This is a genomic window from Rhizobium glycinendophyticum, assembly GCF_006443685.1.
Lineage (GTDB): Bacteria > Pseudomonadota > Alphaproteobacteria > Rhizobiales > Rhizobiaceae > Allorhizobium > Allorhizobium glycinendophyticum.
Genome location: NZ_VFYP01000001.1, coordinates 2,753,794 through 2,977,790 on the forward strand (window position 1 = coordinate 2,753,794; position 223,997 = coordinate 2,977,790).

General features: G+C 62.0%; 220 protein-coding genes, 2 tRNA genes, 1 other RNA gene and 2 pseudogenes (2 of these 225 only partly in view). 119 read left to right on the forward strand and 106 right to left on the reverse strand.

From position 1 onward, the window contains the following. Positions 1-1,002, forward strand: the 3' portion of a protein-coding gene (locus tag FJQ55_RS13485) for an MFS transporter (RefSeq protein WP_140828598.1). It extends 414 nt beyond the left edge of the window; 1,002 of the gene's 1,416 nt are visible here — the last part of the coding sequence; its start codon lies off the left edge, out of view; it ends in the stop codon at positions 1,000-1,002. A gap of 3 nt (positions 1,003-1,005) precedes the next feature. On the opposite strand, the gene FJQ55_RS13490 is transcribed toward FJQ55_RS13485, so the two are convergent. Further along, positions 1,006-1,863 carry an urea carboxylase-associated family protein gene (locus tag FJQ55_RS13490; protein ID WP_140828601.1) on the reverse strand — a complete coding sequence of 286 codons (858 nt, stop codon included), beginning with the start codon at positions 1,861-1,863 and terminating at the stop codon, positions 1,006-1,008. Positions 1,864-1,975: 112 nt separating this feature from the next. On the opposite strand from FJQ55_RS13490, the gene FJQ55_RS13495 reads away from it, so the two are divergent. Continuing rightward, positions 1,976-2,872: a LysR substrate-binding domain-containing protein gene (locus FJQ55_RS13495; protein WP_140828603.1), complete on the forward strand. Its 897-nt coding sequence runs from the start codon at positions 1,976-1,978 to the stop codon at positions 2,870-2,872. Here FJQ55_RS13495 and FJQ55_RS13500 read toward each other — a convergent pair. From FJQ55_RS13500 to FJQ55_RS13520, 5 genes are all read right to left on the reverse strand, one after another. Beyond that, a complete protein-coding gene (locus FJQ55_RS13500) occupies positions 2,850-3,131 on the reverse strand; it encodes a helix-turn-helix domain-containing protein (protein ID WP_140828605.1) in 282 nt (93 codons plus the stop codon). The genes FJQ55_RS13495 and FJQ55_RS13500 overlap by 23 nt on opposite strands. After that, positions 3,128-3,439, reverse strand: a complete 312-nt coding sequence (locus tag FJQ55_RS13505) for a type II toxin-antitoxin system RelE/ParE family toxin (RefSeq protein ID WP_246085100.1) — start codon at positions 3,437-3,439, stop codon at positions 3,128-3,130. The genes FJQ55_RS13500 and FJQ55_RS13505 overlap by 4 nt, the downstream gene beginning before the upstream one ends. Before the next feature lie 54 nt (positions 3,440-3,493). Beyond that, positions 3,494-4,414, reverse strand: a complete 921-nt coding sequence (gene puuE / locus FJQ55_RS13510) for an allantoinase PuuE (protein WP_140828608.1) — start codon at positions 4,412-4,414, stop codon at positions 3,494-3,496. Between the two features lie 91 nt (positions 4,415-4,505). Beyond that, the gene (locus FJQ55_RS13515) at positions 4,506-5,213 is read right to left on the reverse strand and encodes a DUF1045 domain-containing protein (RefSeq protein ID WP_140829293.1); all 708 of its coding nucleotides are present in this window, start codon (positions 5,211-5,213) and stop codon (positions 4,506-4,508) included. Between the two features lie 170 nt (positions 5,214-5,383). Then, a complete protein-coding gene (locus tag FJQ55_RS13520; protein ID WP_140828609.1) occupies positions 5,384-6,565 on the reverse strand; it encodes an NAD(P)/FAD-dependent oxidoreductase in 1,182 nt (393 codons plus the stop codon). Positions 6,566-6,568: 3 nt separating this feature from the next. Here FJQ55_RS13520 and mnmC2 point away from each other — a divergent pair, with 3 nt between their 5' ends. Continuing rightward, positions 6,569-7,324, forward strand: a complete 756-nt coding sequence (mnmC2, locus tag FJQ55_RS13525) for a tRNA (5-methylaminomethyl-2-thiouridine)(34)-methyltransferase MnmC2 (RefSeq protein WP_140828612.1) — start codon at positions 6,569-6,571, stop codon at positions 7,322-7,324. Here the strand turns inward: mnmC2 and FJQ55_RS13530 are convergent. Further along, complete coding sequence (locus FJQ55_RS13530; RefSeq protein ID WP_161596983.1) at positions 7,321-11,337, reverse strand: response regulator; 4,017 nt, start codon at positions 11,335-11,337, stop codon at positions 7,321-7,323. The two genes, mnmC2 and FJQ55_RS13530, sit on opposite strands and share 4 nt — an antisense overlap. 239 nt (positions 11,338-11,576) lie before the next feature. Here FJQ55_RS13530 and FJQ55_RS13535 point away from each other — a divergent pair, with 239 nt between their 5' ends. Then, positions 11,577-13,163, forward strand: coding sequence for a trimethylamine methyltransferase family protein (locus FJQ55_RS13535; RefSeq protein ID WP_140828616.1), 1,587 nt, complete (start codon positions 11,577-11,579; stop codon positions 13,161-13,163). 4 nt (positions 13,164-13,167) lie between these two features. Here FJQ55_RS13535 and FJQ55_RS13540 read toward each other — a convergent pair whose 3' ends face one another. Next, positions 13,168-13,845 carry a helix-turn-helix transcriptional regulator gene (locus tag FJQ55_RS13540; RefSeq protein WP_140828618.1) on the reverse strand — a complete coding sequence of 226 codons (678 nt, stop codon included), beginning with the start codon at positions 13,843-13,845 and terminating at the stop codon, positions 13,168-13,170. A gap of 83 nt (positions 13,846-13,928) precedes the next feature. Here FJQ55_RS13540 and FJQ55_RS13545 point away from each other — a divergent pair, with 83 nt between their 5' ends. From FJQ55_RS13545 to FJQ55_RS13555, 3 genes are read left to right on the forward strand one after another with little or no spacing between them, the layout of a single operon-like run. After that, positions 13,929-14,228 (forward strand): hypothetical protein, encoded by a 300-nt coding sequence (locus FJQ55_RS13545; protein WP_140828620.1) that lies wholly within the window; start codon positions 13,929-13,931, stop codon positions 14,226-14,228. A 6-nt stretch (positions 14,229-14,234) separates the two neighbouring features. Beyond that, positions 14,235-15,350 (forward strand): DNA alkylation repair protein, encoded by a 1,116-nt coding sequence (locus FJQ55_RS13550; RefSeq protein WP_140828622.1) that lies wholly within the window; start codon positions 14,235-14,237, stop codon positions 15,348-15,350. Next, the gene (locus FJQ55_RS13555; RefSeq protein WP_140828624.1) at positions 15,347-15,649 is read left to right on the forward strand and encodes a DUF1905 domain-containing protein; all 303 of its coding nucleotides are present in this window, start codon (positions 15,347-15,349) and stop codon (positions 15,647-15,649) included. The genes FJQ55_RS13550 and FJQ55_RS13555 overlap by 4 nt, the downstream gene beginning before the upstream one ends. A 33-nt stretch (positions 15,650-15,682) precedes the next feature. On the opposite strand, the gene FJQ55_RS13560 is transcribed toward FJQ55_RS13555, so the two are convergent. Next, positions 15,683-16,258 (reverse strand): cytochrome b/b6 domain-containing protein, encoded by a 576-nt coding sequence (locus FJQ55_RS13560; RefSeq protein WP_140828626.1) that lies wholly within the window; start codon positions 16,256-16,258, stop codon positions 15,683-15,685. Continuing rightward, entirely contained in the window at positions 16,258-16,524 is a 267-nt protein-coding gene (locus FJQ55_RS13565; protein ID WP_140828628.1) for a PepSY domain-containing protein, read from the reverse strand. Before FJQ55_RS13565 ends, FJQ55_RS13560 begins: the two co-directional genes overlap by 1 nt. A gap of 134 nt (positions 16,525-16,658) precedes the next feature. Here FJQ55_RS13565 and FJQ55_RS13570 point away from each other — a divergent pair, with 134 nt between their 5' ends. From FJQ55_RS13570 to FJQ55_RS13585, 4 genes are all read left to right on the forward strand, one after another. Further along, positions 16,659-17,027, forward strand: a complete 369-nt coding sequence (locus tag FJQ55_RS13570) for a PepSY domain-containing protein (protein ID WP_140828631.1) — start codon at positions 16,659-16,661, stop codon at positions 17,025-17,027. Beyond that, on the forward strand, positions 17,027-17,692 hold the full coding sequence (locus FJQ55_RS13575; protein ID WP_140828633.1) for a response regulator transcription factor: 666 nt from the start codon (positions 17,027-17,029) through the stop codon (positions 17,690-17,692). The genes FJQ55_RS13570 and FJQ55_RS13575 overlap by 1 nt, the downstream gene beginning before the upstream one ends. Then, the gene (locus FJQ55_RS13580; RefSeq protein ID WP_140828635.1) at positions 17,689-19,062 is read left to right on the forward strand and encodes a sensor histidine kinase; all 1,374 of its coding nucleotides are present in this window, start codon (positions 17,689-17,691) and stop codon (positions 19,060-19,062) included. The genes FJQ55_RS13575 and FJQ55_RS13580 overlap by 4 nt, the downstream gene beginning before the upstream one ends. 314 nt (positions 19,063-19,376) lie before the next feature. Then, positions 19,377-20,801, forward strand: coding sequence for a DEAD/DEAH box helicase (locus FJQ55_RS13585; RefSeq protein WP_140828637.1), 1,425 nt, complete (start codon positions 19,377-19,379; stop codon positions 20,799-20,801). Between the two features lie 87 nt (positions 20,802-20,888). Here FJQ55_RS13585 and FJQ55_RS13590 read toward each other — a convergent pair whose 3' ends face one another. Together FJQ55_RS13590 and FJQ55_RS13595 are read right to left on the reverse strand one after the other, a co-directional pair. Next, a complete protein-coding gene (locus FJQ55_RS13590; RefSeq protein ID WP_140828639.1) occupies positions 20,889-21,773 on the reverse strand; it encodes a DMT family transporter in 885 nt (294 codons plus the stop codon). A gap of 34 nt (positions 21,774-21,807) precedes the next feature. Beyond that, the gene (locus FJQ55_RS13595; RefSeq protein ID WP_140828640.1) at positions 21,808-22,383 is read right to left on the reverse strand and encodes a DUF998 domain-containing protein; all 576 of its coding nucleotides are present in this window, start codon (positions 22,381-22,383) and stop codon (positions 21,808-21,810) included. A gap of 369 nt (positions 22,384-22,752) precedes the next feature. Here FJQ55_RS13595 and FJQ55_RS13600 point away from each other — a divergent pair, with 369 nt between their 5' ends. The 4 genes from FJQ55_RS13600 to FJQ55_RS13615 all read left to right on the forward strand — a co-directional run bounded on the left by FJQ55_RS13600 (position 22,753) and on the right by FJQ55_RS13615 (position 26,567). Next, positions 22,753-24,162, forward strand: coding sequence for a circularly permuted type 2 ATP-grasp protein (locus tag FJQ55_RS13600; RefSeq protein ID WP_140828642.1), 1,410 nt, complete (start codon positions 22,753-22,755; stop codon positions 24,160-24,162). 7 nt (positions 24,163-24,169) lie between these two features. Continuing rightward, entirely contained in the window at positions 24,170-25,111 is a 942-nt protein-coding gene (locus tag FJQ55_RS13605) for an alpha-E domain-containing protein (protein WP_140829295.1), read from the forward strand. Between the two features lie 14 nt (positions 25,112-25,125). Beyond that, positions 25,126-25,950: a transglutaminase family protein gene (locus FJQ55_RS13610; protein WP_140828644.1), complete on the forward strand. Its 825-nt coding sequence runs from the start codon at positions 25,126-25,128 to the stop codon at positions 25,948-25,950. Between the two features lie 164 nt (positions 25,951-26,114). Next, positions 26,115-26,567 carry a hypothetical protein gene (locus tag FJQ55_RS13615; protein WP_140828646.1) on the forward strand — a complete coding sequence of 151 codons (453 nt, stop codon included), beginning with the start codon at positions 26,115-26,117 and terminating at the stop codon, positions 26,565-26,567. Positions 26,568-26,593: 26 nt separating this feature from the next. Here the strand turns inward: FJQ55_RS13615 and FJQ55_RS13620 are convergent, their stop codons facing one another. After that, complete coding sequence (locus tag FJQ55_RS13620; protein WP_246085101.1) at positions 26,594-27,061, reverse strand: MarR family winged helix-turn-helix transcriptional regulator; 468 nt, start codon at positions 27,059-27,061, stop codon at positions 26,594-26,596. A 338-nt stretch (positions 27,062-27,399) separates the two neighbouring features. Here FJQ55_RS13620 and FJQ55_RS13625 point away from each other — a divergent pair. Then, a tRNA-Arg gene (locus tag FJQ55_RS13625) sits at positions 27,400-27,476 on the forward strand. Positions 27,477-27,581: 105 nt separating this feature from the next. Here the strand turns inward: FJQ55_RS13625 and FJQ55_RS13630 are convergent. Further along, a complete protein-coding gene (locus FJQ55_RS13630) occupies positions 27,582-29,204 on the reverse strand; it encodes an ABC-F family ATP-binding cassette domain-containing protein (protein ID WP_140828648.1) in 1,623 nt (540 codons plus the stop codon). Positions 29,205-29,435: 231 nt separating this feature from the next. Between FJQ55_RS13630 and FJQ55_RS13635 the strand changes: the two genes are divergently transcribed. Continuing rightward, positions 29,436-29,825, forward strand: a complete 390-nt coding sequence (locus tag FJQ55_RS13635) for a group II truncated hemoglobin (RefSeq protein ID WP_140828649.1) — start codon at positions 29,436-29,438, stop codon at positions 29,823-29,825. A 5-nt stretch (positions 29,826-29,830) separates the two neighbouring features. Beyond that, positions 29,831-30,238 (forward strand): DUF423 domain-containing protein, encoded by a 408-nt coding sequence (locus tag FJQ55_RS13640; RefSeq protein WP_140828651.1) that lies wholly within the window; start codon positions 29,831-29,833, stop codon positions 30,236-30,238. Between the two features lie 9 nt (positions 30,239-30,247). Here FJQ55_RS13640 and FJQ55_RS13645 read toward each other — a convergent pair whose 3' ends face one another. Continuing rightward, positions 30,248-30,634, reverse strand: a complete 387-nt coding sequence (locus FJQ55_RS13645) for a VOC family protein (RefSeq protein ID WP_140828652.1) — start codon at positions 30,632-30,634, stop codon at positions 30,248-30,250. Between the two features lie 303 nt (positions 30,635-30,937). Further along, entirely contained in the window at positions 30,938-31,333 is a 396-nt protein-coding gene (locus FJQ55_RS13655; protein ID WP_140828656.1) for a DUF2325 domain-containing protein, read from the reverse strand. 301 nt (positions 31,334-31,634) lie between these two features. Between FJQ55_RS13655 and FJQ55_RS13660 the strand changes: the two genes are divergently transcribed. From FJQ55_RS13660 to FJQ55_RS13670, 3 genes are all read left to right on the forward strand, one after another. Next, positions 31,635-32,996, forward strand: coding sequence for an NAD(P)-dependent oxidoreductase (locus FJQ55_RS13660; protein WP_140828657.1), 1,362 nt, complete (start codon positions 31,635-31,637; stop codon positions 32,994-32,996). A 26-nt stretch (positions 32,997-33,022) separates the two neighbouring features. Continuing rightward, a complete protein-coding gene (gene preA / locus FJQ55_RS13665) occupies positions 33,023-34,336 on the forward strand; it encodes an NAD-dependent dihydropyrimidine dehydrogenase subunit PreA (protein WP_140828659.1) in 1,314 nt (437 codons plus the stop codon). A 167-nt stretch (positions 34,337-34,503) separates the two neighbouring features. Next, positions 34,504-37,191: a bifunctional diguanylate cyclase/phosphodiesterase gene (locus tag FJQ55_RS13670; protein WP_140828661.1), complete on the forward strand. Its 2,688-nt coding sequence runs from the start codon at positions 34,504-34,506 to the stop codon at positions 37,189-37,191. A 29-nt stretch (positions 37,192-37,220) separates the two neighbouring features. On the opposite strand, the gene FJQ55_RS13675 is transcribed toward FJQ55_RS13670, so the two are convergent. Beyond that, a complete protein-coding gene (locus FJQ55_RS13675) occupies positions 37,221-37,862 on the reverse strand; it encodes an exopolysaccharide biosynthesis protein (protein WP_140828663.1) in 642 nt (213 codons plus the stop codon). Positions 37,863-38,006: 144 nt separating this feature from the next. Between FJQ55_RS13675 and FJQ55_RS13680 the strand changes: the two genes are divergently transcribed. Beyond that, the gene (locus FJQ55_RS13680; RefSeq protein WP_140828665.1) at positions 38,007-38,948 is read left to right on the forward strand and encodes a DMT family transporter; all 942 of its coding nucleotides are present in this window, start codon (positions 38,007-38,009) and stop codon (positions 38,946-38,948) included. On the opposite strand, the gene FJQ55_RS13685 is transcribed toward FJQ55_RS13680, so the two are convergent. Next, on the reverse strand, positions 38,938-39,591 hold the full coding sequence (locus FJQ55_RS13685; protein WP_140828667.1) for a TetR family transcriptional regulator C-terminal domain-containing protein: 654 nt from the start codon (positions 39,589-39,591) through the stop codon (positions 38,938-38,940). The genes FJQ55_RS13680 and FJQ55_RS13685 overlap by 11 nt on opposite strands. A 285-nt stretch (positions 39,592-39,876) precedes the next feature. Between FJQ55_RS13685 and FJQ55_RS13690 the strand changes: the two genes are divergently transcribed. Genes FJQ55_RS13690 through hydA form a run of 4 tightly spaced genes read left to right on the forward strand, consistent with a single transcriptional unit; the run spans position 39,877 to position 43,218 of the window. Next, entirely contained in the window at positions 39,877-41,130 is a 1,254-nt protein-coding gene (locus FJQ55_RS13690; protein WP_140828669.1) for a Zn-dependent hydrolase, read from the forward strand. Between the two features lie 38 nt (positions 41,131-41,168). After that, positions 41,169-41,384: an antitoxin MazE-like protein gene (locus tag FJQ55_RS13695; protein WP_140828671.1), complete on the forward strand. Its 216-nt coding sequence runs from the start codon at positions 41,169-41,171 to the stop codon at positions 41,382-41,384. After that, positions 41,381-41,764 (forward strand): type II toxin-antitoxin system PemK/MazF family toxin, encoded by a 384-nt coding sequence (locus FJQ55_RS13700; protein ID WP_161596984.1) that lies wholly within the window; start codon positions 41,381-41,383, stop codon positions 41,762-41,764. Before FJQ55_RS13695 ends, FJQ55_RS13700 begins: the two co-directional genes overlap by 4 nt. Further along, the gene (hydA, locus tag FJQ55_RS13705) at positions 41,761-43,218 is read left to right on the forward strand and encodes a dihydropyrimidinase (protein ID WP_140828675.1); all 1,458 of its coding nucleotides are present in this window, start codon (positions 41,761-41,763) and stop codon (positions 43,216-43,218) included. The genes FJQ55_RS13700 and hydA overlap by 4 nt, the downstream gene beginning before the upstream one ends. A gap of 416 nt (positions 43,219-43,634) precedes the next feature. Here the strand turns inward: hydA and FJQ55_RS13715 are convergent, their stop codons facing one another. Next, a complete protein-coding gene (locus FJQ55_RS13715) occupies positions 43,635-44,048 on the reverse strand; it encodes a cupin domain-containing protein (protein WP_140828677.1) in 414 nt (137 codons plus the stop codon). Between the two features lie 124 nt (positions 44,049-44,172). Here FJQ55_RS13715 and FJQ55_RS13720 point away from each other — a divergent pair, with 124 nt between their 5' ends. From FJQ55_RS13720 to FJQ55_RS13770, 11 genes are all read left to right on the forward strand, one after another. Continuing rightward, a complete protein-coding gene (locus tag FJQ55_RS13720) occupies positions 44,173-44,961 on the forward strand; it encodes an ABC transporter ATP-binding protein (protein ID WP_140828679.1) in 789 nt (262 codons plus the stop codon). 289 nt (positions 44,962-45,250) lie between these two features. After that, entirely contained in the window at positions 45,251-45,634 is a 384-nt protein-coding gene (locus tag FJQ55_RS13725; RefSeq protein ID WP_140828681.1) for an endonuclease domain-containing protein, read from the forward strand. Further along, positions 45,631-45,966, forward strand: coding sequence for a hypothetical protein (locus tag FJQ55_RS13730; RefSeq protein WP_140828683.1), 336 nt, complete (start codon positions 45,631-45,633; stop codon positions 45,964-45,966). The genes FJQ55_RS13725 and FJQ55_RS13730 overlap by 4 nt, the downstream gene beginning before the upstream one ends. Then, positions 45,966-46,853 carry an ABC transporter permease gene (locus tag FJQ55_RS13735; protein WP_140828685.1) on the forward strand — a complete coding sequence of 296 codons (888 nt, stop codon included), beginning with the start codon at positions 45,966-45,968 and terminating at the stop codon, positions 46,851-46,853. Before FJQ55_RS13730 ends, FJQ55_RS13735 begins: the two co-directional genes overlap by 1 nt. Beyond that, entirely contained in the window at positions 46,850-47,716 is an 867-nt protein-coding gene (locus tag FJQ55_RS13740; RefSeq protein WP_140828687.1) for an ABC transporter permease, read from the forward strand. Before FJQ55_RS13735 ends, FJQ55_RS13740 begins: the two co-directional genes overlap by 4 nt. A gap of 30 nt (positions 47,717-47,746) precedes the next feature. Further along, entirely contained in the window at positions 47,747-48,739 is a 993-nt protein-coding gene (locus FJQ55_RS13745; RefSeq protein WP_140828689.1) for an ABC transporter substrate-binding protein, read from the forward strand. 327 nt (positions 48,740-49,066) lie between these two features. Next, positions 49,067-50,257 (forward strand): efflux RND transporter periplasmic adaptor subunit, encoded by a 1,191-nt coding sequence (locus FJQ55_RS13750; protein ID WP_140828691.1) that lies wholly within the window; start codon positions 49,067-49,069, stop codon positions 50,255-50,257. Positions 50,258-50,271: 14 nt separating this feature from the next. Next, positions 50,272-53,595: an efflux RND transporter permease subunit gene (locus FJQ55_RS13755; RefSeq protein WP_140828694.1), complete on the forward strand. Its 3,324-nt coding sequence runs from the start codon at positions 50,272-50,274 to the stop codon at positions 53,593-53,595. A 144-nt stretch (positions 53,596-53,739) separates the two neighbouring features. After that, entirely contained in the window at positions 53,740-54,414 is a 675-nt protein-coding gene (locus tag FJQ55_RS13760; protein ID WP_140828696.1) for an outer membrane protein, read from the forward strand. 181 nt (positions 54,415-54,595) lie between these two features. After that, a complete protein-coding gene (locus tag FJQ55_RS13765; protein ID WP_161596985.1) occupies positions 54,596-55,234 on the forward strand; it encodes an outer membrane protein in 639 nt (212 codons plus the stop codon). A gap of 261 nt (positions 55,235-55,495) precedes the next feature. Continuing rightward, complete coding sequence (locus FJQ55_RS13770) at positions 55,496-56,218, forward strand: Crp/Fnr family transcriptional regulator (protein ID WP_140828700.1); 723 nt, start codon at positions 55,496-55,498, stop codon at positions 56,216-56,218. Positions 56,219-56,244: 26 nt separating this feature from the next. On the opposite strand, the gene ureG is transcribed toward FJQ55_RS13770, so the two are convergent. The 18 genes from ureG to urtA all read right to left on the reverse strand — a co-directional run bounded on the left by ureG (position 56,245) and on the right by urtA (position 71,729). Next, positions 56,245-56,856, reverse strand: coding sequence for an urease accessory protein UreG (gene ureG / locus FJQ55_RS13775; protein ID WP_140829299.1), 612 nt, complete (start codon positions 56,854-56,856; stop codon positions 56,245-56,247). A gap of 26 nt (positions 56,857-56,882) precedes the next feature. Beyond that, positions 56,883-57,572, reverse strand: a complete 690-nt coding sequence (locus FJQ55_RS13780) for an urease accessory protein UreF (protein ID WP_140828702.1) — start codon at positions 57,570-57,572, stop codon at positions 56,883-56,885. Then, entirely contained in the window at positions 57,565-58,032 is a 468-nt protein-coding gene (ureE, locus tag FJQ55_RS13785) for an urease accessory protein UreE (RefSeq protein WP_140828703.1), read from the reverse strand. Before ureE ends, FJQ55_RS13780 begins: the two co-directional genes overlap by 8 nt. A 64-nt stretch (positions 58,033-58,096) precedes the next feature. Next, the gene (locus FJQ55_RS13790; RefSeq protein WP_140828705.1) at positions 58,097-58,951 is read right to left on the reverse strand and encodes a GGDEF domain-containing protein; all 855 of its coding nucleotides are present in this window, start codon (positions 58,949-58,951) and stop codon (positions 58,097-58,099) included. 265 nt (positions 58,952-59,216) lie between these two features. Further along, positions 59,217-59,906, reverse strand: coding sequence for a TIGR02117 family protein (locus FJQ55_RS13795; protein WP_140828707.1), 690 nt, complete (start codon positions 59,904-59,906; stop codon positions 59,217-59,219). Between the two features lie 208 nt (positions 59,907-60,114). Beyond that, a complete protein-coding gene (ureC, locus tag FJQ55_RS13800) occupies positions 60,115-61,827 on the reverse strand; it encodes an urease subunit alpha (RefSeq protein WP_140828709.1) in 1,713 nt (570 codons plus the stop codon). Between the two features lie 4 nt (positions 61,828-61,831). After that, the gene (locus tag FJQ55_RS13805; RefSeq protein ID WP_140828711.1) at positions 61,832-62,482 is read right to left on the reverse strand and encodes a Urease operon accessory protein; all 651 of its coding nucleotides are present in this window, start codon (positions 62,480-62,482) and stop codon (positions 61,832-61,834) included. A gap of 12 nt (positions 62,483-62,494) precedes the next feature. After that, on the reverse strand, positions 62,495-62,923 hold the full coding sequence (locus FJQ55_RS13810; RefSeq protein ID WP_140828713.1) for a lysozyme inhibitor LprI family protein: 429 nt from the start codon (positions 62,921-62,923) through the stop codon (positions 62,495-62,497). Between the two features lie 24 nt (positions 62,924-62,947). Next, a complete protein-coding gene (locus tag FJQ55_RS13815; protein WP_140828715.1) occupies positions 62,948-63,253 on the reverse strand; it encodes an urease subunit beta in 306 nt (101 codons plus the stop codon). 20 nt (positions 63,254-63,273) lie between these two features. Then, positions 63,274-63,528, reverse strand: coding sequence for a DUF1272 domain-containing protein (locus FJQ55_RS13820; RefSeq protein WP_140828716.1), 255 nt, complete (start codon positions 63,526-63,528; stop codon positions 63,274-63,276). Between the two features lie 11 nt (positions 63,529-63,539). Further along, positions 63,540-63,842 carry an urease subunit gamma gene (locus FJQ55_RS13825; protein ID WP_085420014.1) on the reverse strand — a complete coding sequence of 101 codons (303 nt, stop codon included), beginning with the start codon at positions 63,840-63,842 and terminating at the stop codon, positions 63,540-63,542. A gap of 21 nt (positions 63,843-63,863) precedes the next feature. Next, complete coding sequence (locus tag FJQ55_RS13830; RefSeq protein WP_140828718.1) at positions 63,864-64,682, reverse strand: urease accessory protein UreD; 819 nt, start codon at positions 64,680-64,682, stop codon at positions 63,864-63,866. Next, the gene (locus FJQ55_RS13835; protein ID WP_140828720.1) at positions 64,625-65,752 is read right to left on the reverse strand and encodes a CE1 family esterase; all 1,128 of its coding nucleotides are present in this window, start codon (positions 65,750-65,752) and stop codon (positions 64,625-64,627) included. The genes FJQ55_RS13830 and FJQ55_RS13835 overlap by 58 nt, the downstream gene beginning before the upstream one ends. 97 nt (positions 65,753-65,849) lie before the next feature. Further along, positions 65,850-66,545 carry an urea ABC transporter ATP-binding subunit UrtE gene (gene urtE, locus FJQ55_RS13840; RefSeq protein ID WP_140828722.1) on the reverse strand — a complete coding sequence of 232 codons (696 nt, stop codon included), beginning with the start codon at positions 66,543-66,545 and terminating at the stop codon, positions 65,850-65,852. Between the two features lie 146 nt (positions 66,546-66,691). Beyond that, positions 66,692-67,447, reverse strand: coding sequence for an urea ABC transporter ATP-binding protein UrtD (urtD, locus tag FJQ55_RS13845; RefSeq protein ID WP_140828723.1), 756 nt, complete (start codon positions 67,445-67,447; stop codon positions 66,692-66,694). A gap of 4 nt (positions 67,448-67,451) precedes the next feature. Continuing rightward, the gene (gene urtC, locus FJQ55_RS13850) at positions 67,452-68,621 is read right to left on the reverse strand and encodes an urea ABC transporter permease subunit UrtC (protein ID WP_140828725.1); all 1,170 of its coding nucleotides are present in this window, start codon (positions 68,619-68,621) and stop codon (positions 67,452-67,454) included. Beyond that, on the reverse strand, positions 68,618-70,222 hold the full coding sequence (gene urtB, locus FJQ55_RS13855; RefSeq protein WP_140828727.1) for an urea ABC transporter permease subunit UrtB: 1,605 nt from the start codon (positions 70,220-70,222) through the stop codon (positions 68,618-68,620). The genes urtC and urtB overlap by 4 nt, the downstream gene beginning before the upstream one ends. Before the next feature lie 217 nt (positions 70,223-70,439). Then, positions 70,440-71,729, reverse strand: coding sequence for an urea ABC transporter substrate-binding protein (gene urtA, locus FJQ55_RS13860; protein WP_140828729.1), 1,290 nt, complete (start codon positions 71,727-71,729; stop codon positions 70,440-70,442). A gap of 233 nt (positions 71,730-71,962) precedes the next feature. On the opposite strand from urtA, the gene FJQ55_RS13865 reads away from it, so the two are divergent. From FJQ55_RS13865 to FJQ55_RS23995, 6 genes and pseudogenes are all read left to right on the forward strand, one after another. Then, positions 71,963-72,550 carry a biliverdin-producing heme oxygenase gene (locus tag FJQ55_RS13865; protein ID WP_140828731.1) on the forward strand — a complete coding sequence of 196 codons (588 nt, stop codon included), beginning with the start codon at positions 71,963-71,965 and terminating at the stop codon, positions 72,548-72,550. Next, positions 72,507-75,050, forward strand: coding sequence for an HWE histidine kinase domain-containing protein (locus FJQ55_RS13870; RefSeq protein ID WP_140828733.1), 2,544 nt, complete (start codon positions 72,507-72,509; stop codon positions 75,048-75,050). Before FJQ55_RS13865 ends, FJQ55_RS13870 begins: the two co-directional genes overlap by 44 nt. A gap of 114 nt (positions 75,051-75,164) precedes the next feature. Further along, positions 75,165-75,623, forward strand: a complete 459-nt coding sequence (locus FJQ55_RS13875; RefSeq protein ID WP_140828734.1) for a DUF5680 domain-containing protein — start codon at positions 75,165-75,167, stop codon at positions 75,621-75,623. A 99-nt stretch (positions 75,624-75,722) separates the two neighbouring features. Then, positions 75,723-79,106 carry a hybrid sensor histidine kinase/response regulator gene (locus FJQ55_RS13880; RefSeq protein WP_140828736.1) on the forward strand — a complete coding sequence of 1,128 codons (3,384 nt, stop codon included), beginning with the start codon at positions 75,723-75,725 and terminating at the stop codon, positions 79,104-79,106. Then, positions 79,099-79,591, forward strand: a pseudogene (locus FJQ55_RS23990) (response regulator); the annotation flags it as partial. The gene FJQ55_RS13880 and the pseudogene FJQ55_RS23990, both read left to right, overlap by 8 nt. Positions 79,592-79,734: 143 nt before the next feature. Further along, positions 79,735-80,022, forward strand: a pseudogene (locus tag FJQ55_RS23995) (helix-turn-helix domain-containing protein); the annotation flags it as partial. A gap of 232 nt (positions 80,023-80,254) precedes the next feature. Here FJQ55_RS23995 and FJQ55_RS13890 read toward each other — a convergent pair. From FJQ55_RS13890 to FJQ55_RS13915, 6 genes are all read right to left on the reverse strand, one after another. After that, positions 80,255-81,373, reverse strand: a complete 1,119-nt coding sequence (locus tag FJQ55_RS13890) for a branched-chain amino acid ABC transporter substrate-binding protein (RefSeq protein ID WP_140828740.1) — start codon at positions 81,371-81,373, stop codon at positions 80,255-80,257. A gap of 142 nt (positions 81,374-81,515) precedes the next feature. Further along, entirely contained in the window at positions 81,516-81,869 is a 354-nt protein-coding gene (locus tag FJQ55_RS13895; protein ID WP_140828742.1) for a DUF6867 family protein, read from the reverse strand. Positions 81,870-81,887: 18 nt separating this feature from the next. Further along, a complete protein-coding gene (locus FJQ55_RS13900) occupies positions 81,888-82,616 on the reverse strand; it encodes an ABC transporter ATP-binding protein (RefSeq protein ID WP_140828744.1) in 729 nt (242 codons plus the stop codon). Then, on the reverse strand, positions 82,616-83,488 hold the full coding sequence (locus tag FJQ55_RS13905) for an ABC transporter ATP-binding protein (RefSeq protein WP_140828746.1): 873 nt from the start codon (positions 83,486-83,488) through the stop codon (positions 82,616-82,618). The genes FJQ55_RS13900 and FJQ55_RS13905 overlap by 1 nt, the downstream gene beginning before the upstream one ends. Continuing rightward, on the reverse strand, positions 83,488-84,882 hold the full coding sequence (gene livM / locus FJQ55_RS13910; protein WP_140828748.1) for a high-affinity branched-chain amino acid ABC transporter permease LivM: 1,395 nt from the start codon (positions 84,880-84,882) through the stop codon (positions 83,488-83,490). Before livM ends, FJQ55_RS13905 begins: the two co-directional genes overlap by 1 nt. Before the next feature lie 4 nt (positions 84,883-84,886). Further along, complete coding sequence (locus FJQ55_RS13915; RefSeq protein WP_140828750.1) at positions 84,887-85,789, reverse strand: branched-chain amino acid ABC transporter permease; 903 nt, start codon at positions 85,787-85,789, stop codon at positions 84,887-84,889. Positions 85,790-85,813: 24 nt separating this feature from the next. Between FJQ55_RS13915 and FJQ55_RS13920 the strand changes: the two genes are divergently transcribed. Then, entirely contained in the window at positions 85,814-86,020 is a 207-nt protein-coding gene (locus tag FJQ55_RS13920; RefSeq protein WP_140828752.1) for a hypothetical protein, read from the forward strand. 44 nt (positions 86,021-86,064) lie between these two features. Here FJQ55_RS13920 and FJQ55_RS13925 read toward each other — a convergent pair whose 3' ends face one another. Further along, the gene (locus tag FJQ55_RS13925) at positions 86,065-88,491 is read right to left on the reverse strand and encodes a GcvT family protein (protein ID WP_140828754.1); all 2,427 of its coding nucleotides are present in this window, start codon (positions 88,489-88,491) and stop codon (positions 86,065-86,067) included. 193 nt (positions 88,492-88,684) lie between these two features. Then, positions 88,685-89,320 carry a TetR/AcrR family transcriptional regulator gene (locus FJQ55_RS13930; RefSeq protein WP_161596986.1) on the reverse strand — a complete coding sequence of 212 codons (636 nt, stop codon included), beginning with the start codon at positions 89,318-89,320 and terminating at the stop codon, positions 88,685-88,687. 120 nt (positions 89,321-89,440) lie between these two features. Between FJQ55_RS13930 and FJQ55_RS13935 the strand changes: the two genes are divergently transcribed. Next, positions 89,441-90,643: a multidrug effflux MFS transporter gene (locus FJQ55_RS13935; protein ID WP_140828758.1), complete on the forward strand. Its 1,203-nt coding sequence runs from the start codon at positions 89,441-89,443 to the stop codon at positions 90,641-90,643. A 59-nt stretch (positions 90,644-90,702) separates the two neighbouring features. Here the strand turns inward: FJQ55_RS13935 and FJQ55_RS13940 are convergent, their stop codons facing one another. The 5 genes from FJQ55_RS13940 to FJQ55_RS13960 form a co-directional block, all read right to left on the reverse strand. After that, positions 90,703-91,818: a metallophosphoesterase gene (locus FJQ55_RS13940; RefSeq protein WP_140828759.1), complete on the reverse strand. Its 1,116-nt coding sequence runs from the start codon at positions 91,816-91,818 to the stop codon at positions 90,703-90,705. A 78-nt stretch (positions 91,819-91,896) separates the two neighbouring features. Continuing rightward, a complete protein-coding gene (locus FJQ55_RS13945) occupies positions 91,897-92,448 on the reverse strand; it encodes a sarcosine oxidase subunit gamma (RefSeq protein ID WP_140828761.1) in 552 nt (183 codons plus the stop codon). A 10-nt stretch (positions 92,449-92,458) separates the two neighbouring features. Next, positions 92,459-95,416 carry a sarcosine oxidase subunit alpha family protein gene (locus FJQ55_RS13950; protein ID WP_140828762.1) on the reverse strand — a complete coding sequence of 986 codons (2,958 nt, stop codon included), beginning with the start codon at positions 95,414-95,416 and terminating at the stop codon, positions 92,459-92,461. Then, positions 95,413-95,694: a sarcosine oxidase subunit delta gene (locus FJQ55_RS13955; RefSeq protein WP_140828763.1), complete on the reverse strand. Its 282-nt coding sequence runs from the start codon at positions 95,692-95,694 to the stop codon at positions 95,413-95,415. Before FJQ55_RS13955 ends, FJQ55_RS13950 begins: the two co-directional genes overlap by 4 nt. Positions 95,695-95,703: 9 nt before the next feature. Beyond that, the gene (locus tag FJQ55_RS13960; protein ID WP_140828765.1) at positions 95,704-96,957 is read right to left on the reverse strand and encodes a sarcosine oxidase subunit beta family protein; all 1,254 of its coding nucleotides are present in this window, start codon (positions 96,955-96,957) and stop codon (positions 95,704-95,706) included. A 232-nt stretch (positions 96,958-97,189) separates the two neighbouring features. Here FJQ55_RS13960 and cysQ point away from each other — a divergent pair, with 232 nt between their 5' ends. Both cysQ and FJQ55_RS13970 read left to right on the forward strand, forming a co-directional pair. Next, positions 97,190-97,984: a 3'(2'),5'-bisphosphate nucleotidase CysQ gene (gene cysQ, locus FJQ55_RS13965; RefSeq protein WP_140829300.1), complete on the forward strand. Its 795-nt coding sequence runs from the start codon at positions 97,190-97,192 to the stop codon at positions 97,982-97,984. A gap of 130 nt (positions 97,985-98,114) precedes the next feature. After that, positions 98,115-99,137, forward strand: coding sequence for a DUF2793 domain-containing protein (locus FJQ55_RS13970; protein ID WP_140828766.1), 1,023 nt, complete (start codon positions 98,115-98,117; stop codon positions 99,135-99,137). A 73-nt stretch (positions 99,138-99,210) separates the two neighbouring features. On the opposite strand, the gene FJQ55_RS13975 is transcribed toward FJQ55_RS13970, so the two are convergent. Beyond that, positions 99,211-99,951, reverse strand: a complete 741-nt coding sequence (locus FJQ55_RS13975) for a helix-turn-helix transcriptional regulator (protein ID WP_140828768.1) — start codon at positions 99,949-99,951, stop codon at positions 99,211-99,213. A gap of 402 nt (positions 99,952-100,353) precedes the next feature. Between FJQ55_RS13975 and sciP the strand changes: the two genes are divergently transcribed. Next, complete coding sequence (sciP, locus tag FJQ55_RS13980; protein ID WP_006725852.1) at positions 100,354-100,629, forward strand: CtrA inhibitor SciP; 276 nt, start codon at positions 100,354-100,356, stop codon at positions 100,627-100,629. 85 nt (positions 100,630-100,714) lie between these two features. Here sciP and FJQ55_RS13985 read toward each other — a convergent pair whose 3' ends face one another. After that, positions 100,715-101,218 (reverse strand): paraquat-inducible protein A, encoded by a 504-nt coding sequence (locus tag FJQ55_RS13985; protein ID WP_140828769.1) that lies wholly within the window; start codon positions 101,216-101,218, stop codon positions 100,715-100,717. Between the two features lie 64 nt (positions 101,219-101,282). Between FJQ55_RS13985 and FJQ55_RS13990 the strand changes: the two genes are divergently transcribed. Beyond that, positions 101,283-101,570 carry a GNAT family N-acetyltransferase gene (locus tag FJQ55_RS13990; RefSeq protein ID WP_140828771.1) on the forward strand — a complete coding sequence of 96 codons (288 nt, stop codon included), beginning with the start codon at positions 101,283-101,285 and terminating at the stop codon, positions 101,568-101,570. A gap of 97 nt (positions 101,571-101,667) precedes the next feature. On the opposite strand, the gene FJQ55_RS13995 is transcribed toward FJQ55_RS13990, so the two are convergent. Continuing rightward, positions 101,668-102,018: a flagellar export protein FliJ gene (locus FJQ55_RS13995; RefSeq protein ID WP_062279749.1), complete on the reverse strand. Its 351-nt coding sequence runs from the start codon at positions 102,016-102,018 to the stop codon at positions 101,668-101,670. Between the two features lie 433 nt (positions 102,019-102,451). Here FJQ55_RS13995 and ctrA point away from each other — a divergent pair, with 433 nt between their 5' ends. Beyond that, positions 102,452-103,153 (forward strand): response regulator transcription factor CtrA, encoded by a 702-nt coding sequence (gene ctrA / locus FJQ55_RS14000; RefSeq protein ID WP_054148338.1) that lies wholly within the window; start codon positions 102,452-102,454, stop codon positions 103,151-103,153. 172 nt (positions 103,154-103,325) lie between these two features. Here the strand turns inward: ctrA and FJQ55_RS14005 are convergent, their stop codons facing one another. Continuing rightward, on the reverse strand, positions 103,326-103,688 hold the full coding sequence (locus FJQ55_RS14005; protein WP_140828773.1) for a response regulator: 363 nt from the start codon (positions 103,686-103,688) through the stop codon (positions 103,326-103,328). A 115-nt stretch (positions 103,689-103,803) separates the two neighbouring features. Further along, entirely contained in the window at positions 103,804-104,445 is a 642-nt protein-coding gene (chpT, locus tag FJQ55_RS14010) for a histidine phosphotransferase ChpT (RefSeq protein WP_140828774.1), read from the reverse strand. Between the two features lie 244 nt (positions 104,446-104,689). On the opposite strand from chpT, the gene FJQ55_RS14015 reads away from it, so the two are divergent. After that, the gene (locus FJQ55_RS14015; RefSeq protein ID WP_244474763.1) at positions 104,690-105,223 is read left to right on the forward strand and encodes a DUF1134 domain-containing protein; all 534 of its coding nucleotides are present in this window, start codon (positions 104,690-104,692) and stop codon (positions 105,221-105,223) included. Positions 105,224-105,415: 192 nt separating this feature from the next. Continuing rightward, positions 105,416-106,555 (forward strand): coiled-coil domain-containing protein, encoded by a 1,140-nt coding sequence (locus FJQ55_RS14020; RefSeq protein ID WP_167507707.1) that lies wholly within the window; start codon positions 105,416-105,418, stop codon positions 106,553-106,555. An 8-nt stretch (positions 106,556-106,563) separates the two neighbouring features. Here the strand turns inward: FJQ55_RS14020 and FJQ55_RS14025 are convergent, their stop codons facing one another. Then, on the reverse strand, positions 106,564-107,397 hold the full coding sequence (locus FJQ55_RS14025) for a TrmH family RNA methyltransferase (RefSeq protein ID WP_140828778.1): 834 nt from the start codon (positions 107,395-107,397) through the stop codon (positions 106,564-106,566). 6 nt (positions 107,398-107,403) lie between these two features. Further along, entirely contained in the window at positions 107,404-107,790 is a 387-nt protein-coding gene (locus FJQ55_RS14030; RefSeq protein WP_140828780.1) for a hypothetical protein, read from the reverse strand. 164 nt (positions 107,791-107,954) lie between these two features. On the opposite strand from FJQ55_RS14030, the gene FJQ55_RS14035 reads away from it, so the two are divergent. Further along, the gene (locus tag FJQ55_RS14035) at positions 107,955-108,983 is read left to right on the forward strand and encodes an RluA family pseudouridine synthase (protein WP_140828782.1); all 1,029 of its coding nucleotides are present in this window, start codon (positions 107,955-107,957) and stop codon (positions 108,981-108,983) included. On the opposite strand, the gene FJQ55_RS14040 is transcribed toward FJQ55_RS14035, so the two are convergent. After that, complete coding sequence (locus tag FJQ55_RS14040; protein WP_161596987.1) at positions 108,958-109,887, reverse strand: DMT family transporter; 930 nt, start codon at positions 109,885-109,887, stop codon at positions 108,958-108,960. The genes FJQ55_RS14035 and FJQ55_RS14040 overlap by 26 nt on opposite strands. A gap of 263 nt (positions 109,888-110,150) precedes the next feature. Between FJQ55_RS14040 and rpoH the strand changes: the two genes are divergently transcribed. Beyond that, positions 110,151-111,053: an RNA polymerase sigma factor RpoH gene (gene rpoH, locus FJQ55_RS14045; RefSeq protein ID WP_140828786.1), complete on the forward strand. Its 903-nt coding sequence runs from the start codon at positions 110,151-110,153 to the stop codon at positions 111,051-111,053. Positions 111,054-111,133: 80 nt separating this feature from the next. Here the strand turns inward: rpoH and FJQ55_RS14050 are convergent, their stop codons facing one another. The 4 genes from FJQ55_RS14050 to FJQ55_RS14065 form a co-directional block, all read right to left on the reverse strand. Then, positions 111,134-111,928 (reverse strand): ABC transporter permease, encoded by a 795-nt coding sequence (locus tag FJQ55_RS14050; protein WP_140828788.1) that lies wholly within the window; start codon positions 111,926-111,928, stop codon positions 111,134-111,136. Next, entirely contained in the window at positions 111,925-112,869 is a 945-nt protein-coding gene (locus tag FJQ55_RS14055; protein ID WP_140828790.1) for an ABC transporter ATP-binding protein, read from the reverse strand. Before FJQ55_RS14055 ends, FJQ55_RS14050 begins: the two co-directional genes overlap by 4 nt. A gap of 150 nt (positions 112,870-113,019) precedes the next feature. Next, positions 113,020-115,554 carry a hypothetical protein gene (locus FJQ55_RS14060; RefSeq protein ID WP_140828793.1) on the reverse strand — a complete coding sequence of 845 codons (2,535 nt, stop codon included), beginning with the start codon at positions 115,552-115,554 and terminating at the stop codon, positions 113,020-113,022. A gap of 59 nt (positions 115,555-115,613) precedes the next feature. After that, complete coding sequence (locus tag FJQ55_RS14065) at positions 115,614-116,912, reverse strand: adenylosuccinate synthase (protein ID WP_062281335.1); 1,299 nt, start codon at positions 116,910-116,912, stop codon at positions 115,614-115,616. Between the two features lie 214 nt (positions 116,913-117,126). On the opposite strand from FJQ55_RS14065, the gene FJQ55_RS14070 reads away from it, so the two are divergent. Then, complete coding sequence (locus FJQ55_RS14070; protein ID WP_140829303.1) at positions 117,127-118,029, forward strand: DMT family transporter; 903 nt, start codon at positions 117,127-117,129, stop codon at positions 118,027-118,029. Here the strand turns inward: FJQ55_RS14070 and FJQ55_RS14075 are convergent. Further along, positions 118,026-118,787: a metallophosphoesterase gene (locus tag FJQ55_RS14075; RefSeq protein ID WP_140828795.1), complete on the reverse strand. Its 762-nt coding sequence runs from the start codon at positions 118,785-118,787 to the stop codon at positions 118,026-118,028. The genes FJQ55_RS14070 and FJQ55_RS14075 overlap by 4 nt on opposite strands. A 185-nt stretch (positions 118,788-118,972) precedes the next feature. Here FJQ55_RS14075 and FJQ55_RS14080 point away from each other — a divergent pair, with 185 nt between their 5' ends. Beyond that, positions 118,973-119,773: a creatininase family protein gene (locus FJQ55_RS14080; protein ID WP_140828797.1), complete on the forward strand. Its 801-nt coding sequence runs from the start codon at positions 118,973-118,975 to the stop codon at positions 119,771-119,773. 12 nt (positions 119,774-119,785) lie between these two features. Here FJQ55_RS14080 and FJQ55_RS14085 read toward each other — a convergent pair whose 3' ends face one another. Next, positions 119,786-120,739 carry a LysR family transcriptional regulator gene (locus FJQ55_RS14085; RefSeq protein ID WP_140828799.1) on the reverse strand — a complete coding sequence of 318 codons (954 nt, stop codon included), beginning with the start codon at positions 120,737-120,739 and terminating at the stop codon, positions 119,786-119,788. A gap of 178 nt (positions 120,740-120,917) precedes the next feature. On the opposite strand from FJQ55_RS14085, the gene FJQ55_RS14090 reads away from it, so the two are divergent. The 6 genes from FJQ55_RS14090 to FJQ55_RS14115 all read left to right on the forward strand — a co-directional run bounded on the left by FJQ55_RS14090 (position 120,918) and on the right by FJQ55_RS14115 (position 127,350). Continuing rightward, positions 120,918-121,934 (forward strand): ABC transporter substrate-binding protein, encoded by a 1,017-nt coding sequence (locus FJQ55_RS14090; protein WP_140828801.1) that lies wholly within the window; start codon positions 120,918-120,920, stop codon positions 121,932-121,934. Positions 121,935-122,192: 258 nt separating this feature from the next. After that, a complete protein-coding gene (locus FJQ55_RS14095) occupies positions 122,193-123,011 on the forward strand; it encodes an ABC transporter ATP-binding protein (protein ID WP_140828804.1) in 819 nt (272 codons plus the stop codon). Continuing rightward, a complete protein-coding gene (locus FJQ55_RS14100) occupies positions 123,011-123,805 on the forward strand; it encodes an ABC transporter permease (RefSeq protein WP_140828806.1) in 795 nt (264 codons plus the stop codon). The genes FJQ55_RS14095 and FJQ55_RS14100 overlap by 1 nt, the downstream gene beginning before the upstream one ends. Continuing rightward, positions 123,805-125,118, forward strand: coding sequence for a cytosine deaminase (locus tag FJQ55_RS14105; protein WP_140828808.1), 1,314 nt, complete (start codon positions 123,805-123,807; stop codon positions 125,116-125,118). The genes FJQ55_RS14100 and FJQ55_RS14105 overlap by 1 nt, the downstream gene beginning before the upstream one ends. A gap of 2 nt (positions 125,119-125,120) precedes the next feature. Next, positions 125,121-126,530 (forward strand): FAD-binding oxidoreductase, encoded by a 1,410-nt coding sequence (locus FJQ55_RS14110; RefSeq protein WP_140828810.1) that lies wholly within the window; start codon positions 125,121-125,123, stop codon positions 126,528-126,530. A 238-nt stretch (positions 126,531-126,768) separates the two neighbouring features. Beyond that, complete coding sequence (locus FJQ55_RS14115; protein WP_140828813.1) at positions 126,769-127,350, forward strand: NAD(P)H-dependent oxidoreductase; 582 nt, start codon at positions 126,769-126,771, stop codon at positions 127,348-127,350. An 83-nt stretch (positions 127,351-127,433) separates the two neighbouring features. Here the strand turns inward: FJQ55_RS14115 and FJQ55_RS23540 are convergent, their stop codons facing one another. The 7 genes from FJQ55_RS23540 to ung all read right to left on the reverse strand — a co-directional run bounded on the left by FJQ55_RS23540 (position 127,434) and on the right by ung (position 133,408). Beyond that, a complete protein-coding gene (locus tag FJQ55_RS23540; RefSeq protein WP_208758197.1) occupies positions 127,434-127,781 on the reverse strand; it encodes a hypothetical protein in 348 nt (115 codons plus the stop codon). A gap of 81 nt (positions 127,782-127,862) precedes the next feature. Then, complete coding sequence (locus FJQ55_RS14125; protein WP_140828815.1) at positions 127,863-128,261, reverse strand: DUF1236 domain-containing protein; 399 nt, start codon at positions 128,259-128,261, stop codon at positions 127,863-127,865. Positions 128,262-128,419: 158 nt separating this feature from the next. Continuing rightward, complete coding sequence (locus tag FJQ55_RS14130; protein WP_140828817.1) at positions 128,420-128,809, reverse strand: RidA family protein; 390 nt, start codon at positions 128,807-128,809, stop codon at positions 128,420-128,422. Positions 128,810-128,824: 15 nt separating this feature from the next. After that, the gene (locus FJQ55_RS14135) at positions 128,825-129,721 is read right to left on the reverse strand and encodes a DMT family transporter (RefSeq protein WP_140828819.1); all 897 of its coding nucleotides are present in this window, start codon (positions 129,719-129,721) and stop codon (positions 128,825-128,827) included. A 29-nt stretch (positions 129,722-129,750) separates the two neighbouring features. Continuing rightward, positions 129,751-131,178 (reverse strand): aldehyde dehydrogenase family protein, encoded by a 1,428-nt coding sequence (locus FJQ55_RS14140; RefSeq protein ID WP_140828821.1) that lies wholly within the window; start codon positions 131,176-131,178, stop codon positions 129,751-129,753. A gap of 110 nt (positions 131,179-131,288) precedes the next feature. Beyond that, complete coding sequence (locus FJQ55_RS14145) at positions 131,289-132,566, reverse strand: NAD(P)/FAD-dependent oxidoreductase (RefSeq protein ID WP_140828823.1); 1,278 nt, start codon at positions 132,564-132,566, stop codon at positions 131,289-131,291. 137 nt (positions 132,567-132,703) lie between these two features. Then, positions 132,704-133,408, reverse strand: a complete 705-nt coding sequence (ung, locus tag FJQ55_RS14150) for a uracil-DNA glycosylase (RefSeq protein WP_140828825.1) — start codon at positions 133,406-133,408, stop codon at positions 132,704-132,706. Between the two features lie 165 nt (positions 133,409-133,573). On the opposite strand from ung, the gene FJQ55_RS14155 reads away from it, so the two are divergent. Continuing rightward, positions 133,574-134,764, forward strand: a complete 1,191-nt coding sequence (locus tag FJQ55_RS14155) for a ceramide glucosyltransferase (RefSeq protein ID WP_140828826.1) — start codon at positions 133,574-133,576, stop codon at positions 134,762-134,764. Positions 134,765-134,844: 80 nt separating this feature from the next. On the opposite strand, the gene FJQ55_RS14160 is transcribed toward FJQ55_RS14155, so the two are convergent. The 3 genes from FJQ55_RS14160 to FJQ55_RS14170 form a co-directional block, all read right to left on the reverse strand. Further along, positions 134,845-136,416 carry a GMC family oxidoreductase gene (locus tag FJQ55_RS14160; protein WP_140828828.1) on the reverse strand — a complete coding sequence of 524 codons (1,572 nt, stop codon included), beginning with the start codon at positions 136,414-136,416 and terminating at the stop codon, positions 134,845-134,847. Positions 136,417-136,514: 98 nt separating this feature from the next. Then, positions 136,515-137,045, reverse strand: a complete 531-nt coding sequence (locus FJQ55_RS14165) for a gluconate 2-dehydrogenase subunit 3 family protein (RefSeq protein ID WP_140828830.1) — start codon at positions 137,043-137,045, stop codon at positions 136,515-136,517. 123 nt (positions 137,046-137,168) lie between these two features. Then, positions 137,169-137,564: a VOC family protein gene (locus FJQ55_RS14170; protein ID WP_140828832.1), complete on the reverse strand. Its 396-nt coding sequence runs from the start codon at positions 137,562-137,564 to the stop codon at positions 137,169-137,171. Between the two features lie 229 nt (positions 137,565-137,793). Here FJQ55_RS14170 and FJQ55_RS14175 point away from each other — a divergent pair, with 229 nt between their 5' ends. Next, positions 137,794-138,102, forward strand: a complete 309-nt coding sequence (locus FJQ55_RS14175; protein ID WP_140828834.1) for a ribbon-helix-helix domain-containing protein — start codon at positions 137,794-137,796, stop codon at positions 138,100-138,102. A gap of 78 nt (positions 138,103-138,180) precedes the next feature. Here the strand turns inward: FJQ55_RS14175 and FJQ55_RS14180 are convergent, their stop codons facing one another. Beyond that, the gene (locus tag FJQ55_RS14180) at positions 138,181-139,521 is read right to left on the reverse strand and encodes a dicarboxylate/amino acid:cation symporter (protein ID WP_140828835.1); all 1,341 of its coding nucleotides are present in this window, start codon (positions 139,519-139,521) and stop codon (positions 138,181-138,183) included. Between the two features lie 242 nt (positions 139,522-139,763). Here FJQ55_RS14180 and FJQ55_RS14185 point away from each other — a divergent pair, with 242 nt between their 5' ends. Beyond that, entirely contained in the window at positions 139,764-141,626 is a 1,863-nt protein-coding gene (locus tag FJQ55_RS14185; RefSeq protein ID WP_167507708.1) for a sensor histidine kinase, read from the forward strand. Beyond that, a complete protein-coding gene (locus FJQ55_RS14190; protein ID WP_140828837.1) occupies positions 141,623-142,960 on the forward strand; it encodes a sigma-54-dependent transcriptional regulator in 1,338 nt (445 codons plus the stop codon). Before FJQ55_RS14185 ends, FJQ55_RS14190 begins: the two co-directional genes overlap by 4 nt. Here the strand turns inward: FJQ55_RS14190 and FJQ55_RS14195 are convergent. After that, positions 142,954-143,772 carry an HpcH/HpaI aldolase family protein gene (locus tag FJQ55_RS14195; protein ID WP_140828839.1) on the reverse strand — a complete coding sequence of 273 codons (819 nt, stop codon included), beginning with the start codon at positions 143,770-143,772 and terminating at the stop codon, positions 142,954-142,956. The two genes, FJQ55_RS14190 and FJQ55_RS14195, sit on opposite strands and share 7 nt — an antisense overlap. Positions 143,773-143,987: 215 nt before the next feature. On the opposite strand from FJQ55_RS14195, the gene FJQ55_RS14200 reads away from it, so the two are divergent. Continuing rightward, a complete protein-coding gene (locus tag FJQ55_RS14200) occupies positions 143,988-144,656 on the forward strand; it encodes a spermine/spermidine synthase domain-containing protein (RefSeq protein WP_140828840.1) in 669 nt (222 codons plus the stop codon). 341 nt (positions 144,657-144,997) lie between these two features. Here FJQ55_RS14200 and dgcA read toward each other — a convergent pair whose 3' ends face one another. Further along, the gene (gene dgcA, locus FJQ55_RS14205) at positions 144,998-145,981 is read right to left on the reverse strand and encodes an N-acetyl-D-Glu racemase DgcA (protein WP_208758198.1); all 984 of its coding nucleotides are present in this window, start codon (positions 145,979-145,981) and stop codon (positions 144,998-145,000) included. 192 nt (positions 145,982-146,173) lie between these two features. Between dgcA and mnmA the strand changes: the two genes are divergently transcribed. From mnmA to FJQ55_RS14220, 3 genes are all read left to right on the forward strand, one after another. Further along, on the forward strand, positions 146,174-147,370 hold the full coding sequence (mnmA, locus tag FJQ55_RS14210; RefSeq protein WP_140828842.1) for a tRNA 2-thiouridine(34) synthase MnmA: 1,197 nt from the start codon (positions 146,174-146,176) through the stop codon (positions 147,368-147,370). Between the two features lie 136 nt (positions 147,371-147,506). After that, positions 147,507-147,583: transfer RNA gene (locus FJQ55_RS14215), tRNA-Met, on the forward strand. Between the two features lie 151 nt (positions 147,584-147,734). Continuing rightward, positions 147,735-148,454 carry a hypothetical protein gene (locus tag FJQ55_RS14220; RefSeq protein WP_140828844.1) on the forward strand — a complete coding sequence of 240 codons (720 nt, stop codon included), beginning with the start codon at positions 147,735-147,737 and terminating at the stop codon, positions 148,452-148,454. A gap of 27 nt (positions 148,455-148,481) precedes the next feature. Here FJQ55_RS14220 and FJQ55_RS14225 read toward each other — a convergent pair whose 3' ends face one another. Continuing rightward, positions 148,482-149,123 (reverse strand): ThuA domain-containing protein, encoded by a 642-nt coding sequence (locus FJQ55_RS14225; protein ID WP_140828846.1) that lies wholly within the window; start codon positions 149,121-149,123, stop codon positions 148,482-148,484. Positions 149,124-149,152: 29 nt separating this feature from the next. After that, positions 149,153-150,253 carry a Gfo/Idh/MocA family protein gene (locus tag FJQ55_RS14230; protein ID WP_140828848.1) on the reverse strand — a complete coding sequence of 367 codons (1,101 nt, stop codon included), beginning with the start codon at positions 150,251-150,253 and terminating at the stop codon, positions 149,153-149,155. 281 nt (positions 150,254-150,534) lie between these two features. On the opposite strand from FJQ55_RS14230, the gene FJQ55_RS14235 reads away from it, so the two are divergent. Then, a complete protein-coding gene (locus FJQ55_RS14235; protein ID WP_140828850.1) occupies positions 150,535-151,119 on the forward strand; it encodes a transglycosylase SLT domain-containing protein in 585 nt (194 codons plus the stop codon). Positions 151,120-151,465: 346 nt separating this feature from the next. Here the strand turns inward: FJQ55_RS14235 and FJQ55_RS14245 are convergent, their stop codons facing one another. The 5 genes from FJQ55_RS14245 to FJQ55_RS14265 form a co-directional block, all read right to left on the reverse strand. Further along, positions 151,466-152,473, reverse strand: a complete 1,008-nt coding sequence (locus tag FJQ55_RS14245) for a TIM44-like domain-containing protein (RefSeq protein ID WP_140828852.1) — start codon at positions 152,471-152,473, stop codon at positions 151,466-151,468. Between the two features lie 234 nt (positions 152,474-152,707). Further along, the gene (gene cydB, locus FJQ55_RS14250) at positions 152,708-153,712 is read right to left on the reverse strand and encodes a cytochrome d ubiquinol oxidase subunit II (RefSeq protein WP_140828855.1); all 1,005 of its coding nucleotides are present in this window, start codon (positions 153,710-153,712) and stop codon (positions 152,708-152,710) included. Continuing rightward, entirely contained in the window at positions 153,702-155,114 is a 1,413-nt protein-coding gene (locus FJQ55_RS14255) for a cytochrome ubiquinol oxidase subunit I (protein ID WP_140828857.1), read from the reverse strand. The genes cydB and FJQ55_RS14255 overlap by 11 nt, the downstream gene beginning before the upstream one ends. A 238-nt stretch (positions 155,115-155,352) precedes the next feature. Then, positions 155,353-156,948 (reverse strand): phosphoglycerate dehydrogenase, encoded by a 1,596-nt coding sequence (gene serA / locus FJQ55_RS14260; RefSeq protein WP_140828859.1) that lies wholly within the window; start codon positions 156,946-156,948, stop codon positions 155,353-155,355. An 88-nt stretch (positions 156,949-157,036) separates the two neighbouring features. Beyond that, positions 157,037-158,215, reverse strand: coding sequence for a phosphoserine transaminase (locus FJQ55_RS14265; protein ID WP_140828861.1), 1,179 nt, complete (start codon positions 158,213-158,215; stop codon positions 157,037-157,039). 268 nt (positions 158,216-158,483) lie between these two features. Here FJQ55_RS14265 and FJQ55_RS14270 point away from each other — a divergent pair, with 268 nt between their 5' ends. Then, positions 158,484-159,476, forward strand: a complete 993-nt coding sequence (locus tag FJQ55_RS14270) for a transporter (RefSeq protein WP_140828864.1) — start codon at positions 158,484-158,486, stop codon at positions 159,474-159,476. 84 nt (positions 159,477-159,560) lie between these two features. On the opposite strand, the gene FJQ55_RS14275 is transcribed toward FJQ55_RS14270, so the two are convergent. Together FJQ55_RS14275 and FJQ55_RS14280 are read right to left on the reverse strand one after the other, a co-directional pair. After that, complete coding sequence (locus FJQ55_RS14275) at positions 159,561-160,412, reverse strand: outer membrane protein (RefSeq protein WP_140828866.1); 852 nt, start codon at positions 160,410-160,412, stop codon at positions 159,561-159,563. Between the two features lie 263 nt (positions 160,413-160,675). Beyond that, complete coding sequence (locus FJQ55_RS14280) at positions 160,676-161,686, reverse strand: LLM class flavin-dependent oxidoreductase (RefSeq protein ID WP_140828868.1); 1,011 nt, start codon at positions 161,684-161,686, stop codon at positions 160,676-160,678. A 153-nt stretch (positions 161,687-161,839) separates the two neighbouring features. Here FJQ55_RS14280 and ruvC point away from each other — a divergent pair, with 153 nt between their 5' ends. From ruvC to glmM, 20 genes are all read left to right on the forward strand, one after another. Continuing rightward, positions 161,840-162,352, forward strand: a complete 513-nt coding sequence (ruvC, locus tag FJQ55_RS14285) for a crossover junction endodeoxyribonuclease RuvC (protein WP_140828870.1) — start codon at positions 161,840-161,842, stop codon at positions 162,350-162,352. A 55-nt stretch (positions 162,353-162,407) separates the two neighbouring features. Next, positions 162,408-162,668, forward strand: a complete 261-nt coding sequence (locus FJQ55_RS14290) for an AbrB/MazE/SpoVT family DNA-binding domain-containing protein (protein ID WP_140828872.1) — start codon at positions 162,408-162,410, stop codon at positions 162,666-162,668. Continuing rightward, a complete protein-coding gene (locus tag FJQ55_RS14295) occupies positions 162,649-163,068 on the forward strand; it encodes a type II toxin-antitoxin system VapC family toxin (protein ID WP_140828875.1) in 420 nt (139 codons plus the stop codon). Before FJQ55_RS14290 ends, FJQ55_RS14295 begins: the two co-directional genes overlap by 20 nt. A 17-nt stretch (positions 163,069-163,085) precedes the next feature. Further along, on the forward strand, positions 163,086-163,703 hold the full coding sequence (gene ruvA, locus FJQ55_RS14300; RefSeq protein ID WP_140828877.1) for a Holliday junction branch migration protein RuvA: 618 nt from the start codon (positions 163,086-163,088) through the stop codon (positions 163,701-163,703). 62 nt (positions 163,704-163,765) lie between these two features. After that, complete coding sequence (locus FJQ55_RS14305) at positions 163,766-164,050, forward strand: AbrB/MazE/SpoVT family DNA-binding domain-containing protein (RefSeq protein ID WP_140828879.1); 285 nt, start codon at positions 163,766-163,768, stop codon at positions 164,048-164,050. After that, the gene (locus tag FJQ55_RS14310; protein ID WP_062279865.1) at positions 164,047-164,442 is read left to right on the forward strand and encodes a PIN domain-containing protein; all 396 of its coding nucleotides are present in this window, start codon (positions 164,047-164,049) and stop codon (positions 164,440-164,442) included. Before FJQ55_RS14305 ends, FJQ55_RS14310 begins: the two co-directional genes overlap by 4 nt. After that, on the forward strand, positions 164,439-165,479 hold the full coding sequence (gene ruvB, locus FJQ55_RS14315) for a Holliday junction branch migration DNA helicase RuvB (RefSeq protein WP_110791760.1): 1,041 nt from the start codon (positions 164,439-164,441) through the stop codon (positions 165,477-165,479). Before FJQ55_RS14310 ends, ruvB begins: the two co-directional genes overlap by 4 nt. After that, entirely contained in the window at positions 165,480-166,385 is a 906-nt protein-coding gene (locus FJQ55_RS14320; RefSeq protein WP_140828882.1) for a metallophosphoesterase, read from the forward strand. It begins immediately after the preceding gene. Continuing rightward, positions 166,385-166,894, forward strand: coding sequence for an NUDIX hydrolase (locus tag FJQ55_RS14325; protein WP_140828884.1), 510 nt, complete (start codon positions 166,385-166,387; stop codon positions 166,892-166,894). The genes FJQ55_RS14320 and FJQ55_RS14325 overlap by 1 nt, the downstream gene beginning before the upstream one ends. Next, positions 166,891-167,457 (forward strand): DinB family protein, encoded by a 567-nt coding sequence (locus tag FJQ55_RS14330; RefSeq protein WP_140828886.1) that lies wholly within the window; start codon positions 166,891-166,893, stop codon positions 167,455-167,457. Before FJQ55_RS14325 ends, FJQ55_RS14330 begins: the two co-directional genes overlap by 4 nt. A gap of 99 nt (positions 167,458-167,556) precedes the next feature. Beyond that, positions 167,557-168,003 carry a tol-pal system-associated acyl-CoA thioesterase gene (ybgC, locus tag FJQ55_RS14335; RefSeq protein WP_140828888.1) on the forward strand — a complete coding sequence of 149 codons (447 nt, stop codon included), beginning with the start codon at positions 167,557-167,559 and terminating at the stop codon, positions 168,001-168,003. A gap of 237 nt (positions 168,004-168,240) precedes the next feature. Then, positions 168,241-168,960 carry a protein TolQ gene (gene tolQ, locus FJQ55_RS14340; RefSeq protein ID WP_140828890.1) on the forward strand — a complete coding sequence of 240 codons (720 nt, stop codon included), beginning with the start codon at positions 168,241-168,243 and terminating at the stop codon, positions 168,958-168,960. A gap of 25 nt (positions 168,961-168,985) precedes the next feature. Beyond that, positions 168,986-169,438, forward strand: coding sequence for a protein TolR (tolR, locus tag FJQ55_RS14345; protein WP_113376311.1), 453 nt, complete (start codon positions 168,986-168,988; stop codon positions 169,436-169,438). Between the two features lie 9 nt (positions 169,439-169,447). Beyond that, positions 169,448-170,521 carry a hypothetical protein gene (locus FJQ55_RS14350; RefSeq protein ID WP_140828893.1) on the forward strand — a complete coding sequence of 358 codons (1,074 nt, stop codon included), beginning with the start codon at positions 169,448-169,450 and terminating at the stop codon, positions 170,519-170,521. Between the two features lie 21 nt (positions 170,522-170,542). After that, positions 170,543-171,847 carry a Tol-Pal system beta propeller repeat protein TolB gene (tolB, locus tag FJQ55_RS14355; RefSeq protein ID WP_140828895.1) on the forward strand — a complete coding sequence of 435 codons (1,305 nt, stop codon included), beginning with the start codon at positions 170,543-170,545 and terminating at the stop codon, positions 171,845-171,847. A 167-nt stretch (positions 171,848-172,014) separates the two neighbouring features. Continuing rightward, entirely contained in the window at positions 172,015-172,554 is a 540-nt protein-coding gene (pal, locus tag FJQ55_RS14360; RefSeq protein WP_113376314.1) for a peptidoglycan-associated lipoprotein Pal, read from the forward strand. Positions 172,555-172,711: 157 nt separating this feature from the next. Further along, a complete protein-coding gene (ybgF, locus tag FJQ55_RS14365; RefSeq protein WP_140828897.1) occupies positions 172,712-173,689 on the forward strand; it encodes a tol-pal system protein YbgF in 978 nt (325 codons plus the stop codon). A gap of 77 nt (positions 173,690-173,766) precedes the next feature. Then, positions 173,767-175,008 carry a tRNA lysidine(34) synthetase TilS gene (gene tilS / locus FJQ55_RS14370; protein ID WP_208758199.1) on the forward strand — a complete coding sequence of 414 codons (1,242 nt, stop codon included), beginning with the start codon at positions 173,767-173,769 and terminating at the stop codon, positions 175,006-175,008. 120 nt (positions 175,009-175,128) lie between these two features. Beyond that, positions 175,129-177,060 (forward strand): ATP-dependent zinc metalloprotease FtsH, encoded by a 1,932-nt coding sequence (gene ftsH, locus FJQ55_RS14375; protein WP_140828901.1) that lies wholly within the window; start codon positions 175,129-175,131, stop codon positions 177,058-177,060. A 226-nt stretch (positions 177,061-177,286) separates the two neighbouring features. Further along, positions 177,287-178,642 carry a phosphoglucosamine mutase gene (gene glmM / locus FJQ55_RS14380; protein WP_140828903.1) on the forward strand — a complete coding sequence of 452 codons (1,356 nt, stop codon included), beginning with the start codon at positions 177,287-177,289 and terminating at the stop codon, positions 178,640-178,642. A gap of 92 nt (positions 178,643-178,734) precedes the next feature. Here glmM and FJQ55_RS14385 read toward each other — a convergent pair whose 3' ends face one another. Next, the gene (locus FJQ55_RS14385) at positions 178,735-179,481 is read right to left on the reverse strand and encodes a YebC/PmpR family DNA-binding transcriptional regulator (RefSeq protein WP_140828905.1); all 747 of its coding nucleotides are present in this window, start codon (positions 179,479-179,481) and stop codon (positions 178,735-178,737) included. A 160-nt stretch (positions 179,482-179,641) separates the two neighbouring features. Here FJQ55_RS14385 and FJQ55_RS14390 point away from each other — a divergent pair, with 160 nt between their 5' ends. Beyond that, entirely contained in the window at positions 179,642-180,145 is a 504-nt protein-coding gene (locus FJQ55_RS14390) for a pyridoxamine 5'-phosphate oxidase family protein (protein ID WP_140828907.1), read from the forward strand. Positions 180,146-180,153: 8 nt separating this feature from the next. On the opposite strand, the gene FJQ55_RS14395 is transcribed toward FJQ55_RS14390, so the two are convergent. From FJQ55_RS14395 to FJQ55_RS23550, 3 genes are all read right to left on the reverse strand, one after another. Then, a complete protein-coding gene (locus FJQ55_RS14395; RefSeq protein WP_140828909.1) occupies positions 180,154-180,996 on the reverse strand; it encodes an MBL fold metallo-hydrolase in 843 nt (280 codons plus the stop codon). A 111-nt stretch (positions 180,997-181,107) separates the two neighbouring features. Then, entirely contained in the window at positions 181,108-181,932 is an 825-nt protein-coding gene (locus tag FJQ55_RS23545; RefSeq protein ID WP_208758200.1) for a TIGR00282 family metallophosphoesterase, read from the reverse strand. Positions 181,933-181,941: 9 nt separating this feature from the next. Next, entirely contained in the window at positions 181,942-182,520 is a 579-nt protein-coding gene (locus FJQ55_RS23550; RefSeq protein WP_208758213.1) for a 5-formyltetrahydrofolate cyclo-ligase, read from the reverse strand. A gap of 165 nt (positions 182,521-182,685) precedes the next feature. Here FJQ55_RS23550 and FJQ55_RS14405 point away from each other — a divergent pair, with 165 nt between their 5' ends. After that, complete coding sequence (locus tag FJQ55_RS14405) at positions 182,686-184,704, forward strand: methyl-accepting chemotaxis protein (protein WP_140828911.1); 2,019 nt, start codon at positions 182,686-182,688, stop codon at positions 184,702-184,704. 72 nt (positions 184,705-184,776) lie between these two features. On the opposite strand, the gene ssrS is transcribed toward FJQ55_RS14405, so the two are convergent. From ssrS to FJQ55_RS14420, 3 genes are all read right to left on the reverse strand, one after another. Beyond that, positions 184,777-184,935, reverse strand: a non-coding RNA gene (gene ssrS, locus FJQ55_RS14410) — 6S RNA. 77 nt (positions 184,936-185,012) lie between these two features. Next, on the reverse strand, positions 185,013-185,396 hold the full coding sequence (locus FJQ55_RS14415) for a cell division protein ZapA (protein ID WP_140828913.1): 384 nt from the start codon (positions 185,394-185,396) through the stop codon (positions 185,013-185,015). 84 nt (positions 185,397-185,480) lie between these two features. Continuing rightward, positions 185,481-185,753 carry a DUF4164 domain-containing protein gene (locus FJQ55_RS14420; RefSeq protein ID WP_062279918.1) on the reverse strand — a complete coding sequence of 91 codons (273 nt, stop codon included), beginning with the start codon at positions 185,751-185,753 and terminating at the stop codon, positions 185,481-185,483. Between the two features lie 339 nt (positions 185,754-186,092). On the opposite strand from FJQ55_RS14420, the gene tkt reads away from it, so the two are divergent. The 7 genes from tkt to FJQ55_RS14455 all read left to right on the forward strand — a co-directional run bounded on the left by tkt (position 186,093) and on the right by FJQ55_RS14455 (position 195,505). Continuing rightward, positions 186,093-188,075, forward strand: a complete 1,983-nt coding sequence (gene tkt / locus FJQ55_RS14425; protein ID WP_140828922.1) for a transketolase — start codon at positions 186,093-186,095, stop codon at positions 188,073-188,075. 72 nt (positions 188,076-188,147) lie between these two features. Further along, entirely contained in the window at positions 188,148-189,158 is a 1,011-nt protein-coding gene (gene gap / locus FJQ55_RS14430; RefSeq protein WP_140828923.1) for a type I glyceraldehyde-3-phosphate dehydrogenase, read from the forward strand. 328 nt (positions 189,159-189,486) lie between these two features. Further along, positions 189,487-191,316: a potassium/proton antiporter gene (locus tag FJQ55_RS14435; protein ID WP_140828925.1), complete on the forward strand. Its 1,830-nt coding sequence runs from the start codon at positions 189,487-189,489 to the stop codon at positions 191,314-191,316. A 79-nt stretch (positions 191,317-191,395) separates the two neighbouring features. Then, positions 191,396-192,595 carry a phosphoglycerate kinase gene (locus FJQ55_RS14440; protein ID WP_140828926.1) on the forward strand — a complete coding sequence of 400 codons (1,200 nt, stop codon included), beginning with the start codon at positions 191,396-191,398 and terminating at the stop codon, positions 192,593-192,595. A 386-nt stretch (positions 192,596-192,981) separates the two neighbouring features. Further along, positions 192,982-193,896 carry a fructose bisphosphate aldolase gene (locus FJQ55_RS14445; RefSeq protein ID WP_140828928.1) on the forward strand — a complete coding sequence of 305 codons (915 nt, stop codon included), beginning with the start codon at positions 192,982-192,984 and terminating at the stop codon, positions 193,894-193,896. 119 nt (positions 193,897-194,015) lie between these two features. Then, positions 194,016-194,927, forward strand: coding sequence for a PhzF family phenazine biosynthesis protein (locus FJQ55_RS14450; protein WP_140828930.1), 912 nt, complete (start codon positions 194,016-194,018; stop codon positions 194,925-194,927). A gap of 143 nt (positions 194,928-195,070) precedes the next feature. Beyond that, the gene (locus FJQ55_RS14455; protein ID WP_140828932.1) at positions 195,071-195,505 is read left to right on the forward strand and encodes a PACE efflux transporter; all 435 of its coding nucleotides are present in this window, start codon (positions 195,071-195,073) and stop codon (positions 195,503-195,505) included. Between the two features lie 33 nt (positions 195,506-195,538). Here FJQ55_RS14455 and FJQ55_RS23435 read toward each other — a convergent pair whose 3' ends face one another. Next, positions 195,539-195,694 (reverse strand): hypothetical protein, encoded by a 156-nt coding sequence (locus FJQ55_RS23435; protein ID WP_167507710.1) that lies wholly within the window; start codon positions 195,692-195,694, stop codon positions 195,539-195,541. Positions 195,695-195,929: 235 nt separating this feature from the next. Here FJQ55_RS23435 and FJQ55_RS14460 point away from each other — a divergent pair, with 235 nt between their 5' ends. The 4 genes from FJQ55_RS14460 to FJQ55_RS14475 all read left to right on the forward strand — a co-directional run bounded on the left by FJQ55_RS14460 (position 195,930) and on the right by FJQ55_RS14475 (position 199,507). Beyond that, positions 195,930-197,219, forward strand: coding sequence for an MFS transporter (locus FJQ55_RS14460; RefSeq protein WP_140828933.1), 1,290 nt, complete (start codon positions 195,930-195,932; stop codon positions 197,217-197,219). Then, complete coding sequence (locus FJQ55_RS14465; protein WP_140828935.1) at positions 197,216-197,410, forward strand: DUF1192 domain-containing protein; 195 nt, start codon at positions 197,216-197,218, stop codon at positions 197,408-197,410. Before FJQ55_RS14460 ends, FJQ55_RS14465 begins: the two co-directional genes overlap by 4 nt. A gap of 362 nt (positions 197,411-197,772) precedes the next feature. Beyond that, positions 197,773-198,288, forward strand: a complete 516-nt coding sequence (rcdA, locus tag FJQ55_RS14470) for a protease adaptor protein RcdA (protein ID WP_140828937.1) — start codon at positions 197,773-197,775, stop codon at positions 198,286-198,288. A 151-nt stretch (positions 198,289-198,439) separates the two neighbouring features. Continuing rightward, positions 198,440-199,507 carry a patatin-like phospholipase family protein gene (locus FJQ55_RS14475; RefSeq protein WP_140828939.1) on the forward strand — a complete coding sequence of 356 codons (1,068 nt, stop codon included), beginning with the start codon at positions 198,440-198,442 and terminating at the stop codon, positions 199,505-199,507. Positions 199,508-199,582: 75 nt separating this feature from the next. On the opposite strand, the gene rpmE is transcribed toward FJQ55_RS14475, so the two are convergent. After that, positions 199,583-199,804 (reverse strand): 50S ribosomal protein L31, encoded by a 222-nt coding sequence (rpmE, locus tag FJQ55_RS14480; protein WP_113376335.1) that lies wholly within the window; start codon positions 199,802-199,804, stop codon positions 199,583-199,585. A 199-nt stretch (positions 199,805-200,003) separates the two neighbouring features. Between rpmE and FJQ55_RS14485 the strand changes: the two genes are divergently transcribed. Next, the gene (locus FJQ55_RS14485; protein WP_140828940.1) at positions 200,004-201,806 is read left to right on the forward strand and encodes an ABC transporter transmembrane domain-containing protein; all 1,803 of its coding nucleotides are present in this window, start codon (positions 200,004-200,006) and stop codon (positions 201,804-201,806) included. 32 nt (positions 201,807-201,838) lie between these two features. Here the strand turns inward: FJQ55_RS14485 and FJQ55_RS14490 are convergent, their stop codons facing one another. The 6 genes from FJQ55_RS14490 to FJQ55_RS14515 form a co-directional block, all read right to left on the reverse strand. Further along, positions 201,839-203,485, reverse strand: coding sequence for an FAD-binding dehydrogenase (locus tag FJQ55_RS14490; protein WP_140828941.1), 1,647 nt, complete (start codon positions 203,483-203,485; stop codon positions 201,839-201,841). A 93-nt stretch (positions 203,486-203,578) separates the two neighbouring features. Continuing rightward, entirely contained in the window at positions 203,579-204,610 is a 1,032-nt protein-coding gene (locus tag FJQ55_RS14495; RefSeq protein ID WP_140828943.1) for a peptidoglycan -binding protein, read from the reverse strand. Next, the gene (locus FJQ55_RS14500) at positions 204,611-205,651 is read right to left on the reverse strand and encodes a flagellar motor protein MotA (RefSeq protein WP_140828944.1); all 1,041 of its coding nucleotides are present in this window, start codon (positions 205,649-205,651) and stop codon (positions 204,611-204,613) included. A 119-nt stretch (positions 205,652-205,770) separates the two neighbouring features. Next, on the reverse strand, positions 205,771-206,571 hold the full coding sequence (locus FJQ55_RS14505) for an inositol monophosphatase family protein (RefSeq protein ID WP_140828946.1): 801 nt from the start codon (positions 206,569-206,571) through the stop codon (positions 205,771-205,773). A 220-nt stretch (positions 206,572-206,791) separates the two neighbouring features. Beyond that, the gene (locus FJQ55_RS14510; protein WP_140828947.1) at positions 206,792-207,982 is read right to left on the reverse strand and encodes a tetratricopeptide repeat protein; all 1,191 of its coding nucleotides are present in this window, start codon (positions 207,980-207,982) and stop codon (positions 206,792-206,794) included. A gap of 8 nt (positions 207,983-207,990) precedes the next feature. After that, positions 207,991-208,638 carry a thiamine phosphate synthase gene (locus FJQ55_RS14515; protein ID WP_140828949.1) on the reverse strand — a complete coding sequence of 216 codons (648 nt, stop codon included), beginning with the start codon at positions 208,636-208,638 and terminating at the stop codon, positions 207,991-207,993. Between the two features lie 103 nt (positions 208,639-208,741). On the opposite strand from FJQ55_RS14515, the gene FJQ55_RS14520 reads away from it, so the two are divergent. Both FJQ55_RS14520 and FJQ55_RS14525 read left to right on the forward strand, forming a co-directional pair. Beyond that, the gene (locus FJQ55_RS14520) at positions 208,742-209,518 is read left to right on the forward strand and encodes a sulfite exporter TauE/SafE family protein (protein ID WP_140828950.1); all 777 of its coding nucleotides are present in this window, start codon (positions 208,742-208,744) and stop codon (positions 209,516-209,518) included. Positions 209,519-209,587: 69 nt separating this feature from the next. After that, positions 209,588-209,848, forward strand: coding sequence for an ArsR/SmtB family transcription factor (locus FJQ55_RS14525; RefSeq protein WP_140828951.1), 261 nt, complete (start codon positions 209,588-209,590; stop codon positions 209,846-209,848). Positions 209,849-210,001: 153 nt separating this feature from the next. Here the strand turns inward: FJQ55_RS14525 and FJQ55_RS14530 are convergent, their stop codons facing one another. Beyond that, positions 210,002-210,178 (reverse strand): YdcH family protein, encoded by a 177-nt coding sequence (locus FJQ55_RS14530; protein ID WP_082511053.1) that lies wholly within the window; start codon positions 210,176-210,178, stop codon positions 210,002-210,004. Between the two features lie 233 nt (positions 210,179-210,411). Between FJQ55_RS14530 and FJQ55_RS14535 the strand changes: the two genes are divergently transcribed. The 6 genes from FJQ55_RS14535 to FJQ55_RS14560 all read left to right on the forward strand — a co-directional run bounded on the left by FJQ55_RS14535 (position 210,412) and on the right by FJQ55_RS14560 (position 214,468). Beyond that, positions 210,412-210,615: a YdcH family protein gene (locus FJQ55_RS14535; RefSeq protein ID WP_062281347.1), complete on the forward strand. Its 204-nt coding sequence runs from the start codon at positions 210,412-210,414 to the stop codon at positions 210,613-210,615. Between the two features lie 18 nt (positions 210,616-210,633). Then, the gene (purE, locus tag FJQ55_RS14540; protein WP_140828953.1) at positions 210,634-211,134 is read left to right on the forward strand and encodes a 5-(carboxyamino)imidazole ribonucleotide mutase; all 501 of its coding nucleotides are present in this window, start codon (positions 210,634-210,636) and stop codon (positions 211,132-211,134) included. Further along, positions 211,131-212,195: a 5-(carboxyamino)imidazole ribonucleotide synthase gene (locus FJQ55_RS14545; protein WP_140828954.1), complete on the forward strand. Its 1,065-nt coding sequence runs from the start codon at positions 211,131-211,133 to the stop codon at positions 212,193-212,195. The genes purE and FJQ55_RS14545 overlap by 4 nt, the downstream gene beginning before the upstream one ends. Before the next feature lie 176 nt (positions 212,196-212,371). After that, positions 212,372-212,497 (forward strand): type B 50S ribosomal protein L36, encoded by a 126-nt coding sequence (gene ykgO, locus FJQ55_RS14550; RefSeq protein WP_062279996.1) that lies wholly within the window; start codon positions 212,372-212,374, stop codon positions 212,495-212,497. A 210-nt stretch (positions 212,498-212,707) separates the two neighbouring features. Continuing rightward, positions 212,708-213,310, forward strand: a complete 603-nt coding sequence (locus FJQ55_RS14555; protein ID WP_425467536.1) for a tetratricopeptide repeat protein — start codon at positions 212,708-212,710, stop codon at positions 213,308-213,310. 87 nt (positions 213,311-213,397) lie between these two features. Beyond that, positions 213,398-214,468, forward strand: a complete 1,071-nt coding sequence (locus tag FJQ55_RS14560; RefSeq protein ID WP_425467519.1) for an alpha/beta fold hydrolase — start codon at positions 213,398-213,400, stop codon at positions 214,466-214,468. 64 nt (positions 214,469-214,532) lie between these two features. Here the strand turns inward: FJQ55_RS14560 and pyk are convergent, their stop codons facing one another. Both pyk and FJQ55_RS14570 read right to left on the reverse strand, forming a co-directional pair. Next, positions 214,533-215,972, reverse strand: coding sequence for a pyruvate kinase (gene pyk, locus FJQ55_RS14565; protein ID WP_140828957.1), 1,440 nt, complete (start codon positions 215,970-215,972; stop codon positions 214,533-214,535). Continuing rightward, on the reverse strand, positions 215,972-216,388 hold the full coding sequence (locus tag FJQ55_RS14570) for a DUF1036 domain-containing protein (protein ID WP_246085103.1): 417 nt from the start codon (positions 216,386-216,388) through the stop codon (positions 215,972-215,974). The genes pyk and FJQ55_RS14570 overlap by 1 nt, the downstream gene beginning before the upstream one ends. A gap of 276 nt (positions 216,389-216,664) precedes the next feature. Between FJQ55_RS14570 and FJQ55_RS14575 the strand changes: the two genes are divergently transcribed. The 3 genes from FJQ55_RS14575 (at position 216,665) to FJQ55_RS14585 (ending at position 218,165) form a co-directional block, all read left to right on the forward strand. Further along, entirely contained in the window at positions 216,665-217,474 is an 810-nt protein-coding gene (locus tag FJQ55_RS14575) for an N-formylglutamate amidohydrolase (protein ID WP_140828960.1), read from the forward strand. A gap of 11 nt (positions 217,475-217,485) precedes the next feature. Continuing rightward, entirely contained in the window at positions 217,486-217,791 is a 306-nt protein-coding gene (locus tag FJQ55_RS14580; RefSeq protein ID WP_140828961.1) for a DUF1244 domain-containing protein, read from the forward strand. Positions 217,792-217,895: 104 nt separating this feature from the next. Continuing rightward, positions 217,896-218,165, forward strand: a complete 270-nt coding sequence (locus tag FJQ55_RS14585; RefSeq protein ID WP_062280008.1) for a DUF2312 domain-containing protein — start codon at positions 217,896-217,898, stop codon at positions 218,163-218,165. A gap of 72 nt (positions 218,166-218,237) precedes the next feature. On the opposite strand, the gene FJQ55_RS14590 is transcribed toward FJQ55_RS14585, so the two are convergent. Continuing rightward, entirely contained in the window at positions 218,238-219,992 is a 1,755-nt protein-coding gene (locus FJQ55_RS14590; RefSeq protein WP_246085104.1) for a peptidoglycan L,D-endopeptidase MepK, read from the reverse strand. Positions 219,993-220,272: 280 nt separating this feature from the next. Continuing rightward, on the reverse strand, positions 220,273-221,817 hold the full coding sequence (locus FJQ55_RS14595; protein ID WP_140828964.1) for a sigma-54-dependent transcriptional regulator: 1,545 nt from the start codon (positions 221,815-221,817) through the stop codon (positions 220,273-220,275). A 289-nt stretch (positions 221,818-222,106) separates the two neighbouring features. Here FJQ55_RS14595 and FJQ55_RS14600 point away from each other — a divergent pair, with 289 nt between their 5' ends. Next, positions 222,107-223,957, forward strand: a complete 1,851-nt coding sequence (locus tag FJQ55_RS14600; protein WP_140828965.1) for a M3 family oligoendopeptidase — start codon at positions 222,107-222,109, stop codon at positions 223,955-223,957. A gap of 20 nt (positions 223,958-223,977) precedes the next feature. Beyond that, positions 223,978-223,997, forward strand: partial view of an aminodeoxychorismate synthase component I gene (locus FJQ55_RS14605; protein WP_140828966.1) — the 5' portion only. 1,144 nt of this gene lie beyond the right edge of the window; 20 of the gene's 1,164 nt are visible here — the first part of the coding sequence; the start codon lies at positions 223,978-223,980; its stop codon lies off the right edge, out of view.

Below are 223,997 nucleotides of genomic sequence, written 5' to 3' on the forward strand. Positions count from 1 at the left end.
CTGCTCGGCACGATGTCGGCCGTGGGCACGGCGCTGGGCCCGTCGCTTGGAGGTCTGACAATCGAACGATACGGCTGGAGTGCGGGCTTCTTGGCGGTCGGCCTTTTGGCATGCATGCTTCTCACGATGGCCATCGCCACCTTCGCCGGGCGCTCCAGCGCGGAGAAGACGGCTCCCGGATCGATCGATTGGCTGGGCAGCATATTACTGGCGCTCGCTCTGTCGACCTATGCGTTGTCGATGACCTCAGGGAATGGCCCATTAGATGCCCGGGCACTTCTTCCCATCACGGCGGTGCTGTTTGCCCTTTTTGCCTGGCGCCAGAAGGCCGCGGCAAGCCCGCTCGTGCCTGTCGCCCTTGTCGCCAACCGGCGCATTGGCCTCTCCCTGGGAATGAATCTCCTCGTCACCACCGTGATGATGTCGACACTGGTCGTCGGGCCCTACATGCTGTCGCTCGGTCTCGGGCTCGGTGAGGCCTCGATCGGACTTGTGATGGCCGTCGGACCGCTGACCTCCGCAGTGTCTGGGGTTCCGTCCGGCCGTCTGACCGACCGGTACGGCGCGGCACGCATGGTGCCGCTTGGCCTTCTGCAGATCATCATTGGCCTCGCTGCGCTCGCCATCCTGCCACGCCTGCTCGGGGTCTGGGGTTACGGCCTCACTCTGGTTCTGCTCACGCCGGGTTTCCAGATCTTCCTTGCCGCCAACAATACCGTCACGATGCAAACCGTGGCCGAGGATAAACGCGGCGTGCTCTCGGGGCTGCTCGGCCTGTCGCGCAATCTCGGCTTCGTCACCGGCGCATCGGCAATGTCGGCGCTGTTTGCCTACAACCTCGGCCCAGCGGAACGCGCCGCAACCGACCCGACGTTGATCGCACACGCCTTCACGGGCACGTTCCTGATGGCCACAGCCCTGCCCCTCCTCGCCTTGCTCGCCGATCTCTTCAGGCCTCGACTGGCCGAAACCGACCGCGAACAGCAACAAGAGGCTCGTTGAGCCTCAAACCTGCAACTGATACCCATTCCGCTCCGGGAACGGCCAATCCGCAAGCAGGGCCATATCCGGCCGATAAATCTCCACCTTGAGCGGATAACACTTCGCCACATCGCTAGAATGGCTCGCGCTGCAATCGCCACCCGGGCAGGCCGAGAGCGCGCCCAAGAGATCGATCTCCGCAAACATCTCCAGAAAGTCGCCGGGACGCACCGGGCTCGCCTTCATGAAATACTGCTGCGTATCGCGGGTAAAACCGGTGCACATGAAGACGTTCAAGACGTCATGCACATGCGGCTCGGCGGCCTTGATGTCGAAGCCCTGATGCTGCGACAGCGCCCGGCAGAGGTTCGAATGGCAGCAATGATGATAGTCGCCGCCGGAGAGCAGCCGGTTGGTATAGGGATCGCAGCGCGTGCCGATCACGTCATGCACCCCGCCGCCGAATTCGTCGAACCCATACCAACCGAGCGTATCATGGCTGATCGTCGCCATAGGTCTGAGCGACGGCAGGTTGCTCCAGAGACGGTTGCCGGTCGTGACATGGGTGGCATGCAGCGCCCGTGTCTTGCCCGAAAAGAAGCGCTCTGAGAGATCATTGGCGTTCCACAGGTTGAGGTCGCCGACCTGCGGCCCCTCCACGCTGACGATGCGAAAGAAATGGCCCTTGGGCACCTCGAACGTGTTGCCCTCGCGCGGCTCAATGATCACCTCGCCGACCTTTTCCATCGTCCCCCGCGCCCGCTCCAGAATGCTCATGTCGGGTGCTTTCAACGACTCGACGGGATAGCAGACGACGGGTTTTACCGCCCGGCGGGCAGCCGCATCGGCGGGAACGGGGATGTTGGCGTTCAAGGGGGACATGGGAGGCTCCGAAACGGCATCAGGATGGAAGCCGCAGGGTGCCCCACAGCCTGCCTTATGACAACAGCCTCCCTCCTTGCCCCATGAGCAAGTCTGGCTTAGTCATGAGCACATGAAACTGCCACCGCTCCCGACACTCCGCGCCTTCGAGGCCGCCGCCCGCCGCGAAAGCTTCCTGCAGGCCGCAACCGAACTCGGCATGACGGCAGCGGCCGTCAGCCAGCATGTGAAGGCGCTGGAAGAATGGCTGGGGCTCGCGCTTTTCGAACGCCGCCCGCGTGGCGTCCGCCTCACCGCCGATGGGCGCGAACTCGGCGCCGCCTGCTCGGAAGGCCTCGGCCATATCGCCCGCGCCGTCGAGCGGCTGTCTTCGAGAAAGACGGCCGTCCGGGCGAGCCTCGCCTGCATGCCTTCCGTCGTTACGCACTGGCTCGGCCCCCGCCTGCCCCGTTTCCGCGCAGCCCATCCCGATATCCAGGTGTCGATCGTCTATCCGATGGGCGCACTGACCCCGGATGAAGCCGGCGCCGACCTGCTGATCGGACACGGAACGCGCCCGCCGGGGCGTTCCGACCGCATCCTGGACGCGGCCACCCGGCCCACCTGTGGGCCCGCCTATCTGCAGCAGCACGGGCCGATCACAACGCCCGCCGACCTCCTGAAACAGGACCTGCTGCACGACGCGACCGAGGCTGCCTGGCAATCCTGGCTGGCGGCACGCGGGATCGAGGGCCCGACACCGTCAGGACCGCTCTATGCCGATTTCAACCTGCTGGTCAGTTCGGTCCTCTCGGGCCTCGGCATCGGCCTCTGCCCGACAGCGCTGATTACAGACCATCTGGCAGCGGGCACGCTGACCGTGCTGTTTGAGGAAGCAGCGGACGAGGACAAGGCCTATTGGCTGCTGTCAGGCATGAACCTGTCCGAGCCTGCCGCAATCTTGCGGGACTGGTTGCTGGAAGAGGCGGACGTATCGCCTTCCACCATTACTCCGCCGGGACCAAATTGATTTCGAGCCTGAGACCGGCCGCCGCCGCATACCGCCGGAGGGTCGCCAAGGATGGCGATACACCGCCGCCTTCCAGCCGTGCGACTGCCGACTGCGTCGTCCCCATGCGCTTGGCCAATTCGGCCTGAGAGATATTGCCCTCTGTCCGGGCACGAACCAAAGCCTCGACGATCTGGAATTCGGCATCGGCCTTCTCATACTCAGCCCGAAATTCATCATTCTGCATCAGCGTCTTTTTCAGATCAGCAAGCTTCGTCATCTCTGTATCTCCTGCAATCTCGCCCTCGCCAGTTCGAGCGCGCGCTGCGGTGTCTTCTGCGTCTTCTTCTGAAAGACGTGCAAGACAACCACTCTTCTGCCTGTCATGGTCACATAAATTCCTCGGGCAATCCCCTCGGCGGACTTAGCCCTCAACTCCCAGAGCTTTCCTTCGAGATGCTTGACGTGAGGTTCGCGGAGCTGTTCCAGCCCCAGACGTTCGACAGCTTCCAGCAACCGAACGACGCGGGCCTGAAGTCCTGGCGGCAAAGCCAGAATCTCGGCATCTGCTTCACTGTGGGTTTCCACGTGCCATAACATGAACGCTATATAGCATGCCCGCTATACCCCTTCAAGAAGACATCACCAAACCGGCGTGTGAAACTTGTGCCAGTGCTCGGCAATCTCGATGCGCTTCGGCACCCAGACCTTCTCATGGCTCGTCACATAATCGATGAACCGCGCCAGCGCCGCAGCGCGCCCCGGACGCCCGACGAGGCGGCAGTGGAGGCCGACGGACATCATCTTCGGGCTGCCGTTTTTCCCCTCCTCGTAGAGCACGTCGAAGGCGTCCTTGAGATAGGCGAAAAACTGGTCGCCGGAGTTGAAACCCTGCGGCGTGGCAAAGCGCATGTCGTTGGTCTCGAGCGTATAGGGGATGATCAGGAAGGGTTTGCCCTCGAGATCCGGCACCCAGAACGGCAGGTCGTCCGAATAATTGTCGGAGGAATATAGGAAACCGCCCTCCTCCATGACGAGGCGCAGCGTGTTCAGGGACGGCTTGCCCTGATACATGCCGAGCGGATGCGAGCCGGTCAGTTCCTTGTGCAGGCGCACCGCCTCCTGAATGTGCTGACGCTCGACCTCTTCGGGAAAATCCTTGTACTCCAGCCAGCGATAGCCGTGGCTGGCGATTTCCCAGTCGGCTTCCTTCATCGCTGCAACCGCTTCCGGATTGCGCGCCATGGCGAGTGTCACGCCGTAGACGGTCACTGCCACCTTGCGCTCGGTAAACATCCGCCACAGCCGCCAGAAACCGGCGCGCGAACCGTATTCGTAGATCGATTCCATATTGAGATTGCGCTGGCCGGGCCAGGGCTGGGCGCCGACGATTTCCGACAGCAGGTTCTCCGAAGCCGGATCGCCGTCGAGAATATTGCTCTCTCCGCCCTCCTCGTAATTCACCACGAACTGCACCGCGACCCGCGCATCGCCCGGCCATTTCGGATCGGGGACATCGCGGCCATATCCAACAAGGTCGCGGGGATAAGGAGCAGTCGTCATCGGTTCACCTCTCGTGTTTTGATGCGAGGCTATTGGCGACGACGCTGGCTGTCGAGAGACACGATGCAGATTTTGCTGCGGCGCGAAGCAATCAGGCGATCTTGCGGCTGGAAACGCGACCCAACGGATGCAGCGAATGCACCTGGAATGGCGCCCCCTGCTCCGGCTCGACAAAGAGCGCCAGATTGGCAACGGTGACCGGTTCCGCCAGCACAGGGTCAAAATGCGCCTTCAACGCCTGCTCGATCCGCGGAAAATCCCGCGCCAGAAGCGGCCCCGTCAACGTCATATGGAAACGGAACTCGTCCATCACATAAGGATGGCCCCAACGGCTCAGATTGGAGAACTGCGGCGCCGACAACCGGTCCGGATTGCGTCGCTCGATTTCCGCCTCCGAAAGCGGCGCACGATAACCGTCGAAGGCCTGCACGACGGAAGCAGCCAGATGATCGACGGCAGAACAGGACCGGTCGAGAACGAGGCCATAGACCTCTCCGATTCGCCCCACCGAAAGCCCGGACAGCGTCACCGGCTCCATCGTGCCGGCAAAATGCATCAATTCCCGCAGCAGGGTCGCCTCGCTCGCGCCCTCGCTCAGTCGAAACGGCGCCTTGAAGGTGGCGTGAAAGCCGAACCGACGGGGAAGTGCCGTGTGAAAGGCGATTTCATGCACGCCGAGCCCCTTCAGGGCCGGATGGTCGGCCGGATGCCCCGAGTAGACATTACGTCCCAGCCAGCCGGCGGCAGCAAGCGTCAGCGGGTCGCCGGGCGGTGGCGTGAAGCAGATGGCATAACGCATGTCGAGCACCTCGTCCTGGCCCGGTTCGGGCACTTTAGCAAGTGCCGTTGCAACCCAGTGGTTAGGTGATTTGCATGACAGTATGACGAAACGGGAGGTCGCAAGCGACAGCATCTGCATGCGACATCTCAGGACCATGTGGTCACGAAGCCCGCAGTCGCATCTCCCGATCAATCCATCCTCGCCGCGACCGACAGGTGATGTGCCGTCGAAAAGCTCTCCGGCACAGCAGCCTCAAGGCCAAGGATCGGCGCAAGCGCCGCTCGTGCAAGCACGTGCGCCAGTCCGAAACTAACCTTGAACCCGCCGGTCAGCGCGATCACCCGCTCGGCCGCCGGATGCGGCCCGACCATCGGATCACGATCGATCGCCTTCGGCCGCAGCCCCGCCCAGCGTTCGATGACGTCGGCCTCGGCGAGTTGCGGCGCAAGCCGCACGGCGCGCGCCAACACGTCGCCCAGCTGCTGATCCGTCGTGAACGGATCATTGAACCGATCCTCGCTGGTACTGCCGATCGCCACCCGCCCGCCTTCGTGCGGCACGATATAGAGACCGTCGAGATAGAGGAGCGGCAGGTAGGGCGCGATCATTGGCGCGGAAAGAAGCGCGGCCTGCCCCTTGACCGGCTGACCAAGCGGCCGCGCCAGAACAGGCCCGAGAGCCGACAAGAGCGGGAAAGAGGCATGGCCCGCTGCGACGATGAGATGCCCGAAGGAGACGAAACGGCCATCGGAAAGCTGTGCAACGGATGCGGCCACATCGATGGCCGTCACCGTAACCCCTTCGTCGATCTTCACGCGCGAAGACCGTTTGAGCCGGGCAACGAGCAGCCCCGTCAGACCGCGCGGCGAAACCCGCGCGGCGAAGGTGTCAAAGACCAGTCCCGCAGCCGTCACCTCCGATGTCGGCCACAAAGCTCCATGCGGCGACTGGTCGATGACATTCCAGGAGAAAGACACGCCGTTCTGGTTCCAGTTGGCTTCAGACTCGGCCTGATGGCGCTCGGCAATCTTACGCAGATGCGGCTTTGGCAGAGGAATCAGACGCCCGGCACGGCGGTAGCCGGCGGAAAGCCCGGTCTCGGCCTCCAGCGCAGCAATTTCGCGTTCCAGCGACAGAAGCGCCTCGAATTGCAGCTGCTTCTTCTCGTTCCATTTGTCCGGCATATGCGGCATCAGCGCACCGAGCAGCCCGCCGCTCGCACCAGCGGCCAAGGGACCCGCATCCAGGAGTAGCGTCGAAAGTCCGGCACGATCGGCTTCGAGCGCTGCCCATAGCCCCATGATGCCGCCGCCGACGATCACCACATCCGCGAATGATTGACCGGCGCGCGCGGGCGATTTATCGGACATGTCATGACCCAATCAAACGAAATGTCAGCGACTGAAACATCAGGGGCCACAGGCTTGTCGGACGGCAACACCGCCGCACCCCTGACCTGGCACGACGGCGATATGCCCTATTCGACGGCCTTTGGCGATCATTTTTATTGCCAGACGGACGGCCGACTGGAATGCAGTCATGTCTTCCTTTCCGGCAATGGCCTGCCCGAGCGCTGGCAGGATGCATCGGAAATTTGCATCGGCGAACTCGGCTTCGGCACCGGGCTGAACGCCTGCGAAACCTGGCGACAGTGGAAGCAGCACCGCAGCCGCGAGGGCCACCTGCACTTCGTCTCCTTCGAGCTTTATCCGATGCAGGCTGATGACATCGACCGCGCATTGGCACGGTGGCCCGAGATCAATGCCGAGCGGCAGGCGCTGGTCGCCCGCTGGCCAGAAAATCCGTCAGGCCGCGTCGAGATCGAGCTCGACCTGCAGACCCGCCTCACCGTGGTCTGCGGTGACGCCTTGGCCAGCCTTTCAGCGAGCGAATTTACCTTCGACGCCTGGTTCCTCGACGGCTTTGCTCCCTCGCGCAACAGCGCCATGTGGTCGGCGGAACTCATGCAGCTGGTGTTCGATCACACACGCCCGGGCGGCAGCTTCGCCACCTATGCCGCAGCGGGCTTCGTCCGGCGCAATCTGATTGCCGCCGGTTATGCGCTGGAGCGGCGGCCGGGTTTTGCGGGAAAACGCGAAATGCTCTGTGGCGTGAAACCTACCGTCTAGTAACTCTCGGCCCTGTTCGCAATTGGTCGGATCCCGTGCGACCAATCCTCGATCTTGCGCATCAGAAGTTCGGGCGAGATCGGCTTTGACAAGTAGTCGTCCATGCCTGAGGCGAGACACGCCTCGCGGTCGCTCGCCATGGCATGGGCGGTGACCCCGATGATCGGCACATGCTCGCCCAGCCCGGTTGCCTGTTCCTCTCCCCGGATCGCCTCGGTCGCACGGTGCCCGTTCATCACGGGCATGGAAACATCCATCAGGATCAGATCCGGCCGCTCGCTGCGCCAGGCGTCCAGCGCCTCGGCGCCGTTTTCGACGATCCGATAGGCAATGTCGCTCCCCGCCAGGATCTGGCGGAAGACGATCTGGTTCACCGCATTATCCTCGGCAATCAGCACCTTCAGGACAGGATCCGCACGTTGATCGGATTCCACCGGCGCCTGTGGGTGCGGTGTCATAGCGGTCAGTGGCGTCGGCGTCGGTTCATCCATGATACGCGACCTGGCGGAGACGACGCCATGAACCCGCGCACTGCGGATCACGTCGATGATCGCCCCGCGCAGCACGTTGGCCCGCGCTGGCTTCATCAGATGTGCCTGGATGCGCAGGCTCTCATAAAGCCGCTCATCTCCAGCCATGTCCATGGAGGTCAGAAAGATCAGTGCTGTCTCGTCGAAACGCGGATCGTTGCGAATCGCGCGCGCCACGTCGAGCCCGTTCATCTCTGGCATCTGGTAGTCGATCACCACGAGGTCGATCGACAATCCTTCGCGATGCGCCTCGTCCAGGATCGCGATGCCTGACGGCCCGTCGGCGACCGCCAGACCGTCGAATCCCCACATCGCCAACTGCTCGCTGATGATCCGGCGATTGACGATGTTGTCGTCGATGACGAGCACCCGCGCGCCCTTGATGTTCGGCGGCAATTCCTTGTTGCGGCTGCGCTCGGCCACGACCGGCAACGGCATTTCGACGATGAAGGCGGAGCCAACCCCGACTTCGGATTCCACCCGTATCTGCCCACCAAACAGCTTGACCAGCCCCCCGGTGATGGCAAGGCCGAGGCCGGTGCCTTCGTGCCGACGTGTCGAGGAGGTGTCGGCTTGTGAGAATTTCTCGAAGATCTTGGCCTGCATGTCATCAGGTATGCCGATCCCCGTGTCCTCGATCCTCAGTTGCAGCATCGCCATGCCATCCGTCAGCGGCTCGCTCGACACTTCGACATGCACATGGCCGCGCTCGGTGAACTTGATTGCATTGCCCAGCAGGTTGGTGACGATCTGGCGGAAGCGACCGGGGTCGCCCATGAAGGTATGGTGCACCGTCTGCTCGCCGGAAACGACGAGTTCGATATCCTTCTCCGCCGCCGCTGCGGACAGAAGCGTCGCCACGTCCTCGATCGCCTCGATCGGGTCGAAGGGCGATTTGCGCAGCTTCATCTGGCCGGCATCGATTTTGGAAAAGTCGAGAATGTCGTTGATGATGGTGAGCAGCGCATTGCCGGACTTCACCACGATATCAACGAAGGTCTTCTGACGGCTGTCGAGCTCGGATTTCGACAACAGTTCCGCCATCCCGAGCACACCGTTCATCGGTGTGCGGATCTCATGGCTCATATTGGCGAGGAAATCGGACTTCGCCTTGTCGGCCGCTTCGCTGCGGGCAAGCAGCACTTCAAGTTCGGCCTCGCGCACCTTGACCTCGGTCACATCGGTGAGGATCACGACGTAGCTCTCGTTCTCCCCGAAGGTGGCGTTAAACTTCACCCAGGTGCGCCCATCGGCGAGGAAGGTGAGCGAAGCACCCGACGCGTTGCCCACATTGTTGTTGAGATTATTCCAAACGGCTTCCGCCTCGTCGCCGAAATCACCACGAGCGGCGCAGAAATCGAAGATTGCCTGGGTCTCGGTACCGATCTGCACGAGATCTTCGGGAAGACTAAGAATCCGCTGGAAAGCCGGATTGATTTCGGCAATCCGACCGCCCTCGATGACGGCGATCCCCTGCGACGTGAGAAGCAACGTATCGCGCATGAACTGGCCGATCCGCGCCACCTGCTGCTGCGCGGCATCCACCTCGCGCTCGCGCTGGCGCATTTCCGTCAAATCGGCATAGGTGAGCAGGATCTTGCGATCCCGCAGGCGCGTGACGGTCGCCAGCACGTGCTTGCCATCCTCGTAGGCGAGCTCGGTGCTGTGCGACCCCTCGAGCGCATCGAATTGAGCAATGCGGCGGCGGTAGCCTTCCTCGAAGTCCATGCCCGGCCAGGCACGGCCGTCGCGATGGTTGATCTCACAGTAGAAGCGGAAGCTCTGGCCTTCGAGTGGCACATCATCCGGCCAGTTCCAGATGTCCCTGCATTTGCGGTTGGCGAACTCGACCATGTAGTCCGGCCCAAGGATCACCACGCCGACCGGCATGACGTGCAGCATCGCCAAGATGTCGCGGTAAAGACCTTCGGCCCGCTCTTGCGCGGCAACGAGGGCCGCCTGCCCTTCGCGAATGATCGAGACGTCCGTCACCGAACCGACGATATACTGTTTGTTCCTCGACGTGGTGATGAGGTTGAGGCGGGTGATGGTCGGGATATCCCGATCCTTCAGGCTTACGACGTCATTGGCGTTCTCGACCGTCTCGCCCTTCTCCAGCACGCGAATGTTATCCGCGATCCGCTTCGTGTTGGAGGGAAACATCTCTTCGACTGTCAGCCCGTAGACGTCTTCCCGTTTACATTCGTGCAGGCGTTCATAGGCCGCATTGACATAGATGAGCCGGCGTTCTGTGTCGCGGATGAAAACCGGCACGGGCATCTGCTCGAGCGCCGTGCGATAAAGCAGCGTCTCTTCTTCCCGTTCGGCGAGGTCACTGACATCGGAGAAGGTGATCATGATGCGACCACCCGCAATCTTGCGGCTGCCGCCCGCAAGCGCCCGGCCGGACGGCGTACGTGCATCGATCAGGGGGCCATTGTCGAGACAGCGCAACTGGTCGAGCCGGAAGGCGACACGTTCCTCGATCTCCTGCTCCGTCGCTGCGTGCATCACGCGAGCAAAGGCCACGCGCAGGATGTCCCCGTAATACTTGCCCTCGACCGAGATCTGCTCGCCGAGTTCGAACATCTCCACCATGGCGGCGTTGATGTATTCCACATGCATGGACGGATCGAGCACGAGAATGCCGACCGGCAAAGAGGTCATCAGGGATTCGAATTTGCTCTTCAACTCTTCTGCCGCACGCGTCGCGGCGATGAACTTCTCCTCCCCCCGGCGAAGCTGCGAAAGGTCGGTAATCGAACCGACGAGGTAGCGCGCACCATCCGGCCCGTCGACGACGCCGGTCCGCGACAGGATGGGGATCTCGCGTCCCTCGGCGCTGACAAAGGTATCGTGCACCTCCTCGGTGACCCCGGTGGCGAGGACACGCATGTTGCCGAGGTGATAGCTTTCCCCCATTTCCGGGAAATTCTCGATCTCGTTTCTGCCGAGCAGCTCCTCAAGCGGACGTCCTGCCATTTCCACATAGGCCGGATTGGCGAAGATCAGTCGATGCTGGCTGTCGCGCACATAGCTCGCTAGCGGGTATTGCTCCAGCACCGCCTTGAAGACATCAAGATGCGGCGCCTGCGGCGCTTCGAAGCGGGCCGGCCCGCCATTTGCCGGCTGCATCGGCGTTTCGGATCTCACCTCGGCTTCGATCAGGCCGAACAGATAGAGGCGCTCGTCCTCGTCGAAAAAGCGCTCGATCCTCAGCAGTCGGTGCGGAGCGGACGAGCCGACGCTGAACGGCAGGGTTTCCTCGTCACCGAAAACCAGCACCCGGCGCTCGCGGTCGTCGCGGAAGGCATTGGCACCAACCCCAAGGATGTCCTGGTCGTTGCGCCCGGGAAAGCTAGCCTCCGACAGGCCATGAAGGCGCGCAAAGGCCGCATTGACAGCGATATAGCGGAGCTGGCTGTCCTTGACATAGGAAGGCAGCTCCAGCGCGGCGATTTTCTCGCAGACCAAGTTGAGCAAGGCGCTTCCCCGAACCAATAGTTTTTACCCCTGAAATCAATGACGCCGAATGGTAAACAGCGCGTAACCCGATGCCCGCTTTCACTTTAAAAGATAACCCGAATGTAAAGTTTTATGCGCGCGCGCCCTCCTGCCGCGGCCGATGTTCCAGATGAGCCGGTTTTCGGTCGCAAATGGCAATGCGTTTACGACGCCAAACCTGCGAAACTTCGTGTCGAGATTGAAACAATGGATCGATCATGAGCGACATTACCAGCGCTTCCTTACCCGAGACTGAAACCTTCTCTGCAGGCGGCGAACGACGTCGGCGCACGGGCGGGCGCGGCGGCGATCGCGGACGCGTTTCGGGTGGCGCGAAGTATCGCAACCTGGTCAATCGTCTCGCGAAGACCGAACTTCTCGACCCGCAGGCGCTGGACGACATTCACGACGCCTCGCTGACGATCCTCGAAGAGATCGGCATCGACGTGATGCTGCCCGACGCCCGCGCCATCATGAAAGCTCATGGGGCCGATGTCATCGAGGGCTCCGACCGCGTGCGTTTCGACCGCGGCCTGATCATGGACATGATCGCCTCGGCCCCATCCGAATTCACCATGCACGCCCGCAATCCCGAGCGGCATGTGAAGATGGGCGGCAACAACCTCGTCTTCGCTCAGATTGCGTCGGCTCCCTTCGTCGCCGACCGCGAGGGCGGCCGCCGCGCCGGCAACCAGGAAGATTTTCGCAAGCTGGTCAAGCTTGCCCAGTGTTACGACGTGATCCACACGACGGGCGGTTACCCCGTGGAGCCTGTCGATATCCACGCGTCGGTGCGCCATCTCGACTGCCTGTCCGACATGGTGAAGCTGACTGACAAAGTGTTTCACTGCTACTCGCTCGGCAAGCAGCGCAATCTCGACGGCATCGAGATCGCCCGCATCGGTCGCGGCGTCTCGATGGAGCAGATGGAGAGTGAACCCTCGCTCTTCACCATCATCAACTCCTCCTCGCCGCTGCGTCTCGACGGCCCCATGCTCCAGGGCATCATCGAGATGTCCTCGCGCAATCAGGTCGTGGTGATGACGCCCTTCACCCTTGCCGGTGCCATGGCACCGGTGACGATCGCCGGCGCCCTCGTGCAGCAGAATGCCGAAGCGCTTTGCGGCATCGCCTTCACTCAGATGGTCCGTCGCGGCGCGCCCGCCGTTTATGGCGGCTTCACGTCCAATGTCGACATGAAGACAGGAGCACCCGCTTTCGGTACGCCCGAATACATGAAGGCGGTCATAGCCGGCGGCCAGCTCGCTCGCCGCTACAAGCTGCCCTACCGCACCTCGAATACCAACGCCGCCAATACGCTCGACGCCCAGTCGGCCTACGAGTCTGTATTTTCGCTCTGGGCGCTGACGCAAGGCGGTGGCAATTTCATCATGCATTCCGCCGGCTGGACCGAAGGCGGCCTCACGGCCTCCTTCGAGAAGTTCATCCTCGACGTCGATATGCTGCAGATGGTGGCGGAATTCCTCACCCCCCTCGATGTCAGCCAGGATGCGCTGGCGCTCGACGCCGTGCGCGACGTCGGCCCCGGCGGCCACTTCTTCGGCACCGCCCACACGCTCGCCCGCTACGAGACTGCCTTCTATTCGCCGATCCTGTCGGACTGGCGCAATTTCGAGACCTGGACGGAAGCCGGCCGCCCGACCACTTACGACCATGCCAACCGGGTCTTCAAGGAAAAGCTGGCGAATTACGAACGCCCGCCGATCGACCCGGCCATCGAGGAAGAGCTCGACGCCTTCGTCGCGAAACGCAAGGAAGAAGGCGGGGTTGCGACGGATTTCTGATGCGTCAGGCCAACTGCTTCAAATACGCCTGATAGGTCTGGTGCGGTTCAGGCTCGAACCGGTCGCCCATCACTTTCCAGTCCTCGACCCGGTCGAGGCGGAAGTCGCGAAAGCCGGCCCGCATCTCGCACCATGCCGTCATCACCCAGATCGCCCCGAAGACGGACAGCCCCAGCGGCCAGATGACGCGCTGGCTGCGCTCGCCCGGCAGAGAGTGATAGGCGATCCACACCTTGCGCTTTGACGACAGCGCCGAACGCACGTCGCCAAGGCAAGCCGGCACCTCCGGCTGGGCCGATGAGCGAAAGGCATGGATCGGTGCCGAGACCAACCGTTCGGCATGCTCCTTGGGCAACATGCCAAGCATCTTGTCCTTCGCCTCCCGTGCCGCCTGCCCGAGCCGCGGATCCCCCAGCATCTCGACCGCCCGAAGCCCGAAGGCGAGCGCCTCCAACTGTTCGAAGGTGAAGGTCAGCGGCGGCGCATCGAATTCTTCGCGCAGCATGTAACCCACCCCGCGCTCGCCCTCGATCGGCGCGCCGGAGGCGACCAGATGGTCCATGTCGCGATAGATGGTGCGCGGTGCGACCTCCATCTTCTCGGCGATCTCGGCCGCCGTCATGGCACGACCGGTCGAGCGCATCAGCTGGATGATCCGGAACAGGCGATCGGCAGGACGCATCGGAGGCCTCTTTGCAAGGTTGTGGCCAGAAGGTTGTCAGTTGGGCCGTGTTAGGTCAAGCACCGTCAACCAGGAAAAGCCCAATGACCCAGAAAACCGTTCTCGAACTCGCCGTATGCACCGTCGCCGACAAACCGGCCGCGGAAAAGGCGCGCCAAGCTGCCATGGCGGCGGTCAAGACCTATCCCGGCTTCATCAGCTGGCGGGCACTGACCGCGCTCGAACAGGGTGATTTGATTGCCGATCTCGTCGAATGGTCGGATAAGGAGAGTGCCGATGCGGCAGCCATGAAGGTGCAGGCCGATCCCGCCTTCGCTCCCTATATGGCGGCCGTCACCGGTGTTACCGTGATGGAGCACTTCGCAACCGAAGGGACGATCTGAGCCGCGATGCCGGAAGCACTCAAGCACCTGATCGGCGCAGGAACCGCCCGCGACACGGCCGATGCCCTGGCGCGGGCCTGGGAACCCTTCGACCGCGCCGGTTTCCTCGCCGATATCCTGCCGGTCATCGACGGGCTGGAACTGCTGCAACGCGGCCAATGCATCGCCGACGCACTGCGCCGCCATCTGCCGGACGATTTCGCGGCGGCGGCAAAGATCCTGCACGCCTGCCTGCCGTCGCAGGAACGGGCGGCTCTGTCCGGCTGGGCGCTGCTCTCCTTCAACCAGTACATCGCCACCCATGGCGGCGGCCACCTCGAGACGGCGCTCGATCTCCTGAAGGCGCTGACCCCGCATTTCACCGGTGAATTCGGCATCCGCCCGTTTATCGCCCGGGAACAGGACCGTGCCCTCGCCCTCATTTCCGGCTGGGTCACTGATCCCGACCATCACGTCCGGCGCCTCGCCAGCGAAGGCACCCGCCCGCGCCTGCCCTGGGCCATGCGCCTGCCGGCCCTGGTGCGCGATCCGTCCCCGATCCTGCCGATTCTCGAAGCGCTCGTCGACGACCAGGAAGACTATGTCCGCCGCTCGGTTGCCAACAGCCTCAACGACATCGCCAAGGATCATCCGGATCTGGTCGCCGATTTCGTCGAACGCCACATTGCCGGCGCCTCGAAAGACCGGCTCTGGCTGCTCAGGCACGCCTCGCGCACCCTGATCAAGAAGGGCCATGGCAAGGCCCTCGCCAATTTCGGCTACGAGCCGCTGCAGGACGTGACCGCGATGCTGGAATTGCGGCAGGACGGTGTTGCCTTCCCGGGGGAACTCGGCTTCCGGATCGAGTTGGAAAATACGGGAGCATCTATGCGCACGGTGCTGCTCGACTACGCAATCCACCACCAGAAAAAGGACGGCTCGCTCACGCCAAAGGTCTTCAAGGGCAATACGCTCACACTGGCGCCCGGCCAAACCGCGACAATTGACAAGCGCCACGCGCTCCGCCCGATCACCACCCGTGTCTATCATTCCGGCCGTCACCGCCTGGAGATCCTGCTGAACGGCATGTCTGTCGCAACATCCGACTTTCAGCTCGATCTCAGCCCCGGTGAGGCGACATGAGCGACGGCAGCCACGCGATCCGCTTCGAAGCCGAGGTGGTGCGCTTCGACGGCCCCGGCGGCTGGCACGGCGTCTTCCTGCCACCGGATGCGGCGTCAGAAGCCCGCTTCTTCGGCCGCGCCAATACGTTGGGTGCAATCACGGTGCGCGCGCAGATCGGGGTGACAAAGATCAAAACCTCGCTCTTCCCCGACAAGCGCCGCGACAGCTTTCTCCTACCGCTCAAAGCCGAGCTCAGAGGCCGCGAAAACATCGAGGAAGGCGACCCGATCACGGTCACCCTCCTTGTCGATACGTGATTGCGTAACCAGGAGGCCTGATCCGAACGGATCTCACTCGGCCCGCTTCTTGCCCGTGACCATCGCCCGCACCAGGTTCTCCCCGTGCTCCAGGCTTGCAAGCAGCACGCCCGCGATGTGCATGCTGATGAGGCCGAGTGTCACGTAGACCAGCACCTTATGCGTATCCTCCACCCATTCGATGCCCCAATAGGCGTCCGTCGTCATCATATAGCCGGTGGTCACGATACCGGAGATCATCAGCAGCAGCGCAATGACCATGGCGCCGCCGGCGGGATTATGGCCGAGATAACGCTTCGCCCGCATCGCTGCGGTATCCACCAGAAACCGCAAGACCGTCACGGGACTGTAGATGAAGCTCGAAAAGCGCGCATGTTCTGTGCCGATAAGGCCCCACAGCACCCGGAACGTCACGAGCGCGCCGATTACATAGCCAGACACGATATGAGCGGACTTCCACTCGTCGCCGGTGAAGAACGAGAAGGCAAAACAGCCGACTAGCGCCCAGTGAAACAGGCGAACGAAAGGGTCCCAGACCTTGACCAGTGCCGGCCGCTGGGTGCGGCCGGACTGGAGGGTGCCGGGCACGCTGTGCTCGGCATCCGTCATCACTCGGCTCCAACCTGTTCGCCGGTGGCCGGGTTGAAGATGGCTTCGACCTTCTTGCCGTCCTTGATGCCGTAGACTTCGTAGCAGCCGTCTTCGACCTTTACCTGGCGCACGTCGTAGCCCATTTCGGTTGCCTTGGCCTTCATGGCGTCTTCAGTCATCCACTTGTCCTTCGGCGCATCGCACTTGGCGCTTTCGTCTTCGGCCTGGGCAAAGCCGGCGAAAGAAGCAAAGGTGATGAGCGAAAGAGCAATGAGCTTGTTCATGAGAGATGTCCTCGTAAAGACGACGAGGCGGGATTGCCTGGCGTCGTTGGAGAGACCCTAGCCACCATCGACTGAGCGATACCTGACGCCGAATGTCAGCGAAATTTCAGCTTTTGGATGATAGGGTATGACCGATGATCCACACACCGCGCTCCCTCGTCTCGCGTCTCGCGGCCCTCGGCCCGACCCTGGCCCTGACACTCGCCCTGATCGGCCTTGTCGCCACGCTTCCGACCACCTTACCGGCGCAGGCCGATGACGAACGTCATGAGAGCGCCCACGACCATCTGCGAGACGGGGTCGCGAGCGGCCGGATCAAGTCTCTGGCCGAACTGCGGCGCACGGTCCTGGCGCGTGTTCCGGGAGACATCGTCTCCGCCCGCGTCGAACAGGAACATGGCCTGGAGCTTTACGAGTTCCGGGTCTTGCGCGCGGACGGCCGGCTCGTTGAAGTGGAAGTCGATGCCCGCACGGGCGAGATCCGGGAGATCGAGAACGACTGATGCGCATCCTTCTGATCGAAGACGACCCGCGGATCGCACGCGATGTGACCACTCATCTGGAGCGGGACGGATATGTCGTCGTGCACGAAGCCGATGGTGAGGCCGGCTGGTTTACCGGCGATGAGGAAGACTTCGCCGCCGTCGTGCTCGATCTCGGCCTGCCGGGCATGGATGGGCTCGCTGTGCTGAAGCGCTGGCGCAATGCTGGAAGGCGTATGCCCGTTCTCGTTCTCACGGCCCGCGGCAACTGGCAGGAACGAGTGGAAGGCATCGACGCCGGCGCCGATGACTATCTGCCGAAACCCTTCCAGATGGCGGAGTTGCTTGCCCGTTTGCGGGCAATCATCCGGCGCACTGCCGGCCAGGCAAGCCCTGTGCTGGAATTCGGCGACATCTCAATCGACACCCGCAACAAGTCTGTGAGCCTGACCGGCCTGCCAGTCGACCTCACACCACTGGAATACCGCTGCCTGACCCATCTGGCGCTAAACGCCGACCGACATGTGTCGCAGGCAGAACTGACTGAACAGCTTTATGCCCAGGATTTCGAGCGCGACAGCAACTCGGTCGAGGTCCTGATCGGCCGCCTCCGCCGCAAGCTCGGCCGTGACGCCATCACGACCCGCCGGGGCTTCGGCTACAGGATGGGCGGTGCCGACCCGTGAACCGCTCGATCCGCATCCGCTTCGTCATCGTCTCGCTGCTCAGCGTCGCGGCAGCCCTGTCGCTCGCAGCCTTCGCCTTTGTCGAACTCTTCACCCGCAGCATCGAGCACCGGCTGGATCAGGAACTGACCGATCATCTCAACAACATCGCCGGCCAAATCGAATTTGCCCCTGATGGTGCAGTCCGCCTGCCCGACCGGCCGACAGACATCCGCTTTTCCACTCCCTATGGCGGTCTCTATTGGCAGATGACGGACGACAGCCGTGGCACGCAAACGCGCTCCGCCTCGCTCTGGGACTACGCGCTTCCCCTGCCCGACGATCCGCAGGAAACCGGGACCGTCCACCGCTATAACCTTCCAGGCCCCGATGGCGAAACCCTGCTGGTGCAGGAACGCAAGATAATCGCCAGGGCACCGGATGGCGAAAGGTCGCTGCGCCTCGCCGTCGCGATAGACACAGCAACCGTCACCGAAGCCCGCCAGGCCTTCGTCGCCGACATCATTCCTTACATCCTCGCGCTCGCAGTCTTCCTTGTTGCCGCCTCGGTCGCGCAGCTGACCTTCGGTTTGAAACCTCTGTCAGCCATTGGCGAAGGTCTGGAGCGGATCCGCGCCCGCCAGGCGACCCGTCTCACCGGGCCCCTTCCCGGCGAATTGATGCCAGTGGTCGATGCAATGAACCGCCTGCTTGACGATCAGGACGTCCTGATCGCCCGGGCCCGCGCACGCGCTGCCGACCTTGCCCACGGCCTGAAGACCCCCCTTACCGTCCTGGCGAACGACGCCGGCACACTGCAGGAGCGTGGCGAAGTGGAGATCGGCGCGGAACTTGCGCATCTGGCCTCCGTCATGCGCAACCATGTCGACCGCGAGCTTGCGCGTGCCCGGATCGCCGCGACCGCCAGCCTGCGCACCGCCGATGCCGACCTCGGCCAATGTGTGGCGATGATCGTGCGCACCCTGAAACGCACGCCCGACGGCGAGCGTCTCGGCTGGACCATAGCGGTTCCGGAAGGCCTGAAGCTCGGCGTCGATCCGAGCGACCTGCAGGAACTGATCGGCAACATCATTGAAAATGCCGTCAAATGGGCAAAGGGTCGGATCGATATCGAAACGAGCACTTCTCCCTCCGGCGTAAATCTGGTGATCGCCGACGACGGCCCGGGCGTGGGGATAACCGACCTGAAACGCATGACCGAACGCGGCGTGCGCCTCGATAGCCGCATGCCCGGCACCGGCATCGGGCTTTCCATTGCCGGCGACATTGCCGACGTGTACGGAATCGGCATCGAGATTACCAATGGCGAGAGTGCCGGATTACGCGTTTCGCTCCATTTCCAGCCGCCGCTCCCGTCTCCAGACGCCTGACATCACGCGCCGGAGGCAGCGGCTTCGGCGATTGCGGTTCTTTCGCACCGCAAAACAAAACTTGACTTCTGAGGCAAATAGGCCCATCTGCAGGTCAGCTTTTCCCTTCCGGCCGCCGCGTGAGCGTGCCCAGCGACATCTGAGACGCGACGAAGGATAAAGCGCATGACATCAGGGTGGACATTCCACCGATGCGCTTGGAAAGCTTTTTTCCAACTTACAAGTTCCCAAATCACGCGGGGTTCTTGACGCCAATGCCAACCGGCTCGCGAAGAACGCGTTCCGGGGTTTGTGCATTTGGCGCCCCGAAAGGTATGACTTTGACAACTTTCGCTGAGCTTGGCCTCTCCGAGAATATCGTCGCAACCCTGACTGCTCTTGGTTTCGCGACCCCCACTCCCATCCAGGAAAAGGGCATCCCCGTCGTTCTCGGCGGCCGCGACCTGATCGGTCTCGCCCAGACCGGCACCGGCAAGACGGCCGCTTTCGGCCTGCCGATGATCGAGATGCTTCTCAAGGACGAGAAGCGCCCCGATAACCGCACCACCCGCGCCCTCATTCTCGCCCCGACACGCGAACTGGTGAACCAGATCGGCGACAACCTGCGCAGCTACCTGCGCCGCCTGCCGCTGAAGATCAACCAGGTCGTCGGTGGCGCCTCCATCGGCAAGCAGCAGCTGCAACTCGAAAAGGGCACCGACATCCTCGTCGCCACCCCCGGCCGCCTGCTCGACCTGATCGCCCGCAACGCGATTTCGCTGCGCGCCGTGCGTTACCTCGTTCTCGACGAAGCCGACCAGATGCTGGATCTCGGCTTCATCCACGACCTGCGCAAGATCTCCAAGATGGTCCCGCCGAAGCGCCAGACGCTTCTGTTCTCGGCCACCATGCCGCCGTCGATCGCTGATCTCGCGGCAAGCTTCCTGACAGACCCGCTGAAGATCGCCGTGACGCCTCCGGGCAAAGCTGCCGACAAGGTCGAACAGCATGTGCATTTCGTTGCCGGCCAGAACGCCAAGACGGAAATGCTCAAGAAGATCCTCAACGACAATCCGGACGGCCGCTCCATCGTCTTCCTGCGCACCAAGCATGGCGCGGAAAAGCTGATGAAGCACCTCGACGCCACCGGCTACTCGGTCGCCTCCATCCACGGCAACAAGAGCCAGGGCCAGCGCGAGCGTGCCTTGAAGGGTTTCCGTGACGGCGAGATCAAGACGCTGATCGCCACCGACGTTGCCGCCCGCGGCATCGACATCCCGGCGGTCTCCCACGTCTTCAACTACGACCTGCCGGAAGTTCCCGATGCTTACGTTCATCGCATCGGCCGTACGGCTCGTGCCGGTCGTGACGGCATCGCAATCGCCTTCTGTGGTCCGGACGAAGGTCGCCTACTGCGCGACATCGAAAAGCTGATGAGCATCGAGATCCCGGTCGCCTCAGGTGAACCGCCGGCAAACCTCGCACGCCCGGCACGTCCGCAGCGTCGCGGCGGCGGTGGTGGTGCAGGTGCTGGCGGCAACAACCGCAATCACCAGGGCCAGGGTCGTGGCAAGTCCGAAGGCGGCGCCAAGGCGGATGGTCGTCCGGCCAAGTCCGGTCACCGCAAGGGTGGCAATGGCGGCGGCAACGGCAATGGTGGCAACCGCTCGGCCAATGGCAATGGCCAGAGCCGTGGCGGCAACGGCCAGGCCCGTCCTGCCCGCTCCGGGACAGCCGGCGGACGTCGCCGCGAAGCCTGAGGATTTGCCTCTAACGCATTGAAAGATGGCGCGGCTTCGGTCGCGCCATTTTTCTTCGTTCCAGGGGAATGAACTTTGAGGAGCCACTCAGACCGGCGGCACCGCCGGCTTGCGGTTGGTGAGATAGACCCCGAGCACCACCACGCAGGTCCCGATGATCATCGGGACCGTCAGATGCTCGCCGAAGGCAATCGCCGCTTCGATCGCCGCAAGCGGCGGGATGAGATAGATGAGCGACGCCGCTTTCGAGACGTCTCCCTTGCGGATCAGATAGAGTAAGAGCGCAATCGCTCCCATCGAAATGCCGAGCACCGACCAGGCGAGCGTCGCGAAGAAACCGAAGCTCCAGTCGATATGCATGTCCTCCAGAAGGAAGGCAGCGGGAACCGTGACCAGAAGCGCCCCGACATATTGCAGCGTCGCCACCACGCGCAAATCCCCCTCCTTCAGATAGCGCTTCTGATAGATCGTGCCTGCGGTCACGCAGGCCATGGCGAGCACGTTGATTGCCACCGCATAGACGGGGATCGTCTCGGCATCGATCACCACGATGTTCGGCAGAACGGCAATCGCGATGCCGACAAAGCCGACAAACAGCCCGATGCGCTGGGTCACGCTCAAATCTTCGCCTATGAGATAGGCCGCTGCCACCCCGGTCATCAGCGGCTGCAGCCCGGCAATGATGCCCGACAGGGCCGCCGGCACCCCCTGCCCGATCGCCCACCACACCATGCCGAGATAAAGCCCGTGCAGAAAGACGCCGGAGACGATGGCATGCAGCCAACCGTTTCTGTGCTTTGGCCAGGCGACACCACTCACCCGACAGAGGATGAAGAACAGCACCACCGCCACCCCGTAACGCACCACGAGGAAGGTCAGGGGATCGGCATAGAGGCCGCCGTATTTGGCGGAGACCCAACCGGTCGACCACAGGAGGACGAAAAGCACAGGCGCGATACGGGAAAGGGTCATAAAGGATCTTTTACTGGTGAGAAGGAAACAGTCGTCATGCGACCGCGAAAGCAAACAGGCCGAGCCAGACCATGGTCGAGAGGATGAATGCCCGTTCTGCAAAGCCGAAGAGCGCTCGAAGGGCGGGAAGGAGCGCAACAACGGTTGCGGCCAGCGACACGGTCGCGATCAGATGCAGGCCGGAGAGCCAGGGCAGAGCGGCAAGGGAAACCACACGTTCTGCCGCCCCGTTCAGCACATCGACCGCCATATAGACGAGAGCAAAGCCTGCTATCGCGAACAAGAGATGCAGCCGGCCGGTCCTGCTCTTCGCCATGCCGCCGAGATCAGTCGGAAAGCGCAACACGCCCAGCCTGATGACCGCGAGCAGCAGCAGATAGACGCCGGCCCGCAGCGGCAAGCGTTGCGAAACAGCCACCGCCGCGCCCAGGCTGGCGACAGCCGCGCAACCGGTGAGCACATAAACCGCAAAGAGTGAGCGCAGCGGGCCCGTGCCGTAGTCGCTGACGGGTTCGCGCAGACGATATTGCGGCCCCCGCCAGTGCAGGACCGCGAAGAGGGTAAGTTGGCAAAGCGCAAGGCCTGCGGAAAGCAAGGAGAGTGAGGACATGAGTGAAACTGCGCGCAGGAAAGGGCACCGGCAACCTAACGCCGGAGCCTCCGCAGTTCAAAGGACTTTTGCTGCAGTCCCTCTTCAGTTTTCCTTACAGGACAACGGCAATTTTTTCCACCGACCAATCGACTAGTTTTTGAGCAGAACCTGTCCAAAAACTTCTGGTCAGCGCAGGTTGAGGATTGGCGACCCGGCTGCGAAGCACCCAAAAACGAGAAATAAAGCCGATCAGGAGTCTTAACATTAGGCAAATGCCGATTTTATTGACATCCGCCCAAGGTGGAAAATTCTTCGTCACCTCCGGCGTGGACCGCTTGCATTGCCAAAATGGTTGTACTCAAATGACAAAAAAAGGGGACGGCGCCATTGGCATTTGATGAAATGATCACCGCGGACAACGGGCCGCGTGTACCCTATCAGAACTACCACGACTGGTACTCCAGCCAGGATCCCGCAAGGCTCTTGGCGAAGTCCAGGGACGCGGAGAACATCTTCCGCAAGACCGGCATTACCTTTGCGGTCTATGGTCACGAGGACTCCTCCGAAAAGCTCATCCCCTTCGACATTATCCCGCGCATCATCTCCGGCCGCGAGTGGCGCAAGCTGGCCCTCGGCATCGAACAGCGCGTGCTGGCGCTCAACGCCTTTCTCGACGACATCTACCACAAGCAGGAGATCATCAAGGCGGGCCGCATTCCCCGCGAGTTGATCGAGAAGAACGTCGCCTTCCTGCCCGAGATGATCGGCTTCCGCCCGCCCGGCGGCGTCTATACCCACATCGTCGGCACCGACATCGTCCGTACTGGCGAAGACCAGTTCTACGTGCTGGAAGACAATGCCCGCACGCCCTCCGGCGTCTCCTATATGCTGGAGAACCGGGAAACCATGATGCAGATGTTCCCCGAGCTCTTCCAGCTCAACAAGGTACAGCGCGTCGAGGATTACCCCTATCTTCTGCGCCAGTCGCTCGCCTCGCTCGCGCCTCCCGGCTGCAAGGGCAAGCCGCGCGTCGCGGTGCTGACGCCCGGCATCTATAATTCCGCCTATTACGAGCATTCCTTCCTCGCCGACATGATGGGCGTCGAACTGGTGGAAGGCTCGGACCTGCGCGTCATCGACGGCAAGGTGAAGATGCGCACGACGCGCGGCTACGAGGCCATCGACGTGCTCTACCGCCGCGTCGACGACGACTTCCTCGATCCGCTCACCTTCCGTCCCGACAGCTGTCTCGGCGTGCCCGGGATCATGGATGTCTACCGCGCCGGCAATATCACCATTGCCAATGCGCCCGGCACCGGCATTTCCGACGACAAGGCGATCTACAGCTACATGCCAGAAATCGTCGAATTCTACACCGGCCGCAAGGCGCTGCTCGAAAACGTGCCGACCTGGCGCTGTTCGGAGGCCGACAGCCTCAAATACGTGCTCGAGCATCTCGAAGAACTGGTGGTCAAGGAGGTGCACGGCTCCGGCGGCTACGGCATGCTGGTCGGCCCGACGGCCTCGAAGAAGGAGCGCGCCGACTTCGCCGAAAAGCTGAAGGCGCGACCCAGCAACTATATTGCCCAGCCAACACTGTCGCTGTCGACGGTGCCGATCCTGGTCAACAAGGGGATTGCCCCCCGCCACGTCGACCTTCGTCCTTATGTCCTCGTCTCCGACAAGGTGCAGATCATCCCCGGCGGCTTGACCCGCGTGGCCCTCAAGCAGGGTTCGCTCGTGGTCAATTCCAGCCAGGGCGGCGGCACCAAGGACACCTGGGTATTGGAGGACTGACATGGTCATGCTCGGAAGAACTGCCAACGGCCTCTTTTGGATGTTTCGCTACATCGAAAGGGCCGAAAACATCGCCCGTCTCGTCGATGCGGGCCTACGGATGTCCCTCACCCGCTCGGGCGCCTCGGACGAAGACTGGGATGCGGTTTTGAACAGCGCTGACGTGCGTCCGCTTTTTGCCGAGCGGCGTGGCAAGGTCACCGCCTCGGATGCGATTGATTTCATGCTTCGCGACCCGGCCAATCCCTCAAGCGTCATGTCCTGCATCGACGCCGGCCGCAACAACGCCCGCATGGTGCGCACGGCTCTGACCCGCGAAACCTGGGAGGCGACCAACGAGTGCTGGATCGAGCTCAAGCAGATGCTCGCCCGCAAGCTGAAATCGGCTGACCTTCCGGAAGTCATCGACACAGTGAAGCGCCGCGCCGGCCTGATCCGCGGCGCCTTCCACGGCTCGATGCTCAGAAACGAGATCTACAATTTCGCCCGCATCGGCACCTTCATCGAGCGGGCCGACAATACGAGCCGCATCCTCGACGTCAAATACTACGTGCTATTGCCGGCGATCACCCATGTCGGCTCCTCGCTCGACAACATGCAGTGGGAATCGATCCTGCGCTCGGTGTCTGCCCACCGCTCCTATCGCTGGGTCTATGACGGCGAGTACAAGGCGGCCAACATCGCCGACTTCCTGATCCTCAACGGCCAGATGCCCCGCTCGCTTGCTTATTGCTACGAGAAGATTACCTCCAACCTCGGTTATCTCGCCAAGGATTATGCGCACCGACTGCCGGCCCATGAGACCGCGGACAGCGTATTGTCGACGCTGAAATCGACCACGATCGGCACCATCATGGACCAGGGACTGCACGAATTCCTCGACGGTTTCATCGCCAGCAACAACAAGCTGGGCAACGAAATCACCGAGGGTTACCGGTTCTACAGCTGAGCAGGAACGATTTCATGCGTTTGCACATCACCCACACGACCGAGTATCGCTACGACGACCCGGTGCAGTATTCGCTGCAGCGCCTTCGACTGACCCCCTGCAGCAGCCCGGGCCAGACCGTGCATGCCTGGAACATCGCGGTCGACGGCGCCAAGGTCGAGGCGGGCTTCAACGACCAGTTCGGTAACCACACCCACCTGGTCTCCACGGAGGGGCCGAGCCACAGCATCCACATCGCGGCGAGCGGCGAGGTCGAGACGGAAGATCGTGCCGGGGTCTTTGGACAGCACCTGGGTTATGTACCGCTCTGGCTCTACCTGCGCGACACGCCCCTGACCAAGCCGGGGAAACTAACCCGCGAACTGATGCGCAGCCTGACGGGCGAAAACGAACTGGCGAAAATGCACGACCTGATGGGCAAGCTGCATGCCGCCGTGGTCTATGAGACCGGCTCGACCGGGACGGAAACCACCGCCGAACAAGCGCTGGAAGCCGGGCGCGGCGTGTGTCAGGATCACGCCCATGTCTTCATCGCCTCGGCACGGCTGATGAACCTGCCGGCCCGTTACGTCTCCGGTTACCTGATGATGGACGACCGGACCGAGCAGACGGCGACCCATGCCTGGGCGGAAGTGCATCTGCCTGGTCTCGGCTGGGTCGGCTTCGACGCCGCCAACAACCACTGCCCCGACACCCGCTATGTCCGCATCGCGACCGGGCTTTCCTATACCGACGCGGCCCCTGTCTCCGGCCTGCGCATGGGACTCGCGGCCGAAGATCTGACCGTCAAGGTGGTGGTGGAAGACAAGGCGCAAAGCCAGAGCCAGTCGCAGAGCTGATCAAGACGGGGCCCGACCGGGAAACAGGCAGGCGGCACGTTCGTCCGGACGTCGCGGCCGCGCGTCGGCTCTCCGGCGCAAGCTCGGCTCCATCCCCGCATGTTTGTAGTTTGAGCTCTGTTGCACCAGCCCGCCGCCCCGCCGGGCACTCCTGAAGGCCACCGATGCTGTTTGGCAAATCCCTGTTCCAGTCCGTCGTCGACCGACTTGCCGAGGAGGAGCCGGACGAAGACCTAAGCCCCCGCGAGCCGCACTTCCGCATCGATGGTCTTGGCGCAAGCTTTGCGCCGGAGCGGGTTTCAGCTGCCCCGGAAGACGAGAACCGCAGGCGCGAGGCCTATCTCTTTCTGATGGGGGAGGCTCCCGAGGCGGAACCACCTCCCGCCCCGCCGGAGCCGACACCCCCGGACTGGCTGGGCCGGCTCTCGATCGAAGAGATTGTCGTCGATCTCGCCATAACCCTGGCCGACGACCGGGAAACGCTGAACGAGAAGCGTCGCGCCTTTGCGCGCCTCAACCATCCCGATCGCATTCACCCCGATTTCCGCGACCAGGCGACCACGCGCATGAAGATCGCCAACCTTCTGGTCGACGAGGCCTTGCTGCGCTGCCGCTGATATAGAGTGAAGCCGCCTGCGTAGGCTTAGTCGTAAAACCGCCTCAACAGCCGATTGACGCTGTCCCGTTCGGCGATCCCGCCGAGTTGCTCGAGCACCCACCGCTCATGATCCTCCCAGATCGGCATCAGTTCCTGCAGATAATCGGCACCGGCCGGCGTCATGTAGAGCGACTGCACCCGGCGGTCCGTTTCGGACTTGCGCCGCTCGATGAAGCCCTTGTTCTCCAGCCCATCGACGATCGCAACGAAATTGGCCCGCTGAATTCCCAGAGCCTCCGCCACTTCGCTCTGCTTGGCACCCTCGTTATGCGTGAGCAGCAGCAGGACCGCAAAATCCGTCGGCCGCAGGCCCTTGGATGAAAATGCCTCGTTGAAATGCTGGAAAACCGCCAGCTGCGCCCGTCTCAACCGATAACCGACCGCATCCTCCATGACGGAGAAGTCGAGTTTGGCTGGATTTGGCACGAATTCGTCTTTCACCAGTTCCGGCATTGTTTCGCCATTGTTCGCTGCCCCCGGGCACCACCGTTCGTCGGCGGCTACCTCCAATTGCTGCCGATCTTAACGGTAAAAAGCGACACCACAAGCCGGCACTAGCCTAGACCGATCCGGAATTCCCTGATTTTGATCATTATTCAGCCATTTTCCAGAATTTCGAGAGATCTCCATAGGCCATTTCTGGATATTTGACCACTGAACGGCCATTCCCTCAGAATCATGAAGCCCGCGTCGCCAGAAAGCCGGTTCCTCCCGCTTTTTGCGATTGAAGGGCGCCTTGGACTAGGCTATGACCGCTTTCGGAACGGTCGAGTCAACCTCGCCCGTCGGAAGCACCCGTAGCTCAGCTGGATAGAGTGTTGGATTCCGATTCCAAAGGTCACAGGTTCGAATCCTGTCGGGTGCGCCATTTTCAAGAAATCCGGGACCATAAAAGTCGGAAGACATACGCGTTTTTGCGTGTGGGCCAGACCTCTTTGAGCGGATATCGCGCCGCGACACCCGCTCATGATCTTCACCCCCGCAAGCCCGGCGCCTCGTGCCCTGTGCGCTCGACATACTCGGTATATCCCCCGCCATACTGCAACACGCCTTCGGGCGTGATCTCCAGCACCCGGTTCGAGAGTGCGGCGAGGAAATGGCGGTCGTGGCTGACGAAGAGCATGGTGCCCTCGAACTGGGAGAGCGCCTTGATCAGCATTTCCTTGGTATCGAGGTCGAGGTGGTTGGTCGGCTCGTCGAGAACGAGCAGGTTCGGCGGGTCGAACAGCATGATGGCCATGACGAGACGCGCCTTTTCGCCGCCCGAGAGAACCCGCACCCGCTTGTCGATGTCGTCGCCGGAAAAGCCGAAGCAGCCGGCAAGGGCCCGAAGCGGCGCCTGGCCTGCGCGCGGAAACGTCGTTTCCAGCATTTCGAAGATGGTCATCTCGCCGTCGAGCACGTCCATCGCATGCTGGGCGAAGTAACCCATCTTGACGCTGGCGCCGATCGACACGGTGCCTTCGTCCGGCTTCGAATCGCCCGCGACGAGCTTCAGCAGCGTCGACTTTCCGGCGCCGTTGATGCCCATGATGCACCAACGCTCCTTGCGGCGGACCATGAAGTCGAAACCGTCATAGATGACCTTGTCGCCGTAACGCTTGGAGACGTTCTTGACCGCGATCACGTCTTCGCCGGAACGCGGCGCCGGCTGGAACTCGAAGGCGACGACCTGGCGGCGCTTCGGCGGCTCGACGCGGTCGATCTTTTCCAGCTTCTTCACCCGGCTCTGCACCTGGGAAGCGTGGGACGCCCGCGCCTTGAAACGTTCGATGAACTTGATTTCCTTGGCCAGCATCGCCTGCTGGCGCTCGAACTGCGCCTGCTGCTGCTTCTCGTTCTGCGCCCGCTGGCCCTCGTAGAATTCATAATCGCCGGAATAGCTGTTGAGCTGGCCGGCATCGATCTCGATGATCTTGTTGACGATTCGGTTCATGAACTCCCGGTCGTGCGAGGTCATCAAAAGCGCGCCCTCGTAGCCTTTGAGGAACTGCTCGAGCCAGATCAGGCTTTCGAGATCGAGATGGTTCGACGGTTCGTCGAGCAGCATCACGTCCGGCCGCATCAGGAGAATGCGGGCGAGCGCCACACGCATCTTCCAGCCGCCCGAAAGCGCGCCGACATCGCCGTCCATCATCGCTTCGGTGAAGGAAAGGCCAGCGAGAACCTCGCGCGCCCGCCCGTCGAGCGCATAGCCGTCGAGTTCCTCGTAGCGCGCCTGCACCTCGCCATAGCGCTCGATGATCTGGTCCATCTCGTCCATCCGGTCTGGATCGACCATGGCCGCTTCGAGTTCCCGCAATTCGGCGGCGACTTCGCTGACCGGCCCTGCCCCGTCCATCACCTCGGCCACCGCCGAGCGACCGGACATTTCGCCGACGTCCTGGTTGAAATAGCCGATCGACACGCCCTTATCGACGGAGACCTGTCCCTCGTCGGGCAGCTCGTGGCCGATGATCATGCGGAAAAGCGAGGTCTTGCCGGCACCGTTCGGGCCGACGAGGCCGATCTTCTCGCCGCGATTGAGCGCGGCCGAGGCCTCAATGAACAGGATACGGTGGCTGAGCTGCTTGGAGATGTTTTCGATGCGGATCATGGAAAGGGCGCCTGCTGGAATTCGGCGCCCTTATGGCATGACGAGGGGTGATTGTCCCGCTTTTGTTGCGTCGCACGCATCACGCCGGATCCCGGAGAGGCCGACCGGTCGGACGATGTCGGCCTGACGATCGGCAAATCTCGCTGCGCCGCATTGCCACGGCACTTTGCCTGCCCATTGCCACGATCGACCGAACGGGCGAAAAGACCGCACGGGCATTGGATATTGGACATGAACGAAGAGACAATCACCCTTTACGAGGCCATCGGCGGCGACGAAACCGTGCGGGCGCTCACCGATCGATTTTACCAGCTTATGGACACCCTGCCAGAGGCCGCCCATTGCCGGGCGGTGCATCCGCCCGATCTCGCCGGCAGCGCGGAGAAGTTCTACGAATATCTGACCGGCTATCTCGGCGGCCCGCCTATCTACATGGAAAAGCGCGGTCATCCGATGCTGCGGCGGCGCCATTTCGTCGCCGAGATCGGGCCGCTCGAGCGGGACGAGTGGCTGCTCTGCTTCCGCCAGGCGATGGACGAGACGATCGAAAACCCGAAACTGCGCGAAATCATCTGGCCGCCGGTCGAGAAACTGGCCTTCCACATGCAGAACAAGGAGTGAGGCCGATGACGATCCTCGAAGACAACCGCTGGCAAATCGTCGCGGCCGGGCTCATCGGTGCGGCGGGCGTCGGGCTGGCGGCGGCGGCCAGCCATGCCGGCGGCGAGGCGCTGCTGCGGCCCGCCTCGACGATCTGCCTTGCCCATGCCCCCGCACTCGTCGCGCTGTCCGTGGCCGGAGAGCGCGTCAGGCTCGCGAAATTGGTCGCAGTCGGAATGCTTCTGGGGACGGTGCTCTTTGCCGGCGATCTCGTCGCGCGTCATTTCCTCGGCAGCGGACTGTTTCCCATGGCAGCGCCGACTGGCGGCTTGACGCTGATCGGCTCATGGCTCCTGCTCGCGGCAGCGGCAGTTATGCGCCGTCGCGGAACCTCCAGCAGAGGAACAGCGCGCGTCGCTAAGGCCGCAGAATGACTCGCGATGTCAATGCGCGGCCGCCCGCAACGGAGAGCCACCGAACATCAGCAGGTTTCCATGCGGGTCGCGGACGTGGAACCGTGTCGGCTCGCCATGGGTGTCTCTTGGCACCACGGCCTCGATGCCGCGATCGCAGAGATCACGATAGATGTCGCGCACGGCTTCGGATCGAAAGAAAACGGAACTGTTCTGGCACTGGAACGGATCGTCGCTGAGCCAGAACTGAAGTTCGAGGCCGCCGCGGTGGATCACCAGATAATCGTCGCAGGCGAATTCCACCTCTTCGAAACCGAGATTGCCCACATAGAAATCGCGCGTCTGGGCAAAATCGAGAGAGGGGAGGATCGGCACGACCTTCAAGGCGGGTTTGGCCATGGTTTCCTGGGCGCTCATGCGAGAGTTCCTCTACCCCCGCCGGGTTGCTGCGAAACTAGCGCCTCGCAGACGCGTTTCGCTGCCACCGGGGCGCGGGGAATTCTAAGACGAGGGCGGATGCCCCGATTGACGCGACGTACATGGTATCAGATGTCCGTTCGTGCAAGGCCGGCAAAGTGATGATTTCGCATTTCGTCACTTCGTTTTCCACAGGCCGTTGCATCAAGGCCTCAGCCAGCTCGGGCAATAGCCCCTCGCCGCGTTGCCGTGCGAGCTCGTGAAACGAACCGAAGCCACCACTCTTGTCGCCAACGTCTCTGCTCATGCGTCCGAATTCCTTTCATTGAGTGTCTGCAAGGCGCGCTCGAGACTGGATTTCGAACCGTTCCGCAGCGGAATGAACGTCTTGCCGAACTTCTTGCAACCGCTTTTCACGCGCAGACACGCATCATGACTGATACAGTCGATTGGGCAGAAGACGCAGTCGACAGAGGGCAACACCGTGTCGATCCGAGATACCGCTTCCCGTAAACCGCCGTCATGATGGATCAGTTCCGCACCGAAATTGCTGGCGATCTGACGCAGATGCGCGACCTGGCAGTCGCGCCCGCCGACATAAAGGAAACTCTTGACGTCGGGCTGCTGACGCTGTGCCTGTTGGGTGCTTGCAACAGCACTCGAAGGCTTCTGTTGCGCACGCTTGTTCTTCTTCGCCATGATGTCCTGTCTCCCTGAACGGCCGTCGCTGGACTCGGTCGTTTCCGATGTTCCGCTAGCCATACAAAACATGACAAATGGAGTAAAGTATTAAGTTGACCTCTCTCCTCATGTTTACACGGAATAAGAACGGCGTTTGCCGGACGGTACGCCTGCACGTCACCGCTTCGCTTGACATCAGTCAAAACCCACCATTTCAGGGCTTTTCGCGGCGCCGGATGTAAATTTTTACCGTTTGATAAAAGTTTGAACCTGGACTACGCTTCCCTGTATCGCTTCGGATATAAAAGAGGGAACTGCGATGCGAAGACTGGAACCGGGCCTCAGGGCCGGGCGGCTTGACGCTGCCGATTATGCAAAGAATTTCTCCGACCTGCATCCCCGCTTCGGCGACCACGAGGCGCTGGTCGCCTCCGACAGATGTTACTTCTGTCATGACGCGCCCTGCATGACCGCCTGTCCCACCGCCATCGATATCCCGATGTTCATCCGGCAGATATCGACTGGCAATCCGCTCGGCGCCGCCAAGACCATCTTCGACCAGAACATCCTCGGCGGCATGTGCGCCCGCGTCTGTCCGACCGAAACGCTCTGCGAAGAGGCCTGCGTGCGCAACACGGCGGAAGAGCGCCCCGTCGAAATCGGTCGCCTGCAACGCTATGCAACCGACATCGCCATTGACGAGGGCCGCCAGTTCTATCGCCCGGCAGCTTCAAGCGGCAAGACAGTCGGCATCGTCGGCGCCGGTCCCGCTGGTCTCGCCGCCGCCCATCGACTGGCCATGCACGGCCATCAGGTCACCATCTACGAAGCCCGCGAAAAAGCCGGCGGCCTCAACGAATACGGCATCGCCGCCTATAAGACACCCAATGATTTCGCCCAGAAGGAGGTCGACTACATCCTGTCGCTCGGCAATATCGATGTGCTCGACGGCCAGGAAATGGGCATCGACTTCAAGCTCGCCGATCTCCAAGCCAAGCACGACGCCGTCTTCGTCGGAGCCGGCCTCGGCAACGTCAACGGGCTGAACATTCCCGGCGCCGGCACGAACGGCGTGCTCGATGCCGTCGAATTCATTGCGAACCTCCGTCAGGCTGACAGCAAGGCTGACGTTCCCGTCGGTCGCGACGTCGTCGTCATCGGCGGCGGCATGACCGCAATCGATGCCGCAGTCCAGGCCAAGCTTCTGGGCGCGGAAAACGTCACCATCTGCTACCGCCGCGGCAAGGAGCACATGAACGCCTCGGAGTTCGAGCAGGATCTCGCGACCTCGAAGGGTGTTCACATCCGCCACTGGCTGCAGCCGAAGGAAGTCGCCCATCACGGCGGACATTGCTCGGCGATCACCTTCGAATACACCCACCTCGAAAATGGCCTGATGAGGGGCACCGGCCACACGACCGAAATCAAGGCAGATCAGATCCTCGTCGCGATCGGCCAGAAACTCGACGGTCAGGGTCTGGACGGCCTGAAGATCGAGGGCGGCAAGATCGCCATCGACGCCGAAGGTCGGACCTCGATCCCCGGTGTCTGGGCCGGCGGCGACTGCGCCTTCGGTGGCCAGGACCTGACAGTCTCTGCCGTCGCCATGGGCCGCGATGCGGCCGAAAGCATCAACCGCTCTCTCGCCGTTCTAACGGCGGGCGTGACCGCAGTCGCATGACGCACCGCTCCGAGAGGATTTGAACAATGGCTGATCTTCGCAATAACTTCGTCGGCATCAAGTCGCCCAATCCCTTCTGGCTGGCCTCGGCCCCGCCGACCGACAAGGCCTACAACGTCGAACGCGCCTTCAAGGCGGGCTGGGGCGGTGTCGTCTGGAAGACCCTGGGCGCGGAAGGCCCGCCGGTCGTCAATGTCAACGGCCCGCGTTACGGCGCAATCTGGGGCGCCGACCGCAGGCTCTTGGGCCTCAACAACATCGAACTGATCACCGACCGTCCCCTGCAGGTGAACCTCCAGGAGATGAAGCAGGTCAAGATGAACTGGCCGGATCGCGCCCTCGTCGCCTCAATCATGGTCCCTTGCGTCGAGGAAGAGTGGAAGGCCATCCTGCCGCTGGTCGAAGAGACCGGAGCAGACGGCATCGAACTCAACTTCGGCTGTCCGCACGGCATGTCCGAACGCGGCATGGGTGCGGCCGTCGGTCAGGTGCCTGAGTACATCGAGATGGTCGTGCGCTGGTGCAAGCAATACACCCGCATGCCCGTCATCACCAAGCTGACGCCGAATATCGCCGATATCCGCAAGCCCGCCCGCGCGGCCAAGGCCGGCGGCACCGATGCGGTATCGCTGATCAACACGATCAACTCGATCGTCTCTGTTGATCTCGACAGCTTCGCCCCCTCGCCCACCGTTGGCGGCAAGGGCACCCATGGCGGCTATTGCGGCCCGGCGGTGAAGCCGATTGCCCTCAATATGGTGGCCGAGATTGCCCGCGATCCGGAGACCTACGGCCTGCCCATCTCCGGCATCGGCGGCGTGACCACCTGGCGCGATGCGGCCGAATTCCTCGTGCTCGGCGCGGGCAATGTCCAGGTCTGCACGGCGGCCATGACTTACGGCTTCAAGATCGTCCAGGAAATGATCTCGGGCCTCAACGACTGGATGGACGCCAAGGGTCACGCGAGCCTCGACGACATCTGCGGCCGCGCCGTGCCCAACGTCACCGACTGGCAGTATTTGAACCTCAACTACATCGCCAAGGCCCGCATCGATCAGGACGCCTGCATCAAATGCGGCCGCTGCCACATCGCCTGCGAGGATACCTCTCACCAGGCCATCACCAGCATGGTCGAGGGCATCCGCCACTTCGAGGTGATGGAAGACGAATGCGTCGGCTGCAACCTCTGCGTCAACGTCTGTCCTGTCGAGAACTGCATCACCATGGTGGGCCTGGAAGCAGGAACGATGGACCAGCGCACCGGCCGGCCCGTCGATCCGGTCTATGCCAACTGGACGACGCATCCAAACAACCCCATGGCCGCCCAGGCTGCAGAATAAGGAAAAAACAGGTTTGCCCGATCCCTTAAGGAATTGGGCAAACCGCCCGAAAATGCTTTGTTTCGGTGCGGGATTCAGGGAATCTTTAGCCATTGACGCTGACAATGTCCGTGAAGGTCTTCACAACCCTCAATTTTGAGGGCTCATCCTAGACGGGCGTCGGCAGTATGGCGGGAAAGACGAACAATTCGGTCGCGCGGGACGGTTGGCGCAACCGCCTGCAGATCATCATTCCGAGCGTTCTCGTGCTTTTCGCCGTGGCTGTGCTCGCCTTTTATGCAGACAGCCAGCAACGTCAGATTGACCGTGAATACAGCCGCAGCGCCGTGCAGGAACAGCTCGGCCTTATCCGGACCAAGCTGGAAGGCAATATCAACGCTAATATCCGCCTGCTTCAGGGTGTCGTCGCCGTCATCAGCACCGACCCCTATGTCTCGCAATACCGCTTCAGCACGCTCGCCGAGAACCTGCTGGAGAACCCCTCGCAGATCCGCAATATCGTGGCAGCCCCTGATCTGGTCAACGCATTCGTTTATCCTTACGAACGCAACCGCAGCTTCATCGGCATGCACCTGCTGAGCAGTCCGGCAGAACTGAAATTGCTGCGGTCCCTCAAGAGCGGCCAGACGGTCATCCAGGGGCCGACCCCCCTGAACAATGGATCGCAGGGACTGGTGGTCACGCTGCCCGTCGGCATGATCAACGACGTTGGCGAGCCTCGCTTCTGGGGAGGCCTGGTCGGCGTGATTGATTTGCCCCGTCTTTATGACGACAGCGGATTGCTCGCCAATGATCTGCCCTTGCGACTCGTCGTCGCCAAGAAAAATGCCGATTACACCCGATCATCGATCATCTTCGGCGACCATTATGTCCTCGACAGCGATCCTGTACGCATGGTGATCGACCTCGGCAACGACCAGTGGACGATTGCCGCCATTCCGTCGGAAGGCTGGAACAAAGGGACACCCCGGTCAAACTTCCTACGCCTGATGGTGCTCCTGGTGGCGACCATGATCTGCGCGACGGTGATCTGGGTTGCGCTGCTCATGTCGGAGCGGCAGAAAAACTATGGCGCCCTGCGCGAACGGGAGGAGCAGCTGAGAGCGGTATCGCACCGCTTGGGTCTCGCCCTAGAAACCTCCAGCATCGGCATATGGGAACTCGATCTCGCCTCCGGCGATATCCAGTGGGATGACCGCATGTACCAGCTCTACGGCGTCGATCGCAATGTCCGCACCTGTTACGATGTCTGGAAGTCTTGCGTTCACCCTGATGATCTCGTCCACGCAGACACTTGCCTTGCGGAGGCCATCAAGCAAGGAACGAACTACGAAACCCAGTTCAGAATCTTTCGCGAAGGCGGGGAGATACGCCATATTCGTGCCGTCGGCACGGCCTTCCGCAACCCGCAAGGGGCCATCAGCGTACTCGGCGTCAATTGGGATGTCAGCGCAGATGTTATTCTTCAGGAGGAACTGCGCGAGGCCCAGCGGCAGACGGAGCAGCAGAACGCCGCCCTTGATACCGCGCGCCGCCGCATGGAGTACAATTCGCTGCACGACGCGTTGACGGGGCTGCCGAACCGTCGTTTCCTTGACCAGACGCTGGCGACTTTCCCGAAGGACGGAACTGAGCGACAGCACCTGACGGTGCTCCATCTCGACCTCGACCGCTTCAAGGAAATCAACGACACCCTCGGCCATGGCGCCGGCGACGCGATCCTGCGCCATGTCGCCGACGAGTTGAAGCAATGCGTCGAGCCGCAGGATTTCGTTGCCCGCATCGGCGGGGACGAATTCGTTGTCGTCTGCGCCCGACATCTGCGCTCGGATGAATCCTCGGCACTCGGCGAGCGGATTGTGGCCGCGATCAACCAGCCCATCGTCTACAACGGTCACGAATGCCGCGTCGGCGCCTCCATCGGCATCGCCACGCAGCCGGAAGCCGCCATTCCGCCCGAACAACTGCTGGTGAATGCGGACATCGCCCTCTACGAGGCCAAGCGCCGCGGCCGGAATCGCGTCGAACATTTCAACGACAGTCTGCGCGCTCGCACGATCAACGTGAAGCAGACGGCCGACGCCATCCTGCGCTCGCTCGGCGAAGATGACTTCGTTGCCTGGTACCAGCCGCAGTTCGATGCCACCACGCTGGAGATCAACGGCGCCGAAGCACTTGCCCGCTGGAACCACCCGAAAAAGGGCATCCTTACACCCGATAAATTCCTCGATATTGCCGAAAGCCTCAACGTCGTCGCACAGATCGACGCCGCTATTCTGGAGCAAGCCCTGACCCAGCTATCGCGCTGGAAAGCCCTGGGCCTCGGGATCGGACATGTCTCGGTCAACATCTCGGCGCAGCGCCTGTTCGAAGACAAGCTGATCGACAGGCTGGAGACCCTGTCGCTGCAGCCGGGCAGCCTGTCCTTCGAACTGCTGGAATCGATCTCCTTCGATGACAAGGCCGATGCCGTGGCTGAAAGCCTGGAGCGGATCAGGGCTCATGGCATCGCCATCGAGATCGATGATTTCGGCACCGGCTATGCCTCGATCCTGTCGCTGATCAAGCTTTCGCCGAGCCGGTTGAAGATCGACCGCCAGTTGGTCGCCCCGATCGTCACCAACGCCACCCAGCGCCGCCTGATCAGTTCGATCGTCGATATCGGCCGTTCCTTCGGCATCGGTATCGTGGCCGAAGGTGTCGAGACGATGGAACATGCGGCAATCCTGCGCGACCTCGGCTGCCACACCCTGCAGGGCTACGCGCTTGCCCGGCCAATGAGCGCGGACGCCTTCGCCGAATTCGCCCAGCGCCACGCACAGAGCCGCGAAATCCCGATACCCCGCATTGCGTGATGCGTCTCAGGAGTTCGTGAAAGACACCCTCAGCCCCCGAACAGGTCGAGGCTCTGGCCGGCGGCTACGGCGGCATAGGCGAGCGCGCCGAAATAAAGAAGCGCCAGCACCACCATCAGATGTCCTGCGGCAACCACCGCGCCGTCCCGCTGAGAAATCCCGGTGGAGAGCAGCAGGATCGCCACCCCCGGCAGCGTGTTGGAAAACGGGATGAAGGAAAGCGGCATCATCAAAAGAACGCCGGCTGCCGTCAGCACCAGCCCGTTGATTCGGTTCACCACGGCACCGGTCGTCAGCCCGAGCAGTCGCGGCCGAACATAACGGTCGACCTTGCGCAGGATCTTCAGGCCGCGCTCCAGCACCGGCACCAGACGACCGGTGTCGAGCTGGCGGTCCGCGACCTTGGCCGGAAGCCAGGGAAAGCGATTGAAGGTGATTGCGACGCCGATCAGTACGATGCCTGCGCCGAAGACAGTGGACACGCCCGGGATCGACACAGGGACAAGGAAGGGGAGCGACAGAAGTCCGCACAGCAAGAGCAGCCCGCTTTCCCCCATAATCTGCAGGATCTGCCTGAGCGTGACGTGCTCGCCGTCCATCGAGGCGATCACCTCTTCCAACACGGCACTGGTGCTTCGGTCTGTATCCTGGAAACCGATCTTCGTTGTCATCAGGGCCGCTTTCGATTAACTCCGGGACGGATCTGTCAGAGGCGACGCAATGCGGCGGCACCTCAAGCCGCAGATGAATGAGAATGCCGGTCAGGTCAAGTCACGCCAGCGAGGATGACGGAGACCCGGGCCCCGAGATGAAGCATGACCGAGAACCTCGACCTCCCTGCCGCCCCCGCCAATCGTCATACCGTCCATGCCAAGGGCCGAGAAAAGCTCCTGGCCCATGCGGCCATGCTGCTCTTTGCCGCTCTGATCGCCGGTTCCTTCTCCTTCGGCGGCATGGCGGCCCAGCATCTCGAAGCTGGTCCGCTGACGCTCTGGCGCTACCTGATGACCATGGTCGTCATGGGCGTTCTCACATTCGGAGTGCTGGGGGTACCCTTCACGAAGCCACGTCGCGTCTGGCGCTATGCCCTGCTGGGCGGTCTCATCGCCGTTTACATGTTGACAATGTTTGCGGCCCTCGAATTCACCAGTCCCGTGCAGACCGGCGCCGTCTTTACCCTGATGCCGCTGATATCAGCCGGGTTCGCGCTCCTCTTCATCGGCCAGAAGACGAGGCCTGATGTAATGATCGCCTTGGTGATCGCGGCCCTCGGCGCCATCTGGGTGATCTTCCGCGCCGATATCGGCGCCATCCTATCCTTCGATGTCGGCCGTGGAGAGTTGATCTATTTCGTCGGCGTCATCTGCCACGGCGCCTATGTGCCGCTGATCCGCAAGTTCGGCCAGGGTGAGAACCCTGTCGCCTTCGGCTTCTGGGTTGTCGTCTTCACCATTCCATGGCTGCTGCCGACGGGTGCCGTGCCGCTCGCTGAAACCGATTTTGCCGCTCTGCCGGGCGCGGTATGGGCGACAATAGCCTATCTCTCGATCGTCACGACGGCCATCACCTTCATGCTTCTGCAATATGCATCCATGCGCCTGCCGGCCCCCAAGGTGCTGGGCTATGGCTATCTGACGCCGACCTTCATCATCCTGCTGGAGGGCCTGCTGGGCCATGGCTGGGCAAGCCCCGCAGTCTTCCTCGGCGCCCTGGTGACGGCGGCCGGCCTCCTGGTGATGGGACTGCTCAGGGACTGACGGACGGCTTCAGGATCAGCCCATTAACGAAGAGGTTTTCCAAAAACAGCGCAGCCGCCTCGAAGCGGTCGGGGCCGTTCCGAGAGTTGCCGAGCACCGCCCTCACCTGGACGTCGAAATCGGCGTAATGCTGCGTCGTCGACCAGATCGAGAAAATCATGTGATGCGGATCGCAATCGCGGATCTTGCCGCTCGCGATCCAGGCCCGGATAACCTCGGCCTTCTCGTCGACCAGGTCCTTCAGCGGGCCTTCGAGCACGCCCATGATATGCGGCGCGCCCTGCAGGACCTCATTGGCGAAAAGCCGGCTTTCGCGCGGAAAATCCCGCGCCATCTCCAGCTTGCGGCGGATATAGGATCGGATCTCCTCCTCTGGATCACCCTCGGCATCGAAAGCCGCCAGCGGCTCCAGCCAGTTCTCCAGAACGCGGTCGATCAGCGCCCGGTGCATCGCCTCCTTCGTGCGGAAATAATAGAGCAGGTTCGGCTTCGACATGCCCGCGACCTCGGCGATCTGGTCGATCGTCGAACCGTGGAATCCACGCTGCGAGAACACCTCCAGCGCCGCCTCCAGGATGAGCTCTTCCTTCTCCTCCTGAATCCGCGTCCGCCTCTGGGTCTGCGCCGCCCTCGGTATCGCCATCTTAGACCTGTTCCCCGCCTAGCTCGCTGAAATTGCAAGGCAATATTGAAGCCCAAAATCTGGGCATCTGCTCGATATTTTGTCGCAGAATTTTGCCGATTTCGTCTTGAGTGCCGTGATGGAAGTAGTAATGTTTTACCAGTCGGTCAAATTATTGGACAGATGTCAACTAAAGGCAACTGCCGATACGACAGCGGAAAAGACAAACATAAGCCGCTGTGTCGACCTCGGGAACAGGGGAGTTGGGCGGAAGATCCGACTCTCAAAAACAGGTGAGGATCTGCAATGACGGCGCAACCCGGCACGAACCTTCGCGTGAACGGCGATCGGCTGTGGGACATGCTCATGGAGATGGCGAAGATCGGCCCCGGTATTGCCGGCGGCAACAATCGCCAGACCCTGACCGATGAAGATGCCGAGGGTCGCCGCCTCTTCCAGCGCTGGTGCGAGGATGCAGGGCTGACCATGGGCGTCGACACCATGGGCAACATGTTCATGACGCGCCCTGGCACAGATCCCGACGCCCTGCCCGTCTATATCGGCAGCCACCTCGATACGCAGCCCACCGGCGGCAAATATGACGGCGTGCTTGGCGTCTTGGCCGGTCTGGAAGTCGTGCGTTCGATGAACGACCTGAACATCAAGACCAGGCACCCCATCGTCGTCACCAACTGGACCAACGAGGAAGGCGCCCGGTTTGCGCCCGCCATGCTGGCCTCCGGCGTCTTTGCCGGCGTCCTGACCCAGGATTACGCCTATGCCCGCAAGGACATGGAGGGCAAGACCTTCGGCGACGAACTGAAGCGCATCGGCTGGGTCGGCGACGAAAAGGTCGGCGCAAGAAAGATGCACGCCTATTTCGAATATCACATCGAGCAGGGCCCGATCCTCGAGGCCGAAGAAAAGCAGATCGGTGTGGTCACCCACTGTCAGGGCCTTTGGTGGCTGGAATTCACCCTGACCGGCAAGGAAGCCCATACCGGCTCGACCCCGATGAACCACCGCGTCAATGCCGGCCTTGCCATGGCCCGCATCATGGAAATGGTGCAAGCCGTCGCCATGGACAACCAGCCGGGCTGCGTCGGCGGCGTCGGCCAGGTAAAATTCTCGCCCAATTCCCGCAACGTGCTTCCGGGCACGGTGATCTTCACCGTCGACATCCGTTCGCCGGAACAGGCCAAGCTCGACGGCATGCGCGCGAGGATCGAGAAGGAGGCCGCCGACATCTGCGCTGCCCTCGGTGTCGGCTGTTCCATCGAGGCCGTCGGCCATTTCGATCCGGTCACCTTCGATCCGACCCTCGTCGCCTCCGTCCGCAAGGCCGCGGAAGATCTCGGCTACAGCCACATGAACATCATCTCCGGCGCCGGCCACGATGCCTGCTGGACGGCCAAGGTCGCACCATCAACCATGATCATGTGCCCCTGCGTCGGTGGCTTGAGCCATAACGAGGCCGAGGAGATTTCCAAGGACTGGGCCAGCGCCGGCTGCGACGTGCTGCTCAGGGCGGTTCTGGAGACGGCGGAGATTGTGGCGTAGGATCGAAATCTAGGAGCAGTCCTGAACGGGAGCAAACCATGGGACGACCGAGGGAATTGTCACCGGAAGAACGCGCTGACCTGCTGCGGCGGGGCTACAGACCGATTGAGATCTGGGTGCCCGATCTGGACAACGAAACTATACGTGCGCAACTCGCCGAGGAGGCAAGGCGGATCGCGGAGGCCGACGATGATGAAGACGAGGTGATGGACTGGCTAAAGGCTGTCGGTGCCAACGATTGGGACAAGCCGTGACGCTCGCGCGAGGCGATATCGTGGTTGCAGTCTTTCCGGGTGAACTGGGCAAGCCGAGACCGGCTGTGATCCTCCAACGCGACGAGCTTGTCGGACTGTTTAGCACGATCCTTGCCTGCCCGATGACAACCCATCTGATCGACGCTCCAACTCTTCGTCCGATCATTGCCCCCAATTCTGAGAATGGTCTGCAGGAAGTTTCCCAGATCATGGGCGAGAAGCTCTCGCCCCTGAAAAAGGATGTCATCCGGCAGCGGATTGGCCGACTTACAAGCGGCGAACTCAAGCGGCTCGAAACCGCTCTGATCCACATAACCGGCCTCGATCTGGCCACCGGCCCGAGAAATGAAGCCGAACAAGGAGGGAAACAGCAGACATGACCACAACAGTCATCAAGGGCGGCACGGTCGTTACCGCCGATTTGACCTACAAGGCCGACGTCAAGATCGAGGGGGGTGTGATCGTCGAGATCGGGCCCAACATATCGGGCGACACCGTGCTCGACGCAGCCGGCTGTTACGTCATGCCCGGTGGTATCGACCCGCATGTGCATCTGGAAATGCCCTTCATGGGCACCTATTCCGCCGACGACTTCGAAAGCGGCACGCGCGCCGGCCTTTCCGGCGGTACGACCATGGTGGTGGACTTCTGTCTTCCGGGCCCAGACCAGTCCCTGCTCGACGCGCTCACCATGTGGGACAACAAGACCTCGCGCGCCACGGCCGACTACTCCTTCCACATGGCGATCACCGGCTGGAACGAACGCGTCTTCGACGAAATGAAGACGGTCGTCCAGGATCGCGGCATCAACACCTTCAAGCATTTCATGGCCTACAAGGGCGCGCTGATGGTGAATGACGACGAGATGTTCGCCTCCTTCCAGCGCTGCGCCGAACTCGGCGCGCTGCCGATGGTCCATGCCGAAAACGGCGACGTCGTCGCTTCGATGACCGCAAAGCTGCTGGCCGAAGGCAATAACGGCCCGGAGGCGCACGCCTATTCCCGTCCGCCGGAGGTCGAGGGCGAAGCGACCAACCGCGCCATCATGCTGGCCGACATGGCGGGCGTTCCGCTCTATGTCGTGCACACCTCCTGCGAGCAGGCCCATGAAGCCATCCGCCGCGCCCGCCAGAAGGGTATGCGCGTTTACGGCGAACCGCTGATCCAGCACCTGACGCTCGACGAGAGCGAATATTTCAACAAGGACTGGGACCATGCCGCCCGCCGCGTCATGTCGCCCCCCTTCCGCAACAAGCAACACCAGGATTCACTCTGGGCAGGCCTGCAATCGGGTTCGCTTTCGGTCGTCGCCACCGACCACTGCGCCTTTACCTCAGAACAGAAGCGTTTCGGTGTCGGCAACTTCGCCAAGATCCCGAACGGCACCGGCGGGCTCGAAGACCGTATGCCGATGCTCTGGACCTATGGTGTCGCCACCGGTCGCCTGACGATGAACGAATTCGTCGCGGTCACCTCGACCAACATCGCCAAGATCCTCAACATCTACCCGAAGAAGGGCGCCGTGCTCGTCGGCGCCGATGCCGACCTCGTGGTCTGGGATCCAAAGCGCTCCAAGACCATCTCCGCCAAGACCCAGCAGTCCTCGATCGACTACAATGTCTTCGAGGGCAAGGAAGTCACGGGCCTGCCGCGCTATACGCTCACCCGCGGCTATGTCGCGATCGAGGAAAGTGCCGTGAAGACTCGCGAGGGCCACGGCAAGTTCGTCAAGCGCGAGCCCTTCCCCGCGGTTTCCAAGGCGCTGTCGACCTGGAAGGAACTGGTCGCCCCGCGCAAGGTGGAACGCACCGGCATTCCGGCGACGGGGGTTTGAGCGGTTCGATGGCGTTGGCGCGTGGTCTTCCCCCCCTCTGTCACTTCGTGACATCTCCCCCACAAGGGGGGAGATCGGCCGCGGCGTGCTCGGGCCAAACCTCCCCCTCGAGGGGGGAGGTCGCCGCAACGCGGCGGGTGGGGGTGAGCCCGGCGACGAGTTCGACGTCACAGCAACAGACGAGCGCTCTACACATCACCCCACCCCGGAGCTTCGCTCCGACCCTCCCCCTCAAGGGGAGGGTGAGGCCGCAACGCCTCTCTCAACCGCTCTCCCCCCTTGAGGGGGAGATGCCCGGCAGGGCAGAGGGGGGCAACCCAAGCGCCGACGTCAGCGACACCAGCAAACCAGCGCGCTCCGCGCCCCCTCATCCGGCGCTGCGCGCCACCGTCTCCCCGCTGGGGAGAAGAGGTCACTCAAACCTCGACCAGCCCATCCAGCTCCGGCAGAAGCACAACGCTCTCCTGCTCGTTCGGATCGGTGCGCGCGATGATCGCCGTGCAGGGCGCGTTCGACAGGTTGGCCGGCAGATGCGGAACGCCGGCCGGGATGTAGAACAGCTCACCCGCATGCACGATCACATGGTTTTCCAGCCGCTCGCCATACCAGGTATGGGCCTGGCCGGAGAGCATGTAGATCGCCGTCTCGTGGCTCTCATGCAGATGCGCCTTGGCGCGCGCGCCCGGCGGCATGGTCAGCACATGCATGCAGATGCCCTTCGAGCCGACGGTCTCGGCGGCGATGCCCTCAAAGTAACTCAGTCCCTGCTTGCCCTCATAGGTATGGCCGGGCTTCACGATCCGGCAGGTGGGCTTTGCTGATGCGTCCATTGTCCCGTCCTCTTCCATTCGGCGGCGAGCCCGCCACTCCCGATCCGCTGCTCCCGAGCGGCCGCATGTCCAAAGAATGCAAGAGGCGGTCCGCCTTTGCAACAAACCCGATTGGTCCCAGCGCATGAATGCACCCTACTCGGTCGTCTCGGCCAAGAACCTCAGCCTCACCTTCGAGACCAATGACGGACCGGTCCACGCCCTGTCCAACGTCGATCTGGAGGTGAAGAAGGGCGACTTCGTTTCCTTCATCGGCCCCTCCGGCTGCGGCAAGACCACCTTCCTGCGCGTCATCGCCGACCTCGAAAAACACACGGCCGGCGAGATCACCGTCAATGGCATGTCGCCGGAAGAGGCCCGCAAGGCGCGCTCCTACGGCTATGTCTTCCAGGCGGCGGCCCTTTACCCCTGGCGCACGATCGAGAACAACATCGCCCTGCCGCTCGAAATCATGGGTTATAGTGCAGCTGAAAAGAAGAAGCGCATCGAACAGACGCTGGATCTCGTCAACCTCTCGGGCTTTGCCAAGAAATATCCCTGGCAGCTCTCCGGTGGCATGCAGCAGCGCGCCTCGATCGCCCGCGCGCTCGCCTTCGACGCCGACCTCTTGCTGATGGACGAGCCCTTCGGCGCGCTCGACGAAATCGTCCGCGACCACCTCAATTCCGAGTTGTTGAAGCTCTGGGCCCGCACCAACAAAACGATCTGCTTCGTGACCCACTCGATTCCCGAAGCCGTCTACCTCTCGACCAAGATCGTCGTCATGAGCCCGCGTCCGGGCCGGGTGACCGATATCATCGAATCGACACTGCCGAAGGAACGCCCGCTCGACATCCGCGAGACGCCGGAGTTCTTGGAGATCGCGCACCGAGTGCGCGAGGGTCTGAAGGCGGGGCATTCTTATGAGGAATAGTGTTTTGCCTGGGGTAAAAACCCCTCCCCAACCCCTCCCCACAAGGGGGAGGGGCTTTGGCGCCCGTGGCACCGCTCTCCCCCTGCCACTAACGCATCAGCGAGTGGCCAACCTCAGCATGATGCCCACGTCGGGGCAAAGATCATGCTTGCCATCGCTCTGGCCTTGCGGGGACCATCAGCGGAGGATTTCCTTCAGCACGAGGGCGGCGGGAAAGCCCCTCCCCCTTGTGGGGAGGGGTTGGGGAGGGGAAACTGCTCGCTCCACAATCGATGGAGGGCACAATCCAATGCCGCATTCCAACATCGATCCGAAAACTCGCAAACACGCCCGCACCTTGCGCTCCGAACTGACGAAAGCAGAGCGGGAAATGTGGGACATTCTGCGCGACTTCCGTTCGCGTGGAGCACGCTTCCGCAGGGAAACGCCAATTGGCCCTTACATCGCTGATTTTGCCTGGCTCGCAGCGCGCATCGTCGTTGAAGTCGATGGCGACAGCCATGAAACCGATGCTGGACGCAAACACGATATCCGCCGAGACGCCTTCATGACGTCACAAGGCTTCAAAGTGCTGCGCTTCGACAACGATCTGGTGATCGACAATCCCGACCATGTCTATCTGACGATCAAGGCATCCATTGCGCACCTGCTGCGGGAGGAGGCCACCCCATGAACCCCACATTCCTCCTCTGGCTCGGTGCCGCCATGGCGACCTTTCTCGGTGCCGCCACTGTCTCCCGGGCCTATGTCGACAACGGCAAGCTCTGGGTGCTTCTCGCCTCTCTCGCCCTCTACTGTGTCGGCAACCTGATGATGGTGAAGCTGATGCGCGAGGGCGGCCTGGGCTTGGCCATCTCGGCCTCCTCCGTCGCGCAGCTGCTGCTGATCAACGTGATCGCCTTCTTCCTCTTCGGAGAACGCTTGAGCGCCATCCAAACCGCAGGCGTCGCGCTGGGTGTCGTCTCAATGGCTCTCATGCTCTATCCCGCAAAAGGAGGTGCCTGATGACATCAGCCCCTTCCGCCTTCCGTGACCGCATTTTGCCGGTTCTGACCGTCATTCTCGCGATCCTCGTCATCTGGCACGTCTTCGTCGTCTACCTGAACGCGCCCTTCGTGCGCGACCAGGCCGCCCGGGCCAATGAGGAGATGACCTTTGCCCAGGTCGTCGAGCGCACCTTCGCCCAGGAACGGCCAATCCTGCCCGCCCCGCATCAGATCGTCGCCGAGCTCTGGGATACCACCATCAACAAGGCCGTCACCTCCAAGCGCAGCCTCGTCTACCATGCCTGGATCACGCTCTCGGCGACGCTTGCCGGCTTTGCCATGGGCACCGTGCTTGGCATCGTGCTGGCGATTGCCATCGTTCATAACCGGGCCATGGACAAGTCGCTGATGCCCTGGGTCATCGCCTCCCAGACGATTCCGATCCTTGCGATTGCGCCGATGATCATCGTCGTTCTGAATTCGATCGGCATCTCAGGCCTCATGCCCAAGGCCCTGATTTCGACCTATCTTTCCTTCTTCCCGATCGTCGTCGGCATGGTGAAGGGCCTGCGCAGCCCTGACATGCTGCTGCTCGACCTGATGCACACCTATAACGCCAGCCAGTCCCAGACCTTCTGGAAGCTGCGCTGGCCGGCCTCCATGCCCTATCTCTTCACCTCGCTGAAGGTGGCCATCGCGATCTCGCTGGTCGGCGCGATCGTCGGTGAACTGCCGACAGGCGCCGTCGCTGGACTCGGTGCCCGCCTTTTGTCGGGATCTTACTATGGCCAGACCATCCAGATCTGGGCCGCCCTCTTCATGGCGGCGGGCTTGGCTGCCCTCCTCGTCTCGATCGTCGGCATGGCCCATACACGGGTTCTCGCACGCATGGGGGTCAAGCCATGAACGGTTTTCTCGTCTTCGCCCTCCTCTTCTGGCTCGGCGCCTGGGGCCTGAACCAGTGGCTGGTGGCACAGCGCCCCAAGGACCCGACGACCCGACGCGCTATCGGCCTCGCCGTCCCCCTGATCTTTGGCATTACCTTACTCGTCATCTGGGAATGCGTGGTTCGCGGCTTCGAGATCCCCTCGATCCTGCTTCCCGCTCCCTCATTGATCTGGGCGCGGATCGTCACCTCCACCCATATCCTCTGGGCGGATTTCCAGCAGACCTTCCTGAAATCCGTGATCACGGGATACGTCGCCGGCTGTGGCCTTGGCTTCCTCGTCGCGATCCTCATCGACCGCTCGCCCTTCCTGCAAAAGGGCCTGCTGCCGATCGGCAACTTCGTCTCGGCCCTTCCGGTCGTCGGTATCGCTCCGATCATGGTCATGTGGTTCGGCTTCGACTGGCAGTCCAAGGTCGCGGTCGTCGTCATCATGACCTTCTTCCCGATGCTGGTGAACACGGTCCAGGGACTGGCCTCGGCGAGCCATATGGAGCGCGACCTGATGCACACCTATGCCGCCTCGTGGTGGCAGACGCTGGTGCGCCTGCGGCTTCCCGCCGCCTGGCCCTTCATCTTCAATGCGCTGAAGATCAACTCGACTCTGGCTCTGATCGGGGCCATCGTTGCAGAATTCTTCGGCACCCCGATTGTCGGCATGGGCTTCCGGATCTCGACCGAGGTCGGACGCTCGAATGTCGACATGGTCTGGGCCGAGATTGCGGTCGCCGCACTCGCCGGCTCGGTCTTCTACGGATTGGTGGCACTGGCAGAACGCCGGGTCACCTTCTGGCATCCGTCCGTCCGTGGTGGACGGGCGTGAACTGCACCAAAACAAAAAGAGGGAACTGAAATGACCATGAAACTCGCATCCCTGCTGCTCGGCACAGCGGTCTCCTTGACCGCCATGCAGGCCGCCGCCGCCGACAAGGTGACCCTGCAACTGAAATGGGTAACCCAGGCCCAGTTCGCCGGCTATTACGTCGCCAAGGACAAGGGCTTTTACGAAGAGGAAGGCCTCGACGTCGAAATCAAGCCGGGCGGCCCCGACATCGCTCCCCCGCAGGTCCTGGCCGGTGGCGGCGCCGACGTGATTGTCGATTGGATGCCGTCGGCACTTGCCACCCGCGAAAAGGGCGTGCCGCTCGTCAACATCGCCCAGCCCTTCAAGTCCTCGGGCATGATGCTGACCTGCCTCAAGGAAACCGGCATCACCAAGCCGGAAGACTTCAAGGGCAAGACGCTCGGTGTCTGGTTCTTCGGTAACGAATATCCGTTCCTCTCCTGGATGGCGACGCTCGGCATCAAGACCGATGGTTCCCCGGAAGGCGTGACCGTCCTCAAGCAGGGCTTCAACGTCGACCCGCTCCTGCAGAAGCAGGCCGCCTGCATCTCGACCATGACCTACAACGAATACTGGCAGGTCATCGATGCCGGCATCAAGCCGGAAGAACTGGTCACCTTCAAGTATGAAGACGAAGGCGTGGCCACGCTCGAAGACGGCCTCTATGTGCTCGAAGACAAGCTCAAGGACCCGGCCTTCAAGGAGAAGATGGTCAAGTTCGTCCGCGCATCGATGAAGGGCTGGAAATACGCCGAGGAAAACTCCGACGAAGCCGCCGAGATCGTTCTCGAAAACGATGCCTCCGGCGCCCAGACGGAAGTCCACCAGAAGCGCATGATGGGTGAAGTCGCCAAGCTGACCGCCGGCTCGAACGGCGCGCTCGACAAGGCTGACTACGACCGCACCGTCAAGACGCTCCTCGGCGGCGGCTCCGATCCGGTCATCTCCAAGGAACCGGAAGGTGCCTTTACGACCGAGATCACCGACGCGGCCCTCAAGTAAAACGAGGCGGACCACCGAAAACGGGCACAGGGAGCAATCCCAGTGCCCGTTCCATTTTTGTAAGTTTTACTGATATTTTTTTCGGAGCCGCCTTGCAATTCTGCAACACTATCGTTCTATCTTGAACAATGTCGACGGCTGATCTTGAATACTGGCCGACGCCTCTTGCAAGGCTCTTACTGATCGCCCACCTCTTGCACCGGATTAAAGCGTCTCCACCTACGAATGCGCCAGCACCCACTTTGAGTCGCGCACATCCGGGTGAGCCAATTGGGGCGCACACGCGTATTGTAGACAGACTGACGATCGTATTGGGGAAAGGGACCCATGTTTTCGAAACCGACTCGAAAGGCCATGTTTGCGGCCTCCATGTTGACGCTCATGGCCTCTGTTGCCATTGCGCAGGAGACTCCAGCAGCACCCGCCAAGACACCGGCCCTGCCCTCCATCATTGTTACACCGGCAAAGAGCCGGACTCTGGTCGACCGGATTGTGGCAACCGGTACGATTAAGTCAGTGGAGGACGTTTATGTTCAGCCACAGGTGGAAGGCTTGCAGATCAAGTCTATCGAAGTTGATGTCGGCGACACCGTGTCCGAAGGACAGGTGGTGGCCCGCCTGAATGACGACACGCTGAAACTGGAGCGCAGCCAGCAAGTCGCAAACCAGGCCAAGGCCGAGGCGGCACTCGCCCAGTATCGAGCGCAGGTGATCGAGGCTGAAGCGAGCCTCAAGGAGGCACAGCGCCAGTTCGACCGCGCCACGCGCCTGTCGAGCAGCGGCTCGGTGTCGGCTTCGCAGCGCGAGCAGGCCGAAACGACGCTCGCCAGCGCCACGGCTAAGGTCGAAACCGCCAAGCAGTCCATTGCCGTTGCCGAGGCCGACATCAAGGTCGTAGAAAGCCAGATCGCCGACATCGATCTCCGGCTTGCGCGCACGGAGATCAAGTCGCCCGTTGCCGGCACCGTATCCGAGCGTAATGCGCGGATCGGCGCAATCGCGTCTGGCAGTGCCTCGCCACTCTACACGGTCATCCGCGACGGGCAGATCGAACTTGTGGCAGATGTGACGGAAGCTGATATACTCAGACTGAAGGTGGGTCAGCCAGCTTCCATCTCGGTGGCTGGCAGCAGCGCGCCGATCACGGGCTCGGTCAGGCTGATCTCGCCTGTGGTCGATGCCGTGACCCGCCTTGGCTCAGTGCATATCGCCATCGATGACGATGCAGCAGCCCGAGCCGGCATGTACGGAAGTGCGGCGATTACAATCGGTCAGGCCGACGACGTGGCCCTACCGCTGTCGGCCATTACCAGCGAGCGGAATGTCACCACCGTTCGGCTCGTCACGGACGGCGTGGTCAAGATGCAGCCGGTGAAGACCGGCATTCAGGATGGGGCCTTCATCGAGGTCACAGAAGGCCTGAAGGAGGGAGACCTGGTCGTTGCCAAGGCCGGCGTCTTCGTCCGTGATGGCGACCGGATCAATCCGGTGGAAGACACCAGCAGCGTATCCAACTGAGGAATGACGTCGCCATGAACTTCTCTGCATGGGCCATCCGAAATCCGATCGCGCCGATCCTGGCCTTCTTCCTGTTGATGGTCGTCGGCATCCAGTCGTTCAACGCGCTGCCGATTACCCGCTTCCCCAATATCGACGTGCCCCTGGTCGCGATCACCGTGACCCAGAGCGGTGCCTCGCCAGCGGAGCTCGAAAGTCAGGTGACCAAGGAGGTCGAGGACGCGGTTGCCTCGATCACCGGCGTCGACGAGATCAACTCGACCGTAACCGACGGCCAGTCCCAGACCGTCGTTATGTTCCGCATGGAAGTGGTGACCGAACAGGCCGTCCAGGACGTCAAGGATGCGATTGACCGCATCCGCGGCGATCTGCCGGCCTCGGTAGACGAGCCGATCGTCACCAAGATCGACGTCGAAGGCCAGGCCATTCAGAGCTTTGCCGTCTCCTCGCCCAACATGAACCTCGCCGAACTCTCCTGGTTCGTGGACGATACGGTCAAGCGCGCGCTGCAGGGTCAGGCTGGCATCGGTCGCGTCGACCGCTACGGCGGCTCGGATCGGGAAGTCCGTGTCGAACTCGACCCCAACCGCCTCGACGCCCTCGGCATCACCGCCGCCGACGTATCGAGCCAGTTGAAAGGCACCAATGTCGACCTCGGCTCCGGCCGTGGCCAGGTGGCCGGTGCCGAACAGGCGATCCGGACGCTCGGCGACAACAGGGATGTGACGAGCCTTTCGAACACCACGATCGCACTCTCCGGCGGTCGCTTCGTCAAGCTCTCGGACCTCGGCACCGTCAAGGACGCCTATGAGGAACCGAAGTCCTTTGCCCGTCACGACGGCAAGCCTGTGGTCTCCTTCGCCGTCTTCCGCGCCAAGGGAGCCTCCGAAGTCACGGTCGCTGAAACCGTCGCCGAAAGCCTGGCCAAGGTGCGGGCTGAAAATCCGGACGTCCAGATCGAGATGATCGACGATTCCGTCTACTTTACCTACGGCAACTACGAAGCGGCCATGCACACGCTGATCGAGGGCGCGATCCTCGCCGTCATCGTGGTGCTGCTCTTCCTGCGCAACTGGCGCGCAACCCTAATTTCGGCCGTCGCCCTGCCGCTGTCGGCCATCCCGACCTTCTGGGTCATGGACATCATGGGTTTTTCGCTGAACCTCGTCTCGTTCCTGGCCCTGACGCTCGCGACAGGTATTCTCGTCGACGACGCCATCGTCGAAGTGGAAAACATCGCCCGCCACATCAAGATGGGCAAGACGCCCTATCGCGCGGCGATCGAGGCGGCCGACGAAATCGGTCTGGCCGTTATCGCCACCACCTTCACCATCATCGCGGTCTTCGTACCCGTCTCCTTCATGCCGGGCATCCCGGGCCAGTACTTCATCCAGTTCGGCCTGACGGTTGCTTTCTCCGTCTTCTTCTCGCTGCTGGTTGCCCGCCTCATCACCCCGATGATGGCGGCCTATCTGATGCGCGCCGAAGACGCGATGGACGACCATCACGACAATGACAGCGCCTTCCTCAAGGCCTATACCCGCGTCGTCCGCTTCACCACGCGCCGATGGTACTCGCGTCTCGGCACGCTCGCGGCGGCCATCGCCTTCCTGATCGGTTCACTTGCGCTTCTGGCCCAGGTCCCCGGTAGCTTCCTGCCGCCGGAAGATGCTGGACGCATATCGCTTTCGGTCGAACTGCCGCCGAATGCCACACTGGCCGAGACGGAGCGCAAGACAGACGAAATCTATGCTGCGATCAAGGATGTGCCGGATGTCGAGAGCATCTTCATCCTCGGCGGCGCCTCACCGAAGGGCGACCTCGAACTGCGCCGCGCCAGCGTCACCATGAACCTCGTGCGCATCGACCACTCGCTGGTTAAGACCCTGGTCAACAAGGGGCTCGGCGGCCTGCCGCTGATCGGTTCTTACCTCCCGAAGGTTCCCGAACATGGCCGCCTGCGTCCGCAGTGGGACATCGAGGAAGAGGTCTTCGAAAAACTCGCCTCGATCGCCGACATCCGCGTCATGAAGCTCAACGACCGCGGCGAACGTGATATCTCCTTCAACTTCCTCTCGAAGAACGAGCAGGAGTTGAACGACGCGGTGGCCATTCTCGAAGCCAAGCTGCGCGCCGTCCCTGTGCTGGCCAACGTGAGTTCGGAAGGCGCCCTGCCCCGTCCGGAACTGCAGATCCGCCCGCGTAGCGACGAGGCGGCACGCCTCGGCATAACCGCGCAGCAGATCTCCCAGACGATCCGCGTCGCCACCATCGGCGATGTCGACGCCCTCCTGCCGAAGATCTCGCTCGACGATCGCCAGATCCAGATCCGTGTCCAGGCCTCGCTCGATTTCCGTACAGATCTCGCAGCGCTTCGGGCTTTGAAGGTCCGCACGGCGTCTGGCGCCACGGTCCCGCTGTCGAGCGTCGCCGACATCGACTATTCGGAGGGCGTGTCCTCGATCAAGCGTAATGACCGCAACCGCGTCGTGACCATTGGTGCGGGCCTACCGCAAGGTGTGGCACTTGACACGGCAACGGCCGCCTTCCGTGAAACGGTCGAAAAGGCCGACATTCCGGCGAGCGTTCGTCTTGCCGAAAGCGGTGATGCCAAGGTCCAGGCCGAAATGCAGCAAGGCTTCCTGAATGCGATGATCCTTGGCCTGCTTCTGGTGCTGACGGTGCTGATCCTGCTCTTCAAGGACGTGATCCAGCCCTTCACCATCCTGTTCTCGCTGCCGCTTGCCATCGGCGGTGTGGCGGTCGGTCTGATCGTCACCAACAACGCGCTCTCCATGCCTGTCCTGATCGGCATCCTGATGCTGATGGGCATCGTGACGAAGAATGCGATTCTGCTGGTCGATTTCGCCATCGAGATGCGCAACCAGGGCATGCACCGCCTGGAAGCCATGGTCGAGGCCGGCCGCAAGCGCGCCCGCCCGATCATCATGACGTCGATCGCCATGTCGGCCGGCATGCTGCCCTCTGCCATGGGTGTCGGCGAAGGCGGCTCCTTCCGCGCACCGATGGCGATCGCCGTAATCGGCGGCATCATCGTGTCGACGGCACTCAGTCTGGTCGTCGTTCCCGCCTTCTTCCTGATCCTTGACGACCTGTCCCGCCTGCTCTCCTGGCTCTTCGGCCGCTTTGTCGGCAAGAAGGAGGTTGAGGAGAAGGTTCTCTCCGCCGAGGATCTCTCGCATCTCGCCCGCCGCAACTTCGAGACCCTGCAATCGGTCGAGAAGCGTCTGGCATCGGTCGAGCGTGGCAAGACCGACCTCCGCAAGGGCGAAAGCAGCGGCAACGTCATCAACCTGCCTCCCCTCGCCGCTGAATAGCGGCGGGGAAATCGCCAGGATCGGCCAAATCTGGCCTCATATTCAAATACTTCGATATTCAGTTGCCTGATCGTCGGCAAATCGGCAATACACGCAGCCTAAGTTGCGTGTATTGCGCCGATTCAACCGTTTCAGGGTTCCCTAATGAAGAGACTTCTTGCCACCGCAGCGCTGTTCCTGATTGCCCACAGTGCCTTTGCCGCCGATGCCATCTCGTCCATCCCGGAAGCGCCGGTCGCAACGGAAACAGCATCCGGCGGTTATGACTGGACCGGCGGCTATGCCGGTGTCCAGACGGGCTATGGCTGGCTCGACGGATACTTCGACGCCTCGACGCTGGCCCCGGGTGCAAACCCTCTTGAGGGCGACATCGATGGTGCCTCGCTCGGCCTCTTCGCCGGATATAACAAGCAGTTCAACAACAACCTGGTACTCGGCCTTGACGCCAGTGTCGACTACAACTGGAATGAAACGACCATGTCATCGGTCTTCGGCGATATTGATGGCAAGACGGAATGGCAGGGCGCGGTTCGCGGACGCGTCGGCTACGCGGTCGATCGCGCCCTGATTTATGTCGCGGCAGGCTACGCGGTAACCCGTGCTGAAGCCGAGAACGCGTTCCTGGGGACCACGGGCGCGACCTATCACGGCTATACCGTTGGCGCCGGCGTCGACTATGCCGTGACCGATCGGATCTTCGCGCGCGCCGATTATCGCTACAACGACTTCGGCAGCACGGACATTGACGTCGGCGGAACCGCCATTGATTCGAACCTGTCGCAGCACACCGTCAAGCTGGGTCTCGGCGTCAAGTTCTGAGATCGCGATCCACGACGACGTTCTTCCATGGGCGCTTCGGAAACGGAGCGCCCATTTCGCATCTGGAATGCCTAGGCCTCGCCCCTCGGAGGGCTGCCTGCGTCCACGCCCTCCAGTCACACGCAAGATATTGGTTGCAACCTATATTTGCTTTTCATCCTATTTTACTTTGGGGATTCGCGTGAGGTCCTTCATCACTTTGTCTTTGAGCCTGCTTGCCGGCCCTACCCTTGCCAATGACACCAGTCCCGCAACGCCACCAGCGGCTCACGCCTACGACTGGAGCGGAGCCTATGCCGGGGTGACCGGTGGCTACAGCTGGATGGACGGCATCTTCGAGGTGTCGGGCTATGCGCCCAAGAACGATAGCTTGAACGGGCCGCTCTTCGGCGCTTTCGCAGGCGTCAACACCCAACTCGACAACGGACTCGTCCTCGGGCTGGAAGGTGATCTCGAATACAACACGAAGGATGCCACCGTGACCTCCGACTTCGGAGCCTTTACGGGCGGCGCCGATTGGCAGGGTTCGGCGCGGCTGCGCCTCGGCTACACCTTCGACCGTATACTGCTCTACACAACGGCCGGCTGGGCAGGCACACATCTGTCCTCCGATTTTCAGGGCATTGCAGAGGCAACGGGCGGCTTTCACGGCTACGCCATCGGTGCCGGCGCCGATATCGCCGTCACCGACCGGATCTTCGGCCGCGTCGATTACCGTTACACCGATTTCGCCAGCGGCGATCTCGATTTCGGCCTTGCCACGGTCGATACGGAACTCACGCAGCGCACCCTCCGGTTTGGTCTCGGGCTCAAATTCTAAGGACCACGGAGGGAACTGCGCCCTTGTCGGGAGCGCTTGCACCGTACCTCCAAACTGGCCATGGACTTCGGTGTTTTCGGCGATCGTCATATGCCGATCCTCGTTTGATCGAAATCAATCCATCCTTGCCACTTGCACGCTAGGGTGAATCGACTGGAAAGGGCAAACACCCGGACCTGCAGGAGACGCGCCGGTACGACGATGGGGGACCATGGCATGGCCCCAATCGCGCGACGCACGGCGGGACGATGGCAGCGGCGCATGCCCGGATATCGAGATGGATGGGGAGCCGTGAACACTGTGAACAAGATCTTGAGACTGAACACGCGAGACAAGAACACGCTTCTGCGGACATCCTTCCTGTCGCAACTCGGCCCGACCGCGATGGCGGCCATGCTGGAAATCGCGACAGTCGCGAATTACGAATCCCGTGACGTGCTGTTTCGCGAGGGCGATCCCGCAGAGTATTTCTACTGCGTGCTCGGCGGCTATGTCCGGCTCTACCGGCTTAACAAGGATGGCCGCGAAGCCGATATCCGCGTTTGCGGCCCGGGCGACACTTTCGCCGAATGCCTGCTCACCATGGGCGACAACTATCTCTACAATGCCCAGGCCGCCGAGACCGTGACGCTCGCGCGTTTCGACCTGCAGAAGGTGCGCGCCCTGGCGGAGCAGGAGAAGGATGTCGCAAAGACAATCATGCGCTGCCTTTCCGCCCATCTTCTGGCGACAATGGACTGCATCGCCAACGACCGCCTTCAGACCGCGCCGCAGCGTGTCGCACATTATCTGCTGACGGCCTGCAACACCGAAGGTGGCCCGGCCTCTATCCGCCTGCCGTTCCAGAAGAGCCTGCTTGCCGGGAAGCTGGGCCTGGCACCGGAAGCGCTGTCTCGCGCCTTCTCGAGCCTCCGCCGCGCCGGCGTCACCGTGCGGGGCCGCACGATCCAGATCTCCGACGTCTCTGCCCTTAAGCAGATCTGACTTTCGAAGAGAGCATGCGGCGCGGCTTAAAGCCCGCCGCTCTCCCGCAGGAAGCTGACGATCCGCTCGACACCAGCGCCCCGCTTCAGATCGGTGAAGACAAAGGGGCCGCCCGCCCGCATTCGCCCGGCATCCCGCTCCATCACCTCGAGATCGACACCGACATGGGGTGCCAGATCCGTTTTGTTGATGACGAGCAGATCCGAACGCGTGATACCCGGCCCGCCCTTGCGCGGGATTTCCTCGCCCTGGCAGACGGAGATCACATAGAGCGTGATATCGGCAAGGTCGGGCGAAAAGGTCGCCGCCAGATTGTCGCCGCCAGATTCGATGAAGACCACATCGAGATCCGGGATGCGGGCATTGAGATCCGCGATGGCCTTGAGATTGATCGACGCATCCTCACGGATCGCCGTATGCGGGCAGCCGCCCGTTTCGACACCGACGACGCGATCGGAGCTCAGCGCCTGCATGCGGATCAGCGCGTCCGCATCCTCCCGCGTGTAGATATCATTGGTGACGACCGCGACGGAATAGTGGTCGCGCATCGCCTTGCAGAGCTTCTCCGTCAGCGCCGTCTTGCCGGAACCGACCGGCCCGCCGATGCCGACGCGTAAAGGACCGTTTTTCGACTTGATCATGTTCATGCCTGCGTTCCTGGGAGCTAGGATTGGAAGAGCCTGGAATATTGCGTCTCGTGACGCATGCTGAGGGTTTCCGCCCCAATCGCCGCCGAGCCGAGATCATCGAGCCCGGCTTGCTCCAAAGCCGGCACGGCGGCAAGAATGCGCGCCTCGAACTCGGCGATCAGGGCAACGCCGTGGCTCTGCCCGATCACGCCAAGACGGATGGCAGCAGACACCAGCCCCGACACCTGCGCGTGCAGGAACGCCGCCAGCGCATCGCCCGCTGTCACGCCATGGGCCGCCGCGATGGCACCAACGGCAATGCTATAGGCAACGGGTCCTGGCAGTCTTCCCAACACCGGATGCGGCCACCCGGCGGCCGCTGTGACGAAGGCTTCCCCCTGGCGGGTGATTTCCGCATGGCGCTCTGCCGAACCGGCCAGCGCCGCTGCGAGTTCGACGAGTTCGCCGAGATCGCCACCCTCGTTCTGCCGTAGGTGTGCCTCCCTCAAAAGGATCGCATCGTTGCGCAGGCCTCCCTGCTCAAGCAGCAGAGCCAGCCAGCCACTCAGGCTTGCGGCATCACGCACATGCCGCTCGGCGACCGCACTTTCCAGCCCGCCCGAATAGGCAAAGCCGCCGACGGGAAAGGCCGGCGACAACCAGGCCATCAACCTGAGCAGCGCACGCTGGTCGCCAGAACGCGAAGAAGAGGCAGTCTCAGCCATGGCCCGCCGCGCCATGTCCGTGATTGCCATGGGCGTGATAGGCGCCGCGCACGGGCTGGAAGGGTTCAACCACCTCGGTCACCTCGGCCCCGAGCCCGATCAGCATGTCCCGGATCACATGGTCGCGCAAAATGAGGATGCGGTCAGTCTCGATCTGGGCGGCGAGATGGCGATTACCAAGATGCCAAGCAAGTTCGATGAGGTGAAGGCCGTCGCGGGCCGTAACCGCAAACAGCCGCTCCTCGGCTGCCTGGATCTCAACGGTTGTCCCGTCATCAAGAACCAGCCGGTCGCCGTGACCAAAGAGCACGGCCTCTTTGAGGTCAAGCATGACCATGTCGCCATTGTCGAGATGCAGGAGCTTGCGGCGCAGATGCCGTGCATCATGCGAAAGGATGACGATCCCCTCAGGCGCCTCTGCCACGCTTCCGGCGGTCTTGAAACTTGTCGCGCGCTGCATACGGTCTCCGATTGGCTGTTTTTTGAACCATGCACAAACGGAAGGCAGCGAGCAAGAATGAACTTTATCCCTCGGCACGCAGTCCATCGAAAACCAGAGCAGAACTGGCTCGATCGTCTCCAGAGGTTTCCTCCGCAGAGACCAGCGCCGCTTCGTGCAGCACCCGATCTCGACCATCAGTCTTAGCGAGATACAAGGCCTTGTCAGCCCGCGCATAGACTCCTTCCGGTCGCCGCTCGGCCGAGAATTCCGCGACACCCGCAGAGATGGTGGCCGTAATCTCGATACCGTCGCAGAAGAAGCGGCTGCCGGCCACCAGGCTACGGGCCCGCTCGACCAATGCCAGCCGTTGCGCAATTCCGTTGCCTCTGAGGATCACGCCGAACTCCTCGCCTCCAAGCCGTGCCACCAGATTGCGCTCCCCGAACACCTGCCGCAGAACCGTCGATATCTCCTGAATGACCAGGTCCCCAATATGATGTCCGAAATGGTCGTTGATCAGCTTGAAGTGGTCGATGTCGATGATCGCCAGAGACGCATCGCCATCCACCCGGGAAAATGCATCGTTGAACGCCCGCCGATTGGCGAGCCCGGACAGTGTATCGGTACGGCTGAGCCGCTCGAACTCGGCGCGTGACTGCGTCAGATCACGAATGACGAGCCCAGCGACGTAAGCGAGTGCGCCCGAAAACGCGCCGCCGAAGAGCCATGAGAAAGCGACGGTCATCTTGACCACCTGATCCACCGGCATGGTCAGAAAACCCAGTCCGTAGAGGACAGGAATGGTCGCGAGACTGGAGAGACTGGCAAGGATGACCGCGCGGCAACTGACCGAAAGCGCGAAGGTCACGATCGCCTTCTGGTTGTCAAAAGTCCCGAGATCTATCTGGCGCCATAGCCATTTCCTGATGATATTCACCAGACGCTCCTTCATGAACATGACCATGGATTAGGGAGCAACCCTTCCCCAACCTCTAATGGAATCACTAAAATTCGACGGATCCTGAAAATGGAACGACAACATCCTAAAATGGTTGAAAGTACAACCAGGGAATGCGCGAAATGCGCACAACACCCCGTGCCGATTCACAGTTTGCGGGCCGCGAACGATAATGTTTAGGAGTGTGATTCGCCGGGAGCTACGCTCGCGGTGCCAGCGGATGTTTTCTGCACCTTGATGTGTCTCACGAATGCGACGGGGCAGACGAACTGATTCGCCGCAGCGACCAGCCGAGCAATTGCGGCAGGGGCGTCCACCAGCCGGTGGTGAGGCCAGCCTCGCGTAGCATTGCCGCCGTCCAGGTGTTGCAGCCCGCGAGCGCGTTGAACCGACCACGCGCCTCGAAGAATGCGTCTTCCGCGCCATAGGCAGAGCCTTCGACCATGAGTGGCAACCCATGCTCACGCTGGAAGCTGTCACGGATCGCAGCGATCATCCGCCGCCGCCCCTCTGCCGAGACGGTCAGAACCCGAACCGCTGGATGGTCCCGGTCGATGGGTCCTGCGGCTTCGACATGCATCACCGACCGGTCGAGGGTCAGCGCCCTGAAAACCGGAAGAGGTTTGAGATCGCCCCAGGTCGGCGTCTCGATATAGAAGGACCGCCCGCCCCAGCCGAACACCAGATAGTCGACACCGGGCATCCCGATCGGCAGGCCGGAGGGAATGAGATCGGCAAAGGCGGCCCGCACCTCGTCATCGAGCGGAAGCGCGATATCGGTATGGATCGGGTTGGAGAGCAGCAGGATTTCGCGGGTCTCTGCGGATGCGGCAAGCGATGGCGCCACGAGCGGTCGTGGGACGAAGGTCCCCAGGCCAAGCCCGAAAAGGACGAGCAGGAAACCCGCAGAGAGCGCGCGCAAAACCCTTCGCATCAACGCAACTCCGGCTTCGTGGCATGCGACAGCATTCTGTGCCCGTGGTCCATCAATGTATCACGCAGGTCACGAACATCCGTTCAGATGGCCGGCAAATGCTGCAGCACAAGATTGTTCAGGTCTTCAGCCATGGTGGCCATCCGTTGGTCCATGGCGGCAATATTCACCAAACCGTAAAACCGGCAATCCAACCGCCTGTGCCCGATCAGAACAGGAAATACCGCTGCGCCATCGGCAGCTTTGTCGCCGGTTTGCAGGTGAGCAATTCACCGTCGGCGCGCACTTCATAGGTCTCCGGATCAACCTCGATATGCGGCGTCAGATCGTTGTGGATCATCGACTTCTTCGAGATGCCGCCGCGCGTGTTCTTGACCGCGACCATCTGTTTGGCGGTGCCGAGCCGGTTGGCAAGGCCGCCGTCGAGCGCCGCCTGGCTGACGAAGGTGACGGACGTATTGGTACGCGCCTTGCCGAAGGAACCGAACATCGGCCGGTAATGCACCGGCTGCGGCGTCGGGATCGAGGCATTCGGGTCGCCCATCGGGGCCGCCGCGATCATGCCGCCGAGCAGAACCATATCCGGCTTCACGCCAAAGAAGGCCGGGTTCCAGATGACGAGGTCGGCGCGCTTGCCGATTTCGACCGAGCCGATCTCGTGGGACAGGCCATGCGCGATTGCCGGGTTGATCGTGTATTTGGCGATGTAGCGCTTGACGCGGACATTGTCGTTGTCGCCCGTCTCGCTCGGCAGGCGCCCACGCTGGCGCTTCATCTTGTCGGCCGTCTGCCAGGTCCGGATCGCGACTTCCCCGACGCGGCCCATGGCCTGGCTGTCCGACGAGATGATCGAGAAAGCACCGATATCGTGGAGGATGTCTTCCGCCGCGATCGTTTCCTTGCGGATACGGCTTTCGGCAAAGGCGATGTCTTCGGGGATCGACGAGGACAGGTGATGGCAGACCATCAGCATGTCCAGATGCTCGGCAATGGTGTTGACCGTGTAGGGCCGCGTCGGATTGGTCGACGACGGGATGACGTTCAGCTGGCCGCAGATCTTGATGATGTCGGGTGCATGGCCACCGCCCGCCCCTTCCGTGTGGAAGGCATGGATGGTGCGGCCCTTGATCGCGCCGACGGTATCCTCGACGAAGCCCGACTCGTTCAGGGTGTCGGTGTGGATCATCACCTGCACGTCGTACTGATCGGCAACCGACAGGCAGCAGTCGATGGCACCCGGCGTCGTGCCCCAGTCTTCATGAAGCTTGAGCGAAGTGGCGCCCGCCAGCACCATTTCCTCGAGCGCGCCCGGAAGCGAGGCATTGCCCTTGCCGGCAAAGGCGAGGTTCATCGGGAAGGCATCGGCCGCCTCGATCATCCGCGCTAAGTGCCAGGGTCCGGGCGTGCAGGTGGTGGCGAGCGTGCCATGGGCGGGACCGGTGCCGCCGCCGAGCATGCAGGTGAGGCCCGACATCAACGCTTCCTCGATCTGCTGCGGGCAGATGAAGTGGATATGCGCGTCCATGCCGCCGGCGGTGATGATCTTGCCCTCTCCGGCGATCGCTTCCGTGCCCGGTCCGACGATGATGTCGACGCCGGGCTGGGTGTCCGGATTGCCGGCCTTGCCGATCGCGACGATCCGGCCGTCCTTCAGGCCGATATCCGCCTTCACGATGCCCCAGTGGTCGAGAATCAGCGCATTGGTGATGACCGTATCCACGGCGCCGTCGGCGCGCGTCACCTGGCTCTGGCCCATGCCGTCACGGATGACCTTGCCGCCGCCGAACTTCACCTCTTCGCCATAGGTGGTGAAATCCTTTTCTACCTCGATGAACAGTTCCGTATCGGCAAGACGCACCTTGTCGCCCTTGGTCGGACCGAACATCGAGGCATAGGCGGCGCGGGACATCTTGAAGGACATGGCGTCAGGTTCCTTGGCAGAGGGAGGAAGCAAAGAGGGGTTGCAGGCGCATCAGGCGGCCGCTTGCGATGTAACGATCGACCAGGCGACGTTCGGCCTCGAAGGGATGGCCGTCCCAGCCCGTATGGCCGAAACCGGCGAGGATGATCGTATCCTCGGCATGGGCGGGATCGGAGAGCAGCGCCTCGATCACCACCAGGCCACTGGACGGCACGACGTAAGGCTCGGCGTCGAGCGCAAGCAGGGTCTCGTCAAGCGCCTCGTGCACGTCGCGATGGATGATCCTGTGACGCTTGCCCTTCGCGGCAGCAAAGCTTGCAAAGCCGTCGGTATAGTCGTCACAGAAATCGTCGAGTTCGGGATGGCTGATGGCAAGCGCCGGCTTGAGATCGCCAAACTTCTCGGGATCGCGCACCGACCAGATCTCCGCCGTGCGGCGCACGGCCTCGCTGTCGCGCCATTCCGGATCGGCGAGCATGGCCGCACCCGGACGCCCCGTATTGCAGACGGCGACGATATCGGTCCTGCGGCCCGCAACACCGAAATTGCGGCTGCCGTTGAACCGGATGACGAGATCCGCTGCATCGATGAGCGACGCCACTCCGTCGTCCACCGGTCCGTTCCCGACAATCATGACCTGCCGTGCCTGGGCCATTGCGTCACACCCTCAATAGAGCCCGACCAATGATTTCAGCTCTTCCGTCCGGCGCTTCGTCAGCTCTGCCAGGCAGGAAGAAATCATCAATGGCTGCATCGAACCACCCTCGGCCGAGTAACCTTCGACATCGCAGGCCGCGTCGCGATAGGCGAGCCAGGCACGTTGCGAAACCAGAAGCCGTTTGGCTGCGCCATTGTCACCGGACGGGGGCGAAGCCTTGTCCCATGCGAGCATGGCGGCGCGCGTCTCGGCCCATTGGGCATTCATGTCGGCATCGGCTTTTCGATAGTCCTCGGCCGCACACTGGTTCATGTCGGCCTGGGTCTGGGCATTGTTGCAATCGACGTCCCGCACGTCCTCACCCGAGGCCGGCGCGTCTTGCAGCAATACGCAACCGCAGAGCATCAGGATCACGCCCCAATTCATCGCACGCACCATGACCATTCCCCCCGGGCCGCCACGTCAGAGGCCACCCATGACCTGCTGGCGGAAGCCGTAGACTTCGCGCTTGCCCTGCAGCGGGATCAGCGTCACCTGCCGGGTCTGGCCCGGCTCGAAGCGCACGGCCGTGCCCGCAGGAATATCGAGCCGCATGCCGCGCGCCTTGTCCCGCTCAAAAATCAGCCCGGCATTGGTCTCGAAGAAATGGTAGTGACTGCCGACCTGCACAGGCCGGTCGCCGCTGTTTGATACCTCGATCGTCACGGTCGGATGACCGGCATTCAGCTCGATTTCGCCTGCTGCTGCAATGATTTCACCGGGGATCATGAATCGCTCCTTCAGCGGGTTCAAGCGGCGCGCGAGGGCGGGCAGCCCTCGGCTTTGAGAACGCGTTTGGTGGATGCCGGATTGTTGGCGAGCTTGCCGGCGGGTCGGATCGGCCGGCGCACCAGTTCGCCACCGCAGTTCGGGCAGATGCCGGCAAGTGTGGTTTCGGCGCAGTCGGCGCAATAGGTGCATTCGAAGCTGCAGATCATCGCCAGGCTCTCCGGCGGCAGATCCTTGTCGCAGCACTCGCAGTTCGGCCGAAGTTCCAGCGCCATGATGTCAGTCCTCAGCGGATCGGTTCGTGCACGGTCACGAGCTTCGTCCCGTCCGGGAACGTCGCCTCCACCTGCACGTCGTGGATCATCTCGGCAATGCCTTCCATCACCTGGTCACGGGTGACGACATGCGCGCCCGCTTCCATCAGGTCGGCGACGCTGCGGCCGTCGCGCGCGCCTTCGACGACGAAATCGGTGATCAGCGCGATGGCTTCCGGATAGTTGAGCTTGACGCCCCGCTCCAGCCGGCGCCGCGCGACGATGGCGGCCATGGCGATCAGCAGTTTGTCCTTTTCCCGCGGCGTCAGGTTCATGCGTGCTCCAATCAGATGTCGTCAGAGAGTCCAGACTTTTGGCACAGACGCGCCCCCGCGCAAGGCCGAAATGATCGGGATCAGGATTTTTCGCAAGGCAAAGCCGTCTGGCGCCGACACACGGGCAACAAGCTTGCCTTGCCAATAACTTACGCCGCCCATTTCTTCACCAATCAGCCCACGAATTGGGCTGACCAGCCCTTCCGCACGGGGGCTGACATGAATGAGCGTCGCAAAGGCGACCCGGCCCGACAGCACGCCCGGATGAGCGGTCAGACCCGCGACATCCCCCTCGAGCTTCAGGTCTTCGGCATGCAGAAGCTTCCCATCGCGGCGGATTCGCCAGCGGTCGCGCACGAGGCCCGTATTCATCGCCTCGCCCATGGCCTTGCGTCCGAGAAGGATCGCCTCGACGGCCAGGAATTCCGCATCCGCGGCGAGATCGACCTCGAGCCTACGGGTGAGAGAGGCATTGTCGAAGAGAATGCTTTCCTGCGGCAGCCAGTGGAATTTGGCGCCTTGGCCGACCTCGATTCGGCTGGTGATCTGGCCCGTACCAGCCGAGGCCTTGTAGATCTTCTCGCAGGCCTGCGTGGTCGCTGTGACGAAACAGTTAGGCCCGGCGCGGAAATGCCAGTCGAATTCGTCGCCGCCGGTAATGCCGCCGGCGGTGTTGATCGTCACCGCCTCGAGTTCATCGGTAAAACTTTCGGGCAGACGGATCTTCGCCGCCCCTTCCTGAAAAAGCTCGGCGATGCGCGTGCGCCCGCCGAGCGACTTGGTTACAAGTCGCCCGATACCACGGGCACGCTGTTGTCGTGTGTGCTGGATTGCTTGCACGTTTTCCCCTGCCCGCCATTCTGTGTCGAGGCGGTTGTTTGGCCATCGACGCAAGAGGCGTCGACGGCATTTCCGGCCATCATCTCTCCGCCGGATGTGCGGAAGAAGTCCCACATTCTGTCCGTCGCATCAACCTCCCGGATCGTCTCGTTGCCGGCAGACGCCAATCGGAACAGCACCGAACGCGCCGGCCAGGCATGGTCGGCATTGGCGATCACATAGGACATGACGCTGGTGCCGGCTCGGCAGCCGAGATAGCGCGAGACATCGGCCGATGCGCCGGTTTCGGTCTGCGGCCGTGTCTCGCAGCCGTTGAGCTCGGCCCAGCGGTTGAGCGCCACTTCGCCGCCATAACGCCAATAGGCCTTTCCGCCGCCATCAAACGGATTGACGTGATCCTTCATGCCCGAGAAGGCGATGATCGAGACGGGCCGGCTCGGCTGGCAGCTTTCACGCCGCGGCCGCCAAACGCCGTTCTCCTCCACAGGGGTTCCCGCGCGCAGCCCCATGACAAAGCCGGCCGCGGCAAAATCGCCAAAACCGTTGCAGATGTATTGCGACAGCATGCGTCCGCCGCCCGAATAACCCGAGGCATAGATCTTCGCCGTGTCGATGCAGAGCGTGTCCTTGGCGAGCTTCACCGCATCGCGGATGGCGAGCGATTCATCCGCCCCCTCGCCGGCGGTGACACCCGGCACGTTCCAGGCATGGGTATTGGGCAGCTCGCCCTTCAGGCTGCCGGCGAGCGCCATGACCACGAAACCCTCGCGCTCCGCCACTTCATCCCAATGGCTGCGCTTCAGCTGCACGGTGGGATTGCTGTTCGATCCATGAAAATCGAGGACCAGCGGAACCTTCTTCTTGCCGGTATAGTTTGACGGAATGACATAGACCGCCTCGCGCGTCACCCCACCCGACTGGAAGGTCAGGCTGTGAGGACCTGGTGGGACCGCCGTGTCGCAACTGGCGGCTTCGGCCGAAATCGCCGACAAGCCGAAGAGAAAGAGCCCCGCGACCACGCGAAATACATCGCGTGCCCGCACGTTCGGAAAAACCGTGCTGGTCGTCATGGATGTGCCTTCTGTTAGCAGATGCGCGTCTAATATCACGCGTGGCTCCAGCATCAACCCGACATTGCTAATAAATCATCAACCCTGTCTTGCAAAATCATACGGTCAGGTGCCGCCGCGCCTCCGGCGTATCCAGCGTTTCGGCGGCCCCCTGATGCACGATCTCGCCGCGATCCATAATGTAAACGTGATCGGCGAGCTCCCGGCAGAAATCGAGATATTGCTCGACGAGCAGGATCGCCATGCCGGTGGTGTCGCGTAAGTAACGAATCGCCCGGCCGATATCCTTGATGATCGACGGCTGGATGCCTTCCGTCGGCTCGTCCAGCACGAGGATCTTCGGCCGCGTCACCATGGCCCGCCCGATCGCCAGCTGCTGCTGCTGCCCGCCCGAGAGGTCGCCACCGCGCCGTGACAGCATGGAATCCAGAACCGGAAACAGGCTGAAGATGTCGTCGGGAATGAACCGGTCTTTGCGGTCAAGGGGCGCATAACCGGTTTCAAGGTTCTCCTTGACGGTCAAGAGCGGAAAGATCTCGCGCCCCTGTGGCACATAACCGACCCCCGTGCGCGCCCGGTTGAACGGCGCCATGCCGTTGAGCTTGGTGCCGTTGAAGGTGATCGTTCCGGCCGAGACAGCATGCTGGCCGGTAATGGCGCGCAAGAGCGACGACTTGCCGACACCGTTGCGGCCGAGCACACAGGTGATCTTGCCCATCTCGGCATTGATGGAGACACCCCGAAGGGCCTGGGCGGCGCCGTAATGGAGATTGACGTTTTCGACTGTCAGCATGGGTTTGTCCCCCGTTGTCTTGTTCCCACCTCCCCCTTGAGGGGGGAGGTCGCAGCGAAGCTGCGGGTGGGGGTGATCCTTCTGCAACCAGTCACCCCACCCCGGCGCTTTGCGCCGACCCTCCCCCTCAAGGGGAGGGTGAGCCATCACCGCCCCAGATAGTTCTCGATGACCTTCTGGTCGTTCGAGACGAAATCGATCGAGCCCTCGGCGAGCACGGAGCCCTCCGCAAGACACGTCACCTTCACCCCGAGATCGCGGATGAAGCCCATGTCGTGTTCGACGACGACGACCGAGCGGGTCTTGGCGATTTCCTTCAAGAGAATGGCCGTCTCCGCCGTCTCCGCATCCGTCATACCGGCAACCGGTTCGTCGACCAGAAGAAGCTTGGGTTCCTGCGCCAAAAGCATGCCGATCTCCAGCCATTGCTTCTGGCCGTGTGAAAGATTGGCGGCCAGCTCGTCCTTGCGATGGGTGAGCCGCACCGTCTCGAGGATTTCCTCGATACGCGCCTTGTCTCCGGACGACAGACTGTAGAACAGCGTCGCGAAGACGCCGCGTTTGCGGTTCAGCGCCAGTTCCAGATTGTCCCAGACCGTATGGCTTTCGAACACCGTCGGCTTCTGGAACTTGCGGCCGATGCCGAGCTGGGCGATTTCCGCCTCGTCCTTCTTCGTCAGGTCGATCTTGCCGCCGTCGAAGAAGACTTCGCCGCTGTCGGGCCGGGTCTTGCCGGTGATGATGTCCATCATCGTCGTCTTGCCGGCGCCGTTCGGGCCGATGATGGCGCGCAGTTCACCGGGCTCGACGATAAAGGACAGCGAATTGAGCGCCTTGAAGCCGTCGAAGGAGACGGAGACGCCGTTGAGATAGAGCAGGCTCGATGTTGTCTGGTCGCTCATGGTCTCACTCCGCAGCCACGGGGGTCGTTTCGGGTTTCACGTCTGTATTCGCTGCATCCTTGTCCGCCTCGCGGGCATAATCCTTGCGCTTGGCCAAGTACGCCTGGACCGTGCCGACGATACCCTTGGGCAGGAAGAGCGTGACGCAGATGAAGAGACCGCCGAGTGCAAAGAGCCAGAGATCGGGGAAAGCGCCGGTGAAATAGCTTTTCCCCACATTGACGAGGATCGCGCCGATGATCGGGCCGATCAGCGTGCCGCGCCCGCCGACGGCCGTCCAGACGACGACTTCGATGGAGTTGGCGGGCGCGAACTCACCCGGATTGATGATGCCGACCTGCGGCACGAAGAGCGCTCCGGCAATGCCGGCCATCATCGCCGAAACGACGAAGGTGAAGAGCTTGATGTTCTCGACCCGGTAGCCGAGGAAACGCACCCGGCTTTCCGCATCGCGCACCCCGACCAGCACCTTGCCGAACTTGGAGCGGGTGATGGCGGAGGCGAGCACCAGGCACAGCGACAGGAAGATCGCCGACAGCGCAAACAGCACCGCACGGGTCCCGTCCGCCTGAACGTTGAAGCCGAGGATTTCCTTGTAGTCGGTCAGCCCGTTATTGCCGCCGAAGCCCATGTCGTTGCGGAAGAAGGCCAGAAGCAGCGCATAGGTCATCGCCTGGGTGATGATCGACAGATAGACGCCGTTGACGCGCGAGCGGAAGGCGAACCAGCCGAAGACGAAGGCGAGCAGTCCCGGCACCAGCAGCACCATGGCCATGGCGACGGGGAAGTAATTCATCCCATGCCAGAACCAGGGCAGTTCCTTCCAGTTCAGGAAGACCATGAAGTCCGGCAAAATGGGATCGCCATAGACGCCGCGCGAGCCGATCTGGCGCATCAGATACATGCCCATGGCATAACCGCCGAGCGCGAAGAAGGCGCCGTGGCCGAGCGAGAGGATGCCGCAGTAACCCCAGACGAGGTCGAGTGCGAGCGCCAAGAGCGCGTAGCAGAGATATTTGCCGAGCAGCGACACCACATAGGTTGGCACATGCAGTGCGCTGTCCGGCGGTGTCAGCAGGTTGAGTGCCGGCACCAGAAGGGCGAAACCGAGGAGAATGCCGACGGCAATGAGGATCTTGCCGTCGAGTGCGCGCAGGATGAAGCCGCTGATCATGCTTCCACCGCCCTTCCCTTGAGCGCGAAGAGGCCGCGCGGTCGTTTCTGGATGAAGAGAATGATCAGGACGAGCACGAGGATCTTGCCGAGCACCGCGCCAACCGAAGGTTCGAGGAACTTGTTGAGGATGCCGAGTGACAAGGCTCCGACAAAAGTGCCCCAGAGATTGCCGACGCCGCCGAAGACCACGACCATGAAACTGTCGATGATGTAGGACTGGCCGAGATTGGGCGAAACGTTGTCGATCTGGGAAAGCGCCACCCCGGCGATCCCGGCGATGCCCGAGCCGAGCGCGAAGGTGAAGGCGTCGACCCATGGCGTGCGGATGCCCATGGAGGAGGCCATGCGGCGGTTCTGCGTGACGGCGCGCATCTGCAGGCCGAAGGACGAACGCTTCATCAAGGCCAGCAGGGCGAAGAAAATGCTGAGCGAGAAGAGCACGATCCACAGTCGGTTCCAGGTGATCGAGAGGCCGCCGAGCGCAAACGAGCCGGACATCCAGGAGGGATTGCCGACTTCCTGGTTGGTCGGACCGAAGATCGTGCGGATCGTCTGCTGCAGGATGAGCGAAATGCCCCAGGTGGCGAGCAGCGTTTCGAGCGGCCGGCCATAGAGGAAGCGGATCACGCCACGTTCGATGATCAGGCCGACGGCGGCGGTGACCAGAAAGGCGACCGGCAGCGCAATGGCGAGCGACCAGTCGAAGAGCTCGGGATAGCTGGTGCGGATAACCTGCTGAACCGCGAAGGTGGAATAGGCGCCGATCATCACCATCTCGCCATGCGCCATGTTGATGATGCCCATGACGCCGAAGGTGATGGCAAGGCCGATGGCCGCAAGCAGCAGCACAGAGCCGAGCGAGATGCCGTACCAGACGTTCTGGCCCATGTCCCAGAACAGGAGCTGACCCTCGATCTTGCTGATTGCCGCATCGAGATCCGGCTTCAGGCTCTCATCGATGGTCGACGACACCGACATCAGGATGCCGATGGCCTCGCGCCCGCCGAGCGAGGCGACGGTTGCGATGGCCGCGCGCTTTTCCTCGGCCGAACGATCGGACGCGAGAACGGAAACGGCCCGTGCCTCCTGCATGCGTGCCTTCACCTCGGAATCGGCCTCCGTCGCCAGCGCCGTCTCGACCAGATCGAGATTTTCGGCACTTGGCGACTGCAACACCGCCTGGGCGGCGGCAAGCCGCACGGCGCGGTCGGGGCTCAGAAGCGTCAGCCCGCCGAGTGCGGAGCGGATCGCGCGGCGCAGCGTGTTGTTGACCTTGATCTTGGTAAAGGCGCCCTTCGGCTCTTCGCCGATCGTCTCGCCGGTCAGCGGGTCGATGGCCGCGAGATTGCTGCCGGCAGCTTTGGTGATGAAGACCTGGTTGTCCGACTTACGGACATAGAGATCGCCCTCGGCAAAGGCTTCGAGAGCGGGAACGACACGGGCGTCGGCGGTCGCCGCGATCTGCCCGAGAAGCTCTTCGGCCTGCTTGAAATTGGCCTTGCCGAGCGCGTTCAGGAGTTCGCGCGGGTCGCTCTGCGCCAACGAAGGCGCGGCGAAGGATAGAAGCAGGAAAGCGACTGTGATGAAACGAATAAGCATGGTTTTGTCCCCCGGTTGGCGGGGCGGCGGAGCCTGAAAAGCCCCTCATCCGCCTGCCGGCACCTTCTCCCCGTGAACGGGGAGAAGGACGATTGCCGCGCCCTCGCCGATCGTTGCCAGCGTTTCGCGTGGCACGTCCCCTCTCCCCGCTTGCGGGGAGAGGTCGGAGCAACGAGTTGCTCCAGGGGTGAGGGGCTAAGACCCAAAGGTCAGCCGATCAGCTACCCTTGCCGCCGCACTTGCCGGTGGCAACGTTGAAGTTGCCGCATTCCATCGGCTTGCGCCAATCGGAGATCAGGTCCTTGGAGTCGGGCAGGTAATCCGACCATTCGTCGCCGACGACCGACGGGGTCTGCTGGACGATTTCGAACTGGCCATCGGCCTGGATTTCGCCGATCAGCACCGGCTTGGTGATGTGGTGGTTCGGCATGACGGTCGAAGTACCGCCGGACAGGTTCGGGACGGACACGCCGATGATGCTATCGAGAACGGCGTCTGTGTCGGTGGTGCCGGCAGCTTCGACGGCCTTAACCCAGGCGTTGAAGCCGATATAGGCGGCTTCCATCGGGTCGTTCGTCACGCGCTTGTCGTTCTTGGTGAAGGCATGCCAGGTCTTGATGAACTCGGCATTGACCGGGGCGTCGACGGACTGGAAGTAGTTCCAGGCGGCGAGATGGCCGACCAGCGGAGCCGTATCGAGGCCGGCGAGTTCTTCTTCACCGACGGAGAAGGCGACGACCGGGATGTCTTCCGCCTTGATGCCCTGGTTGGCGAGTTCCTTGTAGAAGGGCACGTTCGCGTCACCGTTGATGGTCGAGACGACGGCGGTCTTCTTGCCGGCAGAGCCGAACTTCTTGATGTCGGAGACGATGGTCTGCCAGTCGGAATGACCGAACGGCGTGTAGTTGATCATGATGTCTTCTTCGGCAACGCCCTTCGACATCAGATAGGCTTTGAGGATCTTGTTGGTTGTCTGCGGATAGACGTAGTCGGTGCCGGCGAGAACCCAGCGCTCGACGCCTTCTTCATTGGCCAGATAGTCGACGGCCGGGATGGCCTGCTGGTTCGGAGCGGCACCGGTATAGAAGATGTTGCGCGAGGATTCTTCACCCTCGTACTGGACCGGATAGAAGAGGATGGAATTCAGCTCTTCGAAGACCGGCAGAACGGACTTGCGCGACGACGAGGTCCAGCAACCGAAGACCGCGGCGACCTTGTCTTTCGAGATCAGTTCGCGGGCCTTTTCGGCAAACAGCGGCCAGTCGGAGGCCGGGTCGACCACGACGGCTTCGAGCTTCTTGCCGAGAACGCCGCCCTTCTTGTTCTGCTCGTCAATGAGCATCAGCATGGCGTCTTTCAGCGTCGTTTCCGAAATTGCCATCGTGCCCGACAGCGAGTGGAGAACGCCGATCTTGATCGTGTCGTCTGCGGCGAACGCGCCGTGGAAGGCTGTCGTCGATAGCATGGCGCCGAGAAGCGCGCCCGTCAGTTTCATCTTCATGGACATTGTTGTGATCCCCTCTTCTTGGTCGCAACCGGTCGGTTAATGAAATTTAACCGTTGCTGGAGGGGACTATCGGATGCCGCAGTGCAAAATCGTATACGTCGTTTGACGTAGGCGATGGGGGTAAAGAGGGAAGACGACAGGGCGCTCGGAGGCAACTGCGCTCGCTTGGACTGCAACGGCTGCCAATTTGCCGCGTTTTCCTCTATACCGGTAGTCAGACAAGAGGACATGACATGGACTTATCCCCCCGCCGCAGCGACCTGAAACAGGCAACCAGCCAGGCGCATCAGGCTCTCGACGATCTGATCGGGGCATTCGTGACGGCGGAAGACTATGCGCGTTATCTGGAGGGCATGGCCCGCTTCCGGTTGCCCGTAGAAGCCTGGCTGGCCACCCAAACGCTGCCAGCAGGCTTCGAAGACTGGAAGCCGGGCCTCTATGGCGAAGAACTGACCGCCGACCTTCGGGTCCTTGGCCTTGCGCCTCCCGACGAGCTTGAAGCGTTCACGCCGCCACCCGGCGACGGACTGCTGGGACTTCTCTATGTGCTCGAAGGCTCGGCCCTCGGCGCCAGGCTTCTCGCGAAACGGGCAGAAGCAATCGGGTTTACCGAGAGGAACGGCGCGCGCCATCTTTTTGCTCAGGCGCGGAACTTTTCGAACTGGCGTGCGTTTTCGGACCGTATGGAGAACGTGTGTGTGTATGACGAACGGGCCGCTGCAGCATGGGCCGACACCGCTTTCGACTATGCTCGCAACGCCTTCGAAAGTGTTCTGAATGCCAACCGTGCCTACCGTCGATCTGTCGAACTGCGACCGTGAACCCATCCATATTCCCGGAAGCATTCAACCACACGGCTGCCTGCTTGCCTGCGATCCGGCCATTACCACTGTTCGCCGGTATTCCGCCAATGCTGGCGGCATGCTGCGTCTGGACGGGAATCTGAAGAACCGGCAAGTCGCCGATCTCCTGGGCGAGGAAGCGACCCACGACCTGCGCAATGCCATTGCCCAGGCGCCGGATTCCAGCCGCCCCGCCGTGATTGCCCATTTGCGCCTCCCCAATGGCGATCACTTCGACATTGCCGTGCATCGCCAGCAGGATGGCGCTATCCTCGAGTTCGAGCCGTCCCTGCGCCGCACGCAACCGCTTCAACTCGCCCGCGAGATGATCGGCCGCATCAAGGACATCACCGATATCGACCTGTTGATCGCCTCCTCCGCCAAGCTCGTGCGCTCGGTCCTCGGTTACGACCGCGTCATGATCTATCGCTTCGAGGAGGACGGTTCAGGCAAGGTCGCAAGCGAAGCCAAGCGTGTCGATCTTGAAAGCTTCCTTGGCCAGTATTTCCCGGCCACAGATATCCCCCGCCAGGCCCGTATTCTTTACATGCAGAACCCGATCCGCGTCATCTCCGACGCGCGCGGTACTCGGGTGGATCTGCTTCCGCAAGACGATGAAGTCCGTCAGCCTCTGGACCTGTCCTTCGCCCATCTGCGCAGCGTATCCCCGATCCACTGCGAATATCTGCGCAACATGGGGGTCGCGGCCTCCATGTCGATTTCGATCATCCTCGACAACCAGCTTTGGGGCCTGATCGCATGCCATCATTATGCGCCGAAGACGCTGACTATGTCGGAGCGGATCGCGGCCGAAATGTTCGGCGAATTCTTCTCGCTGCATCTGCTGGCCCTGCGCCAGAAGCGTAAGCTCGACACCGCCAACGAGGCCCGTCGAGCCCTCGACCGGTTCCTCCAATCGGCGTCCCACCAGACGGATGTCGATCGGATTCTGTCCGGCGCCCTGCCGGAATTCCAGAAACTGCTCGCCTGCGACGGCGTCGGCCTGTGGATGAATGGGCGATGGACCGCCATCGGTGCTGTTCCACCGGCGGGTGAGGAAGTAGCCCTCGCGACTTTCGTCAGTGCAACCTCGGAAGGCCGTATCTGGGGCACGAAGTCCCTCTCCGCCGTTTTCCCGGAAGCTGAGTATCCTGAAACAGTTTCCGGCGTGCTTGCCGTTCCGCTGTCGCAGATCCCGCGCGACTATCTCTTCTTCTTCCGCAAGGAGAGACTTCAGACGTTGAACTGGGCCGGCAATCCGGAAAAGACCTACGAAACAGGCCCTCTCGGCGATCGCCTGACACCGCGCAAGAGTTTCGCCATCTGGAAGGAGACGGTGCGCCATCAGGCAGAACCGTGGCAGGATGCCGACATGGAGATTGCCGAGGCTATCCGCTCGGCCACCGTTGAGATCGTCCTCCATCACAACGAGCTGATGCAGGAAGAGCGCAGCAAGGCGGATGTTCGCCAGCGTATGCTGAACGAAGAACTCAATCACCGGGTGAAGAACATCCTCGCCGTCATCAAGTCGTTGGTCGCTGCTCCGGGCCAGGAAGAGGTGCCGATCGAGCATTACATCGGCTCGTTGCGGGGGCGCATCCATGCGCTCTCCCACGCCCATGACCAACTAACCCGCGGCGGCGGGGGCGGCTCGTTATACGGCCTGCTGCAGGCGGAACTCCTGCCCTATCGCGCCGGTTTGCAAACGCTTTCGCTGACAGGCGGGCCCGTGACGCTGGATGCGCGCGCCCATGCGGTCGCCGCCCTCGTTATTCATGAGCTCTGCACCAATGCCGCCAAATACGGCGCTCTGTCGCGCCTGGGGGGATCGCTCATCGTGGAATGGCAGCGGGCAGAAGAGGATGACTGCGTCATTCGCTGGCAGGAAACGGGGGGGCCGACAATCGGTCCGATCGGCCGCAAGGGATTTGGCACGGCGCTCATCGAGCGCAGCATTCCCTACGACCTTGGCGGATCAAGCCATCTCGACTATAATCCGGAGGGACTGGCGGCGGAGTTTCGCATTCCGGGTCGCTTCCTCACCTGGGAGACAGCCGAAATCACCGAAGAGAAGCCCGTCGAGACCATGATGCCATCAACCGAGAGCCAACCGCTCCAGGACGGCCTGCCCGTCCTCCTCGTCGAGGACCAGGTCCTGATCGCCATGGACGCGGAAATGATGCTGGCCGATGCCGGGATCGAGAACGTCGTGACGGCAAGTTCAAGCGCTGACGCCTTGAGCCGTCTGAAGACATTTACACCGGCGATCGCCATCCTCGACATCAATCTCGGGCGCGACACATCCGTTCCGGTCGCCGAAGAGTTGACGAGACTCGGCATCCCCTTCGTCTTTGCCACTGGCTACGATGATCGGTCGATCGTACCCGATGGATTTGCCGAAGTGCCCGTCGTTCGCAAGCCCTATGACTCAGGCGCCCTGCTCAAGGCTCTGTCGGACCGGCTGCGAGCGACTGCGTAGAACGTCTAAGACCAAAGGAGCAGCACGAGCCGCTGGGAACCCCTGCAGATACAGGGTTGCCAGACGCATGCACACGGCATATGTTCTCATTTTGTTCCATAAGTGAGACCTTTCATGCGACTGCTCGAGCAATTCATCGTCGAGGCGAAGGCAGCCTGTTACGTAGGCGGCAAGGTTGTGGAGCCGCGAGCATCCCGGCACGGGGCGCATGACCTGAACTACGCGCGTGGCGCTTTTCGCTATCTCGACAGCTATTTCGGCGGCACCGATTTTATCGGGCAAGAAGTCGTCTGGAAGGACGAAGAGCCCGTCTGGGCGCTCAACTACTACGGCCGCATACTCGATCCTGAAGGGATTGACGGACAGCGCGCGGGGAACATCATCCAGAAGGCCCTGGGCGCGCTTTACCAGGAAGGCCGCTTCCTCGGTGGCTTCACCTTCCAGCACCCATTGGGCGAATATGTCGACGAATCCGTCGGCGACGCCGCAAGCTTCCAAGGCATCGAACGCATCCTGGTTGGCGGACGACTGGCCTATCGCCTTGATTACCACGGAGGGCTAATAAAACCCTGAGGCAGAAGCGACGGCCCAGTCTCTGCCCTTGCTATTCCGGCCAATCCCGTGAAAATGCCTAAACCTATGTCATTTTCAATCAGGCGCTAGAATTTAGGCATGCCGGCACGCCAACGCATCATCCCTGTCCGCCGCGAATACAATCGCTGGGTTGGCAACCAGACGCTGGAAGACTATGCGCTGCGCTTCACCGCGAAAAGCGCCCGTAAATTCTCTTCCAGCCGCATCTCCCAGACGGCGATCGGCGCGATTTCCTTCCTGGCGCTGGAGGCGATCGGCGGCACGATCACGATCGCCTATGGCACGACCAACGCCTTCTTTGCCATCGTCGTGGCGGCAATCCTGATGCTGCTGGTCGGCGTCCCGATCAGCAAATATGCCATCCGCCACGGCGTCGATATCGACTTGCTGACCCGTGGCGCCGGTTTCGGCTATATCGGTTCCACCATCACCTCGCTGATCTATGCCAGCTTCACCTTCATGCTCTTCGCCATCGAGGCGTCGATCATGACGAAGGCCCTGGAGCTCGCCTTCGGCATACCGCTGTGGCTGGGCTACATCATCTCCGCGGTCGTCGTCCTGCCGCTGGTGACCTATGGGATCCGGCTGATCTCGAAGTTCCAGCTGCTGACCCAGCCTTTCTGGATCGTGCTGAACGTGCTGCCCTTCGTCTTCATCGCTTTTCTCGATTGGGAAAAGATCGACCTCTGGCGCGCCTTTGCCGGCATCAACCATTCCAATGCTGGCCTCGGCCACGCCGCCCCCTTCGATCTCCTGGAATTCGGCGCAGCATCGGCCGTCATCCTGGCGCTGATGCCGCAGATTGGCGAACAGGTCGACTTCCTGCGATTCCTGCCGCCGGAAGGCGCTCGCAAGCTGCATCACCGGATCGCAATCTTTCTGGCTGGTCCAGGATGGGTCGTGCTCGGCGTACCGAAACTGCTGGCCGGCTCCTTCCTCGCCGTGCTGACGCTCTCGACCGCCGTACCAATCGGCGAAGCCGCCGACCCGGCCCATATGTATGTCGCAGCCTTCGGCTACATGATCCCGAACGACACGGCTGCCCTGATGTTGATGGCCGCTTTCGTGGTGATCTCGCAGCTGAAGATCAACGTGATGAATGCCTATGCCGGCTCGCTGGCCTGGTCGAACTTCTTCTCCCGGCTCACCCACAGCCATCCGGGCCGGGTCGTCTGGCTGGTCTTCAACGTGGCGATTGCGCTCCTCCTGATGGAACTCGGCATCTACGGACTGTTGGAGCAAACCCTCGGTATCTTCTCTATCATCGCAATGAGCTGGCTCTGCGCCATTTCCGCCGATCTCTTCATCAACAAGAACCTCGGTTTGTCGCCGCCTGGCATCGAATTCAAGCGCGCCCATCTCTACGACATCAACCCGGTCGGTTGCGGGACCATGCTCCTCTCGGCAAGCCTGGCGCTGGCCGCCCATTTCGGCGCCTTCGGCGATTTGATGGCGTCGCTGTCGACCTATGTCACGCTCGTCGCCTTCGTCATCTCCCCGTTGATCGCCTGGGGCACGGAAGGCAAGTTTTACCTCGCCCGCAAACCCCGCCATAGCTGGAAGAACGTCACGAGCATTACCTGCTCGATCTGCGAACATCCTTTCGAGCCTGAAGACATGGCCTGGTGCCCGGCCTATGCCGCACCGATCTGCTCGCTCTGCTGCACGCTCGACAGCCGCTGTCACGACATGTGCAAGCCGCATGCAAAGATCAACGCCCAGGCGGGCGCCGTTGCCCGCACCTTCCTGCCGGCGGTCCTGCTGGAAAAATTCTCGACCCGCCTCGGCCGCTACGCCCTGACCGCTCTCGCCTCGATCTCGCTGATCGGCTCGATCCTGGCGCTGATAGCCCATCAGGTGAATGTTGCGACCCCTGAAATGACCGACGTCGTCAACCGCACGGTGTTGGTGGTCTTCTTCATCTTCGCCATCATCGCCGGCATCGTCTCCTGGTTCTACGTGCTTGCCCATGACAGCCGGCTGGTGGCCGAGGAAGAATCCTCGCGTCAGAACACGCTGTTGCTCAAGGAGATCGCCGCCCACCGCAAGACGGATGCCGCTTTGCAGAACGCGAAGGAAACGGCAGAGGCCGCCAACCGCGCCAAGAGCCGCTATGTCGTTGGCCTGTCGCATGAGCTCCGCACCCCGCTCAACGCCGTGCTCGGCTATGCCCAGATCCTGGAGCGCGACGAGACAATCCCGGTGCCACGCCAGTCCGCGATCAAGGTCATACGCCGCTCGGCGGATCATCTTTCCGGCTTGATCGATGGCCTCCTGGACATCTCGAAGATCGAGGCTGGCCGCCTACAGGTCTTCTCGAACGAAGTGAACATCCAGGACTTTCTGGACCAACTAATCGACATGTTCGCGCCCCAGGCCGCTGCCAAGGGCATCCTCTTCGAGCATCAGCGCTCGCGCAACCTCCCGCTTTATGTCCGCACAGACGAGCGTCGCATTCGCCAGATCCTCGTCAATCTCCTGTCCAACGCCATCAAGTTCACCGACGAGGGCACGATCCGCTTTACGGTCGATTATCGCAGCCAGGTGGCGACCTTCACCGTCAGCGACACCGGCCGCGGCATTGCGGAAAAAGATCTGACCCGCATCTACGAACCCTTCCAGCGCGGCGAGGCCGACAATATTCGCCCGCAGCCGGGCCTCGGCCTCGGCCTCACTATCACCAAGCTGCTCACCCAGACGCTGGGCGGCGAGATCTCCGTCGTCAGCGAACGCGATAAGGGGTCAACCTTCAAGATCCGCCTGATGTTGTCGGCCATCGACCGGCCCAACACCGCACCCGCGCCGGAACGAAAGATCGTCTCCTATACCGGTCCGCGCCGCACCATCGTCGTCGTCGATGACAACGAGGATCACCGCGAACTGATGCGCGAGGTGCTCGCCCCGCTCGACTTCGTGGTCTTGACCGCAGCCGGCGGTCCGGAATGCCTGACCCTGATCGGCGGGGTGAAGCCGGACCTCTTTCTCGTCGACATCTCCATGCCCGGCATGAACGGCTGGCAACTGGTTGAAAAGCTGCGCGATGTCGGCCAGAAGGCGCCGATCCTGATGCTGTCAGCGAATATCGGCGACGCGCCTGCCCCCGGTGGCGAAGGCCATGACGACGCGATCACCAAGCCGGTCGACATTTCCCGTCTGCGCGACAAGCTTGCCCGCTTCCTCGGTCTCGACTGGATCTATGCCGACGATCCCCGCCTGCTCCAGCCGGCTCTCCACCCGCAAAAGCCTGTATCGCCTGGAGCGGCGCACCTTGAAGAGTTGCTGAGCCTCTGCGACATCGGCTATATCCGCGGCATTGAGGCCAAGCTCGCCGAACTGGCGGGACTAGGGGGCCACGCAGCCTTTGTCGACACCGCCCGCGCCCATGTGCAGGCTTTTGACCTCGCCGGCTTGCGCAGCTTCCTGACCTCCTTTGAAACCGACAGGGAGGTCATCCATGGCTGAGGCCATCAGGCGCGATATTGTCCTCCTCGTCGACGACAGCCCGGACGCGCTCGGCTTTCTGACCGAAGCGCTGGAAGCCTCTGGCTATTCGGTGCTGATCGCCACATCAGGCCATGCAGCGCTCTCGATCGTCGCCCGCATCAGCCCCGATCTGATCCTGCTCGATGCGGTCATGCCCGGCATGGACGGCTTCGAGGCGTGTCGCGCGTTGAAAGCCGACCCCGTCGTCGCCCAGGTGCCCGTCATCTTCATGACGGGCCTGACAGAGACCGAACATGTGGTGAAGGCTCTCGAAAGCGGCGGCGTCGATTACCTGACCAAGCCGATCAATATCGACGAATTGCGTGCCCGCATCCGGGTGCACCTGTCGAATGCCCGCTCCGCCCAGAGCGCTCGCGTCGCCCTCGATGCCGCCGGCCGCCATCTGCTGGCCATCCGGGGCGACGGTCAGGTGCACTGGACGACACCTCAGGCCAACCGGCTGATCGAGACCACAACCGGCCATGCCGATGGCATCAGCGCCGTCGCAAAAGCCGCAGCCGCCTGGCTCGTGCACAAGCGCAGCAGTGTCCAAACCTCCGGCGATACCAGCTTTCCCTTCCCCGGCACATCGGGTCTTCCGCTCACGCTTTCGCTCCTCGGCACCATCGGAACGGATGAATACCTCTTCCGTCTCACCTCGGCCAATCGGCAGAGCGAAGACGAGATCCTGCGCGCCAGCTTTGGTCTCACTCACCGCGAAAGCGAGGTCCTGCTGTGGATCGCCAAGGGCAAGGCCAACCGGGACATCGGCGAGATCCTGGGCTTGTCCTCGCGCACCGTGAACAAGCACCTGGAACAGATCTACGCAAAACTCGGTGTCGAGAACCGAGCTTCCGCGGCGGTGAAGGCGGCGCATGTTTTGCGGGAGGGGTGAGCGGGCCGGTAGGGGCGAATAGCGAATAGCGAATAGCGAATAGCGCAATTTCCCGCGGTCGACGGGTCAATCCATCTTCAACGCTCCAATGGACCCTAATTTTCGTATGGGACCGGCCGGCCAGAGGACTGGCCCACACCCTCCAACCTATTCGCTATTCGCTACTTCCACCCTCCAAACGCAGAAAACCCGGCACAAGGCCGGGTTTCCATCAAACCGCGATGCGGATCGATTACTTGTTCTGGAAGTACGAGTACTTGCCGTCCTCGCCCTTCTTCCAGGTGTACATGACATAGTCCGGACGGGTGATGTCGCCCTTCGCGTCGAAGCCGAGTTCGCCGATAACGGTCGTGTACGGGCCCTTTTCCTTGAGCGCGGTCGCAACAGCTTCCGAGTCATTGGTAGCGGCAGCCTTGGCGGCTTCTGCGATGACCTGCAGAGCAGCGTAGGAGTACAGCGTGTAGGCTTCCGGTTCGAAGCCGGCGTCGCGGAACTTCTTGACGGCGTCAGCAGCGTTCGGGTTCTGGCGCGGATCCGGCGGGAAGGTCATCAGCGTGCCGTTGACTGCGTCACCGGCGATCGAGGCAAGCTCGTTCGAGGTGATGCCGTCGCCGGACATCATGGTTGCGGTCAGGCCCTGCGAAGCCATCTGGCGCAGGATGAGACCAGCTTCGGTGTGCAGACCGCCGAAGTAGACGACGGAAACGCCGGCTTCCTTCATCTTGGCGATCAGAGCCGAGTAGTCCTTTTCACCTGGCGTGATGCCTTCGTAGATCACTTCGGTGATGCCGAGCTCGTTCATCGCCTTCTTGGTCTCGTCAGCGAGGCCCTGACCGTAAGGCGTCTTGTCGTGAACGACAGCGACCTTGGCGTCCTTGAAGTTGTCGGCGATGTACTTACCGGCAACAGCGCCCTGCTGGTCGTCACGGCCGCAGGTGCGGAAGGTGTTCCACAGGCCGCGCTCGGTGAACTGCGGGTTGGTCGAAGCAGGCGTGATCTGCAGGATGCCGTTTTCAGCATAGACTTCAGAAGCCGGGATCGAAACGCCCGAGTTGAAGTGACCAACGACGAATTTCACGCCGTCAGCAACGAACTTGTTGGCAACCGAAACGCCCTGCTTGGCGTCCGACACGTCATCGCCGAGCACGATCTTGATCTGCTCGCCGTTGATTCCGCCAGCGGCATTGATATCGGCGGCAGCCTGTTCGGCGCCCTTCTGGAGCTGTGCACCGAAGGCAGCGTTCGGGCCGGTCAGCGGACCGGCAACGCCGACGAGGATGTCAGCCCAGGCGTTGCCGCTGAAGGCAACCATGGCCGACAGCGCAACCGCCGAGAGGAGAGACTTCTTCATACTGTTACTCCCAGTTTTTTATGCGGGTTTGGGTTTAGAAACCGTGCGCAACACCCGCTCTCACTGCGCCGGAAAACTGTTCCACTCATTATTTCAAGCCGAGGCTCTCTATCGCCAATCTGTGACAGAAAACAACACCTTGTCAATCTTTCTTCTTCCACGAAAGATACGATGTTCTCTCATAGAGCCAGTAGTAGTTGTCGACCATCTGAGTGGCCCTGCGCGCCTGGAAACCAACCAGTGCCCAGACGAGAAGAAGCACCACGTCGATGATGTAGAAGAACGGGCTTATGAACGGCCCGCCGAACAGCGAGAAGTGCAGAAATCGCATCGCAAAGCCGAGGCCGAGCGCATAGACGAAGACGGTGCCGTAGCCCTGCCAGTTCTCGGCGGCCGCCCTGCCGGAGCGCCATGCGGTCCAGAAACCCAGGAGCAGCACCAGAAACCTCAGCACCATGCGTACGGTGGTGTCGCTTTCGAAAAACAGTCCTTGCATGTCAAATCCTCCGCACGCTCAATGATGGCCGCCTTCGAGATAGGCCGCCCGGACCGACGGATCGGCGAGCAGTTCCTTGCCCGTGCCGCTCATGGTGACATTGCCGTTCACCATGACATAGGCCCGGTCGGAGAGCTTCAGCGCCGCAAAGGCGTTCTGCTCGACGAGGAAGACGGTGAGCCCCTCTTCCTTGTTGAGCCGCTTGATCTGCTCGAAGATACCCTTGACGATCAGCGGTGCGAGGCCGAGCGACGGCTCGTCGAGCAGGAGCAGCTTCGGACGCGACATCAGCGCGCGGCCAATGGACAGCATCTGCTGTTCGCCGCCGGACAACGTGCCACCGCGCTGCGCCTGACGTTCCTTGAGCCGCGGGAACATGGTGAAGACCTTCTCCACGTCCTCGGCAAAGAACTTCATGTTGTCGAGGCCCGCACCCATCTGCAGGTTTTCCATGACGGTCATGCGCGGGAAGATACGGCGCCCTTCCGGCGACTGGGCGATGCGGCGGCGCGCAATCATGTGCGTCGGCAGCTTGGTAATGTCCTCGCCGTCGAAAATCACCTGGCCGGCCCGCGCCTGCGGGCTGCCGCAGATGGTCATCATCAGGGTGGACTTGCCGGCACCGTTGGCGCCGATCAGCGAGACGATTTCGCCCTTGTGCACCTCGACGTTGACGCCAGCCAGCGCACGGATATTGCCGTAGTAGGTCTCGACAGCGGAGACCTTGAGAAGCGGTTCAGAGGACATCAGGCTTCTCCTCCGGCAATCGCTTCGACTTCGTGGATCACTTCGTCCAATTCTTCATCCTCGACACCCAGATAGGCCGCGATGACCTTCGGGTCGTTCTTCACATGATCAGGCGTGCCGTCGGAAATCTTCTGGCCGTATTCCAGAACCACGACGTGGTCAGAAATCTGCATGACCACGGACATGTCGTGCTCGATGAGAAGCAGCGAGGTACCTTCGTCGCGGATGCTCCTGAGCAGCGTGTTCAGCGCCAGCGATTCCTTCGGGTTGAGACCGGCGGCCGGCTCGTCCAGGCAGAGCAGCTCCGGACCGGTGCACATGGCCCGGCAGATTTCCAGACGACGCTGAGCGCCGTAAGGCAGGTCCCCGGCGGGGTCGTCGGCACGGTCGATGAGATCGGCCTTCTCCAGCCAGTAGCGGGCTTTCTCGATCGCCTCGCCTGCAGCCTTCTTGTAGGCCGGCAGGCCGAGCAGACCGAGCACCGTGTAGCCCGACGCCTTCATCAGCGCATTGTGCTGGGCTACCAGCAGGTTTTCGAGAACCGTCAGGCCCGAAAACAGCCGAATGTTCTGGAAGGTACGCGCGACCTTTGCCTTTTTCGGGATTTCGAAATCGGGCAAGCGCTCCAGCAGAAACTGCTCGCCTGACTTCTGGGTCAGCGTAATCATGCCCATCGTCGGCCGATAAAAGCCGGTGATGCAGTTGAAGACAGTGGTCTTGCCGGCGCCGTTCGGTCCGATCAGCGCGGTGATCTCACCGCGCTTGGCTTCGAACGAGAAGTCGTTGATGGCCATCAGACCACCGAAGCGCATCGACAGATGCTCGACTTTCAGGATGGTATCGTTGCTCATTGTCGTGTTCCCGGAGGTCATCAGCCGTGACCCTCCTTGGTGAAGCTGCCGGAGACGGCCTTGCGCTCCTTAAGGAAGGCCGTCGGCTCTCTGCTGCCGACGAAGCCGCGCGGCTTGAACAGCATGACCACGACCATGGCCAGACCGAAGAGCAGCATGCGGTAGAGTTCCGGCGTGAAGTCTTCACCGAAGATGTGCTTGAGGAACTCCATTTCGCGCAGCGCTTCCGTGCCGCCGACCATGACGATGGCAGCGACCGCGATACCCGTCAGCGAACCCATGCCGCCGAGGACGACGATGGCGAGGATGACGGCGGATTCGAGGAAGACGAAGCTTTCCGGCGAGACGAAGCCCTGGCGAGCAGCGAAGAAGGAGCCGGCAAAACCGCCGAACATTGCACCGATCGCAAAAGCGGTGAGCTTGGTCGTGACCGTGTTGATGCCGAGCGAGCGGCAGGCAATTTCGTCCTCACGCAGCGCTTCCCAGGCGCGACCGATCGGCATGCGCCGCAGTCTGATCGTCACATAGGCGGTCAGGCAGCAAAGAGCCAGGATCACGTAGAAGAGGTAGATCTTGTAGTAAGCAGACGACATCGGCAGGCCGAAGGTCTTGGCAAACCCGCCGGCAGACGCATCGAAGGGAATGCCGAACAGCGTCGCCTTCGGAATGCTGGAGATGCCGAAGGTGCCCTTGGTGACCTCCTGCCAGTTGATCAGCACCAGTCGGATGATTTCACCGAAGGCCAGCGTCACGATGGCGAGGTAGTCGCCCTTTAGCCGCAGCACGGGGAAGCCGAGGATGATGCCCCAGAAGGCGGCGAGAATGCCAGCCAGCGGCAACAGCAGCCAGAAGGACAGGCCGAAATTCTGGGCAAGCAGCGCATAGGAATAGGCGCCGACCGCATAGAAGGCGACGTAACCGAGATCGAGCAGGCCCGCGAGGCCGACGACGATGTTAAGCCCCCATGCCAGCATGACGTAGATCAGGATCTGAATGCCGAAGTTGTCGACATATTTCAGTGCACCCTGCGTGCCGGAAAGGTAGACGATGACCGGCGGATAGAGAATGAGCGCCACGAGCGCGATCTTCAGGAAATGCGTCTTGAAGAAGCTTGGGCTCGCGTCGATGTCGTGCACCGGCATCGACGCAGACTTCTTTTCCTTGCGCTCGGCGAGCCAGGGATAGACGAATGCGACGAGCGCGAAGCGACCGACGGCGGCAATGCCGACGAAGACGGCCAGGAGGCCGGGGCGCGTGTACCAGATCAGCTCGTTGGCCATGTTCTGGTCGGTCTTGATCCCGATATACAGGATGAAGAGGCCGAGCGCGAGAATGCCGGCGAACAGGCCTTCCTTCAACGCGCGCGCCATCGTGCCGGACGAAGCGGCACCGTTTGCATGTGCAGATGTTGTCATCGGATCAAACCTTCTCGACTTCCGGTCGACCGAGGATGCCGGTCGGCTTGAAGATCAGCACGAATGCCAGGATGCCGAACGTCGCGACGTCCTTGTAGGCGATGCTGAAGTAAGCGGACCACAGCGACTCGATCAGGCCGATCAGCAAGCCACCCAGAACGGCGCCCGGCAGCGAGCCGATACCGCCCAGTACCGCGGCCGTGAAAGCCTTGACGCCGGGAATGAAGCCGTCGTTGAACGAGGCCACGCCGTAATACATCAGATACATCGTGCCGGCGACGGCCGCGAGAGCCGCACCCATCACGAAGGTGACGGAGATCGTGCGGTCGACGTCGACGCCGAGCAGCGCCGCCATCTTGCGGTCCTGTTCGGTCGCGCGCTGGGCGCGTCCAAGCGGCGTCTTGTTGACGATGTACCAGAAGGCCGCGAGCAGCACGGCCGTGATGACGACGATGATAACCTGCTTCAGGGCGATCGTCACATTGCCGATGTGCACGACGTCGCTGACCAGCGGCGGGATCGGCTTGTTGCGCGGACCCTGCGAGATCTGGATGAAGTTGGACAGCACGATCGACATGCCGATCGCGGTAATCAGCGGCGCGAGGCGGAACGAGCCGCGCAGCGGACGATAGGCCACCCGCTCGATCGTCCAGTTCCACAGTCCCGTCATCAGCATGGACACGACCAGCATGATCAGCAGCGCAAGCGCAACCGGAATGCCGGCGAAGAAGGTGGTCAGGATGAGGAAGACGATCAGGGCGGCGAAGCCGCCAAGCATGAAGATGTCGCCATGGGCGAAGTTGATCATGCCGATGATGCCGTAAACCATCGTATAGCCGATAGCCACGAGGCCATAGATGGATCCAAGAGTCAGCCCGTTGATGAGCTGCTGGATGAAGTACTCCATATATTATCCCCCGGACGCGCCTGAGTGTTGCGTCTCATTTTGTTGTCCCATGCAGCCATGGGTATGAGGGGGATTCCATATCGTTTTGTCGGAAAATGTGAAGCCAAAAAGGCAAAAGGTGGACAAAATGTTACTGTTAACCAACAGTTTGGCACCGCTCCGATCAGCGAACACAAAAAAGCGGCAGAAAAAGTCTATGAAATCAGCAGGTCACCGGAGGCGACCTGCTGAGCGTGAACGAGGGCTAATGCAAGCCCATTTTTGTCAAAAACGGTTCAGTTTCTCATTCGCGACCCATTTGCGTCAAAAAGCGGCTGCGGCTGCAGGCGGGCGGGCAGGATGTCCCCAAGAATTTCCACGCTCCAGCCCTCGACCTCGTCGGCGATTTCCTTCGGCACGTATCCGAGCGCAACCGAGACACCGCTGGCATGCGCATAGCCACCCGAGGTGACCCATCCGCAGACCTCGCCCTGATAAGAAATCGGCTCGTCGCCGATGACATCGGCGTCCTTCGCATCGACGATGAAGGTCTTCAGTCGGAGCGCCCCACCCGACAGCTTCTCTTCCATCGCCGCCTTCTTGCCGATGAAGTCCGCCGGCTTCTTCAGGGCGACGAAACGACCGAGCCCGGCCTCATAAGGACCGTAAAGCGGACGGTATTCCCGCGACCAGCTGCCGAAGGCCTTTTCGAGACGCAGCGCATTGAGCGCCCGAAGCCCGAACAGCGAGATGCCGAATTCGGCACCGGCCTCCATCAGTGCGTCGAACAGATAGCGCTGATATTCCGGCCGCATCCAGATCTCGTAGCCGAGGTCACCGGTATAGCTGACGCGTCCGACGATCGCTGGCGCCATGCCGAGATCCATTTCGCGGATCGCCATGAAGGGCATGGCTTCGTCGGAGACGTCCAGATGGGTGAGCTTGGCCAGCACGTCGCGCGCCTTGGGCCCTGCGATCGACAGGCCCAGCAGACCGAGATTGAGCGGCTCGACATCGACAGAACCGTCATCGGGCAGATGGCTCTCGAACCAGCGCATGTGATAGTCCTCGGCGATGCCGGAGCCGATGACGAGGAAATCCTCGTCGTCCATGTTGGCGACGGTGAAGTCGCCGATCAGTTTACCGGCCTCATTGAGCATCGGCGCCAGCGCCATGCGGCCGACCTCCGGGATCTTGCCGGCCAGAATGTGGTCGAGCCAGTCCTTTGCCCCCTCCCCGCTTACCATGTATTTGGCAAAGCCCGAGGTCTCCATCAGGCCGACGCTGTCGCGCACGGCCTTGGCCTCGCGGCCCACCGCCTCGAAATCGGTCGAGCGGCGCCAGGAGAACTTGTCCTCGACGCCTTCTGGCGCAAACCACAGCGGCGTTTCCAGACCATAGGACGCGCCGAAGACGGCACCGGCACTCTTCAGCTTGTCGTAGATCGGCGTGGTCAGCAGCGGACGGGCGCCCGGAAGCTCTTCGTTCGGATAACGGATCGAGAAGCGACGGGAATAGTTTTCCCGCACCTTGGCATTGGTATAGGCGAGCGTCGCGTAGTCGCCGTAGCGGCAGACATCCATGGCGAAGACATCGAAGCCAGGATCGCCGTTAATGATCCACTGCGCGAGCGCCAAGCCCACGCCGCCGCCCTGGGAGAAGCCCGCCATGACCGCGCAGGCCGACCAGAAATTAGTCATGCCGCGCACCGGACCGACGAGCGGATTGCCGTCCGGCGAAAAGGTGAAGGGGCCGTTGATGATCTTCTTGATGCCGGCATTGTTGAAGGCCGGGAAATGGCGGAAGCCGACTTCCAGCTCGCCCGTGATGCGCTCGAGATCTTCGGCCAGCAGTTCATGGCCGAAGGTCCAGGGCGTCTCGATCGGCGACCAGGGACGGCAGTCCTTTTCATAGGTGCCCATCAGCATGCCGTTGCGCTCCTGGCGGATATAGATCTCGCCGTCGAAGTCGACGCAATGCATCAGCTCCTTGCCGGTCGTCTTGTTGAACTCGATGACCTCGGGCATATCCTCGGTGATCAGATACATGTGCTCCATGGCGAGCACGGGCAGTTCGAGCCCGACCATGCGGCCGACTTCGCGCGCCCAGAGACCGGCGGCGTTCACCACATGCTCGGCGCGGATTTCACCCTTGTCGGTGATGACGCGCCAGGTGCCGTCTTCGAGCTGCACCAGATCCTCGACCTTGGTATGCAGATAGATTTCCGCGCCGTTCTTCTTGGCCGACTTCGCATAGGCATGGGTGGTGCCATAGGGGTCGAGGTGGCCCTCGTGTGGGTCGAAGACAGCACCGACGAACTGCTTGGGGTCGAGGAGCGGCATCATCTCGTGCGCTTCCTGCGCCGAAATCAGCGTCGCCTCGCCGCCGGCATATTTGCCCTTGGCCAGCAGCGACTTCATCCAGTCGAAGCGCTCCTTGGTGGCCGCGAGCATCAGGCCCGATGTCATGTGCAGGCCGATGTCCTGGCCGGAATATTCCTCGATCTCCTTGTAGAGCTCGACCGTGTATTTTTGCAGCTTGGCGACGTTCGGATCGCCATTGATCGTGTGCATGCCGCCCGCCGCATGCCAGGTCGAGCCGGAGGTGAGCTCGGAGCGCTCCAGCAGCACCACGTCGGTCCAGCCGAACTTGGTCAGGTGGTAGAGGACGGAACACCCGACGACACCCCCGCCGATGACGACGACACGTGTATGGCTCTTCATGGAAATTCTCCGGTTTCAGGCGCGTAAAGGACCGGCCGCGCCGCCAGCATGGCGCGGCACACTGCCATCAGCCTAATAAGAATCCGGAAGGGCCAAAAGTCCGTTCTGCGAAGCGAAATGTCGCTTCCATCGTAATTTTTGGCCCGTCCGCGCCATGCATCGGCGCGTCGATCGAGTCCGTTCGGCCGTTTGGTCAACGCCGCAAGACGGTGCGGCAGATCAGGTCCATCACCAGCGGCACCCGCCCGCGCAGTTCCTTTTCCAGCGTCTCTGTCGGCAGGTTCAGCATCAGCGCCCTGAGGTGGATCGAGCCGAGCAGCGTCGAGACGAGCAGGTCGGCGGCGGCCCGGCTGTCAAGGCCCGGCGGCAGCCGCAGCGATTGGTCGTTGGCGAGCGCCCGTGCCAGATGGCTCATCGTCTTTTCCACGCAGTCCCGATAGAAACGCTGTGCCAGTTCCGGATACTTGACCGACTCCGCGATCACCAGCCGGGTGAGCGTGATCTGGCGCGGTGACAGGATGGCGCCGGCGACGTCCTGCAGCAATCGGGCCAGACGCTCGTCGGGGTCCTCTCCGCCCGCCCCCGGCCCGCTGTCGATGACCGCGACATCGTGGCTTTCCACAAGCGCCCCGAACAACGACGCCTTGTCCGGAAAGAATTTGTATACCGTCTTCTTAGCCATGCCGCAGACGCGGGCCACCTCTTCCATGGTTGCATCGCCGTAGCCCGCAGTCTCGAAGACCGTTTCCGCAGCCTGTAATATCAAAAGCTTACGGTCTTCGTCGGAGAGACTTTGCGCTCGACGCACCATTGCTGAAGCCATTGCCATGCGCAGTCCACCCAAGATTTCCGTTGACAATAAGAAACGATTCCGTTTCCACTTCGCATAAGGAAACGATATCGTTTCCATCACCGTGTTTCAATCCCTGCCCCTGAAGAGACAGCCGTCATGCAGCACAAGAACACCGCACTCGCGATCGCTCTGGGCGCCATTTGTGCGCTCGGCCCCTTCGCAACCGACATGTATGTCGCTGCCATGCCGCAGATGGCCGAAGACCTGTCGGCGACGGATGCGAGCATTCAGCTGAGCATGATGACCTATTTCGCCGGCTTCACGCTGGGCCAGCTGTTCTATGGCCCCGTCTCCGACAAGACCGGCCGCAAGCCGATGATCTATCTGGCGCTCGTCATCTTCATTCTCGCCTCTGCCGGCTGCGTCTTCTCGACGAGCGCGCCGCATCTGCTGATCTTCCGTTTTCTCCAGGGCATCGGCGGATCGATCGGCATGGTCATCGCGACGGCCACCATTCGCGACGTCCATACCGGCCATGCCGCAGCCAGGCTCATGTCGCGCGTTGTCCTGGTCCTCGGCATCGCTCCGGTCCTCGCGCCCCTGCTCGGCAGTTTCGTCCTGCAGATCGGCGACTGGCGTCTGATCTTCGCTCTTCTCGGAGCCATGGGCGTCGTCGTTGCGGTCATCGCCGCGACCCTGCTGCCGGAGACCCGGATGGCGGAACTGCGCGCGAAAAGCCGCCCGAGCACCGCGCTGCACTGGTACGCACGCCTCCTCTTCACCCGCAGTTTCATCCCCTATGCCGGAGCGCTCGCCCTCGCTCAAGGCGGCTTCTTTGCCTATATCGCCGGTTCGTCCTTCGTCCTGATCAATGTCTACGGGCTTTCGCCGATGGCCTATGCGATCGTCTTCAGTCTCAATGCCATCGGGATTGGCCTCGGCGCGCAGCTGGCGCCCCGGATTGCCGAGCGCATCGGTGTGCGCGGCGTGGTCAAGCTCAACGCGACCGCCTATGCCGGCGCCGGTCTGCTGCTGCTCGGCCTGCAGTTGTCCGGCCTGGCCGGCCTCATTCCCGTCTGCATCCTGCTCTTCGTCATGGTCATGGCCGTCGGCGGGATCATGCCGACCTGCAATATCCTCGCCATGGAAGCGCATGGGGCCATTTCCGGCACGGCGGCCGCCCTGATGGGAGCACTCGGCTTCGGCGCCGGCGCCCTCGGCAGCTTTGCGATCGGGATCCTCGACGATGGCACGGCCCTGCCGCTGATCGCCGTGATGACGGCCTGTGCGGTGGCGACCGCGCTCGTCGCCGTTTTCACCTTCGGCGGGTCCCGTGTCCCGCACGAGGTCGCCGTCTGAGCGATCGCCACGCACCGGTTGCCGGTCGGGCCGCACTGGGTGCACCTTGGCGACCCCCGTTAACCGCGCCTGAGCGTAAACTCGGTCAGTTCCGCCGGCACGCCGAGCCTCAGCGCAAAGCCCGGCCACAGCCCCGTGCCGTTGTTGACGTAGAGCTGCATCTCCCCGACCCGGTAGAAGCCGGAGACGTAACCATTGTTCGCCCGGGCAACGATCCGGTCGAGGCCGCGCACCATGCCGCCATGGGTGTGGCCGGAGAGTTGCAGGGCAATGCCGTGCTTTGCGGCCCGTTCCGCCATGCGCGGCTGGTGGTCGAGGAGGATGACGGGGGCATCCTGAGGCGCGCCACGCAGCGCCCGTCGAAGATCCGGCTCGACAGCGCCGGTAAACCGCGCCGAAAGATCCGTCACACCGGCGATGACGAGCCTGCCCTCGCCGCGCTCGATGACGTGATGCTCATTGGCCAGGATGCGCATGTTGAGCGACGGGAAGTGGCCGAGCCAGCGATCGACATCGAAGAAATACTCGTGATTGCCGGGCACCGTCAGCACGCCATGCCGCGCCTTCAGAGCTGCAAGCGGCGCAATGTCCTCGCGGCGGATATCAAGACTGCCGTCGATCAGGTCGCCGGTGATGACGATCAGATCGGCGTCCAGCGCATTGGTCTTCTCGACCACGGCGCTTGCCCACCGGCCGGTAAACAGCCGGCTGATATGCATATCGGTCAGCTGCACCATCCGGTAGCCGTCGAGATCAGGCGCAAGGCCGGGGATCTGAACCTCGATCCGCTTCACTTTGGGCACGCGGATCGCTTGGCTGATACCGAAACTCGCCATCAACAGCGCGGCAATGCCCATCGCGTATCGCACCTCCGGCGGCACGACCGGAAACGACCAGGTGACGGCAAAGATCAGGATGCAGATCAGATCGAGGAGCACCTGCATGGCCGCCAGCAGCACGATCGCTCCGAAAAACAGGTTGAAGGCGATCACCAGCGGCCGCGGAAATTCAGGCGCAAAGATCGATCCGGAGGTAAAGCGGCTGAACAGGTGATATTGCGAGGCAAACAGCAGGAGGACGGCGAGCGCGACTTCCACCCACCACGGCCACGGCAACGGCACGATGAAGCGGGAGACCACGATCAGCCATGGCAGGGAAAACATCAGGTGAAACATGTGGGGCGCGGGATCCTTTTTGCCTGAAACGCAGAAACTGCGCAGGCAGTTCACCCGAACATAGGGAGGGTCAGTCCTTCACGCAAACCCCGCCGTCAGCGCAAACTCACGTCCCATCTCGCGCACCTCGTCGAACAGGAAACCCGCAAAGCTGCGCATGACCACAATCTCGAACGCATCCTGCCCCGTGCGGGCGAGGTTCGCCGCGACATGGCAGATCTGGCAATTGCTCGACTGGCCGATGTCAAAGATATCGGCATGCAGGTCGACCGCCGTGCATTTGGCAAGGATCGACCGGACCTTCGGCCCATGGATGCGCAGCACCACGCGCCCGTCGCTCTGGTCGACGAAGGCGGCGCGGGGGCTGCCGAGGTCCGACAGCTGCCGCGCGATCGTATCAGCGGCAACGGTCTCACTGACGACGAGCCATTCGCCCGGTCCGCAGAAACGGACATGCACGTCTTCGAGATTGGTCAGCGCCTCGTCGATGTCGGCCTCATGGCCGGAATGGGCGAGCACGGAAAACACGGAGACGGCCCGGAGGATGGCGAGATGATGAGGGTTCGGCGTCGCCTCGAAACCGGAAATGTGGTCCTCGAGCACGTGACGGGCGGCATAGGTCACCGGCATGGCAGGATCCTCACAGGTTCAGTTTCTTGTTGTCGGGGTCGTAGAAGACGGGGCTGACGACTTCCGCCAGAACTTCCGAACCGCGCAAGCCGTCCCAGACGACGATCTTCTCGCCCAGCCGCTCGCGCCCGGATTTGAGGAAGGCAAGCCCGATAGTATGCCCGAGCGTCGGCGAATGGCAGACGGAGGACACCCAACCCTGGTCGTTGAGCGTCGACGGCTTGATATTTTCCTTCAGAAGATGCGCGCCCGCCTTGAACTCCTTGTCCCGATCGACAGGCTTCAGGCCGACGAGTTGCGGACGGTCGGCAGCGGTCAGGCCGAAGCGGCTCGACAACCGCTTGCCGATGAAGTCGGGCTTCTGGGTCGAGAACATCTTGCCGAGGCCGACATCGTCGGGCGTCGTGCGACCGTCGATTTCACTGTGGGTGATGAAGCCCTTCTCGATGCGCAGCACGTTGAGTGCCTCGACGCCGTAAGCGCAGATGCCATGCGGCTTGCCGGCCGCCATGATCGCGTCCGCAACCGCCTCGCCGTAATTGGCGGGGACCGCCACTTCAAAAGCGAGTTCACCGGAGAAGGAGATGCGGAAGAGACGCGCCTTCAAGCCGCCCTTGAGCAGCACTTCACGGGCCGAGAGGAAGGGCAAGGCCTCGTCGGAGATATCATCCTCGATGATCTGTTCGAGGATGATCCGCGCCTTGGGCCCCGCGACCGACATCTGCGCCCACTGATCTGAGGAGGAGACGAAGCGCACGTCGAGATCAGGCCAGAGAACCTGGGAGCAGAATTCCAGATGCGTCATCACCTCGCCGGCATAGGCCGTCGTGGTTGTCATGAAGAAATGCTCGTCCGACAGCCGGCTCGTCGTGCCGTCATCGTAGATCATCCCGTCTTCGCGCAGCATCAGCCCGTAGCGCGCCTTGCCCACCGGCAGCTTGAGGAAGGCGTTGGAATAGACGCGGTTCAGAAATTCCGCAGCATCCTTGCCGAAGATCTCGATCTTGCCGAGCGTCGAGACATCGCAGATGCCGGCATTGGCGCGGATGTTCAAGACTTCGCGGTCAACGGCCTCGCGCCAGGTCTTCTCGCCATCGCGCGGGAACCAGGAAGAGCGATACCAGAGGCCGGATTCGACGAAGACGGCGCCGTTTTTCTTCGCCCAGCCATGCAGCGGCGAGGTGCGCACGGGCCGCGAATGTTCACCGCGCGAGGTGCCCGCCATCGCCCCGAATGAAACGGGTGTGTAGAACGGCCGGAAGGTGGTGGTGCCGATTTCGGCCGGCGAGACACCACGCATGCCGGCCATGATGCCGATCGTCGCGACGTTGCCGAGCTTGCCCTGATCGGTCGCCATGCCGCCGGTCGTGTAGCGCTTGGTATGCTCCACATGCCCCATGGCCTCGCGCTGGGCAAGGCTCAGGTCCTTCACATGCACGTCGTTCTGAAAGTCGACAAAGGCCTTGGACCTGGCGCCCGGCACATACCAGAGCGGCGCAAAGCTCGCGTCGAATTCACCCTCGACTTGCGGAACGTCCACATTGCCGACGAGACGACCGAGATCACCGATCGCCTCATGGGCCTTGTCAGCGCCATCGCGCAACACGGCGGCAAGCGAGGCATGGCCGGCAGCGGAGCCTGCAATCCGCAGCCCCTGCCCCACATCGGGCGCCAGGAAGGCCTGATGCTCGTCCGACCAGGTGGGCTTGGCGCCGCGCTGGCAGGCGAGATGCACGATCGGGCTATAGCCGCCGCTCATCGCCAACGCATCGCAGGCAATCTCTTCCTGATGCCCGACGCGTTCGGCAATCAGCCCCTTGATCCGGTAGTACCCCTTGGTGTCGATGACGGAGCCGCCGCGAATGACCCGTACGCCTGATGGAGCGACATCAGACGAGTGTGTCCGCCCGTCGATGATGGCAGCGACACCCACACCGGCAGCGACCAGATCGGCCGCCGTGCGATAACCCGCACCGCCATTGGTGAAGATGGCGACGTTCCGGCCGGCTGCGACACCATAGCGATTGAGATAGGTCCTGATAGCACCCGAGGTCATCACACCCGGCTTGTCGTTGCCGCCGAAGACAAGCGGCCGCTCTTCCGCGCCCGAAGCGAGGATCGCCCGCTTGGCGACGATGCGCCAGACGCGCTCGACCGGCAGTTCACCGGACGGTTGGGCGACATGCTTCTGAACTTTTTCGACGGCGCCAAAGACATTGTCGTCATACCACCCGAACACGGTGGTGCGCGGCATCAGCGTGACGTTCGAAAAGCTCTTCAGCTCCTCGACGACGGAAGCGGCATAATCGGCCGCCGGCACCCCGCCCACGGTGACGCGTTCCGAAAGGAGCGATCCACCAAGCCGGAATCCTTCATCCGCCAGAATGACGCGCAGCCCCGCCCGCGCCGCGGCCCGTGCTGCCATCAGGCCGGCCGGACCAGCGCCGATCACCAGGAGGTCGCAATGCGCCCAGGCCTTTTCGTAGCGATCGGGATCTGCCAGGAACGGCGTTTTGCCGAGGCCGGCGGCTTTCCGGATGATCGGCTCGTAGAGCTTTTCCCAGAAGGCTTTCGGCCACATGAAGGTCTTGTAGTAGAAGCCGGCCGACAAGAACGGCGACAACAGGCTGTTGACCGATCCGATGTCGTATTTCAGCGACGGCCAGCGGTTCTGACTATTGGCCTCCAGCCCCTGATAGAGCTCGGCAACGGTGGCCCGCGTATTCGGCTCGGTGCGACCGTCCTTGCCGATCGTGACCAGCGCATTCGGCTCTGCCGAACCGGCCGTCACAATGCCGCGCGGACGGTGATACTTGAAGGAGCGCCCGACCAGCAGCTGGTCGTTGGCGATCAGCGCAGAGGCCAGCGTATCGCCCTCGTATCCTGTATAGGTCTTGCCATCGAAGGTGAAGGAAAGTGTGCGCGCGCGGTTGACGAGCCCGCCGGAAGACAGCCTGAAGCCACTCATCGTGCGGCCTCCTTCGCGTAAGTACTCGCATCCGTCACGCTATAAACCTCGTGGCTCGATGCGTTGTCGCGCTCGACCACCAGCCAGCGCCGGCAACCAGCAGTGTGATGCCAGTGCTCGATGATCCGGCCCTTCGGATTGTCGCGGATGAAAACGTAAGCGTTCCAGGCATCGTCGGGCGCGCCGGCAGCCGGGCGAACCGGGCTTGCATCACCGCGAATGCTGAACTCTTCCTTGGGACGGACGCCGCAATGCGGACAGGTAATCAGGCTGGCCATGGCGATGTCTCAATGCAGGTTAGGTTGTGGACCCTTGCCGCCTTCGTCAACGGCAAAACCGCGCTCGAAGCGGTCGAGGCGCAACAGGCGGGCCACGGGATGGGGTTCGTTCTTGGCAATCAGATGGGCAAAGCAGAAGCCGGACGCCGGTGTTGCCTTGAAGCCGCCGTAACACCAGCCGCAATTCAGGTAGAGATTGTCGATCGGCGTGCGGTCGATGATCGGCGAGCCGTCCATCGACATGTCCATGGCGCCACCCCAGGCGCGCAGCACGCGAACCCGGGACAGACCGGGAATCAGCGACACGCCCTCCTCGATCGTATGTTCGACGGTCGCGAGATTGCCGCGCTGGGCATAGGACGAATAGTAGTCGATATCGGCCCCGAAGACCAAACCACCCTTGTCGGACTGCGAGATATAGAAGTGTCCGGCGCCATAGGTGATGACATTGTCGATCACGGGCTTGATGCCTTCCGACACGAAGGCCTGCAGCACATGCGTCTCGATCGGCAGGTCGAGGCCCGCCATCTTGCCGGTGACGGATGTATGGCCGGCGGTCGCCAGCGCCAGCTTGTTGCAGCCGATGAAACCTTTGGTCGTTTCGACGCCGGTCACCTGGCCGAGCTCGTCGCGGCGGATGCCGGTCACTTCGCAATGCTGGATGAGATCGACGCCACGCTCGTCGGCACCGCGCCCGTAACCCCAGGCAACCGCGTCATGACGCGCCGTGCCGCCGCGCTTCTGCAACAACCCGCCCAGGATCGGGAATCGCGCATGGTCGAAATTCAGATAGGGCATCATCTGACGCACCTGCTCGCGGTCGAGCAGTTCGGCGGCCACCCCATGCATCATCATCGCATTGCCGCGCCGCGCATAGGCGTCGCGCTGGCCGTCGGAATGGAAGAGATTGACGATGCCGCGTTGGGAAACCATGGCGTTGTAGTTGAAGTCCTGTTCCAGGCCTTCCCACAACTGCATCGACAGTTCGTAGAAGGGCTCGTTGCCCTCGAGCATGTAGTTCGAGCGGATGATCGTGGTGTTGCGCCCGACATTGCCGCCGCCGAGATAACCCTTCTCGATCACGGCGACATTGGTGATGCCGAATTCCTTTGCGAGATAATAGGCCGTCGAAAGGCCGTGCCCGCCACCGCCGACGATGATGACATCGTAATGCGGTTTCGGCTGCGGCTCGCGCCACATCGGCGCCCAGTTCCGGTTGCCGGAAAGCGCCTGGCGGAAGATCGAAAGGGCGGAATAACGCATCGAACAACCTCTGCAAATGTCGCGTCACATTCGCATAGGCGTCACAAAGAGCAAGCGCGATCAGGACAAAAACTATGCTGTTTGAGACATGGAACACAGGTTTGAACGCAGTGCAGCAAGAAGGACGCAGCACGAGGACAAGGACGCATCGAGGCTTCACAAGCCGCGCCCCTCGCTCTAGATCGGTTTTCTGAAACAAACAGAAATGCCACAGGAGAGCCCCATGCCGCCGATGACGGAAATCTTGAAGCTGTTTGAACAGACAGCGCTTTCCGTTGGAGGCATCATTCTCGATATCTACCGCGCAGGACCCGACGTCCGCCTGAAGGGCGACAAGACGCCGGTGACGGAGGCAGACGAGGCCGCAGAACGCATCATTCTCTCAGCGCTTGCAAGGGATCTGCCCGAAATTCCGGTTGTGGCCGAGGAAGAAGCGGCGGCGGGACGGCTCCCCGACATTTCCGCTGGTCGTTTCATCCTTGTCGATCCGCTCGACGGCACGCGCGAATTCATCGGCGGACATGACGATTTCACCGTCAATATTGCACTCGTCGAGAACGGCGAGCCCATCGCAGGCGTCGTCTATGCCCCGGCTCTCGGCACCGCCTATCTGGGCGCCGAAGGCAAGGCAGAACGTCTGGCTGTCGGCGCAAGTTTCGAGGTCAGCGAACGCCGACCGATCCGCACGCGTCTGCGCCCGCCGGCTCCGTGCGCTCTGATCAGCCGCTCGCACAACAGCGAAGCGACCATTGCCTTCATTGAGGAGGCCAGCATTCCCGAAAGGCGTGCCGTAGGCTCGTCGCTTAAATTCTGCCTGCTGGCGGAAGGCAATGCTGATGTCTATCCGCGCTTCGGCCGCACCATGGAATGGGACACCGCAGCCGGCGATGCCGTTTTGCGGGCAGCAGGCGGTATCACCGCCACGACCAATGGGGCGCCGCTCACCTATGGCAAGCGCGAACAGGACGATGCGCCCTTTGCCAATCCCAACTTCATTGCCTGGGCAGACCCGCACAAGCGGGGATGAGTTTCAGGAATTTCCCTTTGTAATCAAAGAGCCGCCGTGTATTTCATCCCCCACCCGCGACGGGGCCGCATACTTCTCCTCCATCGCCCGCCGCTGCAATCCGCAGCCGGGCCACAGAGAGGAGAGACCGATGGCCGACACCACGACCCGACTGGACCTGCCTTACATCCTGCCCGCCCAGGCGCAGAAGCACGTCACGCATAACGAAGCCCTGCAGAGACTGGACGCTGTCGTTCAGCTGGCGATCGACAGCGAGCGCAGCGATCCGCCGGAGAGCCCCGTCGAAGGCGAGATCCACTGGATCGGCGGCCCGGGTGTCGGCGCCTTTGCCGGACGAGACGGCATGCTGGCCGCGCGTCAGGATGGTGTCTGGACCTTCATCGCCCCACAGGCCGGTTGGCAGGCGGCCTTCCGGGACAGCGGCTCCTTCATGATCTTTGACGGCAGCGAATGGCGGGTTCCGGCCCTGCCGGACGAGCTCCATGCCGACCGGCTTGGCATATCCGGCACGCCCGATGCCTATAACCGCCTGCTGGTCCAGTCGCCGGGCAGCCTGTTCAATCACGCCGGCGGCAGCCACCGGATGAGCATCAACAAGGCGGCGACCGGCGAAACGGCCAGTCTGATCTTCCAGTCCAACTGGCAGGCCCGCACCGAAATGGGCCTCGCCGGCGAGGACCGCTTCTCCTTCAAGATGTACGGCGACGCCACGGGCTGGCGGCAGGCCATCGCAATCTCGCCGGAAGGCTATGTCCACCATGACCAGCGGCCGCTTGCCCGCGCAGCCCTGTCATCTGCGACCTTCACCCCCGCCGCCGGCAGCTTTACCGGCTTCGATACCCTGCATCTGGCCGGCGGCGACATGGCGCTGGGCACCACCCTCTCCTCCGGATACGGGCGCCGCCTGGTGGTCCCGGCCTCCGGCTATTACCTGCTGGCACTCACCGCGACCGCAGACGATGCAGCCCATACGCTCCATGTCAGCCGCAACGGCACCGCCGACATCGCGAGCCACAGCGGCAGTGCCGGCACCTCAAGCACAACCGCCCTCGCCTTTCTCGATGGCGGCGATACGTTGACCCTTCGCCACGCCAACGCGGCCCAGTACCAGTTCGGTTACGGGCGCACCGAGCTTTGCGTCTACCTGCTGTGAAGACCGGGGTGGCAACATGCAAAAAAGGCGCCCGGGATGGGGCGCCTTTCAAAACGACGATTGCTGACAGGGTTCAGAGCAGCCGATAACGACAGGCGCGCGCCACCGCCTGCATTCGGTTGACCGCTTCGAGCTTGCGCATCGCGCTCTTCAGATAGCTGACAACGGTATGCGTCGAAATATCGAGAATGATGGCGATCTCGTCGCTGCTCTTGCCGGCGGCAGACCAGCGGAGACATTCGATTTCGCGGGCCGAAAGCTTTTCCTTCGGCCCCGGCCGAGGCACCACGGTTTCGGCGCCGCTGTCGAGCAATTCCATGGCAGAGAGCTGCATCATCGCCAGTTCGTCACGGCTGGGTCTCGTCGGGCGTCCGGAATAAACGAGAATATACTGCGACTGATGACGGTCATGCAGACCAAAGGCGAGATGGCCTGACGGTGCATGGAGCTCGAAGAGGGCCGAGATCGGATTGCGCGCTTCGGACGCCGCATTGCTCAAAAACAGATTTTCCACCGAAAAGACGGGCAGTACCGTCTGCTTCAACCGCTGCACCAGGGCACTGCCAGCGAAAACCTCTGCCTGCTCATAGGCCAGACGCAACTCGTCCGGCCAGGTAACGACCAGCAGATTGGCGGCAAATTCCGGGCTGTCAGCCTTCGGAAAGCGCGCGAGAAGACAGTGGGTGAAGCCGTAAGAGCGGCCAAGCGCGACGAGATCCCGCGCGAAAGCGCCAGAGCTATCGGCATCGCTGCGCATCAGGTCGGCGTGATCGCCCAGATCGTGGCGACGCGCCACTTCAGTCGGCCTAAACATCGAACTCCTTTCGACCGGATGAACGTCCGGTCGGGACTTGGCTGTGTCTGAACAAAGAATCGTTCCGATACGGAACAGGTATCAGTCGGGCCTGTCGCCGATCTTGCGGGTAAATTACCGTCAGCAAGGGGAGAAAAAGGATACCGACCGCCGAAACGTACATGGCCCGAGGCATCCTGGGCGCTCTCATCGCACGAATGTCTCGCAGCGAGTAGCCGGCGCGCATGCATAACACCCATGCAACTGCCGCAAGTTTACGCAGCGTAAGGCGGAAATGCCGCGAATCTCGGCCAGAACCGCACAGAGAAATTATTATCAAATGCTTACAACCTGCTTAGGCAAATTTTAAAGCATCGCTCCTAGTATGCGGCTGTGTGGTCTTGAGTTTGTATAGAGAGTCCAATGACCGAAATGATCCGCCCACGAGTTAAATATGTCATCGGCCCCGATGGCAGCCCCCTGACCATTGCCGATCTTCCGCCGGCCAACACACGCCGCTGGGTGATCCGCCGCAAGGCAGAGGTTGTCGCGGCCGTGCGTGGTGGCCTGTTGAGCCTCGAAGAGGCCTGCGAACGTTACACGCTGACCGTAGAAGAGTTCCTGTCCTGGCAGTCTTCCATAAATGATCACGGCCTGCCGGGCCTGCGCACCACGCGAATCCAGCAATATCGCCATTAATCTGTTCTGTGCCGGCCTGTCCGGCGCGCTTTAGATTTTCAGAAAAAGACCCATCACAGAACCGGCATGGCCCCGCCTGCCGGTTTTATACATCTCTCGGAGCGGCCTTCGGCCATCTGTGCAGCACGGCCGCCATCAGACTCGATCCCGCATAAAACCACAGACCCGGTTGGGAGAAGGCCTGCGCCAGTCCGCTGGTCTTGGTAGCGAAGACCACGATTGCGACCAGCAGCACATCCATCATCGACCAACGCGACAGATGTGGCACCACCCGCCCGACCCAGCCGGGCCCACCATTTCGATCCTCTGAAAGGCTTTCGGCGGTGACCAGCAACAGCTTGGCGATGGGAAAGACGATCGAGACCAGCCCGACGAGGACTGCAAGGAACATGTTCCCGCCCGTCCACAAGGCGGCAACGATGCCGACAAGCGACGCATCGCTTTTCAGGACATAGAAGCTCTCGAACCGCATCAGCGGCAACGTCACTCCAAGCGCCAGAAAAGCTGGCGCAAGAACCAGCAGCAAGGCTTTCGACCAGATCGACAACAAGCCTCTCCACGCTGAACGCTGTGTCACGAGCCGGAACATTGGCGCCGGCAGAAGCCCGATGTTAAACAGATGCCAGAGTTTGCGGCAACAGGAGGGCCAAGAGATGCAGATCACCAGCGAGGACAGAGGCACCGGCGGTCGCTATCTCGGCCATGTCGACGGCGTCGCGGAGCCGGCGGAAATGACGTTTTCCCGGGCATCACCGACACTGATCATCATTGATCATACACAGGTCCCCGATGCCCTACGCGGCAAAGGTGTCGGCCAGGCGCTCGCAGAACATGCGGTCGCCGAAGCAAGAACGGGCGGCTGGAAGATCATCCCCCTCTGCCCTTTCATGAAGGCGCAGATGGATCGTCACCCCGATTGGAACGACGTGCGCAACAGCTGACGACCGCGGACGGCAGATCTTGAACGCATGAAGGCGGGCGCAGGCAAAGCTGCGACCGCCTTTTTCATAGTCTCAACCGGCTTAAACCGTCGTCGGTTCAGGCCCGAACACGCATCTGGCCGTCACGCTCTTCGAGCGCCGAGGCCTTCTGGTATTCCGCTTCTGCCTCTTCCAACGCCAGTTCTGCTGCTTCCTGCTGGACTTTCAGTTCCCGGATCGAGACCTGAAGATTGTCCGCGCGCTGGCGAGCAGCCTTGGCGAAGGTGGGATAGGCGAAATGATTGGGATCCGTGATGCCGGACTTTTTCTCCTCGATGCCGATCTGAGCTTCGAGCTCTTTCGCCATCCGTTCGAACTCCGCCATCATCGACTGCAACTGCTGCAATTGCCGACGCTTTTCGGTGACCTGAAAACCTTTCAGGCGAACCAGGCTCTCACGCGACTTCATACGCAATACTCCCGTGATGCGAGACCCCCCGCCACACTTGCTACTCAACACGCCGACCGCGAACCGTCCAAAAAAAGTCTGCGGCGTTAACAAAAAGCTACCCTTGGTAACCTTTCGTTTACGGGCATCGTTAATGATAAGGCGGATCACTTAAGGGTCAGTAAATGCCAGCGCCGGAAAACGGCACATGACAATGATGAGTCAAATGAATCGGTTACGGGTGAAACCTGAGGCGCAGATTCAAGTGTGGCGATGACCGAAACACATGCAAAATCATGGGGCTGAAATCTTTGCTTAATAAATCCGATACACCTTGCCAGAGGGAATCAGAATTTGTTAACCATTTGGTGGCAGCCTGCAAATCAGGCAACGACTGGATCCGTATCGCGTAGGGGGACATCTCGACCTTTCGGCGGCGGTAAAGGGGATAAATATGCGGGTTCTACTCATCGAAGACGACAGCGCGACCGCTCAGAGCATCGAACTGATGCTCAAATCGGAAAGCTTCAACGTCTACACAACCGACCTCGGCGAAGAAGGTGTCGATCTCGGTAAGCTCTACGACTACGATATCATTCTGCTCGACCTTAACCTCCCCGACATGTCCGGCTACGAGGTGCTTCGCACGCTCCGCCTGTCGAAGGTAAAGACCCCGATCCTCATTCTCTCCGGCATGGCCGGCATCGAGGACAAGGTACGCGGTCTCGGTTTTGGTGCCGACGACTACATGACGAAGCCCTTCCACAAGGATGAGCTCGTTGCCCGCATTCACGCGATCGTCCGTCGCTCCAAGGGTCACGCCCAGTCGATCATCATCACAGGTGAGTTGATCGTGAACCTGGATGCCAAGACCGTCGAAGTCGGCGGCCAGCGCGTCCACCTGACGGGCAAGGAATACCAGATGCTCGAACTGCTCTCGCTGCGCAAGGGCACGACGCTGACCAAGGAAATGTTCCTCAACCACCTCTATGGTGGCATGGACGAACCGGAACTGAAGATCATCGACGTCTTCATCTGCAAGCTGCGCAAGAAGCTTGCCAATGCCGCCGGCGGCGCCAACTACATCGAAACCGTCTGGGGTCGCGGCTACGTGCTGCGCGAGCCCGATGGCGCGGAATACATGGAAACGGCCTGATCCGTCTCCCCGCATACGTTGCCTCGAAAGGCCCGCATCACCGATGCGGGCCTTTTGCGTTTGATCTGGAATCGAGACCCCACCCTACCCGAGCATTCACCGGGCAATGAAAAAGGCGGCTACCCGAAGGTGCCGCCTATGAACGTATCTGGAGTTTCGGGTAGATGGCCCCTCAGGCCGCCATTGCCTTGTCGCCGAAAGTTGCCGTCAGGATCTGGCGATCGAAGGGCTTCAGCAGGAAGTCGTTGGCGCCAGCGCGCTTGCCGGCCATCATTACCTTAAGCTCCGCCTCGATGACGCAGTAATAGATCCGCACGTCCTTGCCGTTCGGCAGAGCGCGCACATTGGTGATCAGATCCAGCGCATCGTCCATGGCAGCATCAACGATCAGGAAATGAGGCAATTCGCGCTCGCAAAGCGCAAGCGCTTCCCGACCGCTCGACGCATCCGCAACCTGGAAGCCGAGTTCCGCAAGGATCTTGCGGCCCACTTTGCGAACCACGTCCGAGCCGTCTGCAATCATGAGGCGCTTCATGGCCGTTTCCTCTCCCGTTGACGGGCAAATAGTCTTGCTGGAAGCACCTTATGCCACAGCGCCTAAGGAACCGTTACCGCTTGGAACCGGTGCCGGTCCCGAAACGGGACATCGTTCAGACAACCTCGGCGGTGAAAGCGATCTCGCCTTCGCTCGGCACGCATTTCAGCTCCATGCCGGCCTCATCCGCGAGAAGGACCGTGTAATAGGGCTGGATCGTATGGGCATCGACCGCCTCTTCCAGGTGGCCGGACAGGATCTCCTGGTATTTTGGCGGAACGCGCAACATGCGCCCCTTGGCGACGATCTTGAACTTCGCATCGGTTTCCGGATTTTCCAGGGTGATGTCGAGCGAACCGCCGCGCGGGATTGCGCCATAGGCGACCAAAAAGAGGTTGAGCAGCAGCTTGACCCGGTTCTTGGCGATGATCGCGCGCGGGCCGTTCCAGGTGATTTCCGTCTTCTTTTCGGCTGCGGCGAAATCCTTGGCCGCCTTTTCCGCCTCGCCGGTATCGATAGACGCGCCGACCGAGCCGGAGGCACCGAAGGCGAGACGGGCAAACTTGAGGCGAACCGAGGCATTGAGCGCGCTGGTCCGGATCAGGTCCATCGCGTCGGCATCGGCGCCGCCCTCGTCTAGCAGTTCCAGACCGTTGTTGATCGCACCGACCGGCGAGATCACGTCATGGCAGACGCGGCTGCACAAAAGGGCCGCGAGATCGGGACCCGCGAGCGTGAGATTGGGGTTTTTCGCCATGGTCATCTCCAGAAGAGTGTCGTCGGTTGCGCAGCGGTCAAGCAGGAACATGGGGCTGCAGCATCACCGGATTCCGTGTCGGCCATAATGACACCATATTTGGTAAACCGATTATTAAGATGATGCTCGCTAGGTTTAATTACCCCCATCGGAGAAGCCGAATCCATCGACTTCACATCAAGGAGGCTCCATGCGTCACCTGACAATCCGCACCTTCCCCGCCGCGCGGCTCTTCCTCCTCGGCATGTTTGTTCTGTCCGGACTGGCCGCAGCCCCCCGTCCGGTCCAGGCGGCAGGCGAATACACGATCCAGGAAGTCGTCGACGCCGGACACGGCTTCTTCGGCGAGACCAGTGGCGCCCTTGCCAAAGTCATCGAACAGGCTTTCGAGCAATATGGCCTGCCAAATGGTTACATCCTCGGCCAGGAAGGCTCCGGCGCACTGATCGCGGGCCTCACCTACGGCGAAGGCACGCTTTACACCAAGAATGTCGGCCAGCACGACGTCTTCTGGCAGGGCCCCTCGCTCGGCATCGACTACGGCGGCAATGGGACACGCGCCATGATGCTGGTCTACGACCTGCCGAATGTCGACACGCTCTATGCCCGCTATGGCGGCGTCAGCGGCTCGGCCTATATCGTCGCCGGCGTCGGCATGACGGTCCTGAAAAGCCGCGACGTGGTGCTGGTGCCGATCCGCACCGGCGTCGGTGCCCGCCTCGGTGTCAATGTCGGCTATCTGAAGTTGACCCGCACCCCCACCTGGAACCCCTTCTGACATCACACCAGGGAACTCAGGCTCACGCAAGTTGGTTCTGCTCTGTCGTTAGGCATAGTGCGAGATTCCGGTGCTCCCCCGGCAGGCAACCTTGCCGGGAGGAGGCCACCATGATTAAATATGTCCTAACGCTCATGCAAACGCTGTGGCCCTGCCGTGATTGAATATACCCTACTGTTCGGAATGGGATTTATGGCCGCGGCGCTCCTCGCGATGCTGCTGGCGCCTGCTATCCATCGCCGCGTCGTCCATTATACAGAGAACCGCCTGAAGGCGACGATGCCGCTGAGCCCTCAGGAGATCCGGGCTCAGAAGGACATGGTGCGCGCGCTCTACGCCGCGGAAAACGCCAAGACCCAGCACGAGCTCACCCGTGAGCGCGAAAAGGCAATCGCGCTTCGCCTTCAGAACGAGACGCTTGCAGCGGACGCTGGTCGCCTGGTCGCCGAGAATCAGGATCTGCACACCCAGATCAATGAAATGAGCACGGAAGCCGCCGACTTGCGCTCCGGCTTGCGCCGCGCCGACCTCGACGTCGCGACCGTCCGCGAAACGCTGCGGCGGGTCGAGATCGCCACCGCCGCCAAGGATGTCGAGCTGGAGGAGCGCGCACATCGCATCGGCCGGCTGGTGAGCGACATCGATCACATGCGCATCGAGGCCATGAGCCGCGACACCGAAATCGACACGCTGAAGACACGCATCCAGTTCATGCGCGACGAGCGCGAGGAACTGCGTCGCGAGAACAAGCTGCTCGTCAAACGCGCCAAGGACGCCGAAATCCGCCTGGCACAGGAAGAGCATAAGGTGCTGAGGCTTGAAGACAGCCTCGCCCGGGATGCTGCCGACCGGGCCGATACCGGCTCGGCTCTGGAGCGCCGGCAGCGTGAACTGGCAGACCTCAAGGCCAAGCTGAAGAGCGCCAACGCGCAGCTCAGAACTGCCCAGCGCAGCCTCAAGCAGGCGGGCCTGCCTCTGCCCGACATGACGGAGGACACCATGCCCGATGACCTGACACCTGCCCCGCGCCTCAGCCCGGACCTTCTCGAAAGTGATATCCGCCATCGCCAGACGGCCCTGACCGAACGGCTGCTGAAGGCAACCTCCTCCGCCGAAGACGATGAACTGCGCGAAGAATTGGGCGACATCGCCGCCAAGATGATCCTGCTGACCTCCATGCGCGAAGGCTCCGGCGAAGGCGTAACTCCCCTGGGCGACCTGATCACCCAGCCGACGCGCAGCCCGAATGCCCCGCGCAGCCTGGTCGACCGCGTGATGGCGCTGGACCCCTCTGTCGGCAGAACGGCCAGCCAACCTTCGCCGGCGGAATAATCGCTGAATTAGCCCAGCCGCCCCATGGCGCGGGCGATTGCGTAAAGCGCAATTCCGCTCGCCGTACCGACATTGAGGCTGTCCAGCCCCGGTGCCTGAGCAATCCGGGCCGAGCGGAAGCGGTTGAGGATCGCCTCCGGCAGCCCCTCGCCTTCGGTGCCCATGACCAGGGCCACGCGCCGGCCAGGCGCAATTGCACCGATCTCGACCTTGCCCGCCGGCGACAGCGCCCAGATTTCAAATCCCGCTGACGCCAACGCGCCCAACAGCTCCTCGGCTGACCCTTGCCGGCCATAGGGCATTGTCAGCACTGAACCGACCGAGACGCGCAACGCCTTGCGATACAGCGGATCACAACAGGTTTCGTCGAGCAGCACCGCATCGGCGGTAAAGCCAGCGGCGTTCCGAAACAGCGAGCCGATATTGTCATGGTTGGAAATTCCGCAGCCGACCAGCACCAGCGCGTCGTTTGGCAGCGAGGCAATCCGCTCCGCTATATCAGGCGGTGGCAACCGCCGTCCAAGGGCCAGCACCCCGCGATGCAAATGAAAGCCGGCAATGGCATCGAGAACGGGCGCTTCCGCGATGTAAACAGGGATGTCGGCCGGAAAGCGCTCACGCAGTTCGGAAAGTCCGGCGAGCCGGTTCTTCAGGATCAGCAGCTTTTCCGCAACCACATCCCCGCCGGCCGCTTGCGCCTTCGCGAGCATCGACAGCACCACCGTGCCCTCGGCAATGAACTGCCCATGGCGGCCGGTAAGATCGCGCTCGCGGATGTCAGTGAATTCGGCAATCCGCGGATCGGCGGGATCGGTGATCTCGATCGGGGTCCCGCCGGCCATGGACAGTTACTTTTCCGACAGCGTGACGTCGGCGATGATGCGGCCGAGCGAAAGATCGAAGATGAACGTCTTCTTGACGCCAGCGGTCTCTCCGAGGATCAGCATCTGGCTGCCCGAGAGCGAGGCTGAGAGAACCCGGAAGCCGGCCGGCAGATCGGCCGTCATCGATAGTGGCTGGCCCGACGGCACGGCAAAGGGCTGTGCGACCGTCGCGGCAGGCGCAGTTCGTCCGTCATCTCGCGTCAGCTTGTAGCCGATGGCGACCAGTACCGCGAGGAACAGCACCGCCATGATACCGCCGGAGACCAACTGCAGCTTGATCATCTTGCGGCGCACGTTTTCCATCGCGGGATCCAGCGGCTTTTCGTCCTGTTCGTCGTCGAGATGGGTCATGATCGCGGTCGGTCCTTTAGAAGCTTCACGGTCGTATCCACAGTGTCCCTCGCGGGGCAACGGGAGCAAAATCATCCGGCAATCGATTGTCGAAAGCGCCGGTCTGTGCCACATGGCAGGAAAACCGGGCCGCACCGTCGGTCGAGGAAAGACGGAATGACACGATGAGCGCCCCCTTTACCGAAAGCACTGCCGCAAGAAAAGAGCTGATTGCCGATGCGGATGCCGCAGGCCGCATCGACGCCTGGCTGACAGCGGCGCTGGGGGCAGAATTTTCCCGCAACCGGGTGAAGGCACTGATCGAACAAGGCGCCGTGCAGGTGAACGGCGTGCTGCTGGATTCGCCCAACCGCAAGATCAAGACCGGCGACGTCGTCGTCATCGACCTGCCGGCGCCGGAAGACCCGCAGCCGAAGGGCGAGAACATCCCGCTCGACGTGCTCTATGAAGACAAAGACCTGATTGTCATCGCCAAGCCGCCCGGCCTCGTCGTCCATCCGGGTGCGGGCAACTGGCACGGCACGCTGGTCAATGCGCTGATCTACCACTGCGGCGACAGCCTGTCCGGCATCGGCGGCGTCAAGCGCCCAGGCATCGTCCACCGCCTCGACAAGGACACATCAGGTGTCATGGTCGTCGCCAAGAACGACATCGCCCATCGTCACCTCGCCGACCAGTTCGCCGACCATGGCCGCACCGGCCCGCTGGAGCGCGCCTACCGCGCCGTGGTCTGGGGCCGCCCGCGCACGCTTGCCGGCACGATCGATGCGGCCCTCGGCCGCTCCGGTGCCGACCGCACCAAGCGCACGGTGAAGCGCGAGGACACCGACGATGCTCGCGAGGCGATCACCCATTACACCGTGCTGGAGCGTTACGGCGAAAAGCCGGATGCCACCTGCCTCGCCTCGCTGGTCGAGTGCCGCCTGGAAACCGGCCGCACCCATCAGATCCGCGTCCACATGGCCCATATCGGCAATCCCCTGATCGGCGACCAGGAATATGGCGCGGCCTTCAAGACCAAGGCCAATCTTCTGCCGGAAGACGCCAAGCGGGCGGTGAGCAAGTTCCACCGTCAGGCCCTGCATGCCTATCTGCTCGCCTTCGAACACCCGACGACGGGTGAGACCATGCACTTCGAAGCCCCAGTCCCGGCCGATCTGCAGAAGGTCATCGACGCCTTGAAGGCGATCTGACGACGGCGGGCGGACCGCTTAAGCGATCGACCGGCACCGCAGCGTCCGGCGCCACCACGTGACGTGCCAGGAGAACGTGACCGATCACGGCGGCGAGAACGATGACCCCGCCGATCAGCGTGGTCGGCGAAGGCTGATCGCCCACCACCAGCCAGACCCAGAAAGGCGCAAGCGGCGCATCCAGCGCTCCGATCAGCGCCGATTCCACCGGCGGCACGTCCCTCGCCCCCAGAGTCAGCAGCAGGAAGCCCAGCGAAAAGGCCAGCACCCCGAAGCCGAGAACCACCAGCAGGTCATGGCCGGATGCCGCAAAGGGCGCCGCAAAGGGCAATGCGAGGGCAGCACTCATAAGGCAGGAAACCACCGTACAGGGCAGCGCCGGTTTATCGGGATGACGGCGGATCAGCACCGTCCAGAGCGCCACCATGCCGGTCATGGCGAAGGCCAGCAAATCGCCGAGAAGCGTGCCTTCCTCGCCACTGCCGATCATCACCACCACCCCTGCCATCGCCACGCCGCTGGCGACCAGCGCCGGCCGACCGGGTCGCTCGCCGAGCAGCAGATAACCGAGACCGGCGGCCAGAAACGGACAGGTGGCGAAAATGATCGCAACATGGGCGACGGAGGTCGTATAGAGCGCCCCGATGAACAGCACGGCGCAGGCGGCCGATGTCGCACAAATGAGGAGACCCGCCCAGCCGAGTCGGGCAAAATCCTCCACCACCTGCCCCCGTGCCGTCCCGACGAGGCAGAGAAGAAGGAACAGACCTGCGATCGTCCCGCGCAGAAAGAGCAGCGTCGGCCCGTCGATCGATACGAGCCGCGTCATCAGCCCCGCCGTGGACAGCGCCACCGTCGCGGCCGTGACGGCAATTAGCCCTCGCGAATAGGAGGAGATGGACATGCGGCGCACCTTCTGAAAGACATAAACTATAGCCCCCTTGTAGCAGACCCCAACTGCCACCGGGACGTCATCAGGCGACGTTACTCGACGTGTTCGATTATCTCGGATTCCGAACACACCGTCACGCTCTCGTGAGGGAACGCAAATCTTGTATCGCTGTTTTGCCATACTTATCTGTCATACGGATTTCTGTGGGATAGAGAGATCCACGGAGATGGGACTCGCCGGTTTTCAGGGAGTCCACGAAGAAAAGGGGGTGCTATATGGCCCGCAACAGTCTGCCTTCCATCACCGCCGGCGAAGCCGGTCTCAATCGCTACCTGGACGAGATCCGCAAGTTTCCGATGCTGGAACCCCAGGAAGAATACATGCTTGCCAAGCGCTATGCCGAACATGGCGACCGTGAAGCTGCCCATCGCATGGTGACCAGCCATCTGCGCCTCGTGGCGAAGATCGCCATGGGCTATCGCGGCTACGGCCTGCCGATCGGCGAAGTCGTCTCGGAGGGCAATGTCGGCCTGATGCAGGCCGTCAAGAAGTTCGATCCGGAACGCGGCTTCCGTCTGGCGACCTATGCCATGTGGTGGATCAAGGCCTCGATTCAGGAATACATCCTGCGCTCGTGGTCTCTGGTCAAGATGGGCACGACCGCCAATCAGAAGCGTCTCTTCTTCAACCTGCGTCGGCTGAAGGGCAAGATCCAGGCCATCGAGGAAGGCGATCTGAAGCCGGATCAGGTGGCCGAGATCGCCACCAAGCTGAACGTGTCCGAGGAAGAAGTCATCTCGATGAACCGCCGCCTGTCCGGCGACGCCTCGCTGAACGCGCCCTTGCGCGCTGCCGAAGGCGAGAGCGGTCAATGGCAGGATTGGCTGGTTGATGACCACGAAAGCCAGGAAGCCGTGCTCATCGAGCAGGACGAGTTGGAAACCCGCCGCCGCATGCTGCAGCGGGCGATGAGCGTCCTGAACGATCGCGAACGTCGCATCTTCGAGGCGCGTCGCCTGGCGGAAGACCCGGTGACGCTCGAAGAGCTTTCCGCCGAGTTCGACATCAGTCGCGAACGCGTGCGCCAGATCGAGGTGCGTGCCTTCGAAAAGGTCCAGGAAGCCGTTCAGAAGGACGCGATGGAACGGGCCAAGGCGCTGAGGGTCGTCGAGGCTTAATGCACCTGATCCCCTTCGCTACACAGTCTGAGCCGCCCGAGAGATCGGGCGGTTTTTTGTTTCTCGAACACCTTCTGCGTCTATTCCGTCGCCAGTTGCTGACGCGAAAAGAGGAAGAGCCCCAGCGCAAACAGGATGACACACCATCCGACGAGGATCACCAGCCCCGCAACGCCCGCCATCGGCGACCCACCGGTGAGTATCCAGTCCCGCAACCACCCAGCTGCATAACTCGGGAGCGGCAGGCGGTCGGCATCCGCGCCGAGATAGAGCTGCAACACCGTTGAACCGATTGCGAGCAGAAATGCCGGGATCACGGCAGCGATCATCGAGCGGAAAATCACCACGAGCGTCGTCACAAAGGCGACGAGCACCGCCAGTTCCAGAAGAGCGCAGATAAAGGCGGCAACAAGCGTTAAGAAGGATTGGCCGGAAAGCATGACAAAACCGGCGCCCTGGCCTTTGGCAACAGACAAGACGAGATTGAGCGCCATGTCGCCGAATGCTGCCAGCAGCAGCCCGAGTGCAAGCCACGTAATGCAGGTCAGGACCTTCGCCGTAAACAGCGACGCTCGACCGTGTCGCGGCACCAGAAGCCGCCACGTTGCCTGGCGATAATCGAGAAAGAACACGGAGCCGATGCCGATGGCATAGATCAGTTGCCCGATCGAGTTCCCGGACAGGCTGAGGCTCTTGGCGGCCGAGAGGAATAGGTCGACATCTCCGCTGGTTTGCCGCCCCATGCGGACAAACAGCAACCCTTCGATGATTAGCTTGAACAGCAGCGCCACGATCGGCACGGCGAGGAAGCCCCAGAATAGGGTCGACGGCTGGCGGCGAAGCTTCAGCATCTCACTGGACAACAGCGCTCTCATCGGCCGGCCTCCCGCGTCTGCGACAGGAAGATGGTTTCCAGATCGGGCTTCACCCATTTCGCCTCATGGATGCGCATGCCTGCAGCCGAGAGTGATGCGATCAAATCGGGCACCTGCTCCCTTTCGGTCCGCACGTAAATCCCGCCATCGCCCGCCTCCGCCTGTGCGCCAAGCCGTTGGAGCAGCACATCAGGCGTGTCCACCGAGATCCAGAAGCGCCCATCCCGGTCGAGCATGTCGGCGACGGCACCCTCTGCCACCAACCGCCCATGCTGCAGGATCGCAACGCGGTCGCAGACCCGTTGTACTTCGTCTAGGAGATGGCTGGATAAGAGCACAGTCAGGCCGTCGCGATGGGCAAGCTCACCGATCAGCGCACGCATTTCCAGGATGCCGTCCGGATCGAGCCCATTGGTCGGCTCATCAAGGATGATGGCCTCCGGCTGCCCGATCAGCGCGCAACCAATGCCCAGTCGCTGCTTCATGCCAAGAGAAAAGCCGGACACGGTTTTGTCTGCAGCCTGCTCCAGGCCGATACGTCGCAGGATCGGTTCGACGAGCGGCAACGTGTTCGTAAAGCGCCCCAGCATCTGCAGATGCTCACGGGCACTAAGGAAGGGGTAAAAGCTCGGGGTTTCGATCAGCATGCCGAGACGGCGGCGATTTGCGGTGCCCGCCGCCTCGCCGAAAATCCGCACCTCACCCCGATCTTGCGTCAAAAGTCCCGCAAGGATCCTGAGCAGCGTACTCTTGCCGGCACCATTCGGCCCCAGCAGACCGTAAACCGCGCCCTTGGGCACGCCGAGACTCAGGCCGTCCAGCGCCTGCACGGACACGCCGCTCCGCCCGAACCGTTTTTCGATGGAGACGAAGGTAATGGCCGAATCTGGAGCCGGATGATCCGCCGGACGTTCACGCAGGTCTCCGGCAATCGATGTCATCGGCTCTCTCCTTTTGCCAGCCTGCGGCCCGGAAATCGAGCGCGAGCAGGACGCGGTCTTGTCGCCCTGGCAGGGACACCTCAGCCCCCGCCCAATAAAAAATCCGCCGAAATGTCTCTCGGCGGATTTGAAAATTCCAGAACCGATCGCTCAGTTCGCTGCTGCGGGCGGCGCAAGCGCTGCCCATTCGCGCATGACCTGTTCGAAGACCTTGGCGCCCTGTGTGCCCTTGTCGAAGGTGAGGAGCGCCCGGCGACCATTGCGGTAGGTGACCGGGATGTCGATCCAGCCGCGGGTCGAGAGCAGTTCCATATTGCGCTTGATCACATCGGCAAAGTCGTTGAGCGCAACCAGATAGGTGTCGTCGGTGACCTTGGCGGTAACAGCCACGAGCGGATCGCCGCGATCCTGCTCGGTTCGCTTCATCGCGATGCGTTGCAGATTGTCGATGGCACCGCCTTCGAAATCGGCCGGCACCGAGAACACCACTTCGATGAGGTGGCTCGCCGGCAGCGAGTTGTCGGTGTTGCGCTTGATCGTAACGAGCGCCGAAATGCCGCGCTCGGGCACGTTGAGCTTGCCCTGGATCTGCGGGTCGGGCTTGCCGTCTGGGCCGGTTTCGCGCACGGCCGACCAGATGATCGATCCCGGTACGGCAACCGGGGTGGCCTGACCGAGACGCTCTTCATAGAGGAAAAGCTTCTCGCCACCGGCAACGGGGGCTGCCGACGATGCGGCATTGGTGGGCGCGGTGCCTGCTGTCGGCGTTGCCGAAGCCGGGGCATCGGTCGGTTCGATGGTTGAAGCAACGGTCTGGGCAGAGACGGAACGTCCCTCCTCGGCGGTGCCGGCTGGAGCGGCGCCCGCGCCCTCATCGATCTCAGAGCCATCGGCGCGCAGCCGCTGGGTGAACTTCTGGCCGCTCGCGGCACCGTCTTCCGGGGCCGTGGCCGTCGCAGCGGGCGTGGGCGTGGGCGTGGTCGGCGCAGTCGCTGCAGGCGCCGCATCCGTTGCAGCCGGACTTGTCGCCGCCGGCGTCGTCTCTCCCTCGGTCGCCTTTTCCGGCGCGCCGGTCAGGTTCGCGACCATGCTGCCGATATCGTCGCGCCAGGTCCAGCCGGCATAGCCGACACCCGCGATAACCAGCAGGCCAACGACACCGAGGACGATGGGGGCAAGGTTGCGGCGCTTTTTGGGCTCCAGTCGATAGGCAGGCTGATCATAGCCGCCCATCATCCGGCCGATATCACTGTCCTGATCGATGGTCGCGGGTTTGGCGTCCGGCGAGAAGCTCTGGAGATGCGCATCCCAGTCAGGTGTCGCAGGCAATTCGCTGGTGCCGGGGGCAGCCGTTGCGACGGATGCCTGAACCTCCGCATTGTCGCGGAACCACTGGCTGAAATCGTCGGGATCGATGGTTGCGGCCGCCTGGGCGACAGCGGGCGCGGCAGCGACCGTCTCGAACGGCTCGGGCTGGCTCTGCTCCAGGCTGAGACCGGCCGGCACCGGAAAATCCTGTTCGACTTCAACGTGGACGGGTTCCTGATAGGCGGGGAATTCGTCCGTCGGCGTGTGGGAAATAGAAACCGGCGCAGGCTCGATCTCCGGTAGCTCCGGGACCCTATTTGCCGCGGGAGCGATCCCCAGCGGCAAATCCCAGCTGGCAGCAGGGATGGCCGGCGTCGGATCGCTCGCGCGGCTCTGCAGCCAGTCGTCCACGGCATCGGAAACGGCGGGCCGGGGTTCTTCCGCCGGAGCGGCGAAATCGGCAGGTTCGATGAGACTATCGCCAGTTTCCGCCGCTTGGTCACGATCGGCAACCTCGCCCCAGGCCGGGGCAACAGGTCGGTCTGCGGCGAATTCCGGCTCGGGCGCATTGGCCCAGCCGGTAAAGGCAGGCTCCGCCGGCGTTACCGGGCTCGCCTCGATGCGACGTTCTTCGGCGGCGGAGAAGGCTGCCTCAAGCCGAGATTCGGCAGCTGGTGCCGCGTCGCGCGCTTGCGCATCGCCGAACACCTTCGCATCATACATGTTGGCGTAATCGGTCTCGCCGCCCGTCAAGGCATAATCGGGATCGGACCAGACTGACGGAGCGGGCTCGGCAGCAGCTGCGGGCCGCGGTTCTTCTGCCACGACTTCGGCCTCGGATGCGTACACCTCCGATGCCGATGCCGGTGCGGGCTCGCTCATATGGGCATCGGCCCAGTCGTCGCCGGTGACAGCAGGCGCCTCGGGCTCGCGATATTCGGTGTGCTCGACGGCCGCATAATCATGCTCGACCGCGGCCTCAGGAACCGTCTGTTCCGGCTCAGGAGACGCATGTGCCGCAGTACCCGGATCGGCAAAAAGCGGCTCAGGACCACGTGCCGGCTCGGCCCAGACCGGCTGCGGCTCGTGGGCAGCGTGCGGCTCTGGCGCCTGTGCGGCTTGCGGTTCGAAAGCCGGCACCGCAACCTCGTCGAGCGCCGGCAAGGCCTCGGCGTGTTCAGCTTCAACTTCCCGAATGGCGGCGTCGAGCTTCTCCAACTGCCGCTGCAGCATGTGCTCCGGCGGACGCGGCGACATGTTCTCAAGCTGCCGCACAACGGCCGAACGGGCCTTTTCATAGACCCGTGCACGCATTTCCGGAGTATTGTTCGACAGGCCATCCACGGCCCGTCGAATCACTGCGATAAAGTCAGCCATCAGCACTTTCTCATTATTGCCGGAGCGGATTCGACCGGCAAAATTTATTAAACTTCAGATTAGTCCTCGAAAGGGTCCGTCACAAGTATCGTGTCGTCCCGCTCTGGGCTTGTCGACAGAAGGGCGACCGGCGCGCCGATCAGTTCTTCGACCTGGCGCACATATTTGATCGCCTGGGCCGGCAAATCGGCCCATTTACGGGCACCGACGGTCGACTCTTTCCAGCCTTCGAGCGTGATGTAGATGGGCTCGACACGGGCCTGAGCGGCCTGGGCGGCCGGCAGATAATCGATTTCCTGGCCGTCCAGCTTGTAGCCGACGCAGATCTTCAGCTCTTCCAGACCGTCGAGAACGTCGAGTTTGGTGAGCGCGATGCCGGTGATTCCATTGGTGGCGACCGACTGGCGAACGAGCGCAGCATCAAACCAGCCGCAACGACGCTTGCGGCCCGTGACTGTGCCGAACTCATGGCCCTTCTCGCCAAGGAACTGGCCGATCTCGTCATGCAGCTCGGTCGGGAAGGGACCTTCGCCGACGCGCGTCGTATAGGCCTTGGTGATGCCGAGGATATAGCCGAGCGAACCCGGGCCCATGCCGGAACCGGCGGCGGCCTGGCCAGCAACCGTGTTCGAGGAGGTGACGAAAGGATAGGTGCCGTGGTCGATGTCGAGCAGAGACCCTTGAGCGCCTTCGAACAGGATGCGCGAACCCTTGCGGCGCTCCTTGTCCAGGAGCACCCAGACCGAATCCATGAAAGGCAGCACACGGTCGGCGATCGAGGTCAATTCCTCCATGATCGTCTTGTGCTCGATTTCGGCCACGCCGAAGCCGCGACGCAGCGCGTTGTGATGGGTGAGGATGCGTTCGACCTTGCCTTCCAGCGCGTCGAGGTCGGCGAGATCCATGACACGGATCGCACGGCGACCGACCTTGTCTTCATAGGCAGGACCAATACCGCGGCGAGTCGTGCCGATCTTGGTGCCACTGTTGGAGGCAGCGTCTTCGCGCATGCCGTCGAGTTCACGGTGCAGCGACAGGATGAGGGTGGCATTTTCGGCAATCCGCAGATTGTCCGGCGTGACCGACACGCCCTGGTCCTTCAACCGGCCGATTTCGGCGATCAGCGCATGCGGGTCGACAACCACGCCATTTCCGATGACGGCCTTCTTGCCCGGACGTACGACGCCAGACGGCAGAAGAGACAGCTTGTAGGACACGCCGTCGATGACGAGCGTATGGCCGGCATTGTGTCCACCCTGGAAGCGGACCACGATATCCGCCCGTTCGGAGAGCCAGTCGACAATCTTGCCCTTGCCCTCGTCACCCCATTGCGAACCAATCACCACGACATTCGTCATTTCGAAATCCTGTTTATCGCGCAGTGCCTGCGCCTCACCCAAACCCGCGCATCTATACTGTGTTGTTTTTGGGAAATCGACCCGTTTTGCGGGGCGATTTGGCTTTTTGCGTGACAAAGGTCGACCCCTCGCCTATTTCCGAGGCAATTCGCGCTGCGATGGATGCGCTCTGACGTCTCCCGGAACGAGCGCAGACATGCAGGGAAGAAACGCTTTGCCGATCCGCGCCTATATCTATCTCGTCATCACAACACTGCTCTGGGGCGGCAACACCATCGCCGGCAAACTGGCGCTCGGTCATGTCAGCCCGATGGCCCTGAGCTTCGGCCGCTGGGCCGTGGCGACCCTGGTGATCGCGTCGATCTCGGTCCCGCAGATCCGCAAGGACTGGGATCTCCTGAAGGCGAACTGGAAGCTTTTGATCTTCTACGGCGCCGTCGGTTACGCCGCCTTCAACGGCTTCCTCTACACGGCGCTCAAATATACGAGCGCCGTAAACGGCGCGATCGAACAGGGCGCCATTCCGGTCCTGATCTTCGTCATCAATTTCCTGCTGTTCCGCATCCCGGTCTCCGCAATCCAGATCCTGGGCTTCGTCATTAGCTTTGCCGGTGCAGCCGTCACGGCCTCGCACGGCAATCTGCAGACGCTCCTCACCCTCACCCTGAATTACGGCGACCTGCTGATGCTCTGCGCCGGCATCGCCTATGCCGTCTACACGATATCGCTGCGCTGGAAGCCGGCGGTGCATTGGAAGAGCCTGATGGCCGTGCCGGCGCTCGCCGCAGCCCTCACCAGCCTGCCGCTCCTGTGGTGGGAAGCCGGCGAAGGCCAGATGATTCTGCCCGACGCACGCGGCTGGATGATCATCCTCTATTGCGGCTTCTTCCCCTCGCTAATCTCGCAGATCCTCTACATCAAGGGGGTGGAAGGCATCGGCGCCAACCGGGCGGGGCTGTTCATCAATCTCGTGCCGGTCTTCGGCACGTTGCTGTCGATCACGCTTCTCGGCGAGACGCTGGAATACTTCCACATCCTGGCGCTCGCACTTGTGCTTGGTGGCATCGCCATCGCAGAATGGGGCAAGCCGCGCGAACCGCTCAAGGCGAATGCCTAGCCGACTGAAAGGATGTCCACTTCGCCGTCACTGAGCCGGGCTGCCGTCAGCCGGCCCGACTTGTAGCAATGCGTGTCGAGGCTCACACGGTCAGGGCCGACAAAGGCCTCGCGCATCGGCGTATGGCCGTGAAAGACGCGCACCGGCAAACCGGGGCCGAGGTCGAGAAACGACCGCCGGATCCACAAGAGGTCTTCGTCCTCCTGCTCCACCAGCGGCCGCCCCGGCCGGATCCCGGCATGCACGAAGACATCCGCGCCGACCGTCACCATCACCGCAGTCGCCTCGAGAAACTCGACATGGCTGGCTGGAACGACCGATCGAACCGCTTGCCGGAGAGCAAAGTTCGAGCCAACGAACGGACCATGCGCCTCGACGTCCAGTCCATAGGATCGCAGCGTCGTATCCGCCCCATGCTCCAGATACCAGTCGCCCGCCGGATCGCCCTTGAGATAGTCGAGAAACGCATCATCGTGGTTGCCGCGCAGGCAGATGCGGTCGAAGCCGACCGGTGGCGCGGCGCTGAGGTGATAGAGCACCGCAGCCGATTGCGGGCCCCGATCAATATAGTCGCCCAGCATAACAATCAGCTTGCGCCCCTCGCGCAGGCTCGCATCCTCTTTAATCTTATCTTCAAGTGCGAGCAGTGGCTCGAGACAGCCATGCACGTCGCCCACGGCATAGATCGCGGAATAGGTTCCAGGTTCGATCGTCACCCTCGGACGCAATCCGTCTTGTTGCACCTCGTCCGTTCCCATGGCCGCATCCCCTTGCCTGCTATCCGTGCCGCTGTCTTCTATCATGGATTGAAGCGTCGCGTCTGTCTGACCTACAGCCTTCGCATGCGTATCCAAAAAGGCAGCGGCCTGCACTGATTATGATGCTTTTCGAAGCCTGCCGTTTTGCCCTATCGGTCGATGAAACGAGACAAAGAGGCACGGCAATGGCGAAACCCTTCTTCTGGAACGAACTGGTGACGACGGACTTCGCCGCCCTTTCCGCCGACACCACGATCGCCGTCCTGCCCATCGCCTCGACCGAGCAGCACGGCCCCCATCTGCCGATCGCCACGGATGTCGCGATTGCCAATGGCATGCTGGCGGAGTTGAAGGCGCAGCGCCCCGACGACCTCGATTTCCTCGTCCTGCCGACCCAGGAAATCGGCAAGGCCAATGAACACGTCTACGGCCCCGGCAGTCTGTCCTTCGGCCCGGAACTCCTGATCCCGGCCTGGACGGCGATCGGCAGCAAGGTGGCCGAGGCCGGCATCCGCAAGCTGGTCATCGTCAACTCCCATGGCGGCAATGTCGATGTGATGAGCATCGTCGCCCGCGAACTGCGCGTCCGCCACCAGATGGTCGTCGTCTCCACCCAGTGGGGCCGTTTCGGAAATCCCGACGGCATGATTTCCGAGCATGAGAGCCGCTACGGCATTCATGGCGGCGAGGTCGAGACCTCCCTGATGCTGCATTTCCGCCCCGAATTGGTGCGCATGGACAAGGCTCAGAACTTCGTCTCGAAGGCCGAGCAGATGCGCGCGAACTCGAAATACCTGACGCCGCTCCCGCCGCATTCGCTGGCCTGGATCGCCCACGACCTGAACCCCCATGGCGTGGTTGGCGATGCCTCCAAGGGCACGGCGGAAAAGGGCGAGGCCATCTGCAAACATCAGGTGGCCGGTTTCATCGAGCTGCTGCGCGACGTCGCCGCCTATCCCCTGTCGAACCTCTACACGCCTGACTGAGAAACGGTCGCCTCACGCGCCGCCGCGAATGCTTTCAGGAATATGGCCCCGGTCCTTGAGATCCTGGACCAGCACGACCAGTTCCTGCATCAGATATTCGACGAACAGGCTTGTCGCCGAATCGAGCGTCGCCCGCGCCCGGGCAAACAGCTTCATCGGCTGATGGCGCACATGCGCCTCGGTCAGCGGCCGGAACACAAGTTCGCCGCGCCGGCATTCGGCGAGCGCATCGAGCGGATTGAGCAAGGTCAGCCCCGTCCCAGCCTTGACCAATTGCTTCATCAACTCCGACGAATTCGTTTCAAGGACCGGCTCGACCAAAAGCGGCAGCGGTGCCAGCGCCAGATCGATGATATTGCGCAGGCTGGTACCCGATTGTGCCAGGATCAAGGGTTCCTGCACGACGTCAACGAGATCGACCGGCCCCTCCTCCAGCGCCAGCCGATGCCCGGGTGGCAGCACGACACCGACCGGCACGTCGAAATTGGCGAGCGTCCGGATGCCCGGCGTCGCCGGTATGTTGAAGCCCAGACCGACATCGACCTCGCCCGTCAGCACCGGATTGATCGTCGTCACCCCGCCGTCGCTGCGCAGCTTGATCTGTACCCGCGAATGCTTGGCGATGAAGCCCGCGAGAACGGCGGGCAGCGGCCCGGAGGCGAGCCCGACGGTCGTCACCAGCGAGACCTTGCCGATCTGCGGCGTCTTGAGCCCGCGCAGCCGTCCCTCCAGCCGCTCGTAATTCTTCAGAACCTCGCGGATATGTTCGACGCAGAGTTCACCGGCTGCCGTGAGCCTGAGCCCCTTCGGCAGCCGCTCGAAGATCGGCGCACCCAGTTCCTCCTCCAGCGCCAGGATCTGCCGGTTGACGGCGGACGAGGCCACGTTGAGCCGCGCGGCCGCCTTGCGGATCGAGCCGCATCGAACGATTTCATTGATGTAGACCAGCTTCCGGGAGTGAAGCATGAGACCTCCGCTGCGCAAAAATTAGCCATGCCGCATCACTATGCAGCAATCCCGCGAGCAGTGCAAAAAAAGCATCGATGCGGACGAATTTTGATGCTTTTCAAGACGCAATCGGACCGATCAAATGACCAAAAAGGGAGCCCGAAAACGGGTCCTGCAACGAACAGGGGAACGATCAATGCGCGACATGCCCACCAAGACCAGCCTCCTTGCCCTGATGGGCCTTGCGGCTTCGCTATCTTCGACCTCCGCGGCATTTGCACTCGACGAGGTCACCTACGGCACCAACTGGCTCGCCCAGGCCGAACATGGCGGTTTCTATCAGGCCGTGGCCGACGGTACCTATGAAAAATACGGCCTAAAGGTCACCGTGGTCCAGGGCGGCCCGCAGGCCGCCAACCGCTCGCTCTTGATCGCCGGCAAGGTCGACTTCTACATGGGCAGCCCGCTCGGCGAGATGGACGCCGTCAAGGAAGGCATCCCTCTGGTCGATGTCGCGGCGATCTTCCAGAAGGACCCGCAGGTCCTGCTCGCCCATCCCGATCAGGGCATCGAGAAGTTCGCCGACCTCGCCAAGCTCGACACCATCTTCATGGGCAAGGACGGCTACGTTACCTATTACGAATGGATGAAGAAGAACTTCGAGGGCTTCACCGACGAGAAGTACAAGCCCTACACCTTCAACCCGGCCCCGTTCATCGCCGATCCAAAGTCGGCCCAGCAGGGTTATTTGACCTCCGAACCCTATGAGATCGAGAAGCAGGCCGGTTGGGCGCCAAAAGTCTTCCTGCTCGCCGACAACGGCTACAGCCCCTATTCGACGATGATCACCACGACCGCGACCATGGTCGAGAGCAAGCCGGATGTCGTGCAGCGCTTCGTCGACGCCTCGATCGAGGGCTGGTACAACTATCTCTACGGCGACAACAAGGCCGCCAACGACCTCATCAAGAAGGACAATCCGGAAATGACGGATGGTCAGATCGAATACTCGATCAAGAAGATGAAGGAATACGGCATCGTCGAATCCGCCGAAGCGCTCGACAAGGGCATCGGCTGCATGACCGACGACAAATACAAGGCCTTCTTCGACGCCATGGTCCAGATCGGCGTCCAGCCCGCCGACCTCGACTACAAGAAGGCGTATACCACGCAGTTCGTCTGCAAGGGCGTCGGGATGGCGCTGAAGAAGTGATTTCTCACCCCCCGTGAGGGGGGAGGTCGCAGCAAAGCTGCGGGTGGGGGTGATCGTCGTTAACTGACAGTAAAACCCCTCCCAAACCCTCCCCACAAGGGGGAGGGCTTAACCCAGCCGCCACCGCCTTTGCTTCAGGGGAAGCGAGCGGTCGCCACGGATCCTCTCCCCCCTTGTGGGGGAGATGGCCGGCAGGCCAGAGGGGGACTTTTTACCCGCTGGCACTGCCGAATGGCATTCCTTCAAACCGAGTATCGCATGGCTGAGATCGATCCCATCACCGCCCCTCCCCCAGAACAGCGCCGGGCGCTGGTGGTGATGAAGGACGTGTCCAAGGTCTTCTCCAGCGGCACGGTTGCCCTGACCGGCATGTCGCTGACCGTCAACGGTGGCGAATTCGTCTCGCTGCTCGGCCCCTCCGGCTGCGGCAAGTCGACGGCGCTCCGCATCATCGCCGGTCTTGGCGACACCACATCCGGCACCATCGACTGGCCAAGCTCGCGCATCAACTCCAAGGGGCTCCCCGACGGCGACATCTCCTTCGTCTTCCAGGAGCCGACGCTGATGCCCTGGACAACCGTCTTCGGCAATGTCTACCTGCCCCTGAAACTCCGCGGCGTCTCGAAACACGCCGCCTATGACGACATCATGGCCGCTCTGGAACGCGTCGGCCTGAAGGATTTCGTGGATGCCTATCCCCGCGAACTCTCCGGCGGCATGAAGATGCGCGTCTCGATTGCCCGGGCGCTGGTCACCAAGCCGAAACTGCTGCTGATGGACGAACCCTTTGCGGCCCTCGACGAGATTACCCGCCAGAAGCTGAACGACGACGTCCTGAAGCTCTGGAAGGACACGGGCATTACCGTCATCTTCGTGACCCATTCGGTGTACGAAAGCGCCTATCTCTCGAGCCGCATCGTCGTCATGAAGGCGCGCCCCGGCCGGGTGCATGCGGATTTCCCGCTGCAGACCAGCCTCGACCGCGACGCCTTCTATCGGACCTCGGAAGACTATCGCCAGGCCTGTGAAACCGTCTCCAGAACACTGCTCGAAGCGATCGGCGGGGAGGAACACTGATGAACGGACCGGCCGAAACCCTGCTGAAAATCCTCGTGCCGATCCTCGTCGTCTGCGCCCTGCTGGTCATCTGGCAGCTCGGCGTCTGGGTCTCCGGCGTGCCGCAATACATTTTGCCAGGGCCGATCGCCATTGCCGGCGCCCTGGTCAAGGACTGGGGCACGCTCTCGCCGGCGCTCTGGGTCACCACCAAGATCACCCTGATGTCGCTCGGGCTGGCACTTTTGGGCGGCGTCGGCATCGCGGTCTTCCTCGTCCAGTCGAAGTGGATCGAGGTCGCCTTCTATCCGATCACCGTCATCCTGCAGGTGACCCCGATCGTGGCGATCGCACCGCTGATCCTGATCTACGCGCCCTCGACACAGGTGGCGCTCCTGATCTGCGCCTTCCTCGTCGCCTTCTTCCCGATCCTCTCGAACATGGTCCAGGGCCTGAAGAGCGTCGACCACAATCTCCTGAACCTCTTCGACCTCTACGGCGCCTCGCGCTGGCAGACCCTGCTTTACCTGAAGCTCCCGGCCTCCCTGCCCTATTTCATGACGGGCTTGCGCATCGGTGGCGGCCTCGCGCTGATCGCCGCCGTCGTCGCCGAATTTGCCGCAGGTTCTGCCGGCGCCGGATCGGGCCTTGCCTTCCGCCTGCTCGAGGCCCAGTTCCGTCTTAACATTCCCCGCCTGTTTGCCGCCCTCTTCCTGCTCTCCTGCCTCGGCGTCGTGATCTTTGCCATTACCTCCTTCATTTCCTGGCTGGCGCTGCATCGCTGGCACGAGAGCAGCCTGAAACGAGAAAACTGATGTCGAATGCCGTTGCCACTCTGCCCGCCGCCAAGCGCTTCGTTCTCGCGAACGCAACGCTGCCCGATATCTGCGTCGATGGCATCGAGGCACCCGCCTGCGAGGGCCTGATCAGCGCCGACATCGTGGTCGCCGAGGGCAAGGTCGAGGCGATACTGAAACCCGGCGAGGCGCCATCGGGCCTGCCCTCGACCGATCTTCGCAACGGCATGGTGTGGCCAACCTTCGTCGACATGCATACCCATCTCGACAAGGGCCATATCTGGGACCGCAAGCCGAACCCGACAGGCGACTTCATCGGTGCCCTCGAAGCCGTGAAAGCCGATCGTGAGGCCCGGTGGACCGCCGAAGACGTCAAAGCCCGGATGGAATTTTCCCTGCGCACGGCTTACGCCCACGGCACCAGCCTGATCCGCACCCATCTCGACAGCCTTGCGCCCCAGCACCGCATCTCCTTCGAAGTCTTCGCCGAAGTCCGCGATGCCTGGGCCGGCAAGGTCGACCTGCAGGCCGCCGCCCTCTTCCCCTTCGACCAGATCACCGACGAGGCCTTCTTCAAGGATCTGGTCGATGTGATCGTTGCGCATAAGGGCCTGCTCGGCGGCGTCACCTATCTGATGCCGGGCCTCGACGAAAAGCTCGACATTCTCTTCCGCACGGCAACCGAAAAGGGCCTCGACATCGACCTGCATGTTGACGAGACGCAGGACAAGGAAACCCTGACGCTGAAGACCATTGCCGAAGCCAAGATCCGCAACCGCTTCGAAGGGTCCGTCACCGTCGGTCACTGCTGCTCGCTCGCCCGCCAGGACGATGATCTGGCAAAACACACCATCGATCTGGTGGCTGAGGCCGGCCTCTCGGTCGTCTCGCTGCCGATGTGCAACATGTATCTGCAGGACCGCGTTTCTGGACGCACGCCCCGCCAGCGCGGCGTCACCCTGTTCCACGAACTGACGACAGCCGGCGTCGCCACCGCCGTCTCCTCCGACAACACCCGCGACCCCTTCTATGCCTATGGCGATCTCGATCCGGTCGAGGTCTTCCGCGAGGCCGTCCGCATCATCCATCTCGACCATCCGCTCGATACCGCAGCCCGCGTGGTCACCCGCACTCCCGCCGATATCCTCAAGCGCCCCGACCATGGCCGCATCGCCGTTGGCGGCAAGGCGGATCTCGTCCTCTTCAGCGCCCGCCGCTGGAGCGAATTCCTCTCCCGTCCGCAGGCCGACCGCATCGTGATGCGGAATGGCATGGGCATCGACCGCAGCCTGCCGGATTACCGCGAACTTGACCCGTTGCTTGGAGTTTAGCCATGGCTGACTACGCCAAAATCAAGGAAGAGCTGGCGGGCATCGCCGTCGAGGACAATCCGGCGCTCGTCAAACAGAAAAGCCGCGATTTCTACTGGTATTCGCCGATCCTGAAGGCCGAGCTGGAAAACGTAATTGGTGACCTGATCGTCTCGCCCACGACGGAAGAAGAGGTGATCCGCACGCTGAAGGTTGCCTATGCCCATGGCGTACCGGTCACCCCGCGTGGCGGCGGCACTGGCAATTACGGCCAAGCCATGCCGCTTTCGGGTGGCATTGTGCTCAACCTCATCAACATGAACAAGATCAAGCAGATCCTGCCCGGTCGCGTGATCTGCGAACCCGGCATCATCATCTCCGAGCTCGACAAGCAGACCAAGGCCCATTCCGGCCAGGAACTGCGCTTCCACCCCTCGACCGCCCAGACTGCCTCGATCGCAGGCTTTATTGCCGGCGGCTCCGGCGGCGTCGGCTCGATCACCTGGGGTGGTCTCCGCGACCTCGGCAACATCCTGCGGCTTCGCGTCGTCACGATGGAAGCAGAACCGCGCGTGCTCGAACTCTCCGCCTGGGATCTGCAGAAGGTTTCCCACGCCTATGGCACCAACGGCATCATTACGGAAGTCGAGATGCCGCTGGCGCCTGCCTATGACTGGGTCGACGTCATCGTCGGCTATGACGACTTCATGGATGCGGTGAAATTCGCCGATGCGCTCGCCCACAAGAACGGCATCCTGCTCAAGGAAGTCGCCCCGATCGCCGCACCGATCCCCTTCGACTACTTCACCCGCCACAAACCCTGGCTGAAAGAGGGTCAGTCGGTCGTCGTGCTGATGGTGGCGCCGCACTCCATGGAGCCCTTCCTGGCGCTCGCCGACAAGATGAAGGGCGATGTCCGTTTCCGCTCCGACACGGTCGAGAGCATGAAAGGCATCCCACATGCCTATGAGCTCGCCTGGAACCACACCACGCTACGCGCCCTAAAACTCGACAGCGACATCACCTATCTGCAGGTCCAGTATCCTGGCCCCGACCATGTCGAGAAGGTCCGCGTAATGACCGAACTCTTCCCCGACGAGGTCATCGGCCATCTCGAATTCATCAAATTCGACGGCCACATCCAGTGCGCCGGCCTGCCTCTGGTGCGCTACACGACCAAGGAAAGGCTCGAAGAGATCATCCGCATCCACGAGGAGAATGGCTGCCCGATCTTCAACCCGCATCGTTACACGCTGGAGGAAGGCGGGATGAAGCAGACGGACCAGGTCCAGCTCGCCTTCAAGAAGGAGACGGACCCGAAGGGGCTGTTGAACCCCGGCAAGATGATCGCCTGGGAAAATCCCGATTTCGATTTTTCGGCGGGGAAGAATTACCTGTTCCCCGGCTTGGAGGTGTTTTCCGAAGCCTCCTGAGGCCCCTGAAATTAGTTGCGGCTCCCCGTTCCGGAGCCGCAACGATGAACCGCCGGAAAGAACTTATTCCGAAGGTACTCCCGGCCGGCCTCCTCCGGCTCATGCTCTCGACGACATGGCATCCCCCATCCCTCGGCATCAGGCGGCGAAGGATCGGAATGCTGGGACAAACGGCGCGGAAGTTTTGAATTGAACCCCGACTGCAGTTGCGGCGGGCAACGACTTGGAGCTTTTGAACATGCGCGTACTCGTCCTCCACTCCCATCCCCTCGACGAAAGCTTCGGTCGGGCGCTCTACAAGCTCACCTGCGAGAGCCTGGAAAAAGCCGGCCACGAGGTCGATGGCTGCAATCTCTACGAGGAGGGTTTCGACCCGGTGCTCTCGGCCCATGACCGCCGCGTCTATCATGACATCCCCGACAACCTGACGCTGGTGAAACCCTATGTCGACCGTTTGCTGAAGGCGGAAGCGCTGGTGATCGTCACTCCCGTCTGGAACTTTGGTTTCCCGGCCATGCTGAAAGGTTATTTCGACCGCGTCTGGCTGCCCGGCGTCTCCTTCGACCTCGTGGACGGCAAGCTCACCCCGACACTGCGCCACATCAAGAAGCTCGCCGCCGTCATGACCTATGGCGCGACCCCAATGCGTGCCTTCCTCGCCGGCAATCCACCGAAGAAAATCGTCAAGCGGGTCATCCGCGCCCAGATCAAGATCGGCGCGCCGGTGAAGTATCTGGCCCATTACGACATGAACAACTGCACGGAACAAACCCGCGCCGCTTTCATGGCGAAGGTCCGTCGAGAGATGGAGAATTTCTGACTGGGAACCACCGACGCCCGACACGCGAAAGGCCAGCCCCCTGAGGGACTGGCCTTCGTTATTCTAGCGACGACTGCCCGAGATTACGGCGTGGTTGCCGGAGGAGTCGTCGGCGTCGTCGACGGAGCAGGCGTCGCCGGATCAGCGGCCGGCGGGGTGGCCGGAGCGGTGTCGGCTGGCGGGGTCGTCGCGGCCGGCGGCGTAGCAGGAGCCGTATCACTGGCTGCCGGCGGGGTCGCGGGCTCGCTCGTCGAAGTCGCAGGTGCGGTCGTGGTATCAGCGGTATCACGGTTGCCGAAAACGAAGAAGGCCGCAGCTGCAATCACGACGATCAGCAGGATTGCAATGCCCCAGCTTGCGCCGCTCATGCCAGCATTCTGCTGTGTCACGTGCGGACGTGTGTCGAGGCGGGGATCAGGACGTTGGTCCATGGTGTAACTCCTTGGGTATGGGCCGCGCGCATATTCGTATGCGTCACCGGCCTGATTGATCGGATCGATCAGAAACGTGGATTACTGAACCACGCCAACGACCACATAGGTCTGCGGATCTACAATCACGCGCTGGTTGTTGACCACGGCATAGGCATATTTCGGCTGATCCGGGATCGGGGTCAGGACGACCTGCTGCGGCAGGGGTTCACCGACAGCAACCTGCTGTTCGATCACCACCGGCTGGGCCGGCATCGGCTGCTGCTGGACGTAGGTCACGACCGGGGGCGGCGGCGGGGCAACGGCTGTACCGGCAATCGCGCCGACGACGCCACCCACCGCAGCCCCCACCGGACCGCCGACAATTGCACCGGTTACAGCGCCACCGGCAGCACCGGTTACAGTGCCTTCCTGGGCGAGAACGGGCGACGCGATCGAACCAATCACCAAAGCTCCAAGAGCGAGAATCTTCGTCTTCATGGCTTCATCCTTTCCGTTTGACTGCCATCGACGACAAGAACACCCGGAAGAACGAATTGTTCCCCTGCCAAGACTGGGGACAATATTGATTCAATCGTCAAGAAAAAGAGAGATTTGCCCCCTTCAGAGGGAACAAAATCGAGAATGACCACTGCATGTCAAAAAACCTTGGCCGCAGTTACTTCGACTTCAACGAGGAATTCTGCTCGGGTAAATCCCCCGACTACGATAAGCGTAGAGACCGGTTTCGGCTCCAGCGTGTAGCGGTCACGGACCGCCATATAGGCTGGAAAGTCCTCGCGTTTGGTGACAAAGCCGGAAATGCGGATGACATCGGCAAAGCTCATCCCGGCATCCTCCAGAATGGCGGAGATCGCCTCGAAGCAAAGCTCCGCCTGTCCGGTCACGTCAGGCGGAATGCTGTCATCGGGTCGGATGCCGAGTTGACCCGATGTCACCAAAAGGCTGGCTCCCGGCGGCACCAGCAGACCATGATTGTAATGACCGAAGGGTTTGCGGACGGATGCCGGATTGAAGCTGCGTTTCATGGCGCTCGGCCTTTCTCAGGGCAGGGGCGCAACAGGCGCCGAATGGTTGCGTTGCACTTCGTAGAGGATATGGCCGAACAGCGCGGCAAGCACGATCGGCCCGCCGACCAACGTCCCGGCCGACGGCACCTCGCTCAACACCAGCCACACCCACAGCGGCGTCAGTGGCACTTCGAGCGCGGTCAAAAGGCTCGCATCGGCCGCCGGCAGGCGCCGGGTGGAGGCGGTGTAGAAGATCAGGCCCATTGCATTCTGCACGATGGCGAAGACGATGATCAGCCTGAGATCGACGGCGGTGACCGTCAGCGGTGCAGCGAACCAGAAGGTAACCAAGGAACAGAGCCAGGCGGAACCCGCCATCGCCGGCAGCATCGGCACGTCGCGATGCTTGCGCATCAGTGTTGCCATAGCTGCAACACAGAGCGTCATGACGGCCGCCAGAAACTTGCCGAACAGCCCGCCGCTCTCTCCGTGACTGTCGGTCAACATCACCAGCACGCCAACCATGGCAACGCCACTGGCAATCAGTGTAGAACGGCTTGGCCGCTCCCCGATGAAGACAAAGGCGACCGCCGCCGTCACGAAGGGCACGGTGGCATAGATCACCATCGCATCAGCAATCGCCGTGTAATACATCGAGCCGATGCCGGTCACCATGCTGGCGGCGGAGAAGATCATCGTCCAGACGCTCGGCCAGCCCATCCGCCTGAGGATTCCGGGCACCCGGCTGCGCTCGAGATAGACGAAGAACAGGAAGACGCAGGTACCCGAGAAGAGCCCGCGCCAGAACAGCATGGTCATTAGATCCGTGCCGATATGGCGAATGAAGAGGCCGGACGACGACCACGCCAGCGCCGAAATGGCGCCGTAGACAAGGCCGAGGCGGTATTGGCGGGGATTGTCGAGGCTCATGGCAGAAGCGTCATTCCGGGCATGCTCCGTCAGCTGCCATAGCCGACGATGCCCTTGATCTCGAGGAAGTCGTGGATGCCCCAGTCCGCATATTCGCGGCCATTGCCTGATTGCTTGTAGCCACCGAACGGAGCCATCGTGTCCCAGTCGGGATAGTTGAGATAGACTGAACCCGCCCGCATCCGCGCGGCCACCCGCCGCGCATGGGCAAGATCGCCCGACTGAACATAGGCGGCGAGGCCGTAGACCGTGTCATTGGCGATTTCGATTGCCTGCTCCTCGGTCTCATAAGGCAGGATCGACAGCACCGGCCCGAAAATCTCTTCCCGCGCGATCGTCATGTCGGGCGTGACATGGCCGAAAATCGTCGGGCGGATGTAGTAGCCGCGATTGAGATTTTCTGGCCGGCCCGGCCCGCCGGTGACGAGCAGCGCGCCCTCTTCGATGCCGGTTTCGATCAGTCGCTGGATCTTGTTGAACTGAACCTCGCTGACGACGGGCCCGAGAACCGTTCCTTCCGCCTGCGGATCGCCGACGGTATGGGCTTCGGCCGCTTCGCGGGCAATTAGCAGTGCCTCGTCATGCCATTCGGCCGGCACCAGCATGCGGGTCGGTGCATCACAGGATTGGCCGGAATTGCCGAAGCAGCCCTCGACGCCCTTGCGTACGGCGGTTTCCAGATCGGCATCGGGCAGGATGATATTGGCCGACTTGCCGCCCAGTTCCTGCGCCACGCGCTTGACCGTGTCGGCCGCCGTCTTCGCCACGATGATGCCGGCACGCGTCGAGCCGGTGAACGATACCATGTCGACATCCGGATGCCCGGCCATGACCTGGCCGACCTCGGGACCCCGTCCCTGCACCAGATTGAACACGCCCTTCGGTGTCCCGGCGGCTTCCATGACCTCGGCGAAGATGACACCGGAGATCGGCGCAATCTCCGATGGCTTCAGCACCACAGTGCAGCCGGCAGCAATCGCGGGCGCGACCTTGCAGACGATCTGGTTGAGCGGCCAGTTCCACGGCGTGATCAGCGCACAGACGCCGATCGGCTCGCGGACGATCATGGTCGAACCACGCAGTTCCGAAAACTGGAACTCCTCAAAGGCAGCGATGGTCGATTCCAGATGCGCGCGCCCGGCCCAGGCCTGAGCATCACGGGCAAAGCCGATCGGTGCGCCCATTTCGCGGCTTACCGCCTGGGCGATATCCTCGTAACGCTCGTTATAGATCTCGAGGATCCGCTTGAGCAGCGCCAGCCGCTCGGCATGCTCGGTCACGGAGAATGTTGCGAAGGCTGCTTTCGCGGCGGCAACCGCCCGGTCGACATCCCCCTTGCTGCCCATCGAGATCTGCGTAAAGGGGTCCTCGGTCGAGGGATCGATGACGTCCAGCAGCGCCGGCACCATCGGGTCTACCCATGCGCCGTCGATAAAGAATTTCAGATGGTTGGACATCGAGCCTCCAGGGCGGACAAAAGAACTGATGGGTCACTATTGGTGATGCGGATGCGGACTGCAAGCAAGGCTGCGTTGCAGCCAGACCTATCCCCAACCATGCTTGCATTTCAGCGTTCCAGACTGTCCAGCAAACGGTACCAGGCCACATGAGCCGCGACACCGATCCGTCGGAAACGATGAAACGGGATCGGGCGAAGCGGCGTGACGGGGAGCGGCAGCACCCGCGCATCGCCGGACGCAGCATAGGCGGCAAGGTTTGGGCCGAGCGCTGTCATCAAGCCGATCCCGCGTCCCTGACAGCCCGCGACCATCAACAGCCCCGGAGCCGGTTCGTGCAGATGCGGCAGATAGTCCGGCGTTATGGCGACCCGACCGAACCAGCGATGGGTTACCGCCACGTCCCGAAGCGCCGGAAATAGCCGCAGCATCGCCCGCTCCAGATGCGCCCAATCCTCCTTGGACCGCGGCTCGCGCATCGGTCCACGTCCGCCCACGATGAGCCGGCCATCCGGGCTGCGCCTGTAATAGACGAGGATCCGCCGGCTGTCGGACACCGGTTGTCCACCCGGCAGCACCTGATCCAGCAGGGTACTTGGCAAGGGGGCGGTGGCGATCTGAAAGGAATGCAGCCAGACCAGGCTTTCCGCAAGGCCCGGAATAAGAGCGCCCGAATAGGCATTCGTCGCGACCAACACCTTCTTGGCGAGAAGCGTTCGCCCGCTATCGGTGGAGGCTACCCACAAAGACCCGCGCCGCTGCAGATCAGTCACCGCCTCGTTGAGCAACAGGCCGGCGCCGGATCGCGTGGCAAGTCGTGCGAGTTCGAAAATCAGAGCAAGCGGATTGACCGCGCCCGCCCGCCGATCCAGCCACCCGCCGCGGTAGCCCTGTGCCCCGATCAGGAGTGCGATTTCCGCCTCGTTGAGCAGCCTTACATCGGCGCCCCGCATTCGCCATTGCCGGTTTCGCCGAACCGCCGCCTGGAGCGCGCTCTCCGTATGGGCCGCAAGGATCCAGCCGTTCCGCTGGTGCTCGACATCAAGCCCTTCGGTGCGGATCAAATCGAAGACGGAATCGGCCGTGCCAGCGGAAAAATCAGCGAGCCTTTGCCCCGCCTCCTCGCCCAGCAACTGGCGGAGGCTTTCTGGATCATGCTTGAGACCTGGGATCACCTGACCGCCGTTGACGCCGGAGGCACCTTCCCCGAGCCCCCGCGCCTCGATCACCTGAACCTTCAGCCCCAGTCGTGCCGCATGATAGGCCGCAGACAACCCCTGATAGCCGCCACCGACCACGAGCAGGTCCACCTGGCCATCGATAAACCCGAGCGTCGGCGTGCCGGCAGGGCGGCGCCACACGGGCAAACCCGGCAAGGAAGGGAACATGCAGAAAACCTGAAAAGAACGAAAGAATGGACTGATTTTGACGATCGCTACTGAGAAATCCACTAACGTCCGGCTGTAAAAATTAATCTATAGTCAAAATATTCTATAATTCCAACGTATAATCTTCACTCTACTAATTAAGCAGCCGTAGAAACAGGTTGGTCCGGCAGTTTCCAGTCGATGGGAAGCAGGCCGTTGGCTTCAAGATAGGCATTTGCTTTCGAGAAATGACGGCACCCGAAGAAACCGTTATGGGCCGACAGCGGCGACGGATGCGCCGCCTTCAACACCAGGTGCCGGTTGGTATCGACGAAGGCCGCCTTTTTCTGCGCATAGGAGCCCCACAGCAGGAAGACGACGTTTTCGCAGTCGTCATTCACCCGGCGGATGACCTGATCGGTAAAGTGCTCCCAGCCCCGACCCTGGTGAGATGCAGCCCGCGCCTCCTCCACGGTCAAAACACTGTTGAGCAGGAGCACGCCCTGCTTTGCCCAGTGTTCGAGAAAACCATGCCGCGCCGGGGCGATGCCCAGATCGCTCTGCAATTCCTTATAGATGTTGACGAGCGAAGGCGGGATGCGCACGCCCGGCTGCACACTGAAGCATAGACCATGGGCCTGACCCGCACCGTGATAGGGATCCTGGCCAAGGATGACCACATTGACCTGATCAAGCGGCGTGAGATCGAGTGCGCGAAAATACTCCGACCCCTTGGGAAAGATGTGCTTGCCGGCCGCCTTTTCCGCTCTCAGAAAATCCTTCAGCTCCCGCATATAGGGCTTCTTGAACTCATCCCCGAGAGCCGCTTTCCAGCTGTCTTCGAGATTCACCTCTGCGGCCATCGTCTTCTTCCCTTTACCTGCCTTGCAACAAAAGGATAAAGTGCTGCTAGGGGCGGATGTCAACGTGACGGCAGTTCACGCGACGCTGGCGATCAGTGACACACTGCTTTCGCCGAACTGTCACACTCGGATGTTATCGGTGGCCACCGTTTCCGAGGATGCGCCATGACACTGCTGATCTGGTTTGCCGCGACCGCCCTTGTCGTCCAGCTGGGCAGTGTTGCCCTGGCACTCCTTTGGAGACAGCGCAACCGCATAAGCAGCGACCATCTGGCCACGCGGCCACCGGTGACACTGCTGCGACCCATCTGCGGTGAGGAGAACAATCTCGAACGCTGCCTTGCCTCCTCCTTCACGCTCGACTGGCCCACCTACGAGATCATCTTTTGCGTGGCCGAGCAAGGCGATCCAGCCGCCGCAACCGCCCGCCGTCTGATCGAAGCGCATCCCCGGGTTCCCGCCCGTCTGCTCGTTGGCGAAGACCGCATGAGTGTCAATCCGAAGATGAACAATCTCGTCAAAGGCTGGCGCTCGGCCAGGCATGACTGGATCGTGCTCGCCGACAGCAATGTTCTGATGCCGCCGGACCATTTTACCCGAACGTTGTCCCGCTGGGATGAGGAAACTGGCCTCGTCTGCTCGCCGCCCGTCGGGACCGAGCCGGAAGGCTTTGGTGCGATGGTCGAGAGCGTCTGGCTGAACAGTTTTCAGGCGCGTTGGCAGCTCCTCGCCGATAGCGTCGGCTTCGGCTTTGCCCAGGGTAAGTCGATGCTCTTCAACCGCCACCTGATGAGTGAGATGGGCGGATTCGAGCGCCTCGGCGAGGAGGTCGCTGAAGATGCGGCTGCGACCTTGCTCGTCCGCAATGCTGGCCTCAACGTTCGCCTGGTGACCCTGCCGTTCGAACAACCGCTTGGCCGGCGCGACTTGTCCGCCGTCTGGAAGCGGCAGTTGCGCTGGGCGCGCCTGCGTCGCGCCTCCTTCCCACTGTATTTCTTGCCGGAAATCGCGACCGGTGCCGCCCTGCCGGCCTCCGCCGTGATCGCTCTGTCGATCGCGGGCGCTCTGCCCGTCTTGGCATTGCCGGTCTATCTCGCCGTCTGGTATGGCGCCGAAGCCTTGCTCTGCCGGGCCTATCGCTGGCCGATCGGCCGGCGCGCCCTGCCTGCCATGCTGCTGCGCGACCTCGCGCTTCCAGCACTCTTCGTCGCCGCCTGGTTCGGCAACGGTTTCGTCTGGCGCGGCAATGCCATGACAGTCGCTGAGGACCGCCCGCCCCTGCCGGGTCGTCTCCGCACAGCGGTCCGCCGCACCACCGACAAGGCCCGCGCCTTCGTCACCACCCGCACCTCCTGACACCAGACAAAAAGCCGGGCGATCGTAGCCACGAAAGGCTACGACCGCCCGCAGGGAGGTTCGGGTAATGTCGGGATGGATCAGATCGTGCCCTGGCCCATCTGCTCGGCGATGTAATCTGCCTGACGGATCGCCAGCGTCACGATGGTGAGCGTCGGGTTCTCCGCTGCCCCCGTGGTGAACTGGCTGCCATCGGACACGAACAGGTTCTGGATGTCGTGTGTCTGGCCGTGCTTGTTGACCACGCCGTCCTGCGCCTTCTCGCTCATGCGGTTGGTGCCGAGATTGTGGGTCGACGGATAGGGCGGCGTCGGGAAGGCCCGGTGCGCACCGACCGCCTCGTAAAGGGCGACACCCTGCTTATAGGCATGGTTGCGCATGGCAACGTCGTTCGGATGATCGGTGAACCAGACATCCGGGATCGGCATGCCGTATTTGTCCTTGAGCTCGCCATGCAACTTCACCGCATTCTGTTCCTGCGGCATGTCTTCCCCGACGATCCAGAGACCGGCCATGTTCGCGTAGTTGTCGAGCGCCGAGGTGAACGAACGACCCCAACCGCCCGGATCGAGGAAGGCCGCCATGAAGGGAAGGCCCAGCGACAGCGTCTCGAATTCATAGCCACCGACAAAGCCGCGTGACGGATCGTGGCGTGCCTCGTCGCGGATGATGCCGGCCATGGTCGTGCCGCGATACATATGCACCGGCTTGTCGAAGACGGCATAGACCGAGCCGGTCGTGTGGCGCATGTAGTTCTTGCCGACTTGACCGGAAGAATTGGCGAGACCATCCGGGAACTTCGACGAGGCTGAGTTCAAAAGCAGGCGGGGGCTTTCGATCGAATTGCCGGCGACGCAGATGATGCGGGCCTTCTGGCTCTGCAGCTTGCCGTCCTTGTCGGCATAGACGACGGCCGTCACCTTGCCCGACGCGTCATGCTCGATCTTGACGACATGCGAATTTGGCCGCACCTCCAGCTTGCCGGTCGCCTCACCCTTCGGGATTTCCGTATAGAGCGTCGACCACTTCGCACCCCATTTGCAGCCCTGGAAACAGAACCCGGTCTGTTGACAGCTCATCCGGTCGTCGCGATCGGCGGAGTTGATCGCCATGTTGCCGGTGTGACATTCCTTGTAACCCAGCTTGTCGGCACCAGCCTTCAACACCTTGAAATTGTTGTTGCCGGGCAGGCCTTCAATGCCATTGGTCCGGGTAACCCCCATCTTGTCCTCAGCCTTGGCATAATATGGCTCGAGATCGGCAAGCGTGATCGGCCAGTCGAGAAGGTTGGCGCCTTCCACCTTGCCGTAATGGGTCAGCGTCTTGAATTCGTGCTCCTGGAAACGGAGCGACGCGCCGGCCCAGTGGGTGGTCGTGCCGCCGACGGCTTTCACGATCCAGGCCGGCAGGTTGGGAAAATCCTTCGCCACCCGCCAGCCGCCGCCGGTCGTGCGATGATCGAGCCAGGCGAGCTGGGCGAAACTGTCCCACTCGTCGTTGATGAAGTCTTCGTGCTCGATGCGGGCACCGGCTTCGAGCACGACGACGTCGATGCCCTTCTGGGCAAGTTCGTTGGCAAGCGTGCCGCCGCCTGCACCGGAACCGATGATGACGACCACGCTGTCGTCGTTGAGATCATAGGGCGCTGCCATGTTTTCCTCCCGGGAAATCGGTCAATTTGGGTAAGCGCCGCCGTTCCCATCTGTGATGGGCCTCCTTCCGGCGACGATGAATGCGTGTCTGGGGTAGCTCAGAGCCAGGTGATGTCGTTGAACCCGCGCTCGATATAGCCGCCCTTGGAATAGGACTCGCCCTCGTAGCCGAAGATCGGCCAGATCTCCTTCTGGTTATAGAGGCTGACCACGAGATCGCCGCGCACCGCCTGGAAGAAGGGGGTCGTCTCGATGTCGCGCAGGATCGCCACGCGGTCGTCTTCCCAGCCGAGGCCGCGATAACCGCCGGCACCGGCGCGCTTGTCGAGATCGGCAATACCGTCCTCGATCAGCGTCTTGTGCTTTTCATCTTTGCCGGCCATCGTGTCCTGGCCTTTGACGGCCGCAGCATAGAACCGGTCGGCGAGCTGGTCATGCGGATAGATGTCGCGCGCCATCTTGATCAGCGTCGCCAGCGTCTCCGGCTTCAGCGCCGTAGCTTCGAGCCCCCAGGCCTGCTCGGGACAGATCACCGCGGTCCCCGTGATCATCAGCACGGCACTCGCCGCGCCGGTCTTCAGAAGCTGCCGGCGTGATATGCCGCCGGTCGTGTCGAGTATTGTAACCACGTCATTCTCCTCCCATGAGATGATGCGCAACGGCTTGTCTGCCGTCTGCGGAGGCAGGCGCGAAACCGCGCCCACCGGCTGCGAGACAAAGAAGGCCGGGGCTCCTCTTCCCCGGCCATCCGATCATTTGTACCGACCGTGCCGCTGCAGGACCTCGATCTTGTAGCCATCGGGATCGGTGATGAAGAAGAAGCGGGCGAGCAGCGCACCGTCGCGGTTGAACTCGACGATCTTGTTGGGGTTCAAGCCGAGATCGGTCAGCCGCTTGTGCTCGGCGTCGAGATCCGAAACGCTTAAGGCCAGATGGCCATAGCCATTACCGAGGTCATAAGCCTCCTCACGGCCCTTGTTGACCGTCAGCTCCAGCTCGAATTCGCTCTCCGAATTGCTGAGATAGATCAGGGTGAAGGTTTCGAAATCGAGACGTTCCGCGATCTCCAGCCCGAAGGCCTTCGTGTAGAAGGCGAGTGAGCGCTCCTCCTCCAGGACGCGGATCATCGAGTGGATCATTTTCGCCAATGGGCTCTCCTCGCAGGCTGGCAACTGTCATGGTGAGAGATTGCCGCGATTTGTCCGAAGGTGGGTAGCAGCCCATTACCGCAGCCCGTTTTTTCCTCGGCGTCGACGGGATTGTTGCCAGTTTGGCCACGCAGTTTAGCGAAGAGCGAAATTGACCCCGGCTACGCGCCGCCACATAATGGGAAAAAACAGAAGACTGATCGTACACCAACTTGGGGAGGTGCATGCCATGTGTGAAGTCTTTGCAGGACAGGACCCGGCCCGCTACCGCGCGGTCAACCGTTCCGTCCGGATCGGTGGCCATTCCACCAGCATTCAGCTGGAAGCGGCCTTTTGGGTGCTGATCGACGAGATCGCCGCGAGCCAGAACTTTTCGACATCCCGCTTTCTCTCGACGCTTTACGATGAAGCGCTCGAGATCAACGGCTCGGTCTCCAACTTCGCGTCCCTGCTGCGGACGAGCTGTCTCATCCACCTGATGAGCAAGGCCCAGCATCCGGGCGAACGCCAGGAGTTTCACATTATCGCAGCCGAGTGACGGTAAACAAAAAGCACGGCCCGACTGATGCCGGGCCGCGCTTCTGCTCCATCGCCGTCTTGGGTCGGCGCGGACGTGTTACTCCGCCGCCTGCAGCACGGACTGCGCCCGGGGTGAGTCGACCTCTTCCAGCACCTTGCCGCCGAGTGCGGCGTGAAACAGGGTCTCGTCGAGTTCCCCTTCCCAGCGCGCGACGACCACGGTCGCGACCGCATTGCCGATGAAATTGGTGATGGCGCGGCATTCCGACATGAACCGGTCGATGCCGAGAATGAGCGCCATGCCGGCGATTGGCACCGACGGCACGACCGAAAGCGTGGCGGCCAGCGTGATGAAGCCGGCGCCGGTGATGCCGGCAGCCCCCTTCGAGCTCAGCATGGCGACCGCGAGCAGCAGGATCTGCTGACCGAGCGACAGATGGATGTCCGTCGCCTGGGCGATGAACAGCGCTGCCAGCGTCATGTAGATATTGGTGCCGTCGAGATTGAAGGAATAGCCGGTCGGGATGACCAGACCGACGACCGAACGCTTGCAGCCGGCCTTCTCCATCTTGCTCATCAGACCCGGCAGGGCGGCTTCCGAAGACGATGTGCCGAGAACGAGAAGCAACTCTTCCTTGATGTAGCGGATCAGCGACAGGATCGAGAAGCCGTTGTAGCGGGCAACGGCACCGAGAACCACGATAATGAACAGGAAGGACGTGAGATAGAAGGTTCCGATCAGGAAGGCGAGATTGGTGACCGAGCCGATGCCATACTTGCCGATGGTGAAGGCCATGGCGCCAAAGGCGCCGATCGGAGCGGCCTTCATCAGGATGGAGACCAGCTTGAACACCGGTGCAATGACCGCCTGGAGGAAGTCGGTGACCGGTTTGCCGCGCTCGCCGACGAGCGCCAGCGAAATGCCGAACAGCACCGAAAAGAACAGCACCTGCAGGATGTCGCCATCGGCAAAGGCACCGACAATGGTGGTCGGGATGATGTTCATCAGGAAGCCGACGACGGTCGAGTCATGCGCCTTTTCGGTATATGTCGCGACGGCCTTGGCATCGAGCGACGCCGGATCAATATGCATGCCCGAGCCCGGCTGCACGACATTGGCGACGATAAGGCCGATGATCAGCGCGAGCGTCGAGAAGGTCAGGAAGTAGAGCATTGCCTTGCCGGCGACGCGGCCGACCTTCTTCATGTCGGTCATGCCGGCAATGCCGGTGGCAACCGTCAGGAAGATGACCGGCGCGATGATCATCTTGACGAGCTTGATGAAGGCGTCGCCGAGCGGCTTCAACTGCGCGCCGATCTCCGGGTAGAAATGGCCGAGCAGGATGCCGGCGGCAATGGCCGCGAGAACCTGGACATAGAGATGCTTGTAGAAGGGCTGCCGCCCCTGGGGCGCGTGCCCTGCGGTATCGATCTGCATGATTTCCTCCATCGTCGCCCTGACGGAACGAGTTCCGTCCTCCCGGGCCGTTGCTGCACGTGAATGGCAGCCGAGTGCCGCCTGACGTTCTAGGTCAGCAAGGGGCGTGCCAACTTTGAGGAAACGTCGCAAAGGTTTGTTTTCATTATGTTCTGGATCGAGGCCGGCTTCAGAAGTCCGTCAAAAAGTGCGAAACTCCGCACGACACTCTTGGCAAGGAGTGCGAAAAACCGCACAATAGCATGACAACAATCACCGAGCCGGCCATGCCCTTGAAATCCCCCTATCCCCGGCTGTCCCGCCGCTGGCCTGCCTTCGTGGTGATCTCGGTCGGCCTCCTCTGGGCGGGCCTGTTTGTCAGCGAGGAAACCTTCAAACGTTCGGCCATCGTCGGCGTGGTCGAGGAAACGGAAGCAGATGCCGAGCTTAAACGGGCGCTGCTTCTCGCCGTGCTCGACCGCTCCCGCAGTCTGCCGCTGGTGCTGGCGGGCGATCCGGATCTTGCCCGAACGCTTGTGAGCCAGCAGCCTGCGGATCTGACCCGGCTGAACCGCAAACTGCAGAGCCTTGCCGAGGAGACCCGCGCCTCCGCCATCTACGTCATCCGGCTCGACGGCACGGCGATCGCGGCCAGCAACTGGAACCAGCCGGACAGCTTCGTTGGGAGCAATTACGGCTTTCGCGACTATTTCAGCGGTGCTTTGGCAGAAGGCAGCGCCGAGCAATACGCGCTCGGCAGCGTCAGCCGCAGGCCTGGCCTCTATCTCTCCCGACGCGTTTCCGGTGAGGGTGGCAAAGCCTTGGGCGTCGTCGTGGTAAAGGTCGAGTTCGGCGAACTGGAAGAAAGCTGGCGCCGCTCCGGCAAACTTACCTTCGTCACCGACAGCCATGGAATCGTGCTGATTACCAGCCAGAATGCCTGGCGCTTTCTGACCATCGCTGACATTCCACCGAAAGAGTTGAGCAAGATCCGAGACAGCCTGCAATTCGGCGAGGCGCCGCTCACCCCCATCCCCATCTGGTCCCTGTTCGACCTCGCCGGATACAAGATGGTGGCCACGGACGTCGGCGGCGGCCTGCCCAGCGAGCCCCATTATGCGACCACCATGGCGGTGCCCGGCACCCCCTGGACCCTTCATGTCCTGGCCCCCGCTGTGGCGGCACTCGATGCCGGCATCTGGGAAGGCCGGCTCATCGCCGTCACCATCGGCGTGCCGCTGATTGCCGCTGCCGCATGGCTGGTTTATCTGAGCGGCCGGGCGTCCCGTCGCCGTGCCGCAGAACAGGCCGCTCGCGCAGAACTCGAACGACAGGTTGGCCGCCGCACCATCGAATTGACCGACGCGCGCGACAGGCTGCAGGCGGAAATTGCCGAACACCACGCGACAAACGCCCGGCTGCAGAGCGTCCAGCAGGATCTCGTCCAAGCCAACCGACTGGCGATCCTGGGGCAGGTGGCAGCAGGCGTCGCCCACGAGATCAACCAGCCGGTTGCCACCATTCGAGCTTATGCGGACAATGCACGCGCTTTTCTTGATCGCGGCGACACAACGACCGCAGGCCAGAACCTCGGCCTCATCGCCGACCTCACCGACCGCATCGGCACCATCACCAGCCAGTTGCGCGGCCTTGCCCGAAAGGGACGACTGGCGGCAGAGCCAGTCAACCTGAAAGCGGCCGTGGAAGGCGCGCTGTTCCTGCTGCGCAGCCGTTTTTCCGGCAGCATGGACATGCTGATCGTCGGCCCGATCCCGGACGATCTCACCGTCACCGGCCAGCGGGTGCGCCTCGAACAGGTGTTGATCAACCTCCTGCAAAATGCCCTCGAAGCGCTCGAAGGGCGCGACGGCGCCAGGATCGAGGTGCAGGTGGTGCGCGTCGATCAGGCGGACGTGGTGATCGCCGTGAGCGACAATGGTCCAGGCATTCCGGCCGCCATCCGCGACAACCTGTTCATCCCCTTCAACACCTCCAAAGACAGCGGCCTCGGCCTCGGGCTGGTCATTGCACGCGACATTGTCACCGAATATGGCGGCACGATCATCGCCGAAAGCTCTGCTGCCGGCACGACCTTTACCGTAACCTTGAAAAGAGCTGAGCCTTGACCGCAGGCATCGAGATCATCCTGGTCGACGACGACACGGATCTGCGCCGCGCCACGCGCCAGACGCTGGAACTTGCAGGTTATGCGGTGCGGGATTTTGCCGGCGCGCAGCAAGCGCTTGCCGAACTGGCAGGGGAAAGTGAAGCGGTAGTCATTAGCGATATCCGCATGGTCGGCATGGACGGGCTCGAACTCTTCGCCCGCATCCATGCACTCGACCCCGACCTGCCCGTGCTGCTGATCACCGGTCATGGCGACGTCGACATGGCGGTGAAAGCGCTGCAGGACGGTGCCTATGATTTTATCCCGAAACCCTTCCCCGCTGATCGTCTCGTGCAGAGCGTGGCGCGGGCCGCCGAAAAGCGCCGGCTGGTGCTGGAAAACCGGCTTCTGCGCGAGGCCGCCTCAGCGACGCCCGAGGATCTGCCGCTGATCGGCCAGACCCCGGCCATGGAGCATCTGCGCCAGACACTCCGGCAGATCGCTGACACCGATGTCGATGTGCTGATTGCCGGCGAGACCGGCAGCGGCAAGGAAGTGGTGGCAACCCTCCTGCATCGCTGGAGCCGCCGCACCAAAGGCAACTTCGTCGCCCTCAATTGCGGCGCATTACCGGACACCGTGATCGAAAGCGAACTCTTCGGTCACGAACCAGGCGCCTTCACCGGCGCCCAGAAGAAGCGCATCGGCCGGATCGAACATTCGAGCGGCGGTACGCTGTTTCTCGACGAGATCGAGAGCATGCCGCTTTCGACCCAGGTGAAGATGCTGCGGGTTCTGGAAATGCGCGAGGTCTCCCCGCTCGGCACCAACGAGATCCGGCCCGTCGACCTGCGCGTCGTTGCCGCCGCCAAGGTGGATCTCGGCGATTCTGAAGCGCGTGGCACCTTCCGCGAGGACCTCTATTATCGCCTGAACGTGGTGACGATCTCGATCCCGCCGCTGCGCGAGCGCCGGGCCGATATCCCGCTGCTGTTTGCCCATTTTGCCGCCCGGGCCGCCCAGCGTTTCCGCCGTGATCTGCCGCAGATGACGGCCGGCGTGAGCCGCCACCTCGACACCCATGCCTTTCCCGGCAATGTCCGCGAGCTCGCTCATTTCGCCGAACGCGTGGTTCTGGGCCTGACCCAGACGCCCCCGCAAAACATGCCGGCGTCACCCCCCGGTCTCAGCCTGCCCGAACGCATGGAGGAGCACGAGGCGACCCTGATCCGCGAGACGCTGCGCCAGACCCGAGGCGATGTGCGCGAAACGATCGAAGCTCTCGGGATTCCGCGCAAGACTTTCTATGACAAGCTGCAACGCCACGGCATCAACCGGGCGGACTATCAGTAACCGGTAGAGCCCGACGACGCGCCGCCCTTCGACGCCGCCTGCGGATTGCGCATCTCGGCCGCCATGGTTGCGGCAGCCTTGCCAAGCAGGCCCGTATCCGTCCCATTGGCCATGAAGCGCACGCCGGCGCGCCGCGCGAGCGCGATCATCTCCGGGTCTCCGGTCATGATGCCCGCCGGCTTGCCCGCAGCCTTGATCTTGCCGATCAGCGCCTCGACCGTCTCCATCACCTCCGGCACCGTCACCTTGCCGCGATACCCGATGTCGGCAGCCAGATCCGCCGGACCGATCAGCACGGCATCGACCCCGTCGGTGGCGAGGATCGCCTCGGCATTTTGCACCCCGAGACGGCTTTCGATCTGGGCGATCAGGCAGACCTGATCATTGGCCGTTTCGGCGTAATCGGTGATCCGGCCAAAGTTTGAGGCGCGCCCGAGGCTCGCCCCCATGCCTCTGATACCGTCGGGCGGATAGCGCAGCGCCTTGGCCAGAAGCTCCGCCTGCGCCGCCGTCTCGACCATCGGGATCATCAGCGTCTGCGCCCCGATATCGAGCGCCTGCTTGATCAGCCAAGGTTCGCCGACCGGCAGCCTGACGACCGGATGGGCGGGATGACGGGTGACGGCGGCAAGCTGGGCTGCGATGAGCGGAATGTCGTTCGGCCCATGCTCGGCATCGATCAGGATCCAGTCGAAGCCGGCTCCGGCGCAGATTTCCGCCGAATGGGGATTGGCGAGCGCCACCCAGAGCCCGGTCAGCAGATCACCGCCGGATTGGAGGGCGGCCTTGAAGGAATTGACGGGCGCGGGCATGGGCAGTCTCCTGGATTTTTGCTGCAATGTGCTGCACCGGCAGCGTGGCCGACGCGGTCTCGGCTGGTCCCCCGAGAGCTAGCCCCGGAAGGCCGAACCCCGCAAGCCTCAATTCGCGAACGCCGGTACGGCACCAACCTTAGGGCCGGCAGATTGAACCCGACACCTGCCCCGTGATACGGGGACGGCCGATTGCACGAGAGGACGTTTTTGCCATGCTGCCCTGGATCCAGCTCGACACGGCCAAGATACCCGGCGGCGGCGAATTACGCCTGAAGCAACGCGGTACGGAATTCTCCATCATGCTCGGCACCAACGAGCTGATGAACAGCCGGCTCAGCGGCTCGGAAGAGGCGCTCGCCACCCTCGCCTTCGAGCGGATCGCTGATCATAAGCGCCCGCATATCCTGATCGGCGGCCTCGGCATGGGTTTTACGCTGCGCGCAGCCCTTGCCGTCCTGCCTCAGGACGCCAAGGTGACCGTCGCCGAACTGGTGCCCGCCGTCGTCGACTGGGCGCGCGGCCCGATGGCGGAGATTTATCAGGGCAGCCTCGACGACCCGCGCGTGACCATCCATGTCGGCGATGTCGGCGCCTTGATCGCCAAATCCAGGGGCCAGTTCGACGCCATCCTGCTCGATGTCGACAACGGCCCCGACGGCCTGACGCGCGAAGAGAACGACGACCTCTATGCCTATGACGGGATTCGCAAATCGAAGAACGCCCTCACCCGCGGCGGCGTGCTCGGCGTCTGGTCCTCCGGTCCCGACCCGCGCTTCACCCAGCGCCTCAAGGGGTGCGGCTATGTGGTTGAAGAGATTCCGGTCAGGGCCGGCCGGACCGGTCGCGGCAAGAAGCATGTGATCTGGATGGCGAAGGCCTGAGGTTAGCGTTCTTTTAGACAGCAAGTCCCCTCCCCAACCCCTCCCCACAAGGGTGAGGGGCTTTGCGCCGCATCCCGCCTTGAGGTGGAGCAAGAAACATCACCGGATAATCTCCCCATTCGCGGGAAAACGATTTGCCACCGGAGTTGCCCCTTGACTGGCCCCTCGGACGGCCGCCTATCTCCTTAACAAGCGAAGTGAATAATCGCAGATGCTGTCGCCAATTCGAACGACACGAACCGCCAATTGGTGGCAAAGAGGTGAATTGGAGGCGCAGACGGCAGGGCTGGGTTAAGCCCTCCGCCTTGTGGGGAGGGTTTGGGAGGGGACTTGCTTCTCGCCTACCCCCACAACCCACGCGGCGGCACCGACATCACCGCCCCGTCATAGGCAATCGAAGGCTCCCTATCCCGCGCCAAGAGCAGCGGCCCGTCGAGATCGACAAACGCCGCTCCTTGGCCCACCAGAAAAGCCGGTGCCATGGCAAGCGAGGAGCCGACCATGCAGCCGATCATGATCTGAAAACCCGCTTCCACAGCCGCATCGCGCATGAGAAGCGCTTCGGTTAGCCCGCCAGTCTTGTCGAGCTTGATGTTAACAGCATCATACTTGCCCTTGAGGCTCGCCAGCGATGCCGTGTCGTGGCAGCTTTCGTCGGCACAGACAGGCAGGACCCGATCCAGACCGAGAAGCGCCTCGTCATTACCCGCCGGAAACGGCTGCTCGACAAGCTTCACCCCGAGATCGAGGAAAACAGGCGCCAGTGCCTTGTATTGATCGAGGCTCCAGCCCTCATTGGCATCGACGATGATGGCGGCGTTCGGCGCACCCGCCCTGACGGCCCGAATGCGCTCGACATCCCCCTCGCCGCCGAGCTTGACCTTGAGGAGCGGTCGGTGCGCCTCCTTCTCCGCCGCCGCACGCATGCTCTCGGGCGTGCCGAGCGACAGCGTATAGGTGACCGACAGCGGCTTCGGCTCCGGCAACTTCGCAAGTTGCCAGACCGGCTTACCAGCGCGCTTGGCCTCCAGATCCCAGAAGGCGCAGTCCAGCGCATTGCGCGCCGCACCCGGCTTCAGCCGGGTCTGCAGGCCCACCCGATCCAGACCGTCAGCCACCTCCGGAACCAGCGCCGAAAGCACCTGGACGACACTCTCCACCGTCTCGCCGTAACGCGCATAGGGCACGCATTCGCCCTGCCCGACAAACACGCCATCCGTCAGCCGCACCGTCACCACCTTCGCCTCAGTCTTAGAGCCGCGCGAGATGGTAAAGGTGCCGGCGATCGGAAAGCTCTCGGGCGTGACGGTCATCTGGATCGGCATGGCAGGACCTCCGGTGGCGGGGAAAAGGGCAAGTGGCGCCCCGAATCGCCGCTCTTGCATGAACAAGCAATCCTTTCTATATCCGTCAACAATCAGACCGGCAGCGGCCGAGGGCGAAAAGGCCCTGTGAGTTCGGCCAAAATCCCGCAAGTGGGATCATCAACGGTCGCATGAAGCACAGAGACGAAGCCCGTGAACACGCTGGATTTTGACAAGAGACCGGAAGATACGCGCGTTGTCGTCGCCATGTCGGGCGGCGTGGATAGCTCCGTCGTCGCCGGCATCCTGAAGCGCGAGGGTTATGACGTCCTCGGCATCACGCTGCAGCTTTACGACCATGGCGCCGCCGTCCATCGCGCCGGCTCCTGCTGCGCCGGCCAGGACATCGACGATGCCCGCCGCGTCTGCGAAACGCTCGGCATTCCCCATTACGTGCTCGACTACGAACAGCGCTTCCGCGACACCGTGATCAACCCGTTCATGGAAAGTTATGTCGCCGGCGAAACGCCGATCCCCTGTGTCGCCTGCAACCAGACGGTCAAGTTCGCCGATCTCTTGGCGACGGCGAAGGAACTCGGCGCCGATGCGCTGGCGACCGGCCATTACATCCGCTCGAAGTCCGTGCCGCTGCCCAATGACCCCGGCCACCGCGCCCTCTTCCGCCCGATCGACAGCGAGCGCGACCAGAGCTATTTCCTCTTTGCCACCACGCAGGAGCAGATCGACTATCTGCGCTTCCCGCTCGGTGCCATGTCGAAGGCGGAAACGCGCAAGCTCGCCGAAGACATGGGCCTCGTCGTTGCCCAGAAGGCCGACAGCCAGGACATCTGTTTCGTGCCGCAGGGAAAATATGCCGACGTCATCAACAAGCTGAAGCCGAATGCGGCTCTGGCCGGTGAGATCGTGCATCTCGATGGACGCGTACTCGGCAATCACGAAGGCATACTGCATTACACCATCGGCCAGAGGAAGGGATTGGGCGTCGCCACGGGCGAACCGCTCTATGTCATCTATCTCGATGCCCGCTCGCGCCGCGTCATCGTCGGCCCGAAGGAAGCGCTGGAAACCCACCGCGTCTATCTGCGCGACATCAACTGGCTGGGCGACCGCACGCTGGCGGAAGATGCAGCCGACGGCATGCCCTGCTTCGCCAAGGTGCGCTCCACCCGCCCGCCGACACCGGCCGTGCTGCATGCCGACGAAAAGGGTGTTTATATCGATCTCGAAATCGGCGAAGCCGGTGTCGCCCCGGGCCAGGCCTGCGTGCTTTATTCGGCAACCGGTGCCGACGCCCGCGTCTATGGCGGCGGTTTCATCGAGCGGTCCGAACGCTCCGGCACGGCGGAAGCCTCGCTGAAGGCGCTTCTGGCAAGCCCGGTGGCGGCCTGAGCAGGGGGACGTCTGCTGCAGTGGAAAGCACAATCCTTTTTGCTTTCAACGCGCTTGACTTTGATCGGACCCTCGCCTTATAAGCCGCCCATCGCTTCGGACGGCGACGGCTTCAAGGCCCGAATGTTCGATGTGTGGCGGGGTAGCTCAGGTGGTTAGAGCGTGGGATTCATAACCCCAAGGTCGGCGGTTCAAGTCCGCCCCCCGCTACCAAAACTCCAATTTTGACAGACTAGTTTTTGATGGCGTTTGCATGGGCAGTGTCTCCACTGGCGCGAACAGTTCGCAAAACTGGCGACAGCAAACAAATCATTGATTGCAGCAATCACAACCCCTAATATATTTCGGATGGGGAATGTGCATAATGCTGAAAGATGCTTTGGTAGCAATCGAAGTGACCGCAAAAACGATGGTCGCGTCGTACTGTGACTTCACCCAGTCATTGGGCCTAAGCCGGTGTCGAGAATCATGGATTTGGGAGACGGTAAAGGAATACCAAGTCCTGCTGGGCCTTCTCGTATCGGCAGCAAGTGTCGTTGCTTTGATTTGGGCAGAAAACAGAGCCAACAGACGTCATTACGAACTCGTCCGGAAACAAGACAATTCCACAAAATTGATTGTCCAGAGAGCTCTGACGCCTGCCTATGAAGAACTCTGCGAGATAGACGATTGGGCTGCGATACGAATACCTCAGATAATTAAAGATCTTACACAGGACGTGGATGCTTTTGATTACATCGTGAGGGGCACTATTGAAGCAGTTAGCCGGCAACAGTTCCGCGACGCTGAGAAGCTCTTAGACGGGAAGGCGGCAGCGGAATTAAGAAAACTTCGAAGTGCGGCGAATGAAGCGCGAGACGAAATCAGCGACATCTACAATAGCGCCCGAAAAGGTGAGAAAATGTCAGCTGATTTCCAGCAGCGAATGAATATCGTTACGCGAGAAATGGCAACTTCTCGAATTGAGGTCATTGCTGGGCTTGAGAGATTGGCTAAGGCCGAGAAGGTACAACTAATTCGGCCTGCGAACAAATTTAAGCAGTCGCATGATGTGGCGCTCGAAACTACAGGGGAGACAGGCTGAAGCTTGTTCTAATCAGCTGACGATCAGCTATCGCGCCGCCCAAACCAAACCCCGCCGCACAATCTCCCGCATCTGCGGCACCTCGAACTCCGTCGCCTGATGGCCGAGCGAGGAATAGAACACCCTGCCCTGCCCGTGGCGTCGCTTCCAGACGACCGGCATCACGTGGCCGTCGATCCAGGCATCGTGCTCGCCGGTAAAGGTGGTCGTCGCCAGCACCTCGTTATTCGGGTCGACATGCATGTAATACTGCTCGGAGCGATAAGGAAAATCGCCGATGCCGGAGACGAGCGGGTCCTCGGGCTTCACGATATTGACCGTGTAATCATAGATATTGCCGGGATGGGCGACCCACTGGCCGCCGATCATGTATTGATACTGGACGCAGTCGCGAAAGCTGTCGCCCGCCTGCCCGTGGAAGCCGCCGAGGCCGACGCCGCCGCGGATGGCAAGCTCCAGGTTCTCGATCTCCGGCTTTTCGATCTTGGTCATCGTCAGCATCGGCACGATGAGGCTGTAGTCGCGGATAGCAGGGTCGGCAAAAGCCTCCGTGCCCGGCTCGACGCGGACCGAAAAGCCCTCCGCCTCCAGCATGTCGGAGATGAGGGCGGCGCATTGTTCGGGCTGGTGCCCGTCCCAGCCGCCCCAGCAGATCAGAGCCTGACGCATGATGAAATCCTTCTTGAAATAACGAGAGGTCAGCGGCCGAGCAGGCCATCGACGAGGGAATCGGAGAGCGGCGCCGGGCGCTCGACACGGGTGGTGATCGCGACGGTTTCGCCCCGGTCCGAAGCCGTCTGAAAGGCCTCCATGACTTCAAGCACATGCAGCGCGAGATCCCCGTTCGCCCGGTGTGGACGATCCTCAATGATCGCATGCGCCATGTCGGCGAGCCCGAGCGAGCGCCAGTTGCCCTCGGCGTAAGGCAGGCTGACGGGCTTCCCCTGGGCTTCGCCAACGAGCGGCAAAAGGAAGAGGTCACCGCCGAAATGATTGGGATCGGGCACGATCAGGCTCGCCTCCGTGCCGTAGATCTCAAGCGGCGTGTGGCGATGGCCGGCGACGTCGAAGCTCATGGAGATCTGCACCACGGCGCCGTTGGCGAAGGACATCAGTCCCGTGACATGGGTCGGCACATGCACCGGGATCACCTCGCCCCGGCGCGGCTCGCTGCCGATCTTTCTCGTATCGCGCACCTTGGTGGCAAAACCCGCCACCTTCTCGACGGGCCCGAGCAGGTTGACCAGATCGGTGATGTAATACGGCCCCATGTCGAGCATCGGCCCGCCGCCGGCCTCGTAGTAGAAGTCAGGATTGGGATGCCATCGCTCGTGGCCGGGGCACATGAAGTAGGCCGTGCCGCCGATCGGCTGGCCGATCGCGCCATCATCGACCAGTGCGCGCGCCGTCTGATGCGCGCCGCCGAGAAACGTGTCGGGCGCCGAGCCGATGCGGAGCCCCAGAGCCCGCGCCACACTGGACAGGTGCAGCCCCTCGGCAAAGGTGACGCCAAGCGGCTTTTCCGAATAGACGTGTTTGCCGGCTTCCAGCGCCTTAAGCCCCACCGCCACATGCGCCTTCGGCACCGTCAGGTTGAGGATGATGCGGATCTCGGGATCGACATAGAGGTCCTCGATCGAGCGGACCGGAACGTTGAATTCCGCGGCCCGTGCTGCTGCCAGATCCGCATTGAGGTCGGCGACCCCGCAGACCTTCAATATGGGAAACTGCGGCAGGGTTTTCAGATAAGCGCTTGAAATATTGCCGCATCCGATGATGCCGATGCCGACTTGCTGCATGATGGCCGCGTCCTCTCTCCCTGGTCTCTTCTATGCGTCCTGGGACGAAGGTGACTGGATCACCTCTCCTCGCCGTCCCGGCGCAAGAGCCGCAGACTGGTCGCAAATGCGACGAAGGTCAACGCGCATTCGGGCACTTTTCCCGCAGAAGACGCAAGCCTTATCCTATCCCCTGGTCCAGGCCGCCCCCAATCCTGGGGAGGCCAGATCGGGGGTCCGATGGGAAAACCTTTCGTTAAATTTTAGTGAATACAATGACGGGCCAGTAGCGAGGTTTTGTCATGCGTACCGCTCTTTATTCCGCCCTCGGCGTCATGCTGATGCTGTCGGCCTGCGCCAAGCCGCCCTCCCAGACGCGCAACGCCTGCGCGATCTTCGAGCAGCGCGACGGCCTGTTCAACAACTGGCGTCGCGCCGCCGTCTCGGCCGAACGCGAATACGGCGTTCCCGTGCCGATCCTGATGGCGACGATCTATACGGAATCGAGCTTCCGTCATAATGCCAAGCCGCCGCGCAAATGGTATCTCGGCTTCATCCCCGGCAAGCGCGCGTCTTCGGCCTACGGTTATTCCCAGGCGCTCGACGGCACCTGGGACCGCTATCGCCAGGAGACCGGCCGCTGGGGCGCCCGCCGCACCGATTTCGCCGACGCCATCCGCTTCATCGGCTGGTATCACCGCGAGACGGCCGACAAGCTGAAGATCCAGCTCAACGACCCGTACAATCTCTACCTCGCCTATCACTCAGGGCTGACAGGCTATCTGCGCGGCGCCTACAAGAACCGCCCGGAAGCGTTGAAGGGGGCGAAGCGGTTCACCGAGATTACCTATACTTACGCCCGACAGCTGCAGCAGTGCCCGGGGTGAGGGTTTAAGTTCTTTGGGCGCCGGGTTGAAATTGGCCGGTCTGCGTTACCACCCTCTGTCGGCTACGCCGACATCTCCCCCTCAAGGGGGAGATTGCGGTTTGTCCTTGTGACCGCCTGACCAAATTGCGCCCTCGAACGGCACAATCGGTATCGAAGTGGATCTCAACCTCGACCTCAGTGGCAGCCAGATCCGCATCCCCAATCCAATCTCCCCCCTTGAGGGGGAGATGTCCGGCAGGACAGAGGGGAGTGCCCCGCAGAATTTCATTTCCAGCGACCTCCCCCAAACAAAAACCTCCCCGCCGAATCCGATGGGGAGGTTTGAACGACCGGAGCAGATCAAATCAGTTGGCGCTCTGGATCGCCGAGATCTGCCACAACGTGCCGGGACGGCGGACGAAGGTCCAGATCTCGACCGATTCCGAAGGCGTCTTCGGATCGCCCTCGACGACCGCATTGGTCTGACGATCGACCATGTAGTCGACGGCTTCGTAGCGCATCGCGACCGTCGCATATTCGGCCTTCTCTTCGGCCCAGCTCTCGGCAACGTCACCCTGCACGAGGTGAACGTCACGCACGACGTTCTTGACGCCCTTGGTGGCGTTTTCGCTCAGTTCTTCCGCCAGATAGGACATGGCCTCCGGCGTCGTGATCCGGCGCAGCGTGCCATAGTCCTCGGCCGCGAAAGCCGCCTGCATGTCCTTCAGCAACTGCTCGAAGCGCTCAAGGTCGCCCTGGGTGATACCGAGTTCGTCCGGCTGGCCGGGACGGGCCGCAGAAGCCGCTGCCACACCGCCGCTACCGATCTTCGGGATCTGGAAGCTGGAGCGGCCGGCATCGCCCTGGTTGTCGCGGGCAAGACCACCTATGCCAGGGAAACCACCGATGCCGGAATTGCTGCCGGCTCCCGCAGAGGCTGGTTGGCGATTGGCGAAGGCCCGCATGGCAAAACGCACCAGGAAGAAGATCAGCAGACCCTGAAGGAGCAGGCCGATCAAGCCGAAACCGCCGCCAAAGCCGGTGCCCATCAACATGCCGAACAGACCGCCGAGCAGCAGGCCGCCCATCAGGCCACCGGCAAGACCACCGAACAGGCCGCCCGGACGGTTGAACCCTTGTGTCGCTGTCTGGTTAGTGCCCGGCTGGGTCGCATTCGTGCGCGGCGTCATGGTGCGCTCGATCGGCGCTGCTGGTGCGGGCGCCGTGCGGGTGATCGACGGCTGGCTGAAGGTGCGCGTGCCCCGGCTGCCGAAGCCGCCACTGGCGCGACGCGCTTCGGCAAAGTCGACGGCCATCAGCGTCACCATCATCCCGAGCGCCAGCGCCGCAAAAAATTTTCCGTATTGTCGCATGGGGATCTCCCCTCCTCCTCGAACGGTCGTGGCCCAAAGGGCCTTGCAGCCCATATGGAGACCGCCCGACCTCTTTGGAAGGTCGAGCGATCAATTATTGATTGAAATTGAAGTGATCGCGTCAGGCTCTCAGCCAGAACTTGATGATCAGGCCGACGACCGTGATCGTGCCCACGCCCGCCGCCCAAAGGCCGACGAACCAAAGCAGTCGGCTGAGTGTCTCGCGCGTTTGCATCAGTGATAGCCCTCGTCAGGGTTGAGCTTCCCTCGGAAGACCCAATAGGCATAGGCAGTGTAGCACAGGATCATCGGCACCAGCACGACCGCTCCGACGAGCAGGAAGGACAGGCTTGAATCGGGGGCCGCCGCTTCCCAGATCGTCAGCGAGGTCGGCACGATATAGGGATAAAATGAAATCCCGATGCCGGCGTAACCGAGCACAAAAAGCCCCAGTGCCGCCACGAAAGGCTGCACATCGCGGCCATTGCGTAAGCCTGAAACGATCACCCACAGGCAACCGAGCACCATCAGCGGTACGATGAACGAGAAGACGATCGTCGGATAGCCGAACCAGCGATCGAGATAGGCCGGTTCCAGCCAGGGAGTCCAGAGGCTGAACACACCCATGGCGGCGACCGTGGCAAAGGCAAGCCGGAAGGCAAAAACCTTCGCCCGCTCAGCGATCTCGCCCTCCGTTTTCATCACGAGCCAGGTGGCTCCGAGCAGGCCATAACCAATCAACAGGGCAAGACCTGTGGCGATCGAGAACGGGGTCAGCCAGTCCCACCAGCCGCCGGAATAGGCGCGATCGGTGACGGGAATGCCCTGCACCAGCGCACCGAGTGCCACGCCCTGAAAGAATGCCGCAACCACCGACCCGCCGGTGAAGGCCCAGTTCCACAAGTGCTCCGCCCGCTTGGTGCGCCAGCGATATTCGAAAGCGACACCGCGGAAGATGAGCCCGAGCAGCATGAGGATGATCGGCGCATAGATTGCCGGCAGGATCGTCGCATAAGCAAGCGGGAAGACGGCGAGCAGCCCGCCGCCCCCGAGCACCAGCCAGGTCTCGTTGCCATCCCAGACCGGCGCCACCGAATTCATCATCAGGTCCTTCTCGTGCTTCTCCGGGAAGAAGGGGAAGAGGATGCCGATGCCGAGATCGAAGCCATCGAGAATGACATAGGCGAGCACGGCGAAGGCGATGATGCCGGCCCAGATGAAGGGAAGATCAATGGGCATGTTTGCCTCCATGGTGACCGGGTTGGGCGGCCGGCGTGATGCCGGACGAGCGGATCGGGCCATCATCGAGATCCGGCATCGGATCGCGCGGCAGACGGGCCATAAGACGCAAAATGTAGAAGGTGCCCGCACCGAAGACGACGAAATAGACCACGATGAAGGCAATCAACGAGGCGGCAACGGCCGGTGCCGCGATCGGGGAGATGGAGTCAGCCGTGAGCAGATGGCCATAGACCGTATAGGGCTGACGACCGACTTCGGTGGTGATCCAGCCGGCGAGCACCGCCACGAAACCGGACGGGCCCATGACGAGCGCCACGCGATGCAGCCAGTGGTTCTGCAACAGCGTGCCCTTCCAGCGACACCAGAGCGAGAACAGACCGACGCCGAGCATGGCAAAACCGATGGCCACCATGACGCGGAACGACCAGAAGACAATCGCAACCGGCGGCTCCTTGTCATCGGGAACCGTATCCAGGCCATCGAGCGGCGCGTTGAGGTCGTGCTTGAGGATCAGGCTCGACAGCTTGGGGATCTGGATCGCATAGTCGATCCGCTTTTCCTCGGTGTTCGGAATGCCGAACAGGATCAGCGGCGCGCCGCCGGGATGGCTGTCGAAATGGCCCTCCATGGCCATGACCTTGACCGGCTGGTGTTCCAGCGTGTTGAGCCCATGCGCATCGCCAGCGGCGATCTGGATCGGCGCGACGATTGCGGCCATCCACATCGCCATCGAGAACATCACGCCGGCGCGGCGGGGTGCCGTGCCGCGCAGCAGGTGCCAGGCGCCGACCGCACCGACCACGAAGGCGGTGGTCAAATAGGCGGCGATCACCATATGTGTGAGGCGGTAGGGGAAGGACGGATTGAAGACGATCTTCCACCAGTCGACTGGCACGAACTGCCCGACCTCGTTGATGGCGAAACCATCTGGCGTCTGCATCCAGGAATTGACCGAGAGGATCCAGGTCGCCGAGATCAGTGTTCCGATGGCGACCATGGCGGTGGCGAAGAAATGTAAGCCTGGGCCAACTTTCTGCCGACCGAAAAGCATCACACCGAGGAAGCCGGCTTCGAGGAAGAAGGCCGTCAGCACCTCATAGCCCATCAGCGGGCCGATCACCGGCCCAGCCTTGTCAGAGAAGACCGACCAGTTCGTGCCGAATTGATAGGACATCACAATCCCCGACACGACTCCCATCCCGAAGGCGACCGCGAAGATCGTCTTCCAGAAGTCGAAAAGCTCCAGATAAACCTTGTCCTTCTTCCATAGATAAAGGCCTTCGAGCACGGCCAGATAGCTCGCCAGACCGATGGAGAAAGCCGGGAAGATGATGTGGAAGGAAATCGTGAACGCGAACTGGATCCGCGCGAGGATCTGTGCGTCGAAGTTTTCGAACATGATGACTGCATCCTTCGTTTTCGACCCCGCAGCCAAACGGCGCTCGAGGTGACAGAAGTCAAGTATAGCCTTGTACCCCGCGTTCAATGCGACAAGCCGCCATGCGACGGTTCAACGCATCGATTGTTCCTTATATGGGCCCTGCCCATTGTCTCGGTTGTTCCACAAACAAAGACGGCGCGGGTTTGATCCCGCGCCGCAGCGTTTATTCGTCGCGATGGCCGCAGGGCCCCGCCGCTTAATCGACGTTGAATACCAGCGGCTTCGCCTGCTTGACCGCCGGGTTGGCGGTCAACTGGTCGAGCACGGCCTTCTCAACCGGACCGTCGACATAAAGGAGAGCGATCGCGTCGCCGCCTTCCTTGTCGCGACCGAGCTGGAAGTTCGCGATGTTGACCTTGGCATTGCCGAGCGTGGTGCCCATGAAGCCGATCATGCCGGGAACGTCAGTGTTCGAGATGTAGATCATGTTCTGACCGACATCCGCATCCATGTTGATGCCCTTGATCTGGATGAAGCGCGGCTTGCCATCCGAAAAGACCGTGCCGGCGACCGAGCGGGTCTGCTTATCGGTCGTGACCGTGAGCTTGATGTAACCGTCATAGACGCCGGTCTTGTCGCGCTTCACTTCGGCGACGATGACGCCCTTTTCCTTGATCATGATCGGAGCCGAGACCATGTTGACGTCGGCCACCTGCGGGCGGATCAGACCGGCCAGAAGTGCCGAAGTGAGCGCCTTGGTGTTCATGGTCGAGGTGACACCGTCATAGAGGATCTCGATTTCCTTGATCGGATCTTCGGTCATCTGGCCGGCAAACGAGCCGAGCACGTCGGCAAGACGGATGAACGGCTTCAGGATCGGCGCTTCCTCGGCCGTGATCGACGGCATATTGATGGCGTTCGAAACCGCACCCTTGACCAGATAATCCGACATCTGCTCGGCGACCTGCAGGGCGACGTTTTCCTGGGCTTCCGTGGTGGAAGCGCCGAGATGCGGCGTGCAGACGACATTGGGAAGGCCGAACAGCGGGCTTTCCTTGGCCGGTTCGACCTCGAAGACGTCGAAACCGGCACCAGCGACGTGGCCGGACTTGATCGCTTCGGCGAGTGCCGCCTCATCGACGAGACCACCACGGGCGCAGTTGATGATGCGCACGCCCGGCTTCGTCTTGGCGATGTTTTCCTTGCCCAGGATGCCGCGGGTCTTGTCGGTCATCGGCACATGCAGGGTGATGAAATCGGCGCGCGGCAGCAGCTCGTCGAGCTCGACCTTTTCGACGCCCATTTCCTGGGCGCGTTCGGCCGACAGGAAGGGGTCATAGGCAATCACATGCATGCCAAGGCCGATGGCCTTCTTGCAGACAATGCCGCCGATATTGCCGGCACCGATGACGCCGAGCGTCTTGCCGGTGATTTCGACACCCATGAACTTCGACTTCTCCCACTTGCCGGCCTGGGTCGAGGCATCCGCCTGCGGCAGCTGGCGGGCAACGGCAAACATCAGGGCAATCGCGTGTTCGGCCGTCGTGATCGAGTTGCCGAAGGGCGTGTTCATCACGATGATGCCGCGCTTGGAAGCAGCCGGGATATCGACATTGTCGACACCGATGCCCGCGCGGCCGATGACCTTGAGGTTGGTCGCCGCCGCGATCAGCTTTTCCGTTGCCTTGGTGGCGGAGCGGATGGCGAGACCATCATAATTGCCGATGATTTCGGCAAGCTTGTCCTTGTCCTTGCCGAGCTGCGGCTGGAAATCAACGTCTACGCCGCGATCACGGAAGATCTGGACGGCGGTTTCCGAGAGTTCGTCGGATACGAGAACGCGAGGTGCCATGACGAGGCCTCCTTCAGAGAGTTCGTTTGAAGAAAATGATGAGAATTGCGGGGCTCCGCCGGTCAGGCGGAGCCAAATTCGTCAAGGATCAGGCAGCCGCCTTGGCGACAGACGCCTTCTGCGTCTCATAGGCGAAGGAGAGCCACGGCATCAGCGCTTCCATGTCGGCGGTCTCGATCGTGGCACCGGCCCAGATGCGAAGGCCAGCCGGCGCATCGCGATAGGCGCCGATATCGAAGGCGACACCCTGTTTCTCGAGCGTGCTGGCAATGCCCTTGGCAAAGGCGGCCTGAGCGTCGGCATCAAGTGCTGTAACCTCAGGGTCGACGATCTTGACGCAAACCGAAGTGTTGGAGCGCGTCGCCGGATCAACGGCGAGATTGGCGATCCAGTCGTTCTTCTCGATGAAATCGAAGATGACCTTAGCATTGGCATCGGCTCGCGCGATCAGAGCTTCGAGGCCACCGATCGACTTCGCCCACTTGAGCGCATCGATATAGTCCTCGACGCAGAGCATGGAAGGCGTGTTGATCGTCTCGCCGACGAAGATGCCTTCGATCAGCTTGCCGCCCGAGGTCATGCGAAAAATCTTCGGCAGCGGCCAGGCCGGGACATAGGTCGTCAGACGCTCGACGGCGCGCGGGGAAAGGATGATCACGCCGTGACCGCCCTCGCCGCCCAGAACCTTCTGCCAGGAGAAGGTGGTGACATCGAGCTTGGAGAAGTCCATATCCTGCGCAAAGGCTGCCGAGGTGGCGTCGCAGATGGTGAGACCCTTGCGGTCGGCCGGAATGAAATCGGCATTGGCAACGCGGACGCCAGACGTGGTGCCGTTCCAGGTGAAGACGACGTCGCGGTCGAAATCGACCTGCGTCAGGTCCGGCAGAAGACCGTAATCGGCATTGAACTTGCGGACATCGGCGAGCTTCAGCTGCTTCACCACATCGGTGACCCAGCCGGCGCCGAAGCTTTCCCAGGAGAGCATGTCGACGCCGCGTTCACCGAGCAGCGACCACATGGCCATCTCGACGGCGCCCGTGTCGGAGGCCGGAACGATGCCGATGCGGTAGTCAGCGGGAACTTTCAGAATTTCGCGGGTGAGGTCGATGGCCAGCTTCAGCTTGTCCTTGCCGACCTTGGCACGGTGCGAACGACCGAGCGGGGCATCGGAGAGCGCATCGAGCGACCAACCGGGGCGCTTCGAGCAGGGGCCAGACGAAAAATGAGTGTTTGCCGGACGCGCGGCGGGGGCGATCACATCAGCCATATAGATACCCTTCCAGGTAATTAGCCTCTCGTTGGGGAGAGGTGTCCCGCCGTCGGAACTACTCTTGTCGCGTTTCCCCGTCAAGCGGGGTTGCGTCGCGATGAGCAAAATTTTTGTTCCGTCCGCGCCAGACCTGCAACGCCGGCGTCACTCGCTTGGCAGCCACCTGCACGACCGCTGTCATTAATCCGTCACGCAGGGAGCGCATCTCAAACTCCCGCTCACCCGATGCGCGCAACGACCACCTGCTGCGAGGGCTCAACCACCGATGTTTCCGCTGACCAGCCCCATTCCCGGCCTAGTATGGGCCTATCGCATCATCCCGGGCCTTCGCAGCGAGCGCTTACCGGCGGACTGCTCGGCACTGGACGTCCAGCCGGGCGATGACTTTATCTGGCTGCACCTCAACCTCGCCGACACGCGCCTGCCCGCTTTCCTGGAGCAGTTTCCCGGCCTGACGCAGCCTGTCCTCTCGGCGCTCACCACCCACGACACCCATGCAGCTTTGGCCATCGACGAGGGCCTGCTGTTCGGTACGCTCATCGATTTTCAACGGGAATTCGATGCCACGACCCGAGACATAGGCTGGCTGCATTTCGCACTCACGGATCGCTTCATCATCACCACACGGCTGCAGCCGATCCGCTCCGTCGATAAGGTACGCGCCGCCGTCGAGAAGAATGCCGCCCGCTATGCCACACCGCTCCAGCTCTTCGAAGTTCTGGTTGCGGAGTTCCAGCGCGGCCTGATCGCGGTGGTGCTGGAACTGACGGACGAATTGAATCAGATCGAGGATCTGGTCTATGGCAGCGAGTTACGCGACGAACGCCGACGCCTGACGCCCGTGCGCCGCCTGATCGTCAGGCTGCATCGCCATTTGCGCACCATGCTGCTGATCATGCGCCGTGCGTCCGCCACGGACGACGACGAGATACCCGACGGCGTCGAGGACAGCCTGATCCGCCTTTCGGGCCGGTTGGAAGCGGTCGACCAGGACGTTCAGGCGCTCGCCGATCGCGCGAGGCTTTTGCATGAAGAACTGGACTCTAAGCAAAGTGCAGAGACCAACCGGCATCTTTACATCTTGTCGCTAATGACCGCCCTGCTCCTGCCGCCGTCGCTGGTCACGGGTTTCTTCGGCATGAACACCACCAATCTCCCCCTCGCCGATGGGATGCACGGCACCGGATATGCATTCGCCTTCATCGTCATCTCGGTGATGCTGTCTTGGTGGGTACTCCGGCGAACCGGCATCCTCTGAGCATGAAAGCAGAAAGGGCTCCTTTTGGAGCCCTTTCATACGAGAGAGTTCTGCACGAGCAACCACGGCCGCCCGCTGCCCGGATCACTTGTAGACGATCGGCTGTGGCGGCGGCTCATAGGCGACGGGCTGTTCGCAACCGCCGAAGATGTAACGGGCGCCGGCATGGATGTCGTGGCTGTAGAAGCCCTTGTCATAGCCCGGGCCGCCGTTCGAAGCGTAGCCGAACATGTCACCACCGAGGGTGTGGCGGAAGCGGTAACCGACATCGGCCTTGACGTTGCAGGTAACGTCGATCGAGGCGCCGGCCATCAGCTGATAGGCGAAGCGCCAGCTGCCCTTCCCTTCATGCTCTTCCGAGTAGCAGCCGGCAGCATAAGGGTCGTCACAGATGGTGTTTCGCAGCTTGTCCCACTTCACGTAGGAACCGCCGATGCCGGCGCCGATGTACGGAGTGAAATAGGCATAGGAACCAAGGTCAACATAGGCGTTTGCCATCAGAGTGTAGGCGCGCATGGCGGCGACATCCGACGAGCTGCAGGCTACAAACGGGTTACCGACGCCGTCGCCGCAGGTGCCACTTGTCGAGCCCTTGAAATCGGACTTGAACATGTAGTCAAAGGTCAGATCGGTGCGCAGATAGCTGTTGACCTGGTAACCGACACCACCGCCTACGGTGAAATTGTCTTTGATCGATGCGGTGGTGAAATCGCTTAGGTCAGCGTTCGAGCCCTGAAAAAACTGCGCCCCGCGCAGCTTGTTGAAGCTGTAACCCAGATCGCCACGCAGGTACCATCCAGAAGCCTCGGAAACGGTGACTTCCGGAGCGTCGATATAGGGCTGCGGCTGCGGCTCGGGCTGATAAAGGTCGGCAGAATGGGCTGCCGAGCTTGCCAGCATGGCAACTGCAGCAACTGCAAGAATCATTTTGGTCATGACAGGAGACTCCAAAATCCCAGAGTTGTCTCATCAGGCCGTCTGCTGCCTGAGAATGTGAACTGCGACGGATAATGGAGAGGAAAAGTTAAGTTCGGATTAACTACGGGCGTTAACTATAGCCAACAAATATCGTGCGGACGCGATACTTCAAGCGGCAGTCTTCCCGACAGATATCGGGAGGATTTTGAAGTGAAAGCACCGGCGACCCTGCCTATCAGGGGCGTCGGTGCGCCGCATTTCAGGATCGCCATCTGCGATACTTACTCAGCTGCAACACCGATATCGGCGCGGTCGCGCAACTCGGCGAACAATTCGACCGAACGCAGCCGCGCAGTGAGATCGTGGATCGGCGTCGAGACGATGACCTCGTCTGGCGCCACTTCCGCCATCAGCGCATCGAGTTTGCGGGCTGCCGTATCGGGCGAACCGACGATGGCGTAACGCAACGTGTGTTCGACGCCGATCCGCTCGATCTCGGTCCAGAAGCCGTCCATGCTGTCGACAGGCCGCGGGAACGGCCGGCGCACATTGCGTCTCAGATTGACGAACTGCTGCTGTGCCGACGTAAAGAGGCGCGCTGCCTCCTGATCGGTCTCGGCGACAGCGGCCATCACACCCACCATCACATGCGGAGACTGCAACGCCTCTGACGGCTCGAAGCGCTGGCGATAGATTTCCACCGCCTCGCCCAGCTGGTCGGGCGCGAAATGCGACGCAAAGGCGTAAGGCAGGCCGAGCGCTGCGGCGAGATGCGCGCTGTAGAGGCTGGAGCCGAGCAGCCAGATCGGCACATTGCTGCGCATTCCCGGCACTGCCAGCAGTCCCTGATCCTCTGTCGGCTCGCCAAGCAGCCGCTGCAACTCGATGATATCATGCGGAAAACTTTCAACGCCGGCATCCATGTTGCGCCTCAAAGCGCGGGCGGTCCGCATGTCGGTGCCCGGTGCACGACCGAGGCCGAGATCGACGCGCCCCGGAAAGAGCGCCTCCAGCGTGCCGAACTGCTCGGCAATGACGAGCGGCGAATGATTGGGCAACATGATGCCGCCCGAGCCGATGCGGATGGTCGAGGTCCCTGCCCCGACATGGGCAATCACGATGGATGTCGCGGCACTCGCGATGCCAGGCATGCCGTGGTGCTCGGCCAGCCAGAACCGTTGATAACCGTTGGCTTCCGCCACTTGCGCCAGCCGTCTCGACGCATCCAGCGCATCGCGGACCGAATGGCCCTCGGCGATCGGCGAAAGGTCGAGAATGGAAAAGGGGATCATGGCATCAATCCTGTGCTGCGCTGTTCTGTGTCATGTAGTCAGCCGGGCGCGGTGACCCAAGAGGTGACGATAATAAATTATAACCACTTCTTATGTTTTCGCTTTGTTCACATTTCACTGGCACTGATCGGCCATTCTGAACTAGGGTCTCCCATGACTTCCACGATTCGCATCATCGGCATAGATCCGGGCCTGCGCCGCTGCGGCTGGGGCGTCATCGAGACGCTCGGCAACTCCCTGCGCTTCGTCGCCTCAGGCACCGTGACCTCTGACGGCGACATGGACCTTGCCTCGCGCCTGTGCCAGTTGCATGACGGCCTTTCCGAGGTCGTTCATGCCTATAAGCCGGACGAAGCAGCTGTCGAACAAACCTTCGTTAACAAGGACGCCGTTGCCACCCTGAAGCTCGGCCAGGCTCGCGGCATCGCCATGCTCGTCCCCGCCCGTGCCGGCCTGCGCGTTGCGGAATACGCGCCGAATGCCGTGAAGAAGGCAGTTATCGGCGTGGGTCACGGCGAAAAGGCGCAGATCCACATGATGCTGAAGATCCTGATGCCCAAGGCCGAATTCAAGGGCAACGACGCCGCCGACGCACTCGCAATCGCCATCTGCCACGCCCACAACCGCGGCGGGGAGCGCATGCGCAAGGTGCTGGCCTCCGCCTGATTTGTTCTTGACTTGTTCCACTTCCTCCCTTAAGTAATACCGAAGAGGTATTACCATGCGCGTCACAGAAAAAGGCCAAGTCACCATCCCTAAGGACATCCGCGATCGGCTCGACATCAAGCCGGGATCGAACGTCGATTTCGTTGTGGCTGAGGACGGCGTCATGCTGGTCAAGAACGGCGATACCAGCGATGCGTTCAAGGACTTCGACGCCTGGGCGAGAAGTGTCGAAGGGATTTTCGATACCAATGGCATGACCGCAAACGAATATGTCGATTGGCTGCGAGGACCGCGTGATGACCTCGACCATCATTGACACCACTGCGCTGATTGATGTGCTCGGGCCAGATAGTGCGACGCGGGCGTGGTCAGTCAGCGCAATGCGCCGCTGCTTTGAGGAGGGTCCGCTGGTGATCAACCCGGTAATATGGTCGGAGTTGGCTGCATCGCCGTTGAGCGAGCAACAGCTCAGCCAGGCGCTCGATTGGCTCGACTTGAAGAAAGAACCCTTGTCATACGAAGTAGCCTTCCGCGCAGGCAAGGCGCATCTGTTCTACCGACGGAACGGCGGGCAGCGCGAGCGCACATTGCCGGACTTCTTCATCGGTGCTCATGCCGCCGTGCGGTCTCATCGCCTTCTGACAAGAGATGCAGCGCGCTACCGCAGCTACTTCCCGGATATCGATATCATCTCCCCAGAAACCCATCCTCTTTAACGCGACGGACGCTTCCCATGATCGGCAAACTCAAAGGCACTATCGACGAGATCGGCGACGATTACGTGCTCGTCGACGTCCACGGCGTCTGCTACGTCGCCCATTGCTCGTCGCGTACCCTGTCGCGCATCGGCTCGGCCGGCGAAGCGGTCGTGCTGTTCATCGAGACCTATGTGCGCGAAGACCAGCTGAAACTCTTCGGCTTCATGAGCGCGCTGGAGCGCGAATGGTTCAACCTCCTGCAGAGCGTCCAGGGTGTCGGCGCCAAGGTGGCGCTCGCCGTACTCTCGACCCTCACGCCGTCGGAACTCGCCAACGCGATTGCCCTGCAGGACAAGGCCGCCATCTCCCGCGCCCCCGGCGTCGGCCCCAAGGTGGCGCTGCGCCTCGTCACCGAACTGAAGAACAAGGCCCCCGCCTTCGCCGGCGAAGCTGCAGCCAATATCGGCCTCAAGCAGGAACTCGGCGAAGGCGTCGCCTCCGCTCCTGTCGCCGATGCCGTCTCGGCGCTCACCAATCTCGGTTATTCCCGAGACCAGGCAGCCAATGCCATAGCCGCAGCGCTGAAGAATGGCGGCGAAGGGGTCGATAGCGCCAAGCTGATCCGGTTGGGGCTGAAGGAGCTATCGCGGTAGGAATTGGTCGATAGACGAAATACTGCTATGCTTCTCGTAAGAATTCTTTGACGAGGTAAGACATGGGTGCCTTTACCACGATGACCTCCAAAGGTCAGATCACGATCCCGAGCGAAGTGCGCGAAGAGCTGAAGCTCGAGCCGGGAACACGCTTCTATGTCTCTGCACGTAACGGTCAGGTCGTGGCGATCCCGAAAAACATCAGGCTCGCAGATTTGGCTGGCATCCTCGGCACTCCCCCGTCCGGCGTCAGCCTGTCCATCGAAGAGATGGACGAGGCTATAGCCAAGGCGGTGTCCGAAGACGACGAGCGGATCAAACGCGGATGGTCGGAGACGCAGGTGTGATTGGCATCGATACCAATATTCTGGTTCGATTTCTGGTTGACGACGACCCCACCCAGAACGCTTTGGCGCGCAGTTTCCTTTCAGCAAAAACGGCCGAGGACCCGGCCTATGTCAGTGCAATCGTCATCGCGGAAACCGTCTGGATCCTGCACAACACGATGAAATACCAGATGTCCACCGTGGTCGAGCTTCTTCAAAGCCTCCTAGCGGCAGATGGCCTCGTCATCGAATACACGGAAGAACTCGACGCCCTGCTGAGCACCGGCCAACCCCTGGCCGATCTGGCGGACCACCTGATCGCGTGGGCGGCAAAACGTGCGGGAGCCCGCACAACTCTGACCTTCGACAAACGCGCCGCCTCTCGCGTGCCCGGCATGGAACTTCTCGCATGATGACCAACAACCCCATCCTGACCCCGGAAAAGCGTGGCGAAGACCTGGACGCGGCACTGCGCCCGCAGACGCTCGACGACTTCACCGGCCAGGCGGAGGCGCGCGCCAATCTGAAGATCTTCATCGAGGCGGCGAAGAACCGCGGTGAGGCACTGGACCACGTACTCTTCGTCGGCCCGCCCGGCCTCGGCAAGACGACGCTCGCCCAGATCATGGCCAAAGAGCTCGGTGTCAACTTCCGCTCGACCTCCGGCCCGGTCATTGCCAAGGCCGGCGATCTCGCCGCACTTCTAACCAATCTCGAAGAGCGCGATGTGCTCTTCATCGACGAAATCCATCGCCTGAGCCCCGCCGTCGAGGAAATCCTCTATCCGGCCATGGAGGATTTCCAGCTCGACCTGATCATCGGTGAAGGCCCGGCCGCCCGCTCGGTGAAGATCGACCTGTCGAAATTCACCCTCGTTGCCGCCACCACCCGCCTTGGCCTGCTGACGACGCCGCTGCGCGACCGCTTCGGCATTCCCGTGCGGCTCAATTTTTACACCGTCGAAGAACTGGAATCGATCGTCCGCCGTGGCGCCCGCCTGTTGAACCTGCCGATGACGGAGGACGGCGCCCGCGAAGTCGCCCGCCGCGCCCGTGGCACGCCTCGCATCGCCGGCCGCCTGCTCCGCCGCGTCCGGGACTTCGCCGAAGTCGCCCGCGCCGAGGCTGTCACCCGCGAGATCGCCGACGAGGCGCTGACGCGCCTCAACGTCGACAATATGGGCCTCGACCAGCTCGACATGCGCTACCTCTCGATGATCGCCGTCAATTTCGGCGGCGGCCCGGTCGGCATCGAAACGATTGCCGCCGGTCTCTCCGAGCCACGCGACGCCATCGAGGACATTATCGAGCCCTACATGATCCAGCAGGGCTTCATTCAGCGCACCCCACGCGGCCGTGTTTTGACCGCAAACGCATGGAAGCATCTGGGAATGCAGCCACCCAAGGATCTGGAGGCGGCGCAATTCCGGCTGACGCTCGAGGACGACTGAATGATCACACGACGGGGACTATTGAAGCTCTTCGGAGCCGGGTTCCTGAGCCTGATCGCAACAGCAGCCTATCCCTTCACGGAGGTTTTCAGGCGCCCAGAAATACGCCGCTACGCCGTGACTCCGAAGAATTGGCCAACGGAATTGAAGCTGCGTGTGGCCGTGTTGGCGGACTTTCACGCCTGCGAACCGTGGATGAGTCGCTCTCGGATCGAGGACGTCTGCGCCATGGCGAATGCGCTGGACCCGGACATTTGCCTGCTTCTCGGGGACTATGCTGCGGGAACCAATGTCGTCAGCGACTACGTCGATGCGGTGGACTGGGCGGCCGCACTTGCTACCCTTCGAGCTCCGCTCGGCATCCATGCGATCCTCGGCAATCACGATTATTGGGAGGATCTTACCTTTCAGCGCGATCCCTCGGCAGGCAACATTGCCACCAGGGCCCTGCAGCAGGTGGGCATCGCGACCTACGTGAACGAGGCTGTGCGGCTGGAAAAGGATGGCCAGGCATTCTGGATAGCAGGCCTTGGCGATCAGATGGCCTTGAGGCCTGGCAAGCACTTCAACCGCAAGACCATGACCGGAATCGATGATCTGCCCTCCACTATGCGCATTGTAACCGACGACGCGCCCGTCATCCTGATGGCGCACGAACCCGATATCTTCCCTCAAGTCACCGAGCGCGTCGCCCTGACGCTCTGCGGCCATACACATGGTGGTCAGATCAATCTGTTCGGCTGGCATCCCGTCGCCGCATCGCGCGGCTCCTGGCGATACCCGGGCGGCCACTTTCATGAGCGAGACCGCCATCTCATCGTCTCGCGTGGTCTCGGCTGTTCGTTCCTGCCAATTCGCGTCGGTGTCAGACCGGAAATCCTCCTGCTAGAATTGGGTTCCGCCTGATGTCCAAACGCACCCTCATCACCATCAAGGACGGCAAGCGGCGCTTCAACCACCGCATCGCCGGCCTCGCCTTTCGCGATGGTCACGTCCTCGTCCACCGCGCCACCCACGAGACCTTCTGGACCTTTCCGGGCGGTCGGGCCGAGATCGGCGAGACGTCTACGGAGACGCTGATACGAGAGATGCAGGAGGAACTCGGCGTCGAGGCCGTCGTCGGCCCCCTCCTCTGGATCGTCGAGAATTTCTTCGACTACGAGGGCAAGGCGTGGCACGAACTCGGCTTTTACTACCGCATGGAGATCCCGGATCACTTCCCCTTCCATACCTCTGACATCGTCCACCGCAACGAGGACGGCAAGAACAGCCTCGAATTCAAATGGGTACCGGCAACGCGGCAAGCCCTGACCGCGCTCGATATCCCGCCTTATTTCATCGCCGACGAAATCGAGACCCTGCCGACCGCGCCGAAGCACATTGTCTGGCACGACGGAGACCTGGATACGCCATGACCAATGCCCTCCGGTTCATTCGCAAGCTCGCTTTTGCCAATATGCTGGCCAACGACCGGCTGCACGAGGCGGTTTCCGCCCTTAAGCCCGGCGAATTCGAGGCGCCGCGAACCGGCTTCTTTCCGTCGCTGGTCGCAACCCTCAATCACATCCTGATCATCGACTGGTTCTACATCGACGCCCTGGAGGGTGGCGACCTTGGCCCGAGAGCCTGGCAGAACGCGGTGCCATACTCCGACGCAGCCGAACTCCGGGCCGCGCAATTGGCATCCGACCGTCGCCTGTTGACCTTGTGCCGAAAGCTTGGGGACGAAGATCTCGGACGGCCGACCCGCGTCCACCGCACGGGCCGCATTCAGGTGGAGCGCACGGACGACGTGCTCTCCCATCTCTTCCAGCATCAGACCCATCATCGCGGCCAGGCGCATGCCATGCTGTCCGGCACCAGCGTCAAGCCGCCGCAACTGGACGAATTCATCGTCGCTGATGATGCGGCGAGCCGCGTCGACGTGATGGAGAGGTTGGGGTTGACGGAAGCAGACGTGATGGATCTGGACAGGTGAGACCGTGATGCGCTAGCGAGCGCAGCACGTGAAGCCCTTGTCCCCTCGGCAGTCGATCGAGGGGAGGAGCCGTTGAGACTTTCGCCGCCGGAGAATGCCATGACATCCCTATCCATTTCCCTCTCCGGCGAAATCACTGACGGCGTGCATTCCCTCACACAGCGCGTCTACTACGAAGACACCGACTTTTCCGGCGCCGTCTATCACGCCCGCTATCTGCATTTCATGGAGCGCGCCCGAACCGATTATCTGCGCTGCCTCGGCGTCGAGCAGTCGGCGCTGTTCGAGAGTTCGGATGAAGGCCTCGCCTTCATGGTTCATCGCATGGAAATCGACTTCAAGGCCCCGGCCCGCATGGACGACGTCATCACCGTCCGCACCCGCACCGAAAAGGCCGGTGGTGCCAAGATGGTGTTGCAGCAGGAGATCGTGCGCGATGACCGGCTGCTGATCGCTGCCAAAGTCGTCATCGCTGTGGTCAATCGGTACGGGCGTCCCCGCCGCCTGCCCGAATCCCTCGCCGCGCAGTTTCTCGGCGAAAGCTGACAAGCCCGTGATCGACCCCGAAAGTAACGCCTTCTTAACCATAATAGGGTCTTACTCCGGAGTGGGAGTTTGTGCACCGCACGCCTTCCTTTGACCAAATTTTCAGCCCAGAAGGCATTCTGGGAGCTTAGGCGGGATAGGGATGTCGGCGGCAGCGACCGCATTCTTCCAGCAGCACAGCTCATGTCGCCGCCCGGTCCTCTCACCGGGCGTTTGGATTTCGGGGATTTTTAGGCGATGGAACAAGTTGGAATGGCAGCAGCGACCCACGACGTAAGCTTGTGGGGACTGTTCATGCAGGCAGGCCTGATCGTCAAGCTGGTCATGCTCGGCCTCTTGGCCGCCTCGGTCTGGACCTGGGCGATCGTCATCGACAAATATCTGAGCTATGCCCGTGCGCGCCGCCAGTTCGACCAGTTCGAACAGGTCTTCTGGTCCGGTCAGTCGCTGGAAGAGCTTTACCGCACACTCGCCGAGCGCAACAACACCGGCCTTGCCGCCATGTTCGTCGCCGCCATGCGCGAGTGGAAGAAGAGTTTTGAGCGCGGCGCCCGCTCGCCGATCGGCCTGCAGATGCGTATCGACCGCGCCATGGACGTGACCATGGCCCGTGAGTCCGAGACACTGGAAGGTCGCCTCTCCTCGCTCGCCACCATCGGCTCTGCCGCGCCATTCATTGGCCTGTTCGGTACCGTCATCGGTATCATGACCTCGTTCCAGGCGATTGCCGGTTCGAAGAACACCAGCCTCGCCGTCGTCGCCCCCGGTATCGCCGAAGCACTGCTCGCGACCGCGATCGGCCTCGTTGCCGCTATCCCCGCGGTCATCGCCTACAACAAGTTTTCCGGCGAAGCCGGCAAGCTGACGGCCCGCATGGAAGGCTTCGCCGACGAATTCTCGGCCATCCTCTCGCGCCAGATCGACGAGAAGCTGCAGCCCCGCCAGGCGGCGCAATAAGGCCTCGACAGCAGGAGATTAGCGCATGGGTATGTCGGTCGGTTCAGGTGGAGGAGGCGGAGGCCGTCGCGGACGTCGCAGCGGCAAGCGCGCCCTCGTCAGCGAAATCAACGTCACCCCGATGGTCGACGTCATGCTGGTGCTTCTGATCATTTTCATGGTCGCAGCGCCGATGATGACGGTTGGCGTTCCCATCGACCTGCCGCAGACGCAGGCCAAGGCGATGAACAGCGAAACCCAGCCGATCACCGTCTCGGTCAATCCGAAGGGCGAGATCTATCTGCAGGAAACGGCGATCCCCATCGACGAGGTCGTGCCCAAGCTGCAGGCGATCGCCACCACCGGCTACAACGAACGCATCTACGTGCGCGCCGATACCGCCGCCACCTATGGCATTGTCATGCAGGTCATGGCGCGGATCTCGGCCGCCGGTTTCACCAATATCGGTCTCGTGACCCTACAGGAACAGCAGAACTGATCGGACGACATGAAGGGCAGCCTCTTCACATCCTCGTTTCTGCATGGACTGGCGCTCGTAGCGACGCTGGTGAGCCTCGGCTCGCCTGAAAAGCTGGAAGTGGTCAACATGGAATCGCTTCCGGTCGACATCGTGCCGATCGAGGAGTTCACCCAGATCCAGCAGGGCGACAAGAAAGCCCCGCCCGCCGAAAAATCCGCGCCCGTTCCGACCAAAAAGCCGCCGATTGCCCAGCCCGCCGAAAACTTCGGCGACAATGAAGTCGACCTGAAATCGCCGCCGACGCCGTCGCAGCGTCCCGTGGAGCAGGAAGTCGCTGCCGCCCCGGAAAAGGTCGAGACCCCGGTGCCGGAGCCCGATCCCGAGGTCAACGACGTCAAGGAAATCGTCAAGGAAGAGACGGCGCCGCCACCGGAGCCGAAACCCGCCGAGCCGACGCCGCCGGAAGAGACCAAGCCGCCCGAACCCGCGCCCGCCGAGCAGGCCGCTGCCGAGGAAATCCCACTTCCCGAACAGGCGCCGATCCCGGCCGCCCGTCCGCAGCCGGAAGTCGCCAAGCCCGCCGAGAAAAAGCCGGAGCCGAAGTCGACGCCGAAGAAGGACGCCAAGCAGGATACCAAGACGCAGGAAACCGCCAAGTCGAAGCAGCAGATGGAAAGCGATTTCAACGCTGACGAAGTGGCCGCCCTGCTCAACAAGACGGATGCGGCCGGTGGCGGCGCCAAGCGCTCGACCGACAAGGCAGCACTTGGCGGCAAGACCAATACCGGTGGCTCCAAGCTCAGCCAGAGCGAACTCGATGCCCTGCGCGGCATCATTCAGAACAACTGGCTGATCACCCCGGGCATGGCCGATGCCGCCGACGTGCGCATCCGCGTCACCTTCCGCCTGGACGAAAACGGCGAACTGGTCGGTGAACCGGAGGCAAGCGCCACCGGTGGCTCCCCCAGCGCTCAACAGGTCCTCATGAGCGGCGCCGTGCGTGCCGTTCGCAAATCCGCCCCGTTCACCAATCTGCCGCGGGACAAATACGACGCTTGGTCTGAAGTTGTCGTCAATTTCGACCCCAGCGAACTGATGTAAGAGCTGAAAGGCTTCGAGAGCATGAAAAACGCATTCCTCCGACTTCTGCTGGTCTGTGCCGGCCTGGCCGGTGCCTTCGTTTCCCCCGCGAACGCAGCCGTGGAAATCAATATCAATCGTGGCAACGTCCAGCCGCTGCCGATCGCCATCACCGACTTCATCTCGGGCGACGGCATCGGTGCGCAGATCTCGGCCGTGGTCGAGGCCGACCTGAAGCGATCCGGCCTGTTCGCCCCGATCAACCGCCAGGCCTTCATCGAGAAGATCTCCAATCCCGACCAGCCGCCGCGCTTCGAGGACTGGAAGGTTATCAAGGCAGACGCGCTTGTCGTCGGCCGCATCACCCGCGAGGCCGATGGCCGGCTGCGCGCCGAATTCCGCCTGTGGGACACCTTCGGCGGCCAGCAGATGACCGGCCAGCAGTTCTTCACCGACCCGAAGAACTGGCGCCGCGTGGCCCACATCATCGCCGACGCCATCTACGAGCGCATCACCGGCGAAAAGGGCTATTTCGACACCCGCGTCGTCTTCGTCTCCGAAAGCGGCCCGAAGACGGACCGCAAGCGCCAGTTGGCGATCATGGACCAGGACGGTGAAAACGTCCGCATGCTGACCAACAGCAAGGACATCGTTCTGACCCCGCGTTTCTCCCCGAGCCGCCAGGAAATCACCTACATGTCCTTCGAGGGCGACCAGCCCCGCGTCTACCTGCTCCAGCTGGAGACCGGTGGCCGTGAAGTTGTCGGCAATTTCCCAGGTATGACGTTTGCCCCCCGCTTCTCGCCCGATGGCCAGCGTGTCATCATGAGCCTGCAGCAGGATGGCAATGCTAATATCTACACCATGGACCTGCGCTCCCGCACGACCACCCGCCTGACTTCGACCGCCGCGATCGACACCTCGCCCTCCTACTCTCCGGATGGTAGCCAGATCGTGTTCGAAAGTGACCGTGGCGGCCGCCAGCAGCTCTATGTCATGGGTGCCGACGGCTCCGGCCAGCGCCGCATCTCCTTCGGCGATGGCTCCTACTCGACCCCGGTCTGGTCTCCGCGCGGTGACCTGATCGCCTTCACCAAGCAGTCGGGCGGCAAGTTCTCGATCGGCGTGATGAAGACCGACGGCTCGGGCGAACGCATCCTGACCACCGGCTTCCACAACGAAGGCCCGACCTGGGCACCGAACGGCCGCGTGTTGATGTTCTTCCGCCAGAATGCCGGCGCCGGTGGCCCGCAACTCTACTCGATCGACCTCTCCGGTTACAACGAGCAGCTGGTCAAGACGCCCTCCTTTGCATCCGACCCGGCCTGGTCGCCGTTGATGGAATAGCACTGACTGAAAAGAGGCGCGAAAGCGCCTCTTTTTCGCCGTAAACTCAAGCAAATCGAGCGTCATCCCATTCGAATTGTCGATTTGTTAACCATGATTGTTGGAAGCCGGTTAACCGCGATTGGTTATGGTCCAGCAACCCTAACAGGAAATTCAAGGAGACCGGCATGAGCCGCATTCACACTCCGGCCAAGAGCCGTCTGCAGACCCTCGCCAGCAACCCGGCCCTCATCGCCCTGACGGTCGCTCTGGCGCTCGCCGGCTGCGCCAACAAGAAGAACCTGCCCAACAGCGCAGGTGACCTCGGCCTCGGCGCCGGTGGCGCAGGTGCCGCCACCCCGGGTTCGACCCAGGACTTCACCGTCAATGTCGGCGACCGCATCTTCTTCGACACGGATTCGACCTCGATCCGCGCCGATGCCGCCCAGACGCTCGACCGTCAGGCCCAGTGGCTGGCTCGCTACCCGAACTACGCCATCACCATCGAAGGCCATGCCGACGAACGCGGCACCCGCGAATACAACCTGGCACTTGGCGCGCGCCGTGCAGCCGCAACCCGCGACTACCTCGCCCAGCGTGGCGTCCCGGCGCAGCGCATGAAGACCATCTCCTACGGCAAGGAACGTCCGGTCGCCGTCTGCGACGACATCTCCTGCTGGTCGCAGAACCGCCGCGCGGTCACCGTTCTCGGTGGCGCCGGCATGTGATCCGCAACGGATCGCCTGAACACGAAAGGCGGCCCCCGGGCCGCCTTTTACATTTCTCCTTAGTTTGGCCGAACTTGGTTGCTTTTTGCAGGCAATTGGAAAAATCTCCTGTAAGCGCCGGTTCGGTGCACTTCATCGCGAAAACAGGAAAAGGGACATGAAGAAACTTGTGATGGCCGCTCTCCTAGCGACGGCCTCGCTCACGGGACTGCATGGCAGCGCAGACGCGTTCCAGCTGTTTCCGACCGTCTCGCTCGGCCACAAGAAAGCGCCGGAGCAGCCGAAGGCCGAGCTCCACCTCGCCCAGGCCACCGATCCAACGGTGCGCGTTCAGCAGCTCGAGGAAGAGCTGCGCGCGCTCAACGGCCGTATCGAAGAAATGAGCTTCCAGCTTCTGCAGATGCAGGAAACGATCCGCAAGCAGCAGGAAGACAACGAGTTCCGCTTCCAGGATCTCGAAAAGAAGAAGACCGGCTCGCTGACGAAACCGGTCGATAGCGGCGGTGGCTCCGATTCCGTCGCCGAAATCATCACGGATACCCCCGACGTCGGCGCCAGCGCCGACGTTTCCGGTACTGCACCCGGCGAACAGACTTTGGGCGAGATCGCCCTGGACACCTCGGGTGTACCCGTTGACGCCACCATCAATGAAGCGCCCGGTGCCAATGCCTCCACGCTTCCCGGCGTAGACGCCCCGACGATTGCCCCCTCTGTCACGCCGCCTGCCGCGCCGAAGCAGACCGCATCGCTGAACTCCGAGGCCGACGTCTACCAGGTCGCCTACGGCCATGTGCTCTCGGGCGACTACAGCCTCGCCGAAAGCGAATTCCGCGATTTCATCGAAGCCTATCCGAGCAGCGCCAAGATTGCAGACGCCAACTTCTGGCTCGGCGAAGCGCTCTACTCGCAGGGCAATTACAACGAGGCGGCCAAGACCTTCCTCAACGCCCACCAGACCTATAACACCTCCCCCAAGGCGCCTGAAATGCTGCTGAAGCTCGGCATGTCTCTCGCAGCCCTTGATAATACAGAAACCGCCTGCGCCACCCTGCGCGAAGTCTCCAAGCGTTACCCGAAAGCCTCCCGCGCCGTCGTCTCCAAGGTCGCGAGCGAGCAGAAGCGCCTGCGTTGCTGATGAGAACAGAGGCCGGGGCATCAGTCCTGCCTGGCCCTCGTACGCCGCAACGGGCTGCTCACGCCTTTCTGTCATCCTTGAAAAAGCCCGCGCGTCTGCTCGTCGCCATTTCCGGCGGTAGCGACTCGACCGGTGTGCTGATTGCGCTCAAAGAGGCGCTCGACGCCGACAAGCTCCCCCATTCGCTCTGCGCCGTCACCGTCGATCATGGTCTTCGTCCGGCCTCTGCCGATGAAGCGCTGGCGGTCCAGGCCCTGTGCCGGGCCCATTCCATTCCCCACGAGATCCTCCGCTGGACGGGCGAAAAGCCGAAGACCGGTCTTTCTGCCGCCGCACGCGACGCCCGTTACCGCCTGCTTGCGGAAACCGCCACGAGGTTCGGCGCCGACGCCGTCGTGACCGGCCATACGCTCGACGATCAGGTCGAGACCATCGCGATGCGCTCCGCACGATCGTCCGAAGGCTCGCTCGGCCTCTCCGGCATGGCCGCCGCCACGCTGTACGCGCGCCGTCTGTGGATCCTGCGGCCCTTCCTGCAGACGCGGCGTGCCGCCATCCGATCCTATCTGGATGCACGCAACCAGAATTGGATCGACGACCCCAGCAACGAGGATCTCCGCTCCGAGCGTGCGCGCATCCGCACCCGTCATCTGGAACCTGATCTCGTAGCGATCCTTAGCGCCGCAGAGGAGCGCAGGCATCTGTCGAAACGGGCGGCGGCCTGGCTCGCCGAAAAGGCGGACTGCGCCGTCGAACAAGTCATCCGGCTCCGTCTCGACGGGACGACGTCGCACCCGGAACCCGCGGTCGGGCATGCGCTCTCGACCCTGTCGGCCGCGCTCGGCGGGCGTCCCCACCGGCCCTCGACACAATCATTGCATCGCTTGCTTACACAATTGGCGAACGGCAATGACTTCGCCCTCACGCTTTCCGGCTGCCTCGTCGTCCGGCGAAAATTGGATTTGTTCCTGACGCGCGAGAGGCGCGGTCTTTTGCCGCTCCCCCTGCCCTCGGGCAGGATCATCGTCTGGGACGGGCGATATGAAATCACGAACCACGGTCCGGTTGACGCAGTTGTGGTACCGGGCGCGACGTCGGCGATTTCGCCCGAGCTGCCTTATCCCATCCGCAGCGCCATTAGCGGAAACAGCCCGGAAATCCGGACTTTGCCCGATGCCGATGGCCGGGCTCCGCCACAGGTGACCTTGACCACGCGGCTGTCCCTCTTCGATCCATATCTATCCGACTTCGATCTCCCGCTCGCCGACCAGATCGCGCGCCTTTTCGGCCGGGAACCCGCAATTGCCTGTCCCGTTTAAGACTTATTGACGGAAAACGATGCGAGACGGCCGGTTTGCCTTGGCAATGGCGCACTGCGCTCCTATGTTAGCCGTTAAGACAGCGGGACTTCGTCCTGCAACACCTGTTCGGGGAATTCCATGAACCCAAATTTTCGCAATTTCGCGCTCTGGGCGATCATCGCCCTTCTGCTGATCGCCCTGTTCAGCATGTTCCAGACGTCACCGTCGCAATCGAGCTCGCGCGAGATTCCGTATTCGCAGTTCCTGCGCGAGGTTGATTCGGGTCGGGTGCGCGACGTCACCGTCACCGGCAATCGCGTTCTCGGCACCTATTCCGAAAACGGCACCGCCTTCCAGACCTATGCGCCCGTCGTCGACGACAACCTTTTGAGCAAGCTCGAAGCCAAGAACGTCATGATCGTCGCCCGTCCGGAAACCGACGGCTCGTCCGGCTTCCTGAGCTATATCGGCACGCTTCTCCCCATGCTGCTGATCCTCGGCGTCTGGCTGTTCTTCATGCGCCAGATGCAGGGCGGCTCGCGCGGCGCCATGGGTTTTGGCAAGTCCAAGGCGAAGCTCCTCACCGAAGCCCACGGACGCGTCACGTTTGACGACGTTGCAGGCGTTGACGAAGCCAAGCAGGACCTGGAAGAAATCGTCGAATTCCTCCGCGACCCGCAGAAGTTCCAGCGCCTCGGCGGCAAGATCCCGCGCGGCGTGCTGCTCGTCGGCCCTCCGGGTACCGGTAAGACCCTGCTCGCCCGCTCGGTTGCCGGCGAGGCCAACGTGCCCTTCTTCACCATCTCCGGTTCGGACTTCGTCGAAATGTTCGTCGGTGTCGGTGCAAGCCGCGTCCGCGACATGTTCGAACAGGCGAAGAAAAACGCGCCTTGCATCATCTTCATCGACGAAATCGACGCCGTCGGCCGTCATCGTGGCGCCGGCCTCGGCGGCGGTAACGACGAACGCGAGCAGACGCTCAACCAGTTGCTCGTCGAGATGGACGGCTTTGAGGCCAACGAAGGCATCATCCTGATCGCGGCCACCAACCGTCCCGACGTCCTCGACCCCGCGCTTCTGCGTCCGGGCCGCTTCGACCGTCAGGTCGTCGTGCCGAACCCAGACATCATCGGCCGCGAGCGTATCCTCAAGGTCCACGCCCGCAACGTGCCGCTTGCCCCGAACGTCGACCTCAAGGTTCTCGCCCGTGGTACGCCCGGCTTCTCCGGTGCCGACCTGATGAACCTTGTCAACGAAGCCGCCCTCATGGCCGCCCGCCGCAACAAGCGCGTCGTCACCATGTCGGAATTCGAAGACGCCAAGGACAAGATCATGATGGGCGCGGAACGCCGCTCCTCCGCCATGACCGAAGCCGAAAAGAAGCTGACCGCCTATCATGAAGCCGGCCACGCGATCACCGCACTGCAGGTGCCGGTTGCCGACCCGCTGCACAAGGCGACGATCATTCCGCGGGGCCGTGCGCTCGGCATGGTCATGCAGCTCCCCGAGGGCGACCGCTACTCGATGAGCTACAAGTGGATGGTCTCGCGCCTCGTCATCATGATGGGCGGCCGCGTTGCCGAAGAACTGACCTTCGGCAAGGAGAACATCACCTCCGGCGCCTCATCCGACATCGAGCAGGCCACCAAGCTCGCCCGTGCCATGGTCACCCAGTGGGGCTTCTCCGACGTGCTCGGTCAGGTTGCCTATGGTGAGAACCAGCAGGAAGTATTCCTCGGCCATTCCGTATCGCAGTCGAAGAACGTCTCTGAATCCACGGCCCAGAAGATCGACACCGAAGTCCGTCGCCTGATCGACGAAGCCTATACAGAGGCCCGCCGCATCCTGACCGACCACCACGACGAGTTCGTTGCCGTCGCCGAAGGGCTGCTCGAATACGAAACGCTCTCGGGTGAAGAGATAAAGGCGCTGATCCGCGGGGAAAAGCCGTCGCGTGACAGCGGCGACGAAGGCCCCACGAGTCGCAGCTCGGCCGTCCCTTCGACTGGCCGCAAGGACTTGAACAAGGGCGGCGAAACCGAAGGCGGGCTGGAACCACAGCCGCACTGAGCCGCACGACCAGATCGTCGAACATAAGGCCATCCTCGCGGATGGCCTTTTTTGTCCCGTAGCTGCCGTCTTGGCCGTAACGGCGAATGGTAACGGGATGTAATCAATTTTTGCGGTAATTTATGTGTTCTTTGCCGCGAGATGTGGCATGAGCAGCCTACGCAGTCCGTTGGCGCGCCCTCTTGAAGGGCAGCGAAGGCCTCGGCCCTGACTTGAAGGAATACAGATGACACGTCGTTATTTTGGCACGGACGGCATTCGCGGCCTGTCGAACCGTTTCCCCATGACCCCGGATCTTGCCATGCGCGTCGGCATCGCCGCCGGCACCCTGTTCCGCCGTGGCGGACATCGCCATCGCGTGGTGATAGGCAAGGATACCCGCCTTTCCGGTTACATGCTGGAAAACGCCATGGTTGCGGGCTTCACGGCCGCTGGTCTCGATGCCTTCGTCCTTGGCCCGATCCCGACGCCCGCCGTTGCCATGCTCACCCGCTCGCTGCGCTGCGACCTCGGCGTCATGATCTCGGCCTCGCACAATCCCTTCGCCGACAATGGCATCAAGCTCTTCGGCCCCGATGGCTACAAGCTCTCCGACGAACTGGAATCGCAGATTGAGGACCTGCTGGAGAAGGACATCTACGGCCAGCTGGCGTCTGCCCACGACATCGGCCGCGCCAAACGTATCGATGGTGTCCATGACCGCTACGTCGAATTCGCCAAGCGCACCCTGCCCCGCGACGTGACCCTGCAGGGCCTACGTGTTGCAATCGACTGCGCCAATGGTGCTGCCTACAAGGTCGCCCCCGCCGTGCTCTGGGAGCTCGGCGCCGAAGTCGTGACCATCGGCAACGAGCCGAACGGGACAAACATCAACCTCGAATGCGGCTCGACCCACCCCGACGCGCTGCAGAAGAAGGTCCATGAAGTGCGCGCCGACATCGGCATCGCGCTCGATGGCGACGCCGACCGCGTCATCATCGTCGACGAGAACGGCACCGTGATCGACGGCGACCAGCTGATGGCCGTCGTGGCCGAAACCTGGGCACAGGACGGCACGCTGCGCGGCGACGGTATCGTCGCAACTGTCATGTCCAATCTCGGCCTGGAACGCTTCCTCAGCGACAAGGGCCTCACGCTTGCCCGGACCAAGGTCGGCGATCGCTACGTCGTCGAACATATGCGCAGCCACAACTTCAACGTCGGCGGCGAACAGTCGGGCCACATCGTGCTCTCCGACTATGGTACCACCGGCGACGGCCTCGTGGCCGCCCTGCAGATCCTGGCCGCCGTCAAGCGCACCGGCAAGACGGTCAGCGAAATCTGCCACCGCTTCGATCCCGTGCCGCAGTTGCTGCGCAATGTCCGCTTCTCCGGCGGCAAGCCGCTGGAAGACGTTGTGGTCAAGCAGGCGATCGCAGACGCGGAAGCCGAGCTTGCCAAAACCGGCCGCCTGGTCATCCGCCCCTCCGGCACTGAGCCGCTGATCCGCGTCATGGCCGAAGGCGACGACAAGGAACAGGTCGAGCGCATCGTCAACGGCCTCGTTGACGTGATCGCCAGCGTCCGCAGCGCCGCTGCCTGAGACGAGAATCCACCGCCGCATCCAAGGCGAAATGCAAGAAGCCCGGCTGTTCACACAGCCGGGCTTCTTGTTTCTGCGGATGTCTTTGAAAATCAGGCCGAGAGCTTGGCCATGACCTCATCCGACACTTCGAAGTTCGAATAGACGTTCTGCACGTCGTCATCGTCTTCCAGCGTATCGATCAGCTTCATCAGCGAGGTCGCCTTCTCTTCGTCGACTTCGATCGTGTTCTGCGGCTTCCAGATCGCCTTGACGGATTCGGCACCGCCGAGAACCGCTTCCAGCGCCTTGGAAACTTCGTTCATGTCCTCGAAGGCGCAGTAGATCGTGTGACCGTCTTCGTCCGAGACGACGTCTTCGGCACCGGCCTCGATCGCCGCTTCCATGACCTTGTCGGCATCGCCGACGGAGGCCTTGTAGGTGATCTCGCCGACATGGTCGAAGGAGAAGGACACCGAGCCGGTTTCGCCCAATGCGCCGCCGGCCTTGGAGAAGGTGGAACGCACGGAGGAAGCGGTGCGGTTGCGGTTGTCGGTCAAGGTCTCCACGATGACGGCAACGCCGCCCGGACCGTAGCCTTCGTAGCGGATCGCATCATAGGTCTCGGCATCGGCGCCGGAGGCCTTCTTGATGGCGCGCTCGATGTTGTCCTTGGGCATGGATTGCGCCTTGGCGTTCTGCACGGCCAGGCGAAGGGCCGCGTTCATCGCCGGATCGGGCAGACCGGTCTTGGCAGCAACCGTGATTTCGCGCGCCAGCTTGGAGAACATCTTCGAACGGATACCGTCCTGTTTCCCCTTGCGGTGCATGATGTTTTTGAACTGTGAATGGCCAGCCATGGCACCCCTGATCAGGTCTGATTGTTTGGAATGGGCGCCTTATACGGGCGAATCTGGTCGGGTTCAAGGGCGCCGACCGATTGGGAGAGCCGGAAAGACGCGGAACAAGTCCCTGCTCTGCTCGTTGCTCTCCTCGCAAAACGACAAGGAGACAGGACAGATGGCAAGCTTCAGCGAAGCCCGCGAAAACCCGGTAGAACAGCTCTGGGAAGAGATCGAGGATATTCATGCCGGCATGCTCGGCCTCGCCGGTTCCGACATGCATATGCGGCCCATGGCGCCCTTTGCCGATCACCGCACCAACACCATCTGGTTCTTCACCAAGACCGACACCGATCTCGTCAAGGCGCTGCGTCCCGGCAGCCGTGGTCATTTCTGCGTCGTCGGCAAGAACCACGATTACCACGCCTGCCTCTCCGGCCCTCTGACGGCCGTCAAGGACAGCGCGAAGATCGACGAATACTGGAATTCGGTCGTCGCCGCCTGGTATGAAGGCGGCAAGTCGGACCCGAGCCTCGTGCTCCTGTCGCTGTCGCTCGACGACGGCGAGATCTGGGCTTCGACCGGCAGCACGGTCAAGTTTGGCTGGGAAATCGCCAAGGCGAACCTCGATCCCGAAAAGATGCCCGACGTCGGCGTCCACCGCCACGTCCGCTTCGCCTGAGGGAAGCGTCACACCCCCGCGAGAACCAGGATCAGCGGCTTCTTCGGCAAGGTCCGCATGGACACCGTGAAGCCGCTGTTTTGCGACCGCTCGATGTCGAAGCTGTCGTCGAACATCGCCAGGAAGCTATCGACGATCGGTCCGCGGCGATGCATCGGCAGGACTACGGCCGACCTCAGGCGCTTGATCGTCCGGCTCATGCTCTCTGCGCCCATGGTGAGCCCACCATCCACCGGCACCATCACGATATCCAGCCGACCGATCTCCGCATAATGCGCATCGGTGAGCTCGTGATGCAGGTGACCGAGATGGCCGATGCACAGGCCAGCCACCTCGAAGATGAAGATTGAATTGCCGTTCGGCTCGAACTCCCCGCCCCAGCTGCGAATATCGGTCGAGACATTGCGGACATAAGCGTCACCGACGACGATCCTGTGCTCGATCTTCTCGCCCGGCCGCGCTTCATTCCAGCCCTGCAACACCGTTGCAATCGCCGGATCAGGGTTCATTGTGTAGTGGCTCGAATGCGCCTTGTTCATCGTCACGACATCGGGTGTCCGTGAGGTGCGAAGCCAACCGTTGAAGTCGGTGGCGATCGAGACGCCACCCGGTGTGTCGATCTGGAAGGTCGAATGGCCGACGAAGCTGATCGTCACGTCTTCCTGAAGCTGTGCCGGAATGACGGATCCACCGACGCTGGCGGTTGGATTGTAGCTCGCGAACTGAACCTGCGGCAGGGCTTGCGCGATCAACTGGCATTGGCTGACCGGCGGTCGCTCGGCCTCCTGCGCAAGAACACCTTGCGCAACCAGCAATAGGGCCAAGCTCGAAAACACCAGTCTCAGCATCATGCCGCTCCCGCATCGCCTTCGCGTCCATAAACGAAGCATGCGGCACCGGCGGCAGCGCGTAAAGCGGAGCGGTCGGCTCCGAGGCGTCACAATGGTGTTATCGAGGGAAAGTCACGCCCAGAAAGGCGGGATCGTTTCTGCCAGCCGGGGTCCGATACGCAGCGGCGCAATCTTCTCCGCCAGCCCCGTGGCATCGGAAATCTCGACGCCGACGCCGCAGATGGTCGCCGGGCCGGATGCTGCCTCGAAGCGGCCCTTGGGCATTTTCGAGATGAAGCGGTTGAGCGGCTCTTCCTTCTCCATGCCGAGCGAGGAGTCGTAATCGCCGCACATGCCGGCATCCGACATATAGGCCGTGCCGCCGTTCAGGATCTGGTGGTCGGCGGTCGGGACATGGGTGTGGGTGCCGACGACGAAGCTGGCGCGCCCATCGACGAAATGGCCGAAACACTGCTTCTCGCTCGTTGCTTCCGCATGGAAGTCGAAGACGATGACATCTGCCTGCTCCTTCAGCGGGGCGGCAGCAAGGATGCTCTCCGCCGACTTGAAGGGATCGTCGAGTTCCGGATGCATGAAGACGCGGCCCATGATGTTGGCGACGAGCACGCGCGCGCCGTTGCGGGCATAGAAGAGGCCCGAGCCCTTGCCCGGTGTGCCGGCAGGATAATTGGCCGGCCGCAGGAACTGGTCATGCCGGGTGCAGAAGGAGACGGCTTCCTTCTGGTCCCAGACATGGTTGCCGGTGGTAACGACATCGGCGCCGGCATTGATCGTCTCGAGATAGATGTCCTCGGTAATGCCGAAGCCGCCGGCGGCATTTTCGCCATTGACGATGACGAAATCCAGTTTCAGATCGGAAATGAGGCCCGGCAACCGCTCCCACACAGCCGTCCGTCCGGTTTTGCCCACCATATCTCCGAGAAACAGAAGTCGCATTTCGTCCAATCACTCCATGAATGTTCTGAGGCCACTTTCCGTCAGAACGGCCTCGAGCCGGACGTCATGCGCTTCATCGGGCACTTCTGCCACCTCCTGACAGTCGAATGCAATGCCGATCAGGCGCGGATTACGTCCTTTTTCCCGCAAACGCGCGATTGCGCGGTCATAATGGCCCGCTCCATAGCCGATCCGGTTGCCCTTTGCATCGAATGCCGAGAGCGGCACGAGCAGGAGGTCGGGATCCAGAACCTCGGCCTCCGGCCCGGGTCCGCGCGTCCCGAACCCGGTATCGACCAGTTCCGCGCCGGTAACGAGTTCGCGAAAGACGATGGTTTCCTTGTCCATCACCACAGGCAGGCAGAGACGCGCGCCCCGCGCCTTCAACCGTGCCATCAATGGCCGGATATCCGCCTCCGACCGGATCGGGAAGAAGCCCGACACCACCATCCCGGGTTCGAGATCGATCGCCTCGCCCGCGAAGTCGGCCATGGCCAGACCAAACTCCAGCCTGACGGCTGGATCGATCTGATCCCGCAGTGCCAGGCGCTCATTGCGCAGCGCCGCCTTCAAAGCCCGTTTTTCCAACATTCTCACCTCACAGACCGAAGACCCCCACATTTGGGGAGGGTGATCGATGACTTTTGTCAATTTTATCATTCGTCAAGATCTTGGGAGCTAAGCATCAAAAGGGAGGACTAACTGAATAGCTCTATATTCAAGCAAGAGCGAATATTTAAGGGGCACCATTGCATGAAGATCCTCTCGCGCTTCGGCATCACAAAGACAATCACCGCCACGACAGTTTTGATCCTGGTCGCGTCGCTCGGCGCCGTCTCCTGGGTCATCTCGGGCAGCATTGCAACCCGCATTCAGGAACAGGCGATCAGCGGCCAGGATGCCAGCTTGCGCACGGCTGCCACGATCATTGAGCGCGACCTGCCGGGCACCAAGATCACGTGGGCTTCGAACGGCAACGTCGACCGGATCGTCATGCAGGCGATCCCGAAGGAATTCAACGACCACACGATGATCGACACGATCGGACGGATGACGGGCCAGACCGCGACGATCTTCGCCTGGGATGCCGAGAGCAAGGACTTCTGGCGCCGGACGACCAATATCATCAAGCCGGATGGCAAGCGCGCCGTCGGAACCGCACTTGGACAGACGGGCGCCGTCTATCCCTTCGCCAGCAAGGGTGAGGTCTATCGCGGCGAGGCCGTGATCCTGGATGTACCCTATTACACCATCTACCAGCCGATCTTCTCTCCGACAGGTGACGTCATCGGCATTCTCTATGCCGGCGTCCGCTCGGCCGACATCAACGGCATCGCGACCGAAATGGCTTGGGCGATCGGCACAACGGCCCTGATCGTTCTCGTCATTGCAACTGCCCTCATCGCACTCTTCGTCCGTCAGATCGTCGGCGCCCTGCCGCGCATCACCGGCGTCGCCGACCAATTGGCAAGCGGCCATCTGGAAACCGACGTGCCGCATCAGGACCTGAAGAACGAGATTGGCGCACTTGCGCGTTCAATCAACGTCTTCCGTGAAAGCGCGATCCAGAAGATCGAGATCGAACGCCGCGCCGCCGACGCCGTCGCCCAGGGCGAGCGCGAACGCCAGGAACGCGAAGCCGCCAAGGCCGAGGACGCCAAGGCCGTCGAACAGGCCGTCGATGTGCTGGCACAGTGTCTACACAAGCTGAGCGACGGTGACCTGACCGTGCGGATCGATCAGGCCTTCACCGGCAATCTCGACAAGCTGCGCGTCGACTTCAACACCTCCGTCGAGAAGCTGAGCAGCACCCTCGGCGACATCCGTGCCGAGACCTCCGGCATCGAAGCGAGCTCCGCCGAAATGCGCTCTGCAACCGATGACCTGTCAAAGCGGACCGAACAGCAGGCCGCCTCGCTGGAAGAGACCTCTGCGGCGCTCGAAGAGATTACGGCGACCGTCCGTGGATCCTCGGCCAAGGCCGACCAGGCTGCCCAGATCGCGGCCGTCGCCCGCCAGAGCACGGAAAGCTCGAGCAAGGTCGTCTCTGATGCCATCGATGCCATGAGCCGCATCGAACAGGCCTCCAGCGAAATCTCCAAGATCATCAACGTGATCGACGAGATCGCCTTCCAGACCAACTTGCTCGCCCTCAACGCCGGCGTCGAAGCGGCGCGTGCCGGTGAAGCCGGCAAGGGTTTTGCCGTTGTTGCCCAGGAAGTGCGCGAACTCGCCCAGCGCTCGGCCAATGCCGCCAAGGATATCAAGGCGCTGATCAACAAGTCGGGCGAAGCCGTTGCCGGCGGCGTTTCTCTCGTCCAGCAGACGGGAACGGCACTCGGCGAAATCTCCGGCCAGGTGGCTTCGATCAACGAACACATCTCGGCTATCGCCTCTGCTGCCCGCGAACAGTCGACGGCGCTGAACGAGATCAACGGCTCGGTCAACCACATGGACCAGTTCACCCAGAAGAACGCCGCCATGGTCGAGGAGGCAACCGCCGTTACCCATCGCCTGGCAGACAGCGCGCGCGTGCTGGCGGGCCTGATCGGCCAGTTCCAGACCGCAGATGGCCATCGCGCCGTACAGGCTCCGGCCCCGTCTTATCAGTCGGCCGCCCCTGCCCCGCGGTCGGCCGCACCGCGTGCAATCGAAAGCCAGTCTCGCCCGGCGCCCTCGCCGGCCCGTTCCATGGTCGGCAAGCTGACGAAAGCTTTCGGCGGCGCTGCCACCGCAACGGCCGCAGCACGAGACAACTGGGAAGAATTCTGACCGACGAGTAGCTTCAAAGACAAAGCCGTTGCGAGCAATCGCGGCGGCTTTTTGCGTGATGTCTTGAATAAAGTGCGATCCACGGCAACCGATGGAGATTTACGATCCTGGGTGCCTACAAACGTAGGTGGGCGCCATATGTCCGAGCCCACGGGCCCGGTCAGGGACAGCTCCCTTTGGATCGAGTATGGCCCCAGGGATTGTGGTTCCTGTCGTGAGGCGCAGACCGCAAGTCAGATATAGGCGTTTCGGGACCGATCCGCCAGTGGCAAGAATAACAAACTGACGCGCGAGATCAGAAGCAAAGATCAGCTGTCCTGGCTTGCCGGTGCCGGCCGCTGGGTGAGCTTGCGGGTAATGCCGTTCAGCCGCTCGGCGACTTCGATCAGTGTCTGGGCCACCGCCTCGTCGCGCTTGCTTGCACCATCGAGCACACTGTCGCGCCCTTGCCTCAGATCGGCTAGCTCGCGTTCGGCCGAGGAAAGCCGGCGGTTGAGTTCCGCCATCTCGTCCATCACCATGATACCGGCCATGACGGTGATCCTGAGATCGCCGATCTCACCGAACTGGCTCTTCAAATGGCTGACATAACGGTCGAACTGGCCGGCGAGCGTGGTCAGATGGGGCTCCTGCCCCTCCTCGCACGCCATGCGATAGGCCTTGCCGTCGATCGTGACTGTCACCTGGGCCATCGGCCATCCCACTCTTCGTTTACAAGGCCGGGACGACGCCCAACACCAAATCACACAATTGGCAGGCGCCGACGCCCGGACCACTCACCGATCGAGGACGGCCCGGATCGTCTCCATGGCCGTCACAAGCCTCCGCGATACCTCGCGGTTGACCTCTTCCAGGCTGTTGGCCCGGAACTGCGACTCGTCGAGTTCCTGTGCCAACCGCGCGCGGTCGGCATGAACGCGGCGCACCTCTGCGTCGATTTCACTGCTTTCCCGCTCCGCCTCAAAGCGCATGTCGACGGCATTTTCGAGGCCGCCCACGGCCTGACGAAGCGCCGCGAGCGCGGCTTCGACCGAATTTTCCACCGGCATCCTTGACCTCTGCCTCGTTGCTGCGCGTTCGTTTTCACGAATCGTCCAAGCAATCCGGGTGATTTGAGCGGCGACAGTAAGCCCCGCGCTCGGCACGCGTCAATAAAGCGCGGCCATCCGGCACAGTCCAATTCTGTGGAATACACGTGCGATCTGCCCGTACGGAAGCCAGCGGGCGAGATCGCACAGGAAAGCGGCAAACCGATGTGATCTTGCACGATAAAAGGCTTCTATCGGGCCATTTTGTTGACTTGCGCGACGCACCTGATATGGATCGCTCGCTTCTCATTTGGTCCTGTGAAAGGGCCGTGATTGACACTGCGAACCAGCGGACTAGCCATGATCTCTCCAGAAAAACATAACCGGATGGCGAACGCGATCCGTTTCCTCGCCATGGATGCCGTCGAGAAGGCCAATTCCGGCCATCCCGGCCTTCCCCTCGGCGCGGCTGACGTCGCCACGGTCCTGTTCGGCCGTTATCTGAAGTTCGATCCGAAGAACCCGCTCTGGCCCGACCGCGACCGTTTCGTGCTGTCGGCCGGCCATGGCTCGATGCTCCTCTATTCGTTGCTCTATCTAACCGGCTACGAGGACATGACGATCGAGGACATCAAGTCCTTCCGTCAACTCGGCGCCAAGACCGCCGGCCATCCGGAATACGGGCATGCCTCCGGCATTGAAACCACCACCGGTCCGCTCGGCCAGGGCATTGCCAATGCCGTCGGCATGGCGATCGCCGAGCGCAAGCTCTCCGAAGAGTTCGGCTCCGACCTGCAGAGCCACTACACCTATGCGCTGGTCGGCGACGGCTGCCTCATGGAAGGCATCAGCCAGGAGGCCATCGCGCTTGCCGGCCACCTGAAGCTGAACAAGCTCATCGTCATCTGGGACGACAACAAGATTACCATCGACGGCGCTGTCTCGCTGTCGGACTCGACCGACCAGATCGCCCGCCTGAAGTCGGCCAACTGGAACACCATCGAGATCGACGGTCACAACCCGGACGAGATCGCAGCCGCGATCGAAGCCGCGCACAAGTCCGACAAGCCGACCTTCATTGCCGCCAAGACCATTATCGGCTTCGGCGCCCCGAACAAGCAGGGCACCCACAAGGTTCACGGCTCGCCGCTTGGTGCAGAAGAAATCGCTGCCGCCCGCAAATCGCTCAACTGGGAAGCCGAAGCCTTCTCCGTTCCGGCTGACGTGCTGGACGCTTGGCGTCTGGTCGGCCTGCGCTCCAACAAGGCGCGCAAGGAATGGGAAGAGCGCCTGGCGAAAGCCGACACGGAGAAGCGCGCCGAGTTCAACCGCCGCTTTGCCGGCGACCTGCCAGGTGGCTTCGACACCGCGATCGACGCCTTCAAGCAGAAGATCGCCGCCAATAACCCGACGGTTGCCACCCGCAAGGCTTCGGAAGACGTCCTGGAAGTGATCAACGGGCTGCTGCCGGAAACGCTTGGCGGTTCCGCTGACCTGACGCCGTCGAACAACACTAAGACCAGCCAGATGAAGTCGATCACCCCGACCGACTTCTCCGGCCGCTACATGCACTGGGGCATTCGCGAACATGCGACAGCGGCTGCCATGAACGGTATCGCGCTGCATGGCGGTCTGATCCCCTATTCCGGCGGCTTCCTGATCTTCTCCGATTATTGCCGTCCGTCGGTGCGTCTGGCCGCCCTCATGGGCATCCGCGTCGTGCATGTCTGGACGCATGACTCCATCGGCGTCGGCGAAGACGGCCCGACCCATCAGCCGGTCGAGCATTTCGCCGCCCTGCGCGCAATCCCGAACCTGCTCCTCTTCCGTCCGGCCGACGAAACCGAAACGGCGGAATGCTGGCAGATTGCGCTGAAGGAAAAGCACCGTCCGTCCGGCCTGGCGCTGACCCGCCAGAACCTGATCCCGGCCCGCACCGAATACGAAGACAAGAACCTCTGCGCCCACGGTGCCTATGAGCTGATCTCGGCCAGCGACGCCAAGGTTTCGATCTTCGCGTCCGGCTCTGAAGTCGAAATCGCCATCAAGGCGCAGCAGCAGCTGGCCGCCAAGGGCATTTCGACCCGCGTCGTCTCGGTCCCCTGCTTCGAGCTGTTCGCCGAGCAGGATGCCGACTACCGGGAAGCCATCATCGGCAATGCGCCGGTGAAGATCGGCGTCGAGGCTGGTATCCGCCAGGGCTGGGACGCGATTATCGGCTCGACCGGCGCCTTTATCGGCATGAAGTCCTTCGGCGCCTCCGGCCCGGCCAAGGATCTCTACAAGCATTTCGGCATCACCGCAGAAGCAGTCGTCGCGGCTGCCGAAGCCAAACTTGCCTGACCTTCCCGCCAGGGCGTCCTTGTGGCGCCCTGACATTGCCCAAGAGCTCACTATTCAATCGGGAGTCCACCAATGACTGTAAAAGTTGCCATCAACGGTTTCGGCCGTATCGGACGTAACGTTCTGCGCGCGATCGTCGAATCCGGCCGCACCGACATCGAGGTCGTCGCGATCAACGACCTCGGCCCAGTCGAGACCAACGCCCATCTGCTCCGTTACGATTCCATCCACGGCAAGTTCCCGGCCGATGTGAAGGTCGAAGGCGACACGATCATCGTCGGCGGCGGCAAGCCGATCAAGGTCACCGCGATCAAGGATCCGGCCACCCTTCCGCACAAGGAACTCGGCGTCGACATCGCCATGGAATGCACCGGCATCTTCACCTCGAAGGAAAAGGCCTCGGCCCACCTGACCGCTGGCGCCAAGCGCGTCATCGTCTCGGCCCCGGCTGACGGCGCTGACCTGACCGTCGTCTTCGGCGTAAACCACGACAAGCTGACCAAGGACCACCTGGTCATCTCCAACGCCTCCTGCACGACCAACTGCCTGGTTCCGGTCGTCAAGGTCCTGAACGACGCCATCGGCATCGATCACGGCTTCATGACCACGATCCACTCCTACACCGGTGACCAGCCGACGCTCGACACCATGCACAAGGATCTCTACCGTGCCCGCGCGGCAGCGCTCTCGATGATCCCGACCTCGACCGGCGCCGCCAAGGCCGTCGGCCTAGTGCTGCCGGAACTGAAGGGCAAGCTGGACGGCACCTCGATCCGCGTGCCGACCCCGAACGTCTCCGTCGTCGACTTCAAGTTCGTCGCCAAGAAGACGACCTCGGTCCAGGAAGTCAACGACGCCATCATCGCCGCCTCCAACGGCGCGCTGAAGGGCATTCTCGGCTACACCGACGAGCCGCTGGTCTCCCGCGACTTCAACCACGACAGCCACTCCTCGATCTTCGCCCTTGACCAGACCAAGGTTCTTGAGGGGAATTTCGTCCGCATCCTGACCTGGTACGACAACGAGTGGGGCTTCTCCAACCGTATGTCGGACACGGCGGTAGCCCTGTCCAAAACCTTCTGATCCCTAGAAATCGCTGTCTCACAAGGGCGGGTTCGCAAGAACCCGCCCTTTTTTGTTCGTTCTTGCTTTCGCGCTCACCAGAGCTCGTCGGCACGCAGAACCAGTTAAAAAAAGGAGCCGGCGAATTAAATTTTTTGAATTTCGCCCCACTCTCATCATGATCTTGTTCCAAAAAGACGAGTGCCATCCGGCACATCTGCATAATCTTACATCGCCAACCCGCCATGACAGCGGGAGAAATGTCCGCTCGACGGTTTGACAACCGGAAGCGGTGCGAGGCAGCATTGAGAGGCAGCCGCCCCCGCGGCTGTCGGGAAGGGGAGAAGGATTGACTGAATTCTACGCCGTCACATTGGTCGCGACCGCGCTGGTACTCTTGGCTGCCTTTTCCAGTCTGATCGCCTTTCGCTTCGGCGCACCACTTCTTCTACTCTTCCTCGGCATCGGCCTCGCCGCCGGGGTCGACGGGCTCGGGATCGATTTCTCCAACTTCCCCTTCGCCTATGTCGTTGGCTCGCTCGCGCTGGCCGTCATTCTTTTCGATTCGGGTTACGGCACTTCACTGCAGTCCTTCCGGCTTTCGGCCGCACCTGCGCTCACCATGGCGACCGTCGGCGTGCTGCTGACCACCGGCATTTTCGGGGTTGCCGCCCATCTCCTGCTCGGGCTCGATTACCTGCAGGCGCTTCTGCTCGGCGCCATCGTCGGCTCGACCGATGCGGCGGCCGTCTTCTTTCTTCTGCGCATCGGCGGCATCAATATCCGCGACCGCGTACGCTCCTCGCTGGAAGTCGAATCCGGCACCAACGATCCCATGGCCATATTCCTGACGGTGGCTCTGGTCGAACTGATTGCCAAGGGTGGCGGTACTGACGGTTTCGGCCTCGACATTCTCATGCTTTTCATCGAGCAGATGGGCATCGGTCTCGCCTTCGGTCTGCTCGGCGGGATGATCATTGTCTTCATCTTGAAGCGCATGCAGGTGGAGCGCGGTCTCGCACCGATCTTCATGCTGGCGCTGGCGCTGATGATCTTTTCGTTCACCGGCATGATGGAAGGGAGCGGCTTCCTCGCCGTCTATGTCGCAGGCATCTACGCTGGGTCGCGCAAGCTTCCTTCGAGCATCACCATCAGCCGCTTTCAGGACGGCATGACCTGGCTCGCCCAGATCATCATGTTCCTCGTTCTCGGCCTTCTGGCGACGCCGTCGCAGTTCCTCGCCATCCTCTTGCCGGCGGGAGTTCTGGCGCTTTTCCTGATCTTCATCGCCCGACCGCTTGCCATCTGGCTCTGCCTGCTACCCTTCGACTTCACCCAGCGCGAGACGGGCTTCATTGCCTGGGTCGGCTTGCGCGGTGCTGTCTCCATCCTTCTCGGCATCCTGCCGATCGTCGGCAACCTCCCCGACGGCCACATCTTCTTCAACACCGCCTTCATTGTAGTGATGATATCGCTGGTCATTCAGGGCTGGACGATCAAGCCGCTTGCCAAGCGCCTCGGCCTGATCATCCCGCCGCGCATCGGTGCCATCGACAAGGTGGAACTGGATCTGCCGGGCACGGCAAACCATGAACTTCTCGCCTACCGCGTCGTCAAAGGCAGCCCGGTGCTGCGCGGCGAACGCATCCCCCGCTGGGCCATGCCCTCGCTCGTCATTCGCGATGGCAAGTCCATGCGCTACCAGTATGCCGGCCGCCTGCGCGAGAACGATCACGTCTATCTCTTCATCGCACCCAGCTATTCGCGGCTGCTCGACAGACTGTTCGCAACCGAAGCGGCTGTTGCCGACGATGACACCGAATTCTTCGGCACATTCGCGATCTCGCCGGCAACGCAGGTGAAGAACCTCGACGATGCCTATGGCCCGCTCTCCGTCTCCGAAAGCGAGCGCGGCAAGACAGTGGCCGAGCTGATCACCCAGCGCGTCGGCGGACGCGCCGATTATGCCGACCGTGTCCGTCTCAACACGATTGTCCTTATCGTCCGCGACATCGACGAGAACGGCCATATCGCCTCCGTCGGCGTGTCCTTGGAACCGGTCGCACCGGCGACGACGCTTCCGATCTTCCTCAATGTCCGCGAGCTCGCCCATGCCTTGCGCGACTATCTGCGCGCCAAGCGCAAGGCATCCGACGCGGGGTCGACGGGCGAAAAATGAACGTGCTTGCCTTGCACCGTCACATAAGCGGTGTAAGGTCCGGCCGTCCCATTCAACAGCATATCAGACGGGTACGACCATGCCGGCTTTCAAGACACTCGACGATCTCACCGACATCGCAGGCAAGCGCGTGCTTGTCCGCGTCGACCTCAACGTTCCCGTGACGGACGGCAAGGTGTCCGACACCACGCGGATCGAACGCGTTGCACCGACGATCCTCGAACTGTCCGAAAAGGGCGCCAAGGTCATCCTGCTTGCCCATTTCGGCCGTCCAAAGGGCGAACCGGTGGCCGACCAGTCGCTGTCCCTGATCGCGCCTGCGGTCGAAGAGGTTCTCGACCAGAGTGTCGCCTTCGCCTCGGACTGCATCGGAGCAGCGGCAACGGATGCCATCGCCAAAATGGAAAACGGCGACATTCTACTTCTGGAAAACACCCGCTTCCACAAGGGCGAAGAGAAGAACGACGCCGGTTTCACCGCCGAACTCGCGAAGAACGGCGACATTTTCGTTAACGACGCTTTCTCGGCCGCGCACCGGGCGCATGCCTCGACCGAAGGTCTTGCCCATCACCTGCCCGCCTATGCCGGCCGCACCATGCAGGCCGAACTGGAAGCCTTGGAAAAGGGCCTCGGCAAGCCGACCCGCCCCGTCGTCGCCATCGTCGGTGGTGCCAAGGTCTCCACTAAGATCGACCTTCTGTCCAACCTCGTGACCAAGGTCGATGCGCTGGTCATCGGCGGCGGCATGGCCAACACCTTCCTCGCCGCCCAGGGCATCGATGTCGGCAAGTCACTCTGCGAGCATGACCTCGCCGACACCGCCCGTTCGATCCTGGAGACTGCCAAGACCGCCGGTTGCGCCATCGTCCTGCCTGTCGACGGTGTCGTCGCGCGCGAATTCAAGGCGAACGCGGCCAACGAGACGGTCGACGTGTCCGCCATCCCGGCAGACGCCATGATGCTTGATGTCGGCCCGAAGTCGGTGGAACTGGTCAACGGCTGGATCGAAAAGGCGGCAACCCTTGTCTGGAACGGCCCGCTGGGCGCCTTCGAGATCACCCCGTTCGACAAGGCAACTGTATCGGCTGCCGAACATGCGGCAGCCCAGACCCGCGCCGGCAAGCTCGTCTCCGTTGCCGGCGGCGGCGATACCGTGTCGGCGCTCAATCACGCGGGCGTGGCGGATGATTTCTCCTACGTCTCGACGGCAGGCGGCGCCTTCCTCGAATGGATGGAAGGCAAGGAATTGCCGGGCGTGGCAGTCCTCGTCAAGGGCTGATCCCGGCCCCTTGCTCACCGCGTATCATCGACCGCGCAGTGCGAGCTGCGCGGTTTTTTGTGGCGTGTGCTCCAGTCTGTTCAGAAGACGGAACTTCCGCCCTGCTGCAGGATTGTCATCACACCTCAAGGACGTTGAAGAGGCGATGAGACTGCACCGGCTGAAAAGCGTTTAAAAAGTTTAATCATTCAAACGATTGAAATCATTTCAATCGTTTCAATAGCTTAGGCTCCCATTTTCCCGTCGCAGAACTTCTGTTATCGCCGATGTGAGGCTGTCTCACGGAGATGGATCGGAGGACAGGTCAGGTCGTCAGAACCTGCTGATCGTCAGAGCAACGGACAGACATGAGCGCTCGGCGCCAAGTACAGGGATAGGAGTGAAAGATGGTGGACGCGAAAATGTTGAACAAGATCACCTCGGCACCCGGCTTCATCGCCGCACTGGACCAGAGTGGCGGCTCGACACCGGGCGCCTTGCGTCTCTACGGGGTAACCGAGAGCGACTATCAGGGCGATGACGAGATGTATCGCCTGATCCACGCCATGCGGGTGCGGATCATGAAGGCGCCGGCCTTCACCGGCGACAAGGTCATCGGCGCAATCCTCTTCGAACGCACAATGGACGGCCATGTCGACGGCGAAGAGGTTCCCTCGTATCTCTGGAACAAGCGCGGCGTCGTGCCCTTCCTGAAGATCGACAAGGGCCTGCTGGACGAGCAGAACGGCGTGCAGTTGATGAAGCCCATGCCCGAGCTCGAACCTCTGCTGGTCCGTGGCCGCAACAAGGGTATTTTCGGCACCAAGATGCGCTCCGTGATTGCCCAAGCCGACAAGGCCGGCATCGCAGCCGTGGTCCGCCAACAGTTCGAAGTTGCCCGCCAGATCATCGGCCAAGGCCTCATGCCAATCGTCGAGCCGGAAGTCTCGATCAAATGCCTGACCAAGGTGGAAGCCGAAGCCATCCTGCGCGACGAAATCGCAGCACAACTCGACAAGCTGGCGGGCGATGAAACGGTGATGCTGAAGCTGACCATCCCGACGGTCGACGACTTCTATGCGCCGCTCGTCGCCCACAAGTCGGTCGTCCGCGTCGTCGCGCTCTCCGGCGGCTACAGCACGATCGATGCCTGCGACAAGCTCAGCCGCAACCACGGCATGATCGCCAGCTTCTCGCGTGCGCTCGCCGAACAGCTGCGGGTCACGATGAGCGACGCGGAATTCAACGCGAGCATCGGCAAGACCATCGAGCAGATCTATGCCGCCAGCGTCCAGAAGGTCGGCGCGATGGCTGCGGAGTAAGAGGCGGGTCGGAGACGATAGCGTCGCATCGTCAAACTTGTCATCAGGACACGAAAGCCCGGCACCTGCCGGGCTTCTTGCATTATGCAGAGGCTCTGTTCGCGACCCGGAGCCAGCACATGCGCAGTCTTCCCTTCGTCACTGTCGACGTCTTCACCGACACCCGCTTTGCCGGCAATCCGCTTGCCGTCATCACAGACGCACGGGACCTGACAGACCGTGAGATGCAGGCGGTGGCGGCCGAGTTCGGTTACTCCGAGACCTCCTTCATCCTCCCGCCGCGTGACCCGGCCAACACCGCCGAAGTGAGGATCTTCACGCCCGTGACCGAAGTCCCCTTCGCCGGCCACCCCAATGTCGGCACCGCGCATGTGATCGCTTCCCTCGGCAGCCTCTTCGGCCGCGACATCGGCGATCTCCTGCGCTTCGAGGAAAAGGCCGGGCTCGTTGAAGTCTCCATACGCAGGCATCCGGATGGCTCCGTCTCCGGCACGACTATCCGCGCGCCGGGCCTGCTGACGATCGGCACTGTGCTGACGCCTGAGACTGTGGCGGTGTGCCTCCGTCTTAGAGCCGGAGAGATCGAGACCACCCGACATTTACCGGTCTTCGCCTCGGTGGGGCTGAAGTTCATCCTGGTTGAGGTGACCGATCTCGATGCGCTGGCAGCAGCATCCCCGGATCGCGACGCCTTCGAGGCGCTCAGTCTCGCGCATCCGACGGAAGAGTGCGACTGCGCCATGTTCCTTTACACCCCGATCGGCCATGATCACATCAGGGCACGCATGTTTGCACCCCTCGACAACGTGCTTGAAGATCCGGCAACCGGCAGCGCCTCGGCGGCTCTCGGCGCCTTCTTGACGACGCTGTCGCCGCCTGTAAACCACCGCAGGCTCCGGATCGAGCAGGGTGTGGAGATGGGCCGGCGCAGCCTGATCGACCTCGATGTAATCTCTGTCGACGGTGTCTTCGACCATGTCACCATCACCGGGTCATCGGTCGAGGTGATGCGCGGCACCCTCAGCCTCTGACAAGGTGGAGCGGGGCGGAGAACGTCATCACACACCGCCGCTTGCCCCTCACGTCATCAGGCCCTATATCAGGCTCAGAGGACGACCTCCCCTTTACGGGCATCACTGCGGGACGACCCGCCTGTTTCCCAGGAGGGAGAGACATGCGCTCCGTCGCAGACCGCATCCGCCATGCCGTGAGCTTCGAGCTTCTCGGCCTTGCCATCATCACCCCGATCGGCGCCTGGGCCTTTGGCATGCGGATGGCCGATATCGGTGTCGTCGGCATTGGCGCCGCCACCCTCGCGACCGGCTGGAACTACCTCTATAATCTCGGCTTCGACCATCTGCTGCAACGCTGGACCGGCACCACACTGAAGACCCTGCCGGTGCGAATCATCCATGCCATTCTCTTCGAAGCTGGCCTTCTGACGGTGCTCCTGCCCTTCATCGCCTGGTATTTGCAGATCTCGATGTGGCAGGCCTTCGTCATGGACCTGTCGCTGTCGCTGTTTTATCTGGTCTACGCCTTTGTCTTCAACTGGAGCTATGACCGGCTGTTTCCGCTCCCCGAGTGGCAGACGGAAGCATCCCATTGACGGCTCCCGACTGCAGGGGCTCCGGCCTTTCAATCACGGTCGGAGCAGCAGCGTTACCGACCAGGCGACAAAGGCTACCACGGCGAGCTTCCAGAAATCCGAGCGTCGTCTCAGGCCCGGCAGGCCGAGCGGCTTGATGATCTGGATCAGCATGGCAAGCAGCAGAAAGGCGGATATGGCCTTGTTCATTCTCAGTCCTTGTCGGCAATGGCCGATCTCGTTGAACGGCGGCTGAAGTTCTTCGCCATCGTTCGCATTATCGTTGTGGACATACGTACCAAGCCACAACGCTGTCACTTTTGCCTTCCACAGACTGTTCCCGCAAGCCCGGCGGGGTGTTCAGACAACGGTAGGAAGATGCGGCTAACATAGCAGTTCCATGCCGATGACAGGCTCGCCCAAACTCCGATCGATGAAGAATACCATGAGACGCAATCTCCTGCCCGTGATGGCCCTGCTTCTGGGCACGCTCTTCCTGTTTCTCGGCAACGGCCTCTACGGCCTGCTGCTGCCGGTACGCGGTGCCGCCGAGGGCTACTCGAACGAAGTGCTCGGCCTGCTCGGCACATCCTGGGCCACAGGCTTTGTCCTTGGCTGCTTCGTCGCACCCAAACTGGTCATGCGCGTCGGCCATGTCCGGGCTTTTTCCACTTTCGTGTCGCTGATCTCGGTCATCGCGCTCTTGAGCGGCATCATCATCGATGCCGAATGGTGGATCGTGCTGCGCGCCATCACTGGTTTCTGCACAGCCGGCACCTCGATGATCATCGAGAGCTGGTTGAACGAGCGCGCGACCAACGAAAGCCGCGGCGCGATCTTCTCCTTCTACATCTCGATCACCCTGATCGGCGTCGTCGGCGGCCAGATGCTCGTCGGCGTCTTTGACCCGACCACCACCATCCTCTTCATGATCTGCGGCATCGTCTATGGCGTCGCCGTCATGCCAACCACCATGTCGACGGCCGCCTCCCCTCAGCCGCTCAAGTCGTTGAAGCTCGACCTCCCGCTGCTCTATCGCAATTCGCCCGTCTCCTTTGTCGGCATCCTGCTGATTGGCATCGCCAACGGGGCCTATGGCACGCTCGGCGCCGTCTTCGGCACCCGCGTCGGACTGGATGCGGCAACGATCGCCTCTCTGCTCTCCGTCACCATCTTCCTCGGTGCCATTATGCAGTTTCCGGCCGGCAAGCTGTCCGACCGCATCGACCGCCGCTATGTGCTGGCAGCCCTCTCGGCCCTTGCAGCCTTCGCCGCTGTTGCTCTGGTGTTCATCGAGCCGACCAGCGCGACCTGGATCTTCATCCTCGTTGGCATCTATGGTGCAGCGGCAAACGCCCTCTACCCGATCGCGGTTGCGCATGCCAACGACTTCGCCAAGCCGGATGAATTCGTGAAGGTCTCTGGCGGCCTGCTGCTGCTCTTCGGCATCGGGACTATCATCGGCCCGACGATCGGCGGCCCCGTAATGACGGCGGCGGGTCCTTACTCCCTGTTCACCGTGACAGCCATCGCCCATCTCTCGATCTCGGCCTATGCGATCTACCGCAGCCGCCTGCGCGCCGCGATCCCGGCCGAGGACCGCGAGAACATGCCGAACCTGCCGATCAGCGCATCGCCGCTCAGCACACCGGAAAGCCTCAGCCTCGACCCCCGCGCAGCCCCGCTGCCGGAACAGGATGAAGAGCCGCAATTCAGGACAGGAACCAGCGGATGATCCAGGACGAGGACAACAAGAAGCCGAAAACGGAGCACCATCTGGGCTGCGAGCTCTCGGCAATCTCTGCCGATGAACTCAGACACCGAATCAGCCTGCTGCGGGGGGAAATCCTGCGCATTGAGGCAGAAATCGAGCGCAAGGAAGCGAGTCGCAAGGCTGCAGACAACCTCTTCGGCCCCAAAGTATAGATCGCCTTTTCTTGCTTGGGCCGGCAGACGCCTCGAAAAGGACCATTTTTCCCCCTTCTGTTTACTTGGCGTTAAGCCTTTTCAGGGAAACTATGTTCATCCAGAGCTTCTGGACTCAGGCAGTTTCACCTCATGGCGATGGTCTGATTTTCTCCCTGTTTTACCTTAAGAGCCGCATTTGCGGCTCTTTTTTTGTCTAACGCAGAGGTCTTAGCGCAAAATTGTGGGAATTAACCCTTCCTTAAGTTTCGCCTTGCGCATTTGGGGTAATGGTTGCATCGTGCCTTCACCAAATGCGGCAGGAACAAGATCGTATCGCTCTCGTTACATGCCTTAGTGATGCGTTTTACAGGGAAACATCCATGTCTGAGCTCGGTATGAATACGGTTAGCTTCGCCGGTCGTGCAGCAGCATCCAGCCAGTTCAAGGCGACCTATGCCGAAGGCATGGGCCTGGTCGAAGAAACGGCAGCCTTCCTCGATGGCCCCGGCCGCGCCGCCGCCAAGGTGCTGCCGCGCCAGGCCTCCGTTCTCTACGCAGCCGAATCCATGCGCCTGACCACCCGGCTGATGCAGATGGCTTCTTGGCTGCTGCTGCAGCGCGCCGTCAACAACGGCGAGATGAGCCGCGATCAGGTTCTCTCGGAAAAGAGCAAGGTGCGGCTCGACGGTTTCAACGTCGACCGCAGCGCCCCCGGCTGGAACGATCTGCCGGAAGCTTTCCGCGATCTGGTTGAGCGGTCGCTGCGCCTGCAGAACCGCATCGCCCTGCTCGACCGCGAGATCTACCGCTCAGACGAGGAAGAGTTCCTGCCTGACAACGAAAACAGCGTCCAGGCACAGCTCAACCTCCTGCGCACTGCCTTTAACGCCGGCTGATCCAGCCCGCGACAGCACCACCTTTCAGCCGGCCTGCCTGTGCAGCGCCGGCTTTTTTCTGTCGTGTCCATCAATTCAGATTGTAATTTTGTCATTTACAACTTTTAGCTTTATGTCATGCTCACCCCGGTTAAAACTGGGGGACAAAGTCATGACGAAATTCATACTCTCGATCGATGGAGGCGGTATCCGGGGCCTCATCCCGGCAACGGTTCTGGCCGTGCTGCAGGAGAAGCTCGCAAACCGCGGGAAGACCCTGCCGCTCTATCGCTACTTCCACATGATTGCCGGCACCTCGACCGGTGCCATCATCGCCGCAGGGCTTTCGAGCCCGAAGCCGAAACAGCCCACGCAGCCTGCAGCGGATCCGAAGACGCTGGTCGATCTCTATAAGAAGAAGGGCTCCGAAATCTTCGACATCAGCATCTTTCGCAAAATCAGCAGTTGGGATGGCATCCTCGAAGAACGTTACGATGCGGCACCTTTGGAAAAGATCCTGAAAGAGATGCTCGGGCCAAAAACCTTGATCAGTGACGCACTGACAAAGCTGCTGATCACGGGCTACGACATCGAGGCCCGCCGGGCAGTCTTCATGACCAACGCGGACAAGGATCACGAGAACTTCTATGTGTGGCAGGCGGTGCGGGGCTCGTCGGCAGCGCCGACCTACTTCGAACCGGCTCTGGTCGAGAACCTGACGATGAGTAAACACGGGGAGGTGCCGTCCCTTCCGATGATCGACGGCGGCGTCTTCGCCAACGATCCGGCAATGGCCGCTTATGTCGAGGGCAGCAAACTCGGCTGGCGCGATGGCGGGGACAAAATGGTGATCCTGTCGCTCGGCACAGGTTCGGCATGCCGCAAGATCCCCTACCAGCAGGCGAAGCGTTGGGGTGCGGCGGGTTGGCTCAATCCCGCCAATGACACGCCACTGATCTCGGTGCTGATGCAGGGGCAGTCGAGCACCGCCTCCTATCAGCTGAACAAACTGCTTAACCAGACGCCACCGGCTTTTGCAGACGGTGCCACGGTGATCACCGCGGCCAATCGCGCAACGACAGACTACTTCAGGCTGGATGCGCCTCTGGTGGGCGTCAACGACGCTCTGGACGATGCCACACCTCAGAACATCGCAAAGCTCGAACGCTTCGGACAGACGCTGGCCCAGAAGCACGACCAGGCGCTCGAGGAGATCGCCGACCGCCTCTCCACGCCCTGAACCTTTTCCACCACCGCAAACGCAGAAAGCCCGGCGCGATGGCCGGGCTTTCTGGTTTCACATCGCACAAGACGATTAGAGGCCGAGGCCGCCGAAACGCTTGTTGAACTTCGAAACGCGGCCGCCGCGGTCCAGCAGCTGCTGGTTGCCGCCGGTCCAGGCCGGATGCGACTTCGGGTCGATTTCGAGGTTCATCACTGCACCTTCGGAACCCCAGGTCGAACGGGTCTCGTATTCGGTGCCATCGGTCATGACGACCTTGATGACGTGGTAGTCGGGATGGATGTCAGCCTTCATCGCTTTGTTCCTGCTGTGCCGTGGGGTCCATTTGCCGCAATTGCGTCAGCGGGACCTATTCAATAGACAAAGCCGCAGTCCAATGGGCTACGGCTTCCCAATTCGATGCCGTGCCTATACATGAAGGGCGCAGGGATAACAAGTGCCATGGCAGCAAAGCCTGACTGCCCTTGTGTGTTGTAAGTGGGAGCATGACAGAGTGACCTTGGAAGCCGAAAACACCGAGAAGAAGCGCCGCTCCCTGAAACCGCTTGCCGACCTCCTGCCCTATCTCGCGCGCTACAAAGGCCTGGTGGCCGGTGCCCTCGCTTTCCTCTGTCTCGCCGCCGTGACGACGCTGGCATTGCCGATCGCCATCCGGCGCATGCTCGATCACGGCTTCAACGCATCCGACAGCGAATTCATCAACAAATACTTCGCAATGATGATCGTCATGGCGCTGGTGCTCGCGGTCGCCAGTGCGCTTCGCTATTACTATGTCATCACCATTGGCGAGCGGGTCGTGGCCGATCTACGCAGCGATGTCTTCACCCATGTGACCCGCCTGTCGCCGGCTTTCTTCGACATCAACCAATCCGGCGAAATCGTCTCGCGACTCACGGCTGACACCACGCAGTTGAAATCCGCTGTCGGCGCGACTGCCTCGCTGGCACTGCGCAATTCCATCCTCTGCCTCGGCGCCATGGTGATGATGATCGCCACCAGCCCGAAACTGTCGATCATGGTGCTCGCGGCGATTCCCGTCATCGTCTTCCCGCTGGTCGCCTTCGGCCGCTCGGTGCGCAAGCGCTCGCGCGCCGCCCAGGATACCCTCGCCGAAGCGTCGTCCTATGCCGGCGAAGTGATCGGGGCCGCCCGCACTCTGCAGGCCTTCAACGCCGAGGAAACCGCCCGCAGCCGCTATGTCACCGCCGTCGAGAGCGCCTATGAGGCCGCTCGTTCGGCCATCAAGTCGCGCGCCCTGTTGACCGGCGTCGCCATTTCGCTTGTTTTCGGCAGCGTCGTCGGCGTCTTGTGGTATGGCGCCCAGAGCGTGCTCGCAGGCACCATGACCGCCGGCACGCTCGGCCAGTTCCTGCTCTATTCGCTAATCGCCGCAGGCTCTCTCGGCACCCTGTCGGAAGTCTTCGGTGAGATGTCACAGGCGGCCGGCGCCGCCGAGCGCCTGCATGAACTGCTCGCGGAACATCCCGAGATCGCCGCCCCCGCCAATCCGGTGGCCCTGCCGATGCCCGCACGCGGCAGCGTCGATTTCGAGGCGGTACAGTTCTCCTATCCCTCGGCCAAGACCAAGTCGGCCCTGAAGGGCCTCTCCTTCTCCGTGGCCCACGGCGAGACGGTGGCAATCGTCGGTCCTTCGGGTGCCGGCAAGAGCACGATCTTCTCGCTCATCCTGCGGTTTTACGATCCGGCCTCCGGCACCATCCGCCTTGATGGAGTCGACATCCGCGAAGCCGACCCTAAAGCGGTGCGCGACCGCATCGCGATCGTACCCCAGGATACGACGATCTTCGCCTCCTCGATCCACGACAACATCGCCTTCGGCACGCCCGGCGCGACACGCGCCATGGTCGAGGCGGCCGCAGATGCCGCCCAGGCGAGCGAATTCATCGGCCGGCAGGTCAACGGTTTCGACACGCTGGTCGGCGAGCGCGGCATCACGCTCTCGGGCGGCCAGCGCCAGCGCATCGCGATTGCCCGTGCCCTGCTGCGCAACGCCCCGCTATTGCTGCTCGACGAGGCGACCTCCGCACTCGATGCGGAAAGCGAAACTCTGGTGCAGAAGGCGCTCGACGGCCTGATGCGCGACCGCACCACGATTGTCATTGCCCACCGCCTGGCAACGGTGTTGAAGGCCGACCGCATCCTCGTCCTGGACGACGGCCGCATCGTCGAGGAGGGCACGCATCAGAGCCTGATTCAGCAGGGAGGTCTCTATGCCAAGCTTGCCCGCTTGCAGTTTGAGACCGGCGGACGCGACTTTACCGCAGCCGCGCAATAAGCCGAGACGCCGCCTTTCAACGTGAAGCGGGCTCAACGCCCCGCGCTGCGCCCCGCGATACGGCCCGAAAACAGGCAACCGCCGAGGAACGTACCCTCGAGTGCATTGTAGCCATGCATACCCCCGCCGCCAAAGCCGGAGACCTCGCCGGCAGCGTAAAGACCTGGCACCGGCTTGTTTTCTCGGTTGAGCACACGGGCCTCAAGATCGGTATGCAGGCCCCCCAGCGTTTTGCGGGTAAGAATATGCAGCCGAACACCGATCAGGGGTCCAGCGGCGGGATCGAGCAATCGGTGCGGTTTCGCCGTGCGCATCAGCTTGTCGCCGAGATAGGCGCGCGCGCCCCGGATCGCTGTCACCTGAGCATCCTTGGAGAAGCGGTTGCCGATCTCGCGGTCCCGCGCCTCGATCTGGGCGCGCAGGTGATGCACGCTGAGCCGATGCTCGCCCGACAGCTCGTTCATGCCCACGACCAGATCCTCCAGCGTGTCGCGCACGACGAAATCCTCGCCCTTGTCCATGAAAGCCTGCACCGGTCCAGGTGGGTTGTTGCCCAGTCGTTTGAGCAGCAGCGGGATGTTCTTGTCGGTAAGGTCCGGGTTCTGCTCGGACCCTGACAGGGCGAACTCCTTCTTGATGATTGCCTTATTGAGGATGAACCATGAATAGTCATGCCCTCGCGCCCGGATGGCTTTGAGCGTCGCGAGCGTATCGAAGCCCGGCATGGCGGGTGGCGCGAAACGATTGCCCTCCGCATCGCACCAGAAGGAGGACGGGCCGGGCAGGATGCGGATGCCGTGATTGGGCCAGATCGGATCCCAGTTCTTCAAACCCTCAGTGTAATGCCACATGCGGTCGCCATTGATCACTTCACCGCCGGCGGCTTGGGTGATCGCCAGCATGCGGCCATCGACGTGATGCGGGACCCCCGCGACCATCGACTGCGGTGGAGGCCCGAGCCGCTCCACCGGCCAGCTCTTGCGCACCAGATCATGATTGCCGCCGATCCCGCCGGAGGCGACGATGACGGCCCCTGCCCGCACTTCGAAATCGCCGACCACATTGCGCGAGCTGCGCCCGCCGCGCACCGTGGCGTCACCGGCCAGCACCACGCCGGAGCAACCGGTCACGGCGCTGTTCTCGACGGTGAGCAGGTCGACCTGATGCCGGAAAAGCAAGGTAAGCTTGCCCGCCTCCGCCGCAGCCTTTGCCCGCCGCACAAAGGGAGCAAGCACACCGGGACCCGTGCCCCAGGTGACATGGAAGCGCGGTACGGAATTGCCATGGCCGTCGGCAAGCGAACCGCCGCGTTCGGCCCAGCCGACCACGGGAAACCAGTTGACGCCCTGCCCTTTCAGCCAGGATCGCTTCTCGCCAGCTGCGAATTGCAGATAGGCCTCCGCCCACTGGCGCGGCCAGAAATCTTCCGTGCGGTCGAACGACGCTGAGCCGAACCAGTCCTGGCGGGCGAGATCCAGGCTGTCGCGAATGCCCATGCGCCGCTGTTCGGGACTGTCGATGAGGAAGAGGCCGCCGAGCGACCAAAAGGCCTGCCCGCCGAGGTTCTGCTCCCCCTCCTGGTCGATCAGGCCGACCGTCAAGCCTCGGTCCACGGCCTCCGTTGCGGCCACCAAACCGGCGAGCCCGCCACCGATCACGACGACGTCGAATTCCAGCATGCCACCCTCCCGAAGCGCCACTCCTTACCTTTACGCGCACGTAACTTGAGGCGCAAGTTGTAGTCGGCACAAACTAACTGGTCGCCGAAGGAATCAACGTTCGGTGAGCTTTAGCTCGATGCGGCGGTTCTGGGAGAGCACCTCTGGCGTATCCCCCTCGGCAATCGGCTGATATTCGCCGAAGCCCGCAGCGACCAAACGGTTGGCCGGAACGCCCTTCGAGATCAAATATTTGACCACCGACGTGGCGCGCGCGGAGGAAAGCTCCCAGTTGTCTCGGTAGCGACCTGTGCCGGTCAACGGCGAGGCATCCGTGTGACCGTCGACCCGGAGCACCCAGCTGATTTCGGAGGGGATCTCTTGAGCGAGTTCGAGAAGGGCAGCCGCGAGCTTGTCCATTTCCGCTTGACCCGCAGCATCGAGTTCGGCACCGCCGACGGGGAAGAGAACTTCCGACTGGAAGACGAAACGGTCACCGACGATGCGGATGTTCTCGCGATCGGAGAGGATTTCGCGAAGTCGGCCGAAGAAGTCGGAGCGATAGCGGTTGAGTTCCTGCACCCGCTGCGCAAGCGCCACGTTGAGGCGGCGACCGAGATCCGCAATCTTCGCCTGGGACGATTGGTCTTTGGCTTCGGAAGCCTGAAGCGCCTGCTCTACCGCCGCAATTTGCGCGCGCAGGGCGGCAATCTGCTGGTTCAAGAGTTCAATCTGGCTCATGGCGCGGGCGCTGACCTGCTTCTCCGCGACCAGTTCCTCGTTCAGGCGGCCAACCTTTTCGTTCGCCGCATCCGCCGAACCGGCACCGCTGTCGAGCAATTGCTGCAGGCGTGTGCGCTCGCTTTCCGAACCGGCAAGCGAGCTTTGCAGCGAAGCGAGCATATCCTCCAGGTCCTGCTTGCCACTTTTTTCCAGCGCCAGCAGGTTCGTCAGCTCGGCAATCTGGCTGTTCAACCGGTTCAGCACCTCGTCCTTGCCGGAAATCTCGCGACTGAGGATGAACTGCGCCAGCACGAAGACCGTGAGGAGGAACATGATGGCCAGCAGCAGGGTCGACAGGGCGTCGACGAAGCCCGGCCAATAGTCGATGCTGCGCTCCCTGCGCCGGTTGCGCCCGAGCGCCATTTACTTCGCCCCGCCAATCTTGTCGTTCAGCCGGTCAAGCGTCTTGCGCATGGCGCGCGCGTCTTCCTGCTGCGCCTCGATCCAGTCGCGCAGCATCTGCTGTTCGTTGCGCATGTTTTTGACGAGGCCCTGGATGCCTTCGGCGAGACCTGCGATGGCCGCGACCGAGCGGTCGCCCCCGGCGCCGCCTTCGCGGATTGCGAGCTTCTGGATTTCCGCGACCAGCGCCCGGATGTCTTCCGCAGCAACCGAGCTGTCTGCATCAATCGCCACCGGGCGTTCGGAATCGAGATCGGTGACGGAGGACAGCCAGTTTTCCAGCTCGGTATAGAAGCGGTTCTGAGCCCGCCCTGCCTGCAGGTCGAGAAAACCGAGGATCAGCGATCCGGACAGGCCGAGCAGTGAAGACGAGAACGCTGTCCCCATGCCGGCAAGCGGCGCCGTCAGACCCGATTTTAGCGCCTGCAGCACGTCATTGCTGTCACCCGACGCCGGGTCCAGCGACTGGATGACGTCATTGATCGAACCGATGGTGCCGAGTAGCCCCCAGAAGGTGCCGAGGAGGCCGAGAAAGACGAGAAGGCCGATGAGATAGCGAGTGGTATCACGCGATTCGTCGAGGCGGGTGCCGATCGAATCGAGGATGGAGCGGAGTGCTGCCGTCGAGATTGCCATCGAGCGACGGCCGCCGATCAGAGCCCGCATCGGTGCCAGAAGGCGTGGATCACGCCCCACCCGCTCCGCATTGTCGCCTGCCGCACGGAAGCTGTTGAACCACCGGACTTCCGGGCGAAGCGCCCAGACATGGTTGAACACCAGGATGATCCCGACGCCGAGAACGCCGAGGATCAGGCTGTTCAGCCCGGGATTGGTGACGAAGGCGGCATGCGCCTGACGGTAGAGGATCGCTGCGATGAAGCACACGATGATCAGGAATATGACCATCGTCGTGAAGAAGGGCATCGGGCTGGAGAGTTTCTGACCGTAGTCTCCCGGACGGGTCACCCCGACTTCCAGGTCCTCCAACTTCACTTTCGCCATAATATGCCAGCCCTCCAGAATCTTACGGTCGGAGGCTAGTAGAAAATTGAGACGAATTGAAGCCGAAGCGTCAGGGGAATTTTACCACCTTGACGCCCAACGAACCAACCGGCCCCGGATCAGGCCTGCGGGATCGGACGGTTGACGACCTCTTCCAGTGCCTTGCGGATATACTCGTTGCCGGCAAGCACGGTGCCGTTCTCGAACATATCCTGGGCGCCCTTCATGTCCGACACGAAGCCACCGGCTTCCTTGATCAGCAGAATGCCGGCTGCGATGTCCCAGGCGTTCAGCTGGGCTTCCCAGAAGCCGTCCAGGCGACCGGCGGCGACATAAGCAAGATCAAGCGCAGCAGCGCCCATCCGGCGAACGCCCGACACCTCGTTCATCACATGGCGCAGTTCGACAAGGAACTTCCCGTGCTGACCGCGGCCAAGATGCGGCACGCCGCAACCGATGACGCAATCCGATAGAACCTTGCGGGCGCCGACGCGGATGCGGCGATCGTTGAGGAAGGCGCCGCCGCCCTTCTCGGATGTGTAGAGCTCATCGGTCGCCGGGTTGAAGATGACGCCGGCGACGATTTCGCCGTTGCGCTCAAGGGCGATGGAGACCGCGAATTGCGGAATGCCGTGCAGGAAATTGGTCGTGCCGTCCAGCGGATCGACGATCCAGCGGTGCGCGCCATCGGTGCCTTTGATCTCCTCGCTTTCCTCGCCGAGGAAGCCATAGGTAGGCCGGGCCTTCAACAGCTCTTCACGCACGATCTTTTCGGCACGGAAATCAGCCTGAGAAACGAAATCGCCGGGGCCTTTCACAGAAACCTGGAGGTTTTGAACTTCGCCGAAATCGCGCGCCAGCGACTTGCCGGCCTTGAGCGCGGCCTGAACCATGACGTTGAGAAGGGCGGAGCGGGCCATAGATGGTAATCCTCAAGATTGGATGGTCGCCGGAGAGCGGCGAGGATGCAGCACGCGACAGCGCGGCGATTGGCGGGTTCAAGACCACAAATAACGCCGGAATTCAAGGGGCAAAGCCACGGAGCGTCCTGCACCGGGTCAGGCCAGCCCCGCTTGCAGCGAAGAGCGAGACCGACCCTAACGCGATGCTCCAAGACACCGGCGCCGTGGAAGCGCCGTGTCAGCCCCGGCGAAACCGGTTGGCGCGATCGATTGCCTGCTTCTGCTGCTCCTCATTCAGGCCGAGGTAGAAATCCTCCAACGTCGGGTCTTTCAGACCAGCGCGACGAGACAGCACATACCATTTGGCCGCCTCGACCGGATCGGGGGGCGTTCCGAGCGCGTTGATATAGACATGCGCGAGGCGATTTTGCGCCACGACATTGCCGCGCTTGGCCGCGATCGACAGCCAGCGGAAGCCACCTTCGTAATCACGCGGCCCATTGACGCCATTGACCAGCCACAGCCCCATGTCGAGCTGTGCGGTATCGAAACCCGCCCTGGCGGCGCGCTGCATCCATTCGCGGGTGCGCTTCTTCTTGTCCTCAGGCACATCCTTCAGCGCCGAATAGACCTGTGCCAGTGCATACTGCGCGTCCGCAATGCCCTGCTCGGCCGCCTTCTCATAATAGGGCATTGCGAGTTGCAGTCCGCGCACGCCGGGATTTTCCGAAACGAGGATCTGCGCCCAGTTGAACTGGGCCGACCCATTACCGCCATCGGCAGCTTTCTTCATGTAGTCGTCGGCCTTGGCCTTGTCGCGCTCGACCAGTCGCCCCTCCATCAGGAGAAGCGCATATTTGAACATGGCAGAGGTATCACCACCCTGTGCCGCCTGCGCATACCAGAAAGCGGCCCCCTTCGGATCACGCTTCACGCCCAGCCCCCGCGACATGATTTCGGCCAGCAGCGTCTGCGCGGCGGGATCCCCGAGCTGTGCACGCGGCAGTGCCTTGTCCACAGCGGTCAGGAAAAGGCCGCGCTGGAAGGCACCGTAAGCCTCGTCCGGCTCGCCCTTGTATGGCTTTTCCGCCGGCAATGCCGGCAACGGCGCGCCCATGCGCAAGTAGATGTTGATCCCTTGCAGCGCGTCATCGGCCTTGTTGCCCGCCGTTACCTTGCCACCCTTGACCGGTGGAGGCGCGGCTTTCTTGTCACCACGGTCCAGAGCCGTCGCATCGCCATTGGTGCTGTCATCGCGTTTGCCGCGATCGATATCGCCGGCATCGGAAGGATTGGCAGGCAGAATTGCCGGCGCATCGCCAATCTCCACGCCGTCTTCGCTTTGCTGAGCCATGACAGGCATGCCCGCAAGGCAGAACCCGGTCAGGATGGCGAGAATCAGGCGAAGGGACGGAGATGAATGACGCATTCCGCGGTTCAATCTTCAAACCGTGGCGCTTTTTCGTCAAGCTCGGCATTCACCCGCGCCACGATCGTCGCGGCATTGGCGGGATCCGCGAAGATCGCCTTGCCCAGCGCGACGAATTCGACTCCGGCTTCGGCCACGACGACGGCCGACGACGGATCGGTGCCGCCCATGACGATTGCAGGAATTTCAATCATCGCCGACCACCATTCGCCTAGCGCAATATTCTTCGAATGCGCCTCCGGCTTGATGTCGCCGTCGAGCTTGCCGAAGAAGATATAGTCCGGCTGCGTCTCGCCCATTTCCAGCGCATGGTGCCGGTCCATCGCATTGCCACCGCCGACGATGAGCTTCGGTGCATGTTTCTCGACGGCTTCGGCAAGGGTCTCGGCATTGCCGCTGATATGCAGTCCGTCGGCCTTCACGCGACCTGCAACCCGGCTGTTGTCGACGATGAGCGCAGCGGCCCCCGCCTCCTGGATGACGGGCACAAGCAGTTCGGCATGCTTCTGGAACTCGCCGTCGTCCAGACCGTATTGTGGAATGATCACCGAGGCGACATCGCCGCCACACAGCGCATTGGCGACCGTCTCGGCGCGCATCGCCGGATCGGCAATGTCGGGAACGATGAGGACGAGGCGGCAGCGGTCTTCGGTCATGCGGTGATATCCGTTTGCGGGACATTTCCACGACAGCGGAATTCGTCCTCGTTTTATCTCGTCAAATCCGATAGACCGCTCTTCCGAAAGGATCAACCGATCAATGCTGACAGACCTTAACTTCTACGCCGTCGCCATTCCCGCTGTCGCACTGGTTGGCTTGTCCAAAGGAGGGCTCGGCGGCGCTTTCGCCTTGATCGGCGTGCCCTTGCTCGCGATCGCCGTGCCGCCAATGCAGGCGGCTGCGATCTTCCTGCCGATTCTTCTGGTGATGGACGCCGTGGCGCTGTGGGCCTGGCGCCGGCACAACAACCGGGCAACACTTTATGTCATGCTTCCGGGCGCCATCATCGGCATCATCCTCGGCTGGGCGACGTCAACGCTCGTCTCGCCCAATGCCATGCGCCTGGTCCTCGGCAGCATTTCGCTGATCTTTGCACTGCGCTACTTTATCGAAAGTTATGCTGCACGGGACGGCGGAGAAAAGCCTCCAGCTCCCGAACGGCCAGTTGCCGGTTCCTTCTGGGGTGCCCTTGCCGGCTATTCGAGCTTCGTCGCCCATGCCGGCGGCCCGCCATTCCAAGTCTACACTCTACCATTGAAGCTCGACCCGAAGAGCTATACCGGCATGTCGACCCGCTTCTTCGCCATCCTCAACGCGATCAAGGTCATCCCCTATTTTGCCCTGGGCGAACTCGACAGCACCAATCTTACCCTGTCCGCCGTACTCCTGCCCGTGGCCCTTGTCTCGACCCTCATCGGCGCGAAGGTGGTTCACTACATGAAGCCGGCGATCTTCTATCCGCTGATGTATGGCATGGTTCTCATCGCCGGTGCGAAGCTCTTCTATGATGGCAGCACGGGCCTGCTCGGCCTTTGATCCGCAGATCCTTGCTGCACCGCACATCAACGCTTGCCGGACGCCGACCTTTGACATAACCTTTCGGTCATGACGAACGCGGACCCTTTCATGGCGATCGCAGACCCGAACCGGCGGCACATCCTCGAGGATCTGCGCCGGGGAGCAAAGACCGTCAACGATCTGGCGAGCCGCCTGCCGATCAGCCGCCCCGCCGTGTCCCAGCACCTGAAAGCGCTTCTCGATGCCGGCTTGGTCGAGGTCACCGCCGAGGGTACCCGCCGCTTCTACAGCGTCCGCCGCCCCGGCTTCGACCGCATGAACCTCTGGCTCGATCAGTTCTGGTCCTGACTCTTTGAAGTCCCGGAAAATTTCAGGCAAAGAAAAGCCCCGAAGTCCTTGGGAACTCCGGGGCGGGGGAAGCTGACGGGCTGCTTCATGAATACATCGGGATCTCGGGAGCCCTTGCGGCCATTGGATCCCGGCGCAGCCGACATGGGAAGGTTAGTGGCGTGTGGAAGCCTTCAGGCGTTCCATTTCATCCTTGAGGCGCAGTTTCAGTCGCTTCAGTTCGGCGATCTGACGGTCGTCGACGGAGGGGGATGCCAGCGCGTCATGAAGCTGCTCTTCGAGCGCCCCATGCTTCTTCTGCAGCGAGTCAAGATGAGCCTGTATGGTCATTTGATACGTCCTTCCTTGTCGCCTACCTCCAGCCCTCATCCGCTGGAGTTTCAGGCTTTGCGAAAGTAATGTGACATGAGAAATGCGGTTTGTCGAAGGCGATTTCGTGAAATCGACCCCGGAAAATCAGGGACAAGGATAACTTCCCGTTACCGGTATTTGATGATAGGAGCTTGCGCGAATCCACCGGGCATCCTTTAAGGATTGGCCACAGGGCGAAGATGGGGAACAAGATGGCCGATCAGGAACAGGCTGACATCCGGCTCTCGCTGGCGCGGCTTCGCCAGGAGCACGAGGACTACGACGCGGCGATCAATGCGATGATCTCGACCGGCTGCGAGGCCCTGAGAATCCAGCGGATGAAGAAGAAGAAACTGGCGATCAAGGACCGGATCACCGCCCTTGAGGACCAGATCATTCCCGACATCATCGCCTGAGCCTTGAAGGACGTGAGCATGACTGCTGACTGCCCGCCCGTCGCCATCATCATGGGAAGCCAGTCCGACTGGGAAACCATGAAGAACGCCGCCGATACGCTCGACGCACTCGGCGTCTCCTATGAAGCGCGCATCGTTTCGGCACATCGAACCCCAGACCGCATGTATGCCTTTGCCAAGGGCGCCCGTGACGAAGGCTTCCAGGTGATCATTGCTGGTGCCGGCGGTGCCGCTCACCTGCCCGGCATGGTGGCTTCGCTCTCGCCCCTGCCCGTCTTCGGTGTGCCGGTCCAGTCGAAATCCATGTCTGGCCTCGACAGCCTCTATTCCATTGTCCAGATGCCGGCCGGCATCCCCGTCGGCACACTCGCTATCGGTCGCGCCGGTGCCGTAAACGCCGCTCTTATGGCTGCCCGTGTTCTGGCCCTGCATGACGACGAGCTGGCCGACCGGCTGGACGAATGGATCGCCCGCCAGGCAGGATCTGTCGCCGAATACCCGATGGACGAAACTCCATGACGGTGCGCACGATCGGCATCATCGGCGGCGGCCAGCTCGGCCGCATGCTGGCCATGGCGGCAGCCCGTCTGAACTACCGCACAATTATCCTTGAGCCGCAGGCCGACAGCCCGGCAGCGCAGGTTGCCAACCGACAGATCACCGCCGCTTACGACGACCCGGCAGCACTGGCCGAACTCGCCCGCCTCTGCGACGTCGTAACCTATGAATTCGAAAACGTCCCCGTCACGGCCGCCGAACACCTGGCGAAGAGCGTCTCGGTCTATCCGCCGCCGAAGGCACTGGAAGTCGCCCAGGACCGACTGACGGAAAAGCGCTTCCTGAATGCATCCGGCATCGAGACCGCCCGCTTTCATGCCGTCGACAGCCAGACCGAACTTGAGACGGCTCTTGCCGATTTCGGCGGCCAAGGTGTCTTGAAGACCTGCCGTTTTGGTTATGACGGCAAGGGCCAGAAGGTTTTCCGCAAGGGTGATACGGCCGACGGCGCCTACGAGGCCCTCGGTTCTGTCCCGCTCATTCTCGAAAGCTTCGTGCCCTTCGTGCGGGAAATCTCGATCATCGCCGCCCGCAGCCTCGACGGTCAGGTGCGCTGCTACGATCCGACCGAGAACGTTCATCGGGGCGGTATCCTGCACACCTCGACACAACCTGCCGCCATCACGCCGGAAACGGCGACGGCGGCCCGCGAAGCCGCGACCAAGCTGCTTGATGGCTTGAACTACGTCGGCGTCGTCGGCATGGAGTTCTTCGTGCTCGACGACGGCCATCTGATCGCCAACGAGATCGCCCCGCGCGTCCACAATTCCGGCCACTGGACGGAGGCTGCCTGCATCGTCTCGCAGTTCGAACAGCACATCCGCGCCGTCGCGGGCCTGACGCTGGGCGACCCTGTCCGCCACTCCGATTGCGTGATGACGAATCTGATCGGCGACGACATCGATTCTCTGCCCGCATGGCTCGCCAAGCCGAATGTGCTGGTCCACCTCTATGGCAAGACCGAAGCCCGCCCCGGCCGCAAGATGGGTCATGTGACGGAAATCCTGCCTTTCCGGGACTGATATGCCGGGTTTTTTAGCCGTTTCGGCGGGGCAATACCGCCGGACAGGTTGACAGGCAGGCCCTGCTCGGGCTAATTGCCGCCAACTCTTCAGGGGCGCGCCCGGCGGCGCGCTTTTGATTGTTTAGAACAGTGGGTGAATGACACATTCCCCGACAATCGTTGTGGACCAGAAAAATGAAGATCAAGAACTCGCTGAAAGCGCTTAAGGCCCGTCATCGCGACAACCGTCTGGTTCGCCGCAAGGGCCGCGTATACATCATCAACAAGGCCAACCCGCGCTTCAAGGCCCGCCAGGGCTGAAGACTGCCGGATCCTTCAGGATCCGGTTGACATGCAGGTTGCCCGCCGTCAAATGGCGTGTTGATATCGCAGAATTGAATTTGAAAGACGGCGCTGAGGGACTACCTTCCCTTCATGCGCCGTTTTTCTTTGCGACTCGCTCCGAGCCTCCTTCTGGTCCCAGCCCTGCTGATTGCGGGAAGTTCTGTGGCGCAGACGCCTGACCAGCCGATGCCGGCGCCGGTTCCGCCTGCCATGACGCCGGAATCACCTGCCACGCCTATCCCGACGCCCACCCCCGCCCCCGCGGCCAAAGAGGCGGCCATCGAGCAGGTACCGCTCAATCCGCCTGAGCCGCAGAGCATCGACCAGATGCTGAGCCAGCTGAAACGTGAGCGCGATCCTGATGCAGCCCGGGTGATCGCCAACGCCACCATGGCCGCCTGGAGCGAATCGAACAGCCCCACGGTCGACCTCCTGATGCAGTGGTCGGCCAAGGCGGCTGCCGAGAAGCGCAATGCCGCCGCCCTCGACTTCATCGACCAGGCAATCACCCTGAAGCCGGATTTTGTCGGCGGCTGGAACCAGCGTGCCACGCTGCATTTCACCATGGGCAATTACAAGAAGTCCGTCTCCGACATCGAGCACGTGCTGAAGCTGGAGCCCCGCCATTTCGGCGCAATCGCAGGCCTTGCGGGTATTCTGACCGAGCGCGGCAGCAAGCAGGCCGCCATGCAGGCCTGGGAACGTTATCTCGATATCTATCCGGCCGACCGCGAAGCGCAGGAAATCGTCGCCAAGCTCTCGGAAGAGCTGGCCGGGCAGAAGACGTAAACGCCACGAGCGGGACCATGGCTTGACTCTCAAGTCGAGAGCACGACTTCTGCAGGAGTACTTTTTTCGCCGCGAAAGTCCCGCCCCTTGCTCATCCTTCCCCGCCTCGGCCCGATCCTGCTCGGCATCCTCGTCTTGCTCGCCCTGCTGCTGGTGACGCTCGCCATCGTCACCGAGATCCGAGCCCGCGCCATCGAAGCGCAGTATCCGAACATCGGGACCCTGACCGATGTCGGCGGCTTCCGTCTCAACGCGCTGCACGTCCCCGCAGGGCCCGATGCAGACCTGCCCCCGATCGTCTTCATCCATGGCGCCTCCGGCAACCTGCGCGACCAGGCGGGCGCCTTTCTGGAGCCGCTCAGAGGCCGCGCGGAACTCCTCTTCGTCGATCGCCCCGGTCATGGCTATTCGGAGCGGGGCGGCCCCGAGAATGACACGCCCGACGGGCAGGCAAATGCCATCGCACGGCTCATGGAGATCAAGGGCATCGATCGGGCGATCATCGTCGGCCATTCCTTCGGTGGTGCGATTGCCGCGAGCTTCGGCGTGCTCCATCCTGACAAGGTCGAGGGATTGGTGTTCTTGGCCGCCGCTACCCATCCCTGGCCCGGCGGCGTCGACTGGTACTATCATCTGGCATCGGCGCCGGTGATCGGGCCGATCTTCTGCCATGCGGTCGCACTTCAGGCCGGCATGCCTCGGATAGAGCCGGCCACGGCGCATGTCTTCGCACCCAATCCGGTGCCGCCCTCCTATGTCGCCGACACCGGCCCGGCGCTGGTGCTGCGCCCCGCCACCTTCCAGGCAAACGCGACCGACGTCGCCGGCCTCCTCGACTATGTCACGCGCTTTGCGCCCCGCTACCGCGAGATCAAGCGGCCGACAGTGATCATCACCGGAGACAGCGACGAGATCGTGCTGGAGGAGATCCATTCGAAAGGGCTCGCCCGCGACATCAGCGGTTCCGAACTGGTGTGGATCAAGGGCCTTGGGCACAAGCCGGATTACGTCGTCACTGACATCGTCATTGCTGCCCTGGAAAAGATTGCCGGCCAGTCCCGCGACCTCCAGACCATGGCGCGGGCAGCCGAACCCCGGATCGCGGCGAACCGCGTCGAACTGAAAGGATCAGCGCCTTCCCTGCAGGCGGGGCAATAATCACTGCCCACGAAAAAAGCCGCCAGATGGCGGCTTTGATCGAAGATAGAATGGCTTGCAGGCCTCAGATGCCAGATTGGCCGTCGGAGCCGATATAAGCGATGCGCAACATATTGGTCGAACCGGGCGTGCCGAGCGGCACACCGGCCGAGATGATCACGCGGTCGCCGGGCTTGCCGAAACCTTCCTCGACGACGATACGGCAGGCGCCGTTGACCATTTCGTCGAGATCCGTCGGCTCAGAGGAAACGACGCAATGCAGGCCCCACACGACCGAAAGGCGACGGGCGGTCTGGATGACCGGCGACAGCGCGATGATCGGCACTTCAGGGCGCTCACGCGAGGCGCGCAGGCCGGTATTGCCCGACGAGGTGTAACAGACGATCGCCTGCAGCTTCAGCGTCTCGGCAATCTGGCGGGCCGCGAGCGAAATGGCGTCAGCGCCGGTTGCTTCCGGCTGGGCGCGCTGGGCGTAGATGATGCCGGGATAATGCGGCTCGCGTTCGACAGTGTGGGCGATCGAGGCCATGGTGGCGACGGCTTCGACCGGGTACTGGCCGGACGCGGATTCGGCCGACAGCATGATGGCGTCAGCGCCTTCGAAGACAGCGGTTGCGACGTCGGAGACTTCGGCGCGGGTTGGCACCGGCGCGGTGATCATCGATTCCAGCATCTGGGTCGCGACGACCACCGGCTTGCCCTCACGGCGGCAGGCGCGGATCAGCTGCTTCTGGATACCCGGAACGCGCTCAAGCGGCATCTCGACACCGAGGTCGCCACGCGCAACCATCAGCGCGTCGGAGAGCGCGATGATCTCGTCGATGCACTCTATGGCCTGCGGCTTCTCGATCTTCGACATCAGGCCGACGCGGCCCTTGGCGATCTTGCGCACTTCGGCGAGGTCTTCCGGACGCTGGATGAAGGACAGAGCGACCCAGTCGACGTCATTGGTGGCGAGCACGGCATCGAGGTCGGCGCGGTCCTTGTCGGTCAGAACGCCGGTGGCGAGAATGGTGTCGGGCAGGCTGACGCCTTTGCGGTCGGAGATCTTCGTGCCAGAAACCACTTCGGTGACGATCGTCTTGCCGTCGCAGGTGATCGCCTTCAGGTGCAGCTTGCCGTCATCAATCAGCAGGCGGTCGCCGGGCTTGACCGATTCCAGAATTTCCGGATGCGGCAGGTAAACGCGGGTGGCGTCACCGGGCGCTTCATTGCTGTCGAGGGTGAAGGTCTGGCCGGGCTTCAGTTCGACGGTGGTATCGGCGAACTTGCCGACCCGCAACTTCGGGCCCTGCAGGTCGGCGAGGATGCCGATAGGGCGCCCGCAAGCGGCTTCGACATTGCGGATGCGCTGGATGAGTGTCCGCAGCATCTCATGGCTCGAATGGCTCATATTGATGCGGAAAAGATCGGCGCCGGCTTCATGAAGCTTGCGGATCATCGCCTCATCGGAAGAGGCGGGACCGAGTGTGGCGAGGATCTTTACTTTGCGGTTGCGCTTCATCAGTTCTGGCTTTCCTGGGTGCCCGACGTATCGGAGAGCTGGACCATCCAGCTGCCTTGCCGTCCGGTGTCGTATTCCTTGAATCCCATCTGCTGATAGCCGCGCGCGAAGCAGTCCTTCACGCCGACGATCTTGAACTCGTTTTCGGCGACACACATGTTGATGTCACCAGCCCAGCGACCGCCGCGAGCAGCGTCCTCAGCATAGAGATAATAATAGCGCGATTGGAGTTCGCCTTCGATGAGCGTGGCGCAGGTACCGGCCGGAACCTGCCACCAGCCTTCGGTGATCCAGCCCTCTTCCGCACGGTAACCGACAGCGACGCCGACAAGGTTCTGGGTGCCGTTGCAGACCCTGAACTCGGCATGCGCCGCGCTGGCGGCAAGCATGGGCACGAACAGGGCACCCACGATCATGAGAGGCCTCAGAAAACGCGCGGCGACGCCTGTGCAAAACTGTCTGTATCGCTCCTGCACGATTGCCGCCGAAACTCCAAAAATACGCATGGGATGCCTTCTTGCGATGCTGCCCTGAGAATGTCAACGCAACTCTAATCGATTATATTTCCAGTCTTTGCCCAGTCCCGGGACAATGTTGTCCGATCTTGGCACAAACGTGACAGGCATGAAAGCTTGCGCTCCCTATTCCCCCATGCGATCAAGCCCTCTATAGCAGACGATGGCTTCGAACTGATGAACGACCTTCCCGTTTTCGAGATCATAGATGGCCGACATGACAGCGGCTTGGTGCTTCTGGCCGATCATGCCACGAACATCGTGCCAGACCGCTATGGCCGCCTCGGTCTGCCGGACAGCGCTTTCGAACGTCACATCGCCTATGACATCGGCATCGAAGCCCTCACCCGCAGCCTGGCCCGACGCCTGCGTGTGCCGGCAGTCATGTCGCGCTTCTCTCGGCTCTTGATCGATCCGAATCGTGGCGAGGACGATCCAACCATCATCATGCGCATCTCCGACGGCGCGATCATTCCCGGCAATCACCCGATCACGCAGACGGAATGGCAGCACCGGATCGACACGTATCACCGGCCTTACCACCGGGCAGTGTCGGAGGTCATTGCCGAGGTCGCGCAAGCATCCGGCAAGGCGCCACTGGTTTTGTCACTGCATTCCTATACCCCCGCCTGGAAGGGCGTGCCCCGTCCATGGCATGCAGCCGTTTTATGGGACACGGATGAACGCGCCGTGCGACCGCTGATCAACGCGCTGGAGGCCGGTGGCGACATCCTCGTTGGCGACAACGAACCCTATGACGGCGCGCTGAAGGGCGACACGATGTATCGCCATTGCATGATGTCGGGCATCCCGCATGCGCTTCTCGAAGTGCGTCAGGATCTGATCGGACACGATGGCGGCGTCGAAGCCTGGGCGGATCGGCTGGCGCCGATCTTTGCCCGCCTCAATGCCGACCCGATGCTACACGAATATCGGATCCATCCCTCGCGCACCGGCCCCTATCCGCCGACCGCCATCAAGCCCTGAAGGATCACGCCATGACCATGCCGACCAAGGAGCAGCAGACCGAACTGGAGGCGGCAGCCTTCCGCCGGCTCGTCTCGCACCTGCGCAACCGCGCCGATGTCCAGAACATCGACCTGATGAACCTCGCCGGCTTCTGCCGCAACTGCCTATCCAACTGGTATCTCGAGGCGGCAAAACAACAGGGGCTCGACCTAACGAAGGACGAGAGCCGCGAGATCGTCTACGGCATGCCCTATGACGACTGGAAGGCGAAGCACCAGCGGGAGGCGAGCACTGAGCAGCAGCAGGCTTTCCAGAAAAACCGCCCGCAGGAATGATCCGTGATGGAGCTTTGGCACTTGACGTCAGACCAACTTCGCGGCACGTGAACGCCCACGAAATCCATCTCGAACTGCCATTCCCGACATGAAGGAGATTGCCCATGTCTGATGCCGCCCACGGCGTCGCCCGCGACCAGCTCCGCGCTTTCGTCGAGCGCATCGAGCGCCTTGAAGAAGAAAAGAAGACGATCGCCGACGACATCAAGGACGTTTACGGCGAAGCCAAGTCCATGGGTTTCGACACGAAGATCCTGAAGAAGGTCATTGCCCTTCGCAAGAAGGACGATCAAGAGCGGATGGAAGAGGACCTGATCCTCGACACCTATCTACACGCGCTGGGCATGATCGAAAGCCCGCCGGAAGAAGCCTGATTCTCATCGACAAACAACAAAAACCCGCCTCGGCGGGTTTTTTCGTGTCTTGGGGTATCATCCCGAAGTAGGTCAGGGTGCGCCGAAGCGGCTCGGATCCACCGTCGTCGCATCCAGGCGGAAGCCGACGGGAACGGTCGTGGTCGGGGCGAGCAGCGAGCGCGAGACGACGCGCGGCGCCTTGCCCGGCTTGATCACGGTTTCGAACTTGCCCTGATTGAGCGCCCATTGCTCGATCATGCCCTTGGTCAGCTTCGTGCCGCCATACATCGCCATATGCGCGCGCTCTGCCTCTTCCTGGCCGGGGCGACGACCCTTGACCGGGAGCGCTGCATCGGCCCCGGGCACCGCTGCTTCCGGCGCATCGAACATGTCGCCGAACTGCGGCGTAGGCTCGCCTGCGGGCTTCTGCGGCAGGGAGGCAACCTCGACCGGTCTTTCAGCCGGCGCAGCAGTTACAGCAGCAGGTGCCGCACTTGCAGTTGCCTGCGCGGTCGGTGCCTCGGCCGGAATGGGCGCGACCATCTCGGCCTGATTGCTGCTTTCCAACGCTTCGGCAGCCTCGGGCGAGAGAATCGCCTGCTCGACTTCGTCAACTTCGGATTCGTCTTCTTCCTGGGCCTTGGCGAGAAGCGCCTCGGCAACGGCCGGACGGGCGGTCGGAACCGGCACGGTCATGCCGTTTGCCAGCATCATCGCATCACTGCCCGGATCAATTGACGCCGTCATCACGGCGGGCTCACTGCCACTCTGCTCCGGACGCGGGCCAAGCAGGGTCGGAACCGGGATCTTCATGCTGGCAAGATCAGCGAATTCACTCGACGGTGCTTCGGCCGGCACTGGCACGCCATTCGCCACTTGCTGTAACGCGTCTTCGGCAGCATTGCGCGGCGGCTGGTAAAGCGCCACGGCAAGGCTCGCGTCAGCCGGTCTCAGCGACGGACGGGCCTGCGGCACGGGAGCGGCTTCCACGCCCGGCAGGGCATTTGCGACCATCACGGGTTCGGCCGCAGTCACGACCGGCGGAGGCGGCGGTTCAACCGCTTCCGGCTGTGCGGCAAGCGCAGGGCGTTCGGCAGGTGCCGGAATGTCTTCTTCTTCGTCCTCGTCACCACCACCAAACAACATGGCGAGGAAATTACGCGGACGGCTCGGGCGCTTGTCATCGGCCATCATGACCGCGCCACCCGATTCAAGGCGACGCTTGTATTCGGCGAGCGCCTGCTGATAGCCCGGCAGCGGCTTGCCATCTGCGGGAATGTGAACGGTCTTGCCGTCGGGGAAGAGGCGCACGAGATCCTGACGGTTCATGCGCGGCCAGGCGCGAACGCCCGCAACGTCCATGTGCACAAAAGGTGAGCCGGAATTGGGATAGTAGCCAACGCCGCCGGCCTGCAGCTTCACGCCGAGCTCGCGCAGCGTCTTCAGCGGCACGCCCGGAATGTAAAAGTCCATCGCGGTGCCGCGCATGTGCTGGCTTTCCTTCGCGACACCCTTGGAGCGCGAACGCAGCATGGCATTGGTCTGCGGCGAACGGTAACCGGAGACGGCCTTGATATAGCCCTTGGCACCAGCGCGACGATAGACTTCCCAGACGAGGTCGAAGAGGCGCGGGTCCATCTTCGTCGGCTCGTTGCGGCGCCAGTCGCGCAAGATATAGTTGAGCTGTTTCAGACCCTTGGGGTCATAGCGGCCATTGCGCTTGAAGGTGATGGAAGCGCGTTCGCCGGTATGAACGAATTCGATGTTCAGCGTACGTGTCTCAGCCCGCGCCAGCCCGGTCGACCCGAACAGCGTTGCGGCTCCCACCAGCAAGAATGCAAGCACGGAGCACACCAGCCTCGCTGCAATCTTCGCGCATGCGGATGAGGGCTTGCGCCCGTCCTGCCATCGGCGCGCGCTGATGTCTTGCGATGTCTGCAATGCTATCCCCGTCAGAATACGTCCCACGCCAACTCAAGGTGAACGTCAAATGCGGTCACACCATGGCAAATTTGCCACATCCGCACAAGCAGTCCCGTTATGGTGAACGTCTGCCTAACACATGTCAGGCTCTTGGTAGGCGATTAAGCTTACCCCGGGGTTAACATCAGCGATTTGAGACAAATCAAGCGGCGTCCTTTTGCGGATCGTCAGGATCGATCCCGTAGTCCTTCAGTTTGCGGTAGAGGGTGGAGCGGCCGATGCCGAGTTTGCGGGCCACCTGGCTCATCTGGCCCCGGTAGAACTTGAGCGCGAAGCGGATCAGTTCCTCTTCGATCTCCGCAAGCTTCCGGACATTCCCGGCCTCATCAGTGCTGACGATGACATTGCCGGTTTGGATATTGCCGAAAGCTGTGGACGAGGATGACGACGGCTGGCCGACGAAGCTCGCCGTGCGCTCGGCAAGTGCCGCTTGAACTTTCGCAAGCGGGCTTGATTCGTCTCTGACCTCACCCGCCTCGCGTTGAGCCACGCCGGAACGGTGGCCGCTGACCTGGGCCGAGATCTGCGGGAAATCGCTTTCGCCGAGGCTTCCCCCTTCGGCCAGAACGACGGCGCGAAAAACGGCATTTTCCAGCTGCCGTGTATTGCCGGGCCAGTCAAAGGCGGTCAGGAGCGCAATTGCGGACGCTTCGACCTGCAGACTGCGAGGCAGGCGCTGCTCCAGCGAGAAGCGCTCGACAAAGGCCCGCACCAGATGCGGGATGTCTTCCTTGCGCCGCCGGAGTGCCGGAATGGTGATCGGGAACACATTGAGACGGTAGTAGAGATCCTCGCGGAAGCGGCCGGCCTTGACCTCCTCAATCAGGTCCTTGTTCGTTGCCAGCACGAGACGGACATTGACCTTGGCAGCACGCGGCGGATCGCCGCGGACCAACTCGCCCGATTGAACCACGTCAAGGAGCCGCGCCTGGGCAGACGCCGGCAGTTCACTGATCTCCTCAATGAAAAGCGTACCGCCCTCGGCTTCACCGAACTTGCCTGCGGCGTGAATAATGTCCGTATCGGAAAAACGGGCATCTCCAAACAGGATCCCATCAATCTGCGCCGGCGCAAAGGCATGGCAATTGAGCGTGACGAAGGCGCGAGATGAGCGATCGCTGGCAGCATGGATGGCGCGGGCGACGAGTTCCTTGCCGACGCCCCCCTCCCCTTCGAGCATCACCGGAATGGTGGACTGCGCTGCACGCCGCCCGAGTTCAACAACGCGGGACATCGAGGCGCTGGCCGCGACGATATCCGTGAAGCTGACGGCACCACTGCGCGCCCGGCGTGGCGTGCGCCCCTGCAGGCTGCTGCGATGGATCTTGAGGGCTGCTTCGACGGCACCGGAGAGACGCTCTGGCGCAAAGGGCTTGACCAGAAAATCGAAGGCTCCGGCCCGGACGGCATCTAGCGCCGTCCCCGTCGCCCCTTCGGCCGTGGCAACCAGCACCGGCACCGCCGGGTTGATCTCGGCAAGAACTGCCAGCAGCCCGGACTGCAGCCCCTCCGGGGCGGAGGCGTCGACAATGACGACGCCAATCTGATCGCGCTGGCGGCGAAAGGCATCAATGGCTGCATGGGCGGTTTCCGCCGCGTGGACGACATGGCCGTGCGCTTCAATCGCAGCCTTCATGCTGCGACGCTCGGCGGCATCTTCATCGATGAGTAGAATGTGTGAAGTCAACTTGCGCTCCCCGAGGTCAGTGCTGGCGCCTTCGCGCTCCTGGGTTATCGAGCGGGAGCCTGCCAGAAAGGACTGAACATGTTGTTGGGAGAAAACCTCGGATTTTAACGATTTTTAACCTGTATTGGCACAGCCCACCGAAATTGCGCGGGACGCCGGATCTACGGGGAGAGCTCCTAGGAAACGCGTCCAGCAACCGCCCAGACAAGGAAGCCCAAACGGCCTTGCGCTTGCCGACCGTGACGGGACTGACTACATCTCCCGACAAGAGACAGGAAAGGACATCACCATGACAATCGAGCGAAGCCCCGTTTTTGCGAGCGCTGCCGAAGCCCAGGCGAAGCAAACAGCCCAGCTCGGCGATCTGCCCGTCTGGACCCTCGACCATCTCTATCCGGGCCAGACCTCGCCCGAATTCCTGTCCGCAGTCGACAAAGCGGCAGCCGACGCGCTCACTTTCGAGACGAAGTGGAAGGGGAAGCTTGAGGCAGCCCTTGAAACCGTCGGCAACGACAGTCTCGCCACGGCGCTCACGGAACTCGACGCCCTGGAAGACCTTCTCGGCCGCGTCGCCTCCTATGCCGGCCTGACCTATTATTCCGACATGACCAACCCGGCGAACGGCAAGTTCTTCGGCGACATTCAGGCCAAGCTGACGGATATCTCTTCCCGCCTCCTCTTCTTCCCCCTCGAACTCAACCGGCTGCCCGACGATGCCGTGGACGCGGCGATGGACCGCGACCCAGCGCTCGGTCACTTCCGTCCATGGATCGTCGATCTGCGCAAGGACAAGCCCTTCCAGCTCGACGATCGGATCGAACAGCTCTTCCTGGAAAAATCGCAGACCGGCGCTGCCGCTTTTAACCGCCTCTTCGACGAGACATTGGCCTCGCTCCGCTTCACGGTAGGCGAGGATGAAATGCCGCTGGAGCCGACGCTGACGCTGTTACAAGACGCCGATCCCGCCAGGCGCAAGCTGGCCGCAGAAGCCCTGTCGAAAACCTTCAAGGCCAATATCCGCATCTTCACTCTGGTGACCAACACGCTCGCCAAGGACAAGGAAATCTCCGACCGCTGGCGCGGCTTTGAAGACATCGCCGACAGCCGGCATCTGGCGAACCGCGTCGAGCGCGAAGTGGTCGACGCACTAGCCGAAGCCGTACGCCAAGCCTATCCGCGCCTGTCGCATCGCTATTACAATATGAAGGCGAAATGGCTCGGCATGGACCAGATGAATTTCTGGGACCGCAACGCGCCGCTCCCCGAAACGCCGGATAGACTGATCCCGTGGGATGAAGCCAAGGACATGGTGCTCTCGGCCTATGGAGGCTTTGCACCTGAAATGGCCGAGATCGCCAATCGCTTCTTCGACGGCGGCTGGATCGATGCACCCGCCCGCCCCGGCAAGGCTCCCGGCGCCTTTGCCCATCCGACAGTCCCTTCCGCGCACCCCTACGTGCTCGTCAACTATCTCGGCAAGCCGCGTGACGTCATGACGCTCGCCCATGAACTCGGCCATGGTGTGCACCAGGTGCTGGCCGGCGGCCAGGGTGCGCTGATGTGCCAAACCCCGCTGACGCTCGCCGAAACCGCCTCCGTCTTCGGCGAAATGCTGACCTTCCGCGCGCTCCTCGACAAGACGACCGACAAGCGCGAACGCAAGGCCATGCTCGCCCAGAAGGTCGAGGACATGATCAACACGGTCGTGCGTCAGATCGCCTTCTACCAGTTCGAGCGCAAGATCCATACGGCCCGCAAGGAAGGTGAACTGACGGCGGAGAAGATCGGCGAGCTCTGGCTCTCGGTCCAGGAAGAGAGCCTCGGGCCGGCGATCAAGATCTCAGAGGGCTATGAGACCTGGTGGGCCTATATCCCCCACTTCATCCATTCGCCCTTCTATGTCTATGCCTACGCCTTCGGCGATTGCCTGGTGAACTCGCTCTATGCCGTTTATCAGAACGCAGAAGACGGCTTCCAGCAGAAGTATTTCGAGCTCTTGAAGGCTGGCGGCACGAAGCATCATTCCGAGCTTCTCGCCCCCTTCGGCCTCGACGCCACGGATCCGTCGTTCTGGGCCAAGGGTCTGTCGATGATCGAGGGGCTGATCGACGAGCTGGAAGCGCTAGATAAGGCAACCTGAACCGGAGCAGCCGACATTCCATGCGTGACCACGCGCCTTA

What these genes read in the sequence shown, in the direction of transcription:
- FJQ55_RS13490 (WP_140828601.1), bottom strand. Translation starts at nt 1,863, where the DNA reads ATGTCCCCCTTGAACGCCAACATCCCCGTTCCCGCCGATGCGGCTGCC.
- FJQ55_RS13495 (WP_140828603.1), top strand. Translation starts at nt 1,976, where the DNA reads ATGAAACTGCCACCGCTCCCGACACTCCGCGCCTTCGAGGCCGCCGCC.
- FJQ55_RS13500 (WP_140828605.1), bottom strand. Translation starts at nt 3,131, where the DNA reads ATGACGAAGCTTGCTGATCTGAAAAAGACGCTGATGCAGAATGATGAA.
- puuE (WP_140828608.1), bottom strand. Translation starts at nt 4,414, where the DNA reads ATGACGACTGCTCCTTATCCCCGCGACCTTGTTGGATATGGCCGCGAT.
- FJQ55_RS13515 (WP_140829293.1), bottom strand. Translation starts at nt 5,213, where the DNA reads ATGCGTTATGCCATCTGCTTCACGCCACCGCCCGGCGACCCGCTGACG.
- FJQ55_RS13520 (WP_140828609.1), bottom strand. Translation starts at nt 6,565, where the DNA reads ATGTCCGATAAATCGCCCGCGCGCGCCGGTCAATCATTCGCGGATGTG.
- mnmC2 (WP_140828612.1), top strand. Translation starts at nt 6,569, where the DNA reads ATGACCCAATCAAACGAAATGTCAGCGACTGAAACATCAGGGGCCACA.
- FJQ55_RS13535 (WP_140828616.1), top strand. Translation starts at nt 11,577, where the DNA reads ATGAGCGACATTACCAGCGCTTCCTTACCCGAGACTGAAACCTTCTCT.
- FJQ55_RS13540 (WP_140828618.1), bottom strand. Translation starts at nt 13,845, where the DNA reads ATGCGTCCTGCCGATCGCCTGTTCCGGATCATCCAGCTGATGCGCTCG.
- FJQ55_RS13545 (WP_140828620.1), top strand. Translation starts at nt 13,929, where the DNA reads ATGACCCAGAAAACCGTTCTCGAACTCGCCGTATGCACCGTCGCCGAC.
- FJQ55_RS13550 (WP_140828622.1), top strand. Translation starts at nt 14,235, where the DNA reads ATGCCGGAAGCACTCAAGCACCTGATCGGCGCAGGAACCGCCCGCGAC.
- FJQ55_RS13555 (WP_140828624.1), top strand. Translation starts at nt 15,347, where the DNA reads ATGAGCGACGGCAGCCACGCGATCCGCTTCGAAGCCGAGGTGGTGCGC.
- FJQ55_RS13560 (WP_140828626.1), bottom strand. Translation starts at nt 16,258, where the DNA reads ATGACGGATGCCGAGCACAGCGTGCCCGGCACCCTCCAGTCCGGCCGC.
- FJQ55_RS13565 (WP_140828628.1), bottom strand. Translation starts at nt 16,524, where the DNA reads ATGAACAAGCTCATTGCTCTTTCGCTCATCACCTTTGCTTCTTTCGCC.
- FJQ55_RS13570 (WP_140828631.1), top strand. Translation starts at nt 16,659, where the DNA reads ATGATCCACACACCGCGCTCCCTCGTCTCGCGTCTCGCGGCCCTCGGC.
- FJQ55_RS13575 (WP_140828633.1), top strand. Translation starts at nt 17,027, where the DNA reads ATGCGCATCCTTCTGATCGAAGACGACCCGCGGATCGCACGCGATGTG.
- FJQ55_RS13585 (WP_140828637.1), top strand. Translation starts at nt 19,377, where the DNA reads ATGACTTTGACAACTTTCGCTGAGCTTGGCCTCTCCGAGAATATCGTC.
- FJQ55_RS13590 (WP_140828639.1), bottom strand. Translation starts at nt 21,773, where the DNA reads ATGACCCTTTCCCGTATCGCGCCTGTGCTTTTCGTCCTCCTGTGGTCG.
- FJQ55_RS13595 (WP_140828640.1), bottom strand. Translation starts at nt 22,383, where the DNA reads ATGTCCTCACTCTCCTTGCTTTCCGCAGGCCTTGCGCTTTGCCAACTT.
- FJQ55_RS13605 (WP_140829295.1), top strand. Translation starts at nt 24,170, where the DNA reads ATGCTCGGAAGAACTGCCAACGGCCTCTTTTGGATGTTTCGCTACATC.
- FJQ55_RS13610 (WP_140828644.1), top strand. Translation starts at nt 25,126, where the DNA reads ATGCGTTTGCACATCACCCACACGACCGAGTATCGCTACGACGACCCG.
- FJQ55_RS13615 (WP_140828646.1), top strand. Translation starts at nt 26,115, where the DNA reads ATGCTGTTTGGCAAATCCCTGTTCCAGTCCGTCGTCGACCGACTTGCC.
- FJQ55_RS13620 (WP_246085101.1), bottom strand. Translation starts at nt 27,061, where the DNA reads ATGCCGGAACTGGTGAAAGACGAATTCGTGCCAAATCCAGCCAAACTC.
- FJQ55_RS13630 (WP_140828648.1), bottom strand. Translation starts at nt 29,204, where the DNA reads ATGATCCGCATCGAAAACATCTCCAAGCAGCTCAGCCACCGTATCCTG.
- FJQ55_RS13635 (WP_140828649.1), top strand. Translation starts at nt 29,436, where the DNA reads ATGAACGAAGAGACAATCACCCTTTACGAGGCCATCGGCGGCGACGAA.
- FJQ55_RS13640 (WP_140828651.1), top strand. Translation starts at nt 29,831, where the DNA reads ATGACGATCCTCGAAGACAACCGCTGGCAAATCGTCGCGGCCGGGCTC.
- FJQ55_RS13645 (WP_140828652.1), bottom strand. Translation starts at nt 30,634, where the DNA reads ATGAGCGCCCAGGAAACCATGGCCAAACCCGCCTTGAAGGTCGTGCCG.
- FJQ55_RS13655 (WP_140828656.1), bottom strand. Translation starts at nt 31,333, where the DNA reads ATGGCGAAGAAGAACAAGCGTGCGCAACAGAAGCCTTCGAGTGCTGTT.
- FJQ55_RS13660 (WP_140828657.1), top strand. Translation starts at nt 31,635, where the DNA reads ATGCGAAGACTGGAACCGGGCCTCAGGGCCGGGCGGCTTGACGCTGCC.
- preA (WP_140828659.1), top strand. Translation starts at nt 33,023, where the DNA reads ATGGCTGATCTTCGCAATAACTTCGTCGGCATCAAGTCGCCCAATCCC.
- FJQ55_RS13670 (WP_140828661.1), top strand. Translation starts at nt 34,504, where the DNA reads ATGGCGGGAAAGACGAACAATTCGGTCGCGCGGGACGGTTGGCGCAAC.
- FJQ55_RS13675 (WP_140828663.1), bottom strand. Translation starts at nt 37,862, where the DNA reads ATGACAACGAAGATCGGTTTCCAGGATACAGACCGAAGCACCAGTGCC.
- FJQ55_RS13680 (WP_140828665.1), top strand. Translation starts at nt 38,007, where the DNA reads ATGACCGAGAACCTCGACCTCCCTGCCGCCCCCGCCAATCGTCATACC.
- FJQ55_RS13685 (WP_140828667.1), bottom strand. Translation starts at nt 39,591, where the DNA reads ATGGCGATACCGAGGGCGGCGCAGACCCAGAGGCGGACGCGGATTCAG.
- FJQ55_RS13690 (WP_140828669.1), top strand. Translation starts at nt 39,877, where the DNA reads ATGACGGCGCAACCCGGCACGAACCTTCGCGTGAACGGCGATCGGCTG.
- FJQ55_RS13695 (WP_140828671.1), top strand. Translation starts at nt 41,169, where the DNA reads ATGGGACGACCGAGGGAATTGTCACCGGAAGAACGCGCTGACCTGCTG.
- hydA (WP_140828675.1), top strand. Translation starts at nt 41,761, where the DNA reads ATGACCACAACAGTCATCAAGGGCGGCACGGTCGTTACCGCCGATTTG.
- FJQ55_RS13715 (WP_140828677.1), bottom strand. Translation starts at nt 44,048, where the DNA reads ATGGACGCATCAGCAAAGCCCACCTGCCGGATCGTGAAGCCCGGCCAT.
- FJQ55_RS13720 (WP_140828679.1), top strand. Translation starts at nt 44,173, where the DNA reads ATGAATGCACCCTACTCGGTCGTCTCGGCCAAGAACCTCAGCCTCACC.
- FJQ55_RS13725 (WP_140828681.1), top strand. Translation starts at nt 45,251, where the DNA reads ATGCCGCATTCCAACATCGATCCGAAAACTCGCAAACACGCCCGCACC.
- FJQ55_RS13730 (WP_140828683.1), top strand. Translation starts at nt 45,631, where the DNA reads ATGAACCCCACATTCCTCCTCTGGCTCGGTGCCGCCATGGCGACCTTT.
- FJQ55_RS13735 (WP_140828685.1), top strand. Translation starts at nt 45,966, where the DNA reads ATGACATCAGCCCCTTCCGCCTTCCGTGACCGCATTTTGCCGGTTCTG.
- FJQ55_RS13740 (WP_140828687.1), top strand. Translation starts at nt 46,850, where the DNA reads ATGAACGGTTTTCTCGTCTTCGCCCTCCTCTTCTGGCTCGGCGCCTGG.
- FJQ55_RS13745 (WP_140828689.1), top strand. Translation starts at nt 47,747, where the DNA reads ATGACCATGAAACTCGCATCCCTGCTGCTCGGCACAGCGGTCTCCTTG.
- FJQ55_RS13750 (WP_140828691.1), top strand. Translation starts at nt 49,067, where the DNA reads ATGTTTTCGAAACCGACTCGAAAGGCCATGTTTGCGGCCTCCATGTTG.
- FJQ55_RS13755 (WP_140828694.1), top strand. Translation starts at nt 50,272, where the DNA reads ATGAACTTCTCTGCATGGGCCATCCGAAATCCGATCGCGCCGATCCTG.
- FJQ55_RS13760 (WP_140828696.1), top strand. Translation starts at nt 53,740, where the DNA reads ATGAAGAGACTTCTTGCCACCGCAGCGCTGTTCCTGATTGCCCACAGT.
- FJQ55_RS13770 (WP_140828700.1), top strand. Translation starts at nt 55,496, where the DNA reads ATGCCCGGATATCGAGATGGATGGGGAGCCGTGAACACTGTGAACAAG.
- FJQ55_RS13780 (WP_140828702.1), bottom strand. Translation starts at nt 57,572, where the DNA reads ATGGCTGAGACTGCCTCTTCTTCGCGTTCTGGCGACCAGCGTGCGCTG.
- ureE (WP_140828703.1), bottom strand. Translation starts at nt 58,032, where the DNA reads ATGCAGCGCGCGACAAGTTTCAAGACCGCCGGAAGCGTGGCAGAGGCG.
- FJQ55_RS13795 (WP_140828707.1), bottom strand. Translation starts at nt 59,906, where the DNA reads ATGCGAAGGGTTTTGCGCGCGCTCTCTGCGGGTTTCCTGCTCGTCCTT.
- ureC (WP_140828709.1), bottom strand. Translation starts at nt 61,827, where the DNA reads ATGTCCTTCAAGATGTCCCGCGCCGCCTATGCCTCGATGTTCGGTCCG.
- FJQ55_RS13805 (WP_140828711.1), bottom strand. Translation starts at nt 62,482, where the DNA reads ATGGCCCAGGCACGGCAGGTCATGATTGTCGGGAACGGACCGGTGGAC.
- FJQ55_RS13810 (WP_140828713.1), bottom strand. Translation starts at nt 62,923, where the DNA reads ATGGTGCGTGCGATGAATTGGGGCGTGATCCTGATGCTCTGCGGTTGC.
- FJQ55_RS13815 (WP_140828715.1), bottom strand. Translation starts at nt 63,253, where the DNA reads ATGATCCCCGGTGAAATCATTGCAGCAGCAGGCGAAATCGAGCTGAAT.
- FJQ55_RS13820 (WP_140828716.1), bottom strand. Translation starts at nt 63,528, where the DNA reads ATGGCGCTGGAACTTCGGCCGAACTGCGAGTGCTGCGACAAGGATCTG.
- FJQ55_RS13825 (WP_085420014.1), bottom strand. Translation starts at nt 63,842, where the DNA reads ATGAACCTGACGCCGCGGGAAAAGGACAAACTGCTGATCGCCATGGCC.
- FJQ55_RS13835 (WP_140828720.1), bottom strand. Translation starts at nt 65,752, where the DNA reads ATGACGACCAGCACGGTTTTTCCGAACGTGCGGGCACGCGATGTATTT.
- urtE (WP_140828722.1), bottom strand. Translation starts at nt 66,545, where the DNA reads ATGCTGACAGTCGAAAACGTCAATCTCCATTACGGCGCCGCCCAGGCC.
- urtD (WP_140828723.1), bottom strand. Translation starts at nt 67,447, where the DNA reads ATGAGCGACCAGACAACATCGAGCCTGCTCTATCTCAACGGCGTCTCC.
- urtC (WP_140828725.1), bottom strand. Translation starts at nt 68,621, where the DNA reads ATGATCAGCGGCTTCATCCTGCGCGCACTCGACGGCAAGATCCTCATT.
- urtB (WP_140828727.1), bottom strand. Translation starts at nt 70,222, where the DNA reads ATGCTTATTCGTTTCATCACAGTCGCTTTCCTGCTTCTATCCTTCGCC.
- urtA (WP_140828729.1), bottom strand. Translation starts at nt 71,729, where the DNA reads ATGTCCATGAAGATGAAACTGACGGGCGCGCTTCTCGGCGCCATGCTA.
- FJQ55_RS13865 (WP_140828731.1), top strand. Translation starts at nt 71,963, where the DNA reads ATGGACTTATCCCCCCGCCGCAGCGACCTGAAACAGGCAACCAGCCAG.
- FJQ55_RS13870 (WP_140828733.1), top strand. Translation starts at nt 72,507, where the DNA reads ATGCCAACCGTGCCTACCGTCGATCTGTCGAACTGCGACCGTGAACCC.
- FJQ55_RS13875 (WP_140828734.1), top strand. Translation starts at nt 75,165, where the DNA reads ATGCGACTGCTCGAGCAATTCATCGTCGAGGCGAAGGCAGCCTGTTAC.
- FJQ55_RS13880 (WP_140828736.1), top strand. Translation starts at nt 75,723, where the DNA reads ATGCCGGCACGCCAACGCATCATCCCTGTCCGCCGCGAATACAATCGC.
- FJQ55_RS13890 (WP_140828740.1), bottom strand. Translation starts at nt 81,373, where the DNA reads ATGAAGAAGTCTCTCCTCTCGGCGGTTGCGCTGTCGGCCATGGTTGCC.
- FJQ55_RS13895 (WP_140828742.1), bottom strand. Translation starts at nt 81,869, where the DNA reads ATGCAAGGACTGTTTTTCGAAAGCGACACCACCGTACGCATGGTGCTG.
- FJQ55_RS13900 (WP_140828744.1), bottom strand. Translation starts at nt 82,616, where the DNA reads ATGTCCTCTGAACCGCTTCTCAAGGTCTCCGCTGTCGAGACCTACTAC.
- FJQ55_RS13905 (WP_140828746.1), bottom strand. Translation starts at nt 83,488, where the DNA reads ATGACCTCCGGGAACACGACAATGAGCAACGATACCATCCTGAAAGTC.
- livM (WP_140828748.1), bottom strand. Translation starts at nt 84,882, where the DNA reads ATGACAACATCTGCACATGCAAACGGTGCCGCTTCGTCCGGCACGATG.
- FJQ55_RS13915 (WP_140828750.1), bottom strand. Translation starts at nt 85,789, where the DNA reads ATGGAGTACTTCATCCAGCAGCTCATCAACGGGCTGACTCTTGGATCC.
- FJQ55_RS13925 (WP_140828754.1), bottom strand. Translation starts at nt 88,491, where the DNA reads ATGAAGAGCCATACACGTGTCGTCGTCATCGGCGGGGGTGTCGTCGGG.
- FJQ55_RS13930 (WP_161596986.1), bottom strand. Translation starts at nt 89,320, where the DNA reads ATGGCAATGGCTTCAGCAATGGTGCGTCGAGCGCAAAGTCTCTCCGAC.
- FJQ55_RS13935 (WP_140828758.1), top strand. Translation starts at nt 89,441, where the DNA reads ATGCAGCACAAGAACACCGCACTCGCGATCGCTCTGGGCGCCATTTGT.
- FJQ55_RS13940 (WP_140828759.1), bottom strand. Translation starts at nt 91,818, where the DNA reads ATGTTTCACCTGATGTTTTCCCTGCCATGGCTGATCGTGGTCTCCCGC.
- FJQ55_RS13945 (WP_140828761.1), bottom strand. Translation starts at nt 92,448, where the DNA reads ATGCCGGTGACCTATGCCGCCCGTCACGTGCTCGAGGACCACATTTCC.
- FJQ55_RS13950 (WP_140828762.1), bottom strand. Translation starts at nt 95,416, where the DNA reads ATGAGTGGCTTCAGGCTGTCTTCCGGCGGGCTCGTCAACCGCGCGCGC.
- FJQ55_RS13955 (WP_140828763.1), bottom strand. Translation starts at nt 95,694, where the DNA reads ATGGCCAGCCTGATTACCTGTCCGCATTGCGGCGTCCGTCCCAAGGAA.
- FJQ55_RS13960 (WP_140828765.1), bottom strand. Translation starts at nt 96,957, where the DNA reads ATGCGTTATTCCGCCCTTTCGATCTTCCGCCAGGCGCTTTCCGGCAAC.
- cysQ (WP_140829300.1), top strand. Translation starts at nt 97,190, where the DNA reads ATGACGGAAATCTTGAAGCTGTTTGAACAGACAGCGCTTTCCGTTGGA.
- FJQ55_RS13970 (WP_140828766.1), top strand. Translation starts at nt 98,115, where the DNA reads ATGGCCGACACCACGACCCGACTGGACCTGCCTTACATCCTGCCCGCC.
- FJQ55_RS13975 (WP_140828768.1), bottom strand. Translation starts at nt 99,951, where the DNA reads ATGTTTAGGCCGACTGAAGTGGCGCGTCGCCACGATCTGGGCGATCAC.
- sciP (WP_006725852.1), top strand. Translation starts at nt 100,354, where the DNA reads ATGACCGAAATGATCCGCCCACGAGTTAAATATGTCATCGGCCCCGAT.
- FJQ55_RS13985 (WP_140828769.1), bottom strand. Translation starts at nt 101,218, where the DNA reads ATGTTCCGGCTCGTGACACAGCGTTCAGCGTGGAGAGGCTTGTTGTCG.
- FJQ55_RS13990 (WP_140828771.1), top strand. Translation starts at nt 101,283, where the DNA reads ATGCAGATCACCAGCGAGGACAGAGGCACCGGCGGTCGCTATCTCGGC.
- FJQ55_RS13995 (WP_062279749.1), bottom strand. Translation starts at nt 102,018, where the DNA reads ATGAAGTCGCGTGAGAGCCTGGTTCGCCTGAAAGGTTTTCAGGTCACC.
- ctrA (WP_054148338.1), top strand. Translation starts at nt 102,452, where the DNA reads ATGCGGGTTCTACTCATCGAAGACGACAGCGCGACCGCTCAGAGCATC.
- FJQ55_RS14005 (WP_140828773.1), bottom strand. Translation starts at nt 103,688, where the DNA reads ATGAAGCGCCTCATGATTGCAGACGGCTCGGACGTGGTTCGCAAAGTG.
- chpT (WP_140828774.1), bottom strand. Translation starts at nt 104,445, where the DNA reads ATGGCGAAAAACCCCAATCTCACGCTCGCGGGTCCCGATCTCGCGGCC.
- FJQ55_RS14015 (WP_244474763.1), top strand. Translation starts at nt 104,690, where the DNA reads ATGTTTGTTCTGTCCGGACTGGCCGCAGCCCCCCGTCCGGTCCAGGCG.
- FJQ55_RS14020 (WP_167507707.1), top strand. Translation starts at nt 105,416, where the DNA reads ATGGCCGCGGCGCTCCTCGCGATGCTGCTGGCGCCTGCTATCCATCGC.
- FJQ55_RS14025 (WP_140828778.1), bottom strand. Translation starts at nt 107,397, where the DNA reads ATGGCCGGCGGGACCCCGATCGAGATCACCGATCCCGCCGATCCGCGG.
- FJQ55_RS14030 (WP_140828780.1), bottom strand. Translation starts at nt 107,790, where the DNA reads ATGACCCATCTCGACGACGAACAGGACGAAAAGCCGCTGGATCCCGCG.
- FJQ55_RS14035 (WP_140828782.1), top strand. Translation starts at nt 107,955, where the DNA reads ATGAGCGCCCCCTTTACCGAAAGCACTGCCGCAAGAAAAGAGCTGATT.
- FJQ55_RS14040 (WP_161596987.1), bottom strand. Translation starts at nt 109,887, where the DNA reads ATGTCCATCTCCTCCTATTCGCGAGGGCTAATTGCCGTCACGGCCGCG.
- rpoH (WP_140828786.1), top strand. Translation starts at nt 110,151, where the DNA reads ATGGCCCGCAACAGTCTGCCTTCCATCACCGCCGGCGAAGCCGGTCTC.
- FJQ55_RS14050 (WP_140828788.1), bottom strand. Translation starts at nt 111,928, where the DNA reads ATGAGAGCGCTGTTGTCCAGTGAGATGCTGAAGCTTCGCCGCCAGCCG.
- FJQ55_RS14055 (WP_140828790.1), bottom strand. Translation starts at nt 112,869, where the DNA reads ATGACATCGATTGCCGGAGACCTGCGTGAACGTCCGGCGGATCATCCG.
- FJQ55_RS14060 (WP_140828793.1), bottom strand. Translation starts at nt 115,554, where the DNA reads ATGGCTGACTTTATCGCAGTGATTCGACGGGCCGTGGATGGCCTGTCG.
- FJQ55_RS14065 (WP_062281335.1), bottom strand. Translation starts at nt 116,912, where the DNA reads ATGACGAATGTCGTGGTGATTGGTTCGCAATGGGGTGACGAGGGCAAG.
- FJQ55_RS14075 (WP_140828795.1), bottom strand. Translation starts at nt 118,787, where the DNA reads ATGGGAACGGACGAGGTGCAACAAGACGGATTGCGTCCGAGGGTGACG.
- FJQ55_RS14080 (WP_140828797.1), top strand. Translation starts at nt 118,973, where the DNA reads ATGGCGAAACCCTTCTTCTGGAACGAACTGGTGACGACGGACTTCGCC.
- FJQ55_RS14085 (WP_140828799.1), bottom strand. Translation starts at nt 120,739, where the DNA reads ATGCTTCACTCCCGGAAGCTGGTCTACATCAATGAAATCGTTCGATGC.
- FJQ55_RS14090 (WP_140828801.1), top strand. Translation starts at nt 120,918, where the DNA reads ATGCGCGACATGCCCACCAAGACCAGCCTCCTTGCCCTGATGGGCCTT.
- FJQ55_RS14095 (WP_140828804.1), top strand. Translation starts at nt 122,193, where the DNA reads ATGGCTGAGATCGATCCCATCACCGCCCCTCCCCCAGAACAGCGCCGG.
- FJQ55_RS14100 (WP_140828806.1), top strand. Translation starts at nt 123,011, where the DNA reads ATGAACGGACCGGCCGAAACCCTGCTGAAAATCCTCGTGCCGATCCTC.
- FJQ55_RS14105 (WP_140828808.1), top strand. Translation starts at nt 123,805, where the DNA reads ATGTCGAATGCCGTTGCCACTCTGCCCGCCGCCAAGCGCTTCGTTCTC.
- FJQ55_RS14110 (WP_140828810.1), top strand. Translation starts at nt 125,121, where the DNA reads ATGGCTGACTACGCCAAAATCAAGGAAGAGCTGGCGGGCATCGCCGTC.
- FJQ55_RS14115 (WP_140828813.1), top strand. Translation starts at nt 126,769, where the DNA reads ATGCGCGTACTCGTCCTCCACTCCCATCCCCTCGACGAAAGCTTCGGT.
- FJQ55_RS23540 (WP_208758197.1), bottom strand. Translation starts at nt 127,781, where the DNA reads ATGGACCAACGTCCTGATCCCCGCCTCGACACACGTCCGCACGTGACA.
- FJQ55_RS14125 (WP_140828815.1), bottom strand. Translation starts at nt 128,261, where the DNA reads ATGAAGACGAAGATTCTCGCTCTTGGAGCTTTGGTGATTGGTTCGATC.
- FJQ55_RS14130 (WP_140828817.1), bottom strand. Translation starts at nt 128,809, where the DNA reads ATGAAACGCAGCTTCAATCCGGCATCCGTCCGCAAACCCTTCGGTCAT.
- FJQ55_RS14135 (WP_140828819.1), bottom strand. Translation starts at nt 129,721, where the DNA reads ATGAGCCTCGACAATCCCCGCCAATACCGCCTCGGCCTTGTCTACGGC.
- FJQ55_RS14140 (WP_140828821.1), bottom strand. Translation starts at nt 131,178, where the DNA reads ATGTCCAACCATCTGAAATTCTTTATCGACGGCGCATGGGTAGACCCG.
- FJQ55_RS14145 (WP_140828823.1), bottom strand. Translation starts at nt 132,566, where the DNA reads ATGTTCCCTTCCTTGCCGGGTTTGCCCGTGTGGCGCCGCCCTGCCGGC.
- ung (WP_140828825.1), bottom strand. Translation starts at nt 133,408, where the DNA reads ATGGCCGCAGAGGTGAATCTCGAAGACAGCTGGAAAGCGGCTCTCGGG.
- FJQ55_RS14155 (WP_140828826.1), top strand. Translation starts at nt 133,574, where the DNA reads ATGACACTGCTGATCTGGTTTGCCGCGACCGCCCTTGTCGTCCAGCTG.
- FJQ55_RS14160 (WP_140828828.1), bottom strand. Translation starts at nt 136,416, where the DNA reads ATGGCAGCGCCCTATGATCTCAACGACGACAGCGTGGTCGTCATCATC.
- FJQ55_RS14175 (WP_140828834.1), top strand. Translation starts at nt 137,794, where the DNA reads ATGTGTGAAGTCTTTGCAGGACAGGACCCGGCCCGCTACCGCGCGGTC.
- FJQ55_RS14180 (WP_140828835.1), bottom strand. Translation starts at nt 139,521, where the DNA reads ATGCAGATCGATACCGCAGGGCACGCGCCCCAGGGGCGGCAGCCCTTC.
- FJQ55_RS14185 (WP_167507708.1), top strand. Translation starts at nt 139,764, where the DNA reads ATGACAACAATCACCGAGCCGGCCATGCCCTTGAAATCCCCCTATCCC.
- FJQ55_RS14195 (WP_140828839.1), bottom strand. Translation starts at nt 143,772, where the DNA reads ATGCCCGCGCCCGTCAATTCCTTCAAGGCCGCCCTCCAATCCGGCGGT.
- FJQ55_RS14200 (WP_140828840.1), top strand. Translation starts at nt 143,988, where the DNA reads ATGCTGCCCTGGATCCAGCTCGACACGGCCAAGATACCCGGCGGCGGC.
- dgcA (WP_208758198.1), bottom strand. Translation starts at nt 145,981, where the DNA reads ATGCCGATCCAGATGACCGTCACGCCCGAGAGCTTTCCGATCGCCGGC.
- FJQ55_RS14220 (WP_140828844.1), top strand. Translation starts at nt 147,735, where the DNA reads ATGCTGAAAGATGCTTTGGTAGCAATCGAAGTGACCGCAAAAACGATG.
- FJQ55_RS14225 (WP_140828846.1), bottom strand. Translation starts at nt 149,123, where the DNA reads ATGCGTCAGGCTCTGATCTGCTGGGGCGGCTGGGACGGGCACCAGCCC.
- FJQ55_RS14230 (WP_140828848.1), bottom strand. Translation starts at nt 150,253, where the DNA reads ATGCAGCAAGTCGGCATCGGCATCATCGGATGCGGCAATATTTCAAGC.
- FJQ55_RS14235 (WP_140828850.1), top strand. Translation starts at nt 150,535, where the DNA reads ATGCGTACCGCTCTTTATTCCGCCCTCGGCGTCATGCTGATGCTGTCG.
- FJQ55_RS14245 (WP_140828852.1), bottom strand. Translation starts at nt 152,473, where the DNA reads ATGCGACAATACGGAAAATTTTTTGCGGCGCTGGCGCTCGGGATGATG.
- cydB (WP_140828855.1), bottom strand. Translation starts at nt 153,712, where the DNA reads ATGCCCATTGATCTTCCCTTCATCTGGGCCGGCATCATCGCCTTCGCC.
- FJQ55_RS14255 (WP_140828857.1), bottom strand. Translation starts at nt 155,114, where the DNA reads ATGTTCGAAAACTTCGACGCACAGATCCTCGCGCGGATCCAGTTCGCG.
- serA (WP_140828859.1), bottom strand. Translation starts at nt 156,948, where the DNA reads ATGGCACCTCGCGTTCTCGTATCCGACGAACTCTCGGAAACCGCCGTC.
- FJQ55_RS14265 (WP_140828861.1), bottom strand. Translation starts at nt 158,215, where the DNA reads ATGGCTGATGTGATCGCCCCCGCCGCGCGTCCGGCAAACACTCATTTT.
- FJQ55_RS14270 (WP_140828864.1), top strand. Translation starts at nt 158,484, where the DNA reads ATGTTTCCGCTGACCAGCCCCATTCCCGGCCTAGTATGGGCCTATCGC.
- FJQ55_RS14275 (WP_140828866.1), bottom strand. Translation starts at nt 160,412, where the DNA reads ATGACCAAAATGATTCTTGCAGTTGCTGCAGTTGCCATGCTGGCAAGC.
- FJQ55_RS14280 (WP_140828868.1), bottom strand. Translation starts at nt 161,686, where the DNA reads ATGATCCCCTTTTCCATTCTCGACCTTTCGCCGATCGCCGAGGGCCAT.
- ruvC (WP_140828870.1), top strand. Translation starts at nt 161,840, where the DNA reads ATGACTTCCACGATTCGCATCATCGGCATAGATCCGGGCCTGCGCCGC.
- FJQ55_RS14290 (WP_140828872.1), top strand. Translation starts at nt 162,408, where the DNA reads ATGCGCGTCACAGAAAAAGGCCAAGTCACCATCCCTAAGGACATCCGC.
- FJQ55_RS14295 (WP_140828875.1), top strand. Translation starts at nt 162,649, where the DNA reads ATGACCTCGACCATCATTGACACCACTGCGCTGATTGATGTGCTCGGG.
- ruvA (WP_140828877.1), top strand. Translation starts at nt 163,086, where the DNA reads ATGATCGGCAAACTCAAAGGCACTATCGACGAGATCGGCGACGATTAC.
- FJQ55_RS14305 (WP_140828879.1), top strand. Translation starts at nt 163,766, where the DNA reads ATGGGTGCCTTTACCACGATGACCTCCAAAGGTCAGATCACGATCCCG.
- ruvB (WP_110791760.1), top strand. Translation starts at nt 164,439, where the DNA reads ATGATGACCAACAACCCCATCCTGACCCCGGAAAAGCGTGGCGAAGAC.
- FJQ55_RS14320 (WP_140828882.1), top strand. Translation starts at nt 165,480, where the DNA reads ATGATCACACGACGGGGACTATTGAAGCTCTTCGGAGCCGGGTTCCTG.
- FJQ55_RS14325 (WP_140828884.1), top strand. Translation starts at nt 166,385, where the DNA reads ATGTCCAAACGCACCCTCATCACCATCAAGGACGGCAAGCGGCGCTTC.
- FJQ55_RS14330 (WP_140828886.1), top strand. Translation starts at nt 166,891, where the DNA reads ATGACCAATGCCCTCCGGTTCATTCGCAAGCTCGCTTTTGCCAATATG.
- ybgC (WP_140828888.1), top strand. Translation starts at nt 167,557, where the DNA reads ATGACATCCCTATCCATTTCCCTCTCCGGCGAAATCACTGACGGCGTG.
- tolQ (WP_140828890.1), top strand. Translation starts at nt 168,241, where the DNA reads ATGGAACAAGTTGGAATGGCAGCAGCGACCCACGACGTAAGCTTGTGG.
- tolR (WP_113376311.1), top strand. Translation starts at nt 168,986, where the DNA reads ATGGGTATGTCGGTCGGTTCAGGTGGAGGAGGCGGAGGCCGTCGCGGA.
- FJQ55_RS14350 (WP_140828893.1), top strand. Translation starts at nt 169,448, where the DNA reads ATGAAGGGCAGCCTCTTCACATCCTCGTTTCTGCATGGACTGGCGCTC.
- tolB (WP_140828895.1), top strand. Translation starts at nt 170,543, where the DNA reads ATGAAAAACGCATTCCTCCGACTTCTGCTGGTCTGTGCCGGCCTGGCC.
- pal (WP_113376314.1), top strand. Translation starts at nt 172,015, where the DNA reads ATGAGCCGCATTCACACTCCGGCCAAGAGCCGTCTGCAGACCCTCGCC.
- ybgF (WP_140828897.1), top strand. Translation starts at nt 172,712, where the DNA reads ATGAAGAAACTTGTGATGGCCGCTCTCCTAGCGACGGCCTCGCTCACG.
- ftsH (WP_140828901.1), top strand. Translation starts at nt 175,129, where the DNA reads ATGAACCCAAATTTTCGCAATTTCGCGCTCTGGGCGATCATCGCCCTT.
- glmM (WP_140828903.1), top strand. Translation starts at nt 177,287, where the DNA reads ATGACACGTCGTTATTTTGGCACGGACGGCATTCGCGGCCTGTCGAAC.
- FJQ55_RS14385 (WP_140828905.1), bottom strand. Translation starts at nt 179,481, where the DNA reads ATGGCTGGCCATTCACAGTTCAAAAACATCATGCACCGCAAGGGGAAA.
- FJQ55_RS14390 (WP_140828907.1), top strand. Translation starts at nt 179,642, where the DNA reads ATGGCAAGCTTCAGCGAAGCCCGCGAAAACCCGGTAGAACAGCTCTGG.
- FJQ55_RS14395 (WP_140828909.1), bottom strand. Translation starts at nt 180,996, where the DNA reads ATGATGCTGAGACTGGTGTTTTCGAGCTTGGCCCTATTGCTGGTTGCG.
- FJQ55_RS23545 (WP_208758200.1), bottom strand. Translation starts at nt 181,932, where the DNA reads ATGCGACTTCTGTTTCTCGGAGATATGGTGGGCAAAACCGGACGGACG.
- FJQ55_RS14405 (WP_140828911.1), top strand. Translation starts at nt 182,686, where the DNA reads ATGAAGATCCTCTCGCGCTTCGGCATCACAAAGACAATCACCGCCACG.
- FJQ55_RS14415 (WP_140828913.1), bottom strand. Translation starts at nt 185,396, where the DNA reads ATGGCCCAGGTGACAGTCACGATCGACGGCAAGGCCTATCGCATGGCG.
- FJQ55_RS14420 (WP_062279918.1), bottom strand. Translation starts at nt 185,753, where the DNA reads ATGCCGGTGGAAAATTCGGTCGAAGCCGCGCTCGCGGCGCTTCGTCAG.
- tkt (WP_140828922.1), top strand. Translation starts at nt 186,093, where the DNA reads ATGATCTCTCCAGAAAAACATAACCGGATGGCGAACGCGATCCGTTTC.
- gap (WP_140828923.1), top strand. Translation starts at nt 188,148, where the DNA reads ATGACTGTAAAAGTTGCCATCAACGGTTTCGGCCGTATCGGACGTAAC.
- FJQ55_RS14440 (WP_140828926.1), top strand. Translation starts at nt 191,396, where the DNA reads ATGCCGGCTTTCAAGACACTCGACGATCTCACCGACATCGCAGGCAAG.
- FJQ55_RS14445 (WP_140828928.1), top strand. Translation starts at nt 192,982, where the DNA reads ATGGTGGACGCGAAAATGTTGAACAAGATCACCTCGGCACCCGGCTTC.
- FJQ55_RS14450 (WP_140828930.1), top strand. Translation starts at nt 194,016, where the DNA reads ATGCGCAGTCTTCCCTTCGTCACTGTCGACGTCTTCACCGACACCCGC.
- FJQ55_RS14455 (WP_140828932.1), top strand. Translation starts at nt 195,071, where the DNA reads ATGCGCTCCGTCGCAGACCGCATCCGCCATGCCGTGAGCTTCGAGCTT.
- FJQ55_RS23435 (WP_167507710.1), bottom strand. Translation starts at nt 195,694, where the DNA reads ATGAACAAGGCCATATCCGCCTTTCTGCTGCTTGCCATGCTGATCCAG.
- FJQ55_RS14460 (WP_140828933.1), top strand. Translation starts at nt 195,930, where the DNA reads ATGAGACGCAATCTCCTGCCCGTGATGGCCCTGCTTCTGGGCACGCTC.
- FJQ55_RS14465 (WP_140828935.1), top strand. Translation starts at nt 197,216, where the DNA reads ATGATCCAGGACGAGGACAACAAGAAGCCGAAAACGGAGCACCATCTG.
- rcdA (WP_140828937.1), top strand. Translation starts at nt 197,773, where the DNA reads ATGTCTGAGCTCGGTATGAATACGGTTAGCTTCGCCGGTCGTGCAGCA.
- FJQ55_RS14475 (WP_140828939.1), top strand. Translation starts at nt 198,440, where the DNA reads ATGACGAAATTCATACTCTCGATCGATGGAGGCGGTATCCGGGGCCTC.
- rpmE (WP_113376335.1), bottom strand. Translation starts at nt 199,804, where the DNA reads ATGAAGGCTGACATCCATCCCGACTACCACGTCATCAAGGTCGTCATG.
- FJQ55_RS14490 (WP_140828941.1), bottom strand. Translation starts at nt 203,485, where the DNA reads ATGCTGGAATTCGACGTCGTCGTGATCGGTGGCGGGCTCGCCGGTTTG.
- FJQ55_RS14495 (WP_140828943.1), bottom strand. Translation starts at nt 204,610, where the DNA reads ATGGCGCTCGGGCGCAACCGGCGCAGGGAGCGCAGCATCGACTATTGG.
- FJQ55_RS14500 (WP_140828944.1), bottom strand. Translation starts at nt 205,651, where the DNA reads ATGGCGAAAGTGAAGTTGGAGGACCTGGAAGTCGGGGTGACCCGTCCG.
- FJQ55_RS14505 (WP_140828946.1), bottom strand. Translation starts at nt 206,571, where the DNA reads ATGGCCCGCTCCGCCCTTCTCAACGTCATGGTTCAGGCCGCGCTCAAG.
- FJQ55_RS14510 (WP_140828947.1), bottom strand. Translation starts at nt 207,982, where the DNA reads ATGCGTCATTCATCTCCGTCCCTTCGCCTGATTCTCGCCATCCTGACC.
- FJQ55_RS14515 (WP_140828949.1), bottom strand. Translation starts at nt 208,638, where the DNA reads ATGACCGAAGACCGCTGCCGCCTCGTCCTCATCGTTCCCGACATTGCC.
- FJQ55_RS14520 (WP_140828950.1), top strand. Translation starts at nt 208,742, where the DNA reads ATGCTGACAGACCTTAACTTCTACGCCGTCGCCATTCCCGCTGTCGCA.
- FJQ55_RS14525 (WP_140828951.1), top strand. Translation starts at nt 209,588, where the DNA reads ATGACGAACGCGGACCCTTTCATGGCGATCGCAGACCCGAACCGGCGG.
- FJQ55_RS14530 (WP_082511053.1), bottom strand. Translation starts at nt 210,178, where the DNA reads ATGACCATACAGGCTCATCTTGACTCGCTGCAGAAGAAGCATGGGGCG.
- FJQ55_RS14535 (WP_062281347.1), top strand. Translation starts at nt 210,412, where the DNA reads ATGGCCGATCAGGAACAGGCTGACATCCGGCTCTCGCTGGCGCGGCTT.
- purE (WP_140828953.1), top strand. Translation starts at nt 210,634, where the DNA reads ATGACTGCTGACTGCCCGCCCGTCGCCATCATCATGGGAAGCCAGTCC.
- FJQ55_RS14545 (WP_140828954.1), top strand. Translation starts at nt 211,131, where the DNA reads ATGACGGTGCGCACGATCGGCATCATCGGCGGCGGCCAGCTCGGCCGC.
- ykgO (WP_062279996.1), top strand. Translation starts at nt 212,372, where the DNA reads ATGAAGATCAAGAACTCGCTGAAAGCGCTTAAGGCCCGTCATCGCGAC.
- FJQ55_RS14555 (WP_425467536.1), top strand. Translation starts at nt 212,708, where the DNA reads ATGCCGGCGCCGGTTCCGCCTGCCATGACGCCGGAATCACCTGCCACG.
- pyk (WP_140828957.1), bottom strand. Translation starts at nt 215,972, where the DNA reads ATGAAGCGCAACCGCAAAGTAAAGATCCTCGCCACACTCGGTCCCGCC.
- FJQ55_RS14570 (WP_246085103.1), bottom strand. Translation starts at nt 216,388, where the DNA reads ATGATCGTGGGTGCCCTGTTCGTGCCCATGCTTGCCGCCAGCGCGGCG.
- FJQ55_RS14575 (WP_140828960.1), top strand. Translation starts at nt 216,665, where the DNA reads ATGAACGACCTTCCCGTTTTCGAGATCATAGATGGCCGACATGACAGC.
- FJQ55_RS14580 (WP_140828961.1), top strand. Translation starts at nt 217,486, where the DNA reads ATGACCATGCCGACCAAGGAGCAGCAGACCGAACTGGAGGCGGCAGCC.
- FJQ55_RS14585 (WP_062280008.1), top strand. Translation starts at nt 217,896, where the DNA reads ATGTCTGATGCCGCCCACGGCGTCGCCCGCGACCAGCTCCGCGCTTTC.
- FJQ55_RS14600 (WP_140828965.1), top strand. Translation starts at nt 222,107, where the DNA reads ATGACAATCGAGCGAAGCCCCGTTTTTGCGAGCGCTGCCGAAGCCCAG.